Origin of the sequence: Mesorhizobium sp. M0019, from assembly GCF_040323975.1 — a bacterium.
Lineage (GTDB): Bacteria > Pseudomonadota > Alphaproteobacteria > Rhizobiales > Rhizobiaceae > Mesorhizobium.
Genome location: NZ_JAMYVK010000005.1, coordinates 1 through 190,520, shown reverse-complemented (window position 1 = coordinate 190,520; position 190,520 = coordinate 1). Strand labels below are relative to the sequence as shown.

At 63.2% G+C, this 190,520-nt stretch carries 174 protein-coding genes, 4 pseudogenes and 1 riboswitch; of the genes and pseudogenes, 98 read left to right on the top strand and 80 right to left on the bottom strand.

What is annotated here, in order from left to right:
• Positions 1-81: 81 nt before the first annotated feature.
• Positions 82-1,044 carry a sugar-binding transcriptional regulator gene (locus tag NKK47_RS06300; RefSeq protein WP_352473400.1) on the bottom strand — a complete coding sequence of 321 codons (963 nt, stop codon included), beginning with the start codon at positions 1,042-1,044 and terminating at the stop codon, positions 82-84.
• 308 nt (positions 1,045-1,352) lie between these two features.
• Here NKK47_RS06300 and NKK47_RS06295 point away from each other — a divergent pair, with 308 nt between their 5' ends.
• From NKK47_RS06295 to NKK47_RS06275, 5 genes are all read left to right on the top strand, one after another.
• Positions 1,353-2,336: an ABC transporter permease gene (locus NKK47_RS06295; RefSeq protein ID WP_198023514.1), complete on the top strand. Its 984-nt coding sequence runs from the start codon at positions 1,353-1,355 to the stop codon at positions 2,334-2,336.
• A 150-nt stretch (positions 2,337-2,486) separates the two neighbouring features.
• A complete protein-coding gene (locus NKK47_RS06290; RefSeq protein ID WP_023674026.1) occupies positions 2,487-3,425 on the top strand; it encodes a sugar ABC transporter substrate-binding protein in 939 nt (312 codons plus the stop codon).
• Between the two features lie 33 nt (positions 3,426-3,458).
• Entirely contained in the window at positions 3,459-4,967 is a 1,509-nt protein-coding gene (locus tag NKK47_RS06285) for a sugar ABC transporter ATP-binding protein (RefSeq protein WP_352575672.1), read from the top strand.
• 127 nt (positions 4,968-5,094) lie between these two features.
• A complete protein-coding gene (locus NKK47_RS06280) occupies positions 5,095-5,859 on the top strand; it encodes an SDR family oxidoreductase (protein WP_352575670.1) in 765 nt (254 codons plus the stop codon).
• Between the two features lie 8 nt (positions 5,860-5,867).
• Complete coding sequence (locus NKK47_RS06275) at positions 5,868-6,653, top strand: SDR family oxidoreductase (protein ID WP_352575668.1); 786 nt, start codon at positions 5,868-5,870, stop codon at positions 6,651-6,653.
• 56 nt (positions 6,654-6,709) lie between these two features.
• Here NKK47_RS06275 and NKK47_RS06270 read toward each other — a convergent pair whose 3' ends face one another.
• Together NKK47_RS06270 and NKK47_RS06265 are read right to left on the bottom strand one after the other, a co-directional pair.
• Positions 6,710-7,786, bottom strand: a complete 1,077-nt coding sequence (locus NKK47_RS06270; RefSeq protein WP_352575666.1) for a D-alanine--D-alanine ligase family protein — start codon at positions 7,784-7,786, stop codon at positions 6,710-6,712.
• Positions 7,787-8,079: 293 nt separating this feature from the next.
• Positions 8,080-8,322: a hypothetical protein gene (locus tag NKK47_RS06265; RefSeq protein ID WP_352575664.1), complete on the bottom strand. Its 243-nt coding sequence runs from the start codon at positions 8,320-8,322 to the stop codon at positions 8,080-8,082.
• Between the two features lie 23 nt (positions 8,323-8,345).
• Here NKK47_RS06265 and NKK47_RS06260 point away from each other — a divergent pair, with 23 nt between their 5' ends.
• The 4 genes and pseudogenes from NKK47_RS06260 (at position 8,346) to NKK47_RS06245 (ending at position 14,167) form a co-directional block, all read left to right on the top strand.
• Positions 8,346-9,317: an ABC transporter substrate-binding protein gene (locus tag NKK47_RS06260; RefSeq protein WP_352575662.1), complete on the top strand. Its 972-nt coding sequence runs from the start codon at positions 8,346-8,348 to the stop codon at positions 9,315-9,317.
• Between the two features lie 74 nt (positions 9,318-9,391).
• On the top strand, positions 9,392-10,468 hold the full coding sequence (locus tag NKK47_RS06255; protein ID WP_352575660.1) for a quaternary amine ABC transporter ATP-binding protein: 1,077 nt from the start codon (positions 9,392-9,394) through the stop codon (positions 10,466-10,468).
• Positions 10,465-12,446 (top strand): annotated as a pseudogene (locus NKK47_RS06250) (ABC transporter permease). Before NKK47_RS06255 ends, NKK47_RS06250 begins: the two are co-directional and overlap by 4 nt.
• A 158-nt stretch (positions 12,447-12,604) precedes the next feature.
• A complete protein-coding gene (locus NKK47_RS06245) occupies positions 12,605-14,167 on the top strand; it encodes a hypothetical protein (protein ID WP_352575658.1) in 1,563 nt (520 codons plus the stop codon).
• A 123-nt stretch (positions 14,168-14,290) separates the two neighbouring features.
• Here NKK47_RS06245 and NKK47_RS06240 read toward each other — a convergent pair whose 3' ends face one another.
• From NKK47_RS06240 to NKK47_RS06220, 5 genes are all read right to left on the bottom strand, one after another.
• Positions 14,291-15,472: a M20 aminoacylase family protein gene (locus tag NKK47_RS06240; protein ID WP_352575656.1), complete on the bottom strand. Its 1,182-nt coding sequence runs from the start codon at positions 15,470-15,472 to the stop codon at positions 14,291-14,293.
• Positions 15,473-15,517: 45 nt separating this feature from the next.
• Positions 15,518-16,291 carry an amino acid ABC transporter ATP-binding protein gene (locus NKK47_RS06235; RefSeq protein WP_352575654.1) on the bottom strand — a complete coding sequence of 258 codons (774 nt, stop codon included), beginning with the start codon at positions 16,289-16,291 and terminating at the stop codon, positions 15,518-15,520.
• Positions 16,278-17,198, bottom strand: coding sequence for an amino acid ABC transporter permease (locus tag NKK47_RS06230; protein WP_352575652.1), 921 nt, complete (start codon positions 17,196-17,198; stop codon positions 16,278-16,280). The genes NKK47_RS06235 and NKK47_RS06230 overlap by 14 nt, the downstream gene beginning before the upstream one ends.
• 8 nt (positions 17,199-17,206) lie before the next feature.
• The gene (locus NKK47_RS06225) at positions 17,207-18,037 is read right to left on the bottom strand and encodes an ABC transporter substrate-binding protein (protein WP_502904976.1); all 831 of its coding nucleotides are present in this window, start codon (positions 18,035-18,037) and stop codon (positions 17,207-17,209) included.
• A 72-nt stretch (positions 18,038-18,109) separates the two neighbouring features.
• Entirely contained in the window at positions 18,110-19,084 is a 975-nt protein-coding gene (locus NKK47_RS06220; RefSeq protein WP_352575648.1) for a substrate-binding domain-containing protein, read from the bottom strand.
• A 108-nt stretch (positions 19,085-19,192) separates the two neighbouring features.
• Here NKK47_RS06220 and NKK47_RS06215 point away from each other — a divergent pair, with 108 nt between their 5' ends.
• The 4 genes from NKK47_RS06215 (at position 19,193) to NKK47_RS06200 (ending at position 28,466) form a co-directional block, all read left to right on the top strand.
• A complete protein-coding gene (locus NKK47_RS06215) occupies positions 19,193-20,551 on the top strand; it encodes an aminotransferase-like domain-containing protein (RefSeq protein ID WP_352575646.1) in 1,359 nt (452 codons plus the stop codon).
• Between the two features lie 30 nt (positions 20,552-20,581).
• The gene (locus NKK47_RS06210) at positions 20,582-21,892 is read left to right on the top strand and encodes an MFS transporter (RefSeq protein ID WP_352575644.1); all 1,311 of its coding nucleotides are present in this window, start codon (positions 20,582-20,584) and stop codon (positions 21,890-21,892) included.
• Between the two features lie 122 nt (positions 21,893-22,014).
• Complete coding sequence (cysK, locus tag NKK47_RS06205) at positions 22,015-23,508, top strand: cysteine synthase A (protein WP_352575642.1); 1,494 nt, start codon at positions 22,015-22,017, stop codon at positions 23,506-23,508.
• 236 nt (positions 23,509-23,744) lie between these two features.
• Positions 23,745-28,466, top strand: coding sequence for an alpha/beta fold hydrolase (locus NKK47_RS06200; protein WP_352575640.1), 4,722 nt, complete (start codon positions 23,745-23,747; stop codon positions 28,464-28,466).
• Positions 28,467-28,529: 63 nt separating this feature from the next.
• Here the strand turns inward: NKK47_RS06200 and NKK47_RS06195 are convergent, their stop codons facing one another.
• The 4 genes from NKK47_RS06195 to NKK47_RS06180 all read right to left on the bottom strand — a co-directional run bounded on the left by NKK47_RS06195 (position 28,530) and on the right by NKK47_RS06180 (position 31,669).
• Positions 28,530-29,360 (bottom strand): alpha/beta fold hydrolase, encoded by an 831-nt coding sequence (locus tag NKK47_RS06195; protein ID WP_352575638.1) that lies wholly within the window; start codon positions 29,358-29,360, stop codon positions 28,530-28,532.
• Complete coding sequence (locus tag NKK47_RS06190) at positions 29,357-29,614, bottom strand: YjiS-like domain-containing protein (RefSeq protein WP_352575636.1); 258 nt, start codon at positions 29,612-29,614, stop codon at positions 29,357-29,359. The genes NKK47_RS06195 and NKK47_RS06190 overlap by 4 nt, the downstream gene beginning before the upstream one ends.
• Before the next feature lie 124 nt (positions 29,615-29,738).
• Complete coding sequence (locus tag NKK47_RS06185) at positions 29,739-31,025, bottom strand: NAD(P)-binding domain-containing protein (RefSeq protein ID WP_352575634.1); 1,287 nt, start codon at positions 31,023-31,025, stop codon at positions 29,739-29,741.
• Between the two features lie 44 nt (positions 31,026-31,069).
• Positions 31,070-31,669 carry an OsmC family protein gene (locus NKK47_RS06180; protein ID WP_023674002.1) on the bottom strand — a complete coding sequence of 200 codons (600 nt, stop codon included), beginning with the start codon at positions 31,667-31,669 and terminating at the stop codon, positions 31,070-31,072.
• A 406-nt stretch (positions 31,670-32,075) separates the two neighbouring features.
• On the opposite strand from NKK47_RS06180, the gene NKK47_RS06175 reads away from it, so the two are divergent.
• Positions 32,076-32,315, top strand: a complete 240-nt coding sequence (locus NKK47_RS06175; protein WP_352575632.1) for a hypothetical protein — start codon at positions 32,076-32,078, stop codon at positions 32,313-32,315.
• A 25-nt stretch (positions 32,316-32,340) separates the two neighbouring features.
• Here the strand turns inward: NKK47_RS06175 and NKK47_RS06170 are convergent, their stop codons facing one another.
• The gene (locus NKK47_RS06170) at positions 32,341-33,699 is read right to left on the bottom strand and encodes a trimethylamine monooxygenase (protein WP_352575630.1); all 1,359 of its coding nucleotides are present in this window, start codon (positions 33,697-33,699) and stop codon (positions 32,341-32,343) included.
• 260 nt (positions 33,700-33,959) lie between these two features.
• Here NKK47_RS06170 and NKK47_RS06165 point away from each other — a divergent pair, with 260 nt between their 5' ends.
• Positions 33,960-34,679, top strand: a complete 720-nt coding sequence (locus tag NKK47_RS06165) for a helix-turn-helix domain-containing protein (protein WP_352452528.1) — start codon at positions 33,960-33,962, stop codon at positions 34,677-34,679.
• 365 nt (positions 34,680-35,044) lie between these two features.
• On the opposite strand, the gene NKK47_RS06160 is transcribed toward NKK47_RS06165, so the two are convergent.
• Genes NKK47_RS06160 through NKK47_RS06145 form a run of 4 tightly spaced genes read right to left on the bottom strand, consistent with a single transcriptional unit; the run spans position 35,045 to position 38,752 of the window.
• A complete protein-coding gene (locus tag NKK47_RS06160) occupies positions 35,045-36,085 on the bottom strand; it encodes a heme-dependent oxidative N-demethylase family protein (RefSeq protein ID WP_352575628.1) in 1,041 nt (346 codons plus the stop codon).
• 9 nt (positions 36,086-36,094) lie between these two features.
• Positions 36,095-37,060: a PDR/VanB family oxidoreductase gene (locus NKK47_RS06155; RefSeq protein WP_352575626.1), complete on the bottom strand. Its 966-nt coding sequence runs from the start codon at positions 37,058-37,060 to the stop codon at positions 36,095-36,097.
• Entirely contained in the window at positions 37,057-37,653 is a 597-nt protein-coding gene (locus tag NKK47_RS35175; protein ID WP_502904975.1) for a dimethylamine monooxygenase subunit DmmA family protein, read from the bottom strand. The genes NKK47_RS06155 and NKK47_RS35175 overlap by 4 nt, the downstream gene beginning before the upstream one ends.
• Positions 37,619-38,752, bottom strand: coding sequence for an aminomethyl transferase family protein (locus tag NKK47_RS06145; protein WP_352575624.1), 1,134 nt, complete (start codon positions 38,750-38,752; stop codon positions 37,619-37,621). Before NKK47_RS06145 ends, NKK47_RS35175 begins: the two co-directional genes overlap by 35 nt.
• Positions 38,753-39,037: 285 nt before the next feature.
• Between NKK47_RS06145 and NKK47_RS06140 the strand changes: the two genes are divergently transcribed.
• The 16 genes from NKK47_RS06140 to NKK47_RS06065 all read left to right on the top strand — a co-directional run bounded on the left by NKK47_RS06140 (position 39,038) and on the right by NKK47_RS06065 (position 56,710).
• Positions 39,038-39,325, top strand: coding sequence for a hypothetical protein (locus NKK47_RS06140; protein WP_023673993.1), 288 nt, complete (start codon positions 39,038-39,040; stop codon positions 39,323-39,325).
• A gap of 11 nt (positions 39,326-39,336) precedes the next feature.
• Complete coding sequence (locus NKK47_RS06135) at positions 39,337-39,714, top strand: hypothetical protein (RefSeq protein ID WP_352452523.1); 378 nt, start codon at positions 39,337-39,339, stop codon at positions 39,712-39,714.
• Between the two features lie 16 nt (positions 39,715-39,730).
• Positions 39,731-39,892 (top strand): hypothetical protein, encoded by a 162-nt coding sequence (locus NKK47_RS06130; RefSeq protein WP_023673991.1) that lies wholly within the window; start codon positions 39,731-39,733, stop codon positions 39,890-39,892.
• A 15-nt stretch (positions 39,893-39,907) separates the two neighbouring features.
• On the top strand, positions 39,908-41,308 hold the full coding sequence (locus NKK47_RS06125; RefSeq protein WP_292653875.1) for an APC family permease: 1,401 nt from the start codon (positions 39,908-39,910) through the stop codon (positions 41,306-41,308).
• Positions 41,309-41,354: 46 nt separating this feature from the next.
• Positions 41,355-42,035, top strand: coding sequence for a hypothetical protein (locus tag NKK47_RS06120; protein WP_352569366.1), 681 nt, complete (start codon positions 41,355-41,357; stop codon positions 42,033-42,035).
• Positions 42,032-42,364, top strand: coding sequence for a hypothetical protein (locus NKK47_RS06115; RefSeq protein WP_352575622.1), 333 nt, complete (start codon positions 42,032-42,034; stop codon positions 42,362-42,364). Before NKK47_RS06120 ends, NKK47_RS06115 begins: the two co-directional genes overlap by 4 nt.
• Positions 42,365-42,448: 84 nt before the next feature.
• A complete protein-coding gene (locus NKK47_RS06110; protein WP_023673986.1) occupies positions 42,449-43,342 on the top strand; it encodes a class II glutamine amidotransferase in 894 nt (297 codons plus the stop codon).
• 94 nt (positions 43,343-43,436) lie between these two features.
• Positions 43,437-44,099: a GltB/FmdC/FwdC-like GXGXG domain-containing protein gene (locus NKK47_RS06105; RefSeq protein ID WP_245274607.1), complete on the top strand. Its 663-nt coding sequence runs from the start codon at positions 43,437-43,439 to the stop codon at positions 44,097-44,099.
• A 6-nt stretch (positions 44,100-44,105) separates the two neighbouring features.
• A complete protein-coding gene (locus tag NKK47_RS06100) occupies positions 44,106-45,434 on the top strand; it encodes an FMN-binding glutamate synthase family protein (RefSeq protein ID WP_352455205.1) in 1,329 nt (442 codons plus the stop codon).
• Between the two features lie 33 nt (positions 45,435-45,467).
• Complete coding sequence (glnT, locus tag NKK47_RS06095; RefSeq protein ID WP_352575620.1) at positions 45,468-46,775, top strand: type III glutamate--ammonia ligase; 1,308 nt, start codon at positions 45,468-45,470, stop codon at positions 46,773-46,775.
• A gap of 36 nt (positions 46,776-46,811) precedes the next feature.
• The gene (locus NKK47_RS06090) at positions 46,812-48,065 is read left to right on the top strand and encodes a sarcosine oxidase subunit beta family protein (RefSeq protein ID WP_352575618.1); all 1,254 of its coding nucleotides are present in this window, start codon (positions 46,812-46,814) and stop codon (positions 48,063-48,065) included.
• Positions 48,066-48,082: 17 nt separating this feature from the next.
• Positions 48,083-48,358, top strand: coding sequence for a sarcosine oxidase subunit delta (locus NKK47_RS06085; protein WP_352575616.1), 276 nt, complete (start codon positions 48,083-48,085; stop codon positions 48,356-48,358).
• On the top strand, positions 48,358-51,342 hold the full coding sequence (locus tag NKK47_RS06080; RefSeq protein ID WP_352575614.1) for a sarcosine oxidase subunit alpha: 2,985 nt from the start codon (positions 48,358-48,360) through the stop codon (positions 51,340-51,342). Before NKK47_RS06085 ends, NKK47_RS06080 begins: the two co-directional genes overlap by 1 nt.
• Positions 51,335-51,964 (top strand): sarcosine oxidase subunit gamma, encoded by a 630-nt coding sequence (locus NKK47_RS06075; protein WP_352575612.1) that lies wholly within the window; start codon positions 51,335-51,337, stop codon positions 51,962-51,964. Before NKK47_RS06080 ends, NKK47_RS06075 begins: the two co-directional genes overlap by 8 nt.
• A gap of 273 nt (positions 51,965-52,237) precedes the next feature.
• Positions 52,238-54,604, top strand: a complete 2,367-nt coding sequence (locus NKK47_RS06070) for a trimethylamine N-oxide demethylase (protein ID WP_352575610.1) — start codon at positions 52,238-52,240, stop codon at positions 54,602-54,604.
• Positions 54,605-55,000: 396 nt separating this feature from the next.
• Positions 55,001-56,710 carry a trimethylamine N-oxide permease gene (locus NKK47_RS06065; RefSeq protein WP_023675992.1) on the top strand — a complete coding sequence of 570 codons (1,710 nt, stop codon included), beginning with the start codon at positions 55,001-55,003 and terminating at the stop codon, positions 56,708-56,710.
• A 147-nt stretch (positions 56,711-56,857) separates the two neighbouring features.
• On the opposite strand, the gene msuE is transcribed toward NKK47_RS06065, so the two are convergent.
• The 7 genes from msuE to NKK47_RS06030 form a co-directional block, all read right to left on the bottom strand.
• Positions 56,858-57,418, bottom strand: coding sequence for an FMN reductase (gene msuE, locus NKK47_RS06060; RefSeq protein WP_023675993.1), 561 nt, complete (start codon positions 57,416-57,418; stop codon positions 56,858-56,860).
• Positions 57,419-57,533: 115 nt separating this feature from the next.
• Complete coding sequence (locus tag NKK47_RS06055) at positions 57,534-58,889, bottom strand: LLM class flavin-dependent oxidoreductase (protein WP_023675994.1); 1,356 nt, start codon at positions 58,887-58,889, stop codon at positions 57,534-57,536.
• A gap of 133 nt (positions 58,890-59,022) precedes the next feature.
• Positions 59,023-60,516 carry an aldehyde dehydrogenase family protein gene (locus NKK47_RS06050; protein ID WP_352575608.1) on the bottom strand — a complete coding sequence of 498 codons (1,494 nt, stop codon included), beginning with the start codon at positions 60,514-60,516 and terminating at the stop codon, positions 59,023-59,025.
• A 70-nt stretch (positions 60,517-60,586) separates the two neighbouring features.
• A complete protein-coding gene (locus tag NKK47_RS06045) occupies positions 60,587-63,727 on the bottom strand; it encodes an efflux RND transporter permease subunit (protein WP_023675996.1) in 3,141 nt (1,046 codons plus the stop codon).
• A 208-nt stretch (positions 63,728-63,935) separates the two neighbouring features.
• On the bottom strand, positions 63,936-65,084 hold the full coding sequence (locus NKK47_RS06040; protein WP_352575606.1) for an efflux RND transporter periplasmic adaptor subunit: 1,149 nt from the start codon (positions 65,082-65,084) through the stop codon (positions 63,936-63,938).
• Between the two features lie 62 nt (positions 65,085-65,146).
• The gene (locus NKK47_RS06035) at positions 65,147-65,755 is read right to left on the bottom strand and encodes a TetR/AcrR family transcriptional regulator (protein ID WP_023675998.1); all 609 of its coding nucleotides are present in this window, start codon (positions 65,753-65,755) and stop codon (positions 65,147-65,149) included.
• A gap of 237 nt (positions 65,756-65,992) precedes the next feature.
• Positions 65,993-67,633: an acyl-CoA synthetase gene (locus NKK47_RS06030; RefSeq protein ID WP_352575604.1), complete on the bottom strand. Its 1,641-nt coding sequence runs from the start codon at positions 67,631-67,633 to the stop codon at positions 65,993-65,995.
• A 188-nt stretch (positions 67,634-67,821) separates the two neighbouring features.
• Here NKK47_RS06030 and NKK47_RS06025 point away from each other — a divergent pair, with 188 nt between their 5' ends.
• From NKK47_RS06025 to NKK47_RS06010, 4 genes are all read left to right on the top strand, one after another.
• Positions 67,822-68,787: a sugar-binding transcriptional regulator gene (locus NKK47_RS06025; protein WP_352575602.1), complete on the top strand. Its 966-nt coding sequence runs from the start codon at positions 67,822-67,824 to the stop codon at positions 68,785-68,787.
• Positions 68,788-68,872: 85 nt separating this feature from the next.
• The gene (locus NKK47_RS06020; RefSeq protein WP_352575601.1) at positions 68,873-70,927 is read left to right on the top strand and encodes a bifunctional aldolase/short-chain dehydrogenase; all 2,055 of its coding nucleotides are present in this window, start codon (positions 68,873-68,875) and stop codon (positions 70,925-70,927) included.
• 74 nt (positions 70,928-71,001) lie between these two features.
• Entirely contained in the window at positions 71,002-71,259 is a 258-nt protein-coding gene (locus NKK47_RS06015) for a type II toxin-antitoxin system RelB/DinJ family antitoxin (RefSeq protein ID WP_352575599.1), read from the top strand.
• 1 nt (position 71,260) lies between these two features.
• Positions 71,261-71,533 carry a type II toxin-antitoxin system YafQ family toxin gene (locus NKK47_RS06010; RefSeq protein ID WP_352575597.1) on the top strand — a complete coding sequence of 91 codons (273 nt, stop codon included), beginning with the start codon at positions 71,261-71,263 and terminating at the stop codon, positions 71,531-71,533.
• A 29-nt stretch (positions 71,534-71,562) separates the two neighbouring features.
• Here the strand turns inward: NKK47_RS06010 and NKK47_RS06005 are convergent.
• From NKK47_RS06005 to NKK47_RS05990, 4 genes and pseudogenes are all read right to left on the bottom strand, one after another.
• A pseudogene (locus NKK47_RS06005) lies at positions 71,563-72,407 on the bottom strand (acyl-CoA thioester hydrolase/BAAT C-terminal domain-containing protein).
• Between the two features lie 157 nt (positions 72,408-72,564).
• Positions 72,565-73,620 (bottom strand): substrate-binding domain-containing protein, encoded by a 1,056-nt coding sequence (locus tag NKK47_RS06000; protein ID WP_352575595.1) that lies wholly within the window; start codon positions 73,618-73,620, stop codon positions 72,565-72,567.
• Between the two features lie 46 nt (positions 73,621-73,666).
• Entirely contained in the window at positions 73,667-74,662 is a 996-nt protein-coding gene (locus NKK47_RS05995; protein ID WP_352575593.1) for an ABC transporter permease, read from the bottom strand.
• A gap of 83 nt (positions 74,663-74,745) precedes the next feature.
• Positions 74,746-76,257 carry a sugar ABC transporter ATP-binding protein gene (locus NKK47_RS05990; protein ID WP_352575591.1) on the bottom strand — a complete coding sequence of 504 codons (1,512 nt, stop codon included), beginning with the start codon at positions 76,255-76,257 and terminating at the stop codon, positions 74,746-74,748.
• 135 nt (positions 76,258-76,392) lie between these two features.
• Here NKK47_RS05990 and mtnK point away from each other — a divergent pair, with 135 nt between their 5' ends.
• From mtnK to dhaL, 10 genes are all read left to right on the top strand, one after another.
• The gene (mtnK, locus tag NKK47_RS05985; RefSeq protein WP_023676005.1) at positions 76,393-77,664 is read left to right on the top strand and encodes an S-methyl-5-thioribose kinase; all 1,272 of its coding nucleotides are present in this window, start codon (positions 76,393-76,395) and stop codon (positions 77,662-77,664) included.
• Positions 77,661-78,755, top strand: a complete 1,095-nt coding sequence (mtnA, locus tag NKK47_RS05980) for an S-methyl-5-thioribose-1-phosphate isomerase (protein ID WP_352569351.1) — start codon at positions 77,661-77,663, stop codon at positions 78,753-78,755. The genes mtnK and mtnA overlap by 4 nt, the downstream gene beginning before the upstream one ends.
• Before the next feature lie 181 nt (positions 78,756-78,936).
• Positions 78,937-79,821: a helix-turn-helix domain-containing protein gene (locus NKK47_RS05975; RefSeq protein WP_352575589.1), complete on the top strand. Its 885-nt coding sequence runs from the start codon at positions 78,937-78,939 to the stop codon at positions 79,819-79,821.
• Positions 79,822-79,951: 130 nt separating this feature from the next.
• Positions 79,952-80,611, top strand: a complete 660-nt coding sequence (locus NKK47_RS05970) for a 2Fe-2S iron-sulfur cluster-binding protein (RefSeq protein ID WP_352575587.1) — start codon at positions 79,952-79,954, stop codon at positions 80,609-80,611.
• A gap of 3 nt (positions 80,612-80,614) precedes the next feature.
• Complete coding sequence (locus NKK47_RS05965) at positions 80,615-81,601, top strand: FAD binding domain-containing protein (RefSeq protein WP_352575585.1); 987 nt, start codon at positions 80,615-80,617, stop codon at positions 81,599-81,601.
• Positions 81,602-81,672: 71 nt separating this feature from the next.
• A complete protein-coding gene (locus tag NKK47_RS05960) occupies positions 81,673-82,143 on the top strand; it encodes a nuclear transport factor 2 family protein (protein ID WP_352575583.1) in 471 nt (156 codons plus the stop codon).
• A 98-nt stretch (positions 82,144-82,241) separates the two neighbouring features.
• A complete protein-coding gene (locus NKK47_RS05955) occupies positions 82,242-84,551 on the top strand; it encodes a xanthine dehydrogenase family protein molybdopterin-binding subunit (RefSeq protein WP_352575581.1) in 2,310 nt (769 codons plus the stop codon).
• 116 nt (positions 84,552-84,667) lie between these two features.
• Positions 84,668-84,814: riboswitch (FMN riboswitch) on the top strand.
• Positions 84,815-84,891: 77 nt separating this feature from the next.
• Entirely contained in the window at positions 84,892-85,365 is a 474-nt protein-coding gene (locus NKK47_RS05950; protein WP_352575579.1) for a 6,7-dimethyl-8-ribityllumazine synthase, read from the top strand.
• A gap of 66 nt (positions 85,366-85,431) precedes the next feature.
• The gene (locus NKK47_RS05945; RefSeq protein WP_352575577.1) at positions 85,432-86,439 is read left to right on the top strand and encodes a dihydroxyacetone kinase subunit DhaK; all 1,008 of its coding nucleotides are present in this window, start codon (positions 85,432-85,434) and stop codon (positions 86,437-86,439) included.
• Positions 86,440-86,448: 9 nt separating this feature from the next.
• Positions 86,449-87,087, top strand: a complete 639-nt coding sequence (dhaL, locus tag NKK47_RS05940) for a dihydroxyacetone kinase subunit DhaL (RefSeq protein ID WP_352575576.1) — start codon at positions 86,449-86,451, stop codon at positions 87,085-87,087.
• Here dhaL and derI read toward each other — a convergent pair.
• Genes derI through NKK47_RS05925 form a run of 3 tightly spaced genes read right to left on the bottom strand, consistent with a single transcriptional unit; the run spans position 87,084 to position 89,087 of the window.
• Positions 87,084-87,527: a D-erythrulose-4-phosphate isomerase gene (gene derI / locus NKK47_RS05935; RefSeq protein WP_023676015.1), complete on the bottom strand. Its 444-nt coding sequence runs from the start codon at positions 87,525-87,527 to the stop codon at positions 87,084-87,086. The two genes, dhaL and derI, sit on opposite strands and share 4 nt — an antisense overlap.
• Before the next feature lie 26 nt (positions 87,528-87,553).
• On the bottom strand, positions 87,554-88,312 hold the full coding sequence (locus tag NKK47_RS05930; RefSeq protein ID WP_352575574.1) for a triose-phosphate isomerase: 759 nt from the start codon (positions 88,310-88,312) through the stop codon (positions 87,554-87,556).
• A 10-nt stretch (positions 88,313-88,322) separates the two neighbouring features.
• Positions 88,323-89,087 carry a DeoR/GlpR family DNA-binding transcription regulator gene (locus tag NKK47_RS05925; RefSeq protein ID WP_352575572.1) on the bottom strand — a complete coding sequence of 255 codons (765 nt, stop codon included), beginning with the start codon at positions 89,085-89,087 and terminating at the stop codon, positions 88,323-88,325.
• 255 nt (positions 89,088-89,342) lie between these two features.
• Here NKK47_RS05925 and fba point away from each other — a divergent pair, with 255 nt between their 5' ends.
• The gene (gene fba, locus NKK47_RS05920) at positions 89,343-90,407 is read left to right on the top strand and encodes a class II fructose-bisphosphate aldolase (protein WP_352575570.1); all 1,065 of its coding nucleotides are present in this window, start codon (positions 89,343-89,345) and stop codon (positions 90,405-90,407) included.
• Positions 90,408-90,447: 40 nt separating this feature from the next.
• Here fba and NKK47_RS05915 read toward each other — a convergent pair whose 3' ends face one another.
• From NKK47_RS05915 to NKK47_RS05870, 10 genes are all read right to left on the bottom strand, one after another.
• Positions 90,448-91,386 carry a sugar phosphate isomerase/epimerase family protein gene (locus NKK47_RS05915; protein WP_352575682.1) on the bottom strand — a complete coding sequence of 313 codons (939 nt, stop codon included), beginning with the start codon at positions 91,384-91,386 and terminating at the stop codon, positions 90,448-90,450.
• Positions 91,386-92,903 carry a glycerol-3-phosphate dehydrogenase gene (locus NKK47_RS05910; protein ID WP_023676020.1) on the bottom strand — a complete coding sequence of 506 codons (1,518 nt, stop codon included), beginning with the start codon at positions 92,901-92,903 and terminating at the stop codon, positions 91,386-91,388. The genes NKK47_RS05915 and NKK47_RS05910 overlap by 1 nt, the downstream gene beginning before the upstream one ends.
• A gap of 19 nt (positions 92,904-92,922) precedes the next feature.
• On the bottom strand, positions 92,923-93,963 hold the full coding sequence (locus NKK47_RS05905) for a 2-hydroxyacid dehydrogenase (RefSeq protein WP_023676021.1): 1,041 nt from the start codon (positions 93,961-93,963) through the stop codon (positions 92,923-92,925).
• A 7-nt stretch (positions 93,964-93,970) separates the two neighbouring features.
• On the bottom strand, positions 93,971-95,533 hold the full coding sequence (locus tag NKK47_RS05900) for an FGGY-family carbohydrate kinase (protein WP_352575567.1): 1,563 nt from the start codon (positions 95,531-95,533) through the stop codon (positions 93,971-93,973).
• The gene (locus tag NKK47_RS05895; protein ID WP_352575565.1) at positions 95,533-96,657 is read right to left on the bottom strand and encodes an ABC transporter ATP-binding protein; all 1,125 of its coding nucleotides are present in this window, start codon (positions 96,655-96,657) and stop codon (positions 95,533-95,535) included. Before NKK47_RS05895 ends, NKK47_RS05900 begins: the two co-directional genes overlap by 1 nt.
• Positions 96,654-97,772, bottom strand: coding sequence for an ABC transporter ATP-binding protein (locus tag NKK47_RS05890; RefSeq protein ID WP_352502996.1), 1,119 nt, complete (start codon positions 97,770-97,772; stop codon positions 96,654-96,656). The genes NKK47_RS05895 and NKK47_RS05890 overlap by 4 nt, the downstream gene beginning before the upstream one ends.
• 4 nt (positions 97,773-97,776) lie before the next feature.
• On the bottom strand, positions 97,777-98,634 hold the full coding sequence (locus tag NKK47_RS05885) for a carbohydrate ABC transporter permease (RefSeq protein ID WP_023676025.1): 858 nt from the start codon (positions 98,632-98,634) through the stop codon (positions 97,777-97,779).
• Between the two features lie 9 nt (positions 98,635-98,643).
• On the bottom strand, positions 98,644-99,567 hold the full coding sequence (locus NKK47_RS05880; protein ID WP_352452414.1) for a carbohydrate ABC transporter permease: 924 nt from the start codon (positions 99,565-99,567) through the stop codon (positions 98,644-98,646).
• A 152-nt stretch (positions 99,568-99,719) separates the two neighbouring features.
• Positions 99,720-101,165, bottom strand: a complete 1,446-nt coding sequence (locus tag NKK47_RS05875; protein ID WP_352575563.1) for an ABC transporter substrate-binding protein — start codon at positions 101,163-101,165, stop codon at positions 99,720-99,722.
• Between the two features lie 44 nt (positions 101,166-101,209).
• Positions 101,210-102,184 (bottom strand): sugar-binding transcriptional regulator, encoded by a 975-nt coding sequence (locus NKK47_RS05870; RefSeq protein ID WP_023676028.1) that lies wholly within the window; start codon positions 102,182-102,184, stop codon positions 101,210-101,212.
• A gap of 227 nt (positions 102,185-102,411) precedes the next feature.
• On the opposite strand from NKK47_RS05870, the gene NKK47_RS05865 reads away from it, so the two are divergent.
• The 12 genes from NKK47_RS05865 to NKK47_RS05810 all read left to right on the top strand — a co-directional run bounded on the left by NKK47_RS05865 (position 102,412) and on the right by NKK47_RS05810 (position 118,114).
• A complete protein-coding gene (locus NKK47_RS05865) occupies positions 102,412-103,455 on the top strand; it encodes a LacI family DNA-binding transcriptional regulator (RefSeq protein ID WP_352575561.1) in 1,044 nt (347 codons plus the stop codon).
• A 36-nt stretch (positions 103,456-103,491) separates the two neighbouring features.
• Positions 103,492-104,760: an ABC transporter substrate-binding protein gene (locus tag NKK47_RS05860; protein WP_352575559.1), complete on the top strand. Its 1,269-nt coding sequence runs from the start codon at positions 103,492-103,494 to the stop codon at positions 104,758-104,760.
• 75 nt (positions 104,761-104,835) lie between these two features.
• The gene (locus NKK47_RS05855) at positions 104,836-105,681 is read left to right on the top strand and encodes a carbohydrate ABC transporter permease (protein WP_352575557.1); all 846 of its coding nucleotides are present in this window, start codon (positions 104,836-104,838) and stop codon (positions 105,679-105,681) included.
• Positions 105,678-106,520: a carbohydrate ABC transporter permease gene (locus tag NKK47_RS05850; RefSeq protein WP_023676032.1), complete on the top strand. Its 843-nt coding sequence runs from the start codon at positions 105,678-105,680 to the stop codon at positions 106,518-106,520. Before NKK47_RS05855 ends, NKK47_RS05850 begins: the two co-directional genes overlap by 4 nt.
• Positions 106,521-106,541: 21 nt before the next feature.
• Positions 106,542-107,597 (top strand): ABC transporter ATP-binding protein, encoded by a 1,056-nt coding sequence (locus tag NKK47_RS05845; RefSeq protein WP_352575555.1) that lies wholly within the window; start codon positions 106,542-106,544, stop codon positions 107,595-107,597.
• Between the two features lie 16 nt (positions 107,598-107,613).
• Positions 107,614-108,894: an amylo-alpha-1,6-glucosidase gene (locus NKK47_RS05840; protein WP_352575553.1), complete on the top strand. Its 1,281-nt coding sequence runs from the start codon at positions 107,614-107,616 to the stop codon at positions 108,892-108,894.
• Between the two features lie 192 nt (positions 108,895-109,086).
• A complete protein-coding gene (locus NKK47_RS05835) occupies positions 109,087-110,487 on the top strand; it encodes an SWIM zinc finger family protein (protein ID WP_352575552.1) in 1,401 nt (466 codons plus the stop codon).
• A 305-nt stretch (positions 110,488-110,792) separates the two neighbouring features.
• Positions 110,793-111,917 (top strand): DUF5691 domain-containing protein, encoded by a 1,125-nt coding sequence (locus tag NKK47_RS05830; RefSeq protein WP_352575550.1) that lies wholly within the window; start codon positions 110,793-110,795, stop codon positions 111,915-111,917.
• A 20-nt stretch (positions 111,918-111,937) separates the two neighbouring features.
• Positions 111,938-113,017 carry an ATP-binding protein gene (locus NKK47_RS05825; RefSeq protein ID WP_023676037.1) on the top strand — a complete coding sequence of 360 codons (1,080 nt, stop codon included), beginning with the start codon at positions 111,938-111,940 and terminating at the stop codon, positions 113,015-113,017.
• 4 nt (positions 113,018-113,021) lie between these two features.
• Entirely contained in the window at positions 113,022-115,280 is a 2,259-nt protein-coding gene (locus NKK47_RS05820; RefSeq protein WP_352575548.1) for a DUF5682 family protein, read from the top strand.
• Entirely contained in the window at positions 115,273-116,529 is a 1,257-nt protein-coding gene (locus NKK47_RS05815; protein ID WP_352575546.1) for a VWA domain-containing protein, read from the top strand. Before NKK47_RS05820 ends, NKK47_RS05815 begins: the two co-directional genes overlap by 8 nt.
• Positions 116,530-116,713: 184 nt before the next feature.
• Entirely contained in the window at positions 116,714-118,114 is a 1,401-nt protein-coding gene (locus NKK47_RS05810) for an FAD-binding oxidoreductase (RefSeq protein ID WP_352786810.1), read from the top strand.
• A gap of 35 nt (positions 118,115-118,149) precedes the next feature.
• Here NKK47_RS05810 and NKK47_RS05805 read toward each other — a convergent pair whose 3' ends face one another.
• The 3 genes from NKK47_RS05805 to NKK47_RS05795 form a co-directional block, all read right to left on the bottom strand.
• Positions 118,150-119,079: a pseudouridine-5'-phosphate glycosidase gene (locus tag NKK47_RS05805; RefSeq protein ID WP_023676041.1), complete on the bottom strand. Its 930-nt coding sequence runs from the start codon at positions 119,077-119,079 to the stop codon at positions 118,150-118,152.
• A 12-nt stretch (positions 119,080-119,091) separates the two neighbouring features.
• A complete protein-coding gene (locus tag NKK47_RS05800; RefSeq protein WP_352575544.1) occupies positions 119,092-120,201 on the bottom strand; it encodes a carbohydrate kinase in 1,110 nt (369 codons plus the stop codon).
• Between the two features lie 238 nt (positions 120,202-120,439).
• Positions 120,440-121,288, bottom strand: a complete 849-nt coding sequence (locus NKK47_RS05795; RefSeq protein ID WP_352575542.1) for a MurR/RpiR family transcriptional regulator — start codon at positions 121,286-121,288, stop codon at positions 120,440-120,442.
• Positions 121,289-121,474: 186 nt separating this feature from the next.
• On the opposite strand from NKK47_RS05795, the gene murA reads away from it, so the two are divergent.
• The 9 genes from murA (at position 121,475) to NKK47_RS05750 (ending at position 132,132) form a co-directional block, all read left to right on the top strand.
• A complete protein-coding gene (murA, locus tag NKK47_RS05790) occupies positions 121,475-122,731 on the top strand; it encodes a UDP-N-acetylglucosamine 1-carboxyvinyltransferase (RefSeq protein WP_352575540.1) in 1,257 nt (418 codons plus the stop codon).
• The gene (locus NKK47_RS05785; protein ID WP_352455258.1) at positions 122,728-123,618 is read left to right on the top strand and encodes a glucosamine kinase nucleotide-binding domain-containing protein; all 891 of its coding nucleotides are present in this window, start codon (positions 122,728-122,730) and stop codon (positions 123,616-123,618) included. Before murA ends, NKK47_RS05785 begins: the two co-directional genes overlap by 4 nt.
• A 185-nt stretch (positions 123,619-123,803) precedes the next feature.
• On the top strand, positions 123,804-124,727 hold the full coding sequence (murQ, locus tag NKK47_RS05780; RefSeq protein ID WP_352575678.1) for an N-acetylmuramic acid 6-phosphate etherase: 924 nt from the start codon (positions 123,804-123,806) through the stop codon (positions 124,725-124,727).
• Between the two features lie 99 nt (positions 124,728-124,826).
• Positions 124,827-126,347, top strand: coding sequence for an ABC transporter substrate-binding protein (locus tag NKK47_RS05775; RefSeq protein ID WP_352575538.1), 1,521 nt, complete (start codon positions 124,827-124,829; stop codon positions 126,345-126,347).
• Between the two features lie 34 nt (positions 126,348-126,381).
• Positions 126,382-127,341 (top strand): ABC transporter permease, encoded by a 960-nt coding sequence (locus NKK47_RS05770; protein ID WP_352452397.1) that lies wholly within the window; start codon positions 126,382-126,384, stop codon positions 127,339-127,341.
• The gene (locus tag NKK47_RS05765; RefSeq protein ID WP_352569321.1) at positions 127,341-128,180 is read left to right on the top strand and encodes an ABC transporter permease; all 840 of its coding nucleotides are present in this window, start codon (positions 127,341-127,343) and stop codon (positions 128,178-128,180) included. The genes NKK47_RS05770 and NKK47_RS05765 overlap by 1 nt, the downstream gene beginning before the upstream one ends.
• Positions 128,177-129,925, top strand: coding sequence for an ABC transporter ATP-binding protein (locus NKK47_RS05760; protein ID WP_352569320.1), 1,749 nt, complete (start codon positions 128,177-128,179; stop codon positions 129,923-129,925). The genes NKK47_RS05765 and NKK47_RS05760 overlap by 4 nt, the downstream gene beginning before the upstream one ends.
• Before the next feature lie 69 nt (positions 129,926-129,994).
• Positions 129,995-131,005, top strand: coding sequence for a serine hydrolase domain-containing protein (locus NKK47_RS05755; RefSeq protein WP_352575536.1), 1,011 nt, complete (start codon positions 129,995-129,997; stop codon positions 131,003-131,005).
• A complete protein-coding gene (locus NKK47_RS05750) occupies positions 131,002-132,132 on the top strand; it encodes an anhydro-N-acetylmuramic acid kinase (RefSeq protein ID WP_352575534.1) in 1,131 nt (376 codons plus the stop codon). Before NKK47_RS05755 ends, NKK47_RS05750 begins: the two co-directional genes overlap by 4 nt.
• Here the strand turns inward: NKK47_RS05750 and NKK47_RS05745 are convergent, their stop codons facing one another.
• Entirely contained in the window at positions 132,133-132,561 is a 429-nt protein-coding gene (locus tag NKK47_RS05745) for a GNAT family N-acetyltransferase (RefSeq protein WP_352575532.1), read from the bottom strand.
• A gap of 49 nt (positions 132,562-132,610) precedes the next feature.
• Entirely contained in the window at positions 132,611-133,792 is a 1,182-nt protein-coding gene (locus NKK47_RS05740) for an MFS transporter (protein WP_352575530.1), read from the bottom strand.
• A gap of 48 nt (positions 133,793-133,840) precedes the next feature.
• On the opposite strand from NKK47_RS05740, the gene NKK47_RS05735 reads away from it, so the two are divergent.
• From NKK47_RS05735 to NKK47_RS05725, 3 genes are all read left to right on the top strand, one after another.
• The gene (locus NKK47_RS05735; RefSeq protein ID WP_352452390.1) at positions 133,841-134,380 is read left to right on the top strand and encodes an Lrp/AsnC family transcriptional regulator; all 540 of its coding nucleotides are present in this window, start codon (positions 133,841-133,843) and stop codon (positions 134,378-134,380) included.
• Positions 134,381-134,520: 140 nt separating this feature from the next.
• The gene (locus NKK47_RS05730; protein WP_023676056.1) at positions 134,521-135,060 is read left to right on the top strand and encodes a dihydrofolate reductase family protein; all 540 of its coding nucleotides are present in this window, start codon (positions 134,521-134,523) and stop codon (positions 135,058-135,060) included.
• A gap of 10 nt (positions 135,061-135,070) precedes the next feature.
• On the top strand, positions 135,071-135,988 hold the full coding sequence (locus NKK47_RS05725; RefSeq protein WP_352575528.1) for a sigma-70 family RNA polymerase sigma factor: 918 nt from the start codon (positions 135,071-135,073) through the stop codon (positions 135,986-135,988).
• 75 nt (positions 135,989-136,063) lie between these two features.
• Here NKK47_RS05725 and NKK47_RS05720 read toward each other — a convergent pair whose 3' ends face one another.
• From NKK47_RS05720 to NKK47_RS05695, 6 genes are read right to left on the bottom strand one after another with little or no spacing between them, the layout of a single operon-like run.
• Positions 136,064-137,323, bottom strand: a complete 1,260-nt coding sequence (locus NKK47_RS05720) for an ABC transporter substrate-binding protein (RefSeq protein WP_352569314.1) — start codon at positions 137,321-137,323, stop codon at positions 136,064-136,066.
• 48 nt (positions 137,324-137,371) lie between these two features.
• A complete protein-coding gene (locus NKK47_RS05715; protein WP_352569313.1) occupies positions 137,372-137,812 on the bottom strand; it encodes a DUF4440 domain-containing protein in 441 nt (146 codons plus the stop codon).
• Positions 137,809-138,864 carry an aldo/keto reductase gene (locus NKK47_RS05710; RefSeq protein ID WP_352575526.1) on the bottom strand — a complete coding sequence of 352 codons (1,056 nt, stop codon included), beginning with the start codon at positions 138,862-138,864 and terminating at the stop codon, positions 137,809-137,811. Before NKK47_RS05710 ends, NKK47_RS05715 begins: the two co-directional genes overlap by 4 nt.
• Complete coding sequence (locus NKK47_RS05705) at positions 138,861-139,220, bottom strand: TIGR04076 family protein (protein ID WP_352569311.1); 360 nt, start codon at positions 139,218-139,220, stop codon at positions 138,861-138,863. Before NKK47_RS05705 ends, NKK47_RS05710 begins: the two co-directional genes overlap by 4 nt.
• A complete protein-coding gene (locus NKK47_RS05700; protein WP_031211593.1) occupies positions 139,221-139,709 on the bottom strand; it encodes a DUF3830 family protein in 489 nt (162 codons plus the stop codon). It lies immediately after the preceding gene.
• The gene (locus tag NKK47_RS05695) at positions 139,706-140,443 is read right to left on the bottom strand and encodes a GntR family transcriptional regulator (protein WP_352505374.1); all 738 of its coding nucleotides are present in this window, start codon (positions 140,441-140,443) and stop codon (positions 139,706-139,708) included. Before NKK47_RS05695 ends, NKK47_RS05700 begins: the two co-directional genes overlap by 4 nt.
• Positions 140,444-140,569: 126 nt before the next feature.
• On the opposite strand from NKK47_RS05695, the gene NKK47_RS05690 reads away from it, so the two are divergent.
• From NKK47_RS05690 to NKK47_RS05665, 6 genes are all read left to right on the top strand, one after another.
• On the top strand, positions 140,570-141,367 hold the full coding sequence (locus NKK47_RS05690; protein WP_352575524.1) for an ABC transporter ATP-binding protein: 798 nt from the start codon (positions 140,570-140,572) through the stop codon (positions 141,365-141,367).
• Positions 141,364-142,113, top strand: coding sequence for an ABC transporter ATP-binding protein (locus NKK47_RS05685; protein ID WP_023676065.1), 750 nt, complete (start codon positions 141,364-141,366; stop codon positions 142,111-142,113). Before NKK47_RS05690 ends, NKK47_RS05685 begins: the two co-directional genes overlap by 4 nt.
• Positions 142,110-143,018, top strand: coding sequence for a branched-chain amino acid ABC transporter permease (locus tag NKK47_RS05680; protein ID WP_023676066.1), 909 nt, complete (start codon positions 142,110-142,112; stop codon positions 143,016-143,018). The genes NKK47_RS05685 and NKK47_RS05680 overlap by 4 nt, the downstream gene beginning before the upstream one ends.
• The gene (locus tag NKK47_RS05675) at positions 143,015-143,992 is read left to right on the top strand and encodes a branched-chain amino acid ABC transporter permease (protein WP_023676067.1); all 978 of its coding nucleotides are present in this window, start codon (positions 143,015-143,017) and stop codon (positions 143,990-143,992) included. Before NKK47_RS05680 ends, NKK47_RS05675 begins: the two co-directional genes overlap by 4 nt.
• Positions 143,989-145,287 carry an NAD(P)/FAD-dependent oxidoreductase gene (locus tag NKK47_RS05670; protein WP_352575522.1) on the top strand — a complete coding sequence of 433 codons (1,299 nt, stop codon included), beginning with the start codon at positions 143,989-143,991 and terminating at the stop codon, positions 145,285-145,287. Before NKK47_RS05675 ends, NKK47_RS05670 begins: the two co-directional genes overlap by 4 nt.
• A 117-nt stretch (positions 145,288-145,404) precedes the next feature.
• Complete coding sequence (locus NKK47_RS05665) at positions 145,405-145,551, top strand: hypothetical protein (RefSeq protein ID WP_352452379.1); 147 nt, start codon at positions 145,405-145,407, stop codon at positions 145,549-145,551.
• 51 nt (positions 145,552-145,602) lie between these two features.
• Here NKK47_RS05665 and NKK47_RS05660 read toward each other — a convergent pair whose 3' ends face one another.
• The 6 genes from NKK47_RS05660 to NKK47_RS05635 all read right to left on the bottom strand — a co-directional run bounded on the left by NKK47_RS05660 (position 145,603) and on the right by NKK47_RS05635 (position 151,540).
• On the bottom strand, positions 145,603-146,439 hold the full coding sequence (locus tag NKK47_RS05660) for a GNAT family N-acetyltransferase (protein ID WP_352575520.1): 837 nt from the start codon (positions 146,437-146,439) through the stop codon (positions 145,603-145,605).
• Between the two features lie 5 nt (positions 146,440-146,444).
• Positions 146,445-147,185: an aspartate/glutamate racemase family protein gene (locus NKK47_RS05655; protein WP_352575518.1), complete on the bottom strand. Its 741-nt coding sequence runs from the start codon at positions 147,183-147,185 to the stop codon at positions 146,445-146,447.
• Positions 147,186-147,187: 2 nt separating this feature from the next.
• Positions 147,188-148,006, bottom strand: a complete 819-nt coding sequence (locus NKK47_RS05650) for an ABC transporter permease (RefSeq protein ID WP_352451583.1) — start codon at positions 148,004-148,006, stop codon at positions 147,188-147,190.
• A gap of 4 nt (positions 148,007-148,010) precedes the next feature.
• Complete coding sequence (locus NKK47_RS05645; RefSeq protein ID WP_023676073.1) at positions 148,011-148,922, bottom strand: ABC transporter permease; 912 nt, start codon at positions 148,920-148,922, stop codon at positions 148,011-148,013.
• A gap of 203 nt (positions 148,923-149,125) precedes the next feature.
• Entirely contained in the window at positions 149,126-150,415 is a 1,290-nt protein-coding gene (locus NKK47_RS05640; RefSeq protein WP_023676074.1) for an ABC transporter substrate-binding protein, read from the bottom strand.
• A gap of 36 nt (positions 150,416-150,451) precedes the next feature.
• Positions 150,452-151,540, bottom strand: coding sequence for an ABC transporter ATP-binding protein (locus NKK47_RS05635; RefSeq protein WP_352569303.1), 1,089 nt, complete (start codon positions 151,538-151,540; stop codon positions 150,452-150,454).
• A 258-nt stretch (positions 151,541-151,798) separates the two neighbouring features.
• On the opposite strand from NKK47_RS05635, the gene NKK47_RS05630 reads away from it, so the two are divergent.
• A complete protein-coding gene (locus NKK47_RS05630) occupies positions 151,799-152,512 on the top strand; it encodes a GntR family transcriptional regulator (RefSeq protein WP_023676076.1) in 714 nt (237 codons plus the stop codon).
• Positions 152,513-152,519: 7 nt separating this feature from the next.
• On the opposite strand, the gene NKK47_RS05625 is transcribed toward NKK47_RS05630, so the two are convergent.
• Positions 152,520-153,617, bottom strand: a complete 1,098-nt coding sequence (locus tag NKK47_RS05625; RefSeq protein WP_352575516.1) for a lactonase family protein — start codon at positions 153,615-153,617, stop codon at positions 152,520-152,522.
• 190 nt (positions 153,618-153,807) lie between these two features.
• Between NKK47_RS05625 and NKK47_RS05620 the strand changes: the two genes are divergently transcribed.
• From NKK47_RS05620 to NKK47_RS05585, 8 genes are read left to right on the top strand one after another with little or no spacing between them, the layout of a single operon-like run.
• Positions 153,808-154,359 carry a MaoC family dehydratase gene (locus tag NKK47_RS05620; protein WP_023676078.1) on the top strand — a complete coding sequence of 184 codons (552 nt, stop codon included), beginning with the start codon at positions 153,808-153,810 and terminating at the stop codon, positions 154,357-154,359.
• Positions 154,360-154,362: 3 nt separating this feature from the next.
• The gene (locus NKK47_RS05615) at positions 154,363-155,523 is read left to right on the top strand and encodes a CaiB/BaiF CoA transferase family protein (RefSeq protein ID WP_352569300.1); all 1,161 of its coding nucleotides are present in this window, start codon (positions 154,363-154,365) and stop codon (positions 155,521-155,523) included.
• 20 nt (positions 155,524-155,543) lie between these two features.
• A complete protein-coding gene (locus NKK47_RS05610; protein ID WP_352575676.1) occupies positions 155,544-156,686 on the top strand; it encodes an extracellular solute-binding protein in 1,143 nt (380 codons plus the stop codon).
• 20 nt (positions 156,687-156,706) lie between these two features.
• Entirely contained in the window at positions 156,707-157,894 is a 1,188-nt protein-coding gene (locus NKK47_RS05605) for an ABC transporter substrate-binding protein (RefSeq protein WP_352575515.1), read from the top strand.
• A gap of 57 nt (positions 157,895-157,951) precedes the next feature.
• Positions 157,952-158,689 (top strand): ATP-binding cassette domain-containing protein, encoded by a 738-nt coding sequence (locus NKK47_RS05600; RefSeq protein ID WP_352569295.1) that lies wholly within the window; start codon positions 157,952-157,954, stop codon positions 158,687-158,689.
• Positions 158,682-159,425, top strand: a complete 744-nt coding sequence (locus NKK47_RS05595; RefSeq protein ID WP_352569293.1) for an ATP-binding cassette domain-containing protein — start codon at positions 158,682-158,684, stop codon at positions 159,423-159,425. The genes NKK47_RS05600 and NKK47_RS05595 overlap by 8 nt, the downstream gene beginning before the upstream one ends.
• Positions 159,422-160,372 carry an ABC transporter permease gene (locus NKK47_RS05590; RefSeq protein WP_352575513.1) on the top strand — a complete coding sequence of 317 codons (951 nt, stop codon included), beginning with the start codon at positions 159,422-159,424 and terminating at the stop codon, positions 160,370-160,372. Before NKK47_RS05595 ends, NKK47_RS05590 begins: the two co-directional genes overlap by 4 nt.
• A gap of 5 nt (positions 160,373-160,377) precedes the next feature.
• Entirely contained in the window at positions 160,378-161,343 is a 966-nt protein-coding gene (locus NKK47_RS05585; RefSeq protein ID WP_352575511.1) for an ABC transporter permease, read from the top strand.
• Between the two features lie 63 nt (positions 161,344-161,406).
• On the opposite strand, the gene NKK47_RS05580 is transcribed toward NKK47_RS05585, so the two are convergent.
• Both NKK47_RS05580 and NKK47_RS05575 read right to left on the bottom strand, forming a co-directional pair.
• On the bottom strand, positions 161,407-162,243 hold the full coding sequence (locus tag NKK47_RS05580) for an amidohydrolase family protein (protein ID WP_352575509.1): 837 nt from the start codon (positions 162,241-162,243) through the stop codon (positions 161,407-161,409).
• Positions 162,244-162,308: 65 nt separating this feature from the next.
• Positions 162,309-163,097 (bottom strand): IclR family transcriptional regulator, encoded by a 789-nt coding sequence (locus NKK47_RS05575; protein WP_352575508.1) that lies wholly within the window; start codon positions 163,095-163,097, stop codon positions 162,309-162,311.
• Between the two features lie 159 nt (positions 163,098-163,256).
• On the opposite strand from NKK47_RS05575, the gene NKK47_RS05570 reads away from it, so the two are divergent.
• From NKK47_RS05570 to NKK47_RS05535, 8 genes are all read left to right on the top strand, one after another.
• Positions 163,257-164,573 carry a type 2 periplasmic-binding domain-containing protein gene (locus NKK47_RS05570; protein WP_352575506.1) on the top strand — a complete coding sequence of 439 codons (1,317 nt, stop codon included), beginning with the start codon at positions 163,257-163,259 and terminating at the stop codon, positions 164,571-164,573.
• 142 nt (positions 164,574-164,715) lie between these two features.
• Entirely contained in the window at positions 164,716-165,612 is an 897-nt protein-coding gene (locus tag NKK47_RS05565) for a carbohydrate ABC transporter permease (protein ID WP_352575504.1), read from the top strand.
• A gap of 2 nt (positions 165,613-165,614) precedes the next feature.
• Positions 165,615-166,481 (top strand): carbohydrate ABC transporter permease, encoded by an 867-nt coding sequence (locus NKK47_RS05560; protein ID WP_352451567.1) that lies wholly within the window; start codon positions 165,615-165,617, stop codon positions 166,479-166,481.
• 1 nt (position 166,482) lies between these two features.
• A complete protein-coding gene (locus tag NKK47_RS05555; RefSeq protein WP_352575502.1) occupies positions 166,483-167,580 on the top strand; it encodes an ABC transporter ATP-binding protein in 1,098 nt (365 codons plus the stop codon).
• A 4-nt stretch (positions 167,581-167,584) separates the two neighbouring features.
• The gene (locus NKK47_RS05550; RefSeq protein WP_352575500.1) at positions 167,585-168,697 is read left to right on the top strand and encodes a mandelate racemase/muconate lactonizing enzyme family protein; all 1,113 of its coding nucleotides are present in this window, start codon (positions 167,585-167,587) and stop codon (positions 168,695-168,697) included.
• 9 nt (positions 168,698-168,706) lie between these two features.
• A complete protein-coding gene (locus NKK47_RS05545; protein ID WP_023676093.1) occupies positions 168,707-169,036 on the top strand; it encodes an L-rhamnose mutarotase in 330 nt (109 codons plus the stop codon).
• The gene (locus NKK47_RS05540) at positions 169,029-170,105 is read left to right on the top strand and encodes a Gfo/Idh/MocA family protein (protein WP_352575498.1); all 1,077 of its coding nucleotides are present in this window, start codon (positions 169,029-169,031) and stop codon (positions 170,103-170,105) included. Before NKK47_RS05545 ends, NKK47_RS05540 begins: the two co-directional genes overlap by 8 nt.
• A gap of 1 nt (position 170,106) precedes the next feature.
• Positions 170,107-170,559: a MaoC/PaaZ C-terminal domain-containing protein gene (locus NKK47_RS05535; RefSeq protein ID WP_352575496.1), complete on the top strand. Its 453-nt coding sequence runs from the start codon at positions 170,107-170,109 to the stop codon at positions 170,557-170,559.
• A 241-nt stretch (positions 170,560-170,800) separates the two neighbouring features.
• Here NKK47_RS05535 and NKK47_RS05530 read toward each other — a convergent pair whose 3' ends face one another.
• The 9 genes from NKK47_RS05530 to NKK47_RS05490 form a co-directional block, all read right to left on the bottom strand.
• On the bottom strand, positions 170,801-171,757 hold the full coding sequence (locus NKK47_RS05530; protein ID WP_352575494.1) for a C-terminal binding protein: 957 nt from the start codon (positions 171,755-171,757) through the stop codon (positions 170,801-170,803).
• Positions 171,758-171,769: 12 nt separating this feature from the next.
• Positions 171,770-172,528 carry an HpcH/HpaI aldolase family protein gene (locus NKK47_RS05525; RefSeq protein ID WP_352575492.1) on the bottom strand — a complete coding sequence of 253 codons (759 nt, stop codon included), beginning with the start codon at positions 172,526-172,528 and terminating at the stop codon, positions 171,770-171,772.
• Positions 172,529-172,570: 42 nt separating this feature from the next.
• Positions 172,571-173,284 carry a hypothetical protein gene (locus NKK47_RS05520; RefSeq protein ID WP_352575491.1) on the bottom strand — a complete coding sequence of 238 codons (714 nt, stop codon included), beginning with the start codon at positions 173,282-173,284 and terminating at the stop codon, positions 172,571-172,573.
• A 26-nt stretch (positions 173,285-173,310) separates the two neighbouring features.
• Positions 173,311-174,621 carry a TRAP transporter large permease gene (locus NKK47_RS05515; protein WP_352575490.1) on the bottom strand — a complete coding sequence of 437 codons (1,311 nt, stop codon included), beginning with the start codon at positions 174,619-174,621 and terminating at the stop codon, positions 173,311-173,313.
• 3 nt (positions 174,622-174,624) lie between these two features.
• Positions 174,625-175,137 (bottom strand): TRAP transporter small permease, encoded by a 513-nt coding sequence (locus tag NKK47_RS05510; RefSeq protein WP_352575489.1) that lies wholly within the window; start codon positions 175,135-175,137, stop codon positions 174,625-174,627.
• Positions 175,138-175,195: 58 nt separating this feature from the next.
• Positions 175,196-176,173 carry a TRAP transporter substrate-binding protein DctP gene (gene dctP / locus NKK47_RS05505; RefSeq protein ID WP_352575487.1) on the bottom strand — a complete coding sequence of 326 codons (978 nt, stop codon included), beginning with the start codon at positions 176,171-176,173 and terminating at the stop codon, positions 175,196-175,198.
• Positions 176,174-176,264: 91 nt separating this feature from the next.
• Positions 176,265-176,810: a flavin reductase family protein gene (locus NKK47_RS05500; RefSeq protein WP_352575485.1), complete on the bottom strand. Its 546-nt coding sequence runs from the start codon at positions 176,808-176,810 to the stop codon at positions 176,265-176,267.
• Complete coding sequence (locus tag NKK47_RS05495; RefSeq protein ID WP_352575674.1) at positions 176,810-177,904, bottom strand: LLM class flavin-dependent oxidoreductase; 1,095 nt, start codon at positions 177,902-177,904, stop codon at positions 176,810-176,812. Before NKK47_RS05495 ends, NKK47_RS05500 begins: the two co-directional genes overlap by 1 nt.
• On the bottom strand, positions 177,904-178,620 hold the full coding sequence (locus tag NKK47_RS05490) for a GntR family transcriptional regulator (RefSeq protein WP_352575483.1): 717 nt from the start codon (positions 178,618-178,620) through the stop codon (positions 177,904-177,906). Before NKK47_RS05490 ends, NKK47_RS05495 begins: the two co-directional genes overlap by 1 nt.
• Positions 178,621-179,067: 447 nt before the next feature.
• Between NKK47_RS05490 and NKK47_RS05485 the strand changes: the two genes are divergently transcribed.
• Positions 179,068-179,334: a hypothetical protein gene (locus NKK47_RS05485; RefSeq protein ID WP_352575481.1), complete on the top strand. Its 267-nt coding sequence runs from the start codon at positions 179,068-179,070 to the stop codon at positions 179,332-179,334.
• A 43-nt stretch (positions 179,335-179,377) separates the two neighbouring features.
• Here the strand turns inward: NKK47_RS05485 and NKK47_RS05480 are convergent, their stop codons facing one another.
• The 5 genes from NKK47_RS05480 to NKK47_RS05460 all read right to left on the bottom strand — a co-directional run bounded on the left by NKK47_RS05480 (position 179,378) and on the right by NKK47_RS05460 (position 180,905).
• Positions 179,378-179,596 carry a hypothetical protein gene (locus tag NKK47_RS05480; protein ID WP_352575479.1) on the bottom strand — a complete coding sequence of 73 codons (219 nt, stop codon included), beginning with the start codon at positions 179,594-179,596 and terminating at the stop codon, positions 179,378-179,380.
• Between the two features lie 3 nt (positions 179,597-179,599).
• Entirely contained in the window at positions 179,600-179,779 is a 180-nt protein-coding gene (locus NKK47_RS05475; RefSeq protein ID WP_352575477.1) for a hypothetical protein, read from the bottom strand.
• 127 nt (positions 179,780-179,906) lie between these two features.
• Complete coding sequence (locus NKK47_RS05470) at positions 179,907-180,167, bottom strand: hypothetical protein (protein WP_352451552.1); 261 nt, start codon at positions 180,165-180,167, stop codon at positions 179,907-179,909.
• 47 nt (positions 180,168-180,214) lie between these two features.
• A complete protein-coding gene (locus NKK47_RS05465; RefSeq protein WP_352575475.1) occupies positions 180,215-180,652 on the bottom strand; it encodes a GFA family protein in 438 nt (145 codons plus the stop codon).
• Positions 180,653-180,686: 34 nt separating this feature from the next.
• Entirely contained in the window at positions 180,687-180,905 is a 219-nt protein-coding gene (locus NKK47_RS05460; RefSeq protein ID WP_023676110.1) for a hypothetical protein, read from the bottom strand.
• Positions 180,906-181,050: 145 nt separating this feature from the next.
• On the opposite strand from NKK47_RS05460, the gene NKK47_RS05455 reads away from it, so the two are divergent.
• A complete protein-coding gene (locus NKK47_RS05455) occupies positions 181,051-183,351 on the top strand; it encodes an FdhF/YdeP family oxidoreductase (protein ID WP_352575472.1) in 2,301 nt (766 codons plus the stop codon).
• Positions 183,352-183,418: 67 nt separating this feature from the next.
• Here NKK47_RS05455 and NKK47_RS05450 read toward each other — a convergent pair whose 3' ends face one another.
• Both NKK47_RS05450 and NKK47_RS05445 read right to left on the bottom strand, forming a co-directional pair.
• Positions 183,419-183,760, bottom strand: a complete 342-nt coding sequence (locus NKK47_RS05450; RefSeq protein ID WP_245274673.1) for a response regulator — start codon at positions 183,758-183,760, stop codon at positions 183,419-183,421.
• A gap of 14 nt (positions 183,761-183,774) precedes the next feature.
• Positions 183,775-185,556 (bottom strand): chemotaxis protein CheB, encoded by a 1,782-nt coding sequence (locus NKK47_RS05445; RefSeq protein ID WP_023676113.1) that lies wholly within the window; start codon positions 185,554-185,556, stop codon positions 183,775-183,777.
• 251 nt (positions 185,557-185,807) lie between these two features.
• Between NKK47_RS05445 and NKK47_RS05440 the strand changes: the two genes are divergently transcribed.
• The 3 genes and pseudogenes from NKK47_RS05440 to tnpC form a co-directional block, all read left to right on the top strand.
• Positions 185,808-186,005 (top strand): hypothetical protein, encoded by a 198-nt coding sequence (locus tag NKK47_RS05440; RefSeq protein WP_156937318.1) that lies wholly within the window; start codon positions 185,808-185,810, stop codon positions 186,003-186,005.
• 1 nt (position 186,006) lies between these two features.
• Entirely contained in the window at positions 186,007-186,603 is a 597-nt protein-coding gene (locus tag NKK47_RS05435; protein WP_036238319.1) for a response regulator, read from the top strand.
• A gap of 116 nt (positions 186,604-186,719) precedes the next feature.
• Positions 186,720-187,427 (top strand): annotated as a pseudogene (gene tnpC, locus NKK47_RS05430) (IS66 family transposase); the annotation flags it as partial.
• 117 nt (positions 187,428-187,544) lie between these two features.
• Here the strand turns inward: tnpC and NKK47_RS05425 are convergent.
• The 3 genes and pseudogenes from NKK47_RS05425 to NKK47_RS05415 form a co-directional block, all read right to left on the bottom strand.
• The gene (locus tag NKK47_RS05425) at positions 187,545-188,378 is read right to left on the bottom strand and encodes an SDR family NAD(P)-dependent oxidoreductase (protein WP_352575470.1); all 834 of its coding nucleotides are present in this window, start codon (positions 188,376-188,378) and stop codon (positions 187,545-187,547) included.
• Between the two features lie 68 nt (positions 188,379-188,446).
• Positions 188,447-189,163, bottom strand: a complete 717-nt coding sequence (locus tag NKK47_RS05420; protein WP_352575468.1) for an SDR family oxidoreductase — start codon at positions 189,161-189,163, stop codon at positions 188,447-188,449.
• A 142-nt stretch (positions 189,164-189,305) separates the two neighbouring features.
• A pseudogene (locus NKK47_RS05415) lies at positions 189,306-190,333 on the bottom strand (aldo/keto reductase).
• Between the last annotated feature and the right edge of the window lie 187 nt (positions 190,334-190,520).

The window sequence follows — 190,520 nt, the reverse complement described above, 5'->3', positions numbered from 1 at the left end:
ATCTGCAATCTCTTCTCTCCAATAGAATGCAGAAATTACTTCGCAGCCGCAGGGTATGGACTCACATGAAAGTCCGCCGCTCTAGCGGTTGAGCAGCCCCTTTGCCGCGTCTTCGTCGGTGATCAGAACCGATACCTTGGTGTTGGCGAGCGCAGCCCGCATTACCGCTACCTTCTCGCTGCCGCCCGACACCAGGATGATGCTCGGGATATCCGACAGATCCTGCAGCGGATAGGCGCAGACGCGGCGGTTGACCTCGTGGTCGACCGGGCGGCCCTCGGCGTCGATGAAATGACACAGAATATCGCCGACGGCACCGGCCGCCTGCAATTCCTCGAGTTCGCTTGGCTTGATGAAGCCGTAATTGGCGATCGGGCTGTCGTTGGAAAACGAGCCGACGCTGAGCACGGCGATGTTTGCCCGGCGTGCACGGAAGACGACGTCCTGAACGCTGCGCTGGCTCATGAAAGCGTCGCGCTGCTCCGGCCTGTCGGCATAGACCGGCACCGGCAGCAGGAAGCACTCCGCACCGATCTTTTCGGCGAAATCCCAGGCGCTTTCTGTCGGGTTGAGCGGCTGGGCATGGGTGAGGCCGCCAAGCATCGAAACCACCGTCGTCCTGGCGATGGGCCGCCGCGGCAATTCATTGATGGCGAATTTCAGTGTCCGCCCCCAGCCCAGTGCGATGACATCGCCGGCATTCACATGGTCGGCCAGGTAGGCGGCGGCGGCGTGGCCGATCATCAGCGGCGCGTTGCTTCGGTCGGCCGCCGACGGCACCACAACAGCCTGGCTGAGCCCGAACCGCTGCTTGAGGCTTTCCTCCAAAATCACGCATTCGACGACGCTGTCGCGGATGCGAAACTGGACGACACCCTCTTCGCGGGCGGCGGAGAGAATGCGATGCACCTTGATGCGGCCGACGCCGAGAATTTCGGAAATCCGCTCCTGTGTAAGACCCTCGACATAATAGTGCCAGGCGGCGCGAGCCTTGAGTTCGGCGTCGGGGAAGCGCGGGGCTCTTTCGTTCTCTACGATCGTCATCTGTTTGCCTTGCCGCAGCCGCCGGCTCTGCTCATGATATTCCAATCCGGCGACTTCGAAATGCCCAAGATTTCCGAGACCTTGCGTAAGGCAAACCGGCGGACAGCGCAAACCCGTCGTCGAATGAAGCCGCAGGCCTTGACAATTTTCCGACGAACAGTTTAGCTGAACAAAATTGCATGTTAAAGATAAATTGTTCACAGGGAGGGGCCTGGTGAACAAAGTGGCCCGGTGATGCAGCGCCGGATTGCTGTGGAGGAGACAAAGTGGCTGTGAGCAACGACGCAAGCAATTTGAAGGCAGGCGAGTTGAAGGCAGGCTCTGGCGCGCAGGCTACGGCGGGCGCAAGGTTTTCAGCTGTCTTTGCCGGAACCATGGGTCCGCTGATCGGGCTGGTTCTGCTGTGCCTGGCGCTCTCGCTGACCACCGACACGTTCCTGACCATCCGCAACATCCTCAACGTGCTCGACCAGGTCACTGTGCTCGGCATCATGGCGATCGGCATGACGCTGGTCATCCTGATCGGCGGCATCGACCTGTCCGTCGGCTCGGTGCTGGCGCTGGCTTCCATGGTGATGGGCTTCGTCGCCCATCCGGACTATCTCAATCTCGGCCTGCCGGCCGGCATCGCCGCAGCCCTCGTCGTCGCCGGCCTTTGCGGTCTGGTTTCGGGCCTGCTGGTGACGGTCACCAAGCTGCCGCCCTTCATCGCCACGTTGGCGATGATGTCGGTGGCGCGCGGCCTCGCCAACATGATCACCGACGGCTCGCAGATCGTCGGCTTTCCCGACTGGTTCACCAGCCTGTCGATAATCCGCCATTTCGGATTCCTCTCGGTCACCGTCGGGCTGATGATCGTGCTTGCCGTCATTTTCGCGATCTTCCTGAATTATCGCGCTACCGGCCGTAGCCTGTACGCAATCGGCGGCAGCGCCGAAGTCGCCCGGCTGTCCGGCATACCAGTCAAGTCGCTGACAAACTGGGTCTATGCGATCTGCGCCGTGCTGGCCGGTCTCGCCGGCATCGTGCTTGCCGCCCGGCTCGATTCCGTCCAGCCGAGCTCCGGCCTTGGCTACGAACTCGACACGATCGCGGCGGTGGTGATCGGCGGCGCCAGCCTGTCGGGCGGCGTCGGTTCGATCGGCGGCACAGCCATCGGCGTCCTCATCATCGGCGTGCTGCGCAACGGGCTGAACCTGCTCGGTGTCTCGCCCTTCATCCAGCAAGTGGTTATCGGCGTGGTGATCGCGCTGGCGGTGGCCACCGACACGTGGCGGCGCCGAGCACAATGAAGGATGGGGCACAATGAAGAATTGGGCTCAATGAGATTCGCCCCGATATTCGGGCGAAAACGGATCGGTGATCCGAAACTGGGAGTTGTTCGGCCAAGGGGCGCCGCGATGCGCGGGCAGGACAGATTGAACATCAACGGAGGAATAAACATGCTGACCAAACGTTCATTGCTGCTTGCCGCCGCGGCCGTCATCCCGCTGCTTGGCCTGTCCGACATGGCCTCGGCCAAGGAGGCCAAGAAGCTCGGCCTCGCCGTCGCCAATCTGCAGGCCGACTTCTTCAACCAGATCAAGCAGTCCGTCGAAGCCTACGGCAAGGAAAAGGGGATCGAGGTCGTCACCGTCGACGCCAAGGGCGATTCGGCGACCCAGGTCAGCCAGGTGCAGGACCTGATCACGCAGAACATCGATGCGCTGATCTACATTCCAGCCGGCGCCACCGCCGCCACCGTGCCGACCAAGACCGCCAAGGCTGCCGGTATCCCAGTCGTCAATGTCGACCGCAACGCCGATGGCGCGCCCGGCGATACCTTCATCGCAACCAACAGCGTGGCATCGGCCAAGGCGGTTTGCGACTACATCGCCAAGCAGGCCGGCGGCAAGGGCGAGCTGATCATCATCCACGGCCAGAAGGGCACGACGCCCGAAGTCGACCGCTCGAAGGGCTGCGGCGAAGCGCTGAAAGGCTATCCCGACATCAAGGTTGTCGGAGAATTGTGGAGCGAAGGCTGGCACCAGGACGAAGGCTTCAAGCTGACGCAGGATCTGTTGCAGTCGCACCCCGACGTGTCGATCGTCATCGGCCAGGCCGACGCGCTGGCGCTCGGTGCGGCGCAGGCCGTCAAGGTCGCCAATCCCGGCCACAAGGTCTGGGTTGCCGGCTTCGACGGCGACGTGGCGGCGCTCAAGGCACTGAAGGACGGCGTCTTCGACGTGACCGCGACGCAGCAAACCCAGGGCATGGGCCGGCTCGCCGTCGATGCAGCAATCAAGCTGGTGGCCGGCGAGACCATTCCCGCCGAACAGCTGCAGGATGCGACGCTGACCACCAAGGACAATGTCGAGCAGTTCATCGCCAAGCATCCCTGATTGAGACCAGTCCGGCAATCGACGAGCGCAACGATGTCCACCGATCCTCACCACACGCACAGCCCCCATAACGGGCTCGTCGTCAGCGGCCTCTGCAAAAGCTACGGGCCGGTGCAGGTCCTGGCCGATGCGAGCTTCGAGGTGCGGCCGGGCGAGGTCGTGGCGCTGCTTGGCGAAAACGGCGCCGGCAAGTCGACTGTCTCGAACATCATCGCCGGGTCGACGAAACCCGATGCCGGCACCATCACCTGGCGGGGGAACGCTTATTCCCCCGCCAATCCTGCCGCGGCGATCGACGCCGGCATCGGCATGATCCACCAGGAGCTGAAGCTCTTGCCCGATCTGTCGGTCGCCGAAAACGTCTATGTCGGGCGCCTGCCGATGCGTGGCGGCCGCATCGACCGCGCGGCAATGAATGCACGGGCATCGGCCCAATTGAAGCGCCTCGGCCTCGATGTCTCGCCCGAGCGCAAGGTGCGCACGCTGCGTATCGCCGCCCAGCAGCAGGTCGAGATCGCCAAGGCGCTGACGCTCAATGCCGAGCTGCTGATCTTCGACGAACCAACGGCAGCCCTTGGCGGCGAGGAAACGGAGCTCCTGTTCCAGCAGATCCGCAAGCTCAAGGCGGAAGGCATGTCCTTCATCTATATCAGCCACCGGCTGGACGAGATCGCCCAGATCGCCGATCGCGTGGTGGTGATGCGCGACGGGCGCATCGTCGCCCGGCACGAGCGCGCCGACATTCCGGTGCGCACTGTCGTCGAGCAAATGGTCGGCCGCAGTGTCGAGCGGATGTTCCCTACGGTATCGGCGCCGGGCAACGACACGCTGCTCGAGGTCGAGAACCTGTCCTCGCCGGAACGCAGCTTTCAAAATGTCAGCTTTTCAGTGCGGGCCGGCGAAATCCTCGGCATTGCCGGGCTGATCGGCGCCGGACGCACGGAGCTGGTGCGGGCGATCGCCGGTGCCGATCCGATCTCATCGGGATCGGTGCGCGTCGCCGGCAAGCCGGTGCATCTCAATGGCCCGGCGGCGGCGATCAAGGCCGGCGTCGTCCTGGTACCGGAAGACCGCAAGGCGCAGGGCGTGGTGCTCGACCAGACGATCGGCGAGAACCTGGCGATCGGCAATTTCGACCATGTCGCGCCGAATGGCTGGGTGTTCCCGAAGGCGGTGCAGAAATTCGCCGAGGCCGGCATTCGCCGGCTCGGCGTCAAGGGCCGGCCGAACCAGGCGGTCAGCAAGCTCTCCGGCGGCAACCAGCAGAAAGTGATCATCGCCAAATGGGTGTCGCGCCCGCCCAAGGTATTCATCCTGGACGAGCCGACGCGCGGCATCGACGTAGGTGCACGCGCCGCGATCTATGATGTCATCGCCGACCTTGCCCGCTCCGGCATGGCGGTGGTGGTGGTGAGCTCCGACCTCGAGGAAGTTCTCGGCCTGTCGCATCGCGTGCTGGTGCTGAGCCGCGGCCGGCAACGCGGCATTCTCGACCGCAGCGAAGCAAGCAATATCGCCGTGATGGAACTCGCCACGAGCTAGGAACAGCCCATCGAAACAAAGCGCAGCAGGTGGTATCCTCCCGGGCACCAGACCGCGCGGGGCGCCAGCAACAGAGTTGGCGCCCCTTTATTTCCGGAGGACGGCGGTTGGAGGAGAGGGACCGACGATGGAATTATTCGACCTTCATGGTGACGTGGCACTTGTGACAGGCGCCGGCAGCGGCATCGGGCAGGCAATCGCCATTGGGCTGGCCGGGGCCGGCGCCGACATAGCCTGCTTCGGCCACGCCTCGAAAGGCGGGCTGGAGGAGACCGCGCACCGGATCACGGCACTCGGCCGCAAGGCGCTGGTGCTGAACGGCACGGTGACTTCAGAGGCCGATCTCGCGGCCGCGATCGAGCGTACGGAGATGGAACTCGGCGCGTTGACAATCGCCGTCAACAATGCCGGCGTCGCCGGAGCTGAGCCGGCAGAGACGCTGTCGCTGGAGAAATGGCAGAAGCTCTATGACGTCAATGTCAGCGGCGTGTTCCTATCCTGCCAGGCCGAGGCCCGCGCCATGCTGACGCGGCGCAAGGGCTCGATCATCAACATCGCGTCGATGTCGGGCTCGATCGTCAATCGCGGCCTGACTCAGGCGCATTACAATTCGTCGAAGGCCGCGGTGATCCACATGTCGAAGAGCCTCGCCATGGAATGGGCCGATCGCGGCCTGCGCGTCAATATCGTCAGCCCCGGCTACACGCTGACGCCGATGAACAAGCGGCCGGAGGTCGCCGACCAGGTCAGGATCTTTGAGCGCGACACGCCGATGGGCCGCATGGCGGCGCCGGAAGAGATGGTCGGCCCGACCGTGTTCCTGGCCAGCCGCGCCTCGAGTTTCGTCACCGGCATCGACCTGATCGTCGATGGCGGCTTCGTCTGCTGGTAGGAGAAAAGATGCAGAAGCGATTCCTGGGAAAAACGGCGGTCATCACCGGCGCCAGCGGCGGCATTGGCGCGGCAATGGCCAGGCGCTTCGCGGCGGAAGGTGCCGCGGTCGTCGTCAGCGCCATCGACCCGCGCGTCGAAGAGGTCGCCGCCGATCTCAAGGCTACGGGCGCCAGGGTCGCATCGCTGCGCATGGACGTGACCAAAAAGGACGAGGTCGTCGCCCTCTATGACCTGGCCGAGCAACAGTTCGGCCGCGTCGACATCTCCGTACAGAATGCCGGTGTCATCACCATCGCCAGGATAGAGGCGATGACCGAGGCCGAATGGGACAAGGTGATGGCGGTCAACACCAAGGGCGTGTTCCTGTGCTGCCAGGAGGCGATCGCGCGCATCCGCAAGCATGGCGACGGCGGCCGGCTGATCAACACCGCATCCGGCCAGGCGCGGCAGGGCTTTATCTACACGCCGCATTATGCGGCCTCGAAATTCGGCGTCGTCGGCATCACCCAGAGCCTGGCCAAGGAAGTGGCCAAGGAGAAGATCACCGTCAACGCGATCTGCCCCGGCATCATCGACACCGATATGTGGGCCTATAACGATGCCGCATGGGGCAAGTTGATGGGCGACTACAAGCCCGGCGAGCTGATGGCCGAATGGGTGAAGAACATCCCGATGGGCCGCGCCGGCAGCGGCGAGGATGTCTCCGGCCTGGTCAGCTTTCTGGCCAGCGACGATGCGGCCTACATCACCGGCCAGACCATCAACGTCGATGGCGGCCTGATCATGTCGTGAGCGGCGGCGCGGGCCAACGTACCATCCACCGGGATCTGAAAGCCCCTTCGCTGCGTTCAGACCGGTCGGCCGGCCCGTGCCAATCCATGCTCCACGAGCCGGTCGATGATTTCGGAATAGCTGACGCCGCTCGCCGCCATTGCCTTGGAATACATGCTGATATCGGTGAAGCCGGGGATGGTGTTGATTTCATTGACCAGGAATTGCATGTCCGGTGTCAGGAAAAAGTCGACGCGCGCCATCCCGTCACAGCCGACGGCTCTGAAAGCCCTTGCGGCCACGTCCCGCATGGCTGCCTCGACCCCCGGCGGCAGTTCGGCCGGCACTTTAAGTGCCGCGCCGTTCTCGTCGATGTATTTGGCATCGTAGCTGTAGAAATCGTGGCTTTCGGCCGGCACGATCTCGCCTGGCCGCGAGACGAACAGGTCGCCTGCCGGGTCCTCCAGCACGCTATATTCGATCTCGCGCCCACGAATGAATTCCTCGGCCAACAGCTTGCAATCGTGCCGGAAGGCTTCAGCAAGCGCTCCATCGAATTCCTGGCTGGCATGGACTTTTCCGACGCCGACAGACGATCCCTGACGCGCCGGTTTGATGAAGAACGGCAGGCCGAGTTCGCTTTCCAGTGCAGCGAGGGCGGGCGCCGCACCTTCATGGATCGTCACTGAGCGCGCGATTGGCAGCCCCGCCGGTTCCAGGAGCCGTTTGGCGATGTCCTTGTCCAGCGCGGTTGCCGAACCCAGGATGCCGCAGCCGGCGAGCGGCACCCGAGCCACCTCGGCCACCCCCTGTACCGAGCCGTCTTCGCCATGAGGGCCGTGCAGGACAGGAAACAGGATGTCGATCTTCGGCAGATCATAGGGCGTGCCGTCGGCCGGGATCGCCATCATCCGTCCGCGCCCACCCGGAACCAGGCAAACTTCCGTGCCGGCCGCAGGTTTTGCGAGCGTACCATCCTGGAAGCTGCTCAGCAGCCACTGTCCTTCGCTCGTGACGAAGATCGGGAGGGCATCGTATTTGGCGGACAGCAGCGCACGCATGACATTGGTTGCTGAAAGCACCGAAACGTCATGTTCGGCGGAACGTCCGCCAAAGAGCACAGCAATTCGCAGTCTGTTCAAGGAAGAGGTCATGAAAGCCTCGGAAATGATCTGGTGTTGAAAGGTCACAAGCCGGCGGCGATCCCGCGGTTGGCGAAGGAGTAAGGCATTTTGGTCTGCTGCATTGTATCGGTACCCTGTCCTCGCGGCTCGCACACGGGATGACCGGCAACCTTGGCTTTTTTCAAACTCATCTACGGGCCCATGCAAAAAAACGGGCCGTGAAATTGGCACCGGCGTTAATCGTTGCGCGACGTGAACGTTGGTATATATAATTTCATCTCATGAAAGTGGCTCTGGGCGAGTTGCCGAGCCAACAGCCGAGATCATGGGACTTTGATGGTTTGCCCCTCAAGACCGGCGATCGATCCGTGGATGACTGCCTTGGCAGCAATCCTTCGGCAGTCATGACGCGGCCGGTCCCGCCACATCTTCACCAATTTGGGCACCACCCGCTTTGCGCCGGCATCCGCTTCGGCAGCATTGTGGCGCCGATGGTCTTGCACAACGACCAGCTTTTCCAACACAATCAAAAAAGACGCAAGAAGGGAACTAACGATAACGTCCACCAGAGCTTGACAGGAGAACAAGCATGTCACTTCGGAGCATGATTTCGAATTTCTCAATGGGAGCCTTAACACTTGCCGCAGCCGCACTGACATCTTCGGCCTATGCGGCAGCGCCGGAATCCAACGACCCGATCAAGATCGCACTGTTCGATTGGACCAGCGTCAATCTGAACGCCAAGATCCTCGGCGGCATCCTCGAAAAGCTCGGCTACACCGTCGAGTACCCGACCGCCGACTATCTCTCCAGCCTGACCACCGGCCTGACCAATGGCGACATCGATGTCGGCCTGGAATTCTGGGACACGACGGCCGGCGAGGCGATGAAGGCCTCGGACGCGACGGGCCAGACCGAACGCCTCGGCAAGCTCGGACCAAAGGCCAAGGAAGAATGGTGGTTTCCCGAATATATGAAAGAGAAATGCCCCGGCCTGCCGAACTGGGAAGCGCTGAAAGACCCGAAATGCGCCGAGGCCTTCTCGACGGCCGAAACCGCGCCGAAGGGGCGTTATCTCGGCGGACCCGTGACATGGGAAGGTTTTGACGACGAACGCGTCGAGGCGCTGAAACTGCCCTTCACCGTCATCCATGCCGGTACCGATGCGGCGATGTTCGCCGAACTGGACTCGGCCTATCAGCGCAAGGCGCCGATCATGCTGTGGATCTATTCGCCGCATTGGGCGCCGGCCAAATACAAGGGCGAATGGGTCGAATTCCCCGACTATACGACAGAGTGCTACACCGACCCGAAATGGGGTGTGAACCCCGACGCGAAATATGACTGCGGCAAGCCGCATGGCGAGATCTGGAAATATTCCTGGGCCGGCATGAAGGACAAATGGCCTGTCGCCTACAAGGTCGCGAAAAACTACACGGTCGATACCGGCGAGCTCAACAAGATGAGCGGCGAGATCGATCTCGAAGGCAAGACGCCGGAAGACGTCGCCGCCGCCTGGATCGCCGCCCACGAAGCCGACTGGAAAGCCTGGGCCGAGTGACCGTCTGACTGGAAATCCGACGACCCGGCCATCCGTGGCCGGGTCGCGATCCCGTGTTCCAGAAGGACGATCGCATGACCGATACGATTGAACAGGCGGCGAAAGCGGGCAACGATGCCCGCCCGACAAAGCTTGCCTGTCACAATGTCTGGAAGCTGTTCGGGGCGGACGCGGCCAATTTCATCCGCCGGCGCGACGGCAAGGCCAGCCTGGCGGACATCGCCGCTGCCGGACTGGTTGGCGCGGTGCGCGCCGTCGATCTCGAAATCCGCCAAGGCGAGATCTTCATCATCATGGGACTTTCGGGGTCCGGCAAGTCGACACTGGTGCGCTGCATGTCGCGGCTGATCGAGCCGACCCACGGCAAGGTCGAGTTTGAAGGCAAGGACCTGCTCAAGATTTCCGATGCCGCGCTGATCGAGCTGCGACGCCACCGCATGGGCATGGTGTTCCAGAATTTTGCCTTGCTGCCGCATCTCAACGTACTGGAGAACATTGCCTTCCCCCTCGGCATCCAGGGGCAGGACCGGCCGACGCGCGAGGCGCGCGCGCGGGAAGTGATCGAGCTGGTCGGCTTGCGCGGTCGCGAGCATTTCTATCCGCGCGAGCTTTCTGGCGGCCAGCAGCAGCGTGTCGGCATCGCCCGCAGCCTCGCCACGAAGCCGGAAATCTGGTTCCTCGACGAGCCGTTCTCGGCCCTCGATCCGCTGATCCGCCGAGAGATGCAGGACGAGCTGATGCGGCTGCAGACCATGCTGCACAAGACCATCGTCTTCATCACCCATGATTTCGACGAGGCCATTCGGCTGGCCGATCGTATCGCCATCATGAAGGACGGCGAGGTCATCCAAATCGGCACGCCGGAAGAGCTGGTGGTCAACCCGGCGACCGACTATGTCGCCGAATTCACCCGCGACGTCGACCGCGCCAAGGTGATCTCGGCGCGCAGCCTGATGCGCGCCTGCGACGGCGCCGAGTACGGCGGCACGGTCGCGCCGGATGCCAAGATATCAAGTTTTTCGGCAGATATCGTCTCTGCCGGCAAGCCCTTCGCGGTGGTCAACGGCACCGGCAAGCCGATCGGCTTAGTCACGCCGCAGGCGGTGATCGATCTTCTCGCCGGCATCGAGCGTCGTGGGGCCGGCGGATGACCGTCACGGCAAGCGCCAGCGCAGCGAGGCCCCGACCGGTTCAAACCTGGCTGGCGATCTGGGCCTGTGCGCTCGCCGCCGTGCTTATTGTCTTCCTGCTGCAGGAAAGCCTGCCCTGGGCGGTCAATTACCCGGCCGGCGCGATCGTTCCCGTCGCTGACTGGGTCGGTGCGCTGATGAACTGGGTGAAGTCGAACTTCTCCTGGCTGACCCGCTCGATCACCGCGGTGCTCGGCGTGCCGCTTGATTTCGCGCTCGCTCTTCTGGCCAAGAATTTCAAGATCGGCCATGGCGCGGATATGATCGTCTTGCCGCGCCTGTCCTGGGTCGGCGTCTGCGCTGCCGCCTACCTTGCCGGGCGCGCCGCCGGCGGCTGGAAGCTGGGTGCGCTGGCCGGCGGCTGTTTTCTCTACATCGCGCTGTTCGGGCAGTGGACCAGCGCCATGCTGACGCTGGGCTTGATCTCGATCGCCGTGCCGTTTTGCATTGTCACCGGGCTGTTCGCCGGCATCTGGGCATGGCGCAAGCCTTGGGCGGAGAGGTTGTTGATCTCCCCTGCCCTCGATCTGATGCAGACGATCCCGACCTTCGCCTATCTGATCCCGATGCTGCTTCTGTTCGGCAACAGCCCGGTCTCGGCAATGATCGCGACGGCAATTTTCGCGACGCCACCAATGGTGCGGGCGACGATGCTCGGCCTGTCGCGGGTGCCGTCGGAGATCGACGATTTCAGCGCGATGGCCGGCTGCACGGCACGGCAGAAACTGTGGCGGGTGCTGTTGCCGTCGGCGCGGCCGACATTGATGGTCGGCGTCAACCAGGTCATCATGCTGGCGCTCAATATGGTGATCATCGCCTCGATGATCGGCGCCGGTGGGCTCGGCTATGACGTGCTTTTGGCGTTGCGCGCGCTCAAGGTCGGCGAGGCCATGGAAGCTGGCCTCGCCATTGTCGCGCTGGCAATTGCACTCGACCGGCTGAGCCAGGCGATCGCGCACAATCACGCCAAGGGCAATGTCCGCCATCAGGCCAGCACCAGTTTCTGGCGACGCTATCCCAATCTGACGCTGGCCGTCGCCATTCTCGCCGTCACCACGCTGCTCGGCCTGTTCGTGCCGGCCTTTGCCGCGGTGCCGAAAGCGATCACCTTGACCACCGCGCCTTTGTGGAAGGCGGCGGTGAACTGGATCACCATCAACTTCTTCGACACGATCGAAGCGTTCCGCGTGGTGCTTATCCTCAATGTGCTCAACCCGGTGCGCGCCTTCTGCGAGGGCTTTCCGTGGCTGGGCGCGGTGTGTCTCCTCGGCCTTGCCGGCTACCAGCTCGGCGGCTTGCGCCTCGCCGCCCTGGTCGCGGCATTGACAGCGTTCTGCGCCGCCACCGGACTTTGGGAAAAGACCATGGCGACGGTCTATTTGTGCGGCATCTCGGCCTTTGTCGCCTGCCTGATCGGCATCCCGATCGGGCTGATCGCATCGCGCAGCGACCGCTTCGAAAAGATCGTCACGCCGATCATCGACACGCTGCAGGTGCTGCCGTCGTTCTGCTTCATCATTCCGGTGGTGATGCTGTTCAGGGTCGGCGACGTCACCGCGATGATCGCCACCGTCGCCTTCGCCGTGGTGCCGGCGATCCGCTACACCAATCACGGCATCCGGCAGGTGCCGCCGGCGCTGATCGAGGCGGCGAAGGTTTCGGGCTGCACCAGGCGGCAAACCTTCTTTCGCGTGCAGCTGCCGCTGGCGTTGCCCGAGATCATGCTCGGCGTCAACCAGACCATCCTGATGGCGCTGGCGATGATCGCATCTGCGCCATGGTCGGCACGCGCGATCTCGGCCAGGAGGTGTTCATCGCCCTGTCCAAGGCCGATTCCGGTCGCGGCATCGTCGCCGGCCTGGCCATCGCCTTCATCGGCATCGTCGCAGACCGGCTGTTCAACGCCTGGACGGCGAAGGCTCGGGCAAGGCTGGGATAGTCCGGAATAGGACGGCCTCAAGAAGCTGCCGCCAAGCGCGCCGTTAACGAGGCACCGATCCCTACGCCTAAAGACATAGCCATTCGGGATTATTGCTCGTTTTTGCCTCACATCGTACGGCTGCCATGGGACGGGTAGGCTCAACAGGAGAGCGGATAATGTCTAAACGCGTTCCCTTTACTACCGGTGATCTAGCAGATCATCAGTGGGGTATCGATGACGCCCTCACAGGCGATCCGAATACGAATATCTTGACCGGCGACGCTGGCGGCAGCCTGCTCGATTTCTCAAGAGGCGGCAACGACACCTTTACGGAAACCGCACCGTCGACCTACACCTTCTACGGCGACGCGGCTCGGAGCTTGTTCAATTTTGCTCGGGGCGGTGACGATACCTTCACCACGGGGCTGTCATCCTCCACCACCACTGCCTTTGGTGACGCGGGCGACGATATGTCGGACCATAGCAGGGGCGGCAACGATACCTTCAACAGTGGAGTGGCAAGGCAGGTAGTCGATACCTTCTATGGTGATGCCGGTGGCAAGATGTTCGGCTATGCTCAGGGGGGTGACGACACTTTCCTGACCCAAACCAAACAAGGAACTGCCCACACCTTCTACGGTGATGCGGGCGGCGAAATGTCGGACCACAGCAAGGGCGGCAACGACACCTTCCAGGGTTCCCAACAGGCCACCAACACTTTCTTCGGTGACGCCGCCACCAACATGTCCGGCCATGCGCAAGGCGGCGACGACAGCTTTACGAGCCGGACCGACTCCGTCAATATTTTCTACGGTGATGCCGGCGGCGATATGTCAGGCCACAGCAAGGGTGGCAACGACACCTTCACGAGCAGCTTCTTTTCCACCAACACTTTCTTCGGCGATGCCGGCGGCAACATGTCTGACCATGCTCAGGGCGGCGACGACCATTACACGGACACGGGTGGGGCTCTTCTGAGCAAAACTCTCTATGGCGATGCGGGCGGTGATCTTTCCGGTTTCGCCGAGGGCGGCAACGACACCTTCACGAGCGCTGGTGGGTCCCGGATAAGTTTCTACGGTGACGCGGGCGCCAACATGTCCGACCACGCTCGCGGTGGCGACGACGTGGCCGTGCTGCAAGGCACTCATAATTTGGGGTATGGCGATGCGGTCACGATGCTCGGCAGCGCTGTGGGCGGCAATGATTCCCTGACCGGCGGCGACAGGAACTCCGGTCCGGATGTTCTAAGCGAGTTGTACGGCGACGCCCTCGCTATGTCCGGTTCCGCCAGGGGCGGCAACGACATTCTTACCGGGGGCCACAACAGCGAAAGCGGCCAGGTCCGCAACTTCCTGTGCGGCGACGCTCTACAAATGTCCGGTTCGGTTTTGGGCGGAAACGATACCCTGTACGCCGGGAGCGCGGCACCCGGCTGCACCGTCATCAACGACATGTGGGGTGACGGGCAACTGAGCGAACTGGCTCAGGGCGGCAGAGATCAATTCATATTCAAGGACGATGGTTCAATGACGGTCGGAACCCAAAACACCATCTACGACTTCAGCCAGACCCAAGGCGACAACATTGTATTTAGTGGCGTGGAGGGCGTGCAATCGTTCGATGATCTCACAATTGCGCAAAGTGGAACCGACACCATCATTACCGCAGGAGTCGATCAAGTTACTCTCGCAAACTTTACAAGCCCGCTGACGACGAGTGACTTTTTGTTTGTCTGAAAGCGAAGCTCTTATCGCATTCGAAGAGGGGGAATGCGTGAGAATTCGTTGAGCATCGTCGCGCGGCCGGTCGCCCCAATAATGCTCGACCGGCCGATCGACAATCCCAGCCGCAAGTATGGATCAGGCGGCCAGGAATCTCTCGGTCAGTCGAGCCCAGAGCGCTGCGCCGACGGTCAGATTGCCGTCGTTGAAATCATATTTCGAGCTGTGCAGGATGGCTGAATCCTCGCCGTTTCCGAGGCGCAGGAAGCAACCGGGTTTGTGTTCGAGGAAATAAGAAAAATCTTCGCTGCCGGGGATCAACGGGCAGACGGACACCTTGTCCTGACCGACGAGTTCGACCGCGATGTCTGTCGCAAAGGACGTCTCGCGCTCGGAATTGACCACCACCGGGTAGCCGCGCTCGTAACCGATCTCGACCGTTGCGCCATGCGCCTGCGCCACAAGTGCTGCGATATTGCGAATACGCTGCTCGAGCGTGTCGCGGATCTCGGCCGAGAAGGAGCGGACGCTCAGCGTGATTTCGGCGTGTTCCGGGATGACGTTGGAGGCCGTGCCTCCGTGAATCGTGCCGACGGTGACGACAGCCGTCTCGATCGGGTTGACGTTGCGCGACACAACCGTCTGCAGGGTCATGACGATGTTGGCGGCAGCGACGATCGGGTCGACCGTCAGGTGCGGACGCGAGGCGTGGCCGCCACGCCCGGCGATCCTGATGGTGACGGTATCGCTCGCCGCCATCAGCGGCCCGGCGCGCATCAGGAACGAACCCGTCGGCGCGCCCGGGTGGTTGTGCAGCCCGAATATCGCATCGCAGGGAAAGCGCTCGAACAGGCCGTCTGCGATCATCGCCTGCGCCCCGCTTCCCTTGCCGGCTTCCTCGGCCGGCTGGAAGATAAGGTTCACCGTGCCGTTGAAATGCCGTGCGCGCGCCAGGTATTCGGCGGCGCCGAGCAGCATCGTGGTGTGGCCGTCATGACCGCAGGCGTGCATCTTGCCGCTGGCCTGGCTGGCATAAGGGAGATTGGTAGCTTCGGTGATCGGCAGGGCGTCCATGTCGGCACGGATGGCGATGCTGCGGCCGCTGCCCTGGCGCAGGCGGCCGACGACCCCGAGCCCGCCGACATTGCGCGTCACCTCATAGCCCCAGCTTTCGAGCCGTTCGGCAACGTATGCAGCCGTTTCGTGCTCCTGGAATGAAAGCTCGGGATGCGCGTGCAGGTGCTGGCGGGCCGCTGCAAGCTCGGCGGCCTTGTCGGCGAAGTCGGAAATGTCGGCGAACTGGTTGGAGGTCTTCGGCATGGGAGGTCCTTTGCCGGCCGAGCAGGTGCCGCGCCGGCTTTGCTTTTAGATGAAACGGCTTAAGAAAGCCCGCGTGCGCGGGTGCCTGGGTTTAGCGAGAACCTCGTCCGGAGGCCCGGCCTCGATCACATTGCCGTCGTCCATGAACACCACCCGATCCGCCGCTTCGCGGGCGAACCCGATCTCATGCGTGACCACGATCATGGTCAAGCCCTGCCTGGCGAGATCGCGCATGGTGGCGAGCACCTCGCCGACCAGCTCCGGATCGAGCGCCGACGTCGGCTCGTCGAAGAGCATCAATTTCGGGCGGATGGCGAGCGCACGGGCGATGGCGACGCGCTGCTGCTGGCCGCCTGAAAGCTGGCGCGGATAGGCGTCGATCTTGTCGGCAAGACCGACACGGGTCAGCAGTTCGCGGGCGTAGCCGATCGCCTCCTTGCGGTTCTCCCGGTGAACGCCGACCGGAGCCTCGATGACGTTCTGCAGGGTCGTCATGTGCGGATAGAGATTGAACTGCTGGAACACCATGCCGATCTTGCGCCGCTGCGCGGCGATCGCCCGCTTGGAAAGCTTGTCGAGGCGGCCGTCGTGCAGCCGGTAACCGATCTGCTCGCCGTCCACCTCGATCGACCCCTGGTCGATCGCCTCGAGATGATTGATGCATCGCAGGAAGGTCGACTTTCCGGAGCCGGACGGTCCGAGAATGACCACCACCTCGCCAGGCGCGACGTCCAGATCAATGCCCTTCAGCACCTCGAGCGGGCCGAAGGCCTTGTGAACGTTGCGCGCCCGGACCAGGGGCATGTCATGCGCGCTCATTGGCGGCCTCCAGGGTGGCGGTCGCGGTCTTCTCGCGCGCGCCGCGGTCGCCGCGGCTGTAGTGGCGTTCGATCGCGCCTTGCGCGACATTGAGGACCGAGGTGATCAGCAGGTACCACAGCACTGCAACCATCAGCAGCGGAATGATTTCGAAGGTGCGGTTGTAGATCGACTGCACCGAGTAGAGCAGGTCGGCCATGGCGATGACGCTGACAAGAGACGTCGCCTTGATCATGCTGATCAGCTGATTGCCGGTCGGCGGCACGATCGACCGCATCACCTGCGGGATGATGATGCGCCGCAAGGACCGCGCGCGGGTCATGCCGAAGGCTTCAGCCGTTTCGGCCTGTCCCTTGTCCACCGACAGCAGCCCGCCACGGATGATCTCGGCCATGTAGGCGGCCTCGTTCAGCGCCAGACCAAGAACGGCGGCCGTCAAAGGCGTGATCAGGTCGTTGGTGTTCCAACTGGCGAAGCCAATGGAAATGCGCGGAAACAGCGTCGAAAGGTTGTACCACAGGATCAATTGCACCAGCAGCGGCGTTCCCCGGAAGAACCAGATGAACAGGCCGGAGAGAAGGGATGCCAGCCTATCGTTCGACATGCGCGCGATGGCGAGCAGCAGGCCGAGCACGATACCCAGGATCATCGCCACGACCGTCAGGCCGAGCGTTACGGAAAGCCCCTGCATGACCGTCGGATCGAAGAAATACTGGGCGACGACCGGCCAGCCGAAATTCGGGTTGACTGCAACGATATAGGCGAAGCCGGCTGCCACGGCGACGGTGAACGCCCAGAGCGCCAGCCGGACGAGCGGAAACGGCCGGTGGGCTCGTTTGACGTCGCGCAGCGCGTCGTCGGGACGTCGCGGCAGCCCGGCCGCGTAGGCAGCGGTGGCGTCGGTCATGGCAGCCTCTACTGGCCCTGGTTGATGCCTAGCGCATCGATCATGTTCTTCTCGAGACCCCACTTCTTCATGACCGCGGCGTAGGTGCCGTTCTTCATCAGGATCTTGAACGCGTCGAGCAGCACGCCGCCCAGCGGCGAGCCCTTCTTGACGACGGCGCCTTGATAGATGTCCTTGAAGCCGTTGGCCTGGCCGACCCCGGCGAGTTCCAGCTGGCCCTTCGCCTGCTCGACGAAATAGGTCAGCGGCGCCTGCGAGGAGAAGAATGCGTCGGAGCGTTTCGACCGGACGGCCAGTATCGAGCTCGGCTGGTCGGTGAAGGATTGCACCTCGACGGCCGGCTTGCCCCCCTCGGTGCATTTCTGCGCCTGCTGCTTGATGACCTTTTCGGCCGAGCCACCCGACATGACGGCGATGCGCTTGCCGCACGCGGTGTCGAGCGAGGTGATGCCTTGCGGGTTGCCCTTCTCGACGGCGAAGACGACGTATTCGCGCACCCAATCGATGAAGTCGTTGGATTTCTGCCGGTCGGGATAGTCGCCGACAGGCCCCATCGCGAACTGATAACGGCCGGCATTGATGCCGCTCAGCAAAGCCGGCAGGCCGGCGACCGAGGCATGATCGATCTCGACACCGAGCAGCTGGCCGATAGCGTCGGAAATGTCCTTGGTCGCCCCCGACAGTTCGGTGCCGGTGACGATCTCATAGGGCGGGAACGAGCCGTTGTTGACGGCTGTGATCTTTCCCGCCGTGCGGATCTCTTCCGGCAGCCGGGCCCGCAAATCCTCGTTCACCGATTGCTTCTGGATATCCTGGGCAAAGCTGGCCTGCGCCAGCATGGTGACGAGCGAGGCGAATATGAAGCTGATTGTCCTCATGGCATTCTCCTTCGTGTTCTTCGTTGTGCGTTGTCAGGCTGCGGTGGCCCGCGATCTGGCCTCGAAAGGAAACAAAGCTTCGGCGGAAATCGGTTCCGCCAGAATGCCCTGGGCATGGAGCTCGGTGACGAAATCCTCGATCATGCGCCGGTTGGCCGGCAGGCCGCTGGCGTTCCAGGAGGCAGGCAGGTCGCGCCCCGCATGAAGCAGCTCCTCGAGGATCCAGGGCGAGGTGTCGGCATATTTTCGGCGCTTGCCCGTCCAGACGCGCTGGCTTTCGTCGATCAGCCTGGCGAGTTCCTGCGGCAGCCAGGGGTGCTCCCTGACCAGGGCGGCCTTGACGGCGACCAGATGCATGCCCGGGACATAACCGACGTCGGCGAAATAGGCGCGTTCGGCCGCGCGAAAATCGCGCAGCACTTGCCGGAAGCCGGAAGCCGGGCCGAAAAAGCCGTCCGGCATGAAGGGCGTGAAAACGGCGTCGAGCTCGCCTTGCGACAGCAGCTCCATCATCGGGCGCTCGCCTGGTGCTGCTTCGATGCGCCCCGGCCTGCCGAATCCGTCGAGGCGGTCGGCGATCGGGTGCCCCGATGTCAGCCTGCCGGCGAACCAATAGGCATCCTCGACGGCGACGCCTTCCCTGCGAAGCGCCGCGCGCGTCCATGTGTTACCGGAATCGCGCCAGCCGGTCACGCCGATGCGTTTGCCGGCAAGGTCGGAAAGCCGTTCCAGCGGGCTGGTCTCGACCGTTATGATGCAGCGATGGCGAAAGCCGCGCATGATGAAGCACGGCAATCCAACCACCGTATCGACGCCCGAAGCCATGGCCGACACATAACGGCTGAATGAGACCTCCGCCGCATCGTAGTTCGGATCGGTACCGAGATCCGGAATGAGCGTGGCGACACGATCAACCTTCACCGACAAGCGGCTCGAAGTGACGTCACCCAGCACCAAAGGGGTGAGATAGTCCCAATCGCGGGTGGCTACAGTGATGGAAACGGGCATCGGCATGAACTTCAACGCTATGTTTGACCGGCGATTGGTAAATGTTTATTTTTGGCCGATCAAATGTTATTATGTTATTGAACATTAGCTTTAATGGTCGCGGTGCCGATGGATTTCGATGCAGGATGGTTCGCTGATCGCCTTGGCGACCGCACGATGCGCGGCATCGCGCGCGAGACCAGTGCGCTGATCAGAAGCGGCGCGCTGCCTGTCGGCGCAAAGCTTCCGCCGGTGCGCGATCTGGCCTATGTGCTTGGCGTCAGCCCGGCGACGGTCTCGCAGGCGTGGAGCGAGTTGCGGCGCTACAAGATCATCGGCGGCCGCGGACGCAACGGCACCTGGATCATGGGCAACCGCTTTGCCGCCCGGCCCGAGCGCCACATGAGCGGCGGCAATTACGGACAGGATGTTCTGAACCTGGCGATCGCGGAGCCCGATGTGAGGCTCTTGCCGCCGCTCGACATCGCGCTGGCGCATGGTGCGCGCGCCGAAAAGCTCAACAGCTACGAGCGGGTGCGCATCCTGCCCGAGCTGGAGGCCGCAGTGCGCCCGTCATGGCCGTACGATCCCGGCGCGTTCCTGGCCACCAATGGCGGTTACAACGCCATCTACACCTTGCTGCATGCGCTGGTCCCGCCGGGGGCGCCGGTGGCCATCGAGAACCCAACGGCGCTTCGCCTGCTCGATATCCTGGAAGATCTCGACGTGCCGATCATCCCGGTAGACTGCGACAGCGACGGTCCCTTGCCGGATGCACTTGCCAACGCTCTGCGGCAGCGGCCCGTCGCGTTCCTGTTCCAGCCGCGCGTCCATTCGGTTACCGGCGCCTGCATGTCGTCGGCGCGGCTGGAAGTCATCGGCGACCTGCTCGCCGGCACCGACGTGCTGATTGTCGAAGATGACGGCGTCGGCGATATTGCCTCGGCGCCGCGCATTTCGCTTGGCCGGCGTTTTCCCGATCGCGTCGTCCATATCCTGTCCTATTCCAAGACCCACGGCCCGGATCTGCGGCTCGCCGTGCTGTCCGGATCGGCGACGATCGTCGAGCAGATCCAGTCCTACCGCAGCTTCAGCTCGGGATGGACCAGCCGCATCCTGCAGGCAGCCACCGCCTGGCTGCTGCAAGACCCGGCCACGGCCGCCCTGGTGGAGCAGGCGAAGGAGGTATACCGCGGCCGTCGCGAACGGCTCGCCGGCGAACTGGCCAAACGCAATGTCGATATCGACGCCGGACATGGGCTCAGCGTCCTCATTCCGGTTGCTTCGGAACCTTACGCGATGGTCACGCTGGCCGCCCACGGCATCGCGGTCCATGCCGGAGCGAAGTTTTCGACGGGAAAAACGAACGCTGTCCGCGTCGCGACCAGCATTCTGGACGAGGAGCACCTCGAGCACGTCGCAAATTCCCTGGCGCTGGCAGCCGATGTGAGCCGTTTCCACGGCCCGCGTTGGAGGTTTCCACGCTGACGCACACGCCTGCTTCCATACCGCTGGCCGATGACAGCTTCGAAGAGGTCCTTCGAGGTCAGAAACATGTCGAATCGTCAGGTATCACCAACTGGAGGCAGGGAGGTTCGGGACGGCGCAATACGGCTGCGCGGCCTGTTGGCTGCGGCGGGTGCCACAACCGCCATGGCGTTCGGATTTGGCAGCCTGGCGCTGACATCCGTCTTCATCAGACCGCTTGAGGCGGAGTTTGGCTGGTCGCGAGCCGACATCAGCCTTGCCTACACGTTATCAAGCGTCGGCATGGCGTTGGGCGGGCTGTTCTGGGGCCGGCTGTCGGACCGCCTGAATGTCAAAAGCCTGCTATTCATCGGCTCAGCTGGCATGGTGATCGCGCTCGCCGCGCTTTCCTCCGCCAGTTCGCTCTGGCAGATCTATGCGGCCAACTTCGCTTTGGGCGGGCTAGGCTTTGCCTGTCTGTACGCGCCGGTACTTGCAGTGACCGGACTCTGGTTCGACCGCCGCTGCGGCCTGGCGATAGGGATCGTCACAGCAGGCGGAGCCCTGGGCCAGGGCATAATGCCCTACGCCGCAAACGCCTTGATCGACGGCGTCGGCTGGCGCCTCGCATACGCGATTATGGCTGTGGCGACGATGGCTGCGCTGGCGATCTCCATGCCAGCGGTTCAGACGCCGCCCGTCGATCGGACCGTTGTCGCATCGGTGCATTTTTCAGCGAAACCAAGTTTCCAAGGTGGCCGCCTTTCCCCGGTGACGCTGCTATCTGCCGCAGCCTTCCTCTGCTGCGCCTGCATGGGCGTCCCGCTGATGCACCTCACGAGCTTCGTCACGGCTGTGTGCGGGTCTTCGGATGTCGGATCGCTCAGCCTGCTGACCGCCATGCTGTTCGGCGCCGTCGGACGGATCGCGTTCGGGCTCCTCGCCGACCGGGCAAGCAATCTTGCCGCCTATGCCCTGGCGTCGTTTATTCAGACGGCATGCGTTGCGATTTTTCCCGCGCTTGACCAGCAATTGAGCCTGCTGTCGCTGTCGGCGGTTTTCGGCTTCGGCTTTGCCGGGAACATGACGTGCCTGATCCTTTGCGTGCGCCAGTTTGCGCCAGCCGAACGCTTTGGCCAGTCACTCGGCATCGTCATGCTGATCGCCTGGGTGGGCATGGGCGTGGCCGGCTATTTCGGCGGTTTCGTCTATGACAGCTTCGGCAGCTATGGGCCTGCTTTCCTGGTGGCATCTGTCGCAGGCGCGGCCAATCTCGTGGTTCTGGGCGTATTGGCGGCGTCATCCGGCGCGAGAGCGCAGGTCCCATGCGGCCGCCTTCCGGACCCTGCGATGAGCCGCTGATTCAAACGTCGAAACTCCGCTTAATTCCACGTTGGTTCGAACGCTGCAAACCACGCCCTTCCTGCCAACCTCAGAGATCGAAGAGGGCGGAGCACCGTCATCACCAGGCAAGGACAGCTGAGATGAGCAGTATCTACGACAGCATTCTCGACACGATCGGCGACACGCCGGTCGTCCGCCTTTCCCGCATCAACAATGGTGCCGCTTCGCTCTATGCCAAGATCGAGGCGTTCAATCCTGGCGGCTCGATCAAGGACCGTCTTGCCGCCGCGATCATCGAAGAAGCGGAGAGTTCGGGTGCACTTCGGCCTGGCCAGACGGTGATCGAGGCGACGAGCGGCAACACGGGCATCGGACTTGCCATGGTTTGCGCGCGGAAAGGCTATCCTCTCGTCATCGTAATGCCGGAGAACGCCAGCCTCGAACGCCGCAAGCTGATGCGTTTCTTCGGTGCCAAGGTCGTGTTGACCCCTGCCGTCGAGCGTGGCAGCGGCATGCTCGCCAAGGCGGTCGAGCTGGCCGGAGCGCACGGCTGGTTCCTCTGCCGGCAATTCGAGACGCCCGTCAACGCCGATGTCCATGCCCGCACGACAGCGCTCGAAATCCTCGCGGCGTTCCAGGACCGTCCACTCGATTACTGGGTCACCGGCACCGGGACCGGCGGAACACTTGCCGGCGTGGCGCGAGTGCTCAAGCGCGAGCGGCCGGAAACGCGGATCATCGTCTGCGAGCCCGACAATTCGGCGCTGCTGTCGAGTGGCATTCCTCAAACTTTCGACGAACACGGACTGCCGACTCGGGCGCACACTCGCTTCCGGCCACACCCGATGCAGGGCTGGAGCCCTGATTTCATTCCGCAGATCGTCGGCAACGCGATGGCTGACGATCTTGTGGACGAAATCTTGCCCGTTTCAGGCGCCAGCGCTTTGGAAGCTGCGCGCCGGCTTGCGACGGAAGAAGGAATACTGGCGGGGATCTCCGGCGGGGCTACCTTGAGCGGGGCACTGGAAATCGCTGGACGCGTCGGACCGGAGCGGAACGTGCTGTGTATGTTGCCTGACACGGGCGAGCGGTATCTCAGCACGATCCTGTTCGATCACATCAGCGAGGAAATGTCGCCCGCCGAAGAGGCGATCTCTCGCTCCACACCCGGCTACCGCTTCGACCGGCCGCCGTCCTTCGCCCTTTCATCGGCGCCCGTGAACGAAATCCAAATCGATCAGTCGGCGCATGCGTTTGTCGATGAGGCGATCTATGATCCGGAGCATCCGGTGGTCATGTTCGCCCTGACATGGTGCGAATTCTGCTGGACGGTGAGAAAGCTCTTCGACCGTGCCGGAATCGTCTACAGGTCCATCGACATCGATGCTCCGGAATTCCAGAAGAACGGCCGGGACGGGGAAATCCGCAAGGCTCTGAGGGCCCGGATCGGTTCGCCTACAATTCCGCAGGTCTTTGTCGGCGGCGAGCATATCGGTGGCTGCATGGATACGCTTACTGCCTGGCGGGACGGCCCGCTCGCCGCCCGGCTGGAGTTCGTTGGCGCAAACTACACGCCCGGCGCATGCGCAAATCCCGAGAGCCTGCTGCCCCGATGGGTGCGCGCGGCAGCGTGAGATCCCGCCTCCGGTCTTTCATAGTGCCGTCGCCACCATCAAAGCGAGCCGGAACGGGCGTGATCCCGTTCCGGCTCGGCATTCATGTGGACTTGTCCGTGTCGGCCTCCCCACAAAGCGAAGGCAAATCAGAGCGCGGGCGGAAACCTCGCGCTTCCGGAAACGAACGCTTTCGGCAGCGGCACGGACTTGATACAATCCATCGCTAAATTGGTAGGCGCACTAGGGTCAACAAAGTGTCGCTCGAAATTCGCGTCCTCGGAGATCTGACCGTCCTTCGCCTTGGCGAGGTCGTTTCCTTGCCGCCTTCGAAAAAGACGCGGGCGCTGCTGGCCTATCTTGCGCTCGCAGAGCGCCCGCAGAGGCGCGAGCGCCTTTGCGAAATGTTCTGGGAGGTACCGGACGATCCTCGCGGCGCGCTGCGCTGGAGTCTCTCGAAGATCCGACAGGTCGTCGACCTCGGGGATGGCGAGATCCTGCAAGCCGACCGCAACGCAGTTCGCCTGAACACCAGTGAAATCGTGCTGGACATCGCGCCGCTCCGGGGCCTCGGCGGTCGCGACATAGAGGCTCTTGAACGGGAAAACCTGGAGGCCCTCGCCGGAGCGTTCCGCGGACGTTTCCTGGATGACCTTTCACTGCCGCGCTGTCCGGAATTCGAAGCCTGGCGCATTGCGACCGCCGACGAACTGCACGTGACGCACCTGCGCATCCTTCGGGTGCTGGTCGACCGGCTGGCGGATGAGCCGGCACGGGCGCTTCCGTACGCGCATGTCCTGCACGGGTTGGAGCCTAGGGACGAGGCTCTTCGAGCGGACATCCGCCGGCTGAGCGAGGCAGCACGGCAATCCGCCATGGTCCAGAGCCGCGCTTCGAGAACCGACATCGGGGTCGCTCCCGCCGATGAGACCGTCCCTCCGACGCGTGTTTTGCCTGCGTCGGAGATACAGCTTGCCTCTCCGCCGGAGCGAACCCTTGCGCAGGAGATTCGCCGGTGCACGACGCCCGACGGCGCGCGCTTGGCCTATTCCTTGAGTGGTCAAGGCCCCCCTTTGGTAAGGGCCGCCCACTGGATGTCCCATCTCGAGCTTGAATGGGACAGTCCGGTCTGGAAGCATTGGATCGAGGGCCTCTCCGCGCACTACCAGCTGATACGTTACGACCAGCGCGGCAACGGCCTGTCGGACCGGTATCCCGCCGACCTGTCCTTTGAGGCCATGGTTGCCGACCTAGAGAGCATCATCGATGCCGCTGGTCTGCGCCGCGTTTCCCTGCTTGGCATTTCCCAGGGGTGCGCCGTTTCGATAGCCTATGCCGTCCGGCATCCAGAGCGCGTGGCGGGGATGGTGCTGTATGGCGGATTTACCAAAGGTTGGCGCAAACGGGGCAATCAGCGCGAAATAGCGCGCCGCGAAGCGATGGGAGCGCTGATACAGGAAGGCTGGGGCCAAGACGACCCGGTGTTCCGGCAAATGTTCACCTCCCTCTTCATTCCGGAAGCAACGCCGGAACAGAGGAATTGGTATAACGAGCTGCAACGCAACACCGTCTCGCCGGAAATTGCCCATCGCATTTTCGAGGAAGGCGCCGTCATCGACGTGGACGAGCTGTTACCGCGGGTCCGCGTCCCGACCCTGGTGATGCATGCCACGGGGGACGCGGTCATTCCATTCGATCATGGCCGGGCGATGGCTGGCAAAATCCCCGGCGCGCGTTTCGTTGCGCTAGACGGCGTCAACCACGTGCTGCTTGGCCACGAACCGGCATTCGCGACCTTCGTCGACGAAACGCGTCGTTTCCTTGCCGACCCCGAACAGACGCAGCAACTGGCAGGCCCTCCGGCGTCCTTGGGAATCAACCGCTCTCGGCAATACATAACAGTGCTGGCCGCGGAAGTTGTCAGTCCCATGCATCTCCTCGAAACGCAGGATCCGGAAGTGGCGATCCGCGAATTCCAGCCCGTCGAGGATCGGGTGGTAGAAGTCGTGGAGAGCCATGGCGGCGTCGTCACGTCGGCTGCTGACGGGACAATCACCGCAGCATTCGGCCTCGCTCGCGCCACCGAGGATCACGCTTATCTTGCATGCCGCGCCGCGCTTGCGGCCAAGCTGGCAGTGGAGGAGCTTTCCCAGGGCGGGATCCAGTTGAGGGCCGGAATAGACACCGGCGAGGTGATCGTACGGCAGCAATGGACGACCAAAGCCAGCAAGGTTGAACTGGCCGGAGCCGCGCCGCGTGCGGCCAACCGGCTGATGCGTGCCTTGCACCGTGCGACGATCGCCGCGACAGGCCGGGCGCGCGCAGCCGCCGGAGGCTATGTGCAGATGCACCGCTTAGCGCATTCGGAGCATCCGCAACTTGGCCAAGAGGAACGCATTTACGAGCTGTTGGGCGAAAATCACGCTTTGTCGCGCTGGCACCTGAGGGCCAACCGCGGCCTCACCGGACTGGTGGCGCGCGAGCTCGAGCTGAAAATCCTTCTTGCAACCTGGCGCCGGGTCAGGGAGGGCCACGGCCAGGTCGCCGGGATCGTCGCCGACGCCGGCATGGGCAAGTCGAGGCTTGCCCATGAATTTCTCTCCCTCGACGAGGTGGCCGGTTTTACTGTGCTTGAATGTGGCGGCCTGGAATTTGATTCATCAGTTACTCTGGGCGCTGTAAAGAAGCTGCTGCTCTCGGCTTGTGGCATTCGCGGCGAAGACGGCTTGGCGGAAGCCCAGCGCCTGTTTGCCTTCAAACGGGCGGAACTGGACCTGGATCCAAGTCATACAGCGCCGCTTTCCTTCCTCGCGGACCTGCCGGTCGACGATTCTTGCTGGTGGCATCTCGATGCGCGGGAGCGGACCTCACGGGTATCCGAGGCGATGAGCGCATTTCTCGTTGCCTTGAGCCGGGCCGCGCCCGTAGCCGTGCTTATCGAGGATCTGCACTGGATCGATGCCGAGAGCGAGGCCGTAATGAACAGGCTGGTCGAGGTCATGGGCGCCAACCGTATCATGCTGCTCGCCACCTACAGGCCGCAGTACCGGCACGAATGGAACCGCCGCGGCTATTTCCAGCAGATAAGGTTGGAGCGGTTCGCGCGGGACGAAATGGAGCAGTTCCTCACCGAATTGCTGGGATCCGATCCCAGCTTGGGGGAACTGCGGCAATCGCTTGCCGAGCGGGCCGAGGGCACGCCGCTATTCCTGGAAGAAATGGTGCGCGGATTGGTTGCGGACGGTGCACTTGCCGGCCAGTCCGGCCGCTACGAGCTCAAGAGGCCAGTGGATTCCATCACCATCCCGTCGACGGTTCAATCGCTCATCGCCGCACGTATCCAGCAGCTGGGTGACTCGGAAAGGCAGGCACTCCAACTCGCTTCGGTTATCGGCAAGAATGTTCCGTATCCCCTGCTGAGGGCGCTCTCGCCGCTCTCGGAGGCGGAGCTGGGGGTATGCCTGGCCAAACTGCAGAGTTTGGAATTCCTGTTCGAGGTCCAGAGCTATCCTCACGTGGAGTATACGTTCAAGCACGCGTTGACGCTCAAGGTGACCTACGAATCTCTCCTGGCGGAGGACCGAAAAAGGCTGCATCGGGCTGCATTGGTTGCGATGGACAGACTCTATGCCGGATCGCTGAACCACCACATCGAGGAACTGGCCGAACACGCGCTTCGTGCCGAGGCTTGGGAACCGGCCGCGGATTATCTGCTGCAAGCGGCGGGCCGGGCCGAGGAACGCTCGGCCTATTCCGCCGCGGTCCAGTTCCTCGAAAACGCCCGCAAAGCAGTCGCCGCGCTGCCCCGAAATCCGAAAACCCTCGCCCAGGCGATCAACCTGCGGGTGCGGATGCGGCCCGCCTACGGCGCCCTGGGTGCCTATCGGAAGGCGCTGCCGCAGCTATTGGAAGCGCGCGAACTGGCCATGGAACTGGGCGATCCGCAACTCATCTCCGACGTGTTGCTCCACTTGAGCTATCTCAACAGCTCCCACGGCCGCTACGAGGAGGCGCTGGAACCGGCCGACACACTCAAGCGCGGCGCGACGGCAAATGGCGTGCAGCGCTGCATAAGCGAGTCGGACCTGGCCGCCTCACAGGCGCTTCTGATCCGCAGCGAGGCGCGGCAAGTGCTGGAGCGGCTTGTTCCGCATGAGGAGAGGTTCACCAAAGCTTGGCGTCTGGAGCGTTTCGGACAGCTCGGTGCGCGTGCGGTTTGGTACCTGGGGCACCGCGCGCAGGCGGAAGCGCGGCTTGGCCGGTTCGACGATGCGGAACGTTCGCTTGCCGAACTGCAGAAGGTCGCCGCCGAAGTGGCGCGCCCGATCGACAGCTGCGCGGCCGCCTATTTCACCGGTGTGGTGGGCGTCCTGCGCGGCCCCGAGCCGGCGCTTGTCGAGGCGCTGCAATTGTGGTCCTCCGAAGCCGCTACCAGCGCATCTATCCTACTCCGGCCATGGCTGTTGACCGTGCTCGGGCATGCGGAATTCCTGCTCGGCCGCAACCACGACGCGGGCGCCACCTTGGAAATGGCGGTGACCGAGGCTGAGCGGCTCGATCTTGCCCAGTTCGAATGTCACGCGCGCGCGGTGCTCGCATGCGTGCGTGCGCGCCTGTATGAGCCGGAAGCTGCGGCCAATCTCGGCCATGCGCTCGAGCTTGCGCGGGGACGCGGCGACCCGTGGAGCGAGATCATCGTAATGCGCGGCCTTGCCGAGCTGAAATCTTCCAGATCGGCCATTAGTTGGCTCGAACAGGCCTGCAGCCTTGCCAGGCGGGTTGAGCTACGGCCAGAGCTTGCCCGCTCCTTGCTAGCTCTCGGGCTCGCGAAGCGGCGCGGCAAAATCGCTGGCGTGGATGCCACTCTCGCGGAAGCGGCCAAGCTCTACAGAGAAATGCAGATGCGGGAGGATTTCTCCGGCACGGAAGAGCCGGCCGGAAACCTGCCCGATCGCGTTCGCATGGCGGTTACGGCTTGATCCCTCCGCATCGAGGGATCTGCTTCGAAGGTTTGCGCTGCCTGTAGGGCAAGCAAGCCGCGGTCACGCAGCTCGCGACCCCGCGGTGTCATGGAACGATATCTGCCGGACCAAACGATCCGCCACCACGTCTGCGTGGGTCAGCGGTCCCATATGTCCGGCGCCAGGAACAATCGCCCCGATTGCGGCCGGAACGCGGGAAACGAGTTCGCGGGCGATGAGCCGCGTCGGAACTGGTGCAAATTCGCCGCGCAATACCAAGACCGGAAAGCCAAATCGGGCATATTCGCTTGCTGGCGTCAATTCATGGATCAATGCGTGGAAGTCCAGGCTGGCCTTCGGCAGAAACCGCACGAGTGCAGCCTGAAGTTCCGGCTTCATCGCGGCGAAGATGCCGGCCCCACCCCAGTAGTCGATGAAATGAGCTGTCGCGGTCAGGTAACTGCCGTTGATCAGGCCGTCATGGACGGTGCCTGCGATCGCCAAGACTTCGCCGAGCGCCTCGTGGCCCTCACAGTCCAGCTCGCGCAGCAGGTGAAAGGCAGACGGCTCATAAAGGGAGAGGCTGGCCAGCCGGTCTGGACGCATCGCCGCTATATGCAGGGCCAATCCACCACCATAGGAATGGCCAACAAGATGCACAGGCCCGTCATGGTGGTCGATCATCTCCAGGATACCGGCGGCTTCGTGGGTCAGATGGAAAGCGCCGGCACCAGTCCAGGTGCCGCCGCCCGGCGCCCCGATCAGATCGGGTGCGATGAGCCGGTAGCTGTCATCGAGCCGCTCCGCCAGGCTGCGCCATTGCCGTCCGCTGCCGCCTGAGCAGTGCAGGGCGATGACAAGCGGTGCCTGACACGCCCTATGCGTGACGTGGGACGTCGATGCGGCAATCATCGAGCCCCGCCCTCCTCCGCCCTCAAAAAACGCGTGCGGCGGCTGGGATCACGCCCGGCAAACGAAGTGATCCAGTTGATCTCGAAGCGGGTGATGCCGATGTCGCGCAAGATGTAGTCCGGCAACTCATAAAGCTGTCGACGGTCCCGTTGGATACGAATGAAACGCCAGACTGCGGCCAACATTGTTCCGCCAGCCCAGCGCAAACCTCGCGTTGTGGTGAGGCACAGGGATGGGTTCACCATTGCACTCATTTTGATTTTCTCCATGGTTGCGGGCGCTGACTACGGCGCCAGTGGAGCCCTTGTCGTTGTCCGCCGTGAGCGTCATCGTTGAAGGCAACGTCGATTTTTGCCGCGCCAGCGTTGTATTCGGCGGTCAGGCCGCGGCTCGGCGGGAGACGTCGAGAAACATTGCCAGGTGAGCCGCCAGCGCCTCCGCATCGCGGCCGACGCCGTCGAGGAAGCTGGAGCTTCGATGGCGCATGAAATTGAGGCCGAGCACATAGAGTCCCGGATACGCGCAGACGCCGCCATCGTTCAGGATTTCGCCCCGGGCGTCGAACACATCCAGCTTCAGCCATGGGTATTCCCGGCGATAGCCGGTGGCCCATATGATCGTCTCGATACCCTGGTCGATGAGGTCGATTTCGGTCGGTTCGGCGCTCAGGATCAGGCTCGGAATGGAACCGGGATCGATCGAGTAGAGGCCGTCTCCGGCGGCCGCGCGGTCGATATTGGCCAGCACGCGCCTCAGCCTGCGTTCCGCCGCCATGGTCGTGTCGGCGAGATCGCCGTTGAACCGAATGCGTGTATCGCAAGCGGCAGCCGCTCGACCGACAAGACGAACGCCTTGCTCCCGAAGACCGGCAAGGTCGAGCGTCCTGCGCTCGGGTGTGCCTATCAGCTGCAGGGAGGGCTGCCGCCGTGCCGCGGTGAGATCCGGAACTTCAGCGACAGGCTTGGCAAGCATTCCCAGCCGGTCGAGCCACCACAGGATGTCGTGCCCGCGGTAAAGCCTCGGTAGGCGTGTATGACTGCCGACCGACAGGGTCACCGGGCGCCCGGAGCGATTGATCTCCTCCGCAAGTTGTATGCCGGTCGCCGAGGCCCCGGCCACGAGAACGCCACCCTGGGGCAGTTGCTGAGGATTGCGATAGTCCCGCGGCACGATTTGCCTGATACGAGAGGAGATCTGCTTTGCGATTGGCGGAATGTATGGCCGGTCGCTGTATCCGGTCGCGACCACGATCGCACGCACGCTCCATTGGCCGCGATCGGTCAGCAGCCGGAAGCCTCCGTCGACCCTTTCGGTCGAAAGCACCTCCACACCGTCCTCCACCGGTGCGGTGATCGAGCACGCGTAATCCTCTAGGAACCCCACCGTCTCGGCCATTGTCATGAAGCCGTCGGGCTTGGCCCCGCGATAACCGCCGCCGGGCAGGCGCGTCATCCAGTTGGGCGTCAGCAGGCGGAGCGAATCCCACCGTTCGCTGCGCCAGCGCTCCGCGATCCGGCCGCGCTCCAGCACGACGTGGTAGACCCCGCGCTCGGACAGGCACCGGCTCATGGCTAAACCCGCCTGTCCGGCGCCGATAATGGCCACGTCTGTATGCTGCATGGAATCCGCGCCTTGTAAGCAGGGGCAACAGATCGCCGGCGCCATCCTTTTCAGGACGAGGCCGGCGATATTGCTCTTGCGGACCGAAGTCAGCCTTTCACGGCAACCGAGACCGGCACGCCGTTGGTCAGCACGTCGAACACCGCGGAACGGGCGCGCGACTGCATCACGATTTCCTCGAGCTTCTCAGCCGAAGCATCGCCCTTGATCTTGAAGGAGATACGGATGCCCTGGTAGCCGTTGCGGACTTCGTTGGAGATGCCGAGGATGCCGCGAAGGTCGATGTCGCCTTCGACGGTCGATTCCACCTCATGCAGCGTCACGCCGCGCGCGGCCGCGATGTTCGCGATGCCGGCGGTGAGGCAGGAAGCAAGCGCGTGGAGTAGGTATTCGACCGGCGTCGGGCCGTTGTCTTCGCCGCACAGGACCGCCGGATGATCGCTGTCGGCCTGGTATGCCGTCACATGCGGCTGCTCGGCGCCAGCGCCGAAGAAGTTGGCCATCGTGCTGCGGCTGTGCGTGCCGGTGATCCAGCGGCTCTTGGCCCGGAACTGGAACTTGGCAAGCTCCGGCTGGCCCGCGACGGCATTGATGGTGGCCAGAAGGGTGGGCGTATTGACGCCGTTCCTCGGCTCCCGCGACGCCTTCTTAACGGAAGCCTTTTCCATGACCATTGTATCGTCCTGCATGTCATTCACTCCTGGGTTCGGATGTTGCGCGACCGGGATCGCCCCGGACGGCTAAACCTCGGCCGGCAGCGTTTGACGTGCAGTGGGAACAAGAGTGGGAAAACGAGAGGTTTTTTTGCGTCAACCAGTCGTGAACAGCGCCAGATCCGCAATCAGCGAAACGGCGGGCCTTCAAACGCTTTGCTTCCTCGCGCGGTGCGATCTCCCGTAAGCGCCGAGAACGCTTCGCAACCGAAACCACAGGAGATCAGACCATGTCTCGTTCATTTGGAAAGGATACCCGCCCGTCCTCAACCGACTGGGCTGTCATAGCTCGCGGGCCAAGCAAGGCCGAGGTGCTCGCCCATATCGCGAAGATTCACACATACGCGAGCACCCTAAATCGGCCCGGCCGCGAGAAAACCACATGAGGCTTGTTGCGGCGGGAGTGCCGATCGGCCCCCCGTCGACAACACTTGTCGGGATAATGTTTTCGGTCGACGTCCAGCTGGCCGCACACGGCATCACGGTCCATGCCGGGGCGAAGTTTTCGACCGGAAAGACCAGCGCCGTGCGCGTCGCGACCAGCATTCTGGACGAGGAGCACCTCGAGCACGTCGCAAATTCCCTGGCGCTGGCAGCCGACCCGGCGCGGGAGGTTAGCTGAGGCAAGTCAATCGCCGTTCGGACTGCTACTCCGCCGCCACGCCCTTCACCTCGAGATAGCTCTCCATTGAATCGTCCATCGCCTGCAGCCAGGGCGTGTGGTGCAACGGCGCCATCGTGCCGGTCATTAGCGAGCGATAGGCGTGGTCGCGGAAGCCCATAATGTCTTGCGCCTTGTGGTGCTCCCACTCCATGAAGGTCTGATTGACAGCCTCCACGTCAAAGCCTGGATAATCGGTCTGCTCCATCAGCTCCTTGGTGTAGTCGCCCTGGAACCAGATCATCTGCTCGGCGTCTTCAAGTGTTTCTTCGCGTGCCCGCCATTTCCGGCCGTGCTCGGCCATCGCTTCGGCCGAGGGCAGCTTGATGCGGCCCATGATGACGTCGCGGGCGAACCAGGCCTGCGCGTCGAACATGTTGAAGGTGTAGAACTGGTCCTGCATGCCGATATAGGACAGCTTCGGGTTTTTCTCCCAGACGACGCCCTCGTAGAGCCCGTCCGGCCACATACGGTTGGCGGTCTTCAGCTTCAAATCCTCGGTGAGGAACGGGAAGGAGTGGAGATAACCGGTGCACAGGATGATGGCGTCGACTTCTTTGGTGCTGCCGTCCTTGAAATGAGCGGTCTTGCCGACGACCTTCTGCAGCAGCGGCACTTCCTTCCAGTTCTCCGGCCATTTGAAGCCCATCGGCTTCGAGCGGTAGCTGGAGGTGATCGATCTGGCGCCGTATTTGTAGCATTGCGAGCCGATGTCCTCGGCTGAATAGGAGCGGCCGATGATCAAGATGTCCTTGCCCTTGAATTCCATGGCGTCGCGGAAATCGTGGCTGTGCAGGATACGGCCGTTAAAGGTCGAAAAGCCCTCGAAATAGGGAACGTTGGGCACCGAGAAATGCCCCGAAGCGACGACGACATTGTCGAACTCTTCCGAATAGGTGATGTCGTTGGTGCGGTCATGCGCGGTGACGGTGAATTTTTTTTTTGTTTCGGAGAAGGTGACCATGCGCACCGGGCTGTTGAAGCGCACCCATTGGCGCACGCCGGATTTTTCGACGCGGCCCTTGATGTAGTCCCACAGCACGGCGCGCGGCGGATAGGAGCCGATCGGCCGGCCGAAATGCTCCTCGAAGGTGTAGTCGGCGAATTCGAGGCATTCCTTCGGCCCGTTCGACCAGAGATAGCGGTACATCGAGCCGTGCACCGGGTCGCCGTGCTCGTCGAGGCCGGTGCGCCAGGTGTAGTTCCACAGGCCGCCCCAGTCGGACTGCTTTTCGAAGCAGACGATCTCGGGAACATCGGCGCCCTTGTCGGCGGCCGACTTGAAGGCCCTGAGCTGGGCCATGCCGGACGGCCCGGCTCCGATGACGGCAACACGATCTTTCATTGCGGGCCTCCCGATCTCATTTCCCTAACGAAACAAATTTCACTGACAGGACAGTAATTGCCCCTTCGATGCTGTCAACAGGGCTTGTCGCGAAACCCTCGTGTCATCGGACTGGGTTTCCACGCAACGCCCAACCTCGGGAGAAATCCGGACCGCTGACAATTCGCCACAAGTGGCTTGCCGTAGCAGTTGCGCTTCTGTATCGGCACCGAATATGTTCACCGTGAGTGAAATGAATCAGCAAGGTCCGGGGTGGCGAAATGGCGAAAAAAGCATCCAGTCTAAAGCCCGCTGCGGCCGTCGTCGCCGCCAAAGCCAAGCCGTCGGTCGCTGCAATCGATCCGCGCAAGATACGCGCGCCGCTCACCCAGAACCCGCACGCCATTCGCGACACCCGCGAAAAAGTGCTGGAGGTCGCGATCGGCCGCGAGGTGCGGGCCTTCCGCAAGAAGCTCGGCATTACGGTCGCCGATCTGGCTGCCGCCACCGACATTTCGCTTGGCATGCTGTCGAAGATCGAGAACGGCATCACCTCGCCATCGCTGACCACGTTGCAGGCGCTGTCACGGGCGCTCGGCGTTCCCGTCACCGCCTTCTTCCGCCGCTTCGAGGAAGAGCGCAGCGCCGTCTTCGTCAAGGCCGGCGAAGGCCTCGACGTCGAGCGCCGTGGCACGCGCGCCGGCCACCAGTACAATCTGCTCGGCCATATCGGCTCCAACACCAGCGGCGTCGTCGTGGAACCCTATCTGATCACGCTGACCGAGGATTCCGACGTGTTCCCGACCTTCCAGCACGAGGGCATGGAATTCCTCTATATGCTCGAGGGCGAGGTGGTTTACCGGCACGGCAGCAATCTCTACCCGATGAAGCCCGGCGACAGCCTGTTCTTCGACGCCGATGCGCCGCACGGACCGGAAGTGCTGAGCGTCCTGCCGATGCGCTATCTGTCGATCATCTGCTACCCGCAGAGCGCGGGGTGAGAGTTCGATCTCGCCCCTTGTGGACCTCGTGGGGGAGATCGGCAGCTTCGCCGACGGCGCCTCTTTTGCAGCGTTGGTGATTAGCGAAAGCTGAGGTGACATCCAATCTCCCCCCTTGAGGGGGAGATGTCCGGCAGGACAGAGGGGGGCGAACCGCGATGACATTCGCGATATCGATAATGTCTGCCAGCATATCGTGATTGTGGCTGGGCTGGCTGGCGCGTCGTGATCTTCGCCGAAGCGGTGGAGTGGGCATTGTGGGAAGGCCGGCGCTCTACGGCGCCCCCTCTGCCCTGCCGGGCATCTCCCCCTCTTGGGGGGAGATTGGCAGCTTGACGGGCAGCGCGAACCTCGCAAACAGAACCTTAATCCGGCCCAAACCCCGGCGACGTCGCACTCCCGTCATCCAGCTTCGACAGCCATTCGACCAGCGTCGCGCGGTAGCGCGTCAGGCCCTTGTAGGCGGCGAGTTCGTCGGGAAGGTCGCGGATGACGCGGTGCAGCCGCCTTGCCCATTTCGGCTGCGTCACCAGCTCGTCCATTTTGATCAGGTAGCAGCGGATCGGGAAGACGATCGCATTCGAGCGCGGCAGCCGCCAGAAGCTCTGCAGCTCGACGCGCAGATGAACCTTGTCGCCGACATTTTCCGGCGTCACCGTGGCGCGGTCCGGACCCCATTTGTGGTAATTTTCCGGGCTGGTATCGAGGCGCGGATTGATGGTCATCGTCCAGTTCAGCCGGCGCGCCGGCTTGCCCTGCTGGATGTTGGTGAGGAACTTCAGCGCCCGGACGAAGATGCCCTTCTCATGCGCCAGCGGCACCGGCGCGTGCCATTCGAAGAAGTTCATGCCGATGTCGAAATCGAGCGACCAGTCGGCCTGGGTGGTGACCATGCCGGCATCCATCCACAGATTGCCGTCGCGCTGGTCGAGGATGCAGAAATCGCCCTGGCTCTGGCGGGTAATGTATTCCATCGGCCCATAGGGCAGCGTCGAGACGTCGCCGAAGGTGAAGCTGTCGTCGATGCCGAGCGGCCGGTTGATCCAGCGCCAGCGGTCGCCATCGCGCGTCAGCGTGAAATGCTCGGGATAGCCCAGCGCCTGCTGCTCCATCAAAAGCTCGAGCAGATCCCAGCCGGCCAGCGTCATGTGCGGCAGCGACTGGCAGCGCAGCGGATCCTCGGCCAGCACCAAAGCGCGGTCCTGCATCTCGGCGACATAGTGCTCGTCGACGTCGATCAAATTCTCCAGCACGCTGCCCTTCGGCCCGACGACATGCGGCTCGATGTTGACGGCATACATGTAGCTGTCTTCATGGAACGGGAACGGGAACCGCCTGATGTGCTCGGGGCTGTTCCTGAAGGTGAAGTCGTCGCGGAACGTTTCCTTGCGAAAGGTGATGCCCAAGCTCGCCTCCTATCTTTCCAGCACCAGCGACCGGCCCTCGAAGCGCGACACGCAGGGCATGATCTTGCAGCCCGAACGGTGGTCTTCCTCGCTCAGCCAGTGGTCGTTGTGGATGAATTTGCCGTCATGCGAAATGACGTTGGTCTCGCACTGGCCGCAGACGCCGCCGCGGCAGAGATAGGGCGGATCGACGCCGGCCGCCTCGATCGCCTCGAGCAGGCTCTGCTGCTCGTCGACACGGATGGTCTTGCCGCTGAGCGCCAGCGTCACGTCGAAGGGCGCGCCGGGCTGCGGGGCCGCGAAATGCTCGAAATGCACGGTCTCGTGAGGCCAGCCGAGCGCCGCGGCACGCTCGCGCACCCAGCCGATCATGCCGGACGGGCCGCAGACATAGAGATGCGTGCCGAGCGGCTGCGACGACAGCAGCCGGTCGAGATCGACGCGCTCGTTGCGGTCGTCGTGATAGAGCCTGACCCGGCGATCGTAGCGCTCTCTCAGCAGGTCGGCATAGGTGCCGAGCGAGGCGGTGCGGCAGGTGTAATGCAATTCGAAATTGCCGCCTTCCGCCGCCAGCTGCGCGGTCTGCGCCATGAACGGGGTGATGCCGATGCCGCCGGCCAGCATCAGATGCTTCCTGGCGCGCAGATCGAGCGAGAACAGGTTGACGGGATAGCTGACCACCATCTCCGTGCCCGGCCTGACCTGCCTGTGCATGAAAAGCGAGCCGCCGCGGCCGGCGTCGTCGCGGCGCACCGAGATGGTGTATTCGCGGGTATCGAGCGGCGAGCCCATCAGCGAATAGGGATTGAGCCTGGTGCGTTCGCCATCGCGCATCTCGACGACGACATGGGCGCCGCCGGAGAAGGTCGGCAAAAGCTCGCCGTCGCGCCTGCGGAAATGAAAGCGCGTCACCAGTTCGTTGACCGGGACGACATCGCTGACGACGACATCGAGCTTGGTGGTGCCGGTGCTCATCGAAAGACCTCCTCGATCGGAGGAATTTCGCTGCGGTCCTCGGCGTTGATGCAGACGCCCTGGAAGGCGGCGAGGCGCCGCGAATAGTGATCGCGCACCAGAAGCAAGAGGCCGCAATGCGAACAGGTCGCCGGCTGCGTCGTGACGTTCTCGGTGATGCCCTTGCAATGGACGCACTGCATGCGGCGCGCCAGCGAGCCGCGATGCTCGGTCTGAACCGAGGTGTGGTCGATGCCGGCTTCCAGCGCCGCCTGCATGGCCTGGCCGATCAGCCCTTCGGTGCCGGCAAGGTAGAGCCTGAGGCCCATATGCGCGTTGGCCAGCGTCTGCTTCAGCCGCGGCAGGGCACTGGCGAAGGAATGGCCGAGGTAGAACTGTGTCGGCTTCAGGGCTTCGAGCGCATCGGCGTATTTGGCGTCGCGGCCGGGAATGAAGATGATGTGGGCGCCACCGAAGAAATCCGCCGGTGCCTTGGCGGCCAGATCGGCAATCGCCAGCGCTCCCTCTGCATCCGCTATGAAAAGATGATGCTTTTCGCTGCCATACCCGCAGTATGCCTCAGCCTTTCGCCGTGCGCTTGGTCTTCTTCGGATCGTCGAAGGGAAGCGGCTCGGCGATTGCGCTGATGGCGCCGCTCTTGTTGCGGATCTCGAGCCTGGTGCCCTGCACCGCGCAGTCGACGTCGAGCCGGGCAATGCCCATCGATTTTTTGACCAGCGGCGAATACATGGCGCAGGTCACCACGCCGACCTTTTTGCCGTCGCGATAGACCGGTGCGCCCTCGTCGGCCGGCTCCTTGCCTTCGAGCAGCACGCCGAAGATCTTGAAGCGCTCCTTGCCCTTGAGGCGATAGTGCTCCTCGGCACCGCGAAAGCCTGTCTTGCCGGGGCTGACGGTGAAGTCGAGACCAAGCTCCCACAGCGTGTCGCCCGGGCCTTCGTTCTCAAACGGGTATTTCTGCGAATTGTCGTAGGGGTAAAACAGCAGGTAGCTCTCGACGCGCAGCATGTCGAGCGTGGTGAAGCGGCACGGGATGATGCCGGCGCTCTTGCCCTCGTCGAGGATCCTGTCCCAGATCGTTCCGGCGTCCTGGCCACGGCAGAATATCTCGTAGCCGCGCTCGCCGGTGTAGCCGGTGCGCGAGATCATCACCGGAAAGCCGAACAACTGCGTCTGCATGTGGTGGAAATAGTTGAGGTCGCGAATGCCGGGCACATGCTTTGCCAGATAATCGACGGCGGTCGGGCCTTGCAGCGAAAGATCGTGCAGATTGTCGTCGAAGCGCAGCGACACGTCGCGACCGACGGAAGCGCGCTGCAGCTCTTCATGGCCGGTGCCCGAGCCATGCACGACCATCCAGGAATTCGGGCCGGTGCGGTAGAGGATGCAGTCGTCGGTGAACTTGCCGGCCTCGTTGAGCATGCAGGCATAGGCCGACTTGCCGGGATAGATCTTTTCGACGTCGCGCGTCGTCGCCAGATCGATCAGGTGCGAGGCGTGCGGCCCGGTGATGTGGACCTTCTTCAAGCCGGACACGTCCATCAGGCCGGCCTTGGTGCGGATGGCGATATACTCTTCGTCGGCGTCCTTGTCGTAGGTCCAGGCGGTGCCCATGCCGCTCCAGTCCTCGAGCTTCGAGCCGAGCGCGCGATGGCGGTCCGCAAGCGTCGAAAATCTCCAGGATGCCGTCATCCGCTGTCCTCCGTTCGAAAGAAACTTTTTTGCTTTCCCCTGCTCCCTGCACACAGGCGGGAGCGTTGCCTTGAATATTGACCGCAAACGCCGGGAGCCTGCAATACCCGTAAGCAAATAATTTCATTGTCAGGCAAATCCGGCGAGCCCAAACAAACGGTTAACGTCGCGTAAAATCGTCTTGACAATTCCAGAATTCGGCCGGATTTTATGAAAAAAATTTCACTCTCTTGAAAGAGGGCAATGACCGGCCAATCCGGACCGGCGTTGAAAAGGGGAAAGCCGATGTCCGACCTGCAACAGCGCGTGGAAGCGTTGTACCGTTCCGACGTGCGTGGATCCATGCTCCTGATCGTCTGCCTGTGGGCGACGATCCTCTTTGTCCTGTTCATGACATGGCCATACGTCCCCGACGCCGGCATCAAGCTCGTCGTCGCGGTCGCCGCCGCCGCCGTGCTGATCTTCAACACGGCGGCGATCCTGGCGATGGTCAACCACTACAAGGAAGACAAGGACTTCATCTACGGCCTCGACATCAAGAATGCCGACGCCTACCGCAACCGCAAGTCCTGAGGGGGAGACGCATGGCCCGCTATACACCGCCCGAACAGAGCAAGGCCGGACAGGTTTTCGATATCGCCGTCGTCGTGGTCGCGATTTTCGTCGCGCTGTGGCTGCCGCTGAAACTAGGGCTGGCAGGGGCGGCAAAATCCATCGACGCGCTCGACGCCAAGACGTGGGAAGCGCTCGGACAAAACCCGACCATGGCCTCGATCTGGGAAAAGCTCGGCTACACGCCGGAAACCGCGCACGACGTCATCCAGAACCGGTTCCACTACATCATCGACTGGCCGACGCTGATCATCATGGCGGCGGTGCTGATCGGCTATTTCATCTTTCTGTTCCGCGCATCGGACCGCGAATACCGCGACGTCATCGACGAAAAGTTCGGCGACAAATAGATAGGGAAGCATCGTCATGTGGGTGGCACTCTCTTACGCATGCTGGGGCATCTCGATCGTGCTCGCGCTGTGGATGCTCTACGACTGGTTCAAGATCGACACGACCTATTCCGAAGAGATGCTGACCTCGTCCAGGGAAGGCGAACTTGAAGCCGTGTCCGAAAAACACCGGATCTGAGTGGGGGATTGAACGATGACGATCACGGCTGAACCAGCGGTGCAAGTGCAAGGCGACAGGGTTTCACTGCTCAGGGTGCTCGGCCCCGCCCATGTCTGGGCGCTCGGTGTCGGCATCGTTCTGGTCGGCGAATTCACCGGCTGGAATTTCGCGGCGGACAAGGGCGGCGCGCTGGCGGCGCTGATCGTCTGCTGGATCGTCGGGCTGCTCTACACGTCGGTCGCGATGATCGATTCCGAAGTTACCTCGACGGTTGCCGCCGCCGGCGGCCAATATGCCCAGGCCAAGCACATTGTCGGGCCGCTGATGGCCTTCAACGTCGCGCTGTTCCTGGTCTTTGCCTATACCATGCTCGAAGTGTCGGACGCGATCCTGCTCGGCGACACCATCGTCGCCAAGGCCGGCGTCGAGGGCCTCAACCACAATTCCTTCATCGCCGCGACAATCGTCGTGCTGGCATGGCTGAACTATCGCGGCGTGCTGATGACGCTCAACGTCAATTTCGTCATCACCGCGATAGCCTATGTCTCGATCGTCATCCTGTTCTTCTCGGTCAGCCCGTGGACGCAAGGCGCCGTGCTCAAGCTGAACGAGTTGGTGACCCCGGGCAACGCCCTGCCCTATGGCTGGATCGGCGTCATCGCCGCCTTCCAGTTCGGCATCTGGTACTATCTCGGCATCGAGGGCACCACGCAGGCCGCCGAGGAAGTGCGCTCGCCGGCGCGCTCGCTGCCCTACGGCACGATGGCCGGCATGATCACGCTTCTGATCGCCGCCGCCATGACCTGGTATGTCTGCGCCTCGCTGATGCCCTGGGAATATCTCGGCATCACCTATTATCCGCTGTGGGACGCGGGCAAACTGACCGGCAGTGCGCTGCTGGAAAACCTGTTGTTCATCGCGACGCTGCTTGCCGCGCTCGCCTCCGCCAATGGCTGCATCAACGACGCCGCGCGCGCCTGGTTTTCGCTCGGCCGCGACCGCTATCTGCCGACCTGGTTCTCGGCGGTGCATCCGAAATACCGCACGCCCTATCGCTCGATCCTGTTTCTGCTGCCGATCGCGCTCGCCTTCGCCTTCATCGCCGACCTCAACCAGGCGATCACCTTCTCGATCCTGTCGGGCGTGCTGCAATATACCTTCATGAGCATCAACATCATCATGTTCAGGAAAAAGTGGCCGCTCGGCTCGATCCGCCGCGGCTACACCCATCCGTTCCATCCGCTGCCGGCGATCGTCTTGTTCTGCCTTTGCGTCGTCACCTTCTTTGCGATCTTCCTCGGCTTCGGCTCGCAGCTGATCGCCATGGTCGCCTTCTACTTCCTGATCTCGCTGTGGTTCCACTTCTACCGCTACAAATTCGTGCGCCGTGGTGCCCAGTTCACCATGCCGTGGCCGAAGCCGCAGGGCTACTGACGGCGCGCCCGGTCTGGGCGGGCATTTGCGTGACGAGGTGCGTTAGGTGATCTCAGCATTGCTCGCCGGGGCGGTTGCCCTGGCTCTCGTCCTCCATATAGCCTGGCTTGCGCGGGCCAGCCGCGCCAAGGCTTCGACCGGTCTTGCCGCCGACGAAGCCGGCGTCCGCGCCGTCATCCCCGACGTGGCCAACATCTCGGACGGCACTGCCGGCGTCGTTACCTTCGCCGGCTCGTGGAACGGCCGGCGGGTGCAGGTGCGGACCATCGTCGACACGCTGGCGATCAGGAAGCTGCCGGCGCGCTGGCTGAGCGTTTCGATCACCGAAAAGGTCGCGATACCAGGCACTTTCGATATGATGATGCGGCCGGGATCGCCGACGACTTTTTCCAATTTCGATCATCTCGTCCATCCGCTGCCGAAGGCGGCGGGGTTTCCGGCCGAGGCGGTGCTGCGGAGCGACCGCAAGGGCGTGCGCTTCCCCGAAGCCATCATCGCCGGCCACCTCGATATCTTTGCCGAGGAGCGCACCAAGGAATTGCTGATCACGCCGAACGGCGTGCGCATCGTCTGGCTTCTGGCCGAGGCCGAGCGCGCGCGTTACGGCGTATTCCGGCAAGCCGAATTCGGCACGGTCAGGCTCGATCCGGTGCTGATCGAGAGGCTGCTGTCGTCGGCTTCGGCGCTGCGCGATGCCATCAATCAAAGCGAACGGCAAGCGGCATGACCAGCCAGATCACCACCTCCCCCGCACCACCGAGCCCCTATCTGGTTCTGGGCGCTGCGATCGTCTTGCCGGCGAGCGGGCATGTCGTGCTCGGCGTGCCGGTGCGCGGCCTGCAATTTCTGTTCTTCATGGTGATCCTCGCCTGGGTCACCGCCAAGATCGCGCCGCCCGATGCCAGCTTCGTCGGCCGCCATGCCGGCGGCTTCCTGATCTATGCCCTATCGATCCTGGATGCCTACAAGATCGCCCGCATCCGCTATGCCAAATGGGCTCACAATGGCGGCCAGCGCGGCGATAGTGCGGCCGGCGGCGCCTCAGCCGAAATATAACGACAGGAAAATTTTTTTCATACCAATTGAATTCTCGGGACTCATTCGATACATCTCGGAGGGAACGAACTCGCGGAGGCTGACATGTGCGGAATCGTCGGACTGTTTTTGAAGGACAAGTCGCTCGAGCCCCAGCTTGGCGCGATGCTGTCGGAGATGCTGATCTCGCTCAGCGATCGCGGTCCCGACAGCGCCGGCATCGCCATCTATGGCGCGCCCTCCAGTGAAGCCAAGATCACCATCCAGTCGGCCAAGCCGGAGCGCGATTTCCGCGGCCTCGACGCCGAACTCGCCAAGGCAATCGGCGCGCCGGTGAGCATTGCTGCGAAGTCGACGCATGCGGTGGTCCGGACGACGCCTGCCAAGATCGACGAAGCGCGCGAGGCGATCCAGACGCTGCGCCCCGACATCCGCATCATGGGCGCCGGCGACGTCGTCGAAATCTACAAGGAAGTCGGCTTGCCCGAAGCGGTCGTCGACCGTTTCGGCGTCCGCGAGATGACCGGCACCCACGGCATCGGCCATACCCGCATGGCGACCGAATCGGCGGTGACGACGATGGGCGCGCATCCGTTCTCGACCGGCGCCGACCAGTGCCTGGTGCATAATGGCTCGCTGTCCAACCACAACAATGTCCGCCGCGAGCTGATCCGCGAAGGCATGACATTCGAGACCGAGAACGACACCGAGGTCGCTGCCGCCTATCTCTCCTCGCAGATGGCGCATGGCAAGAATCTGGGCGAGGCGCTGGAAGGCACGCTGAGCGATCTCGACGGCTTTTTCACCTTCGTCGTCGGCACCAAGAACGGCTTCGGCGTGGTGCGCGATCCGATCGCCTGCAAACCCGCCGTAATGGCCGAAACCGACCAGTATGTCGCCTTCGGCTCGGAATATCGTGCGCTCACCAAACTGCCCGGCATAGACAATGCGAAGGTCTGGGAACCCGAGCCCGCAACCGTCTATTTCTGGGAGCATTGAACCAATGCCGGCAAGCAATGCCTTCAATACGGGCAACCTCTCCAAGGCCGCGCGCGAGCCGGGCCAGGCATCGCGGGTCTTCGACCTGGCCGAAATGTCGCTGCGCGAGCTCAACCAGGCGCTGCACGATCTGGCGCCCGGTTCGAACGAGACCGCCTGGGAGGTGCTCCACCCGCGAGGCAGCCATTCGGTCGCCGTCGGCGTCGACCAGCCGGTCGCCATCGATGTGCGCGGCAGCGTCGGCTATTATTGCGGCGGCATGAACGACGGCGGCACCATCACCGTGCATGGCTCGGCCGGGCCCGGCGTCGGCGAGAACATGATGTCCGGCCAGATCGTCGTCAAAGGCGATGCCAGCCAGTATGCCGGCGCCACCGGCCGGGGCGGGTTGCTCGTCATCGAAGGCAACGCATCGTCGCGCTGCGGCATCTCGATGAAAGGCATCGACATCGTCGTCCATGGCAATATCGGCCACATGTCGGCCTTCATGGCGCAGTCCGGCAACCTCGTGGTGCTGGGCGACGCCGGCGATGCGCTCGGCGATTCCATCTACGAGGCGCGGCTTTTCGTGCGCGGCAAGGTCGAAAGCCTCGGCGCCGACTGCATCGCCAAGGAGATGCGGCCCGAGCATCTCGAATTGCTGCAAGGCTTGCTCGACCGCGCCGGTGTGACCGGCGTCAAGGCGGCGGAGTTCAAGCGTTATGGCTCGGCTCGTACCCTCTACAATTTCAATATCGACAACGCCGACGCGTATTGAGGCTCAATGACCTATCGCAACCCGCCGACGACGCCGCGCAAATCCGCGACCTTCGACGACTACACGCTTTCCGAGATCCGCCGCGCCGCGGCGACCGGCATCTATGACATCCGCGGCGCCGGCGCCAAGCGCAAGCTGCCGCATTTCGACGACCTTCTGTTCCTCGGTGCTTCGATCTCGCGCTATCCGCTCGAAGGCTATCGCGAGCGCTGCGACACCAGCGTCGTGCTCGGCTCGCGCTATGCGAAAAAACCGATCGAATTGAAAATCCCGATCACCGTTGCCGGCATGAGCTTCGGCTCGCTGTCCGGGCCGGCCAAGGAAGCGCTTGGCCGCGGCGCGACGCTGTCGGGTACCTCGACGACGACCGGCGACGGCGGCATGACCGAGGAAGAGCGCGGCCATTCGAAGACGCTGGTCTACCAGTATCTGCCGTCGCGCTACGGCATGAACCCGCGCGATCTGCGCCGTGCCGACGCGATCGAGGTGGTCGTCGGCCAGGGCGCCAAGCCAGGCGGCGGCGGCATGCTGCTCGGCCAGAAGATCTCCGACCGCGTCGCCGAAATGCGCACGCTGCCGAAAGGCATCGACCAGCGCTCGGCCTCGCGCCACCCCGACTGGACCGGGCCGGACGACCTCGAGATCAAGATCCTCGAACTGCGCGAAATCACCGACTGGGAAAAGCCGATCTACGTCAAGGTCGGCGGCGCGCGGCCCTATTACGATACCGCGCTTGCGGTGAAATCGGGCGCCGATGTCGTCGTCGTCGACGGCATGCAGGGCGGCACTGCGGCGACCCAGGAAGTGTTCATTGAAAATGTCGGCCAGCCGACGCTTGCCTGTATCAGGCCGGCGGTGCAGGCGCTGCAGGATCTCGGCATGCACCGCAAGGTGCAGCTGATCGTCTCCGGCGGCATACGCAACGGCGCCGACGTCGCCAAGGCGCTGGCGCTGGGCGTCGACGCGGTGTCGATCGGCACGGCAGCGCTTGTCGCGCTCGGCGACAACGACCCGCGCTGGGAGGCGGAATACAACGAGCTCGGCACCACCGCCGGCGCCTATGACGACTGGCACGAGGGTCGCGACCCGGCCGGCATCACCACGCAGGATCCCGAGCTAATGAAACGGGTCGATCCGATTGCGGCCGGACGGCGGCTGGCGAATTATCTTAAGGTGATGACACTTGAGGCTCAGACAATCGCACGCGCCTGCGGCAAGAACAGCCTGCACAATCTCGAGCCCGAGGATCTTGTCGCCTTGACGATCGAAGCCGCCGCCATGGCCGGCGTGCCGCTGGCCGGCACCAACTGGATACCGGGCAAGAACGGCTTCTAAAACAAACCAAATGCCAGTAAGCGAGGAACTATAATGGGGAACGATCTCGCCGCCTTCGCCAAGGAGAAGGGCGTCAAATATTTCATGATATCCTACACCGACCTGTTCGGTGGGCAACGCGCCAAGCTGGTGCCGGCGCAGGTGATCGCCGACATGCAGCGGGACGGTGCCGGCTTTGCCGGCTTTGCCACCTGGCTCGACCTGACGCCGGCGCATCCCGACATGCTGGCGGTGCCGGATCCGGCCTCGGTGATCCAGTTGCCTTGGAAGCCGGAGGTCGCCTGGGTCGCCGCCAACTGCATCATGGACGACAAATCGGTCGAGCAGGCGCCGCGCAACACGCTGAAGCGGTTGATCGCGGAGGCCGCTGGCGACGGCATGCACATCAAGACCGGCGTCGAGGCCGAATTCTTCCTGATCTCGCCGGATGGCAAGACGATTTCCGACGAATATGACACGGCGTCGAAGCCCTGCTACGACCAGCAGGCGGTGATGCGCCGCTACGATGTGATCGCCGAGATCTGCGACCACATGCTGGCGCTCGGCTGGGGCGCCTACCAGAACGACCACGAGGATGCCAACGGCCAGTTCGAGATGAACTGGGCCTTCGACGATGCGCTGGCGACCGCCGACAAGCATTCCTTCTTCAAATTCATGGTGAAATCGGTCGCCGAAAAGCACGGCCTGCGCGCAACCTTCATGCCTAAACCCTTCCAGGGCCTGACCGGCAATGGCTGCCATGCGCACATCTCGGTGTGGGACAAAGACGGCAAGACCAATGTCTTTGCCGACAATGCGATGGAGCTCGGCCTGTCGGCCAAGGGCAGGAATTTCCTCGGCGGCATCATGAAACATGCGTCCGCGCTTGCCGCCATCACCAACCCGACGGTCAATTCCTACAAGCGCATCAACGCACCGCGCACCATCTCCGGCGCCACCTGGGCGCCGAACACGGTGACCTGGACGGGCAACAACCGCACCCACATGGTGCGCGTACCCGGCCCCGGCCGCTTCGAGCTGCGCCTGCCCGACGGCGCGGCGAACCCGTATCTGCTGCAGGCGGTGATCATCGCCGCCGGCCTTGACGGCGTCCGCTCGAAGGCCGACCCCGGCAGGCGCTACGATATCGACATGTACCAGTTCGGCCATACGGTCGAGGGCGCGCCGAAGCTGCCGCTCAACCTGCTCGACGCGTTGCGCGAGTTCGACAACGACAAATCGCTCAAGGCGGCGCTGGGTGAGGAATTCTCGTCGGCCTATCTAAAGCTCAAGCAGCAGGAATGGAATTCCTATGCTTCCCACTTCACCCAGTGGGAGCGCGACCACACGCTCGACATCTGATCCGGAATTGTTGCACGCCCGGCGCGAAACAGGTTCATGAAATACTCGATCTTCTCCCTCGCCCGGGCGGCATTTTCCGGCCACAAGAACTGGCAGCGCACCTGGCGCGACGCCAGCCCGAAGAGCCACTACGACGTGGTGATCATCGGCGGCGGCGGCCATGGCCTGGCGACGGCATGGTTCCTCGCCAGCGAATACGGCATCAGGAATGTCGCGGTGCTGGAAAAAGGCTGGATCGGCTCCGGCAATGCCGGCCGCAACACCACCATCATCCGCTCCAATTACGGGCTGCCCGGCAATACCGGTTTCTACGAGCTTTCGATGAAGCTGTGGGAACGGATGGAGCAGGACCTCAACTACAACACCATGGTCAGCCAGCGCGGCGTCATCAATCTCTACCATTCCGACGCGCAGCGCGACGCATATGCGCGGCGCGGCAACACCATGCGCATCAACGGCATCGATGCCGAACTGCTCGACCTCGCCGCGGTCAGGAAGATGATGCCGTTCCTGAACTTCGACAATGCGCGCTTTCCGGTGCAGGGCGGGCTTTTGCAGCGGCGCGGCGGCACGGCGCGCCACGATGCCGTGGTCTGGGGCTATGCGCATGCGGCGAGCGCGCTCGGCGTCGACATCATCCAGAACTGCGAAGTGACCGGTTTTGTCCGCGACGCCAACGGCAAGGTGACCGGTGTCGAGACGAGCCGCGGCAGGATCGGCGCGGCCAAGGTCGGCATGGCGGTCGCCGGCTCCTCGTCGCGCGTCGCGGCGATGGCCGGCATACGGCTGCCGATCGAAAGCCATGTGCTGCAGGCCTTCGTCTCCGAGGCGATCAAGCCGCTGATCCCCAATGTCATGACGTTCGGCGCCGGGCATTTCTACGTCAGCCAGTCCGACAAGGGCGGCCTGGTCTTCGGCGGCGATATAGACGGCTACAATTCCTACGCCCAGCGCGGCAATTTGCCTGTCATGGAAGACGTCTGCGAAGGCGGCATGGCGCTGATGCCGATGATCGGCCGGATACGGCTTCTGCGTCAGTGGGGCGGCATCATGGACATGTCGATGGACGGCTCGCCGATCATCGACAAAACACCGGTCGACGGGCTCTATCTCAACGCCGGCTGGTGCTATGGCGGCTTCAAGGCGACGCCCGGCTCCGGCCTGGTCTTTGCCCATCTGCTGGCGCGCGACGAGCCGCACAAGGAGGCTACTCGCTTTCGTCTCGACCGCTTCCGGCGAGGTGCGATGATCGACGAAAAGGGCCAGGGCGCCCAACCGAACCTGCATTGAAGGCTGGCTGAAGAAGCATGCGCATTGTCTGTCCCTTCTGCGGCGAACGCGAACTCGGCGAATTCACCTATCTGGGCGACGCCAAGCCGGCGCGTCCGGCGGCCGGCGCCACCGAAGACGAGGTCTTCGACTACGTCTATCTGCGCGACAACATCGCCGGGCCGATGAGCGAATACTGGTACCATGGCGGCGGCTGCCGGGCCTGGCTGAAAGTCGCCCGCAACACGCTGACGCATGAGATTTCGGCGGTCGAACCGGCTGCAGGCGTTGGTGCCGCCGAGGTTGGGGCCTGATGGTTGGCCCCGCGCAGACACACCGGCTGGAGAGCGGCGGTCTCATCGATCGCGCCGCACCGCTGGCCTTCCGCTTCGACGGCAAGAGCTTTGCCGGCTTCCAAGGCGACACGCTGGCCTCGGCGCTGATCGCCAATGGCGTCAAGCTGGTCGGCCGCTCGTTCAAATACCATCGGCCGCGCGGCATCCTGACCGCTGGTTCGGAGGAGCCCAACGCGCTGGTCGAATTGCGCAGCGGAGCGCGGCGCGAGCCGAACACCAAGGCGACCACGGCCGAACTCTATGACGGGCTCGAAGCCGCCAGCCAGAACCGCTGGCCATCGCTGCGCCACGACCTGATGGCGGTCAATCAGCTGTTCGCGCCGATCTTCGTCGCCGGCTTCTACTACAAGACCTTCATGTGGCCGGCGAAATTCTGGGAAACGATCTACGAGCCAACGATTCGCCGCGCCGCCGGCCTCGGCCGCGCTGCAGGCGTCGCCGATCCCGACCATTACGACAAGGCGTGGGCGCATTGCGACGTGCTGATTGCCGGGTCCGGCCCGGCCGGGCTGGCTGCGGCATTGGCGGCTGGGCGCGGCGGCGCCCGCGTCATCCTGTGCGAGGAAGATTTTGCGCTTGGCGGCCGCCTGCTCGCCGACGGCGGCATGATCGACGGCGCGCCGGCGGCCGAATGGATTACGCGCACGCTGGCCGAACTCGCCGCACTGCCCGATGTCCGCATCATGACCCGCACGACATTGTTCGGCGTCTATGATGGCGGCACCTATGGCGCGATCGAGCGGGTCAACGACCACCTGCCCTCGCCGCCCGAGCACCAGGTGCGCCAGCGGCTGTGGCGGATCGTGGCGAAGCGCTCAATTGTTGCCGCTGGCGCCATCGAGCGGCCGATCGTCTTTGCCGGTAACGACACGCCGGGCGTGATGATGGCTTCGGCTATGCGGACTTATGTCGCGCGCTACGCGGTTACCCCTGCCAAGAGGATCGCGCTGTTCACCAACAATGAGGATGGCTGGCGCACGGTCGAGATCGCGCTTGGCGCCGGTTTGCAGATCGCGGCGGTCGTCGATGCGCGCCCGGACGTCTCCGCCGCGCATCGCGCGCTTGCCGCCAAAGGCGGCTTTGCCGTGCTCAACGGCTCGGTCAGCGGGGTCGAAGGCGGCAAGGACGGGCTCCGGAAAATCGTGGTGGCGCTGACCGGCGGCGCACGGGCGGAAGTCGAAGTCGACGGGCTTGCCGTGTCCGGCGGCTGGAATCCGGCGGTCGGGCTGACCTCCTATCATCGCGGCCGGCCGAAATGGCAGGACGATATCGCAGCCTTCGTACCGGATGGTGCGCCGCCCGGCATGGTGGCCGTCGGCGCCGCCAACGGCGCCTTCGGGCTGGGCGACTGCCTGCGCCAGGGCTTTGCCGCGGGTGCTGCGGCAGCGCAGGGTGCTGGACGCAGCGGCAATGCCGGCACATCGCCGGTCGCCGACAGCGAGGCGTTTTCGCTGACGCCGCTTTGGTATGTGGCCGGCAAAGGGAAAGCCTTCGTCGATTACCAGCATGACGTGACCGCGTCCGATATCGAACTGGCGCAGCGCGAAGGTTTCGAATCGGTCGAGCATCTCAAGCGCTATACGACGCTCGGCATGGCCACCGACCAGGGCAAGACCTCGAACGTCGCCGGTCTCGCCATCATGGCGGCAATCAGCGGCAAATCGATCCCCGAAACCGGCACGACGATCTACCGCCCGCCCTATGTGCCGGTCGCCATCGGCGCCTTCGCCGGCCATCATCGCGACGAAGACTTCCATGCGACGAGGCTGACGCCGTCGCATCACTGGGCAGCCGAACAGGGCGCGGTGTTCGTCGACACCGGCCTGTGGAAGCGGGCGCAATGGTATCCGCGCGCCGGCGAAAAGGACTGGCTGGAATCGGTCACCCGCGAGGTCAAGGCGGTGCGCTCCGGCGTCGGCTTCTGCGATGTCTCGACGCTCGGCAAGATCGACGTGCACGGCCCGGATGCCGGCGCCTTTCTCGACCGCGTCTACATCAACACCTTCTCCAGTCTCGCCGTCGGCAAAGCCCGCTACGGGCTGATGCTGCGCGAGGACGGCATCGTCTATGACGACGGCACGACGTCGCGGCTGGCCGAGGATCATTATTTCCTGACCACCACCACCGCCAAGGCCGGGCTGGTGATGCAGCATCTCGAATTCTGCCGGCAGGTGCTGTTCCCGGAATTCGACGTGCAGTTGACCTCGGTCTCCGACCAGTGGGCGCAATTCTCGATCGCCGGGCCGAAGACCCGGGACCTGCTTCGGGAAATGGTCGATCCGGCGGAGGATTTGTCGAACGAAGGCTTTCCCTTCATGGGGGCGCGGGAAGTTGCGCTTCGCGGTGGCATCAAGGCGCGGCTGTTCCGCATCTCGTTTTCGGGCGAAATGGCGTTCGAGATTTCGGTTCCCGCCCGCTACGGCGAGGCGCTGGTGCGCAATTTGATGCTGGCCGGCAAGCCGTTCGGCGTTACGCCCTACGGTACCGAGGCGCTCGGCGTCATGCGCATCGAAAAGGGCCATGTCGCCGGACCGGAGCTGAACGGCACGACGACGGCCGCCGACCTCGGCCTTGGCAAGATGATGTCGACCAAAAAAGATTTCATCGGCCGCGTCATGGCCGGCCGCGAGGCGCTGATTGCCCCGGACCGGCAGGTCGTCGTCGGCATCAAGCCCGTCGACAAGACGCGCCGCCTGCGCTCCGGCGCGCATATCATTCCGAAGGGCGAGACGCCCGGCCCCGATAACGACCAGGGCTACGTCACCTCGGTCTGCTTCTCGCCCATGCTCGACCAGTGGATCGGGCTGGCGCTTGTTGAGCGTGGCCGCGAGCGCATCGGCGAGATCGTCCATGCGCACGATCCGCTACGCGGCGAAGACTACGACGTCGAGCTGTGCAGTCCCGTCTTCTACGATCCGGATGGAGGGCGCCAGCGTGGCTGAGTTTTCCTGGATTGCCCGCAGTCCGCTGGAGAAAGCGCTTGTTGTCGGCGCCTATGGCGCGCGCGGCACGGCGGCCGGCGTATCGCTCACCGAGATCCGCAATTTCGACCTGATCCAGGTGATGGCGCGGCGCGGCAAAGCGGCAGAACTGGGGAAGGCCGCCGAAACCCGCTTCGGCGTTGCCGCCCCGGAAACGCCCAAGGCGACCCAAACTCCCGACGCTACGCTGATCTGGTCGGGACCGGATCAGTTCCTGGTCCTGTCCAATGGCGGCAAGCACCCGAGCGAACCGCTGAGCCAGGCGTTTGCGCAATCCGCCTCGTTGTCCGACCAGTCGCATGCGCGCGCGCTGATCAGCGTTTCCGGAGAAAAGGCGCGCGCGATGCTGGCCAAACTGTCGTCGCTAGACCTGCACCCCGCGGCGTTCCCGGCCGGCACCGCTGCGGCGACCTCGGTCGATCACACCAGCATCAATCTCTGGCGTGGCAATGACCGGCCGGACGGACAGGCGGTGTTCAATCTTCTGGTGTTCGCCACCTTCGCGGAAAGCCTGTGGCATACGATGCTGGACGCTGCCGCCGAGTATGGCGTCGAGATCGGGCATTCCGAGGAATTGGGGTAGGATTGTGCGCCACCTTCCCTTCTCCCCCTGTGGGAGAAGGTGGCCGAGCGAAGCTCGGTCGGATGAGGGGTGCTCCAGCTTGGCTATGACGGCACTCCGTCCAACACCCCTCAACCGTCTCGGCGCTGCGCGCCGATCCACCTTCTCCCACAAGGAGAGAAGGAAGAGGCGCGCGCGCCGCCTTCACTTGCCAACTCCGGCTCTTCTATCCTATTCTTCCCGCTAAAATAATTTCACACACAGGCAAACTTGTTTCTCGAAACCAAGGTTGAGATGAGCCAGTCGCCCTACCCCGTCGTCGCCGGACCGCCCCGGCCGAGCCTGATCCTGCGGCCAGGCCAGATTACGCTGCCGGCCGGGATGGAGCGCTACTCGGTTCAGGGCAATGGCGCGATGCTGATCGAGGTCGAGGCCGGCGACATTGTCACCGTGCGCGATGTCGAGGGCGGGCAGGCCTGCGAGCTGCTGGCATGGGACAGCAGCGACGCGACCGATCCCGGCATTCTCGGCGAGAAATCGAACAGCAATGCCGCCGGCATCAAGGCGCTGCTGGCCGAAGGCGACGACAGCCTCGCATCCTTGCGCCGGGGGCTCGAGCGGCGCCAGGTGCAGCTCGACCAGGCGAAGGCGGTTCGCGTTTTCGGCGGCGCCACCCCTGCCGGTACCGAACAGGCTTTTACCGTCGCCCGCGATGGGTCGATGCTGATTGCCGCGCCCGGCGGGCCGATGCTGGTCGACGGCCACGATACGGCGACGCCGCTTAGCGTCATCGTCCGCCGCGCCACCATCCGCCCTGCGGCGAAATCCAGGCTTGCCGACCCGCTGGCCGATCCCGTGCTCGACCTGCGCGTCCATTCGGCGACGGCGGAGGCCTACTTCGTCAAGGCGGGCGACTATCTGCAGATCATCGATGTCGACGGGCGCCAATGCACCGACTTCCAGTGCTTTTCGGCGCGCAAGCTGGACAAGGGCCGCGATCATCCGCTCGACGTGACGACGACGCGCACGCTGATGGGTTCGAGCTATCCGATGCCCGGTCTGCACTCGAAATACTACGACCAGGACATGGAGCCGCTGGTCGAGGTTGTGCAGGACACTTGCGGCCGCCACGATGCATTCGCGCTCGCCTGCGCGGCCAAATATTACGACGACATCGGTTATCCCGGCCATCCCAACTGCTCGGAGAATTTCAACCACGCGCTGGCCGACAAGGGTGTCACGCCTCGCGCCGGCTGGATGGCGATCAACTTCTTCTTCAACACGGCCATCGACGCGCATGGCGTCGTGGTATCGGACGAGCCGTGGTCGCGGCCGGGCGACTATGTGCTACTCAGGGCGCTCACGGACATCGTCTGCGTCTCGTCCGCCTGCCCCGACGATACGACGCCGGCCAATGGCTGGAACCTGACCGACATCCATGTGCGAACCTATCCCGGCCAGCACAAATTCTCGCGAGCGATCGCCAGACGCATGACGCCCGATTCGGAACCGAAAATGACCCGCGAGACCGCCTTTCATTCGAGCTTTGCCAAGCACACCCGCAACTTCGTCGAGTACAAGGGCTATTGGCTGGCCAATTCCTTCGCCAGGCAAGGCCCGATCGATGAATACTGGGCCTGCCGGCAGGACGCCGTGATCATGGACCTGTCGCCGCTGCGCAAGTTCGAGGTCACCGGGCCGGACTCCGAGGCGCTGCTGCAATACACGCTGACCCGCGACATCAAGAAGCTCGGCGTCGGCCAGGTCGTCTATTCCGCCATGTGCTACGAGCATGGCGGCATGATCGACGACGGCACGCTGCTCAGGCTCGGCAAGGATAATTTCCGCTGGGTCGGCGGCGACGATCTATCCGGCGAATGGCTGCGCGAGACGGCGACAAAGCTCGGCCTCAACGTGCTGGTGCGCTCGTCGACCGACCAGATGCACAATGTTGCCGTGCAGGGGCCGAAAAGCCGCGACGTCCTGCGGCAGATCATCTGGACCTCGCCGCTGCAGCCGTCGATCGACGAACTCGAATGGTTCCGTTTCGCCGTTGCCCGCATCGGCGGCGGCAACGGCATTCCGGTCGTTGTCTCGCGCACCGGTTACACCGGCGAGCTCGGCTACGAGATCTGGTGCCATCCGCGCGACGCCGAAAAGGTCTTCGACGCGATCTGGCAGGCCGGCCAGCCGCACGGCCTGAAGCCGATGGGGCTGCAGGCGCTCGATATGGTGCGCATCGAGGCCGGGCTGATCTTTGCTGCTCACGAGTTTTCCGACCAGACGGATCCGTTCGAGGCCGGCATCGGCTTCACCGTACCGCTGAAGACCAAGAGCGACGATTTCATCGGCCGCGAGGCGCTGATCCGGCGCAGGGAAAACCCGCAGAAGAAGCTGGTCGGCCTCGACATCGACGCCAATATCGCGGTCGGCCACGGCGATTGCGTGCATGTCGGCCGGGCCCAGATCGGCGTCGTCACCTCCGGCATGCGCTCGCCGGTGCTGAACAAGACCATCGCGCTGGCCAGGCTCGACGTCGCGCATTCGGCGATCGGCACCGAGGTCGAGATCGGCAAGCTCGACGGCCACAGCAAGCGGCTGCCGGCGCGCGTCGTCGCCTTCGCCCATTACGACCCGCAAAAGAACAGGCCGCGCTCCTGACCGACGCTTCCTGGTTCTTCCCTTCTCCCCTTGTGGGAGAAGGTGGATTGGCGCGCAGCGCCAAGACGGTTGAGGGGTGCTGGACGAAGTGCGGTTTTGCCAAGCTGGAACACCCCTCATCCGACCGAGCTTCGCTCGGCCACCTTCTCCCACAAGGGGAGAAGGACAGACCGCACCCTTGGGCAGCGCCAGCGAAGCTCGACTGTTTCACAAGCGCAATGTGCACAGCGTCACAAAGCGCTTGACGTGAAAGCGCGTTGGGTCAATCTTCACTGCTAAGAAAAAAATACTACTGAGCGGAAAACGCCTGGGGCCGTTCAACGTGAGCGTCGATGACGCCTCGCGAGATTGCGGCTGTTGCCGATGGAGAACATCAAAAATGGGGAATCCACGTAAATGAGCACGATAGTCACCACCTTGGTGCCGCCTGCCGAAGGGCAGCTGCACCGGAACATCGATTGGCGCGGCGCCTTCTGGGTGGCAAGCGGCGTTCCGGCCCTTGTCCTGTTTTCGATCGGCGGCATCGCCGGCACCACCGGAACACTGGCCTTCCTGATCTGGGCCGTATCCATGGTCATGGGCTTCCTGCAGTCCTTCACCTATGCGGAGATCGCCGGGCTGTTCCCGAATAAATCCGGCGGCGCCTCGGTCTACGGCGCCACCGCATGGCTGCGCTATTCGAAATTCATCGCGCCGCTTTCGGTGTGGTGCAACTGGTTCGCCTGGTCGCCGGTTCTGTCGCTCGGCTGCTCGATCGCCGCCGCCTATATCCTCAACGCACTGGCGCCGGTGCCGCTGTTCACCGACACTTCGCCGGAAGTCGCCGCCTATATTGCGGCCCATGCCGGAACCAGCGCCGCTGACGCCATCACCGCGGTCACCGCGGCGGCGACGCCGGCGATCCGTAACTGGACGCTCTACGGTCACACGCTTGGCCCGGTTTCCTTCACCTTCAACGCCACCTTCTTCATCGGCGCGGTGCTGATGCTGATCATCTTCTCGATCCAGCATCGCGGCATCCTGGGCACGGCCAACGTGCAGAAATATATCGGCCTGCTGGTGATCATCCCGATGCTCATCGTCGGCGTGGTGCCGATCGTCACCGGCCAGATCAACTGGGCAAATTTTTCGCCGCTGGTGCCGCTCGCCGCCGCCTATGCGCCGGAGGCCGGCGCGTGGAACATCGCCGGCTGGACGCTGGTGCTCGGCGGCATGTTCATCGCGGCATGGTCGACCTACGGCTTCGAGACCGCGGTCTGCTACACCTCCGAGTTCAAAAACCCGGGCACCGATACCTTCAAGGCGATCTTCTACTCCGGCCTGTTGTGCATGCTGCTGTTCATCCTGGTGCCGTTCACCTTCCAGGGCGTGCTCGGCTTGAACGGCATGCTGGCGACGCCGATCGTCGACGGCTCCGGCGTTGCCGATGCGCTGGCCGGCATGGTCGGCGGCGGACAGCTGATCCACAGCCTGCTGGTGATGCTGATGATCCTGGCGCTGGTGCTCTGCATCATGACGGCGATGGCCGGCTCCTCGCGCACGCTCTATCAAGGTTCGGTCGACGGCTGGCTGCCGCGCTATCTCAGCCATGTCAACGAGCACGGCGCCCCGACGCGGGCGATGTGGACCGACCTGATCTTCAACCTGATCGTGCTGGCCATCGCCTCGGCCGACGCAACGAGCTTCTTCTTCATCCTGGCGGTGTCGAATTGCGGCTACATCATCTTCAACTTCCTTAATCTCAATGCCGGCTGGATCCACCGCATCGACAATGGCCACATCGCGCGGCCATGGAAGGCGCCGAGCTGGGTACTCGGCCTCGGCGCCATCTTTGCCTATGTCAACGCGGTCTTCATGGGCGCCGGCGCCAAGGTGTGGAACCCGATGGCATTGTGGGCCGGGCTGATCACGGCAGCCTTGATCATCCCGGTGTTCTGCTTCCGGCACTACATCCAGGACAAGGGCAAATTCCCCGACCACATGCTGGCCGATCTCGGCATGAGCTCGTCCGACCTTGCGGTGAAAAAGGCGGGGATGCTGCCCTATCTGACGCTGGTCGCCGGCGTCGTGGTGATGCTGCTCGCCAACTGGCTGTTCGTCATCTGACGGCTTGCCTTGAGGGATCGGGCGCGCAAGGCGCGCTCGATCCCTGCATTTTGTTCTTGCTTTGTGCCGGCAGCTATGCTACTAATCTCGATATGGTGCTGATTCGCCCCGAGACCCGCCGCCGAGGCGGGTTTTTCTTTTTAGGGGCTATTCGGCAGCGGTGCCTGCGCGGGAGCGACCGCCAAGCGCTGCACCGATATCCTCGAGCACCTGTCCGACGCGCGCCTGGATCGTCTCGGACGCAAGCACGCCGTCGATGAAATCCCTGTCCGAAGCGTAGATCGCGGTCGGCAGCGTAAAGGCCTCGAAGAAGCCGAACAGCGGCCTCAGCTGGTGCTCGATGATCAGCGCATGCCGGTCGCCGCCGCCGGTCGCCAGCAGCACCACCGGCTTGCCCCTGAGCGCCGTTGGGTCGACAAGATCGAAGAAGTGCTTGAACAGGCCGGTGTAGCTGCCCTTGTAGGTGGGCGAGCCAACGACGAGCACGTCCGCCGCGACGACGCACTTGAGGATATCGCCCGCTTGCGCATCCAGTTCACGCGCCCATCTGGCGCCACCGAGGCTGGGGCCGAGGTCGACGACGTCATGCGTGCTGGCGGCCAGGCCATATCTGCCGGCTACCTCGTTCACGATACGATCGACGAAGCCGCGCGTCTTGGACGGCCGGGTGAAATTGCCTGAGAAACCGACAACGGCCGGATTGGTCATGATGCAAAGCCCTCGCGACGATTTCGGGCTGCCAGTCCGCTGCTCATGACCCTATGGACATTCGGACCGAACGAAAAGAACGGATGCTTGCCACGGTCTAAAATCATTACCGGTTCTAACCAGCTTTGCGGATCGCTGCCGTCTCAGGTTGGAAGAACCGGTTTGGCGGCCGCTTCAGGCCAAGATTTTCGCGCAGGGTCGATCCTTCGTATTCGCTCCTGAAAATGCCGCGCCGCTGCAATTCGGGCACGATTTTCTCGACGAAATCATCCAATCCGGCGGGAAGATAGGGGAACATGACGTTGAACCCGTCCGAGCCTTCGGTGACTAGCCATTCCTCCATCTCGTCGGCGATGGTTTTCGAAGTGCCGACGAAGGCAAGACCGGAATAGCCGCCCAGCCGCTGCGCAAGCTGCCTGACGGTCAGGTTTTCCTTGCGCGCCAGTTCGATGACGCGCTCGCGGCCGCTCTTGCTGGCGTTGCTTTCCGGGATTTCGGGCAAGACTGAATCCGGATCGAACCGCGACGCGTCGTGGCCGAGCGCGATCGACAGCGAGGCGACGCCGCTCTCGTAGTAGACGAGGCTGTCGAGCTTGGCCCGCTTCGTCTGCGCCTCCTCGACAGTCTCGCCGACAATGACGAAGGCGCCGGGCAGGATCTTGATGTCGTCGCGCGACCGGCCAAGTTTTTGCGCACGTTCCTTGACGTCGGCAAAGAAGCGCTGCCCCGAGGCGAGATCGGCATGGGCGGCGAAGATCACCTCGGCCGTTTCCGCGGCGAGCTGCCGTCCGGCCTCCGACGCGCCGGCCTGCACGATGACCGGCCAGCCCTGCACCGGCCGCGCGATATTGAGCGGTCCCCGCACCGAAAGATATTCGCCCTTGTGGTCGAGCACATGCAGCTTCGCCGGATCGAAATAGAGCCCGCTTTCGGCGTCGCGGATGAAGGCATCGTCGGCAAAACTGTCCCACAGGCCGGTGACGACATCATAAAACTCCCGCGCCCGGCGATAGCGCTCGTTGTGCTCGACATGCTCGTCGAGGCCGAAATTCAGCGCGGCGTCGGGATTGGATGTGGTGACGATATTCCAGCCGGCGCGCCCGCCGCTGATATGGTCGAGAGAGGCGAAACGACGGGCGATGTGGTACGGCGCGTCGAACGTCGTCGAGGCGGTTGCGATCAGCCCGATACGATCGGTGACGGCGGCAAGCGCCGACAACAGCGTGAACGGCTCGAAGGACGTGACCGTGTGGCTGCGCCGCAGCGCCTCGATCGGCATGTTGAGCACGGCCAGGTGGTCGGCCATGAAGAAGGCGTCGAACTTCGCCGCTTCCAGCCTTTGCGCGAAGTGCTTGAGATGCGCGAAATTGAAGTTGGCGTCGGGATAGGCGCCCGGGTAGCGCCAGGCGCCGGTATGAAGGCTGACGGGCCGCATGAAAGCGCCAAGCCGCAATTGTCGATTTTCTGCCATGGAAAAACGCACCGATGACGACGAGCGTAACGCTCCAATTGCTCGAGCATGGGATGGCTTTGCGGCCATGGGAAGGAATTCTGTTTTGCAAAACCGGCGTCGGGGAGCATTTTTTGTGCGGGCGGCGGACCGATCAATCGATCTTGATGAACACGCCCTTGGTGTTGAGATACTCAGCGAGGTGCTCGGCGCCGCCCTCGCGGCCGTAGCCGCTCATCTTGTAGCCGCCGAAGGGCACGGCCGGATCGATGGCGTGATAGGTATTGACCCAGACCGAGCCGGCGCGGATCTTGCGCGACAGCTGGTGGGCGGTGGCGAGATTTTGGGTGAAGACCCCTGCAGCCAGGCCGTAAGGCGTGGTGTTGGCCCGCTCGACCGCCTCGTCCAGCGTATCGAACGGCAAGGCTGAAATCACCGGCCCGAATATCTCCTCACGGGCGATCTTCATGTTGTCCGAGACGCCGGCAAAGACGGTCGGCGCGACGAAATTGCCGGCGGCAAGCGCGCCTTCCACAAGCCGGGTGCCTCCGGTGACGAGTTTCGCCCCTTCCGCGGTGCCGGCCTCGAGGTAACCGGTGACCCGTTGCAGCTGCTTTTCGGAGACGAGCGGACCGATCTCGGTCGCCGGGTCGATGCCGTCGCCGACCCTGAGACCCTTGGCGTATGCCGCGAGCCGCTCGACGAACTCGTCATGGACGGCGCGTTCGACGAAAAGGCGCGAACCGGCGATGCAGATCTGGCCGGAATTGGCGAACACCGACATCGCCGCCACCGGCACCGCCTTGTCGAGATCGGCATCGGCGCAGACGATGACCGGCGACTTGCCGCCGAGCTCCAGGGAGACGCGCTTGAGGTTGCCGGCCGAGGCCCGCACGATCGACTGGCCGGTTGCCGTCGAGCCGGTGAAGACGATCTTGTCGATGCCCATATGCTCGGCGAGTGCGGCACCTGCCTCGGTGCCGGTGCCGGTGACGATGTTGACGACGCCGGCCGGCACGCCGGCCTCGTTCATGATGTCGGCGATCAAAAGTGGCGTCAGCGGCGCCTCTTCCGACGGCTTCAGCACGATGGTGCAGCCGGTCGCCAGCGCCGGCCCGATCTTCCAGATCGACGCCGCCGTTGGCGCGTTCCAGGGAATGATGGCGCCGACGACGCCGACCGGCTCCTTGCGGGTGAAAGAGACGATTTCGCCGGGCAGCGAGTTGTCGATCGTCTCGCCGTGCAGCGCCGTCGCCATGCCGGCATAGTAGCGCAGCATGCCGATGACGCGGTTGCGATTGGCGCGGGTGCGTATGATCGGCATGCCCATGTCGGTGGTGTCGGAGCGGCTGATCTCTTCCCAGTGCTTTTCGAAGAGGTCGGCGATCCTCAGCAGCAGCACCTGCCGCTCATAAGGCTTGAACCGGCTCCACGGGCCCTCGAACGCCTTGCGCGCAGCAGTCACCGCCGAGTCGATGTCCTGCCGGTCGGCGCGCGGCACCGTGGCGATGACCGCGCCGGTGGCGGGATTGCGGCTCTCCGTGGTCCGGCCGGAGCGGGCATCGACCCAGCCGCCGCCGATGAACATCTGGCGATGGCGCCCGTCGATCGGCAGCCGCAGCGGTGCCTTTGTCTGAGCCATGGTCATGACGGTCCTCCTCCGGCGCCTACGCCTGGTGGGCGGATTAAACCGCCGGAGGTCACATTTGCCAACAGCTCTATTCGGCCGCCAGGGCCAGTTGCGGCCTTTCGCTTTCTTCTGCCACCTTGGCCGCCTCTTCCGTTGCCACCACCTTCTTGGGCTCCCTGCCGAAGAACAGCGCATAGGCTGCCGGCAGGACAAGGATGGTCAGCACCGTGGCGACGAGAATGCCGCCCATCATGGCGTAGGCGAGCGGCCCCCAGAAGACGCCGCGCGAGATCGGGATCAGCGCCAGCACCGCCGTCAGCGCCGTCAGCACGATCGGCCGGAACCGGCGCACCGCCGAGCCGATGATGGCCTCGGAGCGCTCCACGCCGGCGGCGATGTCCTGGTCGATCTGGTCGACCAGGATGATCGAGTTGCGCATGATGATGCCGAGCAGGGCGATGACGCCGAGGATGGCGACGAAGCCGAACGGCGCGCCGCTGATCAAAAGTGCCGCGGCCGCGCCGATGATGCCGAGCGGACCGGTGGCCAGCACCAGCATGGCCTTGCCGAAATGCTGCAGCTGGATCATCAGCAGCACGACGATGACGGCCAGCATGATCGGCGCTTTCGCCGCAATCGAGGCCTGGCTTTCGGCCGCATCCTCGGCGCCGCCCTGGATCTCGATCTTGTAGCCGGGTGCGAGGCTGGCGCGCAGGCCCTGCATCTCGCTGTACATTTTCATGGCGACATCGTTCGGCTGCACGCCGTCCGGCAGCGTGGCGCGCACGCTGATGGTCGGCAAGCGGTCGCGCCGCCATTCGACGCCTTGCTCCAGCACCGGGACGATCTTGGCGACCTGCGACAGCGGCACGGAGCCACCGAAATCGGTCGGGATGTAGACGGAGTCGACCGCCGACAGCAGGTGACGGCTTGCCTCCGGCTCACGGGCGACGATCGAAACCGTCTCCTCGCCGTCGCGGAAGTCATCGAGCGGCGCTCCCGACATGGTCGCCTGCAGTATCTGGCGGATGCGCTGCGAGGTGACGCCGAGCGCACGGGCGCGATCCTGGTCGATCACCAGCTTCATCGCCGGCACCGGCTCCAGCCAGTCGTCGTGGATGGCGCCGAGCAGCGGATTTGCCTGGAACTTCGCCTTCACCTCGTCGGCGATGCGGCGCACCTCCTGGCGATCCGGACCCATGACGCGCATCTGCACCGGCCAGCCGGTCGGCGGACCAAGGAACAGGCGATCGACCTTGGCGCGGATCGATGGGAAATCCTCGGCCAGGATGGTGCGCAGCTTGACGATCAGCCGCTCGCGGGCTGGTTCGTCATTGGCCATCACCAGAAGCTGGGCGAAGTTCGGGTTGCGAAGCTGCTGGTCGAGCGGCAGGAAGAAGCGCGGCGCGCCTTCGCCGATATAGGTGGCGATGAAGCGCTTGTCCTTGTCGTCCATCATCCTGGCTTCGAGCGCCTTGGCCTGGGTCTCGACTTCCTTGATGCTGGTGCCTTCCGGCAACCAGAGGTCGACAAGGATTTCCGGGCGCGACGATTGCGGGAAGAAATTCTGCGGGATGAACTGGAACGCCCACAGGCTGGTGGCAAACGTCATCAGCGTCATCACCAGGACGATGATGCGGTGGCGCACCGCCCATGCAACGGTCGAGCGAAGACGGCGGTAGAAGCGCGTGTCGAAGACATCGTGATGGTTGCCGGCGTGCTTGCGCTGCTTCAGGATCATGTGGCCGAGCCATGGCGTGAAATAGACCGCCGCGAACCAGGACACGATCAGCGCGATGCCGACGACGTAAAAAAGGGTGCGCACATATTCGCCGGCGGTCGAGGCAGCGAACCCGACGGGAATGAAGCCGGCCGTCGTGATCAGCGTGCCGGTCAGCATCGGGAAAGCGGTCGAGGAGTAGGCGAAGCTCGCCGCCTCGACCTTGACCAAGCCTTCCTCTAGTTTTCGCTCCATCATTTCGACGACGATCATCGCGTCGTCGACCAAGAGCCCAAGAGCGATGATCAGCGCGCCGAGCGAAATGCGCTGCAGGTCGATGCCGAGCTCGTACATGATGGCGAAGGTGGCGGCCAGGACCAGCGGAATGACGATCGCGATCACCAGGCCCGAGCGCCAGCCGATCGACAGGAACGATACAAAAAGCACGATCAGCAGCGCTTCGCCGAGCGCTTCCATGAACTCGCTCACCGCCTCCTTCACGACATGCGGCTGGTCGGAAATCTGATCGACCGAAACGCCATAGGGCAGCGCCTCTTCGAAGCGCTTGTAGGTCGCTTCGACGTCCTTGCCGACGTCGGTGACGTTGAAGCCCTTGGCCATGACGACGCCGAGCTGGACGCTGTCGTGTCCGTTGAAACGGTACTTGCGCTGGTACGGATCCTCGAGGCCCGAGGTCACGGTGGCGATGTCGCCGAGGCGCGTCACCTGGTTGCCGGCGCGCAGGCGAAGCTCGCGGATGTCGGCCGCCCTGGTGACATCGCCCTCGACCGAAATGCGCACCGAACGCTGGCCGGTGTCGACCGAACCTGCCGGGTCGACATTGTTCTGGCCTCGGATCGCATTCTGCAGGTCGGTCAACGTCAGGCCACGTTCGGCAAGCGCCTTGGATGAAACGTCGATGTAGAGTTTTTCCGGCTGGTCGCCGATGATCACGGCCTTCTCGACACCGGGCGTCGTCAGCAGCATGTCACGCGCCTGGATGGCGAATTTCTTCAGCTCGGGATAGCTGTAGCCGTCGCCGCTGATCGAATGCAGGGTGATGAACGTGTCACCGAATTCGTCATTGAAGTAAGGCCCAAGCAGCCCCTGCGGCAGCTCATTGGCGATATCGCCGACCTTCTTGCGCACCTGATAGAAAGCATCGGCGACCTGCGCCGGATTGGTGTCGCCCTTGACCTGCAAGGTGATGATGGCGCTGCCGGCGCGGGTGTAGGAGCGGACGAAATCGAGGTGCGGCGTTTCCTGCAGCTTGCGCTCGATCTTGTTGACGACCTGGTCCTCCATCTCCTTGATCGAGGAGCCTGGCCAGATCGCCTGGACGACCATGACGCGGAAGGTGAAATCGGGGTCTTCCTTTTGGCCCATGCGCATCAGGCCGAGCGCACCGGCCACGATGATCAGCCCGAACAGGAAGCGGGCAATGCTCGGATGGCCGATTGCCCAGCGCGAAAGATTGAAAGACCGCTTTTCATTGGTGTCGATGGTCATCGGCGTCAGTCCGTTTCAATTTGATCAACAGAGCACGCGCTTTCGCATGCCCAAGGAACTTCCGATGTGGGCTTCCGGGCGGCGTGGCTTTCCGAGTTGAGAGATCTACATCGCGGTGGGACGCGAGGATCGACGTGGGGGTTACATCGACCTGAGATCTCGAAAATCGGGGGCGCCTGCCGCCCGGAAACCGTGAATTGCCTGGCCGTCAGCGCAAGCGCCTTGCAGCGTCATCGGCCGACGCCGACTGTTGCGCCGCATCACCGGTCAGCTTGACTTTCAGATTCTCGGTCATGAACTGCGTGCCGGCGGCGACGACGACGTCACCCGGCTTCAGCCCATCGGCGACACTGACGCCGTCGGGGGTGAAGGCGGCGACCTTGACCGGATGCGCATGGACGGTCCCGCCGTTGCGGTCGACTGTCCAGACGATCGATTGGCTGTCCTTTTGCGCCAACGCGGCCAGCGGGATCGACACCAGTTGCTGCCGGTTGTCCGCCGCGGCTTCGATGGAGGCGGTCATGCCTAGCAGCACGCGAGAATCGTTGGGCAGGCTGACGCGAACGGCAAAGGTGCGCGACTGCGGATCGGCGCTGCCGGCGACTTCGCGGACCTTGCCGTCGAGCGTCAGCGCCTCATCGGACCAGAAGCCAGCCTTGACGGTCTTGCCCGGCTTGAATTCGGCGATATCGGTTTCCGGAACAGCGATCAGGACTTCCTTCTCGCCGTCGACGGCAACGGTCACCACCGGCGTGCCGGAGCCGACCACCTGGCCGACATCGGCGGCAACGGCAGTGACGATGCCGTTCTTGTCCGCCTTGAGATCGGTATAGCGGACCTGGTTCTGTGCCTGGGCAAGCTGCGAGCGGGCGGAGTCTCGCGTGGCGACAGCCTGATTATAGGCGAGCGTCGCCTGCTCGAGCTGCGACTTCGGCGCGAAATTCTTGGCGTAGAGCTGTTCGGCCCGCTTGCGCGTAAGCTCGACTGTCTCGACCTGACGGTCGGCAGCATCGAGGCTGGCCTGAGCGCTTCTCACCGAAAGCTCGTAGTCGGTGGGATCGATGCGGGCGAGAACGTCGCCCGGCTTGACGCGGTCACCGATGTCGACAAGGCGCTCGGTGATCTTGCCGTTGATGCGAAAACCGAGATTCATCTCGGTGCGGGCACGCACCGATCCGGAATAGGAAAGCTGACGGGTATCGCTCGCCTTAGCGATCTCGACCACCTTGACCGGGCGGATGATCTCGGTGACCTCGGCTTTCTCCTGCGAGCAGCCGGCGAGGCCGAGAGCGACAACCATAATCAATGCTAGGCCGGCGGCCGGTCGCCTGTAGGTGATGGACTTGGACAAAGACACTTTTCGTACTCCCGAACTGTGGGGATGAATTGCCGGTATCGCCGCCCGACGGGCGGCAACGGTCATTTCTTCAAGGCTCTGATGGCAAACTCGGTAAGCTCGTCCGGCGTCGCCCGGTTCTTCTTGGCGAGGCACTGGGCCATCATCTGCGGATGACAGAGGCTGATAATGGCAGCGCCGAAGCACCGGGAAGCGATCACCGGATCCTGATCGACGAACTCGCCGGTAGCGATTCCCTCGCGGATCACTTCCGCGACCAGTTCATGGATGCTGTCGATGTGCTTTTCGATGACGTGCCAGTCGCGCTCGATGGCGACGATGACCATCTCGTGCACCTTCTCCTGGTCGATCATGGTCTCGAGCGTCCACTGGTAGTGCGTATGCACGTAGCGGCGGAGCTTTTCGCTGGCGGTGCCGGGGCCATGGCAGGCTTCGTAGGTCAACCGGTAGCAGGTCTCGAGCATACGGCCGCAAACCGCCTGGTGGATTTCCACCTTGGAGGCGAAGAAGCGGTAGATGTTGGCGGTCGACATGCCGAGTTCGCGCGCTATGTCGGCGACGTTGGTCTTGCCGTAGCCGTAGTGGCGAAACAATCGCTCCGCGCAATCCAGGATGCGCGTGACATTTTCCTGGCGGGCGGAATCGGCGGTGGTGTCTAGGGTTTCAAGCATCTCGTTGGCCAATTTACGACTGACGAATTTAGAATTTCGTCACTCGTAAATTGAAAACCATCACCTGTCAAGGCACGATTTTGGCTGCTGATGACAGATGGTGACATCCCTGGACGGAGTTGGCCCATGAAACGCATGTGGTTTCCGCCGGGCGAGCCTGCAACGCCGCCCCGTGTTTTTTTGCGAAGGATCTTGAAAAGATGCTTTCCGAAATCGGTTCCGTTTTCGGATCAGGCCCTAAGGCTGCTTTGCCATCTCCCGCAGCCGGAACTTCTGGATCTTGCCCGTCGAAGTCTTCGGGATTTCCGCGAAGATCACCGCTTTCGGCACCTTGAAGCGGGCGAGCAGCGCGCGGCAGTGCTCGATTACCTCCGCCTCGGTCGCCGCCTTGCCCGGCTTCAGCTCGACATAGGCGACCGGCACCTCGCCCCATTTGTCGTCGGATCGGGCGACAACGCCGCAAGAAGCGACGGCGGGATGCTTGTACAGCGCCTCCTCGACCTCGATCGAGGAGATGTTTTCGCCGCCGGAGATGATGATGTCCTTGGAACGGTCCTTGAGCTGGATGTAGCCGTCCGGATGGATGACGCCGAGGTCGCCCGAATGGAACCAGCCGCCGGCAAAGGCCTCGTCGCTCGCCTTGCGGTTCTTGAGATAGCCTTTCATGACGATGTTGCCGCGGAACATCACCTCGCCGATGGTCTCGCCGTCGGCCGGCGTCTCTTGCATCGTCTGCGGGTCCATCACCGTCAGGCCTTCGAGCGCGGCATAGCGTACGCCTTGCCTGGCCTTCTTCGCCGCCCTCGCCCCTTTCTCCAGCCGGTCCCACTCGCCATGCCATTCGTTGACGACGGCCGGGCCATAGGTTTCGGTCAGGCCGTAGAGATGGGTGACGGCAAAGCCCGCATCGGCCATGCCCGACAGCACCGCCTCGGGCGGCGGCGCCGCGGCGGTGTTGAAGGTGACGGTCTGCGGGAACTGCCGCTTGTCCTCGTCCCTGGCGTTGATCAGCACCGACATGACGATGGGTGCACCGCACAGATGGGTGACGCCGTGATCGGCGATGGCGTCGTAGATCGGCTTCGGCCGCACCCAGCGCAGGCAGACATGCGTGCCGCCCTGCACGGCAAGCGTCCAGGGAAAGCACCAGCCGTTGCAGTGGAACATCGGCAATGTCCACAGATAGACCGGGTGCTTGCCCATGCCGGCATGGATGGTGTTGGCATAGGCCATCAATGCCGCGCCCCGATGGTGGCAGACGACGCCCTTCGGATTGCCTGTCGTGCCGGAGGTGTAGTTGAGCGAAATGGCATCCCATTCGTCGTCCGGCATCGACCAGGCGAAATCCTCGTCGCCGCCGGCGACAAACGCCTCATAGTCCAGCGTGCCGATCCGCTCGCCCTTGGGATAGGGCGCATCGGCGGCATAGTCGGGATCGTCGTAATCGATCAGCAGCGGCCTGACCTTGGCCAGCGTCAGCGCTTGCCGAATCACGCCGGCGAATTCGCGGTCGACGATCAGCACCTTGGTTTCGGCGTGATCGAGCTGGAAGGCAATGACGGCGGCGTCGAGGCGGGTGTTGAGCGAGTGCAGCACCGCCTTGGTCATCGGCACGCCGAAATGCGCCTCCAGCATCGGCGGTGTGTTGGACAGCATGACGGTGACGGTGTCGCCCTTGCCGATACCGCGCTTCGCCAGTGCCGAGGCAAGCCTCAGCGAGCGCTTCCAGAAATCGCGATAGGTCGTGCGCTGGCGGCCATGGATGATGGCGATCTGGTCGGGAAAGGTTTTTGCCGCCCGCTCGAAATAGGTCAGCGGCGTCAGCGGCTGATGGTTGGCCGGGTTTCGATCGAGGTCCTGTTCGTAGGGATTGCCCATCCCGTCCTCCGCGCAATGTGTTCGTCGCGAACTTTAGCTACCGGCTTCCGGCCCGTCACCACCAACGATGCCATCATAGACCGCGTGTGGCACAAGAATGGTCTAGATTCGGCGGCGAAAGCGCATCTATTCCTTCCTCCAATTTGACTTTTGTCGAGAGCCGTGAATAATGTCAGCGAGGAGATGGCATGGCGATCCGACCGGCAGAACAGCTTATCCACAAGGCCGCCTGGCTTTACTATGCACACGGCCTGCGCCAGGACCAGGTGGCCAGCCAGCTCAAGATTTCCCGTGCCTCGGTGGCGATGTATCTGCGCAAGGCGCGCGAGACCGGCATCGTCAACATCTCGACCTCGACCCAGCTTTTCACCGACGACGTGCTGGCACGCAAGCTGGAAGACGCGCTGAAGCTCGACGCGGTCTGGATCGCGCCGGAAAACGGCTATGTCGCCGACCCCTCGACCGACATCGCGGTGCTGGCGGCAAGCGTCTTTCTCGAGCTGATCAGGAAGGGCGACCGCATCGGCGTCGCCTGGGGACGGACCATCTACACGATCGCCGACATCATGTCCTATGCCGATCTGCAGGACGTGACGGTGGTGCAGCTCTGCGGCAATCTGGGCGCCCCCTATTCGTACCGGCCGGACCAATGCACGATGGAAATCGCGCGCCGGCTCAACGCCAAGGGGCTGAATTTCTACGCGCCGCTGGTGCTGACGACGGAAGAACTGGCACGCGGCCTGCGCGCCGAGCCGGTGATCCGCGAGCAATTGTCGGGCATCGGCGAATGCGGCCTGGCGCTGTATTCGGTAGGCTCGGTGGACACCGACAGCCATCTGGTCAAATGCGGCGCGCTGACGCCAAGCGAAATGGCTGTATTGCGCAAGGCGGGTGCGGCCGGCGTCATTGCCGGGCAGATCATCGACGCCCGAGGCCAGGCGCTCGACTGCAGCTACAACCGCCGGCTGATTTCGGCAGAGCTGTCATCGCTGCGCCAGATCGGAAAGCGTCTTGTGGTGGTGCAGGAGGACAGCAAGTTCGAACCGCTCGTCGCGGCGATCGCCGGCGGGCTCTGCACCCATCTGGTCGTCGGCGCGCACATGGCGCGACGGCTGCTCGACCATGCCCGAGCGGCAGCAGAAAAGGTCGCCTGATACCTAGTTTCAGCCGCCGACGCATTGTCATCAAGGCGTCGCGGTATTCCTGTTCACAACAAGAGAGAAATCGGACGAAGCTGACATGAAGAACCTGTGGAATGACGGCGAGGCGGAGAAGCTGATCGCCGACTATGCAAAGAAGGGTGTGGCCCGCGACCTGGCGCTGCGCGTCTACACGACCAGGCTGCTGGGCGGCGAGCCGCGGCTCGTCCTGCATGGCGGCGGCAACACCTCGTGCAAGACCAGGGCCACCGATCTCGTCGGCGACGAATGGGACGTGCTCTGCGTCAAGGGCAGCGGCTGGGACATGGGCGTCATCGAGCCGCAGGGCCTGCCGGCGGTCAAGCTCGGCGCGCTGTTAAAGGCGCGGTCGCTGAAGAAGCTCTCCGACGAGGACATGGTCGCGCTGCAGCGGGCGAACCTCATCGATCCGTCCTCGCCCAATCCGTCGGTCGAGACGCTGCTGCACGCCTTCCTGCCGCACAAATTCGTCGACCACACGCATTCGACGGCGATCCTGGCCATCGTCGACCAGGAGGACAGCGAGGCGCTGAGCCGGAAGGTGTTCGGCGAAAAGATGGGCTTCGTGCCTTACATCATGCCGGGCTTCGATCTGGCCAAGGCGGCCGCCGATGTATTCGACGCCGATCCGACGGTCGAAGGCCTGATCCTAGACAAGCACGGCATCTTCACCTTCGGCGACGATGCCAGGCAGGCCTATGACCGGATGATCCATTATGTGAACGTCGCCGAGGATTTCATCGCCGGGAACGGCAAGCCGCGTACCGAAAAAGTGGCACCGCCGGCCAAGCTGGCCAAGCCTGCGGAGATTGCGCCGATGCTGCGCGGCGCGGTGGCGGTGGCACGCGGCGAAGGCCGCTTCGATCGGATGATCAGCGATTTCCGCACCTCGGATGCGATCGTCGATTTCATCAATTCGGCAAAAATTGCCGACTATGCCGGGCGCGGCGTGTCGACACCCGACCTGTCGATCCGCATCAAGACCGGACCGATGGCACTGCCGGCGCCCGACGCGGACAAGGTCGGCGACTACAAATCCGTCATCCGCCAGCATGTCGAGAAATTCGCCAAGGACTATCGCGCCTATTTTGAAACCAATGATGCGCTCGACGACGTGAAGCGCACCATGCTCGATCCGATGCCGCGGCTGACTCTGGTGCCCCGCCTCGGCATGTTCGGCCACGGCCGCACGCTGAAGGATGCGAAGATTGCCTCGGACGTCGGCGAAATGTGGATCGAGGCGGTACGCGGCGCCGAAGCCGTCGGCGATTTCCGCCCGCTCTCCAAAAGCGATCTGTTCCCGCTCGAATACTGGTCGCTGGAACAGGCCAAGCTCGCCGCCAACAAGCCGAAGCCGCTGACCGGCCAGGTGGTGCTGGTCACCGGCGGCGCCGGCGCGATCGGTGCTGCCACGGCAAAGCTGTTCGCCGACAACGGTGCCCATGCCGTCGTCGTCGATCTCGATGGGTCAAGGGCTGCCGAGGCGGCAAAAAAGGCTGGCAACGGTTCGATCGGCATTGGCGCCGACATCACCGATCCGGTGCAGATGCGCGCCGCCTTCGACAAAGCGGTCGACGTCTACGGCGGCCTCGACATTCTCGTCTCCAATGCCGGTGCTGCCTGGGAGGGCCGGATCGGCGAGCTCGACGACGCCACCTTGCGCAAAAGCTTCGAACTCAATTTCTTCGCCCATCAGTCGGCGGCGCAGAATGCCGTGCGCATCATGCTGGAACAGGGCACCGGCGGCGTGCTGTTGTTCAACACCTCCAAGCAGGCGGTCAATCCGGGGCCGAAGTTCGGCGCCTATGGCATTCCCAAGGCGGCAACGCTGTTCCTGTCCAGGCAATATGCGCTCGACTACGGCGCGCATGGCATCCGCTCCAATGCCGTCAACGCCGACCGCATCCGTTCGGGGCTGTTGACCGATGCCATGATCACCAGCCGCTCGGGCGCGCGCGGCGTGTCGGCGAAGGAGTACATGTCCGGCAACCTGCTCGGGCAGGAAGTGACGGCCGAAGACGTCGCCCAAGCCTTCCTGCATCAGGCGCTGGCCGAGCGGACCACCGCCGATGTGACGACAGTCGATGGCGGCAACATCGCGGCGGCGCTGCGGTAGGCGTGATCGGGGATCACACTTGCGAAATTGGTATTTTGTAGCTACATTGTGGCCAAATCTCAAGGAGCCACGATATGGCAACGGGTACCGTCGTCCGTGCTCGGATAGATACGGCGACAAAGGATCAGGCAACGGAAGCGTTGGCGGCGATGGGATTGTCCGTTTCCGACGCCATCCGTCTGCTGCTGGTCCGCGTCGCCGCCGACAAGGAGTTTCCCTTTCCGGTGAAAGTGCCGAACGCAACCACTCGGAAGGCGATGACGGAATTGGAGCGTGGCAAGGGCAAGCGCTTCGCCTCGGCCGATGAGTTGTTCAAGGATCTGGACATCTGACGTGCTGACGCCCGTTCGCTCCGGGCAATTCCGCCGGGACGTGAAACGTGCGGAGAAGCGCGGCAAAGACCTTGGTAAATTGCGCGAACTGCTAGGCCTTCTGCTCGCCGAGAATGATCTACCGGCGACTTACAAGGACCACCCCCTCAAGGGCGATTGGAAAGGCTATCGTGACGCTCACATGGAACCGGACTGGCTCTTGATCTATCGTGTTGCCGGTGACGAGCTACAGCTTGCTCGCACCGGCTCACATTCCGATCTGTTCAACGAGTAGCCGAGACAGGTGCGCATTTGAGAATTTTGCTAAAGTAGTTCTCGGATGCCTTCCCAAGCCTTTCGGCCCAGCTTTGAATCGGCCTCGTCATTGCCTCCGTGTGCGTGCAATGTCGAGCGTGGGGTATTTTCGCCTGGCAAGAGAATGCGGTGACCCGCATCCGGCGACGAAATGAGATGAGTGACCTTACCTGCTTCGCCGCACCGCTGAACGATATGTTTCGCGAACGATAGAGAGGCCATAGTGCATCGTCGCCACCCGCGACGAGCAGAATCTCGGCCGATGCGGTCTCAACAGGGATGGTCGCCGCATTCGCTTCCCGCTTGAACGTTTTCAAACAACTTTCGAAAAGCCCCCTGTAGGACACCTGGCCATCGACGTACTCTGGTGTCCAATCTGGATCTGTCGGCACAAACGGCAGCGCGATGCCGTCGAGCGACCATGAGGATCGTTCAGGCCAGCTGACACCATCGCGGCCCGCACCGATATTGCCCCAAACCACCGATGATGGGCTGATTGCGGCCACAGCATCAATTCGCTGGTCATGGACCGCGGCAAGCAATGAGGCCTCGGCACCCTTGGACGTGCCCACATAGACGATGCGACGGCACCCTGTTTCAATGAGATAATCGGTTGCCGCAAAGAACGTTTCCAGGGGAACCTCACATATTCCGGGAATCTGGCCCTCGCCGCCAAACCACTGCAGCGCCAAGGCCGACGTACCCGCATCTGCAAAGAGCCGCGCGCGCCCGACATCAACACGGCCACTCGATCCGCCCAACACCACAACGCCCGTGGTGGCCTGCGAGCATCGAAAAAATGTTCCGGCGACGATGCCGGTCGGACTTTCCTCTCTTACCGCCTGCGCCTCCATTTACCCGCCGAATCCTGGGTTCAACCGTCCAATCGTCCCGCAAAACCGGTGGCTGCGACAATTGCAATTCGGCGGTCCGGCACGCCAGACATCTTCGACAAAAAGGCCGCCTGCAACAAGCTGCTGCAGACGGCTATTGTTTTGCTCGTGCCGAAAATTACTTCGCGTTCGGGTTCGGCATCCAGGTCGGCATCGCGACATCGGCATGGGCGAATTGCGGCAGCTTGGCCGAGAGGTCCTCCATGTTCTTGATGTCCTTGTCGAGCAGGTCCTTCTGGGTGATCAGCGTCGGCGGCACGATGACGTTGTGGCCGGGATCTTCGCCGGCCAGAAGCTGCGCCAGCGCACGCACGGAGACCTGACCGACGACCGCCGGGTTGGTAGCGGCGGTTGCCGCCCAGGCGCTGTCCGGCTCGCGCATCGCGGCGATGTCCGAGGTCGAGATGTCGGCCGAATAGATCTTGATGTCCTTGTTCAGCCCGGCTTCGTCGACCGCGATCTTCACGCCCTTGGCGAATTCGTCGTAGGGCGCGAACATCACCTTGATGTCGGGGTGGGCCGACAACACCGAGCGGGCCTGGTTGGCGACCGAATTGGCGATCGGATTGTCGAGCGTGCCGAACATGGCGGCTTCGTCGATGCCCGAATATTTCTTCTTGAATTCGACCCAGGTCTCGTTGCGGCGATCGAGCGGCGCGATGCCGGCGACATAGACGTAGCCGGCCTTCCAGCTCTCGCCATTGTCCTTGACCGCTTGCTCGAGCGCCAGGCGCGCGAGGTCGCGGTCGGATTGCTCGATCTGCGGGATCTTGGGGTTTTCGACATTGACGTCGAAGGCGACGACCTTGATGCCGGCCTCGACCGCGCGCTGGGCGGCGTCCTTCATCGATTCCGTCAGTCCGTGCTGGATGATGATGCCCTGGACGCCGAGCGCGATGGCCTGGTCGACCATGTCCGCCTGAAGCGCCGCGTCCTGGCGGCTGTCGAGCACGCGCAGGTCGACGCCGAGTGCCTTGGCCTGCGCCTCGACGCCGGACAAATACGCCTGGAAGAAGTCGCCGGTCGAGAGATAGCGGACCAGCGCTATCTTGACGGCGCCCGGCTTGTCGAACGGCGCCGGCCTGTCCTGCGCCATCGCCGGCAACTGCATCAGCAATGTTGCGCCGGCAAGCCCGAGCGCTGCCTTCCCCAAAAGTCTTCTTGTGATGTTCACGTCGCTTCCTCCACTTGTTGAACCCAAAATGTGACCCGGTCGAACCCTATCTCCTGCCCCTGCCGGACAGGGCGAAGGTAAAGACAAGGGCAACCACGAGAACCACGCCCTTGACGAAATCCTGCGTGTAGTAAGGCGCGTTCATCATCGTCAGGCCCTGCAGCAGCACGCCGACAAACACCGCGCCGACAGCCGTGCCGAAGGCGTTCGGCTTGGCGGCGCCGAGAACCGCGTAACCGATGAGTGCCGCAGCCACCGCGTCGAGCAACAGATTATTACCCGAGGCGATGTCGCCGCGTCCAAGGCGGGCAGCGAGCAAAATGCCGCCGATCGAGGCAAAAACTCCCGAAATCACATAGGCCCAGATTTTGTATGCCTTGACAGGCGCGCCGGCGAGTTCTGCGGCGCGTTCGTTGCTGCCGACCGCATACATCATGCGCCCGAAACGGGTGTATTCGAGAAAGAACCAGATCAGCACCGCCAGCACGAGCAGGACGACGACCGACACCGGAATGAGGTTCGGGATGAAGAAGTCGAAGCGATGGCGGCCAAGCGCCAGGAACGCGGCGCCGAAACTGCCGTTGGCGACCGAGCCGTCGGGCATGGTCATGCCAGTGGCGATCGAACGGCCCTCGGTCGGTATGCGCTGCAGGCCGACAAGCAGGAACATCATGCCGAGCGTCGCCAAAAGGTCCGGCACCCGCATATAGACGATCAGCCAGCCATTGATCAGGCCGACCACGGCGCCGATCACAAGACAGATGACGACGGCCATGACGGCGTTCTGCCCCAGCACCACCATGACATAGGCAGCCGCCATCATGGCGCTGGTGGCGACCGAGCCGATCGACAGGTCGAAGCCGCCGACGACCAGCGTGGCGGTGACGCCGAGCGCCAGAACGCCGGTGATGGCGACCGACTGGAAGATGAAGACAGCACTTTGCGGCGAGACGAAACCATCGGCGGCGGCGGCGAAATAGGCGATCAGCCCGAACAACAGAACGATGAAGCCGTAGCGAATAGCATTGTCGCGCAGGATCATTCAGCGCTCCCGCACGCTGGCACCGTCATTATCCAACCCGAATTCATGCCCTCTCCATTCCAATTCTCATCGTCTTCCCGCTCTCAGGCTGCGCTGTGCAACGGCCCGCCCGCCACTTCGGCCAGCAGACGCTCGAGATCGACATCGGTATTGCGGTGCTCGCCGACGATCGTCTGCTCCGACATCACCAGGATGCGATCGGCCGTCTCCAGGGCTTCGTCGAGTTCGGTGACGAACAGCAGCGTCGCGCGGCCGTGGGCGCTGGCCCGCAGCTTGGCGGCGATGTCGCGCCTGGCCGAGATGTCCACACCTTGAAACGGCTCGTCGAGGATGAAAAGCCTTGCCACCTGCGACATCCAGCGGGCGACCATCACCTTCTGCTGATTGCCACCGGAAAGCGACGCCATCTCGTCCCTCTCGGAGCGGCAGACGATGCCCAACTCCTGGATCTGCTGGCGGGCAACAGCGCGTTCGATACGGCGTTTGAGAACACCGAGACGCGACATGCGGCTGTGGAACGGCAGGCTGATGTTCTCCTGGATGTTGAAGTCGCCGACGATGCCGTTTTCGCCCCGGTCCTTGGCGACGAGAAACACACCGGCGGCAATCGCTTCGCCGGTCAATGCCGGAGCATAAGGTTTCCCGTTCAGCACCATGGTCCCGGACAGCGGCTTGCGCAAACCGAACAGCGTCTCGGCGAGCGCGGTCTTGCCGACGCCGACAAGGCCGGTGATGGCAACGACCTCGCCATCGCCGAGCGTCAGCGAGATCGGCCTGGCGCCTTCAGCAATCCGCAGCGCGTCGGCAGTGAAAATTGCTTTGGCCGAATTCCTGGCGACGATCCGCTCGAGCTGGATCTTACGGCCGAGCATGGCGTTGACCGCACCTTCGTAATCCAGCGGCTTCTTGTCGAAGATGCCTGAGATGACCCCGTCGCGCATCGAAATGATGCGATCGGCAAGCCGCCTGATGTCAGACATACGGTGCGAAATGTAGAGGATGGCCACGCCTTGCTGGCGAAGCCGGTCGAGCAATGCGAACAGCCGGTCGGCCTCGGCGCTGGACAGCGAGGAAGTCGGCTCGTCGAGGATCAGCACTTTCGGCCGGTGCGCCATGGCGCGGGCGATTGCCACCATCTGGCGGTCGGCCAGAGAGAGATCGCTGATCCGGGCCTTGAGGTCGATGGCCAGTCCCATGCGGTCGGCCACCGCCTTTGCCTCGCGACGCACCCGGCCTGGATTGAACAGGGTCGGCACGCCGCTGCCGCTCAGCCTGTCGAGGGTAAGGTTGGTTGCGACGTCGAGGTCGGCGACGACACCGTCGTTGATGTTCTGGTGGACGGTAACGACGCCGGCGCGGATCGCCTCCGCCGGCGTTTTCGGGTCGAACTCATGACCGGCAAGCGACATCGAGCCGCCGCCATGGTCGTAGACGCCACTGATGATCTTGACGAGGGTGGATTTGCCGGCGCCGTTGGCGCCCATCAGCACGGTCACTTCGCCGGCATGCAATTCGAGCGAGACGCCGCCAAGCACCTCGATATGGCCAAAGGATTTCCTCAGGCCGTCGACGCGGAACACGGCATCATTGCCCATTCGTTCCTCCCTGACCATGACGCTATGGGCTATATCGGCAATTGTCAACACGATTGACAATTGCCAGCAGGCTTCCTAGCTTGGCCCGACCGCGTTGGCTCCGCTATCATCGGAGCACATGAGCGGGAGGTGAGGATGACTGGGAAATCGCCGTTCGAAGCACTGTCGGTCGAGACACTGGCGGGCCGTCTCGGTGCTAACGAGCCCCTGTGTTCGCAGATCGGCAAGGATACGAGCCAGTGGAAGGTTCGTGAAGTCGGCGACGGCAATCTGAACCTTGTGTTCATCGTCGAGGGTGCTGAGGGTGCAGCCGTCGTCAAGCAGGCCCTGCCCTACGTCCGGCTGGTCGGCGACAGCTGGCCGCTGCCGCTAAAACGCTCCTTCTTCGAATACCATGCGCTGACGCGGCAACAGGCGCGGGCGCCGGGTTCGGTGCCCGATATCTATCACTTCGACGAAGGCCAGGCGCTGATCATCATGGAGTATCTGTCGCCGCACATTATCCTGCGGCGGGCGCTGATCGAAGGCCGGCAATTGCCCAACATCGCGACAGACATCGGCTTGTTCATGGCCCGCACGTTGTTTCGCGGCTCCGACCTGCATATGGCGACCAAGGACCGCAAGGCCGATCTGGCACTGTTCGCCGACAATGTCGAACTCTGCGACATCACCGAGAACCTGGTTTTCTCGGATCCGTATTTCGATGCCAAGATGAACCAGCACACCAGCCCGCAGCTCGATGGCATTGTCGCCGAGCTGCGCGCCGACCGCGACCTCAAGGTCGAGGCGCAGCGCATGAAGCACATCTTCGCTGCCAATGCCGAGACGCTGCTGCATGGCGACCTGCATTCCGGCTCGATCATGGTCACCGACATCGAAACGAGGATGATCGACCCCGAATTCGCCTTCTACGGGCCGATCGCCTTCGACGTCGGCATGCTGCTCGCCAATTTCTGGATGGCGTTCTTCTCGCAGCGCGGCCATGAACAGGACGGAAGCCGCGACGCCATGCGTGACTATCTGCTCGGCGTTACGGTCGAGACATGGTCGGTGTTTCGCGCCGAGTTCTCGCATCTGTGGCGAACCGAGCGTACCGGCATGCTCTACCAGAAGAGCCTGTTCGAAGATCAGGGCGACAGGCTTGGCGCCGAGCAGGCGCTAGACCACATGCTGCATTCGATCTGGACCGATCTGCTCGGCTTTGCCGGCGTCGAGGTTCACCGGCGAATTCTCGGCCTTGCCCACAATGCCGATTTCGAGACCATTGCCGATCCGGATCTGCGCGCCAGATGTGAGGCAAAGGCGCTGAAATTCGGCCGTCACCTCGCCGTCAACCGGCGCCAGATCCACAGCATCGACGAGGTCAACCGGTTGGCCGCGCTGATCGAACGGGAGAGCAGGATTTGAACGTCGGCGACCGCCACTACCGCACCATCTGGCCGAGTGACGACGGGCGTTCGGTGGAGATCATCGACCAGCGCTGGCTGCCGCATGATTTCCGCATCGAAAAGATCGATTCCGTCGCCGGCATCGCCACGGCAATCCGCGACATGTGGGTGCGCGGGGCGCCCCTGATCGGCGTCACCGCGGCCTATGGCGTCGCCATGCAGATGGCCGACGATCCGTCGGATGCAGCACTCGACGCCGTCTGGGCAACCTTGCACGAAACGCGCCCGACGGCGATCAATTTGCGCTGGGCGCTGAACGAAATGCAACGCTTCCTGCTGACGCTTCCACTGGCAGAACGTGCCGCGGCTGCCTATCGGCGTGCCGGCGAGATCGCCGACGAGGATGTCGGCCTCAACCGCGCCATCGGCGCCCATGGGCTCGAAATCATCAAGGCGATCGCGGCGCGCAAGCAGCCGGGCGAACCGGTCAATATCCTGACCCACTGCAACGCCGGGTGGCTGGCCACGGTCGACTACGGCACCGCCACCGCGCCGATCTATCTGGCGACGGAAGCCGGCATTCCAGTCCATGTCTATGTCGACGAAACACGACCCCGCAACCAGGGTGCCCAATTGACCGCCTGGGAGATGGCCGGCCACGGCGTGCCGCATACGCTGATCGTCGACAATGCCGGCGGCCATCTGATGCAGCGCGGCCAGATCGACATGGTCGTCGTCGGCACCGACAGGACCACCGCCGACGGCGATGTCTGCAATAAGATCGGTACCTATCTCAAGGCGCTCGCCGCCGACGACAACGACGTGCCGTTCTATGTCGCGCTGCCGTCGCCGACGATCGACTGGACCGTGGGCGACGGGCTGGCCGACATCCCGATCGAACAGCGCTCGCCCGACGAGGTCTCACTGGTCTGGGGCAAGACCGCTTCCGGCGAGATCGCCCAGGTCCGCGTATCGCCGGAAGCCACGCCGGCGGCCAATCCGGCCTTCGACGTGACGCCGGCGCGGCTGGTCACCGGCTTGATCACCGAACGCGGTGTCGCTACGGCCTCGCGCGAAGGCCTGAGGGCGATGTTTCCCGAGCGCGGATGATCCGCTTTGCCGAGAGGGCGCTCCGGATTTGCCTGATCTCACGATTTCTTGAACACGGCACGGTTAAAAACGCCCGTTGCCTGTCCCACATGGACGGCCGTATGCGTAGCGGCGGGGCGGCGCCCAATGCTCGAAGCCGGGGTTGCCCACGGCTCGGCGAGTGAACCAGCGGGATACCGCGATGTCATTCAGACCGTTGCTTGGTGACGGACGGGTTCGGAGCCAGGACGAGAAGTCGGAGCCCCTGCAAACCGCGTCATGGGTCAGCTCCTCGATCGTCTTCGACAACCGGCGGTGGGCGTGCCGGGAGGCGGAGCTCCGCTGGACAGCCCCTCATCATCTGATCGTGCTGACCGAAGAAGGCGGCACGTCCCATACATCCATCCGGCACGAGGCACGATCCCTTTACGACGGAATGGACCGTCCCGGAGCCCTCACCTTCGTCCCGGCAGGCGCGGAACGACAGGGCTTCTATCGCGATGTAAACCTCTCCTATTCAGCCCTGTGGATCGATCCCGATATCGGGCTTCCCGGATGCGAACGCCTGAGGAACCTGCCTATACTGGTAAACAAGAAAGACGCGGTCGTCGCCACGCTCTTGAGTTCGCTTCGTGACGAGATGGCACTCGGCCACAAGCCAGACACTGCCTATGTCGAGTATCTGGTCGCCCTCGTCAGTCTCCGCGTGGCCAACCTGAGCCGGGAGCAACCGCGGTTTGTACGTCACGGCTGTCTCAGCCGCCGGGCACTTGGTCGCGTTCGGGATTACATCGATGCGCATATGAATTCCGACATTTCGCTAAGCGAGCTGGCAGCCGCCGCGGGCATGGCCGTCGACAGTTTTGCGCGTCGCTTCAAGGCGACGACCGGCCTTGCACCCTACGCCTATGTGATCGAGGAACGGGTGCGGCGAGCGGAGGCGCTGCTGCGCGAAACGGGTTTGTCGATCGGTGTCATTGCCTTTCGGCTCGGCTTCTCAAGCCAGAGCCACTTCACCACGACCTTCCGACGTCTGAGGGGCATGACGCCTCGTGCCTATCGGGTGAATTCTTCTCCAGAATCCTGATAGTGCCGCCGGTTTCTTGAAAGAAAGCCGCCGCCCGCACTCCCACCTCCAGTGTCGTTGGGTGACAGAACCCGAGGGTTCGCTCGGGTCAAGTTGCCGTCTGCGCTTCATTGCGGCTGGGAGATCATGCATGGCCAAAACGGACAACAGGAGCGGGCCGACGCGTCGGATGGTATTGGAAGGCGGTGTTGCGACCGGGGTGCTCCTGGCTACCGGACTACCGGTTGACGCCGAGCCGGTCGAGACCGTCACGGCGGCTGCATCGTCCTCGCCGCTACCGACGATGACGATGTCGTTACGGATCAACGCGAAGGATCTTGCCGTCGAGCTCGACCCGCGGACGACGCTGCTCGACGCCCTGCGCAACCATCTCGGCCTCACCGGCTCGAAGAAGGGCTGCGACCACGGCCAGTGCGGCGCATGCACGGTGCTCGTCGATGGGCGCCGGATCAATTCCTGCCTGACGCTTGCCGCAATGCATGAAGGCGACGAGATCACCACGGTCGAGGGCCTTGCCGAGGGTGACCGGCTGCATCCGGTCCAGGCCGCCTTCGTCGCCCGCGACGGTTTCCAGTGCGGCTACTGTACGCCAGGCCAGATCTGCTCGGCGGTTGGCATGCTGGGCGAGGCGCGGGCCGGCTGGCCAAGCCATGCGAGCGCCGACGTGGCAGCGGCTTCCGTCGCTCTCACCGATGCCGAGATCCGCGAGCGGATGAGCGGCAACATCTGCCGTTGCGCCGCCTATCCGAACATTGTCGCTGCAATCCGCGACGCGGCAGAGGAGGCATGAGCAATGCAGTCCTTCACTTATGAACGTGCGGCGAGTGCTGAGCAGGCGGCGGCCGCGGTTGCGGCCCGGCCGGACGCCAAGTTCATCAGCGGCGGCACCAACCTGCTCGACCTGATGAAGCTCGAGATCGAGCGCCCAGCGCATCTCGTCGACATCAGCCGGCTGCCACTTGATCGGATCGAGGAGACGGCGGAAGGCGGGCTTCGGGTCGGCGCCCAGGTCCGCAATAGCAATCTCGCCGCCGACCCGCGGGTAAGGTCGCGCTACCCGATGCTCACGCAAGCGCTGCTGGCGGGAGCGTCCGGACAGATACGCAACAAGGCCTCGACCAGCGGCAATCTCCTGCAGCGCACGCGCTGCCCCTATTTCTACGACCGCAACATGCCCTGCAACAAGCGCCAGCCGGGTTCGGGCTGCGCGGCACTTCAGGGCTTCAACCGCATGCACGCCGTACTCGGCGCGAGCGAAGCCTGCATCGCGGTCCATCCTTCTGACATGGCGGTCGCCATGTCCGGGCTCGACGCCAGGATCGAGACCGTCTCGCCCGGCGGCGAGACCCGTACGATCCCGATCGGCGATTTCCATCGATTGCCCGAGGCGACGCCCCAGGTGGAGACCGTGCTCGGCCACGGCGAAATAGTCGTTGCGGTTGCCCTGCCGCCACCACCGCCCGGCCAACAGGTTTACCGCAAGGTACGCGACCGTGCTTCCTACGCCTTCGCGCTGGTGTCCGTGGCAGCAATCGTCGAGAAAGGCGGCGACCGTATCCGAAGTGCTCGGATCGCCATGGGCGGCGTGGCAGCGAAGCCCTGGCGCGCGACGGAGGCGGAGCGCGCGCTGGCAGGAGCGTCGGCGTCCGACGGTGCCTTTATCGACGCGGCCGAAGTCGCGCTCGCCGGAGCTGTCGGGCATGGCGCCAATGATTTCAAGATCCCGCTGGCGAAACGGACGATGCGGCACACGCTCGCTGCTGCCGTCGAGAGTGCGTGAGGTGACACGATGACCGAGACGACGACCCCGAACAGCGGTTCCCAGATGCAGGCGACGAGCAGGAGATCAATATGAAACTCACGCGACGCGCCGTTGCCGCCGCGGGTGGCGGCCTTTTTGTTTCTGCCGCCGCAGCTTGGGGCGCCACATCCGACCCGGGAGCTCGTCACGGGCTCGACGCCGCCGTCGACGCCTTCTTTGCCGGCTGGGCCTCTGGCGACTGGACGGCATTCCTTGATTGTTGCGATGAGACGATGACCTTCCAATTCCCTGTCGGCGAGCAACGAGGCCGACACGGACCGCCGGAAGGCAAGCGGGCACTCGCAGCCTGGACCGCCGCGCATCAAGCGCAGGGAAACAGGATCACGAAATCGACCGTCGATCTAAAGCTCTTCGCCGCCGACTGGGTCATTGTCTGCGATCGCGGGAGCGGGACAATCGGTGGCGCGCCCTACACTGGCCTGCATGCGATCTTCATGCGAGCCGGCCCAACAGGGAGGCTGGTCGAGTTTCGCGAGTATTTCGGCGAGATCGCCGCGTGAGCTCCGGCCGCCGCGCGACGAACATAAAGGTGCGAGGAAGCGGCGTCGTCGCGGCCTCGATGCTTCCGAACTCCAGATGAAAAATCTTTAGGTGACTTATGAACGAGACCATACCCGGACTGCCCGGCTCCGCCACCCATTCAAGGGTGAAACCTCGTGCCGATGCTGGCATCATCGGGCGGCCGATCGACCGCATCGACGGTCCGCTCAAAGTGACGGGCGGCGCCACATACGCTTACGAGAATGAGCTGGATGGTACAGCCTATGGCTACATTCTCGGCGCCTCCGTCGCCAAGGGCCGCATCGCCGAGATCGACACGACCGAAGCCGAACGGGCGCCGGCAGTGCTGCTCGTCATGACGCACCGCAATGCGCCGGCCCAGCCGGATTTCGGCCCCACGGTCACGCCAACGGTGCCGGAGGTCTTCACGCGCCCCCGGCCCGCGCTCAACAGCGATCGGGTACGGTATTACGACGAGCCGGTCGCGCTGGTCGTTGCGGAGACGTTCGAGGCGGCGCGCGCTGCTGCGGGCCTCATCAGAGTACGCTACGACGAGGAGCCGGGCCTCTACGATCTACCGGGACATATCGCCGACGCCTACGCGCCAAAGCGGACCAATGCCGGCTTCGAGACCGACAGCGTGGTCGGCGACTTCGAGCGCGCCTTTGCGACGGCGCCGATCAAGATCGATTCCACTTACGGGACCCCCTTCGAACATCACAATCCGATGGAGCCGCATGCGACGCTTGCTGCCTGGTCAGGCAACGAGCTGACGATCCGTACATCGGCGCAGACCCTCGCGAACTTCCGGGCCGGGGTCGCCAGCACGCTTCGCATCCCGCTCGAGCGAGTGCGCATCGTCAGCCCCTTCATCGGCGGAGGCTTCGGCTCCAAGCTGATTGCCCATGCCGACACGATCCTGGCCGCACTTGCAGCGCAGGTGCTGCAGCGCCCCGTGAAGATCGCGCTGACGCGACAACAGATGTTCGCCAATGCCGGTCATCGCGCAGAGATGGTCCAACAGGTACGTCTCGGCGCGGACACTGACGGGCGGCTCACCGGGATCGCGCACGATGTCTGGTCCGCAACGTCCAGCTTCGAGGAGTACTGCGAACAAACGGCAGTTTTTGCGCGCTCGCTCTACGCGGCGCCGAACCGTCTCACCCGCCATCGCCTGGTTCCGCTGGACATCAACCGCGGCGAATGGATGCGCTCGCCCGGCGAAGCGCCCGGCATGCTGGCTTTCGAATGCGCCATGGATGAGCTCGCCGAGCGCGCCGGTCTGGACCCGATCGAACTCAGGATCCGCAACGAACCGGCACAGGATCCCGAGCGCGGCGTGCCGTTCTCCACCCGCAATCTCGTCGCCTGCATGGAGGAAGGCGCCCGCCGTTTCGGCTGGGAGCGGAGAAACCCGACACCGGGCCGAACTCGGGAGGGCCGCAAGCTTATCGGCCACGGCATGGCGGCGGCGATCCGTCCGAACTATATCGGCGCGGCGACGGCGCGGGTTGCGATCGACCGGGACGGTCGGGTGACGGCGCGGCTCGACATGACCGATATTGGGACCGGCACCTATACGATCCTGACCCAGATTGCCGCCGAGAGCCTCGGCCTGCCGATCTCGTCCGTCAAGGTGGAGCTCGGCGACAGCCGCTTCCCGCGTACCGCCGGCTCCGGCGGGTCCTGGGGCGCAGCAAGCGCGGGTTCGGCCTTGTATAATGCGTGCAACGTCCTCAAGAAACAGATCCTGGAGGCGGCGCAGTCGAACGAAGCCTCGCCGTTGCGCGGCGCGAACGCCACCGAGGCAAGCTTTGCCGACGGCGAGGTCAGGGTCGGCCAGCGATCGGCGAGCCTGGCCGATCTTATCCGAGGGATCTCTCCCGACGGGCTCGAAGCCGAAGGCTCCGTAGCCGCGGGCGCCACCACCCAGTCATACAAGACCTATTCGCAGCATTCCTATGGCGCGCATTTCGCAGAGGTCGCTGTCGATTGCGATACCGGTGAAATCCGCATGCGCCGGATGCTGGCTGTGATCGGCGCGGGCCGTATCCTCAACGCCAAGACCGCGCGCTCGCAAATCATCGGCGGCATGACCTGGGGGATCGGTGCAGCGCTGATGGAGCAGACGGTGCTCGACCCGCGCTACGGCCACTTCGTCAATCACGATCTTGCCGAGTATCATGTGCCGGTCAATGGCGATGTCCCCGATATGGAGGTCGCCTTCCTCGAGGAAGACGACGACAAGGCCAACCCGCTTGGCGCAAAGGGTCTCGGCGAGCTCGGCGTGTGCGGTGCGGGGGCTGCTGTCGCCAACGCCGTTTACAACGCGGCCGGCGTGCGAGTGCGTGAATTTCCCATCACCTTGGACAAGGTGCTGCCTGCCTTACCTGTGATCGCCATTTGACGCTCTCCTCCCTCGCCCTCAACGGTGACCAGGTCGAAACGGATCGCTATTTCTGCGCCATCGACGGTGACGCCGGTGGTTGACAGCGCTTTCCGGCCCTTCCATACAAACGCCGTCAATGTTCTCAGGGCGGGGTGAAAGTCCCCACCGGCGGTAAGGGTCTCGGCCCAAGCCCGCGAGCGCTCTCCGGTTAGCCGGAGGGGTCAGCAGATCCGGTGTGATTCCGGAGCCGACGGTCACAGTCCGGATGGAAGAGAACGAAATGGAAGACGGTCCGCTTTCGCGGTTCGGACTCCGTATCGTGCGTCCTGATTCTGGTTCGAAACGGAAGGATGGACCCATGAATCAGCATTCCCACAACGACTATGAAACGATCCGCGTTGCCGTCATTCGCGCGCGTTGGCATGCCGATATCGTCGACCAATGCGTTGAAGCATTCGAGGCGGAACTGGCGGTTCTCGGAGAGAAACGCTTTGCCGTCGATGTCTTCGATGTGCCTGGCGCTTATGAGATTCCCCTGCATTCAAAGACGCTTGCCGTGACCGGCCGCTATGCCGCTATCCTCGGCGCCGCGTTCGTCGTCAATGGCGGCATCTACCGGCACGAGTTTGTTGCAAGCGCGGTCATCGACGGCATGATGAATGTGCAATTGTCGACTGGCGTGCCGGTGCTTTCGGCGGTGCTGACGCCGCACAACTACCATGACAGCGCGGACCATCACCGCTTCTTCTTCGAACATTTCAAGGTCAAGGGCAAAGAGGCGGCCAGTGCCTGCGTGCAACTGCTGGCAGCACGCGAACACATCGCGGCGTGAAACCTCCACCGCCGGGTGGAAATCCCGGTAAGGCGCTGTAGTATCTCACGAAGCAGGAGGATGCCGGTGCAGACCAAGAAGATCATCAATGACGGCAATCACTCCGTCGACGAGATGCTGGAGGGTATTCTGGCCGCGCATCCGCGCCACCTCAGAAGCGCGGACGGCAGTCCGCGCGCCATTATCGCCCGCGACGGACCGCGCCCAGACAAGGTCGGCCTTGTCATCGGCGGCGGCTCGGGCCATGAGCCGACCTTCCTCGGCTTCGTCGGCAAGGGGCTGGCCGACGCCGCCGCGATCGGCAATGTCTTCGCCTCGCCGCCGCCGGACCCGATCCTCGAATGCGCCAAGGCGGCCAGCGGCGGCGCCGGCGTGCTGTTCATGTACGGCAACTATGCCGGCGACGTGATGAACTTCGACATGGCCGCCGAAATGGCGGCAATGGACGACATCGAGGTGCGCACCGTGCTGACCACCGACGATGTCGCCTCGGCGCCGCGCGACCAGAGGCAGAAGCGGCGCGGCGTCGCCGGCAATTTCTTCATCTTCAAGGCCGCCGGTGCCGCATGCGACCAGATGCTGTCATTCGATGAATGCGAGCGTATCGCCAGGAAGGCCAACGATCACACCTTCACCATGGGCGTGGCGCTGTCGCCCTGCTCGCTGCCGCAGACCCGCCGGCCCAATTTCGAGATCGGACCGGACGAGATGGAGATCGGCATGGGCATCCATGGCGAGCCAGGCATCGCGCGCGGAAAGTTGAAAACCGCCGACGAGATCACAGACGAGATGCTGGACAAGGTCCTCGACGAGATGGCGCCGGCGCGCGGCGATAAGGTCGCCGTTCTGGTCAATTCGCTCGGCTCAACGCCGTTGATGGAGCTCTACATCATGAACCGACGCGTCAAGCAGAGGCTGGATGACGTCGGTATTTCCGTCCATGCGACCTGGGTCGGCAATTACTGCACCTCGCTCGAAATGGCCGGCGCCTCGGTGACGCTGATGCATCTCGACGGCGAGTTGCAGGCGATGCTCGACCATCCTTGCGACTGCGCCATGTTCCGCGCCGGCTGAGAAAGCATCATGACCTCGATCGATTCAGTCGGCTTGAAAAGAATGTTCGATGAGATCGCGGCGGCGATCGACGCCGACAAGGACAGGCTCTGCCAACTTGACGGCGTCATCGGCGACGCCGACCATGGCATCGCCATGGCACTAGGCTTCACTGCTGCGCGCGATGCACTAGCGCAACTTGACCTCGCGGCGACCGAGCCGACGGCGCTGCTCAACACTGCGGCGAAATCCTTCCTCAACGCGGTCGGCGCCTCGTCAGGCCCGCTCTATGCGACCGCCTTCATGCGCGGTGCCGCCGCCGTCAAAGGCAAGGCAATTCTGGAGGACGCTGACATCATCGCCATGCTCCGGGCGATGGCGCAAGGCATCCAGGATCGCGGCAAGGCCGAGCTCGGCGAAAAGACCATGGTCGACGCCTGGCTGCCGGCGGCGCAAGCAGCGGGTGCCGCGCAGGAAGCCGGCAAGAGCCTGTCCGAGAGCCTGGAGACTGCACTTGCAGCGGCCGAACGAGGTGCCGAGGCGACCAAGGACATGATCGCCGCCAAGGGCCGCTCATCGCGGCTCGGCGAGCGCTCGCTCGGGCATATGGACCCCGGCGCCGCATCGGCCGTGACGATCATCAGAGCGATGCGGAACAGTCTGGCTTAACCCCGCTTCGCCGCGTCGAGCCTGTCGATCGCCTGGACATTGCCGGCCGATGGTCCCTTCTCATCGAATTCCGATGCAAGCCATGCATCGACGATCGACTTGGCCAGTTCCGGGCCGATGACGCGGGCGCCCATGGTGATGATCTGGGCGTTGTTGGATTTTGCCGCGCGCTCGGCCGAATAGGTGTCGTGGGTGAGTGCGGCGCGAATGCCGGGCACCTTGTTGGCGGATATGGATACGCCGATGCCGGTGCCGCAAAACAGGATGCCGCGATCGTTTTCGCCGTCCAGGATGGTCTGCGCGAGCTTCTGTGACAGGTCGGCATAGTAGCCCGACTGGCTGAGGTCGCTAACCGTGAGGCCGGGCTTGGTAGCGAGGTGAGCGGCAATGACGTCGAGCAGCGGCTTGCCGGCGCTATCAGCTCCAATGGCAATTTTCATGTTCCGTTTCCTTCCTGTTTGATGGTTCAGATCGCCGCCGAGGCGCGCTTGAGGATGTCGATATAGCCGTCCGCCTGCCAGGCCGAGCGGCCAATGAACAAGCCGTCGATGTTGGGCTGGCCGACCAGTTCGGCGGCATTTTGCGGATTGACGCTGCCGCCATAAAGCACCGGCGGCACCACCGGCAGCAGGTCGCGTGCGATTTTCTTGATTAGCGCCTGCTGCCTGTCGGCATAGTCCGAACTGGCCGGCACGCCCTTGTCGCCGATCGCCCAGACGGGCTCATAGGCAAACAGGATCGTCGCCGCCTTCGCCGCGCCTTCGAGAAACTGCAGCGCGCCGTGCACCTGCAAGGCCAGCACCGCTGCGGCCTGCCCGCTGTCGCGTTGAGCCAAGGTCTCGCCGACGCAGATGAGTGGCACGAGACCGTGCTTCACCGCCGCCGCAGTCTTCAGCCCGACAGCCTTGTCGGTCTCGCCGAAATGCTCGCGCCGTTCGCTGTGGCCGAGCTCGACCATGTCGAGCCCGCAGTCTTTCAGCATGACCGGCGAGATCTCGCCGGTCCAGGCACCGGCGTCGGCCCAATGCATGTTCTGCGCGCCGACCTTGATGCGCGTCGGCGACAGCGCTTTCTTGACCTCGCGGATCGCCGTGAAGGGCGGGATGACGAAAGGCTGGATGCGCTCGTCGAAACCGGGGACGAACTCCGCCAGCGCCTCGGCGAAAGCCAACGCCTCGGCGAGCGTCTTGTTCATTTTCCAGCTGGTGCCGACCCAATAAACCATACGTGCCCTCCTATTCTGCGATCACTGTCAGCGAAACGCCGGCACCATCCAGCGCGGCGCGCATCTGCGGCTGCGGCTCGCGGCCGGTGAAGACCGTGTCAAAGGCCTTGAGATCTGTCAGGAAGTGCAAGGCAGTGCGGCCGAATTTCCCATGATCGACCAGCAGATATTTGCGCGCTGCTGCGGCCATCATCAGCCGTTTGGTCTGGACCACTTCCTGATCCTGGTGAAAGGCAGAGGCACCATGGATGGCCGATGACGACAGGAACGCGACATCGGCGCGCAATGATTTCAGCGTGTCCTCGGCGAGCAGGCCGAAGAAGCCGTGAAACTTCTTGTTGTATTGGCCGCCGAGCGCAATCAGGTTGATGCCGGCAACGCCCGCCAAATCCTGGATGACAGCCAGATTGTTCGAGATCACCGTCAGCGGACGCAGATCGGCAAGATGCCGAGCAATGCCGCCCGCGGTTGAGCCGTCGTCGATGATCACCGTCTGACCCGGTTCGATCATCGTCACGGCAGCGGCGGCGATGCGCTTCTTCTCGTCGCCGGCCAGCCGCTGGCGGTAGCGGAAATCGCTCTCGAAAAGGCTGCTCGGCTGGATCGAGGCGCCGCCGCGCACCTTGCGCAGGAAGCCGCTTTCCTCGAGCTCGTCGAGGTCGCGGTGGACAGTCATCTTTGACACGCCGAAGCGTGAGGCAAGATCGTCGACACTGGCGGTGCCGATGTCCATCAGAAAATCCATGATGCCTTGGCGACGGCCGTCGCTCTTCATTTCCGCGGCTTCCTCGGGCAATCCGGTTCCGAGATATAACAGCAAACATCGCACAAGCCACCAAATTTTTGTGATAATGTTATATCTCTATGGGATATCATGACGCTTCTGGTCGCGTCCTGTAACAAGAATTGCTGCCGGCCGAGCGCTCAGCGGTTGCGGTGCCGCGGAAATCCGGCCAGAAGCATCAGGGGCTCGACGACAACCGAACGGCCCGCAAACACTGGCTCGAAACCGGATACGGGAGACTACTGAGTGGCTCGCATCACACTGAGACAATTGCTCGATCATGCCGCCGAATACGGCTATGGCGTGCCTGCCTTCAACATGAACAATATGGAACAGGGCCTCGCCATCATGGAGGCAGCCGAGGAGACCAAATCGCCGGTTATCCTGCAGGCGAGCCGCGGCGCGCGAGCCTACGCCAACGATGTGGTGCTGGCCAAGCTGATCGACGCGCTGGTCGAAATCCATCCCGATATCCCGGTCTGCATGCATCTCGACCATGGCAACAACGAAGCGACCTGCGTCACCGCGATCCAGCACGGCTTCACCTCTGTGATGATGGACGGATCGCTGAAGGAAGACGGCAAGACGCCGGCCGACTACGCCTATAATTCCGGCATCACCCGCCGCGTCGTCGACATGGCGCATTGGGGCGGCGTCTCGGTGGAAGGCGAGATCGGCGTGCTTGGATCGCTGGAGATGGGCGGCGGCGAGCAGGAAGACGGCCATGGCGTCGAGGGCGTCATCAGCCACGACCAGCTGCTGACCGACCCGGTGCAGGCCGAACAATTCGTGCGCGACACCCGTGTCGATGCGCTGGCCGTCGCCATGGGCACCAGCCACGGCGCCTACAAGTTCAGCCGCAAGCCGGACGGCGCTGTGCTGGCCATGAACGTCATCGAGGAAATCCACCGCCGTCTGCCGAACATGCATCTCGTCATGCACGGCTCGTCCTCGGTGCCGGAGGAACTGCAGGAGATCATCAACAAATATGGCGGCCAGATGAAGCCGACATGGGGCGTGCCGGTCGAAGAGATCCAGCGCGGCATCAAGCATGGGGTGCGCAAGATCAACATCGATACCGACAACCGCATGGCGCTGACCGGTGCGATCCGCAAGGTGCTGACCGAGAACCCGAGCGAATTCGATCCGCGCAAATATCTGACGCCGGCAATGGCCGCGATGCGGAAGCTGTGCAAGGAGCGCTTCGAGCAATTCGGCACCGCCGGCAACGCACCGAAGATCAAGCCGCTGCCGCAGTCGGAAATGGCCAAGCGCTACAAGTCCGGAAGCCTCGATCCGAAATTTGGCTGACGGTTCTGAGCAGGAGCTGCCTCAGCTCCTGCTCATCCGATCATGCTCGCGGCAAGAGATCGGCCCTGCCGGTCTCGATAAATGGTGCCCAGTAGTCGACCGACTCGCGGATCATGGCGATGACCTGGTGGTCGACGGGCTCGCGCTCGCGGAACGACAATTCGAGGCAGATCTCGTTGTCGACGCCGCCGCCGCGACGCACCGTCTGAAGGAGCTTTTCCGGCGTGATACGGCCGTCGTTGTTGTAGGTCGCAGTGAACGGCCAATGGCCGCCCTTGTTCATCGACGACTGCTTGACGTGGATGATCGGCGATTGCCTGGGAAAGGCTTCGGCCCAGGCATAAGGGTCGGTGTCCGCCGGATTGCTCGAGGTCACGTCGCCATGGTCGATGTCGACCATCATCTTGAGCGGGACGGCCATGCCGGCCGCTTCGATCTCGCGCTGCAGTGCCCGGCAGCTTTCGATCGTATGGCCGAATTCGCGGCCGACCGACATCGGCTCCCAGAACAGGTAGGTCAAGCCGGCTGCTTTGGCATGCTCGGCGACCTCGCGCCAGCATTCCAGCGCGATGTCGAAAAGCCGCGCGCGACGTTCAGGATTGTCGTAATCCCGGTGGGTGAAGATCGCGAATTGCGTGCCCATGCCCGCGGCGCCGAGCTCGGCCGAAACTTCTGAAAAGGTCTTGAACCAGTCGACGTAGTAGCGCCGCACGTCGGCATCGGGATGGCCGAAATGATTGAGCCTGCCGTAAGGGCCGGTCATCGCGGAGGTCACGCGCACACCGGTGCGGTTGAGCGCGGAGCGGAACAGGCGGACGAATTTGGCGATCGTCGCCGCCGGCCAGCCGGGATTGACGAATTCATGGGTGAGTTGGACGTCCCTGATGCCGATGTCGTAGGCGATCGCGTCGATCAGGTCGTCCGGCTCCGCAAAGCGGTTGACCAGCGGATTGGTGTTGAGCGAAAGCGTAAAGGCCATCAGCCGGCCTTTGCCAGCCGGCTCGAGCACCAGTCCTCGAAGGCGGTTCTTTCCGCGGCGGACAGATGCAGGCCGTGCTTGGTGCGCCTTTCGAGAATATCGGCGGCGGTCTCGGCCCATTCATGCTCGAACAGGTAATTGGCTTCGCGCTCGAAAAAATCCTTGCCGAAGCGCCGGCCCAGTTCGGCGAGCGAGGTGGCCGCGCCGACCAGATCGCGCGTCCTTGTGCCGTAGAGCCTGCCGTAATGCTTGACCAGCGATGCCGGCATCCAGGGAAATTCATGGCCGAGGTCGCCCAGAAACTGCTCGAAATCGGCATTGGCGATATCGCCGCCCGGCAGGTGCCCTTTCGAGGTCCACGGCTTGCCCATTTTCGGAAAGAACGGGGCGATACGGTCGAGCGCGTGCTCGGCCAATTTGCGGAAGGTGGTGATCTTGCCGCCGAAGACCGAAAGCAGCGGCGCCTGCCCAGCCGGTGCGTCGAGTTCGAATATGTAATCGCGGGTCACCGCGCTCGGATTGTCGGCATTGTCGTCATAGAGCGGCCTGACGCCGGAAAACGAGTAGACGACGTCGCTTCGTGCGAGCTGGCGCTTGAAGTAGCGATTGACTGCCTTGATCAGGTAATCGATCTCGCTCGCATCGGCGGTCACGTCCTCCGGCCGCCCGTCATAGGGAATGTCAGTGGTGCCGATCAGCGCCAGATCGTTCTGATAGGGATTGATGAAGATCACCCGCTTGTCGCTGTTCTGAACGAGATAGGCCTGCCGCCCTTCCCAGAATTTTGGCACGACGATGTGGCTGCCCTTGACCAGGCGCACGTTGCGCCTGGAATTCTGGCCGGCGACGCGGTTGATGACGTCGTCGACCCAGGGTCCGGCGGCGTTGATCAGCGCCCGTGCCCGGACTGTGGTCCTGACGCCGGTTCGACCGTCGCGCATCTCGATCGACCACAGGCCGTTTTCGCGACGGGCGGCTATGCAGGCGGTGCGGGTGAATATCCTGGCTCCGCGCTCAGCGGCGTCGAGCGCGTCGATGACGACCAGGCGAGCGTCATCGACCCAGCAGTCAGAATATTCGAAGCCGCGCTTGAAGGCGTCCTTGATCGGCGCGCCTTCGGGCGCGGTGCGCAGGTCGAGCGTACGCGTGGCCGGCAGCCGCTTGCGGCCGCCAAGATGGTCGTAGAGGAACAGGCCGAGCCGGACCAGCCAGGCCGGCCGGTCATCGGGGCTGTGCGGCAGCACGAAGCGCATCGGCCAGATGATGTGCGGCGCGGATTCGAGCAGCACCTCGCGTTCGATCAGCGCCTCCCGCACCAAGCGGAACTCGTAATATTCGAGATAGCGCAAACCGCCATGAACGAGCTTTCCCGATCGCGAACTGGTGCCCTCGGCGAGATCGTCTTTTTCGCAAAGAATGACCGACAGCCCCCGGCCTGCCGCATCGCGCGCGATACCGGCGCCATTGACGCCGCCGCCGATGACGAAGAGGTCGACGATTTCGGTTTCACCGCTCATCTCGCTCTATGCCCTGTCGTCAGCATGGATTGACCGGAGGCAGACCGGCGATGAAGCGGCGCACTTCCTCGGCCGCCTGCTCGGCCGCGTAGGTCACGGTGCGTACCGACGCGCCGGCGATATGCGGCGTCAGCGTCACGTTCGGCAGTTGCAACAGCGGCCAGTCGGCAGGCACTGGCTCGACGGCGAACGTCTCCAGCATAGCACTGCCGATGTGTCCCGAGACGAGCGCCTCGTAGAGCGCATCGTAGTCGACCAGCGGTCCGCGCGCGGTATTGACGAAGATCACGCCGGGCTTCATCCGGGCGATGGCGTCCTTGCCGATCAGGCCGCGCGTCTCCTCGGTGACCCGGGAATGCAGCGTGACCACATCGGAGCGCGATAGGAGATCGTCCAGCGCAACCAGTTCGACCCCGGCATTGCGGTCCTCGGCGTTCAATTGCACATATGGATCGCAGACCAGGATGCGGCAGCCGAAGGCGCGCAGCAGCCGTACCAGCCTGGTGCCGATATTGCCGTAGCCGATGACGCCGACGGTCATTTCGTTGAGCTCGCGGCCGGTACGGTCGGCGCGGTAGAGATCGCCGCGCCACTCGCCCTTGCGCAAGGCTTCGTGGCCGACGCGGATCAGCCGCGTTTCGGCGAGAATGGCGCCGATGGTGAACTCGGCTACGGCGCTGGCATTGCGGCCGGGCACATTGACAACGGTAATGCCGTGGGCCTTGGCGGCGGCCATGTCGATGTTGATCGGTCCGCCGCGCGAGACCGCAACCAGCTTGAGCGTGGGCAGGCGCTGCATCATGCTTTCGGAGAGCGGCGCAAGCTGGGTGACGAAGATTTCGGCGTCGCCGATGAAATCCACCACCTCGTCGGGATCGCCGAAATACTCCTTGACCTTGTCCAGACCAAGCGCGGCATTGCCGAATTGCATCGGCTCGTCGGGCCAAGCGGTCTCAATGCTGCGGATGTCGAGATTGTCGCCGCAGGCCGCCTCGATTTTCTCGCGAAACACTTCCGGAAGCATGAAGCGGTCGCCGATGATCGCAATTTTCTTGGGCATGCTCTTCTCAATTCACGTCGGTTTGCCTGGACGCGGCCATCGAGCGCCAGACCGGCCGCAGCGCCTCATGCGCCAATGTGTAGGACGGAGCCATCGCCTCATAGGCAGCGGCAAGTTTCCGATCGCTGGGTTCGGCCGTACGGAGCAAAGGCGTGACCCATTCGCTGACGCAATCGTCCATCGATGCGTATTGGCCGACGCAGACCGCAGCAATCATTGCGGCGCCCGCAGCACCGGCCTCCTCGCGCTCGCTGGTGCGAATGTCGGCTCCGACCGCAGCACCCAGGATCTTGCGCAGAGCCGGGCTCCTGGCCGCTCCGCCGGTCAGGCGGATTTCCTTGGGCAGTGGCCCCATGGCGGCGTAGCAATCGCGTGCCGCGAAAGCCAGCCCCTCGAACACCGCACGAACCATGTCGGCATAGCCGTGCCTGGACGAAATGCCGACGAAGCCGGCCCTGGCATTGGCATCGACGAACGGGCCGCGCTCGCCCGCCTCCGAGACATACGGCTGGTAGAGCAGCGAGCCTGGCTCGGACGACGATATCCACTGGTCGACCAGTGCGATCATCTCGCCATTGGTCCGCGTGATGCCTTGCGAGGCGAGAATGCCGGAGGCGAGGCCAAGGACCCAGTCGATGTTGAGCGTTGCCGCCATGTTCGACTGCATCTGCGCAAAGACGCCCGGTGCCGGCATCGTCATCGTGTAGCCGGTTGCAGCCTCGTTGAGCAGCACCTCGTCCGGTGTTTCGGCAAGCCGCATATGCATGCCGGTGGAACCGATGATCGAGCATCCCGGCTTGCGCTCGCGATCGAACAGGCCGGCGCCAAGCGCCGTGCAGGCGACATCGACATAGGCCAGAACGACCGGTGTGCCGGCGAGCAGGCCGGTCGCATCGGCTGCTGCCACCGACAGCGAGGTGCTTTGCCTGGTGCCATCGACGATGGGCGGCAACAGATGCCGGAGATCGGTGACGCCGAGTACCTCGAGCACATCATCGCAATAGCCGCGCGTGCGGAAGTCGCCGAAGGTGAAGGTGCCCTCGGACGGGTCGGTGGCGCGGTGGCCGGTCAACTTGAAATAGAGCCAGTCCTTGCAGTGGAACGCCGTCGCTGCATTGGCAAGCATCGCGGGCATGTGGCGCTTCATGAACACGAACTGCGATCCCTGCTGGCAGGCAGCGAGCCCGCTGCCGGTCTTTTCGAAGCGCAGCCGGTCCTCCGGCCGCGCGCGGATCTCCTCGACGACCGCGGCAGCGCGCGCGTCGAGCCACAGCCAGCCCTTGGCAACCGGCTCGCCATCCTTGTCGATCAGCCAGGTACCGTCGCCCTGCCCGGTCACGGCGATGGCAATGGTCCGGCTGGCGAGATCCGGCACCTTGTCGGCAAGCTCGCGCAAGGTCATCGCGGTATCGGCCCAGGTGCGTGTCAGGTCCTGCTCGGCGCCGCCGCCCGGCAGTGTCTCGTATTTATTGGGCAGCGCGGCGGACGCGATCTGCCTGCCCGCCGTGTCAAAGGCGACGGATTTTATGACAGACGTGCCGGCGTCGATGCCGATCAGCACATCCTGCATCAAGCAAGCTCCGTGCCGTGCGAAATGGCATTGCCGCTCGCCTGATCGAAGACGTGAAGGTTTTTCGGATCGATGCTGATCTTGATCGGCGCGCCAAGCTCCAAGCGGGTTCGGTCATGTTCGACCAGGACCAGCGAACCGCCGGCGAAATCGGCGGCGATATGGGTCTGGTCGCCGAGCCATTGATTGGCCGAAACCGTCGCCGGCACACCATCCTTCGAGCGGCGGACCGCATAGGGCCTGACGCCGATGACGACGCGCTGCCGGTTGAGCAATTCGTCGCGAACCGGGCCGCTGAACGCATCCTTGTCGTAGTCGAGCGAAAGCCCGTCGGGCAGCTTGAGACTGATCTTGTCGGCAGCCGTGCCGACATAGGCCTCGAAGACATTCATCGGCGGCTCGCCAACGAAGGTGCCGGTGAACAGGTTTGCCGGTCGCTCCTTGAGCCTGTCAGGCGTATCGAACTGCTGCAGCACGCCGCCCTCCATGACAGCGATGCGATCGGCCAGCGCATTGGCCTCGGTCTGGTCGTGGGTGACCAGAATCGCGGTCAGGCCACGCTCCTTGATGAAATGCTTGATGCGGCCGCGCAGCACGGCGCGAAGCTGCGGCTCAAGCTGGCCCATCGGCTCGTCCAGCAGATGCAGGTCGGCCTCGCGGATCAGCGCCCGGCCGAGGCTGGCGCGCTGCTGCTGGCCGCCGGAGATCGAGCTCGGATAGCGCTCGAGAATGTCCTCGATCTCGAGCAGCTTGGCGATGTTGGCAACCTTTGCATCGACCGCACTCTTCGCCAGCCTGGCGGCCTTGAGCGCGAAGGCCATGTTCTCGCGCACGGTCAGCGGCGGGTAGAGCGAATAACCCTCGAAAGCCATTGCGACGTTGCGCCTGACCGGCGGCAACGTGTGCACCTTGCGGCCGGCAACCGAGATGCTACCGCGCGAGACCTCTTCGAAGCCTGCGATCATACGCAATGTCGAGGTCTTGCCGCAGCCGGACGAGCCGAGCAGCGCCACGATCTCGCCCTTGGCGATTTCCATCGTCAGGTTCTTGACGGCATGTACGCCACGGTCGATCGGACCGTAGAATTTGTCGACGCCCGAAATGGTGATTGCGGTCGGGCTCATGCCGCTTCTCCGCTGCGCAAATTGACGACGTTTTTCGAGCCGATGCGCTCGCCGCTTGTGCGATCGAACAAAAGGGCGCTTTTACTGTCGACGGCAATGTAGACCTTGCCCTCGGATTGGCCCGGTGTCCCGGAAGGACGCGAAACCAGAATTTCACGGCCGCGCACGGTGCGCACCAGCGTGACGATCTTCTCGTTGAGCGGCGTCTCAGCCTCGACCGTCACCGGGATGGCGCCGAGCGTGCGTTCATCGACAAACGCCAGCGCCTCCGGCCGCAAACCGATCACGCAGTCACGGCCGACCGCCGCCTCATGAGCGCCGGCAAGATGGACCTGGACGTTGGACAGGCCGACATAGATGCCCTTGGCGTCCCGCGCCGGCTTGACGTCCAGAAGGTTGATGGTCGGGTCGCCGAACAGCCGGGCAATCTCGACATTGGCCGGCTCGCGATAGATCTGCTCGGGCGTGCCGAGCTGTTTGACGACGCCCTGCGACATCACCGCGATGCGGTCGCCGAGCGCCATCGCTTCCTTGTAGTCCTGGGTGACGTAGATGACGGTCGCGCCGCGATCCGCCAGCAGTCTTGGCAATTCCAGCCGCATTTCGAAGCGCAATTTGGCATCGACGTTGCGCAAGGGATCATCGAGCAGCAGCAGCGGCGGCGAGCCGACCAGGGCGCGGGCAAGCGCGGTGCGTTGCTTCTGGCCATTGGACAGCGCCCGCGGCTTGTGGCTGAGCACATGGCCGATTTTCAACAGCTTGGCGACGCTCTCGACGCCGGTCTTTATCGTGCCTTGCGATGAGTGCTTCGCCTGCAGCGGCGTCGCAATGTTATCGAACGCCGTCATATGCGGGAACAGCGCGAAGTTCTGAAATGCCATGCCGACGCCGCGGAACTCGGCGTCGAGATCGGTCATGTCCTCGCCGCCGATGAGTATCTTTCCCTCGTCGGGGTCGATGACGCCGGCCACCAGCCGCAGCAGCACGGTCTTGCCGGCGCCGGACGGCCCGAACAGGACCAGCGTTTCGCCGTCGGCGACGGTCAGCGACAGATTGTCGAGAACAGTCTGGCTTTTATAGCGCTTGACGATGTTTCGCAGTTCGAGGCTTGCCATCGGACTATCCTTTCACCGCGCCAAGCGACAGGCCTTCGACGAGATAGCGTTGCGCATAGAGCGCGAGCGCCAGCGTTGGCGTGATCGACAGCACGATCGCCGCCGAGATCTGGCCATACTGGATGCCCGAGGAGGTGATGAAGGCGAGCGCGCCGACCGTCACCGGCTGCTTGTCGGCCGAGGCGAGCACCAGCGCAAAAACGAAATTGTTCCAGGCAAAGATGAAGGCGAGCAGACCGGCAGCGGCAATGCCTGGGCCGGCGAGCGGCAGCGCGATCTTGCGGAAGGTGGCAAACCAGGAATGTCCGGCAATGCGGTAGGCGTATTCGATGTCGGCGGGAATGTCCTCGAAATAGCCGCGCACAATCCACAGGATCAACGGCAGGCAGATCAACTGATAGACCCAAATCAGCCCGATATAGGTGTTGGCCAGCCCGAGCTTCTGGAAATAGAGGGTGAGCGGCAGGAGCACCAGCAGCGCCGGCGCAAACCGGAACGACAGCAGCGTAAAGGCAATGTCCTCCGAGCCGCGGAATTTGTGCCGCGCAAAGGCGTAGGCCGCCGGAACGCCGAGCAGCAACGCGACGGCAACCGAGGTGACCGACAGGAAGACGGAATTCCAGAGGTTGCGCATGAAGGCGATGTCGAGCGTGCCGGCCGCCGTCATCAGCTTGCCGGTGATCAAGGCAGTGTAGTTGGCGAGCGTCGGCTCGAAGACAAGCTGCGGCGGAATCCGCAGGATTGTCTCATTGGTCTGGAACGACATCATCAGGATCCAGACGATCGGGAACATGAAGAAGATCACGACCAGCGCCAGGGCAATGCCGCGCAGGATGCGTTCGAGAAGCGAGGTGTGTTCCACGCCAGCCTCCTATGCCTGGCCGCGGGCGCGTTCGCGCAGTCGCAGCCAGTTCTTGATGAAAATGTTCGAGAGGAAATAGGTGATCGCCCACAGGATGATCATCAGTGCCGCCGAGCGGCCGACATTGGTCGACTGGAAGAAATTGAGATAGGCCTCGACCTGGAACACGGTCAGCGTGTCGCCCGGACCGCCCTGCGTCATGGCGTAGATGATGTCGAACTGCTGGATGGAATCGAGCAGGCGGAACAGGGTCGCCGTCAGGATGTAGGGGGTCAGCATCGGCAGTGTGATGCGGAAGAAGACGAAGCTGCGTGGCACGCCGTCGAGTGCTGCCGCCTCGAAGGGCTGCGTCGGCAGGCTGCGCAGGCCTGCAAGCAGCAGGATCATGATGAAGGGGGTGTAGACCCAAATGTCGACGAGCACGACGGTGAGCAGCGCCGTCGACGGAGACGAGGCCCAGCGGAAATCCTGCAACCCGATCAGGCTGGCGAGATAGCTGAGCACGCCGAAACCGGGATTGGTCATCAGCTTCCACATCAGCGCGGCGAGCGCCGGCGCCGTCATCAGCGGCATCAGCAGCATGATCGAGATGAAGTTGTTCAGCGTCGAGCGCTTTTGCAGCAGCATGGCGATGCCGAGACCGAGAAGCAGTTCAAGCACAACGGTGATGCCGGCGTAGAGCAGCGAGATCTCCAGCGTGTTCCAGAACTTCGGGTCGGTGAAGAAGGAGATATAGTTGTCGCCCCAGTTGAACTGCCGCGCCCAGGGTTGGCTCAACCGGTAGCGCTGGAACGAATAGACCACCGACGTCAGGAACGGGATCAGGATGCCGATGCAGACCAGCAGAGCCGGCAGGCTGAGGAGATAGGGCAGCACCCGCTTGCTGATCCTGAAGCCCGACGGCCTGTTTCTTTGTATTGTCGCCGCAGTCATCGGCTGCTCCGTCATCCTGTTGCTTCGCCGTCCCGGCCGCCCAAGGGAGCAAGGCGGCCGGTCGGGCGAGCAGGCGGCACCTTTCGGGACCGCGTCGCAAACGTATCACATCTCAAAGGCTGGCCCGCGGACGGGCCAGCCTTGGCCGCGGGTTAGCCGAGCCCGGCTTCCTTGAGCTGGCTGTTGATGCTCTCGGCCAGCTTGTCGAGACCCTCGTCGACCGGCACTTCCTTGGCCACCATCTTCTGCAGCGTCGCCGCCCATTCGGTGGTGAGATCGAAGAACAGCGGCTGCGGGGTGAACTTGATGCTGGCGCCCGGCGCCGAGACGTCGAACATCTCGACATAACCCGGATAGCTCTTGTTCAGCTTCTCGCGGAACATCTCGTCGTTCCAGACCGACTGACGAACCGGATTGACGAAGTCCATCTTGGTCGCACCGAACAATGCATGCTCGGGTCCGGATGCCCATTGCATGAAGTACCAGGTGGCGTCCTTGTCCTTGGAGAAGTTGGACATCGACAGCGACCAGATCCAGATATTGGGCGTCGGCGCCTTGGCGGCAGGATTGGCCTTGAATGCCGAAAAGGCGAGCTTGCCGGCCATCTTGTTGTCGCCGCCATTCATGAAGTAGCCAAGGATGTCGGCGTCGTAAATCATCGCCGAAGCACCTGCACCGAGATCGGTGCCGACCTGATACCAGGTGTAGGTCGACCAGTCCTTCGGGCCGCTCTCCTGGATCATCTGGACCCACTGCTTGTGGAAAGCCTTGGATTCGGCGGTGCTCATCGCGGCCGACAGCTTGCCGTCAGCCGAGACGTTCAGGTCCTTCTGGTCGAAATTGGCGTAAGCCGACAGGAATCCCGGGTGGATCGTCGCCCAGGAGCGCGAGCCGCGCACGCCGATGCCGTAGACGCCGCCACCGACGTCCTTGGTGAGCTTCGCCGCCGTAGCGACCATCTCATCCATATTGCCGGGAACGCTGACGCCGACCTTGTCGAACATGCCCTTGTTGTAGGTGATGTTGTTCTGCTCGAAGCCCCACGGAATGCACCACTGCTTGGCGTCTTCCGAACCGAGCACTCCGCCCGGCTGGCCGTTCCAGGCGCAGGACTTTCTGACGCCGGGCAGGAAGTCGTCCCAGGCATATTTCGGGTTGGTCTTGGCCGAATCCTTGATCCATTCGTTGAGGTCGGTGATCCAGCCGGCCGGACCGTAGGTCCAGGTCATGTAGGCGCCGGTCATGAAGGCATCGTATTCGGGCGAGCTGGCCGACAGCGCGGCGGTAACCTTGTCGAAATAGACGTCTTCGGGGAACACGTCATAGACGACTTCCATGCCGGTCAGCTTCTTGAAATTGTCGAGGTTGGCAATCATCGCATCGGCGTAAGGATGCTTGTTGAGCAGCAGCTTGATGGTTTTGCCCTTATGCGCCTGCCAGTCGAAATCAGCCGCCAGGGCGCGGGTCTGCCCGAAATTGAGCAGTGTGCCGGCGGTGCTGGCGGCAAGGCCCATTGCACCGAGGCCCTTGATCAGCCCACGGCGGTCGACTTGTCCACGCAGGAATGCGTCGATGAGGTCTTTCTCTTTCTCATGCATTTCTCTTCTCCTCCACAGGGTAGTTTCAACGAAATGGTTGCCGGCTACCCGACCGGCGTCTGTTCCACGAGCGATCGCGCCGTCCGCTCGTCGGTTATCAAGCCTTTGAGATAACGGCCCTCCAGCACTGACTTGATGGCGCGAACCTTCACCTTGCCGCCGGCGACGGCGACAATCCTGCGGTTGCTGATGTCTTCGCGCGCCAGTGCCAGCGCCCGGTCGGAAAGCGTCGTCGCAACGGCCTTTCCGGCATCGTCGAAGAAATGGCCGAGCAGTTCGCCGACACCGCCGTTGCGGCGGATCTCCTCCATCTCGCCCTTCTCGATCATACCGGTGGCGACAAGCGAGGCCTCACGTTCGGCGGTGCCGATGCCGGCGATGAGCAGGTCGGCGGACTTGGCGAGGTCGAAGACATCGCTGACGCCTTTCTGCCCGAGCAACACCGTTCGATCCTCGACCGTGTTGGCGAACATCGGTACGGGCATCACATAGGCCTCCGCACCAGTCCGCTCGGCGACGCGGTGGATGACGTCATGCGGATTGGCCGAGAACTTGCGCGTCAGGCCGCCAAGCAGCGAGACGAAACGGATCCTGCCGGCCGATATGCGCGGCAGATATTCCACGCAGGCGGCAAGCGTGCGGCCGTGGCCGACGCCGATCAGCGCCTCTTCGCCGCGTTCGATCTCGCGCTTGAGAAACTGCGCGCCAGCAATGCCGAGCGCCTTGAGCGGCAGGTCTTCGGCATCGAAGTCCGGAACCACCTCGCAGTAGTCGAGGCCGTACCGGCCGGACAACTCATCCTCAAGCTCCACGCATTCGGAGACTTCGCCGTCGATGTAGACTTTGACCAGGCCTTCCTGATTGGCCTTGGTGATCAGGCGATGCGCCTTGAGACTGGTCAGGCCAAGCCGTTTGGCGACCTCCGACTGGGTCAGGCCGCCGGCATAGTGAAGCCAGGCGGCACGGGCTGCCATGCCGGTCTCATCGTCGCGCAGCAGGCCGTTGCCAAAACCAACCATTTCCGCCCTTTGATATTTTTATCAGTTGCTGCAAAATTTTTCACAAGGCGTCGCCCGAGTCAAGCAACCGCTGCGTTTAAATCTCCGGCCAGGAGCTTGCCGGCCGGGGCCGAATAGAGCCGCGCTAACCAACGCGCAAGAAACAACACCGACCGCGCGCCATTTAAAACGTTTGCAATTTCGCTTGAAGTGATTACAAACGTTTCATACTTCGTTCGGGAGGAACGATGCCGGCCCGCGTTACGACCCTCAAGGAACTTGCTGCGCAACTCGGCCTGTCGATCACGACCGTTTCGCGCGCCCTTGCCGGCCACGAGCAGATCGCCTTGAAAACGCGCCAACGTGTCACCGAGGCCGCGCGCCAGGCCGGCTACGTGCCGAACACCGCAGCCCGCACGCTGGTCTCCGGCCGCAGCGGCTTCGTCGGCATGGTACTGCCGATCCGCGGTCCCAATCTGGTCGATTCCTTCCTCGGCGAATTCGTCACCGGATTGGGCGAAGGGCTGGTTTCGCACGGCTCCGACCTGATCCTGGCCGCAGCAGCGCAAGGCCAGTCGGAACTTTCCGTGCTTCGCCATGTCGTCGAATCCGGACGCGCCGACGGCGTCGTCGTCACCCGCATCGCCGAGGTGGACGAGCGGCTTGCCTATCTGCGTCACCGCAATTTCCCGTTCGTCGCGCATGGCCGGCTGCTCGACGGCGACTTTGCCTACCATTGGCTCGATACCGATGGCGCGCACGCATTCGGCGAGGCCTTCGACATGCTCTACGATCTCGGACACCGCCATTTCGGCCTGGTGACGATTTCCGAGCCGATGACATTTCGCCATCTCAGACAGGACGGGCTCGCCGCCGCGATCGCCCGCCGGGGCGATCCGTCCGTCAGGCTCGATGTGGCGACGGCGCCGCGTTTCGATCGCGGTGCCCGCATCCAGGCAATCAACCGGCTTCTGCACGCCACCGAGCGGCCGACGGCGATTGTCGCGCTGTTCGACGAGCTGGCGCTGACTGTGATGGAAGAGGCGGGGCGCGCCGGACTTGCCATTCCTCGCGACCTTTCGGTGATCGGCTTCGACAACATAGCCGCCTCCGCCTATGCGCCGCCGGGGCTGACCACTTTCGACGCCTCGATCCGCCGGTGCGCGCGCGAGATCGGCGAGATGCTGCTGACCGTCATCGGCGACAGGCCGGACGCGCCACTGACGCGGCTGGTCCGGCCGACACTTGTCTCGCGGGCAAGCCATGGCCCGGCACCCACAGGACGGAACTGACGCCTTAGCGGCGCACAACCAGGGAGGAAGACGACGATGAATGCGTTGAGGACATTGGCAGGTGCGGTGCTGGCGTTGTCGCTTGCTGCCGGCGCAGCACAAGCCCAGCAGGTGTTGTTCTGGTCGACACAGGCGCGACCAGTGGAAGAGACACAGAAGATGCGCAGCGAAGTGCTGAAGGGGTTTGACGGCCAGGTCGACTATCAGGTCGCCGAGGACGGGCCCTGGCTCACCCGCCTTCAGGCCGAACTGCAGGCCGGCTCCGGCACCATAGGCGTGCTCGGCGGCCTGCACGGAGACTTCTCCACCGTCGGCGCGAACCTTGTCGATCTCTCTGGCGTCGATCTCGGTGGCGTCAAGGTCAACGAGACCTACAAGAAGCTCGGCATGCTCGGCACCGGCGAGCAGAAGTACCTGCCATGGATGCAGGCCACCTTTCTGATGGCGGCCAACAAACAGGCGCTGCAATATCTGCCGGCCGGCACCGATCTCAACACCATCACTTATGACCAACTGATCGAGTGGGCGAAAAACATCGCTGAAAAGACCGGTTCGCCCAAATTCGGTTTTCCGGCCGGCCCGAAAGGGCTGAAGCACCGTTTCTTCGAGGGTTTTCTCCTTCCATCGTATACCGGCTCGATGGTGACGAAGTTCCGCTCGGCGGAGGCCGAGACGGCGTGGAATAAGTTCAAGGAATTGTGGCAATACACCAACCCGAATTCGACCAACTATGCCTTCATGCAGGAGCCGCTGCTGACCGGCGAAGTCTGGGTGGCATTCGATCACGTGGCGCGCCTCGCCGACGCCTTCAACCAGAAACCCGACGAGTTTGTCGCCTTCCCGGCGCCGGCTGGCCCGGCAGGCCGCGGCTACATGCCGGTGGTGGCCGGTGTCGCTATCCCGAAGACCTCGCCTGACATGGACAAGGCCAAGGCGCTGGTCGCCTATATGCTGAAACCGGAAACCCAGATCGCGACGCTGAAGGCGACAAACTTCTTCCCCATCGTCGACGTCAAGCTGCCCGACGACATGCCGGCCTCGGTGAAGGCCTTCAGCCCAGTGATCGCCACCATGACCGGAGCTCCCGATGCGTTGCCGGCGCTGCTGCCGATGGGACTTGGCGGCCTCGGTGGCAAGTTCAATCAGATCTACACCGACAGCTTCGAGCGCATCGTGCTCGGCGGCGAGGATGTGCACGGCGTGCTCGACGAACAGGCGACGGCGCTGAAGGCGATCATCGACCAGGCGAAGGCGCCATGCTGGGCGCCCGACAAGCCCTCGCAAGGCGCCTGCCCGGTCGATTAAGAATCCTCCCGGGCGTCCGGATTTCCAGCGCGCCGGGCGCCCACCCCTTTTGAAGCTTCGAATAGAGAGCGCTCCATGCACAGCAAGGCCCTGCCCTATCTGCTGCTGACGCCGGCGACGCTGTTCCTCTGTGTCTTTTTCCTCTACCCGTTCGTGTTGGTCGCCTTCGAGGCGTTCACCCGCGACGGCGGCTTTACGCTCGACAATTTCCGCACCATCGCGGGCAGCTGGAAGTTTCCGGTCACTGTCCGCAATACGCTGCTGCTGAGCGCCATCCTCGTGCCGATCCAACTGGTGATGGCGCTGCTGATGGCAACGGTGGTGTCGCGGCTTGAAACCGGGCGCAGCGCTGCGCTTTACATCTTCGCTATTCCGCTCGGCATCTCCGATCTCGCCGCCGGGCTGATCTGGCTCGCCATCTTCGACCAGTCCGGCTTCCTGAACACCTTGCTCTCCAATCTCGGCGTCATCGACAGGCCGGTTATGTTCCTCGGCTACCAGAGCAAGCTGACGATCTTCATCGCCGTGGCGCTGGCTGAGATCTGGCGCGCGACCGCCATCATGATGGTCATTCTGGTCGCCGGCATGGGGCTGATCCCCCGGGAATACTACGAGGCGGCGGAGGTCTTTGGCGCTAGCCCGTGGAAGCGCTTCATCAAGATCACGCTGCCTCTGCTGCGCCCAAGCCTGCAGACGGCGATCATCCTGCGCGTCATCCTTGCCTTTGAGGTCTTTGCCGTGGTTGCAGCACTCGGCGGCACCAATCTGCCGGTGCTGATGGGCGAGACCTACAATTGGCAGTTCACGCTGCAGGACCACAATGTCGCCGCCGCCATGGCGCTGTTCATCCTCGCCATCTCGATCGGCTTCACGCTGTTCTTCCTGCGGGTGCTGCGTGTGCCGAAGGAGACTCGCATATGAGCACTGTCGCGGAGCTCTCGATCGCCGCGCCTGAGGCCCGCAAAGCCGGCAACTGGTTGCTGGTCGCAACGGTCATCCTGCTTTGCGTCTGGGTGCTGCTGCCGATCTATCTGTTGATCGTCAACGCGCTGTCGTCGCCGGAAGAGGTGACCGCCTTTCCCAAGCGCTTCTTCCCGTCATTCGATTTCGGCAGCCTTTCTTTCTTCATCAATTTCGCCGGCGTCGCCAAGGCGCTGTGGAACTCCGTTCTCGTCGCCACGCTGACGATGCTCCTCTCGATCGGCTTCGGCGCACCCGCGGGCTACGCGCTGTCGCGCTTCGAATTCCCGGGCAAGGAAACGTTCCGTTTCCTTGTGCTGATGACCCGCGCCTTCCCGCTGCCGCTGCTGGCGCTGCCGCTGGCGGTGATGTTCATCCGCACCGGCCTCGACGACACCGCGATCGGGCTGGCGCTGGTCCACACCACGCTGGCGCTGCCGTTTGCGGTGCTGATCACCTTCTCGCTGTTCTCCGGCATTCCCGTCGAGCTGGAGGAGGCGGCCTGGACGCTCGGCTGCACGAGATTGCAGGCATTCCGAAAAGTCATTCTGCCGCTGGCGCTGCCGGGCATCGCGGCGTCGGCGGTGTTTGCCTTCACCATCTCCTGGAACGAGGTGTTTGCGGCCGCAGTGCTCACCATAGAGAACCGGACGCTGACCGCCTTCCTGTTGCAGAGCCTCGGCGAATCGCCGCTCTACCTCAAATTTGCCGGTGGCGCGGCACTGGTCATTCCGGCGCTGATCTTCATCTTCGCCGTTCGCAAATATCTGTTCGCCATGTGGGGGATCGCCAACCGATGACGCGCACAAAAGAGAACGCCGATGGCTGAGATCGTCATCGAGCAGGTGGCAAAACGTTTCGGCGGCTTCACCGCGCTGCATTCGATCGACCTGACCATCGCCGACCAGGAATTCATGGTGCTGCTTGGCGCCTCGGGTTGCGGCAAGACCACGCTGCTGAGGATCGTCGCCGGGCTGGAAACGCCAAGCCAGGGCGAGGTCTGGATCGGCGGCCGTCGCGTCGACCATCTGCCGCCGCGCGAACGCGGCATCGCTATGGTGTTCCAGAATTACGCCGTGTTTCCGCACCTGACGGTATTCGAGAATATCGCCTTCGGCCTGCGCATGAAGAAGCTGCCGCAGCAGGAGGTCGACAGGCGCGTCAACCGCACCGCCGAGCTCATGCATATCGAACAGCTTTTGAAGCGCTATTCGGGCCAGCTTTCCGGCGGTCAGCGCCAACGCGTGGCTGTGGCCCGGGCCCTGGCGATGGAGCCTGACGTGATCTTGATGGACGAGCCGCTGTCCAACCTAGACGCGCTGCTGCGGCTCGAAATGCGCGCCGAGCTCAAAGGTGTGCTCGCGGCGTCCAAGACCACCACCATCTACGTTACCCACGACCAGGTCGAGGCGATGAGCCTCGCCGACCGCATCGCCGTCATGCATCAGGGCCGTATCGTCCAGGCCGCCTCGCCGGTAGAGGTCTACCGCAATCCGGCGGCCCGCTTCGTCGGCTCCTTCATCGGCAACCCGCCGATGAATTTCATCCCGGCGACGAAGACGGCCGACGGCAGTTGGACCGTCGCCGGGCTGACGCTGCCCGGCCCCAAATCGGACAAGCGGACGATAGAATTCGCCATTCGCCCCGAGGATGTGGACGCCGGCAACGAAGGTGTTAACGCCACCGTGCGCGTTGTCGAGCCGCTCGGACCGCACACGCTGGTCACCTGCGACGTCGAGGGCGGCCTGTTCCGCGCCATCCTCGAATCGAATGCCACGGTCGCCGTCGGCGATCACTTGCGGCTTTCGCCCAAACCCGATCGCGTCCGCTGGTTCGATCCCGAAACCACCAACGCCTTTGATCCCCTTCGATTCTGAAAGTACGAACGCCCCGATGATATCTCTTGCTGTCGACCAAACCATCGCCCGCGCCGTCGAGGTGCTCAGGGAAAATGACCAAGGCACCTATACCATACCGACCAAGGGGCTCTACCCGTTTCAGTGGAACTGGGATTCCTGCCTGACCGCGCTCGGCCTTGCCCACTATGACGAGGGGCGCGCCTGGACCGAGATCGACACGCTGTTCGCCCACCAATGGCCAGACGGCATGGTGCCGCACATCGTCTTCCATGTCTGGAGCGACGGCTATTTCCCCGGGCCGGAGGTCTGGCGAACCAACCGCCCGACTGCCACCTCCGGCATCACCCAGCCGGCGGTCGCCGGCTTTGCCGTGCGCCGCTTGTTCGACCAGGCCAAGGACAAGACCCTGGCGGCCGAGCGCGCCCGCGCGCTGTTGCCGAAAATCGATGCCTGGCACCGCTGGTTCTACGAAAATCGCGACCCGGACGGCGAAGGGCTGGTCGCCATAATCCACCCATGGGAGTCCGGCCGCGACAACTCGATCGACTGGGACGAGGCGTTCGAGCGCGTGCCGACCGAAGGCGTCGAGCCCTACACGCGCCGCGACATCCTGCACGCCGATCCGGCGCATCGTCCAACCAAGGCACAGTATGACCGCTATGTCTGGCTGTTGCAGCATTTCCGCGGGCTTGGCTGGGATAATGCCCGGCTGCACGATGTCTCGCCATTCCAGGTCGTCGATCCCGGCTTCAACGCCATCCTGATCCGTTCCGCCGCCGACCTTGCCGATCTCGCCGAGGCACTTGGCGAAACCGAAATCGCAGAAGCCAATCGCGCCCGTGCCGAAAAGGGGCTTTCGGCAATGGAACGGCTGTGGAGCGACGCGCATGGCCAGTACATTTGTTTCGACCGAGTGGCCGGAAAGCATGTTGACAGCGCGTCGGTCGGCGGCATTCTGTCGGTATTTTCGGCCATCCCGGAAAGCCGGGCAGCGACCATCGCTGCAACGATCGAGCGCATCGCCGGCAAAGCGCGTTACATCGTCCCGTCGCACGATCCTGAGGATGGGCGCTTCGACCCAAAGCGCTACTGGCGCGGCCCGGTCTGGCTGGTGGTCAACTACATGATCGCCGACGGCCTTGCCGCCGCCGGCCACAGCCAAATCGCACAACGGATCACGCAATCCAGTCTCGAGCTGATCGCCGAGAGCGGTTTTGCCGAATATTACGATCCCCTCAGCGGCGAGCCGCTCGGCGGCAATCGCTTCACCTGGACCGCGGCAATGGTGATCGAGTTCCTGAAGGGCAGAGCCTGAACGCTTCCGCCTAGGCCGCCGGCTACCAAAGCCCGTTCTGTCTGCCGAATAACAGTCGACCCCATTTGCGTCTGAGGCACGTCCTGGCCCATCAAAACAGGGCCAAGGCATGCCAATCTTCACCATGCCAGAGCTATAATAATTCTTCACAAACCGCCATCTATACTGCGTCGGGGCGGGGAGAAGCGCGGCTTGGAATTCGATCTAAAAACCATTGAGGCGCTTGCTCCCGATCAGGCGTCGCTGAGCGCCGCCTCCAAGCTCACCAAACGAACGAACTGGCCGCGGCTCGAAAAGCATGAGCAGCAGGCGCTCATATGGGGCGAATGCCAGGGCTCCGGCTCCAATCCTTATCGAGTGGTGGTCGACACGGGTGATCACGGCTACAAATGCACCTGCCCTTCGCACAAATTCCCATGCAAGCACACGCTGGCCCTGATGTGGATTGCCGCCACCGCGCCAGCCAGTTTTGCCGCTGCCAATACCACGCCGGAATGGGTGAATGACTGGCTTGGCCGACGCAGGAAGACAACGCCACAGCCGGCGCAACCGGTACCCGGTGCGGAAGCCAAGCGCATCGGCGAAGCCGCACGAGCCGACGAGAGCACCGCCGTTGAAGACATCGCGGCGCTGGAGCGTCGCGAGGCGGCGCAGCGCAAGCGGGCGGAAAGCACACGAGAAGCAGTGTTGGCTGGGCTCGATGAGCTTGACCAGTGGATTGCCGACCAGTTACGGCTCGGTCTGTCCGGGTTTGTCGACGCCAGCAGCGACCGTTGCCGACGGATTGCTGCGCGGCTGGTCGATATGAAGGCAGCCGCGCTCGCCGGCCGTATTGACGAGATTCCGTCGCGGCTGATGGCGCTGCGCAGCGAGGAACGGTCTGATGCGGCAATCCGCGAGCTCGGCAAGCTCGTGCTGCTGGCCAAGGCGTGGCGGTCGGAGCCCGACGACCCCGAGCTGAAGCGCCTCGTATCAACGTCTGAACCCCGCGAACAGGTTCTCAGCAGTCCGGATGCAAGACAGGTTGAAAGCCTCTGGGAAGTTCTCGGCGAGAAGATCGAGAGCCGCCGCGATGGTCTGGTCAGCCATTCGACCTGGCTGCTCGATTTGAAAAGCGCCACCCCGCAATTTGCCGTGCTGCTCGACTTTTTCCCGGCTTCGGCCGGGCGCCGGTCCAACGCTTTTGCACCAGGCGACCGTTTCAATGCCCGACTGGTGTTTTATCCATCACGCATGCCGCTCCGCGCCCTCGTGGTGGAGCGCATGGGGGAGGTTGCGCCCGGCGCGTGGCCCGATTTTGCTTTTGGCACCGCGAAGGATCCGCTCGCCACGCATGCTTCCCATCAGGACGCCGCGCCCTGGATCGCCGATTGTCCCCTCATGCTGCCGCCCGGCGCTATCCTGCTCGACGATCGGGGCACGGCATGGTGGCAGGCGGAGGATGAACCGCAGGGGATCGCCTTGCCGATCGCCGGCGCGGTAGATCAAACCTTGCTCGGCCTCGACCTTGCGGCCACGGCAGCGCTCTGGAACGGCGCCCGGCTTGAGCTTCTGGCGGCGCAAAGCGAGTTCGGGAGGCTTGATCTGGCGTGAACGAAAGCGAGCAAACAGGCCTGGCGGCAATGCGCGATTGCTGGATCACCGGCGGTGCTGCGTTCGATCTGGCTCCGGCCGGATGGAAGGCAATCGCCGGCGGTGCAAGTCCCGACGAACAGGAGCGCCGGCTCCTGGCAATCGCAGCACAAGCGCTCGACGTCGCGCTGCGGCCGGCCGCGCCGACGACACTCAAGCGTCGGCCGCCGCTGCCCAGACTTGCCCTGCCCATTCTGCCGGCACGATTTCGGCCGTTGTTGAGAGCCGCTCTGAAGCACGCCGCCGACGTGAGGCGAAAGGCACGCGTGGCGGCGCTCGTCGCCAGCCGCGGCTTTGTGCTCCATCCCATGGACTGGATGCCCTCGGATCAGAACAGCCCGGACGTCTACGCACCATGGGTAGACTGGCAAGCAAGCATGAACGGGGAAAGGCTTGCCCCACAAGAGAAACTGACTGCGGAAACCTGGGATGAGTTCTATCCCGCCGCGCGACGCTTGGTCCTTGCCGATATGCGCCGTACCGACCCGACATCGGCTCGAATGTTGATCGAAGCCAAGGCGTCGGGCGAACCGGCGGAAGTCAGGCTTGCGCTGGTCGAGCTTATGCGCTTCGGCCTGAGTGCCGAGGACATGCCTTTCCTGAAAAGCCTTTCCGCCGACAGGTCCGGCAAGGTGCGCGAACTGGCTGGCCGGCTGCTGGCAAGATTAGGAGAGCACGTTCGCCCGAGCGACGGTGGACCGGACGATCCCGTAGCCGAACTCGCCGCCTTTATCACTGAAGGCAGATCCGGCTTCATCCGCCGCCGGACGATCTACACTCCAGCAAAACTAAAATCCCAAGCGCAGGAGCAACGCCGCGCCGAACTGTTCGAGATATGCAACCTCGTCGACCTTACCGAACGGTTCAACACTACGGAAGCCGAATTCATAGGAGGCTGGCAATTCGGTGCCGACAATAAAGCCGACATCCTGATCGCACGAATGGTCGCCGCCTCAGGGAGCGAAGCCGCCCTTACGCAGATGGCGGATACGCTTATTGCCGAAGGCGGCAAACCGGCGCTGTTCGTGCTTCAGCTCATGCCGCGCCTGGACAGCCGCAGAAAGCGTGTCCTCATCAGGCTGATCCTCAAGGAGACAACTTATCTTGGCATGATCAACCTGGCGGAAGGCATCGATGTCGACTGGCTGGAATGGGACGACCTGACGAATGGACAGGCGCTCGCCGCACTGCGTTCCGCCGCCGGCGGAAAAGACGACGCCGCGCGGCGGGGTCTCGACGATGTACTGGAGACGATCGGCTTCCTTGCCACCGCGACCACGGCAGCGAAATTGATCGACGACATGGTCGCGGCGGGCGTGCCGCCCGCGGCTCCTTCACTCGGGCTTCTACGTCTCAATGCATCACTGGCGGGGCCTGGAAGCAACACATGACCAATCCGGAGAACAGCAAAATGAACGCAGCCATCCGCCTCCCGGTCGAGCAGGCCTACGCTTCGGAATTGCAGGCGCTGGCGCGCGATGACGACCGGCAGAGGCCTGCCGGCTGGAGCCTGTCGCCACAGGCTGTGCTGACCTATTTGCTAGGCGGGAAGGCCGGTGACGGCACCTTGGTAACGCCAAAATATGTCGGTCGCCGCCGGTTGATGGAAACCGCGGTGGCGACGCTCGCCACCGACCGTGCACTCTTGCTGCTCGGCGTTCCCGGAACCGCCAAGTCCTGGGTGTCTGAACATCTTGCCGCCGCCATCATGGGCGACTCGACGCTGATCGTGCAGTGCACGGCCGGCACCGACGAGAACCAGATCCGCTATGGCTGGAACTATGCGCAGCTACTGGCAAAGGGCCCGAGCCAGGAAGCGTTGGTGCCGACGCCGCTCTACCGAGCCATGCAGAACGGCAAGCTCTGCCGGCTGGAGGAACTGACCCGCATGGGCTCAGACGTGCAGGACACGCTGATCACCGTGCTTTCCGAAAAGATGATGCCTATCCCGGAATTGAACACCTCGATCTACGCCCAGCGCGGCTTCAACATTATCGCCACGGCAAACAACCGCGACAAAGGTGTCAACGAGCTCTCCTCGGCGCTCAAGCGTCGCTTCAATGTCGTGGTGCTGCCATTGCCGGAAGACATGGCCGAAGAGGTGGCGATCGTCTCCAAACGGGTCGACGAGATGGCTGGCGGACTCGACCTGCCGGTGCCGAAAAATGTCGGCGAGGAGATCGCCCGTGTGCTGACCATCTTCCGCGAATTGCGCTCCGGTGCGACTGCCGACGGCAAGGTGACGCTGAAGACGCCTTCCGGCTCGCTGTCGACCGCAGAAGCGATCGCCACGATGGTTGGCGGGCTCAGCCAGGCGGCGTGGTTCGACAGTGGCAAGCTCGGCGCCGAAGGTCTCGCCGCCAGCCTTGTCGGCGCGATCGTGAAGGATCCGGTGCAGGACAAGGTGGTGCTGGAGGAATATCTGGAAACAGTGCTCAAGAAGCGGGCCGACTATGCCGGCTATTACGCGGCGCTGAACGCAGCGATCTGACGCCATGGGCCACGGCGACATTGCCTATTTCGGGATACGCCATCACGGGCCGGGTTCCGCCGACAGCCTGGTGCAGGCACTGCAGGATTTGAACCCGGTCGCCGTGCTGATCGAGGGGCCGATCGACGCCTCTGAGCTTCTGCCCATGCTGGCCCGCCCCGAAATGCAGCCGCCTGTGGCGCTCCTTTGCTATCCGGAGGACGATCCGGCTTCGACAAGCTTCTGGCCTTTTGCCGAGTTCTCGCCCGAATACCAGGCGGCGCTTTGGGCTGTGGGCAATAAGGCGACGTTGCAGTTTATCGACCTGCCGTCATCGGCACGGTTCACCACTGCTGCGATCGGTGGCGCGGAGGACACCGATGCGACCGAAGCTACCCAAGCCCCCGAGGATGGTGACGCGGCTCCGCTTCCGCGTGATCCGATAGCCATGCTGGCACACGCCGCCGGTTATGAGGACGGCGAAAGCTGGTGGTCGGACATCATTGAACAGAACCCGGAACCCGGCCCCATATTTGCGGCCATCGCAGATGCGATGACGACACTGCGGAATGGTGAGGGTCCGATCGCGCAGTTCGAAGCCAAGCGCGAGGCGCATATGCGGCTCGAAATCGCCAAGGCGCGTAAGCAGTTCGACGGGCCGATCGCCGTCGTCTGCGGGGCATGGCATGTGCCGGCGCTGCAGGCCACCCACACTCAGAAAAACGATCAGGTCCTGATCAAGGGAATTGCCCGGCGCAAGAGCACAATGACATGGGCACCGTGGACGGGACCGCGCCTGGCGCTGGGATACGGCTATGGCGCGGGCGTCGTCGCACCGGGCTGGTGCAAGCATCTCTGGCGCACGCGCGGCCGGCGCGATGCGGCGACCCTGTGGCTTGCGACGATCGCCGCCGTGCTGCGGGCGAAGGGTCACCTGATCTCGACCGCTTCGTTGATCGAAGCGGAGCGGCTCGCCAGGACGCTTGCCGCGATTCGCGAACGACCGAAACCCGGATTTGAGGAATTGCGCGACGCCGCGATCGCCGCCCTCTTCAACGGCGAAGCGTTGCTGTGGAGGTTGGTTGAGGCCGAGTTGCTTCTGGGTTCGGACGTCGGCGAAATTCCGCCCGACACACCGCTGGCGCCGCTGATCGAGGATCTCCAGCGTAACCAGAGGGCGGCGCGCCTGAAGCCTGAGGCGCTGGAACGGGAACTGTCGGTCGACCTGCGAAGCGAAAGCGGGCTGTTCCGCTCGACATTGCTGCATAGGCTGAACGTGCTCGGTGTGCATTGGGGTAAGTTGACTGACAGCGGCCGCAGTCGTGGCACCTTCCGCGAGCGGTGGACGCTGGTCTGGGATCCGGAATATTCCGTCCGTCTGGTCGAGAACCTGATTTACGGTCCGACCATCGAAAAGGCTGCCAGTGGCCGCCTGATCCAGATGATCGAAACGGCGACGACGCTCGATACGCTTGCGGCACTGGTCCAGAGCGCCATCACTGCAAGCCTGTCGGAAGCATCGACTGCCGGCCTCGCGGCGTTGGAGGCACGCGCGGCGCGCAGCAGTGAATGCCTGGAGATCCTGGCGTCGGTGCCGCCGCTCGCCGACATTGTCCGCTACGGCGAGGCCCGCAAAACGCAAACGGACCGGCTGTCCGGCCTTATGGAGCGGCTGATCGTCGAAGGTGCGATCGCGCTTCCCTATGCTGCGCGCGATCTGGATGAGCAGGCCGCCGCGACACTGGTTGGTGCGATGCGCAAGGCCGATGAGGCGATCAGGCTGGTCGAACCCGGCCAAGACGTGCTGGACGGATGGCGCAACGGGCTGGCGGCCGTGCTGGAGGCGTCACGGTCGACGGCGCTGCTGGCCGGGTGCGCCGCACACCTGCTGTATGAAGCTGGTCGCCTGTCCGCCGAAGCCGCTGCCGGGCTGCTCGGGCGACGCCTGTCACCGGGGACGCCTGTCACTGACGCGGCCGGGTTCTTCGAAGGCTTCTTCAGCACAGCCGGTCAACGGCTGATTTATGACGAGGGTCTGCGCGGTGCGGTCGATGGGTGGCTCAGATCCCTGGACGAAGATGCTTTCATTGCGCATCTACCGCTGCTGCGCCGTGTCTTTTCCAATCTGGACAGCATGGAACGCCGCCGGCTGATCGAAGCGGTCCTCGGCCGCGCGGCGCGCTTGCCGGCTGGCGTGACGCCGACGCCGGATGGCGGCGAGGCATGGCGCCGGCACCTGGGGCTGCTTGGACCGTTGCTCAACGGAGAAACCGGCAATGGATGACGAGGCCGAAATGAACGAACCCGGCCCGCTCACTTCCGATGGCGGAAGGGAGCGCCGCTGGCGACTGGCGATCGGCGCCGATGACGAAACGTCTGGGGCACTTTCCAGCGACGATAAACGGCTTTCGGCGGCACTCGACGCTCTCTACGGCGACGGCGTTAGCGCCGCTTCTGCCGACCCGCGCAAGCGGCGTGGCGGCCTTGGCCGGTCGGCGCCGCGCGTCGCGCAATGGATGAGCGACATTCGCTCCTTCTTTCCGGCGCAGGTCGTCCAGATCGTCCAGAAGGACGCGTTCGAACGGCTGGACCTGAAGCAGATGCTGATGGAACCGGAATTCCTCAAAGCGATCGAGGCTGACGTCAATCTCGTCGCCGACCTGATTTCGCTGCGCTCGGTCATGCCGGCCAAGACCAAGGACATTGCCCGGACGATCATTGCCGATATCGTCGGCAAGCTGATGCAGAAGCTGGAGCAGAAGACCGCGGAGGCGATACGCGGCGCTCTCGATCGATCGAGACGCACCAACCGCCCGCGTGCACGCGATATCGACTGGCAGCGCACTATTTCGGCGAACCTTCGCCACTATCAACCCGAGCATAGGACCATCGTGCCGGAGAAACTGGTCGGCTTCATGCGCAAGCAGCGCCGGCTTGTCGATCTGGATGAGGTCGTTCTCTGCGTCGACCAGTCCGGCTCGATGGCAAGCTCGGTGGTCTACGCCTCGATCTTCGCGGCGGTGATGGCCTCGCTGCCGGTTGTGCGCACGAAGCTTGTCTGCTTCGATACGGCGATCGTCGACCTGACCGAAGAGCTCAGCGATCCCGTCGAGGTGCTGTTCGGCGTGCAGCTTGGCGGCGGCACGGACATCAATCAGGCGGTCGCCTATTGCGCCGACCGTATCGAACGGCCCACCAAGTCGCATCTGGTGCTGATCACCGATCTCTATGAAGGCGGCAATGGCCAGGACCTGCTGCGGCGACTGGCAGCGCTGGTTCGATCCGGCGTAAATGTCGTCGTGCTTCTGGCGCTGACCGATCAAGGCCGGCCCGGCTACGATCCCACAATGGCAGGCTCGGTAGCAGCCCTTGGTATTCCCGTCTTTGCCTGCACGCCGGATCTGTTTCCGGACATGATGGCTGCGGCCTTACGTCGCGACGATATCGGAGCATGGGCGGCAGGCGCCGACATCAAGGTGGTCCGCGCCGAAACGCAGGCGTCGAGCCACCCATCACCAACTGCCACAGTTTGACAAAACGCGGTCCGCGCCTATGGTCGACCTGTTACACAGGAGCGGTGCATGGCGACAGCAACCGACTGCATTTTTGGCGGGTTTTCCGCATGTTTCTTTCCAGCGAAATTCGCGTCAAGCCGCTCCTGCAATTCTCGCCGGTCTTCGCGTGCGTTGCATCGATATCTGCGCGCCAATAGCATCCGTGAGCGCCCTCTCCTCGCGAACCGCCGAGCTTCTGTCGCGACTTGAGGGTCGGCTGGATCGGTCGGCGATCGTCTCGGCAGATGAGGCCGGGCCGCGTTACAGGGAAGACCCCGACGGCAAGACCGGTGCGCGGCCGGAGGTCGTGCTGCGACCGCGCACTGCCGGCGAGGTGTCGGACATACTGCGCCTGTGCAATGAGGCGGGGCAGAGGCTTGTGGTCCAGGGGGGCCGGACCGGGCTTGCCGGCGGCGCTCGCATCCAACCCGGCGAAGCTGTGCTGTCGCTGGAGCGCATGACTTCCGTTGAAGCTCTCGACCGCGAGGCGGCGACCATCATCGCCGAGGCCGGCGCGCCGCTGCAAGCGGTGCAGGAAGCCGCCGATGCGGCCGGCTTGCTGTTCGGCGTCGACATCGGAGCGCGCGGCACGGCCACCGTCGGTGGCAATGTCGCCACCAATGCCGGCGGCATCCGTGTGCTGCGCTACGGCATGTACCGGGCGCAGGTGCTTGGGCTGGAAGCGGTGCTTGCCGACGGCAGTATTCTGACCTCGCTCAAGGGTTTGGCGAAGGACAACTCCGGCTACGACCTCAGCCAATTGTTCATCGGCAGCGAAGGCACGCTCGGCGTGGTCACACGCGCATGCCTGCGGCTGCATCCGAAGCCGGCCACCGAGATCAACGCCTTCTGCGCGCTTGCTTCGCTCGACGCGGCGATCACGTTGCTTGCGCTGCTCAGGCGCAAGCTCGGGCCCTTGCTGTCGGCCTATGAGGTGAATTTCGCACCGCTTTACGGCGCCATGATCGCCGGCATGGAGGCGCCGGCGCCGCTACCCGCCGGCTCGCCCGTCTATGTGCTTGCCGAGATACAGGGCAGCGAGCCCGACCGCGACGGCGAACGTTTTGCCGCGGTGCTGATGCAGGCGGTTGAAGATGGCGTGATCGAGGATGTGGTCGTCTCGCAATCGCCGCGCGAATTCCGGGCGCTCTGGGCGGTGCGAGAAGAGGCCAACCGTTTCCTGTTTTCGATGGCAGGCCTGATCGGCGTCGATATCAGCATCCCACTGGCGAGAATGGCGACTTTCCTGGGCGAAACAGAAGCCGCCATCAGGGCCGTCGACCCTGGCGCCGACATCTACGTCTTCGGCCATCTCGGCGATGGCAATCTGCATTATCAGGTCCGCACCGCGGATCCGGCGGCCGCATACGGCATCGTGTACCGCGGTGTTGCCACCGCCGGCGGTGGCGTTTCGGCCGAACATGGCATCGGCCTCGACAAGAAGGAATGGCTGCACCTTGTGCGCAGCGACGCCGAGATCGCGGCCATGCGCCGCCTGAAAGCAGCCTTCGACCCGAACAACATCCTCAATGCCGGGCGCATCTTCGACCTGGCGCCGGGCTGAAATCGAAGGCCGGTAGCGCTGGCCGGATGCTGTCTCTATCTGGTCGCGCTCTTCAATTCCGCATGCGCCACCGCAATGCGGGCAGCAAGCGCGGCGTTGTTGCGGACCAGCGCGATGTTGGCCTTCAGGCTGCGGCCTTGCGAAAGCTCATTGATGCGTGCGAGCAGAAACGGCGTTAGTTCCTTGCGCCCGATGCCGCGCTTCTCGGCCTCAGCCACGGCCGCTGCGATCGTGCCGTCGATGAACGCCGGATCGAGCGCGTCCGCTTCGGGGATAGGGTTGGCGACGAGAATGCCGGTGCCGGATTCCATCTCGTCATGCAGCAGCATGGCTCGCGCGATCTCGTCGGGCGTGTCGAGGCGATGATCGGCCTTGAGCCCGCTGGAGCGGGTGTAGAAAGCCGGAAAATCATCGCTCCCATAGGCGATCACCGGCACGCGCTGAGTTTCCAGATATTCCAGCGTCTTCGCAATATCGAGGATCGACTTAACTCCGGCGCAGACGACGGTCGTGCCGGTTTGGCCGAGTTCGGTCAGGTCGGCGGAGATATCGAAAGTGGCTTCGGCGCCGCGATGCACGCCGCCCACGCCGCCGGTCGCAAAAATGCCGATCCCGGCTAAAGCGGCGATCCGCATCGTCGCCGAGACGGTGGTTCCGGCCGAGCCGCCGCGCACCATGATGGCGGCGAGATCGCGCCCGGAAGCCTTGACCACGCCCTTTGCCGCTGCCAGCTCTTCCAGTTCACGGTCGTCGAGGCCAACCTTGATCTTGCCGGCGACCACTGCGATCGTGGCGGGCACGGCGCCGTTTTCACGCACTACGGTCTCGACACCACGGGCAGTTTCCAGATTGGCCGGATATGGCATGCCGTGGGTGATAATCGTCGATTCCAATGCCACCACCGCGCGGCCTTCATCAAGCGCAGCAGCGACTTCATCGTTCAGGTGGACAAGGAAAGGTTTCATATCATCTCGCTTTCAGGCAGGAATGCGGTACATGCCGGCGGCAAGGAAGCGCGGCGACAGATCGGGATGGACGCTGGATTCGCTCTCGGTGGTCAGTGTGGCAAGCAGCGCGCCGGTGCGCACGGCATGAGCGACCGGCTCACCCGAAAGCACCTTGTACAGTGTGCCGGCGATCATCGCGTCACCGGCGCCGGTGATATCGACGGGCTGGGCCGGGACGGAGTGCATGGTCGTCACACCGCTCTCGGTCGCAACGGCAAATCCATGCGCGCCCACGGTCACGATCACCTCGCCGGCGCCGGCCGCGCGCAGCGCTGCCGCTGCTTCCTCCGGCGTCAGCCGCCTGTCGGCATCCGTCATGCCGAGCATCGTATTGGCCTCGTCATGATTGGTGAACAGAAGATCGATGCCGGTCAGGTCCTTCGGCAGGCGCGCTGATTTCGGCGCCGATACCGTGTCGACTGCGAGCTTGAAGCGCGCACCCTGCTTGCGCGACATCAGTGCTGCGAGGGTCGCGGCCGGCAGATTGCAGTCGATGAACACCCATGTCGCCGAAGCCAGATGCGGCCAGAAGCGGTCAAGATAGGACGACGAAAACAGATCGAAGATCTCCATGTCGGCAATGCCGAGCACGAGGTCGTTGTTGCGGTCGAGGATGGCCGCGTATTCCGCCGTCGGCCGTTCCGTGGTGGTGATGACCTGGCTGACATCGGCGCCGAGGTCGCGCAGATGCCGCACCAGTGAGCGGCCGGTTTCATCGTCGCCGACGATCGAGACGAAGCTTATGTCGACGCCGAGGCGGGCAAGGTTTTCGGCGACGTTGCGGGCAACCCCGCCGAAGCTGCGATAGCCGTCGACCGGGTTCGACGTCTCGAAAATCAGATCCTTCTTGGCGTGGTATTTGCGGTCGAGCACCGCGCCGCCGACGCAGACCATGCGCTTGGACGTCGGCAAGACGTAACCACGGCCGAGAATGTATCCCTTGTTGACGAGTTGCACGATGTGGGCCGCGACCGTCGAGCGGGCGATGCCGAGTACCGTTGCTATGTCCTGCTGGCCGGCGAATGGGTTCGCCTCAATGAGGTCGAGAACCGCTTGTTCCTGTGCTCCAAGGTCGTCCATTGTCTCGGCCGTCAAATTCGAGGCTGAACGCTTTCGCAACAACAGATGACATTGTCAACATTTGTTTCGACCGGCGGCATTTGACCAATCGGCGCTCCCGCGACTCTCTGCCAGCCGGACGAAGAAAGCGGGTGAGCACATTGAAGAAAGCTATTTCACCAAGGAGGCCGAAAGTTGCTCTTGTCGGCGTGCAGCGCCAGGGAGGAACTGAGGCCTTAACGCGAGACGGCGAAGAGCGCTAAGCCTTCAGCACTGAGACGGCCAATTCGCTGTTGTGGACGTATTCGTTGGCGTCAGGCTGCTTCTGCACGAGCAGGATGAACAGCAGGTCGGTCAGCGTCAGTTGTGCATCACGCGCAGTTATCGATGACGAGCGCGCGCGCTCTTCATCGGCGATCGTGTGGAGGCGAATGTCGGCAACCCGGTTCAGCGGATTGTCGCGAAGTCCGGTGACGGCGATAACGGTGGTGCCACGTTTGCGGGCAAGTTCAGCTATCCGCAGGGTTTCGATGCTCGCCCCGGAATAGGAGAGCGCGAACAGCACGTCACCTCGTCCAAGCGTCGAGACATTGGCCATTTGCACATGGCTGTCGCTGTCGTGCAGCACGTTGCGGCCGAGCTTCATCAGCTTGTAGGAAAAATCGCGCGCCACCAGCGAGGATGCGCCGACGCCGGCCAAATGAATGCGGCGCGCACCGTTCAACGCTTCGAGGGCCTTGCCGATTTCCTGCTCGGTGTTGGCCGCGACGGTCTGTTGCATCGACAAGAGCTTGCTGCCGATCAGCTTGCGCAAGATGACCAGATAGCTGTCGTCGACCTCGATCGAACCGTGGATCATGCCGGCCGGCACGTGCCATTCCTGCGACTTTGCCTCACTGACGGCGAGCTTAAGCTCCTGATAGCTGGAATAGCCGAGCTTCTGGCTGAACTTGACGACGCTCGACTGGCTGCGGCCGATCTCGGCGGCAAGCGCCGCCGTCGACAGGCGGAGCATCTGGTCGGGATTATCGACGATATACCGACCGATCTCGCGGTCGCCGGGCGCCATGACTTCGAGCTTGGCCTCGATCTTCTTCAGGACGGACATGCGTTCCTCCATTGCCTGTCATCGACAATGCCAAGCCAAGGAATAAATTATTCCGTCTCTGATTGACAGCCAAGAATGAACCATCAAATCTCGACTGGTGCGGTTGCGGCCCAGCCTTCGGGCATGTCGACGATTCGGACATGAAAGATCGTAGACTCGCCGACAGCTCGGGATTAGGTCAGAGCCATGGACAAATTGCGGATCGTCGGCGGGCACAGGCTTGAGGGCGCGGTGACGATCTCCGGCGCCAAGAACGCGGCCTTGCCGCAAATAGCGGCGGCGTTGCTCAGCCCCTATCCGCTGCAGCTGACCAACCTGCCTGAGGTGACGGATGTCGACAACATGCTTGGCGTCGTCGGCCTTCATGGGGCCGAAGTCACCAGATCGGCGCATGCCGCCACAATCGATACCAGTGCTGCCGCTTCCAGGGAGACAAGCTACGATACCGTCAGGCGCATGCGCGCGACGGTGCTGGTTCTCGGTCCACTGCTTGCCCGCTTCGGCCATGCCCGGGTCTCGCTGCCTGGCGGCTGCGCGATCGGCGCACGGCCGGTCGACATGCATGTCGCCGCACTTGCCGCACTTGGCGCCGATATCGCGATCGAAAACGGACTGATCGTCGCGTCTGCGCCGGGCGGACTGAAAGGCGCGCGCATCGTTTTGAGCTCGCCGTCGGTCGGCGCGACCGAAACGGCGATGATGGCGGCGACGACGGCAAACGGCGAGACCGAGATCCTCAACGCGGCCCGCGAGCCGGAGGTGGCCGATCTTGCCGCCTGCCTGAACGACATGGGCGCGCGGATCGAGGGCGCCGGCACGCACCGCATCCTGATCGGGGGCAGCACAGACTGGCGCGCCGCCACGCACGACATCATCCCGGACCGGATAGAGGCCGGCACCTATGCCGTCGCAGCGGCCATCACCGGCGGTCAGCTCGAGCTGACCCACGCGCGGCTCGAGCACATGGCATCCGTCGTCCAGCTGCTCGAAGCAGCCGGTGTGAAAATATGGCCGGGCGACCGCGGGCTGATCGTATCGAGAGACGGGCCGCTCAAGGCGGTCGACGTGACGACGGAGCCCTATCCGGGCTTTCCGACCGATCTCCAGGCGCAGTTCATGGCGTTGATGTGCTGTGCCGAGGGCGCTTCGCTGTTGCGCGAGACGATCTTCGAGAACCGCTTCATGCATGTGCCTGAACTGATGCGGCTCGGCGCCAATATCAAGCTGCAAGGCACCATGGCGCTGGTGCGCGGAGGCGAGAAGCTGAAGGGCGCGCAAGTGATGGCGACCGACCTGCGCGCCTCCGTCTCGCTGGTGCTGGCAGCGCTGGTGTCGGAGGGCGAGACGACGATCAATCGCGTCTATCATCTCGACCGCGGGTACGAGCAGTTGGACCGCAAGCTCCGGCTGTGCGGCGCCCAGATCGAACGAATAAGGCAATGAGTGCCGGTGGGGCGTCTCCGCATTATTTCCTGGGCGTCGATGGCGGCGGAACCGGCTGCCGGGCGCGTATCGAAGACGAGGCAGGAACCGTGCTCGGGCAAGGCCTGTCGGGCCCGGCGACAACGCGACTCGGTATAGAGGTGGCCTGGGCCTCGATTGCCAAAGCCTTTGGCGCGGCGATCGAAGAGGCAGGGTTCGCGGCGGCGGAAATCGCCAGTATCCGCGCGGGTATCGGTGTTGCCGGCATCGGCCGTAAGGGTGCGCTCGAGGCGTTTCATGGCATCGAACAACCCTTTGCGAGCATCGACTTCCTCAGCGACGGCGTCGCGGCTTGCCTTGGCGCGCATTCGGGTCAAGACGGCGCCATCGTCATAGCCGGGACCGGTTCGATCGGGCTCGGCTTTGTCGAAGGACGCGACCTGCGCGTCGGCGGCTACGGTTTTCCGATTTCCGACGAGGGCAGCGGCGCCGATCTCGGACTGAAGGCAGTGCAGCTTGCCTTGCGAGCCCATGACGGCCGGCATGAGCGGACGGCGCTGCTGGCCGAGGTGATGCAGCGCTTCAAGGACGATCCATTCGAGGCGGTGGCCTGGATGGACCGCGCCAGCGCGACGGACTATGCCGCCATGGCGCCGATGGTGATCCGCCATGCCGACCAGGGCGATCCGGCCGGTCGGCGGATCGTGCAAGGCGCTGCCGAGCAGATCGACACCTTCGTGCGGGTGCTGTTCGAAAAAGGCGCGCCGCGGGTTACGTTGCTCGGAGGGTTGTCCAGCCCGCTTGAGCCATGGCTCGCTCCCGACGTCCGCCGACGGCTGAAGCCGGCCGACGGCGATGCGGTTTCGGGAGCCATAATCCTGGCCAGAAAATCCCTCTGCCGCCAGTGATGCCTTGCTCGGCAAGGAATATACTATTCCTGCTTTCCGTTGACAGAAGGAATATCAAATTCTAAAAAGTTAACGAAACAGAACCGGCGCAGCCGGTACGGAGCCGACGGCCAGGTGCAGGCACTGGACGCCGCTTGCCGCGGGCATCACAGTCCTGCTCGCAGTCGCACTTGAAAGTAAGCGAAGTGGTCGAACAAGGGTTGATGTCGGAACTGGAGCGGCTGGTTTCCGAGGACCGGAACTCGAAGACCATGGACATCGATCTGTTGCCGACCCTCGAGGTGCTGCGCAAGATCAATGACGAGGACAAAGGCGTTGCGGCAGCCGTCGAGAAGGTCATCCCCGATATTGCTGCGGCCGTGGACCGGATCGTGAGCGCGTTCCAGAACGGTGCACGCCTTGTCTATATGGGGGCTGGCACCAGCGGCCGGCTCGGCGTCCTCGACGCCTCGGAATGTCCGCCGACCTTCGGCGTACCCGAGGACATGGTGGTGGGCCTGATCGCCGGCGGCGTCGACGCGCTGGTGCACTCTGCGGAAGGCGCCGAGGACGATCCGAAACAGGGAATAAAGGCGCTGCAGGACATCAAGCTGACCGCTGGCGACGTGGTGGTCGGCATCGCTGTCAGCGGACGCACACCTTATGTCATCGGCGGCCTGACCTATGCCAAGGAGGTGGGAGCCACCACCGTGGCGTTGTCCTGCAATCCTCGATCGACGATTGCCGGCATTGCCGATATTGCCATCTCTCCGGTGGTTGGCCCGGAGGTCCTCACCGGCTCGACCCGGCTGAAATCGGGAACCGCGCAAAAGCTGGTGCTCAATATGCTGTCCACCGCCAGCATGATCCGCATCGGCAAGAGCTATCAGAACCTGATGGTTGACCTCAATCCAAGCAACAAGAAGCTTGTCGCAAGGGCGGTCAGGATCGTGATGCAGACGACCGGCTGCGCGGCACAGCAGGCACGACAGGCACTCGACCAGACCGGCAATGATGTAAAACTGGCCATCCTGGTGACGATCACCGGCATGGGTGTCGAAGAAGCACGTAAGGCGCTTGCCAACGCGGGAGGTTTCCTGCGCAAGGCGATAGGCGAAAAGACGGTGTAAGACCGCATGGATACTGGGCCGATGTTCCGGGGCGTGTGTCCCTTTGAAGCGGTCCGGGGAACTGCAAGGCATCTGGTTTAACAATAATGGGAGACGACAATGGTACGGCACATTGGCAAGAAACTGCTTTCCGGCATGACGCTCGCGGCAATGGTTGCCATCGTCGCGCTACCGGTGCAGGCGAGTGCGGCGACGCTGCATATGGCGTGGTCGCAGGACGCCACCGGTCTTGATCCGCACAAGCAGACGGCATTCTCCTCACTGCGGCTGCTGGAGCTGATCTACGAACCGCTGGTGCGGCTCGACGCAAACCTGCAAATCACGCCCGCGATTGCCGATTCATGGCAGTTCTCGACGGACGGCAAGGAGTTGAGCTTCAAGCTCAATCCGAAAGCAAAATTCCAGAACGGCGCCGCCGTGACCTCGGCCGACGTCAAGGCATCGTTCGAGCGCATACTTGACGAGAAGACGGGTGCTGCGGCGCGCGCCAACTTTCTCTCGATCGCCAGCATCGACACGCCCGATCCCGCCACCATCGTGTTCCACCTCTCGCAGCCGGACGTGCCGATCCTGACGGCGATGAGCGACGTCAATGCGGCGATCGTCCCGGCAAGCGAAATCGCGGCCGGCTCGATCGGCACGACAACGATCGGCTCGGGTCCGTTCAAGCTCGAAAAATGGGATCCGAATTCCAAGGAAGTGCTTGTCGCCAACAAGGACTGGGCAGGCGGCGCGACCGGCGTCGACGGCATCGATATCAGCGTGCTGCCGGACGAGACGGCGATCCTGGCGGCGATGCGCACCAAGCAGATCGATTTTGCCCTGCTCAACGATCCGCTTGTCGCCACGCTGGTGCCCAAGGAAGCCAGCCTGCAGTTGAACCGCGTGCCGGTGCTTGCCTATCACGTGCTGCAGCTCAATCCCTCCCGCAAGCCGATGACCGAACTCAAGGTGCGTCAGGCGATTTCCTGCGCCATCGACCGGCAGGAAGTGCTGGACACCGCCTCGCTCGGCGAAGGCAAGGTCACCGGCCCGCTGACCATCCCGGCACTGGCGACCGATCCGAAGCAGTTGTTCTGCTATAAGCGCGACATTGAGAGGGCCAAGCAGTTGATGGCCGAAGCCGGCTATGCCGACGGCTTTTCGGCGACCGTGATCGGCGCCACCGGCGAGCCGCCGACGGCAGCGGCGGAAGCCCAGGTCATCCAGTCGCAACTCGCAGAAATCGGCGTCAAGCTCGACATCAAGATGATGGAGCTCAACGTCTATGTCGACGCCTGGCTGAAGGGCGATTTCGACATGGCAGTCGCGCTGAACGGCGGCAGGGCCGATCCCTACACTATGTACAACCGCTACTGGACCAAGACGGGCAATCTGCAGAAGGTGGCGAACTATATCGACGACACGCTGGACAGTCTTATGCAGAAGGGCCGCACCGAGACCGACCCGGCAGCGCGCAAAGCGATCTTCGCCGACTTCGAGAAGCACATCACTGAGATGTCGCCCTGGATCTGGCTCTACACGTCCTACAGCTACACGGCACAGCAGAAGAATATCGCAGGATTCGAACCGGTGCCGACAGGTTCGCTGTTCAGCCTCGCCAAGGTGACGATCCAGTAGCTGCTTCGATGCCGAACGAGAGGATATTCTTCGCGTGAACTATCTGATGCGGCGACTGGCGACCTTCCCTCTCGTCCTGCTTGGCGTGTCCATCGTGGTGTTCCTGGCGATCCGGATGGTTCCGGGCGATTCGATCACGGCAATGCTGGGGACCGAAGCCGGCCTGCTGACGCCGCAGCAGCGCGATGCGCTTGCAGCTTATTTCGGCATCGACCAGCCCTGGTTCATCCAATACTGGCGCTGGCTGCTTGGTCTTTTCCAAGGTAATCTCGGCATTTCGTCCACCTATGGCAGGCCGGTGCTCGACGTCATCCTCGAGCGTTTCCCGCTAACGTTGGAACTCGCCCTGCTGTCGATGGTCATCGCCCTGCTTGTCGGCATGCCGGCGGGGATCTTTGCCGCCACCCATAACGAAAAGCTGTCCGACCTCGGCGTGCGCGTTGTCGCAATGATCGGGCAGTCGACGCCGAACTTCGTCCTTGCCCTGCTGATCATCTACACGCTGTCGGCGGGGTTTGGCGTTTTGCCGGCGATGGGCGAGTTTTCGCCGCTGTGGCAGGATCCGCTGCGCAATCTCGGCCAGCTGTTGCTGCCTGCGGTCACGCTTGGATTTGCCTTCGCGGCTTCGGTCACCCGCATATCGCGTTCGGCGATGCTCGATGTGCTCAGCGACGACTATGTCAGGACGGCGCGCAGCAAGGGCGTTTCGGCGCGCGGCGTCATCTGGCGGCATGCCTTGCCCAACGCGCTCATCCCGGTCGTGACGCTGAGCGGCATAGAGTTCGGCTACCTCCTGGGCGGAGCTGTCATCGTCGAGCAGATCTATGCGCTGCCCGGTCTCGGCCGCATGGTGCTGGATGCCATCCTGCAGCGCGACTACGCGCTGGTGCAGGGAAGCGTGCTGTTCATCGCCTTCAACTTCATGATCGTCAATCTCCTCGTCGACCTCGCCTATGTCGCGCTCGACCCGCGTATCCGGCTAAGCGAGCACTGATGGCGACATTGCGGGCTATATTTGCGCATCCCAGCGGCCGCATCGGCGGTGCGATCGTTGCGCTTTATCTGCTGCTTGCCGTGCTTGGCATGCTGGGGCTGACGCCGCACAATCCGCTGACGCAGCACCGGGTCGAACGGCTGCATGTGCCTGATAGCACCTACTGGATGGGCACGGACCTATTCGGCCGCGATGTCGCAAGCCGGCTGATGACCGGGATCGGCCAGTCCTTCATCGTGGCCTTCTTTTCGGTCGCCGTCGCGACACTGGCCGGCACCGTGCTCGGGCTGGCGGCAGCCTGGTTCGGGCGCCGCTGGGACGGCCTAGTGATGCGCATCATGGACGTTGTGCTGGCGTTCCCGGCGATCCTGCTGGCGCTGCTGATCGTCGCGGTTGCGGGACCGGGAACCTTGACCAGCGTCATTGCCATCGCCATCGTCTACACACCGATCTTCACGCGCGTCGTGCGAGGTCCGGCTCTGTCGCTCAAGGCGCGCGAGTTCGTCGACGCGGCCCGCACGTTCGGCAGCAGTGCGGGCTATATCGTAACACGGCATCTGCTGCTCAATCTGGTGGCGCCACTGACGGTTCAGGTGACGCTGGCGCTGGCCTGGGCACTGCTGACCGAAGCCGGCTTAAGCTTCCTCGGACTCGGCACGCAGCCGCCCGCCGCGTCGCTCGGCCTGATGCTGAGCGACAGCCGCAATCTGATGGAGACAGCTCCCTGGCTGATGATCTTCCCGGGCGTGGCGATCATGATCGGCATCCTCGGTTTCAACCTGCTCGGCGATGCGTTGCGCGATGTCCTCGACCCGAAGATGCGGAGATCGATCGCATGATCCCGCTGCTGTCCGTCAGCGGATTGCGCGTCGGCTTCGGTCGCAACCCGCAAGCCAATGAGGTCGTGCGCGGCGTCAGCTTCGATCTCGCCGACGGCGAAACGCTGGCCATCGTCGGCGAAAGCGGCTCGGGCAAATCGGTTACGGCGCTGTCGATCAATCGCCTTGTCGATTATGGCGGCGGCCGCATCACCGGCGGGTCGATCAAGCTGAGGCGGGCCGACGGCAGCACCTTCGACCTGACCGCCGCAGCCGAGCCGCAATTGACGAAGATCCGCGGCGGCGAAATCGGCATGATCTTCCAGGAGCCGATGAGCTCGCTCAATCCGGTGCTGACCATTGGCTGGCAGATCGAGGAATCATTTCGCCTGCATCGCGGCCTGACCGGACGACAAGCAACGGCGGCGGCCAAGGACGCGCTCGACCGCGTCCGTATTCCGGACGCAGCGAGGCGGTTGAAATACACGCCCAACCAGCTGTCGGGCGGCATGCTGCAGCGGGTGATGATCGCCATGGCGATTGCGTGCAACCCGCGCCTGCTCATTGCCGACGAGCCAACGACGGCGCTGGATGTTACGGTGCAGGCGCAGATCATGGCGCTGCTCGCCGAATTGAAACAGGAAACCGGGATGTCGATGATCTTCATCACCCACGACATCGGTCTGGTTGCAGGCATCGCCGACAAGGTGATGGTGATGCAAGGCGGAGAAGCTGTCGAGCAGGGCGCATTGAACCAGATATTGGACGATCCGCAGCATCCCTATACGCGGCATCTGCTACATGCGGTTCCGCATTTCGCCGGCGGCAGCGCGACACGCAGGGACGCGCAACGCGAAAAGCAAAAAGCTGCCGAGCCGGCGCTGAAGGTCGATGGCCTCGTAGTGCGATTTCCGGTCAAGGGTGGGTTTTTCAGCCGCGCCAGCGGTGCCGTGCACGCGGTGGACGGTGTGGATTTCGAGCTAATGCCGGGCGAGACATTGGCGGTCGTCGGCGAGAGCGGTTCCGGAAAGTCCACCACCGCCCGCGCGATTCTGGGGCTGGTGCGCTCGACGCGCGGCACAATCTCGGCCAGCGCGCGCAAGGCCGCCGCCGGGCAGAGCGCCCTTCCCGTGCAGATGGTGTTCCAGAATCCCTATGGCTCGCTCAATCCCAGACTCACCGTCGAAAACCTCCTCGCAGAGCCGGTGATCGCTACCGGCGGACGGATAACTGCTGAAACGCGAGCGAAAATGGCCGCGCTGCTGAAACGCGTCGGCCTTCCGGAAAACAGCCTGCAGCGCTATCCGCACGAATTCTCCGGCGGCCAGCGGCAACGCCTGTGCATCGCTCGCGCGCTGATGCTCAATCCTTCGGTTATCGTCCTCGACGAAGCGGTTTCGGCGCTCGATGTGTCGGTGCAGGCCAGAGTGCTGGAGCTTTTGGTCGAGCTGCAGCGTGAATTCGGGCTGGCCTATCTGTTCATCTCGCATGACATGGCTGTCGTCGAGCGGATCGCCCATCGCATCGCGGTCATCTATGCCGGCCAGATTGTCGAGATCGGCGATGCCAGATCGGTGCTCTCGGAGCCGAAGCACTCCTATACCAAACAGCTTATCGCGGCAGTTCCTACTATAGACCGGCGGCATGAACGTTTCGAGCTGGACACGCGCCAGGTCCCCTCGCTCGTGCGTCCGCTGGGGTTTGAGCCGGGCCCGGCCAATTGGCAGCAATTCGGGCCGGATCATAGAGCACGGGTGGAAGTGTGATGATTGTCGCCCAAGAATATGAAAGGCCGGAGGGACAGCCCCATCGCTGCCTTCCGAACGGAGGCGTAGTTGATCGACCATGATCTCTTCTCCCGCGCATTCGCCCCGCTCGAAGCGGCCGTGGCCGCATCGCGCATTCCGGGCGGCGTGCTCGGCACAGTTGACGGGGACGGCGAACGCATCGTCCGGGCAATCGGCTCAGCCCAAGTCGTGCCCAAGATACGGCCGATGCATGTCGGGACATGGTTCGACCTGGCATCCCTGACCAAAGTCATCTTCACCACGTCGCGTATCCTGGCACTGGCGGAAGAAGGCGTCATCGACCTCGACGCGCCGCTGATTTCCGTCCTGCCCGACCTTCGCCAATATGACGAAAAAGCCTGGGAACGGAACGTAACGTTTCGCCAGTGTCTCGGCCATCAGACACCGTTTCCCGCCGTTGCTCCAGTCTACACCTATGGCCGAGATCCCGAGCTGCTGCGCGCCTTCATCCTGCAGCGCGAATGGCAGGCTGGCGAGCCGGTCTATTCCGATATCAACTTCATCCTGCTCGGCTTCGTCCTGGAGCGCCTGTCTGGCAAGACCATTCGCGACATAGATCCCGGTCCGGGCTTCGCGTTCTCCGCCGAACCGGATCAAGCGGCGGCGACCGAAGACTGCACATGGCGCCATCGCGTGCTCTGCGGCGAAGTCCACGACGACAATTGCTCGGCCTTGCAAGGTGCCGGTCACGCCGGCCTGTTCGGAACGGCGGCTTCGGTCCTCGACTTTGCGCAAGGGCTGCTGGACGGGACCGGCGCGTCGCAGCGTTCGATCGCGCTAATGCGCACGCCCTTGTCGGCAACCCGTACCCATGGCTGGGAGCGACCCTACGAAGGCTGGTCCGGCGGCCGGTTATGCAGCCCCGAAACCATCGGTCATACCGGCTTTACCGGTGTCGGGCTTTGGGTCGACTTCGACAAAGGCAGAGCCTGGAGCTTGCTCACCAACCGGATCCATCCGACACGTCATTTCAACAGCGGGATCGCAGCGCTTCGCCAAGCGGTCGGCGATCTCGTCAACGGAGCCCGACAACCATGATTGCGAAAAATGGCGAACCCATGTGGGCCGTCGGCCTGATGACCGGCACCGTGCTGGACGGCAATATCGATGTCGCGCTGATCAAGACCGACGGCGAACGGATTGACGACTTCGGCATCTACACGCTGGCCCCCTACCCGCAGTCGATCCGGACCTTGCTGGAAGAGACGCTGCGGCAGGCAAGGAGCTGGAATTTCACAGGGCCGGAACCGGCAATCTTCCACGAGGCAGAGGAAGCGCTGACGCGCGCCCAGTCCGCGGCGGTCAAGGATCTGGTCGAAAGCCACGGGCTGACGATGGCCGATATAGGGGTCGTCGGCTTCCACGGCCAGACCGTGCTGCACCGTGCCCCGCAAGTGGGCCGACTGGGCCAGACCCGCCAGCTTGGCGACGGCGAGCTGATGCATGCCATCCTTGGCACCAGGGTCGCCTATGACTTCCGCTCGGCCGACATGCGCGCCGGCGGCCAGGGCGCGCCGCTGTCGGCCGCCTATCACGCCGCGCTGCTGCGCGAAGCCGACGCCACCGGCGACACGGCGGTGCTCAATCTCGGCGGCGTCGCCAACATCACCTGGTGGGACGGCACGGACAATGTTGTTGCCTTCGACACCGGGCCCGCCAACGCACCGCTGAACGATTTCATCAAATCGAAGGGGCTCGGCGAAATGGACCGCGACGGCGCCCTTGCCCGCGCCGGCACGGTCGACGAGGCACGGCTGGCCAAGCTCCTGCAGCATCCGTATTTGACCAAACCCTACCCGAAATCGCTGGACCGTTTCGATTTCGGCGCCTCGATGGCGGACGGAATGAACGCCGAGGATGGCGCAGCCCTGCTGACGGCCTTCACCGCGGCCGCCGTCGGCAAGGCGCTCGATCTTCTGCCGCGCCGGCCGAAGCGGCTGGTGGTCAGCGGTGGCGGTCGACACAACCCAACGATCATGGCCATGCTTGCCCGCCGCGCTGGCGTCGAAGCGGTTCCGGCCGAGGCGCTTGGCTGGAAGGGCGATGCGGTGGAGGCGGAGTGTTTTGCGTTCCTGGCAGTGCGCGTGCTCAGAGGCTTGCCGATCAGCTTCCCCAGTACGACCGGCGTGCCCCAGCCGATGCGCGGCGGACGCCTTGCCGGCTAACTAAGCCAACAATTTCTTCTGCAGGAAGATACGGCTGCGGCCAATGGGGAAATCGGCAAGCACGCCGAAGGGCAAATAGCCCTGGCGCTCATAGGCCTTGGCGGCCTTGGGATTGAACGTGTCGATCCAGGCGCCGTGACAGTCGCGCGCGATCGCCTCCCTCTCGGCCGCCTCGAGCATCATGCCGGCCATGCGGTGACCGCGCAGTTTTTCATCGACCCAGAGCCATTGCACATAGAGCCAGCCCCAGGCTGTATATCCCGAGATGCCGGCGACAATAGCGCCGTGCTCGTCGCGCACGAACACGGCCAATGCCTTCCTGCAGGAGGCGCCGACATCACTGTCGTTGAACGCCGCAAGCCGCTCTCCGAGAAAAGCCAGCTCGTGCGGCAAGGGATCGGCGGTTGTCTCAAGCGTTGTATTGTCCATCCACCAAGCATCTATCGAAGGACGGGGCCGAGACGCAAGACTTGCTGCGCTATAGCTTCGGCGAACGCCACGCCGCTGCAACAGCAGCGATCAGCATGAGCAAGGCTGCAACCACCGCCGACGCCGCAAAACCGAATGTGGAATAAAGCGGTCCGAACGCCGTGGTGCCGACGAACACCGCGAGATAGGTCACCGCGCTGTTCAAGCCCATGATCGTGCCGCGCAGCGCAGGATCGAGCGCCGACAGGCGCATCACCAGGACGTTCAGCCCGAAATGATTGGCAAGGCCCCAGACGGCTATCATCGCTATAGTCAGATGGAAACTACTGCTCGCCGCGGCAATCGCGACATATACGGCCGCGACGAGCAGGTAGGCAAATGGCATGACACGCCGCGCACCTAAGCGGTCGATAACGCCGTCAAGAAGTGCCGCCGCGCCGAAGCCGGCGCCATAGGCGAGCGCGGCAAGCCCATTGGCACTGACCGGCCGTCCCAAGCCGTTGTGAAGGTGATCGCCAAGATAGCCGTAGATGCCGTAGAACGCGGTCATGAAGGCGGCGCAGGCAACCAGAAGCGGCACGATGCCCGGAACGCTCAAGGCGCCCAGTGGCGTCGGCGCCGGACCGCTCTTCCTGACATCGCTGAGCGACGTCAGAGACAGGCTGGCCAATGCGAGGGCTGCGAGCACCGCGACCGCCGCGAAAACGGCGCGCCAATGTACCAGATCGGCAAGTACGGCCGACAGCGAAACCCCGGCGACCATGCTCAGCGTCCAGCCGGTCAGCACGACGCCTATGGTGCCGCTTTCGCGGCCGGGCGGCGCAATCGCGGCGGAGCTGGCATAGATTGCCGGCATGGCGACACCTGCAGCGATGCCGGCGAGAAGCTGGGCCGCGACCAGCGCCGTCACGGTCGGCGCAGCGGCGCTGGCGACGAGCGCTACCGCCAGCAGCAGCAACGCCCCTTGCAGCATGCGGCGGGCGCCAAGCCGATCGATATAGCGCGCCAGGAACAAGGCGCTTGCCGATGTCCCGAGCCCGAACGCGGCCGACGCGATCATAACCGCCGGTACGCTTGTGCCGAAGGACGCGGCCACTGCCGGCGCGATCGGACCGAGCACCAGCGAGTTCGAGCCGATCACAGCAATGCACCCCGTCAGCAGGTAAGCGAGGGCCGGGATTGGCGGCTTGGGCGCCGCTGCGAATGTGGCGACTTGATCAGTGTTCGACATATGGCAATAATGGCCGTATTAAATTCTGCATCAATAGGGAATTTCATTATGGATGAAGAAACAGATGGCATTCCGCAGAACAGGCCTGCCGCCCGCGATATCGATGCAACCGACCGAAAAATATTAGGCGTTCTGGTCGACGACGCCACGATCAGCTATGCCGAGCTCGGCGACCGCGTCGGCCTTTCACCGCCGGCAGCCCATGAACGCGTCAAGCGTCTCCGGCGCAGCGGCGCCATCCGCAACACCGCGGTCATCATCGATCCCAAGGCGGTGCACAAGCCGCTGCTTGCCTTCGTCCATATCGACACAAAGGGGTGGGGAAAGACGCCGGAGCTGATGGCAATCTCCGAACACCCCGAAGTCGAGGAGATCCATTCGGTGGCCGGCGACACATGCATGCTGATCAAGGTCCGCACCGAGGACACGCGGGCACTCGAAGGCCTGCTGTCGCGCCTCTACGAAACACCCGGCGTCACCTCGACGCGAAGCTACGTCGTGCTCTCGACCTATCTCGAGCGGCCGGTGCAGCCGGGGATTACGACGGAGTGGCCGACGCCCCGGCACATGGCCAAGCCGCTTTATTAGCTCAAACGATTCTCACGCGTATCCAAAGTCGAACCGGAAACGTCTTAGGCACTGCATCCTGTGGTCATCCGTCGGGCCGGTTCGTTTGCGCCGGTTCTTGGGGTTCAACGGGATGCCTGTTGCGCAACCGGAGACACGCGATGAGAAAATTGATCGTGGGCAGCTTCATTTCGCTGGACGGCGTCATCGAAGCACCAATGGAATGGGCGTCACCGTTCTTCGACGAGGAGATGAAGGAACACTCCTATGAAAAGGCCGGCGAGGCGGATTTTTTCCTGCTCGGCCGCGTCACCTACGAAATGTTTTCGGCGCGTTGGCCGCAGGTCAAAGGCAGCAAGTACATGGATCGCATGAACGGGCTGAAGAAGCTCGTCGCGTCGCGCAGCCTCAAGGAAGTGAGCTGGAACGCGTCGCTGATCGAAGGCGACATCGCTGCCGAAATTGCCAGGATCAAGCAGCAGGCCGGCGGCAACATTTTGAAGTACGGAGTGAGCAATCTCGACCAGACGCTGCTCGCCAACAGGCTTGTCGACGAGTATCAGCTCTCGATCGTGCCGACCCGCGTCGGCCATGGCAAACGCGCTTTCCAGGATGTCGACCCGTCCCTGGTCAGACTGGAGCTTATAGATACCCACCGTTTCAAGAACGGCGTCATTACGTTGACCTATGTCCCGCTATGATCCGTATGCCATGAAGATGCAGCCAAGACTTGACCCGACCGGGCTTTTCGACGTCCGCTACGCCGGTTTTCTGGAGACAGTCGCGCATTTGCGTGGACGGCTGCACCGCTACTGTGCACGCATGACCGGTTCAACGCTCGACGCCGAAGACGTGATGCAAGAGGCGCTGTTCGAGGCCTATCGGAAGATCGAGAAGCTGGACGATGCGAGTGCTCTTGGCCCCTGGCTGTTTCGCATTGCACATAATCGCTGCATCGATTTTCTGCGAAGCCGGCAGGTGCGTCAGCATGCGGAGGCCAATTTCGCCGAAGACGAGATCATCCTGCCGGTCGAGCCGGCGGGCCAGGGCGCGGATCGCGCGATCGAACGGCTGGTGATCCACCTGCCGCCCAAAGAACGCGCCTGCGTCCTGCTCAAGGACGTCTTCGACTATTCGCTGGAAGAGATCGCCGACCTCGTCGGCTCGACTGTGGGCGGCGTCAAGGCTGCGTTGAGCCGTGGCCGTTCGAAATTGGCCGCCTTGTCAGGCGAGCCAATCGTCCGTTCGGAGCCCCAACGCGATCCGGAACTCCTGGAATTGCTCAGCCGCTATGTCGAACTGTTCAACCGCCGCGACTGGGATGGGGTACGGGCGTTGACCAGCGCCGACGCACAATTGCGTGTCGCGGATTGCTTCAAGGGCAGGCTGTCGGAATCACCTTACTTCGTTGAATATGAAAGAGCCTCGACGACCTGGAAAATGGCGGTTGGCGAGATCGATGGCCAGGCGGTGCTGCTCGTGCTCCACCATGGCGAAAACGGTTGGAAGCCGGCCCATCCAGTTCGGATCGAAGCCGCCGGCGGGACCATAAATCGCATCGCCGATTACTATGCCTGCCCTTGGATCATGCCGGCGGCTGGTGCGGTGGTCGTTTCCAGGCCGGCCTAACCAGCAACAGGACATGCAAGTGTCCGGCATCAACCTCAATGGAATGGGATCGATGCCGAACAAGACATAGGCGGCTTACTGAAGCTTCGCCTGCAGGGCGTTGACGTCATCCGTGGTCATTTCGCCGTCGGTCGTCACCTTGCCATCGACGATCTTCCAGAGGCGGAACGGGCCGGTGATGTCGCCGTATTTGTCGAAGGCAACCGGGCCGATGACGCCTTCGTAACGGATCGGCTTGCCATCCTTGATCAGGCCGAGCGCCTTGGCGAACTCGTCCTTGCCGGCATAGATCGGCGTGCCGGCCGGGTCGACCGCCTTGTACATAGCCTCCTTGATCTTGGCCGGATCCTCGGAGCCGGCAATGGCGATGGCCAAGCCGACGATGGCGCCGGCATCATACGACCGGTCGGCCGCCGGGTTCGACGGTTCGATGCCCGAAAATTCCTTGTAGTTCTTGGTGAAATACTCGGTCGATGCGGTCGGGCTGGTGCCGGAGGAAGTGCCGTACGCATCCTTCAGGTAATCCGCGCCAACGGATTCGATGAAGTCCGGGCTGTTCATGCCGTCATTGAGCAGGAATTTCTGGACACCGCCCTGAGAAATCCAGGTACGGGCGATGGTTGCGCCGTCGACAGGCGTGCTGACGAGGTAAAGCCCGTCCGGTTCGCCGGCCATGGCCGCGGTTACCTCCGAGGCATAGCTCGACTGCTTTTCATTGTAGGGCGTGTCGGAGACGATGGTGCCGCCGAGTGCCTTATAGGCGCGCGAAAATTCCGCCACCATGTTGACGCCGAAATCGTTGTTGACGTGGATGACCGACAGCTTCTTGAAGCCTTTGTCGATGGCATATTTGGCGGCAGCGACGCCCTGCAGCGCATCAGATGTGATGGTGCGGAAGAAGATGCCGTTGGTCTTGCCGTCGCGCCCGAGCGCCGTCAGCGTCGGCGACGAGGAAGCAGGCGACACCTGGACTATCTTGGCCGGAGCGGTGACCGAGGTCAGGATCGGGATCGACACCGAGGAGATGATGCCGCCGATGATCACCGGCACCTTCTTGACCTGCACGAGCTGCGTCGCGGCGTCGACCGCAATGTTGCCCTGGCTCTGGCTGTCGCGCGTGTCGGTCGCGAGATCGCAGCCGCGGACGCCGCCCGCATCGTTGATGTCGCGGAAGGCCATCTCGACCGATTTGGCGCCGGCCTGGCCGTACTCGCCGGCCGGGCCTGTCAGTTCCATGACGAGGCCGACGGTGATCTTGCAATCGGCGGCTTGCGCTGCGCCGGCCGCTGTCAGCAGTGCGAGCGCGGTGGTGATCTGAAGTATGGTCTTTTTCATTGTTGTTCCCCTTTTGTTACACGACTCTCATTGATGTCTTGAGCCTGTTCAGCCTTCCGGCATCTGCAGCCAGGTTTCATGCAGATGTCGCCATTCGACGCCGTTGGGCGCCGATGAACTGGTGGTGAAAACGGCACTCGAGCGGCGGCGGCTATGTTTGCCGGCCCGCTGCTGCGTTTCGATGTAGCAGACGACGATCGTGTCGCCTGCCTGCCAGCCGGCCCGGATATCCTCGATCGAGATACTGAAATCGCCATCCGAGGTGGCGCGGCTTGCCCTGACATGGTCAAGCACCGCGTCACGATCGAGGACCTGACCGTCCGGCGCAACCATCTGGAAGCCTTCGCCCATGACGCTTTCGAACCGGTTGAAATCTGCATTGTCCGCACTCGCCGCATTGAACCAGTCGACGAAGAAGCGGTGGAGATCGACCACCTCGGCGCTGGCGCGGGAAAGCAAGGAAGGTTTTTCGTCCGTGGCCGCGTTCATTTCCTGCCTGCATTCAAATTGTAATGCATGATCGAGCCGTGGCGGCCGTGACGGTCGCGTTCCAATGTGTAGACGTCGCCCAGCGGCCCACGGCTTTGCGCGATCACGGCAGCGATCCTCGCCCGGTCGTCGGCATCGAGCGCGACGTCCATGATTCTGGCATTGGCAAGGGCGTGCGCCTGGTTGCGGGCGCCGACGATGACGGCCGCCACTTGCGGCTGCTCCAGCACCCAGGCGCTGGCGATGGTGGCGATATCGACGCCGTGGCGGTCGGCGACGGCCTTCAGTATGCGAAGCAACTCCTGGAAAAGCTCCCAGCCACCAAAGTCGTCAATGATCAGCTTGTATTTGACCAGCGATCGGTTTTCGAGCGGCGTCTGCGGCTCGGCAGCGCCAAGCCATTTTTCGCTGAGGAAGCCGCCCGCCACCGAACCGTAGCAGAGGAAACTGACGCCGTGCCGGCTGGCGAGCGCTGCAAGGCTGTTGGCTGGCCGCTGGTCGAGCACCGAGTATTGCAATTGCTGGCTGACCAGCGGCACACCGGCGGCCAGGATCTCGGCCAACCGCGGCGTGTCGAAGTTCGTGGTGCCGATGTTGCGCACCTTGCCTTCCCTGCGGATTTCGTTGAGCCAGCCCATCGCTTCGACGTAGCCGGGCAGCGCACAGTCCCACCAGTGGAACTGCACGAGATCGAGCCGCTCGGTCTTCAGCCGCCGCAGCGACTGCTCGACGATGCCTCTGATGTAGTCGCGGCTGATATTGGAAAGCCTTTCCAGGTCAGGCACCAGCTTGGTGTGCACCTTCATTTTGGTGGCAGCGTCGAGGCCACGCTCATTGGCAAGGCGCAGGCGCGCCGCGCCGATCAGCTCTTCGACACCGGCATAGATATCGGCGCAATCATAGGTCCTGATGCCGGCGTCGAAGGTGGCGATCAGGTCAGTTACCGCCTGTTGGCGGTCGATCGCGCCGTGCCCGCCGGCAAGCTGCCAGCCGCCGCGAATAACGCGCGAGATCGTATAGCCGGGGCTGAGCTCGAAAGCCTTGGCGGTCATCTCCGGTCATTCTCCTTCGGCAGCGGCACCGTCGTCGTTTCGGCATGGCTGAACCGCCGCTTGCCGGTCCTGACGATCCGGAGCCGGCTGGCACAATTGGGATCCGGACAAGCGATCTCGGCGTCCGACGTCATCCAGTCGTTCCTGTGGGTCGGGCGCTGCTTTGCGGCCAGAAGCGGCAACACTGCCGCAATGGAATAGATCGAGAAACCTTGCCCCGCCGGCATCGACAGCATCTCGCCCTTCAACTCGAAATAGTCGCCGGGCTTGGCGCCGCAATAGATCGGCTTGCCCTCGGGGATAACCGCCTCGACGCGAAGGTCGAAGAGTTCGAAACTGTCGTCGGTCTCAGCCATTCAGATCTCCACCCGGGTGAAGGTGATGTCGCAGGCACCGTTGCGGCGGATCACGCCACAAGCGGCTGCGAATTTATCGCGATCCTCAGGCACCACCTGCGCGACGACGCTTCCGGCAAGCCAGCCGATCGGGAACAGCAGGCGTGCACCCGCTCCGTAGAACAGGCCGACGTCAAAGATGGCATTCGGGTTGCCGCCCCACATGCGCGGCGGCACGTAGGACAACACGATGTCGCCCGGCTGCGGCGTCAGCGTTGCGTTCTCCGCCGGCAAGGGCCTGGCATAGGTTTGGCCCTCAAGTTCGGCTGATGGAACCGGGCAGGAGATTTCCGGCCCCGTCCACATAGCATGGATGCCGGCAACGACGCGCGGCTGCTCGAGATACGCCAGCAGGAAGGCAGCGTTGTCGGGCGCCTTTTCAGGCAACAGCAGCGCGGTCACGGAAAGCATCGAGTGTGGCTCGGTGATGTTGATGCCAGGCACCGTCATGCCCTCAATCCTTCCTTGCTTGTGGATTGGAGCTTGTCGCGCAGAAAGGCGAAGGGCCGGCTGATGTCGGCCACCAGCGCCTCGCGCGCCGCTTGCGCATCCTGCCTGGAAAGCGCTGCGACGATGCTGCGGTGGTAGTGGGCCGTATCGACCTCGCCGGCGTCGGAGAAGGCGTAAATGGCAACGCGGATGCAAGGCCCGGATTGCAACCACAGGCTCTCGATCATCGGGATCAGCACGGCGGAACCGCAGCAACGGTAGATCTCGAAATGGAAGCTCTGGTTGAGCGTGGCCTCGCGGTCGATATCCTTCTTGTGCTTCAGCGCCCGCATCTCGTCCCACTCGCCGAGCATGGCTTCGACCGAAGCGATCTGGCGCGGGTTCATGCGCGTGGCAGCCAGCGCGATCGCTTCGCCCTCGATCAGAGAACGGGCGCGCAAGAGGTCGTCGATGCGCTCCAGCGTGATCGGCGGCACGCGCACCGAACGGTTGGGAAGCGCTTCCAGTGCCTTCTCGGTGATCAACCGTCCGAGCGCCTCGCGCACCGGCATGGTGCTGGTGACCAGCGCGTCGGCGAGGCCGCGGATGGTCAGAACCTGGCTCGGCTCGAAAAGGCCGCCGATCAAGGCGCGGCGCAGCTCCGAATAGACGCGATCCTGCACGGTCTCGCGGCCGACCGGCGTAAGCTGGGCTGCGATCATCTCATTGTTCTTTTCGATGGCGGCCTTCTGCATAGGCAATCCCGGTCTTGGCCGTTTTCGGCTTGCGGAAGAAATTAAAGCCGAATAGCGTGATCAAAGCAAGCGTGATCACAAATCAAATCATAGGCGATGAAGGTCGCTTTTCGGCCAGAGGAATTGATGAGCGACACGACGAAACGGCAGGAGGAGATCCGTACGCCGGTCCTCACGGCCAGGAACGTCCTCAGACGCTTCGGCGGCCTGGTCGCGGTCAACAATGTCTCGTTCGACGTCCGGCCGAGCGAAATACTTGGCCTTATCGGCCCGAACGGCGCCGGCAAGACCACGATGTTCGACCTGCTCGCCGGCAGCATTCTGCCGACCAGCGGCGAAATCCTCCTCAACGGCGTATCGGTGTCGGGGGAAGCTGCCCATCGCCGCATTGGCCGCGGCCTTGGCCGCACGTTCCAGATCCCCCGGCCCTTGCCTAACCTGACGCTGATCGAAAACGTCATGCTGGCCGCGCAAGGGCAGGCCGGAGAAAAACTGCTCGCCAATTTCCTGACGCCCCGGCGGGTCGCTGCCGAAGAAAGGGCTGCCGAGACAAGAGCCGTCGAACTGCTCGAGCTCGTCACGATCGCTCACCTCGCGCACGAACCTGCGCGCGTGCTTTCAGGCGGCCAGCGCAAGCTGCTCGAGTTGGCCCGCGTGATGATGGCCGACCCGGCGATCATCCTGCTCGACGAGCCGGCGGCCGGGGTCAACGCAACCCTGCTCGAGGTCATTATCGACCGCATCCGCGACATCAATGCGCGCGGCATCACCTTCCTGCTGATCGAGCACAATATCGACATGGTGACGCGGCTTTGCCACCGCGTGCTGGTCATGGCGAGCGGGCAGCTTCTGTGCGAAGGCACCCCGGAGGAGGTGGCGCGCGACCCGCGCGTCATCGAGGCCTACCTCGGAGGCACGGCATGAGCCAAAAGGTACTCGATGTCCGCGATCTCGAAGCCGGCTACGAGCCTGGCGTTCCGATCGTGCGCGGCGCTTCGATCACCGTCGACCAGGGCGAGATCGTCGTCGTTCTCGGTCCCAACGGCGCCGGCAAGTCGAGCCTTATCAAGGCCATCGCCGGCCTTGTCCCGATCACCGGCGGCACGGTGCTGCTGGACGGCAAGAATATCACGGCGTCGCCCGCTCACATCATGGTCCGCCTTGGCCTTGCCTTCGTGCCACAGACAGAGAACATCTTCCCGCTGATGTCGGTCGAGGACAATCTCAGGGTCGCCTGCGGCATCCTGAGGCCGCGCGAGGTCCCAGCCCGCATCGAGGAAATGTATGCGGCCTTTCCCGATCTCGCCCGTCAGCGCAGAACGGCCGCGGGCAATCTGTCGGGTGGACAGCGGCAGATGCTGGCCGTCGCCCGGGCGTTGATCGTCCATCCCAAGGTGCTGGTGCTCGACGAGCCGTCGGCCGGCCTGTCGCCGAAATTCGTGGCGATGGTGCTCGAGATGCTGGCCGGCATCCGAAAGTCCGGCGTCACCATTCTGCTGGTCGAACAGAACGCCAAGGCAGCGCTTGCCATTGGAGACCGCGCCTATGTGCTGGTCGAGGGCAAGGAGCGGCACCAGGGCGTCGCCTCCGAGCTCTGGAACGACCCGGTCGTCGCTGAACTCTATCTTGGCCAGCGCCGCCTCGACCTTGGACAAGGAAGCGCGGCATGAACCTGCAATTCGTCGTCGACGGACTGCTGGCAGGGTCGATGATCGGCCTCGGCGCCATCGGCGTGACACTCACCTATTCGATCCTGCGCTTCTCGAACTTCGCCCATGGCGACTTCATGGCCTGGGGCGCCTATGCGACGCTCGCCGTGGTTGGCGCCATTGGCGCGATTTTCGGCAAGATCGCGCCGATCGCGCCCCTCTCCTTCGGTTGGCCGCTGATCGTCGCGCTCATCATCGGCATGGCGGCCACCGGCCTGCTGGCGCTGGCGCTCGACATGGTGCTGTTCGCGCGGCTGCGGGCCAAGGGCCAGGCGATCATCGTGGTGATGGCGAGCTTCGGCGCCTCGATGGCGCTGAGAAGCCTGCTCGAATTCATCTTCACCTCGCGTCCGACCTATTTCAGCCGGGCGATCCAGATCGCCATGCCGATAGGTTTCGGCATCCGCATCACCCCGGACCAGATCGCGCTGCTGCTGCTGACCGCCGTGCTGGTGCTCGGCGTGCATCTCCTGATGACGCGGACCCAGACCGGCCGCTCGATGCAGGCATTGAGCCAGAACGCGGCACTTGCCCGCATCGTCGGCATCGACGTCGCCAGGGTGGTGCGCGTCACCTGGATCATCGGCGGCGCGCTGGCCTGCGTCGCCGGCGTCATGATCGGCATTCTCATCCAGATCCGCCCGTTCATGGGTTTCGAGATGCTGCTGCCGATGTTCGCGGCCGCCATCCTCGGCGGCATCGGCAGCGTGCCCGGCGCCGTTCTCGGCGGCCTGATCATCGGCATGGCCGAAGCGGCTGCCGTGCAATTGATCGGCGCCGAATGGCGGGCAGCCGTCTCGTTCATCATCCTGATGGCGGTGCTGTTCGTGCGGCCCATCGGCCTTTTCGGAGTGAGGGAACGCTGATGGATCTGCTCGGCTACGGCGCCTTCTTCCTGACCACCGCGCTGATCTTTTCGCTCATCACGCTCGGGCTCAATCTGCAATGGGGGCTGACCGGGCTTTTCAATGTCGGGGTCGCCGGCTTCGTTGCCATCGGCGCCTACACCTCGGCGCTGCTGACCACGCCCGACGATGCCGCGCGCCTGGGCGGCTTCGACCTGCCGATCCTTATCGGCTGGCTTGGCGCCATGCTGTTGGGCGGCGTCGCCGCCGCCATCACCGGCATTGCCACGCTACGTCTGAGATCGGACTATCTGGCGATCACTACTTTCGGCGTCGCCGTCGTCGTGCAACTGGTAGCGCTCAACGCCCAGAAGCTGACCGGCGGGCCGTTCGGCATCGGCTTCATTCCGCGTCCGTTCGGCGGTCTTGCCGAAACGCCTTTGCTGTTCAACCTTTCGAACCTTGCGATCGTCTCGGTGGTGACGCTGATCGTCTATCTCGCGCTGGAGCATCTGTCGCGCAGCCCGTGGGGGCGCGTGTTGAAGGCGCTTCGCGAGGATGAGCGGGCCGCCATATCCCTAGGCAAAAGCGCACGGTTCTACCGCGTTCAGGCCTTTGCCGTCGGTGGCGCCATCATGGCGCTTGCCGGTGCGCTGCAGGCGCATTTCACCGGCTTCATCGCCCCGGACAATTATTTGCCGGCGCTGACTTTCCAGGTCTGGGTGATGCTGATCGTCGGTGGCTCGGGCAGCAACATCGGCGCCGTCATCGGCAGCATCCTGGTCTGGGCGATATGGGCCGGATCGGGAGCGTTGACCAGTATGTTGTTCTCGCCCGAACAACAGGCCCGCGCCGCTTCGCTGCAGATCGTCGCCATCGGCGTGATGCTGTGCGTCATCCTTCTGGTCAGGCCGAACGGCCTGTTTGGCGACAGGCCGCGGCGCCCAAGGTTCGGCAAGCGTGCACGCGTGGCCCCGAGCGAGAGCGGCTCATGAACGCTGTGACCCGGCCGCACGGCGTTTCCCTTTGGCATGCCGTCAGCCGCAGTCGCCGCGACCGGCCCGCCCTCGAAGGCGCACTCGATGTCGATCTGGCAATTGTCGGCGGCGGGTTTTCAGGCCTTTCCACCGCGCTGCACAGTGCCGAGAAAGGCATCTCGGTTGCCGTCCTCGAGGCGGAAATCATCGCCTGGGGGGCAACCGGCAGGAATGCCGGCTTCGTCGTGCCGAATTTCGCGAAAAGAGACCCCGACGATATCATTGCCCAGCTCGGGCCCGAACGCGGCGAACGCCTTGTCGATTTCGCCGCCGGCAGCGCCGACCTCGTCTTCGACCTGATCAGGCGGCATGCCATCGAATGCGATGCCGTCCAGAGCGGCTGGATACAACCAGCCCATTCACCGGCCGCTTTGCAAAAGACCAGATCGCGCGCCGAACAATGGGCACCACGCGGAAGGCCGGCTGTTGCGCTGGATAGACAGGCGGTCGAAGAGCTGACCGGCGTTCGCGGTTATCTCGGCGGCTGGATCGACAGATCGGGTGGCGTCCTCAATCCGGTCGAATATGCGCGCGGATTGGCCAACGCGGCGGAAAAGGCCGGAGCGCGCATCTTCGAGCATACGCGTGTCGCGTCGATCGATCACATAGGCGATGGTTGGGCTTTGAAGACGGCCTCCGGTTCGGTACGCGCAGGAAAGGTGCTGGTCGCCACCAACGCCTATGGCGGAGCGCTGGATCGCACGTTGCAGCGAACCTATTTCCCGCTGAAAATCTTCCAGATCGCGACAGCGCCGCTGCCGCGCGAAATACGCACTCGCCTGCTTCCTGGCGGGCAAGGCGTCGGCGACACAAGACGCAATCTCTTCACCTTCCGCTTCGACGGCGAAAACAGGCTGATCACCGGCGGCATGCATGTTTTTGGCCCCGGTGCCGACACGCGGGTGCCGCGGGCGATCTGGCGGCGGCTGGCGAAGCATCTCGATCTCCCGGACATCCCGCCGCTTGAATACAGCTGGTCGGGGATGGCTGCCGTCGAGCCCGACTTCCTGCCGCACCTCGTCGATCTCGGCCCCGGCCTGATTGCGGGCTTTGCCTGCAATGGGCGCGGCATCGCCATGACGACTGCCATGGGCAAGGTGCTTGCCGACTGGGCGAGCGGAACAAAGCCTCAGGATTTGCCGCTGCCGTTTGGACCGCCGTCGCCGATCCCGCTCCACAGTCTGATGCGGCATGCGCCAAACATGCTGCTCCCCTGGAGCATGCTGCGCGACCGGCTGGATGGGGTAGGCTAGCTCGCCCTCGCTGCGCGCGTAGGATACCAAGGCTGATCGACGGCGCGTGTCCGTCCGCCGCCCTGATACCGAACCGCTAGACTAGACTCGCTCAAATCATGTTGTTAACGACAGCGGATGAAGCAGAACTATCTTTATCTCATCATCGGCGCTTTGGCCGTCGCCGTTATTGCGTTGGGGATTTACGTTTATCGCGAGGAGACTAGGCCGAAAGGCGTGGAACTTCGCATCGACGATTCCGGCATTTCAGTTCAGGAAAAATAGACCGCGTAGTCCTGTTGCCCGGCTTTGCACTGGAAGTCGGCTTGTACCGCCTCACCCCAACTCCAACGTCGTTATCGCAAAAACTCCGGACTGCTTGAGCTGCGGCGCCTTTCCCTTGTACATCCGAGCCGTCTCGAAGCCCGGTTGAAGGCCTGCGGACGACAGCAAGTCTGCAAATTGCCGGCTGGTTTCGGGAACGTCGAGATGGACGTTTCCGGGACCGGACATGTGCGCGAGCGCGGCGAAGAGATGGCTTGCCGCGTCCAGGCTGTCGGCAAAGAGCGGGCCGATCTTGCAGCCGTCCCGGCATTGGCGCGCGACGCCGTATCCCGCAATGGCGCCGTGCTTGAGGATGGCAAGCGCCATATGCGGCGGGCGCAGCCAGTGTTCCAGGAAGGATCGCCTCGGGCCGGGAAAGAAGCAGCGGTCATAGTCCAGTATGTCCGGCACGAGTTCCGGCCCTATGGCGCGAATGTCGTTGCCGACGGCTGCCGGGACATTCGGTGACCCCATGAACCGGATCGTCCGGTAGGCCGGTGCAAAACCCATGCTGCGGTAGTTGGCCTGCTGTTCGACGACACCGTCGAGGCCGATCGTGCGCTTGCCGAGCCGCGCCGTGCCGGCATCCCAAACGACCTTGCCATGGCCTTGGCCACGCCTGTCCGGCCGGCAGATGTAGAGGCCGATGAAGCCGAAACCGTCGCCATAGGCGACGGCCGAAATGCCGGCCGCCATCTCGCCATCGATAAAGGCGCCGATGAAGCCCTGCGGGTCGGCTGCCTGAAACAGCGCGGCATCGTTAAGGCCGGGATTCCAGCCTTCCGCCGCCGCCCAATCGACAAGGGTTTGCACTTCTTCACGTGCGAGCGTTCGGATCGTTCGGGGCATTGCGATCACTCGGCGGCGCCAGGCGTGAAGGATTTCAACGCGCCATGATAGGACTTTGCCAACGGGCTTGCATAGGCGCCGCGCTTGGATGTCGTCAGGCCAAGGGCGATCAATGCCTCGGCCTGTTTCACGGCAGCGCCCACGCCGTCGATGACCGGAAGCCCGAATTCCCGCTGCAGCGCCGCCGCCAGATCGGCCATGCCGGCACAGCCGAGCACGATCGCCTCGGCGCGATCCTCGTCGATGGCGCGCGCAATCTCGTTGCGCAGCCTGAGCAGTGCGTCGGACGCCGGATCTTCGAGGGCAAGAACCGGGATGTCGGCGGCGCGCACACGCGCGCGCCCTGCCATGCCATAGCGCTGCACCAACCCTTCGACCGGCACGCGCGAACGTCCGGTGGTGGTGACGACGGTGAAGCGCTGGGCGATGAACGAGGCCGTGCTGAGCGATGCCTCGCAAATGCCGATGACCGGAATGTTGGCCATGGCGCGCGCGGCATCGAGGCCGGTGTCGTCGAAACAGGCAATGATCGCGGCTTGCGCGCCCGAGCGTTCGCCGGCGGCGATCTCGACCAGCAGGCCGGGCACGGCAAGTGCTTCATCGTAATAGCCTTCGATCGATACAGGTCCCATCGACGAGGTGACGGCAACGATCTTCGTCGATTGAGCAGCGACCGATCGGGCGGCGACCGCGATAGTATCGGTCATGCTGGCGGTGGTGTTTGGATTGACGACGAGGATCTGCACTGTCAGGCACGCTCGCGGCGGCGGCCGACATAGACGATTGCGCCGAGCGTCAGCAGGATCACCAGGAAGGAAAACACGGTCGTCACGGTGCCCAGCGCATAGAGCACCGGCGTCGTGACATTCGTCGTCATGCCGTAGATTTCGAGCGGCAACGTGTTGAACGTGCCCGAGGTCATCAGCGTGCGGGCGAACTCGTCATATGACAGAGTGAAGCCGAACAGGCCGACGCCGATCAGGCTGGGCGCGATCATCGGCAGCACGACATGGGCAAAGGTCTGCCACGACGATGCTCCGAGATCGCGCGCGGCTTCCTCATAGGCTGGCGAGAACCGGTTGAAGACAGCAAACATGATCAGCACGCCGAAAGGCAAGGTCCAGGTCAGATGGGCGCCGAAAGCGGAGGTGTACCAGGCGGGGCGGAAGCCGATCTGCTGGAAGACGACGCCGATGCCGAGACTGATGATGATCGACGGCACGACCAGGCTGGCGACGGCCAGATAGAACAGTGCGGTTGCGCCGCGAAATTTCTGCCGGAAGGCCAGGCCGGCGAGCAGCGACACGGCGACAGTGACGACCATCACCATCAGGCCAAGGACGAGCGAGCGTTTGAAGCTGCCGCCGAAGTCGCCGACCGCCTGGCGCTCGAACAAATTGGCGAACCAGTGCAGCGACACGCCGTTCAGCGGAAATGTCAGACCGCCGTTCTCGCCCTGGAAAGAGAGGATCAGGATCGCCGAAAGCGGGCCGTAGAGGAACAACACGAAAAGACCGAAGAACGCCGCCAACACATAGAATTCGAGGGTGCGCTTGTCCTGGCTCATCGCCTCACAGCTCCTTGCGGATGTCGACGATGCGCAGGATGCCCGCGACCATCAGCAGCACCAGCACCAAGAGCACGACGGCGTTGGCGGCGGCTGCCGGATATTGCAGCAGCGACATCTGGTTCTTCATCATCAGCGCGACGGAGGCGCTCTGCCCGCCGGACATCACCTGCACCGTCGAGAAGTCGGCCATCACCAGGGTGACGACGAAAATGGTGCCGATCGCCATGCCGGGCTTGGCGAGCGGAATGACGACGTTCCACAGAACCTGCCAGCCGGAAGCGCCGGCGTCGCGCGCGGCTTCTATCAATGACTTGTCGATGCGCATCAGCGTGTTGAAGATCGGCGTCACCATGAACAGCGTATAGAGATGCACCATGGCCAGCACCACGGCGAATTCGGAATAGAGCAGCCATTCGATCGGCTTCGGGATCAGCCCCATTTGCACCAGCGTCGAGTTGACCAGGCCATTGCGGCCAAGCACCGGAATCCACGAGATCATGCGGATGATGTTGGAGGTCAGGAACGGCACCGTGCAGACAAGGAACAGCACCATCTGCATGGCCGTGGTCCTGATATGGAAGGCAAGGAAATAGGCGACCCAGAAACCGATGAACAGCGTCAGCGCCCAGACGATGGCGGCGTATTTCAGCGTATTCAGGTAGGTTTTCCAGGTGACCCAGGAGCCGAGCGTGTCGGAATAATTGGTGGTCAGGAAATCCGGATACATCGCTGCGAAATCGTAATCCCAGAATGAGACCACGGCGATCATCAGAATTGGCAGCAGGAGGAACGCGCCGAGGATCAGGGCAAGTGGTGTTGCCTGGAGATAGGGGACGAGGGCGCCGATCGAGAGCCGGCGGCGTCTGGCGGGTTTGGCGGCGGCGGTGGCGGGGCGTTCGAGCGCGGCTGTCATGAACATCTCGGTATAAGTCAGCGATGCGGCGAAGCCGCCTTTCCTTCTCCCCCTTGTGGGAGAAGGTGGCCGAGCGAAGCTCGGTCGGATGAGGGGTGTTCCAGCTTGGCACCAACAGCGCTCCGGCCGGCACCCCTCAACCGTCTTGGCGCTGCGCGCCAATCCACCTTCTCCCACAAGGGGAGAAGGGGAAGACGTTGTACCTACGCAGCGATGAACTCGTTCCAGCGCTTCACCATGTAGCGGTCTTCGTCCATGACCGAGTTCCAGCAGGCGACCTTGCCCATGCGCTCTTCGAAAGAGCCGCCGTCACGCACGGCGCCAGCCTTTTCCATGACCTTGCCGTCCGGCGACAGGATATCGCCCTTTGCCGGCTTGCCTTCGATCCAGTAGCCCCACTCGTCCTCGGACATGAACTTCTTGGCCGACACCATGTTGGCCGAGTAATAGCCCTGGCGGTTGAGATAGCCGCCAACCCAGCCGGACGTGTACCAGTTGATGTATTCATAGGCGGCATCGAGTTCGGCGCCGGAGAGATGGGCTGCCAGGCCAAGCCCGCCACCCCAGGACCGGTAGCCTTCCTTGAGCGGCTGGAACCGGCACGCGATGCCCTTGGAGCGGACCGCGGCCACGGCCGGCGACCACATTGACTGGATCACCACTTCGCCTGAAGCCATCAGGTTGACGCTCTCGTCGAAGGATTTCCAGAAGGCGCGGAACTGGCCGGCTTGCTTGGCCTTGATCAGGAAGTCGATCGTCTTGTCGATCTCCTCCTTGGTCATGTTGCCCTTGTCGGCGTATTTGATGTTGCCGGTGGCTTCCATGATCATCGCCGCATCCATGATGCCGATCGACGGGATGTTGAGGATGGCGGTCTTGCCCTTGAAGGCCGGATCCATGATGTCGGCCCAGGTGGTGATATCGCGGCCGACGAGGTCGGGGCGGATGCCGAGCGTATCGGCATTGTAGATCGTCGGCACCATGGTGAACCAGTTGGTCGGCGCCTTGGCGAAGACCTTGCTGTCCTGCGCCTCGACGTAACCGACCGTGTGCGGCGCGGTGCCCTGGGCGATAACGCTGTCCGGCGCCAGCTTGCCGGTTTTGAACAGCGGCACCAGCTCGTCGTAATATTTCAGCTTGGTGACATCCATCGGCTGCAGGACGCCTGTCGGGAACACCTTCTTGCAGATCCAGTATTCGATGTCGGCGATGTCGTAGCTGTCGGGCTGCGTCACGGCGCGCTGTGCGGCGGCGTCGGAATCGGTTGCTGTCATCTCCAGCGTGATGCCGAGATCGGCCTTGCACTTGTCGGCGATGGCATTGAGGTTGGATACGCCGGTGCCGAACTGGCGCAGCGTGATGTTCGATTGCGCCCAGATGGTCGGAAAGCCAGATATGGCGCCGGAACCGGCGGCGAAACCGACGGCGGCGGCACCTGTCTTGAGCAGCGAACGTCGCGATATTCCAGTCTTCTTGTCGGTGGTGTTGGTCATGTTCAGTTCCCCTGTTTTGATTGGTTATGCTGGATTTCAGGAATCGAGACGACCAAGGACGATCGCGTCCTCGGCGTCCCAGGCGATCGGCACTGCGTCGCCGACGGCAACCGGGCTGGCGAAGAAGCTGGTGTCGTCGACGATTACGGTGAAATCCTCGATGCCGGCGCCATTGACCGAGAGCTTCACGGTCGAACCGCGGTACTCGACGTTTGAAACGATGCCGGTGAAGCCGAGCCCGGCTGCCGGCGGCTCGCCGATGCGCACGTGGTCGGTGCGAATGGCGATGTCGATGGGTTCCCCGGTCTCCCTGCCCTGCCCGCTGGCCGCGAGCGTGACGCCGCCGGGCACATCGAAAACGACCATGCCGTCGCGACTGCCGGCGACGCGCCCGGAGATGACATTGTGGTCGCCCATGAAACGAGCGACGAAGGCCGTGGCCGGCCGCTCGAACACCGTGCGAGGGTGCGCCGCCTGCTCGATACGGCCATCGTTCATCACCACGATCAGGTCGGCCAGCGCCATCGCCTCTTCCTGGCTGTGGGTGACGTGGACGAAAGTGATGCCGAGCGACGTCTGCAGCTTCTTCAGTTCGGCTCGCATGCGGATCTTCAGGAAAGGATCGAGCGCCGAAAGCGGTTCGTCGAGCAACAGCGCCTCGGGATCGGTGATCAATGCGCGCGCAAGAGCAACGCGCTGCTGCTGCCCGCCGGAAAGCTGCGCCGGGCGGCGGCTGGCATAGGCCTCCATCTGCATCAGCTTCAGCATGTCGAGTGCCTTGGCGCGGCGCTCCTCCTTGCCGACGCCTTTCATCTTCAGGCTGAAGGCGACATTGTCGATCAGGTCGAGATGCGGAAACAGTGCGTAGGACTGGAACATCATGGCAGTGCCGCGCCTGGCCGGCGGCAGGTCGGTGACCACTGTGTTGCCGAGACGCACGTCGCCACTCGATATGCTCTCGTGCCCGGCGATCATGCGCAGCGTCGAGGTCTTGCCACAGCCGGACGGACCGAGCAGGCAGCAATAGGTACCCGCAGGGATTTTCAGGCTGATGCCTTCGACGGCAGTCGTCGCGCCATAGACTTTCGAAACGGACACAATGTCGATTTCGGCGGCTTTGGACATCCAGCTTCCCCTTTGGTCGGATTAGCCAAAGCATCATGCGTGCCAGTTGCGCGCCGCCGCACCAACCGACTGAATCCTCGAAGAAATCAGGGCCGCCTCTATATAGCTGCCGATACGTCGCCCTTGTGCAATGCACAAATTATAGGCGATTGCCGCCGATCTTCGCAAAGATCGTATGCAATCTTTTTCATCTCTGTATTCACTTTGTCTCTCGTCCAAGCGATGCGATTCAGGGTAGAAGAACGCAGGACCACTGCCATGAACATTGCCGACCAGACCTTCCCTGCTATCGAGGCCGCCAACGAGGATCGCGCGCAGGCGATCCGCGACCAGTTGCGCGACGCGATCGTCGATCGCCGGCTAGCGCCGGGAACAAAGCTATCCGAAGGCGAAGTCGGCACGCTGTTCGATGTCAGCCGCACCGTGGCGCGTGCGGCACTGCAGATGCTTTCCTTCGAGGGATTGGTGCGCACCGAGCGCAATCGCGGCGCCTTCGTCGCCAATCCGTCGCCGGAGGAAGCGCGGCAGGTTTTTGCTTCGCGCCGGCTCATCGAACCAGGCATCGCGATTGCCGCCGCCGGACGGATGACGCCGGCGCATGTCGCCGCGTTCAAGGCCCAGCTCGACGAAGAAGGCCGTTTCATCGCCGAACGCGGACCGAACGCAAGGCGATCGGAGATCAAGGCGTCGGGGGATTTTCACCTGCTTCTGGCGTCGGTCGCGGGAAACGTCATCCTGCAGCGCTTCATGGAGGAATTGGTCGCTCGTTCATCGCTGGTGATCGCACTCTATGGCCGCTCGGGCATCTCGAGCTGCGGCCACAACGAACACACGCAGATCCTCGAGGCGCTGGAAAATGGCAATGCCGAACGCGCCAGCGCGCTGATGCTGCACCACATCGACCATATCGAGGCCGACCTCGATTTGCGCGTCAGGAGCGGCCCGGCACTCAGGCAGGCGCTCGAGTTCTGAGATCGCGTCAACGCACGATCCTCACGCACATCGGTGTGCCAATCTCGATGGATCGGCCGGTGTCGGTCAGCCGGCCGGTTGCGGCATCACGGGCGAAAATCGAGATGCGGTCGGCATTCTGGTTGGCCGAGAACAGATGGCCGCCCGAGGGCGTCGGTGCCAGATTGCGCGGCGTGGCGCCGCCGCAAGGCGTATAGCCCACAAGGGCAAGCCTGCCGGTTTGCTGGTCGATCGAAAACACCACTATGCTGTCATGGCCGCGGTTGGAGCCGTAGAGAAAGCGGCCGTCAGGCGAGATCTGGATGTCGGCGCAGTGATTGCCGTCGCGCGCCTCGGGCGGCACGGCCGGCTTGCTGTCGATCACCGTAAGCTTGCCTGATGCTTCGTCCAGCGCCAGCGAGACAGCCGTCGAATCCAGCTCGTTCATGCCGAACACGAAGCGACCGCCCGGATGCAGTGCGAGATGGCGCGGACCCGCGCCTGGCGCAAGCGCCGACTCGGCGAGCTTCGTCAGGCTGCCGTCTGAGCCGATGCGATAGGACACCAGCCGGTCGATGCCGAGGTCAGCGACGATCGCCATGCCGCCGGCAACCGTCTCGGTTACGCTATGGGCATGCGGCCGCTCCTGGCGGGCAGGATCTGGTCCGGTCCCGCTATGGGCAACGCTCGACAACGGCGCTGTCAGGCCGCCATTCTCACCCAACCCATAGACCACGACCGAGCGATCGGGGCCGCCCTCGCCCATGCCGTAATTGGCGACCAGCAGCTTCGTCCGGTCGCGCGTGATGGCGTTGTGCGCCGTGATGCTGCCCAGCGTCGGCTGCTTGTTGATGTAGGACAGCGTGGCGGTCTGCCTGTCGAAACGGTAGGCCGAGACCACCCCTTCGCGCCAGGTGAACACTTCTGAGTTGGCATAGATGTGGGAGCCGTCCGGCGTCACCGACAGGAAGGTGGGATTGTCGATGTCTCCCGTCTCGGCCAGTTTCTTCGTCTGCAGCGTCCCTTCGTCGAAACTGTAGACACCCAGCCCGATGCCGCGCGCGCCCTGAAAATACGGGGCGTCGCGATTGAGGCTGCCGACGAAAACCAGACAGGCATTCTGCATCACTTCCTCCCTTGTTCCGCCGGCATTGGCCCCGACGGAGCAGGCAAAATTTCGCCTGTTCACGCTTGCAACACAACCCCATATGTGAAAATACTATTCACAAAAGAAGATTGACGGGAGGATCGATCATGCATTTCGCTGGTCTGCGGCGCGCCCTGATGGACGATTCCCGCTCCCAGAGGAAGTCGTCATGAGCGGTTTCGCGCCAACCGTGGGCGTGGCATCGACACACCCCGCCAACATGCCTAGGAATCACGCCGACCTTCCCGTCTGGAACGCGGAGAACTGGTTCTACGAAGACTGGCCGGTCGGCCAGAAGATCCGCTCGCTGCGCCGGACCATTGCCGAGGGCGACAGCCATCTCTTCAACACGCTGGTGCTCGACATCCATCCATACGTGCAGGACCAGATGTTCGCCGAGACGCAAGGCATTTTCGGCAAGCGGCTGGTGGCAGGGGCCTTCGTGTTCTCAGCCGGGCTCGGTCTCGTCGCCACCAATTGCATCAACGCCTTTTCGTATGGCTACGACAAATTGCGCTTCATCAAGCCGGTGTTCATAGGCGACACGATCTATTCGATCCGCTCCAACCTCGACAAGAAGCCAAAATACAAGGAAATGGGGCTGATCCGCGCCAGCTATGAAGTCTTCAAGGGTGAAGGCGAGCTCGTGCTTTATTGCGAGCACCTGCAGACGGTGAAGTACCGCAATCCGGCCGATTTCGCCGGCAAGACGGAGAAATAGGCAATGGCTGCCATTGCCGAACTGCCGCTGACCGGGCTCATCGTTGTCGATATGAGCCAGTTCTTGTCCGGGCCTTACTGCTCGCTGCGACTACTCGACCTCGGCGCTCGCGTCATCAAGATCGAACGGCCGGACGGCGGCGATCTGTCGCGCCGGCTCTATCTCAGCGACACCGAGATCGGCGGCGATTCCACCATTTTCCATGCGATCAACCGCGCCAAGGAAAGCCTTGCCATCGACTTAAAGGACGAGGCCGACCTTGCGGCGCTGCGCGGCCTGCTGGCCAAGGCCGACGTGCTGATCCAGAATTTCAGGCCCGGCGTCATCGAACGCCTGGGCTTCGATTACGAGGCGGTGCGCAAGATCAATCCGCGCCTGGTCTATGCCTCGATCAGCGGCTATGGCGAGGAAGGCCCGTGGGTCAAGCGGCCCGGGCAGGATCTGCTGGCGCAGGCCCGCTCCGGCGTGATGTGGCTGAACGGCGACGAGGACCAAGGGCCGGTGCCCTTCGGCCTGGCGATCGCCGACATGCTGGCGGGCTCCGCCGCCGCGCAAGGCATCCTCGCCGCACTGGTGCGGCGCGGCGTGACCGGCAAGGGCAGCCATGTCGAGACCAGCCTGCTCGAAGCGCTGGTCGACTTCCAGTTCGAGGTGCTGACCACGCATCTCAATGACGGGCGCCGGCTGCCGCGGCGGTCGAGCTTCCGCAGCGCGCACGCCTATCTCTCGGCGCCCTACGGCGTCTATCCGGCCAAGGGCGGCTATCTGGCGATCGCCATGACGCCGATCTCGAAACTCGCCGATCTCCTCGGGCTCGAGGAGCTTGCGCCCTATCGCGACCAGCCGTCGACCTGGTTCACCGCCCGCGACGAGATCAAGGCGATCATCGCGCAAAAGATCGCAACGAAGACGGTCGACGAATGGCTTGCCATTCTCGAGCCTGCCGACATCTGGTGCGCCAAGGTTTTGACCTGGCCGGAAATGATGGCCAGCGAAGGCTTCCAGGTCCTCGACATGCTGCAGACGGTGACGCGCGAGGATGATGTTTCGATCCTCACCACGCGCTCGCCGCTCAGGGTAGACGGCATCCGCGCGAAGGTCGAGCGGGCCGCGCCACGCATCGGCGAGCACAGCGCAAAAATCCGCGTGGAGTTCGGGCTGTGAGCGACGTCACGCTCAAAGGCATGACCTGGAGCCATCCGCGCGGCTATGACCCGATGGTCGCCTGTTCGAGACTGTGGAAGCAACAAACTGGCATCGCCGTTGAATGGGACAAGCGCTCGCTGCAGGATTTCGAATCCTTCCCGGTCGAGGAACTGGCCCGTGCCTACGACCTGATCGTCGTCGACCATCCGCATGTCGGCCAGATCACCGCCGAGAATTGCCTGGCGCCGCTCGATGTCGCCGGCCGGGAAGCCGAACGTGCAGCACTTGCGGCGGGCAGTGTCGGCCGGTCCTTTCCGAGCTACGACTGGCAAGGCCGGCAGTGGGCGTTTCCGATCGACGCGGCCAGCCAGGTGCAGGCATGGCGGCCCGACATGCTTTCGGCTGCGCCGGCGAGCTGGGCCGATGCCCTCGATCTGGCCCGGCAAGGCCACGTGCTGTTGCCGCTCAGGCCGCCGCATTCGCTGATGGTGTTCTACACGCTTGCCGGCAATCTCGGCCGGCCCGCCGGTGAAGGCCCTGGCGACCATGTGGATCCGGCAGCGGGCAAGCAGGTCTTCGAGATGATGCGCGAGATCGCAGCCCTCGTCGACCCGGCCTGTCTTGGCATGGATCCGATCGCGGTTCTGGAGCAAATGGCCGGATCCGGCTCGCGGATCGCCTGCGCGCCGCTGATCTATGGCTATGTCTCCTATGCCATCGCCGGGTTTCGACCCAACCGCCTGGCTTTCGCGGATATCCCGGCCGCTGGCAATGCCGGCCCGATCGGCTCGGCGCTCGGCGGCACCGGCATTGCCGTGTCGGCCTTTTCGAAGGCCAGGCAGGCGGCAATCGACTTCGCCTACTGGATCGCCAGCGGTGACGTGCAGCGCGGCCCTTACGCCTCGGCCGGCGGCCAGCCCGGCCATGCGGCAGCCTGGACGGATGCCGCCGTCAACGCCGCCGCCGGCAATTTCTACAAGGACACCCGGGCCACGCTCGAAGATGCCTGGGTGAGGCCGCGGCACGACGGCTACATGGCGTTCCAGCAGGCGGCGTCCGATCGCATCAATCTCGGCCAGAGCGAAAGGCACAATGCCGCTCGCGTCGTTGCCGATCTCAATCGCCTGTTTCGGGAGAGCCTTTCGACGCAGGTGTCCGGCGTTGCCGGCGGAGGAGCCTGAACAACCGAACGGAGGAGAACATGAACAGCCTGATCCGCGGCCTTTTGGCCGCAACCGCACTTGCATCGGTCACGACCATAGCCTGCGCTCAAGACGTTTCGGGCGTGATTGCTGGATTGCCGACCGAACTGAAGGCACAATATGACGGCGCGCCGCAAAAGGTGCTGCCGTCGGCCTGGGATAATTTCACGCCGCCGTCAAAGCCGTGGAAATGGTGCCACTCCGAGTCCTACCAGGGCAATCCGTGGCGCGTCACCGTGACCAAGGAGTTGAAGCGGCTGGTCGACGGCCTGATCGCCGACGGCACCGTGGCGAGCTTCGAGGTGTCGGATTCCAACAACGACGTCAGTCAGCAGATCAACCAGATCCGCGCCTTCATCGACAAGAAATGCTCGATCATCACCTCGATCCCCGGCTCGGCGACGGCGCTGGACGATGCCATCGATGCCGCAGCCAAAGCCGGCATCCCCTTCATCACGGCAGCTGGGTCGGTGACCAGCCCGAATGCGATCAATGTCGATTCCAACTATGCGCGCTGGGGCTATGACATGATGACGGCGATCGGCAAAGCAATGCCGGACGGCGGCAGCGTGCTTCTGGTCGAAGGCATTGCCGGTCACCCGATCGTCGTGCAGGAGCGCCAGGGTGCCGACAAGGCGCTGGCCGAAAATTCAAAGCTCAAGGTCTCGCGCAGCGTCAACGGCAATTGGACGGCCAACGTTACCAAGACGGCGGTGCTGCAGGCAATCGCCACCAATCCGGCGCCGATCGATGCAGTGTGGACGACGGGCAGCGAAAGCCGCGTCGTCGCCGAGGCCTTTGCCGAGGCCGGCCGCCCTGCCCCGCTGATCACCGGCTCGATCACCGGCGATGCGCTCGGCTACTGGAAGGCCAATCCCGACAAATACCGCTTCGAAGGCCATGCGGTTCTGCCGCACTGGACGGCCGAGACGCTGTTTCGTGTCGGTGCGCGTATGCTCGAGGGCCAGAAGCCCAGGCTCAACACGCTGCTGATCCCGATTCCGCCGGTGCACAATGCCGACCTCGGCGCCTGGTACAAGGACTGCATGACGCCGGACGCCGTCTCGATCTTCCCGGTCCCGCCGAAGGATCCGATGCCGGAGGAATGGCTCGATGCCTATTTCGCCAATCCGGCACCGACCAAGGGCTGGGACTATTCGAAGGTGCCGGACGCCTGCGCCAAGTAGCATTTATGAGGGCCGGCTCCGCACCAGCGGTGCCGGCTTTCTCCATCAGGATTGCTCATGCTGGAAGTCCAGGCCATCTCGAAACGCTACGGCGAAACGATTGCGCTGGCCAATGCCTCCATCGCATTCCGCGCCGGCACGATCCACACCATCCTGGGCGAGAACGGTTCGGGCAAGAGCACCCTGGTCAAGCTGCTGTCGGGGATCGTGCAGCAGGACAGCGGCGCGATCCTGCTCGACGGAGCGCCCTTTACCGGCCTCTCGCCGGCGGCGTTCCAGACCGCCGGGTTGGCCACCGTGTTCCAGGAAGTGCTGATCGCGCCTGACCGTTCGGTGACGGACAACATCCTGCTCGGCCTCGACGGCCTGCTGACGCGCACCGTGCCGCGCGCCGAGCGGCGGCAACGCGCGCAAGCGGTGCTGAAGCGCTTTGCGGTGACCGAGATCCCGCTCGACCAGTTGGCCGGGCAATTGCCGCTTGCGGTTCAGCAATTGGTAGTGCTCGCCCGCGCTGTGGTCCGCAGCCCGCGCATTCTCATCCTTGACGAGGTTACGGCTGCGCTCGACTTTGCCGATCGCGAGGCGGTCTTTGCCATGATGCGCAAGCTTGCTTCGGAAGGCTGCCTGATCCTGTTCATCACCCATCGCATGGACGAGGTGATGTCGCTTTCGGACCGGATTTCCGTGCTGCGCGGCGGCAGCGTGGTCACGACTGAGGAACGCGGCACGTCCACCGCATCCGAACTTCTCAAGGCAATGGCGCCACGCACGGCGGCGGAGCTGGCGCATGGCTGATCGCGCCAGCCTTTCGGTGCGCGGCCTGGTGATCGCGCCGGGCGCAAGCCCCATGACGCAAACCATTGGGCCGGGCGAGATCGTCGGCCTTGCCGGCCTCGACGGCCACGGACAGGAGCGGTTCCTGAAAGTGCTGGCCGGCCTGGAACGCCCGGCCGGCGGCGAGGTGACCGTCGAGGCGCCAACCGGAGCGCGCGCGATCACCAATTTCCGCAAGGCGGTCGCCGGCGGCATCGCCTATTTGCCGCGCGACCGGCGCACCACCGGCATTTTTCCGACCCAATCGGTGCTCGACAATTTTGCCGTCTCGACGCTGTCGCGCGATATGCGTTTCGGTCTGCTCAGCTTCGCCGCGCGGCGGCAGCGCTATGAGAGCTACCGGGACAGACTGTCGATCATCGCGCCACGGCCGGACGCCCCGATCACCACGCTTTCCGGCGGCAACCAGCAGAAGGTGCTGCTGGCCCGCGCATTGGCGCTGGAACCGGCGATCCTGCTCCTCAATGATCCGACGCGCGGTGTCGACGTGGCGACGCGCCATGTCCTCTACGATGTGTTTCGTGGACTGGCGGCGGACGGCATGGCTCTGGTCATCCTGTCGAGCGAGATCGAGGAGATCCTCCTGCTTTGCCATCGCGTGCTGGTGTTCCGCGAACAGCAGGTGGCGGCTGAAATCACCGGAGACGCGATGAAAAGCGATACGGTGATCGCCGCCATGTTCGGGCGCGCGGCATGAGCGGGTTTCGGCGCATGGCGGCGCGATGGCGCGGCGCTGGCTTTGCGGCAATGCTGTTGGTGATCCTGATCGCGGTCAATCTGCTGCTCAATCCGGCGCGCTTCCATCCTGCCGCCTGGGGCGCGCTGATCGGGCTCGCCGCGCCGCTGATCGGCGCAGCGGTCGCCTCGGCTCCGGTGATCCTGGCCGGGCGCGGCGGCATCGACATTTCCGTCGGGCCACTGATGGGCTTCGTCAATGCGATGGTGATCCAGCTGCTGTTTCTCAGGCTTGGGATGTCTTCGCCGATGTTCATCGTGCCGGCAGCGCTGTTGATCGGCGCGATCGTCGGCGCCGCCAACGGCTTTCTGGCGACCATCGTGCGCATCCAGCCGATCGTCGCAACGCTCGGCACCTATCTGATCCTCACCGGCATGACGCTGACCGTCCTGCCGGCGCCGATCGGGCCGGCGCCGGGCTGGCTGAAGGCCATGGCCGGCCCCTGGTCGGCGCTGCCGCTGGCGCTGATCTTGCTGTTCTGGTGGCTGGTGCGGCAGACGCCTTATTACGACCAGCTGATGGCGGTGGGCAGCGACGATCGCGCCGCCTACACGGCCGGCGTTCCAGTCACCAAAGTGCGTTTCATCGCCTATGTCATGACCGGCATACTTGCCGCCTGCGCGGGCCTGATGCTGACCGCCCTGATCGGTTCGGCCGACCCCAATATCGGGCCGACCTACACGCTGATCGCGATTGCCGCGGTGGCGCTCGGCGGCGTCAGCCTTGCCGGCGGGCGCGGCGGGCTCGCCGGGGCCGCGATCGGCGCCATCGACATCTTCCTGCTGCAGAGCGTGCTGACCGCCTTCAACGTCTCCACCTATGTGCTGCAGATCGCCTATGGCGCGATCCTGGTTGTGGCCGTCATCATGACGGCGCTGCAGGAGCGGCTCTCGGGACGGAAAGGCTGAGAAGCATGAGCCGGAACTGGTTCCAGTCCACCAATGCCCGCGTCGCCGGTGCCTTTGCCGTCGCTGTCGCCTTGCATCTCCTTGGCACCTTGCTCATCCCGGGCTACTCCCAGCCGTTCGCCATCCGGGCGCTGCTGGTGATCGCCTCGCTGCTGGCGGTAGCATCGATCGGCCAGACCCTCGTCGTAATCCTGGGCGGTATCGATCTGTCGATCCCCTTCATCATCGGCTTTGCCAATGTCGTTGCCGCACAGCTCTACGGCGGCGGCTGGAATTTTGCCCTTGTCTGCACAGTCGTCGTCGCGCTCGCCTTACTGATCGGGGCGCTGAACGGCCTGATCTCGCGCGGGCTCGACATCCACCCGCTGATCGTCACGCTCGGCACCGGCATGATCGTGCAAGGTGCCGTCCTGTTGTGGACCGGTGGCTTTCCATCCGGATCGGCGCCTGCCGCGGTTTCCGCCTTCGTTTCGATCGGCGGTTCGGTCGGACCGCTGCCGGTGCCGGGGCTGGTGCCATGCGTCGCGGTGCTGACCTTGCTGGTGGCGCTGGTGCTGGCGCGCACGCCATACGGCCGCCGTCTCTACGCCCTCGGCAGCAATCCAGGTGCTGCCCCGCTGGCGCTGATCGATCCAGTCCGCATGTGGACGGTGACTTATGCCGCGAGCGCCTTCTTCGCCGCCGCAGCCGGCGTGCTGCTGCTCGGCTTCACCGGCTCTGCCTATGGCGATGTCGGCCAGCCCTATCTGTTCCAGACGATCGCGGCAGTGGTGGTCGGCGGCGCCGCCCTTGTCGGCGGCCGCGGCAGCTATTTCGGCACCATTGCCGGCGTGCTGGTGCTGACGGAGATCAACACGCTGCTGATCGGCCTCGGCTTCCGGCCCTCGACCGTGCAGGCGGCACTTGGCCTGGTCATCGTGCTCCTGGTTTCGCTCTACGGTCGCGAGCGGCACGTGTCGGCGACGATCTGAGGCCGCCTTCGTCTTAGCCGCATTTGTGCGACGCCAAGTGATCCCACTTGGCTGCAAAATGCTCTACAAGCTCCAAAGCCGCTTCGCATTGCCGGAGAGCAGCTTTTGCCGTTCATCGATGCTTGCACCGGCGAGCAGCGCATGCGTCGCAGCCACCCAGGTCGCAAGCCCGCCGCCGAGCGTGCAGACCGGCCAGTCGCTGCCCCAGACGACGCGGTCCCAGCCGAAGCATTCGATGGTGTGCTCGACATAGGGAAGCAGCGTTTCGACAGTCCAGGATCCGGCATCCGCATAGGCGACCACACCGGAAATTTTGCCGACGACGTTCGGGCGCCGCGCGATCTCCGCCATGTGCTCGCGCCAGGGGTGCTCGGCACCACCCTTGATGTCGGGCACGCCACAATGGTCGAGCACGAACTGCACGTCCGGCGCGAGGTCGGCGAGTGCAATCGCCTTGGGGATCTGGTGCGGCAGAACGACAAGGTCGAAGCTCAGGCCGGTGCCGGCAAGCCGCTTGATGTTTTCACGAAACAGCGCGCCCTCCGAAAGCTCGTCCGGCATGACGTGCAGCACGCGGCGAAAGCCTTTGACGAAAGGATCGGCGCGCTGGCGCTCGAGATAGGCGGCAAAGCCGGGCCCTTCCGGACGGCAGGAGGCAATTGCCCCCCGCAGCAAGCTGGCCTTTTCCCGCGACAGCGCTTTGACACGGCTGGTTTCAGCCTCGATGTCGGCAGGATCGACATCGACCTCCATATGCAATGCGCCCTCGATGCCGGCGCGGCGGGCCTGGACTGCATATTCGTCGTAGGAGAAATCGCGGTTGAGCGCCGGCACGCCGGCCAGCCAGGGATAGCGCAGCGCGGACTGGTCGATCAGGTGCAGATGGGTGTCGAAGATCATGGTGGCGCTCCTCCTTGGCGACTTCGGGATCATCTCACGGAGAAATTCTTCATTCAAATAAGAATTCATCGCGATTGCTTGACGGTCGATCCCGCCAGTTGCGACAGCTTTTCGGTCGCTGCCAGCAGCAGCTCAATCGTCCTCGTAATGTCGGGCGCCTTGGGTGCGTTGACCAGGGTTATGTAGGGGATCGACAGTGCGGCGATGGCCTTGCCGTCCGAGCCGAGAACGGGCGTCGACAGGTTGAACACGCCTGCCGTCTGCATCGACGCCATCATCTCGTAGCCGCGTTCCCGGATCTGATCGAGGCGGGCGAAGAATTCCGGCGATTGCGGTGGCTTGTCGGTGCTGCGCAGATGTTCTGAGATCATCATCTGCCGCTCTTCCGGCGGCCGGAACGCCAGCAACACATGGCCGGAGCCGGTGTCGAACAGGCTGATATGCGAGCCAACGCGGATCGAGATGCCCCAGTAATCCGGCGCCTCCTGCTGTGCGATTACCACCGCGGAACCGCGATCGAAGACGACGAGCTGATTTGCCTGCTGTGTGGTTTCGGCCAGTTCGCGCATCAGCGACGTCGCATAGGAAACCAGCCGGCGCACCGGCGCGTGCAGCTGCGCCAGGCCAAACAGCTTGAGCGTCAGCGAATAACGGTCGCCATCCGGCCGCGTGACGTAGCCGCGCCGCACCAGCCGGTCCAGCATGCGGTAGAACTCGTTCGGGCTGCGGTCGAGCTTCTTGGCGATTTCCGCCTGCGTCAGGCCGCCGTCGACGCCGGCCAGCAGCTCGAGAATGTCGAGCCCCTTGTCCAACGCCGGGGCTCGATAGCGGTCGTCTTCCTCGTCCTCTGCCATTGGGCTTCTCCAGTGAATTTCATCTTTCATATACGCATAACGGCATTGCTTCCGGAAGAACTTTCGGCTTGACGATCCTATAAATGTTTTGTTTGTATATGAATGAAGCTGCCGATCAGCCCTCGCTATGGATCGACGCAGACTCTTGGGAGGATACCAATGACGAAACTGTTTTGCGGCCTGTCGGCCGGCGTAACGCTGCTCGCACTGGGTGCGAGTGCCCTTGCTGCCGACCTGCCCGGCAAATTCGACGGCGTCACCATCGACGCCAAGCTGATCGGCGGCCAGCAATATGAAGGGCTGTACGCGCGCATCGGCGAATGGGAAAAACTGACCGGCGCCAAGGTCAACGTGATCTCGAAGAAAAATCACTTCGAGCTCGACAAGGAAATCAAGTCGGACATCGCCTCCGGCAGCATCAACTGGTGCGTCGGGTCGAACCACTCGTCCTTCGCGCCGCAATATCCTGATATCTACACCGACCTAAACAAGCTGCTGCCGAAGGAGGAGATCGACGCCTTCGTGCCGTCGACGATCAAGGCCTCGACGCTCGACGGCAAGCTGGTGATGCTGCCGCGCGCGCAGTTCGACGTGTCGGCGCTCTACTACCAGAAGAGCCTCTACCAGGACGAAGCCAAGAAGGCCGCCTACAAGGCCAAGTACGGCAAGGAACTGACACCGCCCGACACCTGGGACGAGGTCGCCCAGCAGGCGGAATTCTTCGCCAGCCCGCCCGATTTCTATGGTACCCAGTTCGCCGGCAAGGAAGAGGCGATCAACGGCCGCTTTTACGAGATGCTCATCGCCGACGGCGGCGAATACCTCGACAAGGATGGCAAGCCGGCCTTCAACTCGGAAGCCGGCGTGCACGCGCTCGACTGGTTCGTCAATCTCTACAAGGCCAAGGCGGTGCCGGCCGGCACCACCAACTATCTGTGGGACGATCTCGGCCAGGGCTTTGCCTCGGGCACCGTCGCCATCAACCTCGACTGGCCGGGCTGGGCAGGCTTCTTCAACGATCCGAAGTCGTCGAAGGTCGCCGGCAATGTCGGCGTGAAGGTGGCGCCGAAGGGATCGGCCGGCATTCGCACCGGCTGGTCGGGGCACCACGGATTTTCGGTCACCGAAAACTGCGCCAGCAAGGAAGCCGCGGCATCGCTGGTCTGGTTCCTGACCAATGAGGACAGCCAGAAGCTCGAGGCGGCAAGCGGCCCACTGCCGACCCGCACGGCGGTGTGGGACTGGGACATCCAGCAGGCGGCCAATGATCCTTACAAGAAGGAAGTGTTGGCGGCTTTCCAGGAAGAGGCAAAGCACGCTTTTGCCGTGCCGCAGACACCTGAATGGATCGAAATCTCCAACGCCGTCTATCCCGAATTGCAGGCCGCCATCCTTGGCGACAAGACCTCAAAGCAGGCGCTGGACGACGCTGCCGCCAAGGCCACGCAAATCCTCGAGGACGCCGGCAAGCTTTGACCGTTCTCCCAAGGGGGCGCCGCGCTCAGCGAAGAGCGGCGTCCCCGAACTTTTTACGAACCATGCGCAACACGCTTTGTCTTGATCCCAGCTCGCCGATGGCGGCCTTCGGTGTCCGGGCACCAACCAGAACCGGATCGCCATGAAAGGCTGGAGACCTTCGCCGCCATTGCTGCTCCTGCTGCCGGCGGTGATCGTTCTGGCAGCGGTGGTGGTGGTGCCGCTGCTGCTTTCGCTCTATTCCAGCTTCACGCCGTTCCGGCTGACCAGGCCGGAGACGTTCTGGGTCTTCATCGGCGCGCGCAACTACGTCACCATCCTGACCAGCCGCGCTTTCTGGGTCGCCTTTGCCCGCACCGTGGTGCTGCTGACCGTCGCGCTCAACCTGGAAATGCTGATCGGGCTCGGGCTGGCGCTGCTGGTGGAGAAGGCATCGCGCGGCCAGCGGATCCTGCGCACCATCATGATGTTCCCCATGATGTTTTCGCCGATCCTCGTCGGCTTCCAGTTCAAATTCATGTTCAATGACAATATCGGCCTGGTGAACAACGCCCTGCAGGGGCTCGGCCTGACCGATCGCGCCATCCCGTGGCTGATCGACGGCAATCTCGCCTTCATCGCCATCCTGATCGCCGAGATCTGGTCGTCGACCTCGGTGTTCGCGATCCTGATCCTGGCCGGGCTGCTGGCGATGCCGCGCGAACCGGTCGAGGCGGCCCGCGTCGACGGCTGCACGCCGTGGCAGACATTCCGCTATGTCACCTGGCCGTTCGTCATGCCGTTTGCCTTTATCGCCATGACCATCCGCTCACTCGACGTCGCGCGCGCCTATGACATCGTCAAGATCATGACCGACGGCGGCCCCGCCGGCCGCACCGAACTGGTCTGGACGCTGGTCGCCCGCACCGCCTACAGCGACGCCAGGATGGGAATGGCCAATGCCATGGCCTATTTCTCGATCCTGCTGTCGATCCTGTTCACCGTCTATTTCTACCGCAAGCTCGCCGCAGCGCGCACGCAGATCGCGGCGGAGTGGTGAGGATGGACCAGAACAGCCTGCATCGCGTCGGCAACAAAGCGCTCGGAATCGTTCACGGCATCGGACTGTTCCTGGCCATGCTGGTCATCTGCCTGCCCGGCATCTGGATCGTGCTGTCGTCGCTGCGGCCGACCGTCGAAATCATGGCCAAGCCGCCGGTGTGGATTCCGCAGCAGCTTTCGCTCGACGCTTACATCGCCATGTTCAGCGGCGTCGGCCAGGGCGGCATTCCGGTGCTCGACTACTTCCGCAATTCGCTGATCATCTCGGTGACCTCGACGGTGATCGCCATCGTCATCGGCATGGCCGGCGGCTACGCCTTTGCCCGCTACCGCTTTCGCGCCAAGTCGGCGATGTTCCTCGGCCTGATGCTGACGCGCACGGTGCCCGGCATCGCGCTGTCGCTGCCGCTGTTCTTCGTCTTTGCGCGGCTCGGCATCATCGACACGCATTTCGGGCTGATCCTGGTCTATGTCGCGCTCAACGTGCCCTTCACCGTCTGGCTGATCGACGGCTTTTTCCGCCAGGTGCCGAAAGATCTCGCCGAAGCCGCGCAGATCGACGGCTGCACGCGCTGGCAGGCCTTCTGGCAGGTCGAGTTTCCACTCGCCGGGCCCGGCATCGCCTCGGCCGGCATCTTTGCCTTCCTCACCTCCTGGAACGAGTTCGCGCTCGCCTCGCAGCTGACGCGCTCGATCAACTCCAAGACCCTGCCGGTCGGCCTGCTCGACTATACGGCCGAATTCACCATCGACTGGCGCGGCATGTGCGCGCTCGCCGTGGTCATGGTCATACCGGCGCTCACGCTTACCTTCATCGTCCAGAAACACCTCGTCGGCGGCCTCACTTCCGGCGCGGTGAAAGGCTGACATGGCAACTGTATCCCTCAAGAACCTCACCAAAAGCTATGGCCCGGTGGCGGTGGTGCACGGCATCGATCTCGAGGTCGCCGACCGCGAATTCATCGCGCTGGTCGGGCCGTCCGGCTGCGGCAAGTCGACAACCCTGCGCATGATCGCCGGCCTCGAGGCGATCAGCGACGGGATTATCGAGATCGGCGGCCGCATGGTCAACGACCTGCCGCCGCGCTCGCGCAACATCTCGATGGTGTTCCAGTCCTACGCGCTCTATCCGCATATGACCGTGCGCGAAAACCTCGGCTTCTCGCTCAAGATAGCGGGCGCCGCGAAAGAAGAAATGGACCGTCGCGTCGCCGAAGCGTCCGGCATTCTCGGCCTCGACCAGTTGCTCGACCGCCGGCCGTCGCAGCTGTCCGGCGGACAGCGCCAGCGCGTCGCCATGGGCCGCGCCATCGTGCGCGATCCCGACGTCTTCCTGTTCGACGAGCCGCTTTCCAATCTCGACGCCAAGCTTCGGACGCAGATGCGCACCGAGATCAAGAAGCTGCACGCCAAGGTCAAGTCGACAGTGATCTACGTCACCCATGACCAGGTCGAAGCGATGACATTGGCGGACCGTATCGTCATCATGCGTGACGGTTTCATCGAGCAGGTCGGCACACCCGACGAGGTCTTCCGCCGGCCGCAGACACGCTTCGTCGCGGGCTTCATCGGCTCGCCGCCGATGAATCTGCATGAGGCGGTTGTCGACGACGGACAGTTGCTGTTCGCCAGCGGCGAGAGGCTGCCTTTGCCCAGCCAGTTCAAGGCCAATATCGGGGCCGGCGACAAAGTCGTGTTCGGCCTCAGGCCCGACGACATCTATCCGACCGGGCATGGCATCAGCTCCGGCGAAGACGTCGACGTCCACCAGGTGGAGTTGCCGGTGACCATCACCGAGCCGCTCGGCAACGAGACGCTGGTGTTCGCCGAGTTCAACGGCAGCGACTGGGTATCGCGGATGCTCAATCCAAAGCCGCTGAAAGCCGGCGACCGGGTCAAGATGAGCCTGGACCTGTCGCAGGCCCATCTGTTTTCCGCCGAAACGGGCAAGACATTGCGAGGTTAAAATCATGGCAAAGATCGAGAAAATCGAACTGCGGATGGTCGACCTGGTGCCGAAGGTCAAGCGCACCGATGCCATCCAGAGTTTTGTCAGCCAGGAAACACCGATCGTCACCATCACCGACGCCGACGGCGCGGTCGGCACCGGCTACAGCTATACGATCGGCACGGGCGGCTCCTCGGTGATGCGGCTGCTGGCCGACCACCTTGCGCCGCGGCTGATCGGCCGCGACGCCGACATGATCGAGGCGATCTGGCACGAGCTGGAGTTCGCCACCCATGCCACGACGATCGGCGCGATCACGGCAATCGCGCTCGCGGCCATCGACACTGCCCTTTGGGACCTGCGGGCCAAGAAACAGAGGCTGCCGCTGTGGAAGCTTGCCGGCGGCGCCAAGGACCGCTGCCCGCTCTACACGACCGAAGGCGGCTGGCTGCATATCGAAACCGAGGCGCTGGTCGAGGATGCGCTGGCCGCCAAGGCCAAGGGGTTTCGCGGCTCGAAGGTCAAGATCGGCAAGCCGCACGGCTCCGAGGATCTTGCCCGGCTGACGGCGGTGCGCCGGGCGGTTGGAGACTCCTACGAGATCATGACCGACTGCAACCAGGGCTTCTCGGTCGACGAGGCAGTCCGCCGGGCCGAGCGCTTGCGTGAACTCGATCTCGCCTGGATCGAGGAACCGTTGCCGGCCGACGACATAGACGGCCATATCCGCCTGTCGAATGCGACGTCGACGCCGATCGCCGTCGGCGAGTCGCTCTACTCGATCCGGCATTTCCGCGAATATATGCAGAAGGGCGCGTGCTCGATCGTGCAGGTCGATGTCGGCCGCATCGGCGGCATCACGCCGTGGCTGAAGGTGGCGCATGCAGCCGAGGCGTTCGACATACCGGTCTGCCCGCATTTCCTGATGGAACTGCATGTCAGCCTGACATGCGCCGTTCAGAACGGCAGATATGTCGAGTATATTCCCCAGCTCGACGAGCTGACCGGCAAGAAAATGCGAATCGAGGACGGGCACGCGCTGGCGCCGGACGAGCCCGGCATCGGCATCGACTGGGACTGGGATGCGATCAAGTCGAAGAGCATCGCGGAATTCACCATGGCGATAGTGAAGTAGGAGGCGGACATGCAGCGAATGGGAATGGTGCTCGGCCTCAAGCCGGAGAAAGTCGCCGAGTATGTGCGGCTTCACGCTGCCGTCTGGCCGGACGTCCTCAAGATGATTTCCGCCTGCAACATCAAGAATTATTCGATTTATCTGAGGGAGCCGGAGCACCTTTTGTTCAGCACCTTCGAGTACCACGGCACCGACTATGCCGCCGACATGGCCAAGATGGCCGCCGATCCCACGACGCAGGAATGGTGGGCGCTCTGCATGCCATGCCAGGAGCCGCTGCCGACCCGCAAGGAGGGCGAGTGGTGGGCGTCGATGGACGAAGTCTTCCATTATGACTGATGACATTTTCGATCCTGCCTCGCTCTCCCAGGCCTGGGCACAGCCGTCAAAGCCCAAGCCGATCGTGATTTTCGGCGCCGGCTCGATCGTCGGCGATGCGCATTTCCCGGCCTATGGGAAAGCCGGTTTCCCGGTTGCCGGGCTTTTCGACCCCGACCTGGCCAAGGCGGAAGGACTGGCGCAGAAATGGGGCGTCACCGCTTACCGGTCGGTCGAGGAAGCTGCGTCAATCAAGGACGCCGTCTTCGATCTGGCGACGCCGCCGGCCTATCATGCCGGGGTGCTCAGGGCGCTGCCCGATGGTGCGGTGGCGCTGATCCAGAAGCCGATGGGCAGCAGTCTCATCGAGGCGACCGACATCCTCGAAATCTGCCGCTCCAAAGACCTGAAGGCGGCGGTGAATTTCCAGCTCCGCTTCGCGCCGATGATGCTGGCGCTCAGGGATGCGATCGCCAAGGGCTGGCTCGGCGACGTGGTCGATTTCGACGCATGGCTGGCGCTGGCGACACCCTGGCAGCTCTGGGAATTCCTGTTGCAGGCGCCGCGCGTCGAGATCACCATGCATTCCATCCATTATCTCGACCTGATCCGGCAATTGCTCGGCGACCCCAAGGGGGTTCACGCCAAGACACTCGGCCATCCCGGCCATAAGGTTGCGCAAACGCGCACCAGCGCGATCCTCGACTATGGCGACACCGTGCGCTGTGCACTGTCGATCAACCACGATCACAAATTCGGTCGAAAACACCAGGCCTGCGAATTCCGCATCTGCGGCACCGAAGGCGCCGCTTACCTCAAACTAGGCGTCAACCTCGACTATCCGCGCGGCGAGCCGGACATTCTCGAAATCTACCCCAAAGGCGGCACGGACTGGATTGCGGTTCCACTCGTCGGCGCATGGTTTCCGGACGCCTTTGCCGGCCGCATGGCCAATGTCCAGCGCTATGCATCGGGCGAGGACGCCGAGCTTGTCAGTTCCGTCGAGGACGGCTGGAACACCATGGCGCTGGTCGAAGCCGCCTACCGATCGAGCGCGGCGCCGGCAACACCGATAGCGGCGAGGCCCTGACATGGAGCAGACTGTCTATTTCGAGGACTACCGGATCGGCTCGTCGCGCGTGACCAGCGGGCGCACGATCACCGAGACCGATTTCGTCGTCCATGCCGGCCATACCGGTGATTTCTTTCCCCACCACATGGACGCCGAGTTCATGAAGACGACGCCGTTCGGGCAGCGCATCGCCCACGGCACGCTGGTGTTTTCGGTCGGCGTCGGGCTGACGGCCAGCGTCGTCAACCCGGTTGCCTTCTCCTATGGCTACGACAGGCTGCGCTTCATCAAGCCGGTGTTCATCGGCGATACGATCAGGACCCGCACCACCATCTCGGCCAAGGAAGACGACCCGAAGCGACCCGATTCAGGCCGGGTCGTCGAGCGCTGCGAGGTGATCAACCAGCATGGCGACGTGGTGCTGGCCGCCGATCACATCTACATCGTCGAGCGTCGCGACAAGCCGAGTTGAGCCTCGACGGATGGCGCTGAAACCTAAAGACAAAAAAACCGCCTTGCGGCGGGTCCTCAGTGCGAATCAGCACCATACCCAAATTAGTAGCATAGCTGCCGGCACAAAGCAAGAACAAAATGTGGCAAACCGGATAAATCGCGACAGGTTGCGCTGCCCTTATCGCCCTGCGAACCCCGACTTGCAGGACTTGGGTTCCTCGGAGCAGGCGGATAGAGGTGGTGCCGACATCGGGAATTGGTCATATCCGGTTGACCGGATATACCGGCTTGCCGCCGCGCAGGACCGATGCGACATCGGCAAACACCTTGTTGCGAACCTCCGCGTAAGACTGGGTCGAGTAGTGCGCCGCGTGTGGACTGACCAGGACGGTGTCCAGCGCCAGCAGCGGATTGTCGGGCGAAGGCGGCTCCCGCTCGAACGTGTCGATGCCGGCGCCTGCCAGATGGCCGCGCCGGATCGCGTCCGCCAATGCGACCTCGTCGACAAGGCCGCCGCGGGCCACGTTGATGAGTATCGCCCCTTCCTTCATCCGCGACAGGGCTTCCGCCGACATGATGTTTCTGGTCTCCGGTGTCGCTGGAACGTGCAGCGAGACGATGTCGGCCCTGGCCAGCAGCTCGTCGAAGCCGACCGGTTCGGCACCACCGGCCGCGATGCGCTCGGCCGGCATATGCGGGTCGTAGGCGATGATGTGGTAGCCGAAGACCCGCGCCCGCTCGGCAGTCAGCCGCCCGATCTGGCCGAAGCCGATCAGGCCGAGGATCTGCCTGTCGGGCCGCGTGATGCCGGCGCCGTCGGTCATTGCAGCCCAGCGGCCGGCGCGCACCGCGCTGTCGAACTGTTTCAGCCTGCGCGTCAAGGCCAGGATCAGGGCCATGGCGTGGGTGCTGACTTCAACCAGATTGGCGTCCGGCACGTAGGTTACCTGAACACCGGCACGGCTGGCGGCCTCGACGTCGATCGAATCGAGCCCTACGCCGAACCGCCCGATGACCTTGAGCCTCTTCAGTTCCGCCAAAACGCGAGCCGTGATCGGCTCCCGCAATACCATCAATGCGTCGGCGTCGCGGCAGTGTTCGATCAGGGCATCTTCCGTGAGCAGCGTCTTTTCGACAAATTCGACGTTCAAGCCGTCGAGGTAGCGCAGCTGCTCCTCCTCGACTGACAGCACACCGTCGGTCTTGATGATCTTCATGGCAAACTCTTGCTATGAGGCGCTGCGCGCCGAGGCGACGCCGGCGGCAAGGCCGGCCCCGAGAAACATCGTGTCGCTGGCCAGCATGTAGAAGCTGATGCCGTGCCGCGACCATTTGCCGACATCATCCGCCGAAGGGCGAAAGATGCCGACGGCCTTGCGGGCCGTGCGCGCCGCGGCCGCGATCCTCATAATCGCTGCATTGAGCTTGTCCTGGCCGGCCGGCCCCATGGCGTCGATCGAGACCGACAGGTCGCCGGGGCCAATGAAGACCACGTCGACGCCGTCGACCTGGACGATGTCGTCGATGTTGGCGAGCCCTTCGGCCGTCTCGACCTGGATGGCGACCGTCAGGACCTCGTTGGCCGATTTGAGGTAGTCCGGAATCCTGTAGCCATAACCGGCGGCGCGGCCCGGGCCGACACCGCGGGCGCCGACCGGCGGGTACCGGCAGGCCATGACCGCCATGCGCGCTTGCTCGCCCGTGGAGACGCGGGGCACCAGGACACCCGACGCGCCGGCGTCGAGCGCGGCCGCCATCCACTCCGGCGTGTGGCCGGGAACGCGCACCATCGCGGGAATCCTGTGGACATCGGCGGCGCGGATCAGATCCTCGAGCCGTTCGCGGCCGATCTGCGAATGCTCCCAGTCGATGCACAGGAAATCGACCCCGCTGGCGGCGGCCACTTCGACCGCCACAGGGTGCGGGATGGCACAGAAGGTACCGATGAGGCGATCGAGAGAGACACATTTCTTGCGAAAGTCGTACATGAAATCTCCAGAAATTTTCGGCGTCGGCAAAACCTGTGTGCGCTATGTGGCCCGCGCCAAAGGATGCATGGCTTCCGTCGACATCGGGAAATGCCGGCTGCCGCCTGAAAACGGCGGGAAGGTCTTGTAGTCGGCGCGCATCTCCAGCCGCGCCGGCGATTGCAGCGCGTGCGTCAATGCCGCGGGACTGTCGAACATGACCCGATTGCGCTGCATATGGTCGATCCGCGGCCAGGGAAGCGAACCGCACCAATCCAGTCGCGACAGAACCTCGATGTGGCGAATGCCGGGGAAGCCCCGCATCAATTGCGGATGATGCGTCACATAGTGGTAGAGCCAGGCATTCATGTCTTCGGCCGGCCCGGGATAGTGGACAAGATAGCTGCAGGGGAGCCCGGACGTCTTGACGCCAGCGTCGTCGACGGGAAACGGACGCACGCACATTGCCTGTTGCGTCGGTCTCGAACCGGCGATGCTCGACAGCATACCCGGTGCGGCAAGCGCCTGCAGATGGCCGGACGGCGCCAGCGCCGCCTCCATGTCCGCCAGTTCGTCGAAATAGAGCTGGAAGCCAAAGACCGGCGGTGGACCATCGTTGTTGAACATGTCCGTCGCCACTTCCGGTAGATAGATGTTTGCAAGCGCAAGGCCCGGCGTCGATGCAATCACACGCCGCACGGCGTCAACATCTTCGCCGGCGATGGCCAAATTTGCCTCGCGGTCATCGTGGAAGAAAGCAAGATAGGCAAAGCGCATGTGGACACCTGCTGGATCGAGTTCGACTAGATCAAATTCGGAAGAAAGAGAGCGATCTGCGGAAAGAGGACAATCAGCAGGATCAGCAGAAGCGTCAGCGCGATGTAAGGCGCCGCAGCCATGGCAACCGTCTTGAGCGATGTGCCTTTCGGCGCAACGCCGATCATGATGAACAGCAGCAGACCAAACGGCGGCGTGGTGAAGCCGACCTCGTAGGCGAGCAGCAGGATCAGCCCGAACCATACCGGCTCGTAGCCGAATTGCTGGGCGATCGGCAGGAAGATCGGCAGCGTGATCAGCATCATCGAGACCTGATCCATGAACATGCCGAGCAGCAGGATGACGAGCACCATCATGAGCAGCATGGGATACGGTCCAAGATCGTAGCCCACGATGAACTGGATAAAGCCGTTGGAGGCGCCGGAGAAGGCGAATATCTGCGAGAACGTCGTCGAAGCCGAGATGATCAGGAAGGTCATGCCGGTGACCTTCATCGCATCGTCCAGCGACTTCCAGACAACCGACCAGCTGAACCGTCGGTAGACAAACAACAAGGCGAAGACGGCGGCACAGCCGAGTCCGGCCGATTCCGTCGGCGTCGCTATCCCAAGGATGATCGTGCCGACCACCATGAACACGATGACGCTCATCGGAATGATGTTGACGGCAACCGCCCTCACCTTCTCGGCCGCACGAACGGCGGGCACCGGATAGTGCGGAGCGGCGTCCGGATCGATCTTCGTCTGCGCGAAGATCAGCGCCGCGTACATGACAACGAGCAGCAGTCCGGGCAGAGCCCCCGCTATGAGCAGCGCGCCGACGTCGATCTGGGCAAGCGAGCCGAGCAAGACGGCCAGCGAGGATGGCGGGATGATGACGGCAAGGCTTCCGGCGCCAAGCACCGGGCCGTAGGCCATATGCGGCTTGTAGCCTCGCTTCAGCATCTCGGGCACCATCAGCGAGCCCATCATGCCGGTATTGGCGAGGCTGGAACCTGACAGCGCGGAAAAGATCGTGCCGGCGGCGAGGACGACATAGGCAAGACGTCCGCGCAGATTGCCGATGCACAGGTCGAGCGCGTAGATGACCTTCTCGCCGAGGCCGGAGCGGAAGAACAGGCTGCCCATGACAAGAAACATCGGCAGCGGGGCAAGCGCATAGGTCGAGACAGCGTCGGAGAAGTTGGCGACCATCTGCGTCACGCCGATCGAACCGCCGAAGAACAGGTACAGCCCGATCACATTGGTGACGAAGAATGCGAAGGCGACCGGCAGCCCAAGGCCCATCAAGACAAGGATGGTGCCAACGAGCACGGCGAATGGAAACAGCCAGGCCACTCCTCAGAGCCCTTCCATTTCCAGCGGATCGAGCGTGTACAGCGTGTCACGGCCGAGCAGATATCTGAGCCATTCCAGCGCCGAGAGATAGAAGGCGAGCATGATGGGCAGAAAGACCAGCCATTTCGGCATATCGAAACTGCGCGTTTCGTATTCGCCGCCCGCCACAGCACTTGTCAGCGAAGACAGAGCGACGCTGCCGAGGTAGAGGCTGACGGCAATGCAGGCGAGATAGACCAGCTTTTCAAGCACCGCCCGTGCCCGCACCGGCAGCGCCTGGCGCAGGAACTCGACGAAGACATGGCCCTTGCTGTGGACCAGCCAGGGCATCGGCAGAAATGCCGCATAGAGCAGACCGTATTCCGTCGCCGATACTGCCCAGGCAAGCGGCCTCAGGCCCAGATTGCGGACGCACACATCAGCAACCACCGCGACGATGATGAGGCCAAGCACTGCTTTTGCCGCCGCCGCCAACGCAAGGCTCAGCTTCCCGATCGCTGCAAACAATCCTTCCATTTCCCACGACCCTCATATCCACCTTGATGAAGGGGCGCACGAGCGCCCTCGGCTCGGGCTACTGGAAGAATTTCTTCAACTGATCGATGTTGGTGGGATCGCGTTTGGTCATTCTCGCCCAGCTCGCCTGCGTGGCAGCCGCCAGGAATTTGTCGCGGCCGGCGCCGGTCAAGCTGATCACCTTCTGCCCGCCGCCGATCATCGCCTGTGCCTGCTTTTCGGACTCGGCGAGATTGGCGTCATAGCTCACGCGCTCGTATTCGACGGCCGTGTCGGCAAGCAGCTTCTGCGCCTCGGGCGACAGCGTGTCCCATTTGGCCTTGTTGATCGAGATCAGCACGTCGGTTTTGAAGAACTGCGGGTCGACACGGTATTTGGTGAATTTGTCCCAGCCGAACGACGCATAGCCAAACACGGTATAGGCGTTGGCATTGACGACGCCGCGCTCGAGCGAGGTGTAGACATCCCCCGGCGCCTGCACGATCACCGTCGCGCCTAACGATTCGAGGAAATCGCGGTAGAGCGGCGAGGAACGGATTTTCAGGCCGCCCCAGTCGATGCTGCCTTCGCTATTGAGCTTGGGCTCGTCGACGGTGAAGACGTTGAAGCCCGAACCCGCGTCGACATGCGCCAGCAGATGGGCATTGGCCTTCTTCTCGAAAATTCCGTTGATGAAATCCCAGCCGCCATTGTCGCGGACCTCCCACGGCGTCTTCGTCGATGCGGAGAAAACCTCGCCTTCGGGCACGAGTTCGAGGAACTGCCCTGCCGGTGTGTCGATCACGTCGATCAGGCCGCTCCTGAGCGCCGCGCCCTGCTGGATCGGCGGAATGACCTCCGGCCCGCCACGGACGTTGATCTGGACCACGCCCTTGCCCTTTTCGTTCACTTCCTGAACGAACTTCAGGAAGCTCTGGGCGTAGCCGTTCTGCGTCGGTGTAAAATGCACGGCGTTGAGGACGACCTCTTCGGCCGCGGCGATACCCGCCACACCCGACATGAGTGCAGCCAGAACAAGGGATTTCCAAATGCGCATTGCCGTACTCCCTTTGATAGTTCGTCCATGAACCGGCCCATGATCGGGCCGATCTGAAATTGCGATCGCTGCGCCGCCACGCGAACGGCGGTTAGTTGACATCATCTCCTACTGTCAGGAACCGCCCATGCGCGTAGAAGACCGGCGATCGGTCAGCGCGATCCAGCGCAACGCCCGAGACGATGCCGATGACGATCATGTGCGACGCCCGCACAATAATTTCGGCCACCCGGCATTCGAACATTGCCCGCGCGCCGACAAGCAAGGGCGCGCCGGTTTCGCCACGCACCCATGATCCGGACGAGAACCGCGCGGCGCCCTTGGCTTTGGTCATGCCGCCAAAGGCACGTACAACGTTCTCCTGGTCGCCGGCGGGAAGATTGACCGAAAAGGGCGAGCCTTCACGAATGGCCGAGGCAAAGGTGCTGCCGCGGTTGACGCAGGCCAGCAGGGAAGGCGGCTCGGCACTGAACGAGCAGAGAGCCGTCGCCGTGATGCCGCAAAAGCCGATCTCGTCATGCTCCGACGCGAGGATGGCGACGGAGCCCGCCACGGCCCGCATCGCCTGCTTGAAGGCGCGCGGATTGATGGCGTCGTGCCCATCCACCCACGGCGTCGGAATGGCGGCCGCCGGCATCAATTTACTCGAAGCCCGGCCTGGCGCATCAGCGGCAGCACGCGGTCGCAGAAGAAGGGCAATTCGTAGGTGTAGTTGACGAATGTAAGGGCGGCGCCGGAATAGCCCTGGTCCATGATCTCAGTGAGATCGTCGACGATCTTTTCCGGCGTGCCGATGAGCGGGAACGTTCCGGCACCGCCGGCGAACCTTTGTCGATATTCGGTGAAAGCCTTCGCATCGTGCGAGTTCGCGAATTCCTTCTTCTTGCGCATGTGCTCGTCGACCGCACCCTCGTCCGCGCATTCCAGCGCGTAATGCCGGTAGTAGTCCTCGGCTTCCTGCTGGGTCTCCCGGCAGACGACGTGACAGACCGTATAGACGCCGACTTCGCGCCCGACTTCGGCCGCTCGGTTGGTGATGTCGACCACATGCGCACGGCCGTCGGCGATTTCGGAAAAAGTCGAAAACAAATAGTCGCAGTGGCGCGCTGCATAGTTGCGCCCTGGCGCACCGAAGGCGGCGTTCATGGTCACCGGTCGTGGCGCCTGCAGACTTGGTGGGCGGCTGACGACCCCCTTCAGATCATAGAACTCGCCGCCGAAATCGAACGGCTCCCTCGATTGATAGGCACGCATGATGATGTTGATCCATTCCTCGGCTTGATCGTAGGTTCGATCGCCGACCGTCTGCCCGAACATGGCGAACTCGTCGGGGTTCCAGCCGCAGACAATGTTCAAGCCGGCCCGCCCATTGGAGATGTGGTCGACCGTCGCCAGCGCTTTTGCAGCCTGCAGCGGATGAACCAGCGGCACATGCACCGTCATGAACAGGCCGATGTTCTCGGTGGCGACAGCCAGGCCCGCCGCCCAGGTGAAAGTCTCGAACGACCATTCCCGTACATGCGTCAGACCGCCGAAGCCGCGCCAGCGGGCGATCGGCAGCAGAAACTCGAGGCCGGCGCGATCGGCGATACAGGCGGAGTTGAGGTTGTCTTCCCAGCGGGCGCGCCAGCGCTCGGGGACGGTGGTCATTGCCAGGCCGCCATCGGCGTTCATTGAAAAGACGCCGAGCTTGAACCTGTTCGGCCCTTTCAGAGGGTGCTGCTTCCTGATCATGATTTCCCCCGCCGCGACATGCCCTCACCTTCACCGTTGGCGTTTTGAAACGGTGGGCTAAGCTTCATGAAACGCTCCTCGGCGTTCTGAATGAAGTGGGTCATGCGGTCGTAAGCGGCGACGGCGTCGCGCTTGACGAATGCCTCATAGATTGCGCGCATGCCGGCAACGATAACGGCCTGCGTCGGCTGGTGCGACAGCGTCCTTAAGCGGACGACGAGCACATGGTCGGCGAACCTTGCAATCGTTTGGGAAAGGCGCTCGTTCTCGACGGCGCCGAGCCAACAATTTCTGAATGCCGAATTGGCCTGGAAAAAGCGGTCGGCATCGCCGGCGGCGGCCGCAGCCTCGGCCTCCCGAAGCGCGGCTGCCAGGGTCTTGAGGCCAGCGGCGTCAAGTGTCCGTGCCGCGTGCGCGGCGGCCCGTGGCTCAAGCAGGCGGCGGACCTCGAAGATGTCGGCGACATCCGTCGCGGTAAGCGTGGGCAGGGTGAAGCCGCGTGTGGTGCCGACGAGATAGCCCTCATGCACCAACTGCATCAAGGCGTCGCGAACAGGCATTCTGGAAATACCGAGCTGGGCGGCAATATCGACGTCGACGAGCTTCTGGCCAGGCGCCAATTCGCCATGCTGTATCGTCAACCGGATTTGTTGATAGACCTGGGCACGCAGATTGCCATCGCCAACCCGTTTGAGCTCTATCGTTTCCGTCATCCACGCCTTCCCATGCGAAGATTTCGTATATCGTTTGAGGCTGTGTTCTCGCAGTCGTGCCGTTTGAAATGCAGCCACGTGTCGGCAGAAATCGACCTATCAGCCATGTTCCCGGCTCAAGTGGAGCATAGGCTGGATCACCTGGCAAGATGTTTTAAGTTTATAATGTATACTGTTTGAGTTCGCTGTCCGGAGGGCAATGGATCGCGCCATCCGTGCTGCCGCGCCGCGCGACGGCGGGGACAGCTAACGATCCGCGCGGTTCGGTAAAAAACGTACAGACGTTTTTCCGTGACACATCGAAGTTGACGGATTTAACTAAAATTACTTGCGATCTGCGCGCGCCGGCACGCCCACCCCGATCCCCTCGCCGGTACGCATTACTGGATCGCCCGCCGCATCAAAAGGTGCGGCGGGCTTTTCGTTTCGTTTGGCGGGGAGGCGCTTATGCGAGACTTGCCCAGGAATATCGACGCCGACGTCGTGATCGAAATCAGCAAGCTGCTCGACGACCGAGCGAAGTCCGTGCCGGTGCCGGTGCACAAGCTGGCGGCGATGATCCGGCTGGGCGTCGAGACCCGTCTGACCGATCACTCCATCGAGGAGCTGATCGTGGAAATGGCCGCGACGCGCGGGCTTCCGATGCTGTTCGATTTGCCGGTGGCAAATGTCGACAATGTCGTGCCGTTTGCCTTGGCGCGCCGTCCCCGCTAACACTTCGCTCGAACCTCACCGATCGTCGCGTCGCCGCCCGACGTCACTTGTCCTGATGCGCGGGCCGAGTGTCGCCTTTCTTTTCGGGGTCGTGGGTATGGTGGCTGTCGCGTTCGCCGCCGCCGCCGGAGACCTTGCTGTGGCTGCGACGGTCGGAGTCGGCCGGCGGCTTTTCGATGCTCAGCGGCTTCTTGGCGTTTTCGTGCGCGGCGCCGGGACCGCCCTGGCGGATGCTGGCAGGAGTCTTCTTCGACGTGGACATGACCTAGCGATCCTGAACGTTGCCTTGATGGGTGGTGTTGACCTTCGTATTGCCTTGCTGGCCCTGCTTGTCGGGATCCGGAACGGCTGATTGCGGTCCCTGGTCGGCTGCTACCGATTTTTTGTCACCGGCGCCCTTTGGGCTCAGATTCTTCGGCGGCACAGGCGGAGGTTTTGTGCTCATGGCGTTTCTCCTTCCGCCACCCAAACAAGCGGCTCGGGAGAAAGGTTCCCAAGGGTCTGACACTAACGGTGATTGCCGCAACGATCCGGGTCCACAGGCCGTGGCTTGGGGCCGGCGGGATCCAGGATTATTTCTTGATGATGTTTCCGTTGTTCAGATCGAAGGCCTGGGCACCGAACGCCTGCCTGAAGAAATCCTCCTGCAGATCGCCCCATTCGCCGAGATAGGCGCCGCAATTGCTGCAATGGATCGGCGTCGAATCCTTCGGATTGTCGGGAATCTCCATCAGGATCGTCCCGCACGCCTTGCAATCGAGCTTGTCATCCAAACGGCGGCCCATTGGCACATGATCGCGCGTTTTCAGCCGTGCGCCAATTGTCGTTTTCATACCAAGTCGCGAAAGGCACGTTTCCCAACCAGCGATGGGATCGAAAGCTAGCGTTCCGCCGGATTTCCGAAGGCGGGATCTCGCCGCCTCGAATACGTCCCCACCCGCGGCAGCTCGTCTGGAAAGTCGACCCAGGGAAGCCTCATGTCCCAATATGCGTGGGCCTGCGGCGGAAACCGTTCGGGATGATCGAGGAAGCCGATCGCCAGATAGAGTTCGTCGGGCAGGCCCTGGTCGACATAGCCGATCGATGTTCCGCAATCCGCACAGAAGGACCGGAGCACGCCGGGGGTTTTCGAAAAGGTCTTGGGCGTGCCGGTGAGCAATGTGAATTCGGAAGGCCGATAACCGACCCACACCGTCAGAGGGCTTCCTATCGCCTTGCGGCAGTCGTCATCGTGATCGGAGCAAATCCAGAAAGGCTCGCCGCGCATCTCCGCCGTTATGGCGCCGCAAAAACAGGAACCCGTTTCAGTTCGTGGCATTGCCTTGCTGCTGAATTTCATTGCTGGCCCTACGTCATTGCTGGCCTGGCATTTCGGTATTTTCCTTGGGGTTCTTCTTGATGCCGGCGGCAGGCGAGGTATCGGCCGGAGCATTGCCACCCTGGTTCTGTTCAGGGGCTCTTTTGAGCGGCGAAGTCTGCCAGCCCATATCGCCGTACAAAAAGCCTATGAGAAGGCCGACGATGATGATGGCCGAAATCACCATCGCAATTAATGCATTACGTCGCTCCATTTTGCGCGGCTCCTTTCTTCGAGCCGAACAAACGATGGCGGAAATGGTTCCGGTTAGACGGACGGCGTGACGGTACGGACCCAGCCCGGAACATTCAGCCTCACCGCGGGTTCGTATGAGTGCTCTTCCACAGGGAGTGGCTTGCATGAGACCCGCCGTAACCGATCGCATCGAAACCAAGAAATACGACCACCCGACAGGCGGCTGGGGATCGCTGAGATCCTTGGTCCGCAAGGCGCGAGGCGAAGGCCTGCTATTGTCCGGGATATGGAGCACGCTGCTCAAGCAGAACAAGGCCGACGGCTATATGTGCGTGTCTTGCTCATGGGCAAAGCCAGCCCAGCCGAGGCCTTTCGAATTCTGTGAAAACGGCGCCAAGGCGACGATGTGGGACCAGACCAAGCTGCGCTGCGAACCCGCTTTCTTCGCCGAGCATTCGGTGACGGAACTGCTCGATTGGCCGGACCACGATCTGGAGAAACAGGGCAGGCTAACAGAGCCCATGCGCTACAGTGCCGCCACCGACCGTTACGAGCCGGTCTCCTGGGACGATGCGTTCCGCGACATAGCTGCCGAACTGCGGCGGCTCGATCCCAAATCGGTAGTGTTCTACACGTCTGGCCGGGCCTCGCTCGAGGCCTCGTTCATGTACCAGCTTTTTGCACGAATCTATGGGTCTTCGAACCTGCCCGATTCGTCCAACATGTGTCATGAATCGACCTCGGTCGGCTTGCCGGAATCGATCGGCTCGCCGGTCGGGACCGTGCAGCTCGAAGACTTTGCGAAATGCGACATGATGTTCTTCTTCGGGCACAACACCGGGGTGACGGCGCCGCGCCTGCTGCATCCGCTGCAGGAGGCACGTCAACGCAACGTGCCCGTCTTCACCTTCAATCCCTTGCCCGAGCGGGGACTGAAACGCTTCAAGAACCCGCAAAACCCTGTCGACATGCTGTCGCCCGGGCCTGGCACCAAAATGTCCAGCGACTTCTTCCAGGTTCGTTCCGGCGGCGACATTGCTGCGATAACGGGCATCGCCAAAGCGTTGCAGGCGCTCGACGATGCCGCCCGCGAAAGCGGCAGGACGCGTGTCCTCGACACGGCTTTCATCGCCGAGCACACGCATGGCTTCGCCGAGTTCGAAGCCTTCCTGCGCAAAACCCAGTGGAGCGATATCGTCGCGCGATCCGGCATTGCGCAGACCGACCTGGAACATGTCGCCGAGGTCTACAGCCATGCCAACGCGGTGATCGGCAATTACGGCATGGGCCTGACCCAGCATCGGCACGGCACCGAGAACGTCCAGATGCTGTGCAACCTTTTGATGCTGCGCGGCAATATCGGAAAAGCCGGCGCCGGCATTTCGCCGCTGCGCGGGCATTCCAATGTCCAGGGGCAGCGCACCGTCGGCATATCGGAAAAACCCGAGCTCGTCCCGCTCGACAAGTTCGCCGAATTCTATGCCTTTGAACCGCCGCGCGAGAAAGGTCGCGATACGGTCGAAACCTGCGAAGGCGTCATCGACGGATCGGTCAAGGGCTTCGTCGGACTGGGCGGCAATTTCGTGCGGGCCGTTCCGGAAACCGGCCTGGTCGAAAAGGCCTGGCGTGGGCTCGACCTGCATGTCGAGATCGCGACCAAACTCAACCGCAGCCACCTGATCGCCGGGCGGACAACCTATTTGCTGCCTTGCCTGTCACGGCTGGAAAGAGATCATCAGGCAAGCGGCGACCAAAGGGTGTCGGTAGAGGATTCCACCGCCTGTATCCACGGCTCGTTCGGATCGCGACCTCCGGCTTCGCCGCATCTGCTTTCCGAGCCCAGGATCGTTGCCGAGCTTGCCAAGGCGACAGTGCCGAGCAGAAGTTCGATCCCATGGGACGAGTGGGTTGGGGATTATTCCCGCATCCGCGACGAAATCGAGCGCTGCTACCCCCAACATTTCCGCGACTTCAACGAGCGTTTCCTGACGCCCGGCGGCTTCCATCGCGACATCAAGGCGAGCAAGCGGGTGTGGGAAACGCCGAACAAGAAGGCCAACTTCAAGCTGCCAAGTGGCCTTGAAACCGATCCCGACATCGATGTCGCCGGCCGTGATGTGCTGACACTGATCACGGTGCGCTCCAACGACCAGTTCAACACGACCGTCTACGGCTACAACGACCGGCTGCGCGGCATCAGCGGCACACGCATGGTGCTGTTGATGAACGAGAAGGATATCCAGCGCCTCGGTTTGAGCGCCGGACAGGAAGTCGATCTCGAAGCCAATGCGCAGGACGGTGTGGAGCGCCGCGTGCACGGGCTGCGCGTTACACCTTACTCGGTGCCGGAGGGAAATTGCGCCGGTTACTACCCCGAGCTCAACCCGCTGGTTCCTTTGTGGCACAGAGCCGAGAAGGCTCATGTTCCGGCGGTCAAATCGGTACCGGTGCGGATATTGCCATAGGCGTTCGTCGTTCGCGGCAGGCACGCACCACGCCGATGTGACCTGGCGCGACTTTCAAATCGCGACCTCAGCCGGCTCGCGCGAGTTCATCCACGGCATTCAGGATCGCACTCTGGCTCGCCGGCTTCTGCACGATCCTGCAAGCGCGGAACCCGGCCGGAATTTCGCGTTCACCAAAGCCTGAGAGGAAGGCGAACGGAACACCACGCGTCCGCAACGCTTCCGCAATCGGATAGCTGGTTTCGTCGTTCAACTGGATATCCAGTAACGCCGCGTCGACGCCGCCTTCGCCAACGAGCCGGAGTGCCGCCGTCACCGACGAAACAGGTCCAACCACCTGATGGCCGGCTTTGCGCAGGTAAGCCGCCGCATCGTCGGCGATCAGCCATTCATCCTCGACGATCAGCACACGCACCTTTCCGGTCACGACGAGCCCTCGCGGGTCAGAGGAAATGCGATTTCCGCCTCCAAACCATTTGAGCGGAAACTTGTTTCAACTTTTCCGCCCAGCCTATAGCCGATTTCTCCGCGTAGAAGGGTAAGGCCGAAGCCGCTGTCGGTTGGCTCCTTGATGCGGGGGCCGCCCTTCTCGCGCCAGACGAGCTTGAAGGTTCCGTCGGCCACCGACCATTTGACAACTATCCGCCCGGCAGGCCTCGACAGTGCGCCATACTTGGCGGCATTCGTCGCCAGTTCATGGATGGCCATGCCGAAGGAAAGCCCTTGTGCCGGCTTGAGATTTACCCTCTTGCCATCGAGCTCAAACCGTTCGGGGCCGAAGGGATCGAGTTCCTGACGCAGCAGTTCCTCGACGGAAGCTTCCGTCCAGCTCTCGCGCGAGAGCAGACTATAGGCTCGTGACATGGCATGCAGGCGCCCGATCAAGGCTTCGGCGAACTCCTCTTTCGATGCCGAGTTTTCACGGGTCCGGTTGGTGATGCTGGCCACGACCGCCAGCATGTTCTTGACGCGATGGTTCAGCTCGGAGATGAGCACCTGCTGACGCTCTTCCGCCTGCGCCAGCGTCGTCACGTCGATCAGGGTCACGACGACGCCCTGGATGCTGCCGCTCTTGTCCCGGTACGGGTTGATGCGAACCAGGTAGAACCGGCCCTTGTCGTCGCGCGCAAGGTGATGGTTCAGGATCTCTCCCGTCTCGAGCACTGCCTCGATGTGAGGCCTCAGCTCGGGATAGTCGAGCTGGCTTGAAAGGTCGGTCAGCGGCCGTCCGACATCGGATGGGCGCAGATTGAAGAAGGCCGATGCAGCGGGGGTAAAGGTCCGCACCACAAGGTTGCGGTCGAGGAATATGGTTGCGATCTCTGTGCTTTCGAACAGGTTTCTGAGATCGCTGTTGGCGCGGTCGAGCTCCTCAATCTTGCTGGTCAGCTCTGCGTTGATGGTGCTGAGCTCTTCGTTGAGCGACTGCTTCTCCTCCTTCGAGGCCTCAAGCTCCTCATTAGTCGACTGCGCCTCTTCATTGGCGGAGAACGTCTTCGTCTTATAGCTGGAAAAGTCGTGACCGGAATGGCCGCGCAGAGTGGGGTCGATTTCATCGGCGGCCCGATCCACGTCAGCTTTGTGCTCGCCACCCCCCTCGGCCAGCCCGTTCAGCACATTGAAGCCGCGGCCAAACGCCTGAAGCTTTGCGCCGATCTCCTCGGCGGGCGCTGCGATATCGATAAGGCCGCTCGAAATCGCGCTTTGCGGCATGTCCGGGTTGCGCGCGCCGGAACCGTTGGAGGCTTGGGCAATCGTCAACCCGCCATGTTCCTTGATCGCCCGGGCGCCCAGCGTGCCGTCCGAATCGCCCCCCGACAGGATGATGCCTACGGCGTACTCCCCTTGGTCCTCGGCCAGTGCACGGAAGAAGATGTCGATCGGTTTGCGCTCGCGGTTAAGCGTGTTCGGCCGGCGTAGCGAAAGCGCGCCCTTACGGATGGTGAGGACGACGTTTTGCGGCATCACATAGACTTGGTCGGGTTGGACCGCCATGCCCTCCTCGGCGACGATGACCGGCATTCCGGTGTAACGTGCGATAACGTCATGCAGCAGGCTTTCGCGTTCTGGGCTCAGATTAGTGACGACGACGAACGCCATGCCGGTGCCGCCGGTCAGTCCTTTGAACAGGCCCTCCATCGCGGGAATGCCGCCGGCCGATGCGCCGACGCCGACAATGGGAAATCTTCCGTTCTGGAATACCATGCCACGCCTCGGTAACAGCCGCGGCTGCGAAACCGCCAAATCGGACCTCAGACTAATGCATGTCGCGCAAAAGTGTGCAGCGGTTTTGCGATAACGAGATGAATAAAAACAACAGCCTAAAGCGCGTCGCATGAGGCCGGCAAAACGCGACGTGCTTTAGGACCGGACCGAGCCTCAGGCCAGTAAATAGTCCTCGAACGGAACAAAGCACCGCCGGTGGGCATTAACATCCGGTTTTCGAGGCGGTTCCAATGGCAAAACGACCACCTGAGATAAAGCCGGCAAAACAAATCTCGTTACGTTCGCCGGATCTGGCCAAGGTCCCGGTATCCGAAGAAATCCCGCCTCGTCTGCTCGCGCGCGCGGAACGGTTGCAAGAGGCCTTGTCCCGTCATTTTGTACAAGTCCGCGCCGACAGCCGTGACTCCCGCAGAAAGAAGGAACAATGAGGTGCGCGACCTGCAAGGCTTGCATATCCTGATCGTCGAGGACGAATGGATGCTGGCGGGCGATCTTGCACGTTATTTCAGCAAGATGGGCGCCGTCGTGCTTGGCCCCGTGGCGACAGTCGAACAGGCGTCGAAGCATACCGATGAGGCGGAAGCCGCAATCCTGGACGTCAATCTCAACGGAAGACGGGTATTCCCGATCGCGGACGAACTGATGCGCCGCGGCGTGCCGTTCGTGTTTTTCAGCGGCGACGAAGACATCGTTATTCCTGAGCGCCTTCGGTATGCCAGCAGCCTCAGAAAATCCTCGGACGGCCAGGCTGTTTTCGATGCTCTCTTCCCCTCCGAGCCCAAAGCATCAAGCGGAAATCTGGCGACCGAGCCGTCAGACGACGTATTTTCCCTGCTGCCTAAGCTCAGGCTCGCAGCGCGTCTGCTGCTGGGAGACGTTGACGCTTCCGACCGGCTGGTCGAGCGGACGCTCGAGCAGGCGATCGGCGAGATCGACAGGAGACGATCCGGTTCCTCCACCGAGGACTGGCTTAACGGCATCATGCGAAACATCGTCAAGGCACGCGGAGCAAACCTGCTGCACTGACCATGCCCGCCGGCAACTAGTATCTCTGCACATGGATTATGACTCTTTGGCGGTTGGCTTTGGATAGGCCTTGGCCAATTTGAGGCGCGCCTGTTCGGTTGAGAACATCCAGTTGCGGCGGTGCTCCGCCTGGTGTGGCCTTCACCTACGCTCGGGGCATTCATGCCGAACGGATATTGCAGGGCTTCTCCGGCATCCTGCAGGTCGATGGCTATGCCGGATACAACAGACTGATCGCACCTGACCGTGTCGGCTCGGACATCCGGCTTGCCTATTGTTGGGCACACGCTCGCCGCAAGCTGGTGGAGATAACCCGCAACGGAGCAGCACCTATCGCCGAAGAGAGCGTCAAGCGGATCAGCGAACTGGGTCGGATCGAGGCCGAACTGCGTGGCCTTGATCCGGAGGCTCGCCTCGCCGGACGACAGGAACGATCAACACCACTGGTCACCGACATGCAGACCTGGTTCGTCCATCACCGCGCCCGTGTCGCGACCAAGTCTCCACTCGGCGAGGCCTTGGCGTACATCGCCAAATATTGGGATGGTTTGAAGCTCTTCCTGACCGACGGCCGCATCGAGATCGACAACAACAGCGTCGAGCGAACCATCCGGCCGATAGCCCTCAATCGCAAGAATGCACTCTTTGCGGGGCACGACGCTGGAGCCGAGAACTGGGCCACCATCGCATCGCTCATCGAGACCTGCAAACTCAACGCCGTCGATCCGCAGGCCTACCTGACCAATACGCTCACCGCCATCGTCAACGGTCACAAGCAGAGCCGGATCGATGAGCTGCTGCCTTGGGCTTACAAGGGGAAGTAATGTGGCCCCGAAGACTACAGTCGGCCCAAAGCGGACTTCGGAAGGTACGCAGATAGAGGATCGGCGAATGCCCCAAAGCCCGCACGCAGGGTGTGGACTCAGGGCGTTCCAGCGTCCTCAGTCTATGGCGAGAGAACTCGACAGTTCTCGGTACGCTTCGATCTGCTGCTGCAAGAGAGCAATCTTCTGCTCCGCCACCTGGATAGCGTCAGAGCCAGCGAGGAAGCGCCGTGGCAGTTCGTCCTGCTCAGCGAGCGTGATTAGAGCGCGTGCCAGCTTAGCGGGGTCACCGCCCTGCTTGCCGTTCTGGGACTTCCAGAAGGCAATCTGTGCCGTGCGTCGCTCGTGATAATCTTCGATCGCGATTTCCGCGTAACTGGTGGACTCCTCCGTCAGAAGCTCCGTGCGGAAAAAGCCTGGGTTGACGATCATCGTCTCGATGCCGAACGGACCGACTTCAGTCTGCAGCGCTTCCATCCAGCCATCGAGGCCAAACTTCGAAGCAGAGTAGGCTGTGCAGAATTCAAAGCCCATCAGACCTGCCGTCGAGGAGATCGAGACGATCTGGCCGGAGCGCTGCTTGCGCATGACCGGAAGGAACGCCCGCGTCACGATCATCGGACCGTCAAGGCTCGTGCTTAGCTGCAACTGCATCTGCTTGGGAGACAGTTCCTCGAAATACCCGGCGTAGAAGCTGGCCGCGTTGTTGACCAGCACGTCGATCCGTCCGAACCGCTCAAGGGTCGCCTGCGTGGCGGCGTCGGCGTCAGCGGCCTTGGTGACATCGAGTTTCACGACAAGAAGGTCGTCGGAAGCACCTAGAGCGTTCGCCACCTTGTCTGGATTACGGCCAGTCGCGACCACCTTGTGGCCGGCTGCCAGGGCCGCCTTGGCAATGTCCAGGCCGAGGCCACGTCCTGCCCCGGTGATGAACCACACTTTGTTACTCATCTCATGTGTCCTTTCATGTTGTCAGCCCTTCACCGATCTTGCGGCGCATGGGGCTGTAAGACAGTTGTTCACATCGCCTGCACGGTCGGGCGGACCAGGATCTCGTTGAGGGACGTCCGCTTCGGCCGGCTGAGAGCAAAGGCTATGATTTCGGCGATGTCCTGAGCCGGAATTGCAACATTGTCGCGGTAGTCCTGAGCAGACTTTTTGCTTTCCTCGTGTGTGATGTGGTCGGATAATTCTGTCGCCACCGCACCAGGCTCGATGACTATCACGCGGATGTCTGGCTGGAGTTCGACGCGAAGCGCCTCGGACCAGCCGTTGATCCCCCATTTGGTTGCCGAATAGGCAGCGAACCCGGCTGGAGCTACGCGACCTGCCACAGAAGAGATGTTCACCAGATCTCCCTTCTTGGCGCGGAGTTGGTCAAGGAAAACCTCAGTCACAGTCATGGCACCCAGGAGATTGGTTTCGACCATCTGCCGATGCTCGGATCGCTTGGCCGATCCAAACGGCGCTGTGAGCATCACGCCTGCGTTGTTGACTAGAACATCGGCGCCGCCGAACTCCTGGACGCGCGCGGCGGCTCCAGCGATGGAGTCCCGGTCGGTCACGTCAGCCTGGATCGCGATAGCGCCTTCGCCGAGTTCGTCTGCGAGTGCCGCGACACGCTCGAGGCGCCGCCCTAGAAGGGCTACGCGATATGAAAGAAGCTCACGTGCCAGCGCCTCACCGATTCCGGAGGATGCACCAGTGATTACAGCGACCCGATTGTTGTTATTCATGGTAGTCTCCTTCGTTGTGCTCTCTGGCTGGCCCTACCGATCCGGAAAGACCGGAGCGAGGACCACAGAGGTGGCAGCGCCTCGGACAAGAAGCGCCGCCGGTACCCGGCTAGACTTCAGCCCGTCGGTTCTTGTGGGTTGGTCACCTGACCGGTGACATGCCGGTTCCGCCCTTGGAACTCGTTCCAAGTTTTGCGCCGGTATCGATCATCGCGAGCATTGGTGGGCTCAGACGCGCGCCCTGGACCGTGATCCGGGCAAAGCCGTCATCGATCTCCTTGACATCGGCCGCACTCAACTGGACCTGCAGCGCGTCCATGTTCTGGTCCATCTGGTCCTCCGTTATCGGGCCGGGAATGGGCACGATCCACGGCTTGCGGGCGAGCAACCAGGCAAGGGCGACCTGGCCGGGCGCAGCCTGATGACGTGCGCGCCTACACGCTGTAGCAGTTCGACCACCGGCCAGTTGGCGCGGCGGGCTTCAGGCGTGAAGCGCGGCAGGTTGGCCCGTAGGTCGGCAGGGCCATGCACGAACATGGGGGTGACAGTACCGGTCAGGTATCCCATGCCGAGCGGGCTCCATGGCACGAACCCGATGCCAAGCTCCTCGCAGCTCGCCAGAACCTCCACCTCCGGATCGCGGGTCCAGACAGAGTATTCATTCTGCACCGCCGTGACCGGCTGCACTTTGTGGGCGCGGCGGATGGTCGCTTCGCCTGCAGCGGACAGGCCGAAGTGGCGGACCTTGCCTTCACGGATCAATTCCTGCACCGCTCCGGCCACGTCTTCGATGGGCACGGTCGGATCGACACGGTGTTGGTATTGAAGATCAATGTAGTCCGTCTTCAAGCGGCGGAGCTGTTGCTCGGTCACCCGCTTGATATTGTCAGGGCGGCTGTTGACGCCTGTGACCTGGCCTTCGGGCGTGATGTCGAAGCCGAACTTGGTCGCGATGATCACCTGGTCGCGGATCGGCGAAAGCGCCTCGCCAACAATATCCTCGCCCAGGAAGGGTCCATAGACTTCAGCGACGTCGAAAAAGGTCACGCCCCGGTCATGCGCCGCCCGGATGATCCGCACGGCCTCCTGCCTGTTCGTGGGCGGGCTGTACATCCCGGCAAAGTTTTGGCAGCCCATCCCCATGGCAGAGACTTCCAGCGAGCCGAGCATGCGACGCTGAAGGTTCGATGACCTTGCACCTGTGGCTGCGGCACCCGATGTTGCCGTTTGAGCTCTCGACTCGGAAAGAGGCAGCAGCGACGCTGCGGCGATGCCTAGAGCGTCGGACGTTCAGTTTGAATCGCGAGGGATTCCAGTGAGGCGTGGTTCATGATTCACTTCCTGTAGGAGGTGATTT

Bases quoted from the DNA above. Each gene is read 5' to 3' on its own strand.
- NKK47_RS06235 (WP_352575654.1), bottom strand. From the start codon at position 16,291: ATGAGCGCGCATGACATGCCCCTGGTCCGGGCGCGCAACGTTCACAAG.
- NKK47_RS05760 (WP_352569320.1), top strand. From the start codon at position 128,177: ATGATCCCGCTGCTGTCCGTCAGCGGATTGCGCGTCGGCTTCGGTCGC.
- NKK47_RS06130 (WP_023673991.1), top strand. From the start codon at position 39,731: ATGTGGGTGGCACTCTCTTACGCATGCTGGGGCATCTCGATCGTGCTC.
- NKK47_RS05425 (WP_352575470.1), bottom strand. From the start codon at position 188,378: ATGAGTAACAAAGTGTGGTTCATCACCGGGGCAGGACGTGGCCTCGGC.
- NKK47_RS05750 (WP_352575534.1), top strand. From the start codon at position 131,002: ATGATTGCGAAAAATGGCGAACCCATGTGGGCCGTCGGCCTGATGACC.
- NKK47_RS05470 (WP_352451552.1), bottom strand. From the start codon at position 180,167: ATGAAAACGACAATTGGCGCACGGCTGAAAACGCGCGATCATGTGCCA.
- NKK47_RS05820 (WP_352575548.1), top strand. From the start codon at position 113,022: ATGGGCCACGGCGACATTGCCTATTTCGGGATACGCCATCACGGGCCG.
- mtnK (WP_023676005.1), top strand. From the start codon at position 76,393: ATGACTGGGAAATCGCCGTTCGAAGCACTGTCGGTCGAGACACTGGCG.
- NKK47_RS05540 (WP_352575498.1), top strand. From the start codon at position 169,029: ATGACTGATGACATTTTCGATCCTGCCTCGCTCTCCCAGGCCTGGGCA.
- NKK47_RS06275 (WP_352575668.1), top strand. From the start codon at position 5,868: ATGCAGAAGCGATTCCTGGGAAAAACGGCGGTCATCACCGGCGCCAGC.
- NKK47_RS05645 (WP_023676073.1), bottom strand. From the start codon at position 148,922: ATGACAGCCGCGCTCGAACGCCCCGCCACCGCCGCCGCCAAACCCGCC.
- NKK47_RS05740 (WP_352575530.1), bottom strand. From the start codon at position 133,792: ATGTCGAACACTGATCAAGTCGCCACATTCGCAGCGGCGCCCAAGCCG.
- NKK47_RS05660 (WP_352575520.1), bottom strand. From the start codon at position 146,439: ATGCCCCGAACGATCCGAACGCTCGCACGTGAAGAAGTGCAAACCCTT.
- NKK47_RS06170 (WP_352575630.1), bottom strand. From the start codon at position 33,699: ATGAAAGATCGTGTTGCCGTCATCGGAGCCGGGCCGTCCGGCATGGCC.
- NKK47_RS05420 (WP_352575468.1), bottom strand. From the start codon at position 189,163: ATGAATAACAACAATCGGGTCGCTGTAATCACTGGTGCATCCTCCGGA.
- NKK47_RS05865 (WP_352575561.1), top strand. From the start codon at position 102,412: ATGCCGGCCCGCGTTACGACCCTCAAGGAACTTGCTGCGCAACTCGGC.
- NKK47_RS05720 (WP_352569314.1), bottom strand. From the start codon at position 137,323: ATGAAAAAGACCATACTTCAGATCACCACCGCGCTCGCACTGCTGACA.
- NKK47_RS05845 (WP_352575555.1), top strand. From the start codon at position 106,542: ATGGCTGAGATCGTCATCGAGCAGGTGGCAAAACGTTTCGGCGGCTTC.
- NKK47_RS05895 (WP_352575565.1), bottom strand. From the start codon at position 96,657: ATGAGCCCGACCGCAATCACCATTTCGGGCGTCGACAAATTCTACGGT.
- NKK47_RS06145 (WP_352575624.1), bottom strand. From the start codon at position 38,752: ATGACGGCATCCTGGAGATTTTCGACGCTTGCGGACCGCCATCGCGCG.
- NKK47_RS05625 (WP_352575516.1), bottom strand. From the start codon at position 153,617: ATGCAGAATGCCTGTCTGGTTTTCGTCGGCAGCCTCAATCGCGACGCC.
- murA (WP_352575540.1), top strand. From the start codon at position 121,475: ATGGACAAATTGCGGATCGTCGGCGGGCACAGGCTTGAGGGCGCGGTG.
- NKK47_RS05850 (WP_023676032.1), top strand. From the start codon at position 105,678: ATGAGCACTGTCGCGGAGCTCTCGATCGCCGCGCCTGAGGCCCGCAAA.
- NKK47_RS05475 (WP_352575477.1), bottom strand. From the start codon at position 179,779: ATGAGCACAAAACCTCCGCCTGTGCCGCCGAAGAATCTGAGCCCAAAG.
- NKK47_RS05695 (WP_352505374.1), bottom strand. From the start codon at position 140,443: ATGCAGAAGGCCGCCATCGAAAAGAACAATGAGATGATCGCAGCCCAG.
- NKK47_RS05635 (WP_352569303.1), bottom strand. From the start codon at position 151,540: ATGTCCAAAGCCGCCGAAATCGACATTGTGTCCGTTTCGAAAGTCTAT.
- NKK47_RS05600 (WP_352569295.1), top strand. From the start codon at position 157,952: ATGCTGGAAGTCCAGGCCATCTCGAAACGCTACGGCGAAACGATTGCG.
- NKK47_RS06025 (WP_352575602.1), top strand. From the start codon at position 67,822: ATGGCGATCCGACCGGCAGAACAGCTTATCCACAAGGCCGCCTGGCTT.
- NKK47_RS05995 (WP_352575593.1), bottom strand. From the start codon at position 74,662: ATGATCCTGCGCGACAATGCTATTCGCTACGGCTTCATCGTTCTGTTG.
- NKK47_RS05915 (WP_352575682.1), bottom strand. From the start codon at position 91,386: ATGGCCTTTACGCTTTCGCTCAACACCAATCCGCTGGTCAACCGCTTT.
- NKK47_RS05565 (WP_352575504.1), top strand. From the start codon at position 164,716: ATGAAAGGCTGGAGACCTTCGCCGCCATTGCTGCTCCTGCTGCCGGCG.
- NKK47_RS05570 (WP_352575506.1), top strand. From the start codon at position 163,257: ATGACGAAACTGTTTTGCGGCCTGTCGGCCGGCGTAACGCTGCTCGCA.
- NKK47_RS05575 (WP_352575508.1), bottom strand. From the start codon at position 163,097: ATGGCAGAGGACGAGGAAGACGACCGCTATCGAGCCCCGGCGTTGGAC.
- NKK47_RS06180 (WP_023674002.1), bottom strand. From the start codon at position 31,669: ATGCAGGACGATACAATGGTCATGGAAAAGGCTTCCGTTAAGAAGGCG.
- NKK47_RS06210 (WP_352575644.1), top strand. From the start codon at position 20,582: ATGACAGCTTCGAAGAGGTCCTTCGAGGTCAGAAACATGTCGAATCGT.
- NKK47_RS05485 (WP_352575481.1), top strand. From the start codon at position 179,068: ATGCGAGACTTGCCCAGGAATATCGACGCCGACGTCGTGATCGAAATC.
- NKK47_RS06140 (WP_023673993.1), top strand. From the start codon at position 39,038: ATGTCCGACCTGCAACAGCGCGTGGAAGCGTTGTACCGTTCCGACGTG.
- NKK47_RS06035 (WP_023675998.1), bottom strand. From the start codon at position 65,755: ATGCTTGAAACCCTAGACACCACCGCCGATTCCGCCCGCCAGGAAAAT.
- NKK47_RS05840 (WP_352575553.1), top strand. From the start codon at position 107,614: ATGATATCTCTTGCTGTCGACCAAACCATCGCCCGCGCCGTCGAGGTG.
- NKK47_RS05530 (WP_352575494.1), bottom strand. From the start codon at position 171,757: ATGAAGATCATCAAGACCGACGGTGTGCTGTCAGTCGAGGAGGAGCAG.
- NKK47_RS06255 (WP_352575660.1), top strand. From the start codon at position 9,392: ATGACCGATACGATTGAACAGGCGGCGAAAGCGGGCAACGATGCCCGC.
- NKK47_RS05910 (WP_023676020.1), bottom strand. From the start codon at position 92,903: ATGAGCGGTGAAACCGAAATCGTCGACCTCTTCGTCATCGGCGGCGGC.
- NKK47_RS05595 (WP_352569293.1), top strand. From the start codon at position 158,682: ATGGCTGATCGCGCCAGCCTTTCGGTGCGCGGCCTGGTGATCGCGCCG.
- NKK47_RS05445 (WP_023676113.1), bottom strand. From the start codon at position 185,556: ATGGTATTCCAGAACGGAAGATTTCCCATTGTCGGCGTCGGCGCATCG.
- NKK47_RS05535 (WP_352575496.1), top strand. From the start codon at position 170,107: ATGGAGCAGACTGTCTATTTCGAGGACTACCGGATCGGCTCGTCGCGC.
- NKK47_RS05815 (WP_352575546.1), top strand. From the start codon at position 115,273: ATGGATGACGAGGCCGAAATGAACGAACCCGGCCCGCTCACTTCCGAT.
- NKK47_RS05605 (WP_352575515.1), top strand. From the start codon at position 156,707: ATGAACAGCCTGATCCGCGGCCTTTTGGCCGCAACCGCACTTGCATCG.
- NKK47_RS06110 (WP_023673986.1), top strand. From the start codon at position 42,449: ATGTGCGGAATCGTCGGACTGTTTTTGAAGGACAAGTCGCTCGAGCCC.
- NKK47_RS05630 (WP_023676076.1), top strand. From the start codon at position 151,799: ATGAACATTGCCGACCAGACCTTCCCTGCTATCGAGGCCGCCAACGAG.
- NKK47_RS06045 (WP_023675996.1), bottom strand. From the start codon at position 63,727: ATGACCATCGACACCAATGAAAAGCGGTCTTTCAATCTTTCGCGCTGG.
- NKK47_RS05460 (WP_023676110.1), bottom strand. From the start codon at position 180,905: ATGGAGCGACGTAATGCATTAATTGCGATGGTGATTTCGGCCATCATC.
- NKK47_RS05670 (WP_352575522.1), top strand. From the start codon at position 143,989: ATGAACGCTGTGACCCGGCCGCACGGCGTTTCCCTTTGGCATGCCGTC.
- NKK47_RS06190 (WP_352575636.1), bottom strand. From the start codon at position 29,614: ATGAGTGCAATGGTGAACCCATCCCTGTGCCTCACCACAACGCGAGGT.
- NKK47_RS06070 (WP_352575610.1), top strand. From the start codon at position 52,238: ATGAGCCAGTCGCCCTACCCCGTCGTCGCCGGACCGCCCCGGCCGAGC.
- NKK47_RS05960 (WP_352575583.1), top strand. From the start codon at position 81,673: ATGAAACTCACGCGACGCGCCGTTGCCGCCGCGGGTGGCGGCCTTTTT.
- dctP (WP_352575487.1), bottom strand. From the start codon at position 176,173: ATGCGCATTTGGAAATCCCTTGTTCTGGCTGCACTCATGTCGGGTGTG.
- NKK47_RS05585 (WP_352575511.1), top strand. From the start codon at position 160,378: ATGAGCCGGAACTGGTTCCAGTCCACCAATGCCCGCGTCGCCGGTGCC.
- NKK47_RS05560 (WP_352451567.1), top strand. From the start codon at position 165,615: ATGGACCAGAACAGCCTGCATCGCGTCGGCAACAAAGCGCTCGGAATC.
- NKK47_RS05555 (WP_352575502.1), top strand. From the start codon at position 166,483: ATGGCAACTGTATCCCTCAAGAACCTCACCAAAAGCTATGGCCCGGTG.
- NKK47_RS06225 (WP_502904976.1), bottom strand. From the start codon at position 18,037: ATGCTGGCGCAGGCCAGCTTTGCCCAGGATATCCAGAAGCAATCGGTG.
- NKK47_RS05930 (WP_352575574.1), bottom strand. From the start codon at position 88,312: ATGGTTTATTGGGTCGGCACCAGCTGGAAAATGAACAAGACGCTCGCC.
- dhaL (WP_352575576.1), top strand. From the start codon at position 86,449: ATGACCTCGATCGATTCAGTCGGCTTGAAAAGAATGTTCGATGAGATC.
- NKK47_RS05685 (WP_023676065.1), top strand. From the start codon at position 141,364: ATGAGCCAAAAGGTACTCGATGTCCGCGATCTCGAAGCCGGCTACGAG.
- msuE (WP_023675993.1), bottom strand. From the start codon at position 57,418: ATGACCAATCCGGCCGTTGTCGGTTTCTCAGGCAATTTCACCCGGCCG.
- NKK47_RS05805 (WP_023676041.1), bottom strand. From the start codon at position 119,079: ATGAAACCTTTCCTTGTCCACCTGAACGATGAAGTCGCTGCTGCGCTT.
- NKK47_RS05715 (WP_352569313.1), bottom strand. From the start codon at position 137,812: ATGAACGCGGCCACGGACGAAAAACCTTCCTTGCTTTCCCGCGCCAGC.
- NKK47_RS06165 (WP_352452528.1), top strand. From the start codon at position 33,960: ATGGCGAAAAAAGCATCCAGTCTAAAGCCCGCTGCGGCCGTCGTCGCC.
- NKK47_RS05905 (WP_023676021.1), bottom strand. From the start codon at position 93,963: ATGCCCAAGAAAATTGCGATCATCGGCGACCGCTTCATGCTTCCGGAA.
- NKK47_RS05665 (WP_352452379.1), top strand. From the start codon at position 145,405: ATGAAGCAGAACTATCTTTATCTCATCATCGGCGCTTTGGCCGTCGCC.
- NKK47_RS06015 (WP_352575599.1), top strand. From the start codon at position 71,002: ATGGCAACGGGTACCGTCGTCCGTGCTCGGATAGATACGGCGACAAAG.
- NKK47_RS05970 (WP_352575587.1), top strand. From the start codon at position 79,952: ATGGCCAAAACGGACAACAGGAGCGGGCCGACGCGTCGGATGGTATTG.
- NKK47_RS06055 (WP_023675994.1), bottom strand. From the start codon at position 58,889: ATGGCAGAAAATCGACAATTGCGGCTTGGCGCTTTCATGCGGCCCGTC.
- NKK47_RS06300 (WP_352473400.1), bottom strand. From the start codon at position 1,044: ATGACGATCGTAGAGAACGAAAGAGCCCCGCGCTTCCCCGACGCCGAA.
- NKK47_RS05785 (WP_352455258.1), top strand. From the start codon at position 122,728: ATGAGTGCCGGTGGGGCGTCTCCGCATTATTTCCTGGGCGTCGATGGC.
- NKK47_RS05520 (WP_352575491.1), bottom strand. From the start codon at position 173,284: ATGCGCTTTGCCTATCTTGCTTTCTTCCACGATGACCGCGAGGCAAAT.
- NKK47_RS06285 (WP_352575672.1), top strand. From the start codon at position 3,459: ATGTCCACCGATCCTCACCACACGCACAGCCCCCATAACGGGCTCGTC.
- NKK47_RS06155 (WP_352575626.1), bottom strand. From the start codon at position 37,060: ATGAGCACCGGCACCACCAAGCTCGATGTCGTCGTCAGCGATGTCGTC.
- NKK47_RS05765 (WP_352569321.1), top strand. From the start codon at position 127,341: ATGGCGACATTGCGGGCTATATTTGCGCATCCCAGCGGCCGCATCGGC.
- NKK47_RS05975 (WP_352575589.1), top strand. From the start codon at position 78,937: ATGTCATTCAGACCGTTGCTTGGTGACGGACGGGTTCGGAGCCAGGAC.
- NKK47_RS05545 (WP_023676093.1), top strand. From the start codon at position 168,707: ATGCAGCGAATGGGAATGGTGCTCGGCCTCAAGCCGGAGAAAGTCGCC.
- NKK47_RS05490 (WP_352575483.1), bottom strand. From the start codon at position 178,620: ATGACGGAAACGATAGAGCTCAAACGGGTTGGCGATGGCAATCTGCGT.
- NKK47_RS05950 (WP_352575579.1), top strand. From the start codon at position 84,892: ATGAATCAGCATTCCCACAACGACTATGAAACGATCCGCGTTGCCGTC.
- NKK47_RS05875 (WP_352575563.1), bottom strand. From the start codon at position 101,165: ATGCATGAGAAAGAGAAAGACCTCATCGACGCATTCCTGCGTGGACAA.
- NKK47_RS05615 (WP_352569300.1), top strand. From the start codon at position 154,363: ATGGCTGCCATTGCCGAACTGCCGCTGACCGGGCTCATCGTTGTCGAT.
- NKK47_RS05500 (WP_352575485.1), bottom strand. From the start codon at position 176,810: ATGCCGGCGGCCGCCATTCCGACGCCGTGGGTGGATGGGCACGACGCC.
- glnT (WP_352575620.1), top strand. From the start codon at position 45,468: ATGGGGAACGATCTCGCCGCCTTCGCCAAGGAGAAGGGCGTCAAATAT.
- NKK47_RS06065 (WP_023675992.1), top strand. From the start codon at position 55,001: ATGAGCACGATAGTCACCACCTTGGTGCCGCCTGCCGAAGGGCAGCTG.
- NKK47_RS05725 (WP_352575528.1), top strand. From the start codon at position 135,071: ATGAAGATGCAGCCAAGACTTGACCCGACCGGGCTTTTCGACGTCCGC.
- NKK47_RS05465 (WP_352575475.1), bottom strand. From the start codon at position 180,652: ATGCCACGAACTGAAACGGGTTCCTGTTTTTGCGGCGCCATAACGGCG.
- NKK47_RS05680 (WP_023676066.1), top strand. From the start codon at position 142,110: ATGAACCTGCAATTCGTCGTCGACGGACTGCTGGCAGGGTCGATGATC.
- NKK47_RS05775 (WP_352575538.1), top strand. From the start codon at position 124,827: ATGGTACGGCACATTGGCAAGAAACTGCTTTCCGGCATGACGCTCGCG.
- NKK47_RS06085 (WP_352575616.1), top strand. From the start codon at position 48,083: ATGCGCATTGTCTGTCCCTTCTGCGGCGAACGCGAACTCGGCGAATTC.
- NKK47_RS05965 (WP_352575585.1), top strand. From the start codon at position 80,615: ATGCAGTCCTTCACTTATGAACGTGCGGCGAGTGCTGAGCAGGCGGCG.
- NKK47_RS05730 (WP_023676056.1), top strand. From the start codon at position 134,521: ATGAGAAAATTGATCGTGGGCAGCTTCATTTCGCTGGACGGCGTCATC.
- NKK47_RS05860 (WP_352575559.1), top strand. From the start codon at position 103,492: ATGAATGCGTTGAGGACATTGGCAGGTGCGGTGCTGGCGTTGTCGCTT.
- NKK47_RS05580 (WP_352575509.1), bottom strand. From the start codon at position 162,243: ATGATCTTCGACACCCATCTGCACCTGATCGACCAGTCCGCGCTGCGC.
- NKK47_RS06030 (WP_352575604.1), bottom strand. From the start codon at position 67,633: ATGGGCAATCCCTACGAACAGGACCTCGATCGAAACCCGGCCAACCAT.
- NKK47_RS06115 (WP_352575622.1), top strand. From the start codon at position 42,032: ATGACCAGCCAGATCACCACCTCCCCCGCACCACCGAGCCCCTATCTG.
- NKK47_RS05800 (WP_352575544.1), bottom strand. From the start codon at position 120,201: ATGGACGACCTTGGAGCACAGGAACAAGCGGTTCTCGACCTCATTGAG.
- NKK47_RS06185 (WP_352575634.1), bottom strand. From the start codon at position 31,025: ATGGCGCCGGCGATCTGTTGCCCCTGCTTACAAGGCGCGGATTCCATG.
- NKK47_RS05870 (WP_023676028.1), bottom strand. From the start codon at position 102,184: ATGGTTGGTTTTGGCAACGGCCTGCTGCGCGACGATGAGACCGGCATG.
- NKK47_RS06290 (WP_023674026.1), top strand. From the start codon at position 2,487: ATGCTGACCAAACGTTCATTGCTGCTTGCCGCCGCGGCCGTCATCCCG.
- NKK47_RS05880 (WP_352452414.1), bottom strand. From the start codon at position 99,567: ATGACTGCGGCGACAATACAAAGAAACAGGCCGTCGGGCTTCAGGATC.
- NKK47_RS05640 (WP_023676074.1), bottom strand. From the start codon at position 150,415: ATGACCAACACCACCGACAAGAAGACTGGAATATCGCGACGTTCGCTG.
- NKK47_RS05480 (WP_352575479.1), bottom strand. From the start codon at position 179,596: ATGTCCACGTCGAAGAAGACTCCTGCCAGCATCCGCCAGGGCGGTCCC.
- NKK47_RS05610 (WP_352575676.1), top strand. From the start codon at position 155,544: ATGACCTGGAGCCATCCGCGCGGCTATGACCCGATGGTCGCCTGTTCG.
- NKK47_RS05825 (WP_023676037.1), top strand. From the start codon at position 111,938: ATGAACGCAGCCATCCGCCTCCCGGTCGAGCAGGCCTACGCTTCGGAA.
- NKK47_RS06050 (WP_352575608.1), bottom strand. From the start codon at position 60,516: ATGACCATGGCTCAGACAAAGGCACCGCTGCGGCTGCCGATCGACGGG.
- NKK47_RS05690 (WP_352575524.1), top strand. From the start codon at position 140,570: ATGAGCGACACGACGAAACGGCAGGAGGAGATCCGTACGCCGGTCCTC.
- NKK47_RS05700 (WP_031211593.1), bottom strand. From the start codon at position 139,709: ATGACGGTGCCTGGCATCAACATCACCGAGCCACACTCGATGCTTTCC.
- NKK47_RS06240 (WP_352575656.1), bottom strand. From the start codon at position 15,472: ATGCCGAAGACCTCCAACCAGTTCGCCGACATTTCCGACTTCGCCGAC.
- NKK47_RS06105 (WP_245274607.1), top strand. From the start codon at position 43,437: ATGTCGCTGCGCGAGCTCAACCAGGCGCTGCACGATCTGGCGCCCGGT.
- NKK47_RS05455 (WP_352575472.1), top strand. From the start codon at position 181,051: ATGAGACCCGCCGTAACCGATCGCATCGAAACCAAGAAATACGACCAC.
- NKK47_RS05510 (WP_352575489.1), bottom strand. From the start codon at position 175,137: ATGGAAGGATTGTTTGCAGCGATCGGGAAGCTGAGCCTTGCGTTGGCG.
- NKK47_RS06125 (WP_292653875.1), top strand. From the start codon at position 39,908: ATGACGATCACGGCTGAACCAGCGGTGCAAGTGCAAGGCGACAGGGTT.
- NKK47_RS05795 (WP_352575542.1), bottom strand. From the start codon at position 121,288: ATGTCCGTCCTGAAGAAGATCGAGGCCAAGCTCGAAGTCATGGCGCCC.
- NKK47_RS05590 (WP_352575513.1), top strand. From the start codon at position 159,422: ATGAGCGGGTTTCGGCGCATGGCGGCGCGATGGCGCGGCGCTGGCTTT.
- NKK47_RS06135 (WP_352452523.1), top strand. From the start codon at position 39,337: ATGGCCCGCTATACACCGCCCGAACAGAGCAAGGCCGGACAGGTTTTC.
- derI (WP_023676015.1), bottom strand. From the start codon at position 87,527: ATGAAAATTGCCATTGGAGCTGATAGCGCCGGCAAGCCGCTGCTCGAC.
- NKK47_RS06280 (WP_352575670.1), top strand. From the start codon at position 5,095: ATGGAATTATTCGACCTTCATGGTGACGTGGCACTTGTGACAGGCGCC.
- NKK47_RS06260 (WP_352575662.1), top strand. From the start codon at position 8,346: ATGTCACTTCGGAGCATGATTTCGAATTTCTCAATGGGAGCCTTAACA.
- NKK47_RS05525 (WP_352575492.1), bottom strand. From the start codon at position 172,528: ATGTACGACTTTCGCAAGAAATGTGTCTCTCTCGATCGCCTCATCGGT.
- NKK47_RS06215 (WP_352575646.1), top strand. From the start codon at position 19,193: ATGGATTTCGATGCAGGATGGTTCGCTGATCGCCTTGGCGACCGCACG.
- NKK47_RS06090 (WP_352575618.1), top strand. From the start codon at position 46,812: ATGAAATACTCGATCTTCTCCCTCGCCCGGGCGGCATTTTCCGGCCAC.
- NKK47_RS06080 (WP_352575614.1), top strand. From the start codon at position 48,358: ATGGTTGGCCCCGCGCAGACACACCGGCTGGAGAGCGGCGGTCTCATC.
- NKK47_RS06245 (WP_352575658.1), top strand. From the start codon at position 12,605: ATGTCTAAACGCGTTCCCTTTACTACCGGTGATCTAGCAGATCATCAG.
- NKK47_RS05955 (WP_352575581.1), top strand. From the start codon at position 82,242: ATGAACGAGACCATACCCGGACTGCCCGGCTCCGCCACCCATTCAAGG.
- NKK47_RS06020 (WP_352575601.1), top strand. From the start codon at position 68,873: ATGAAGAACCTGTGGAATGACGGCGAGGCGGAGAAGCTGATCGCCGAC.
- NKK47_RS06100 (WP_352455205.1), top strand. From the start codon at position 44,106: ATGACCTATCGCAACCCGCCGACGACGCCGCGCAAATCCGCGACCTTC.
- NKK47_RS05990 (WP_352575591.1), bottom strand. From the start codon at position 76,257: ATGGGCAATGATGCCGTGTTCCGCGTCGACGGCCTGAGGAAATCCTTT.
- NKK47_RS05705 (WP_352569311.1), bottom strand. From the start codon at position 139,220: ATGGCTGAGACCGACGACAGTTTCGAACTCTTCGACCTTCGCGTCGAG.
- NKK47_RS05620 (WP_023676078.1), top strand. From the start codon at position 153,808: ATGAGCGGTTTCGCGCCAACCGTGGGCGTGGCATCGACACACCCCGCC.
- NKK47_RS05550 (WP_352575500.1), top strand. From the start codon at position 167,585: ATGGCAAAGATCGAGAAAATCGAACTGCGGATGGTCGACCTGGTGCCG.
- NKK47_RS06230 (WP_352575652.1), bottom strand. From the start codon at position 17,198: ATGACCGACGCCACCGCTGCCTACGCGGCCGGGCTGCCGCGACGTCCC.
- NKK47_RS06220 (WP_352575648.1), bottom strand. From the start codon at position 19,084: ATGCCCGTTTCCATCACTGTAGCCACCCGCGATTGGGACTATCTCACC.
- NKK47_RS05890 (WP_352502996.1), bottom strand. From the start codon at position 97,772: ATGGCAAGCCTCGAACTGCGAAACATCGTCAAGCGCTATAAAAGCCAG.
- cysK (WP_352575642.1), top strand. From the start codon at position 22,015: ATGAGCAGTATCTACGACAGCATTCTCGACACGATCGGCGACACGCCG.
- NKK47_RS05650 (WP_352451583.1), bottom strand. From the start codon at position 148,006: ATGAGCCAGGACAAGCGCACCCTCGAATTCTATGTGTTGGCGGCGTTC.
- NKK47_RS05735 (WP_352452390.1), top strand. From the start codon at position 133,841: ATGGATGAAGAAACAGATGGCATTCCGCAGAACAGGCCTGCCGCCCGC.
- NKK47_RS05440 (WP_156937318.1), top strand. From the start codon at position 185,808: ATGGCAAAACGACCACCTGAGATAAAGCCGGCAAAACAAATCTCGTTA.
- NKK47_RS05710 (WP_352575526.1), bottom strand. From the start codon at position 138,864: ATGACCGCCAAGGCTTTCGAGCTCAGCCCCGGCTATACGATCTCGCGC.
- NKK47_RS05745 (WP_352575532.1), bottom strand. From the start codon at position 132,561: ATGGACAATACAACGCTTGAGACAACCGCCGATCCCTTGCCGCACGAG.
- NKK47_RS05925 (WP_352575572.1), bottom strand. From the start codon at position 89,087: ATGAAGAGCGACGGCCGTCGCCAAGGCATCATGGATTTTCTGATGGAC.
- NKK47_RS06195 (WP_352575638.1), bottom strand. From the start codon at position 29,360: ATGATTGCCGCATCGACGTCCCACGTCACGCATAGGGCGTGTCAGGCA.
- NKK47_RS06270 (WP_352575666.1), bottom strand. From the start codon at position 7,786: ATGACCTCTTCCTTGAACAGACTGCGAATTGCTGTGCTCTTTGGCGGA.
- NKK47_RS05900 (WP_352575567.1), bottom strand. From the start codon at position 95,533: ATGCAGGATGTGCTGATCGGCATCGACGCCGGCACGTCTGTCATAAAA.
- NKK47_RS05855 (WP_352575557.1), top strand. From the start codon at position 104,836: ATGCACAGCAAGGCCCTGCCCTATCTGCTGCTGACGCCGGCGACGCTG.
- NKK47_RS06175 (WP_352575632.1), top strand. From the start codon at position 32,076: ATGAGGCTTGTTGCGGCGGGAGTGCCGATCGGCCCCCCGTCGACAACA.